Here is a 223,822-nt window from a genome sequence, read left to right as displayed (position 1 = left end):
GGCCGGAGAGCTCGTGGCCGGGCGGCACGATGCAATAGAGCTCGCCCGAGGCGAGCGGCATGAAGTCGAGCCCGGAATGCTCGAGCCGATAGCTCATCGCCACGCATTCGCCGCGGCCGAGCATCAGGTAGTCGATGGCTTCCTCGAGCTTGAGGATGTTGATGTCGATGCCGAGATCGGGATAGCGGCGGCGGACGCGCTCGATCGCACGCGGCACCATCACCTGCGAGATGCTCGGCACCGAGCCGATGCGCAGCTCCGACAGGCCGCCACGGCCGATCTTGGAGATGATCTCGGAGAGGTCGTCGACCTTCTTGTAGACGCCGTTGATCTGCTCAAAAATGTTCTCGGCTTCCGGCGTCGGGAAGTAGCGCCCGTTCTGGCGCTGGAAGAAGCGGATGCCGAGCGAGCGCTCGGTGTATTTGACGAGGCGGCTGATCCCCGGCGCCGAGACGTTGAGCAGCTTCGCCGCACCGCCGATGGTGCCCGTCACCATCACGGCACGGATCACTTCGACCTGGCGCAGCGTCATCATGGCCTTGAACCGTCCCTGGCATCGACAAGAGATCGCGGCGATCATCTCACGAGAGATGCGCTGTCATCCAGCGGCAAGTGTGCGCCGATGTGGCCGGAGGCTGGCGCTTTCCCTCTCCCCTTGTGGGAGAGGGTGGATCGCCGCAGAGCGGCGAGACGGGTGAGGGGTCTCTCTCCGCGACTTCAAATGGGAGTTGGATTCGCGGAGAGAGACCCCTCATCCGGCGCTTCGCGCCACCTTCTCCCACAAGGGGAGAAGGGAAGCCAAAATTCGCAGTCAGAGTGTTTCGACTAAAACCCGCGCGGTCAGATGGAGAGGCGTCCTCGTGACGCGATCTGTTGCTCCGGCGTCGTCTTTGCAACGGCGTTCTAGCTCGCCGGCCCTTCCGGCGACACGCTCTCGGCCAGCTCCGCGCGCTCGCTCTGCAGCACCTCGCGCGCAAACTCGATGATCTTCTGCTTGTTCGCCGTTTCGCGGACGGCAAAAAACACGCGGTTCAATTCCAGGCCGAGCACGCTGTTGAGGGCGATGTCCTCGTCTTCCATCGTTGGCTTCCCGCTTCGGATGTTCTCAGGTGTATCGTGGCGTCAATTCTGCCACAAGTAGTTAAATCCTCAGAGCGCATGAGCACCGGGAAACTACGGCCACAGCGAATTGAGGCGGTCTGTGAATACGTGCTATACGGAAGCGCGAGGGTCAGGAAACGTACGATGTCCGCCGTAGACTATGGCCGGGAGGCGCTCGACTTCATCGAAGGCCTGCAGACCTACCGCAAGGTACCAGAGGCCATGAACGCGCTCGAAGCGGCGTTCGGTCGCTTCGGCTTCGAAACCATCATCGTGACGGGGTTGCCCAATCCCGATCAGCAGTTTGCGCAGATGGTGCTCGCCAAACGCTGGCCTGCGGGATGGTTCAGCCTCTACACCGAGAAAAACTACGATCGTTTCGATCCCGTGGTGCGGTTGTGCCGGCAGTCGGTCAATCCGTTCGAGTGGTCGGAAGCGCCCTATGATGCGGAACTCGAGCCGAATGCGGCCGAGGTGATGAACCGTGCCAGCGAGTTCCGCATGTCGCGCGGCTTCATCGTGCCGATCCACGGCCTCACCGGCTACGAGGCGGCGGTCTCGCTCGGCGGTGTCCATCTCGACCTCAATGCCCGCAGCAAGCCGGCGCTGCATCTGATGGCGATGTATGGCTTCGACCACATTCGCCGTCTGCTCGAGCCGATGCCGCATCCGTCGACGCGCCTCACGCCGCGCGAACGCGAGGTGATCGCCTGGGCTTCGCAGGGGAAGTCGGCCTGGGAAATCGGCGAGATCCTCCACATCACCCAGCGCACCGCCGAAGAGCATCTTGCAACTGCTGCGCGCAAGCTCGGCGCGGTCAACCGTACGCATGCGGTCGCGCTGGCGATTCGGAACAAGATCATCAATCCTTAAGCCGCCTTACTGGGAAATTTCCCAATACCGAAGCTGCGTCTTTTCGCAGAATCTCCCCCCATTGAGGATGAATGGGGGTTTTCATGATTCACGCAGTTTCCGCGGTAAATCGTCACCTTTATGAAGACGTAATCGAGCAGCATTTCCGGCTGCGTCACGACATCTTCGTCGAGGAGCGGCGCTGGGAGACGCTGCGCAGGCCGGATGGCCGTGAGATCGATTCCTACGACGACGAGGACACCGTCTACCTGCTGGCGCTGGAAGGCCGCCGCGTCGTGGGCGGTCATCGGCTCTATCCGACCACCAAGCCCTCGATGATGAGTGAGGTGTTTCCGCATCTGGCGGCGGTTCGCGGCTGGCCCGCCGATCCGCTAGTGTGGGAATGGTCGCGCTACTTCGTCGTGCGCGATCGCCGCGACGGCGCGCTCAACCTGCAACTGATGGCTGCGGTGCAGGAGTTCTGCCTCGACCAGGGAATCGCGCAGGTCAGCGCGATCATGGAGACCTGGTGGCTGCCGCGCTTCCACGAAGCCGGCTTCGTCGTGACGCCGCTCGGCCTACCGGCTCTGGTCGAGAACGCATGGACCATGGCGGCGACCATCGACATTCGTCGGGAGACGCTCGATGCCCTGCATCGTCGGATCGGCACGGCTTCGGTCGTGCAGCAGGACGGCCCTCGTCTCGATGCCGTCGCACGTGCCAACCTCTGCGGTCATGTTGCCGCGCAACGAAAGAGCGCCTGAGATGTCGAACGTGATGCGGGACAGCCAGATCATGGCGCAAATGAAAGACGAGGATCTCGGCTACATGTCCGACATGGCGCTCGAACTGGCGCAAATGGCGGAGGACACCGGATTGACGACGCTCGCCTATCTGTTTCGGATGGCGGCTCTGGAGGCGTCGACGGCCAACAGCGTTCTCGCCGAGCCGGACGAGCTCCCCCGGCAGATGACGTCGCACTAGACGCAGCCCTGCTCGACTTTACGACGATCGTACCCTCTCACCGCCAGCCGGTGAGAGGGTGATGCCGTTTGGCTGCGGCAGGTTGCCTCATGCCGCGCGGCAGCCTTTTTGCATTGCGGGGCGCGTCCCGGCCGCACGTCCCGAGATGCAACAAAGTGCATGTTTGATGTCGAATCGCTCTTGCCTCGGAACGATACTGCCATTACCCATTTTTCGGCCTTGAAGAGGCAGGGGGAGCTCTTTCACTGATGGCGACAGTGTTCGAACATCGGCGCGCGTCTGTATGCGCCTGAAAGAGTCCTGATGCTGCTCGTCGTCGAACAATTCTTGAATGGGTTGCAGTTCGGTCTGCTGCTGTTCCTGCTCGCCGCGGGCCTGACGCTGGTGTTCGGGATCATGGATCTCGTCAACCTCGCGCACGGCTCGCTCTATATGATGGGCGCCTATTTCGCCGCCACCTTCGCGGCCTGGACCGGCAGCTTCCTACTCGGCGCGCTGATGGCGCTGGGTGCAACGCTCGTGCTCGGCATCGTGCTGGAGGTGAGCGCGCTGCGGCATCTCTACGGCCGCGACCATCTCGACCACGTGCTCGCGACCTTCGGCCTGATCCTGTTCTTCAACGAAGCCGTGCGGCTGATCTGGGGCCCGGCGGGCCTGGCGCTGCCGCTGCCGGCCTGGCTCACCGTGCCGGTGCCGATCCTGCCCGGTATTCATTATCCCGCCTATCGCCTCGCCATCATTGGGGTGGCGCTGCTGGTCGCGCTGTTGCTCTATCTCGGCGTGATGCGCACCCGCATCGGCATGCTGATCCGGGCCGGCGCATCCAACCGCGAGATGATCGGCGCGCTCGGCATCAACATCAAGCTGCTCTACACGCTGGTGTTCGGCCTGGGCGCCGCACTCGCGGGCCTTGCCGGGCTGATGCAGGCGCCGATCCTGACCGTGCAGATCGGCATGGGCGAGAACATCCTGATCCTCGCTTTCGTCATCATCGTGATCGGCGGCATCGGTTCGATCCGCGGCGCTTTCCTCGCCGCGATCTTCGTCGGCATGATCGACACGCTCGGCCGCGCCTTCCTTCCGAACCTGCTCCGCCAGGTGCTGAGCGGCGCCGCCGCATCCACCGCCGCGCCCGCGCTGTCCTCCATGCTGATCTATCTGCTGATGGCGATCGTGCTGGTGGTGCGGCCGGAGGGGCTGTTTCCGGCCAATCGTCGATGAAGGGTTTGAGCGTGAGCAAGGCCGTCACGGCCCTGATGCTGGCGGGCCTCGTGCTGCTGCCGCTCTATTCGCAGCTGACCGGCAACGTCTTCATCCTGACGCTGTTCACCCGCATCATCATCCTGGCGCTGGCGGCTGCGAGCCTCAACCTCATCATGGGATTTGCGGGCCTGATGAGCTTTGGCCATGCCGCGTATCTCGGCATCGGCGGCTATGCCGTCGGCATGCTCGCGCAGGAAGGCGTTGGGTCCGGCTTCATCCAGTTTCCCGTCGCGATTGCGGCGTCGGCGATCTATGCGCTGGTGATCGGCGCGCTGTCGCTGCGCACCCGTGGCGTCTACTTCATCATGATCACGCTGGCCTTCGCCCAGATGGCCTACTATGTCGCCTCGGGCCTGGCCCGTTACGGCGGCGACGACGGCCTGACCATCTACACGCGCAGCGACTTCTCGGGCCTGATCGATCTCGGCAACCGCACGCAGTTCTATTATCTCTGCCTCGCCTGCCTTTTCGGCGTCATGCTCCTGATATGGCGCATCGTCAACTCGCGCTTCGGTCTTGTCGTGCAGGGCCTGCGTTCCAACGAGCAGCGCATGCAGGCCATCGGCTTCCCGGCCAAGCGTTACCAACTGGTCTGCTTCGTCATATCAGGCACGATGTGCGGCCTTGCCGGCGCGCTGCTCGCCAACAACACCGATTTCGTAAGCCCGGCCGTGATGTACTGGACCCGTTCCGGCGACCTCATGGTGATGGTGATCCTGGGCGGCATGGGCACGCTGTTCGGCCCGGTCATGGGTGCGGTGGTGTTCCTGCTGCTGGAAGAACTGCTGTCGCAGATCACCGAATATTGGGCGCTGATCCTGGGCCCGCTGCTGCTGCTCATCGTCCTGTTCGGCCGCGGCGGCATCATGGGCGCACTCGGGAGGGCTGGCCGTGGCTGAACCCTTGCTCCGCGTCGAAAAGCTGGTGCGCCGCTTCGGCGGAATCATCGCGACCGACAACGTCTCGCTCGACGTCGCATCCGGCGAGCTGCACGCCATCATCGGCCCGAACGGCGCCGGCAAGACCACGCTGATTAGCCAGCTCACCGGGCATCTCGAACCGCATTCCGGCAGCGTCTCGCTGGCGGGGCGCGACATCACCTATCTGCCGGCCTATCGCCGCTGCGCGTTGGGCCTGGCGCGTTCGTTCCAGATCACCTCGCTGCTGCTCGACTTCACCGCCGCGGACAATGTCGCGCTGGCGGCGCAGGCGCATGCCGGCACCTCGTTCCGATTCTTCGCCAATGCGCGGAAAGAGAAGGGTCTGCGCGATGCCGCCCAGGCGGCGCTCGATCGCGTCGGCCTCGGCCATCGCGCCGATATCGTGGTCTCCAGGCTCAGCCACGGCGAACGCCGCGAGCTGGAGCTCGCAGTCGCGCTCGCAAGTAAGCCGAAGCTGTTGCTACTCGACGAGCCGATGGCCGGCCTCGGCGTGACCGAATCCCAGCGCATGGTGAAGCTGCTCCAGGAGCTGCGGAAAGAGGTCTCGATCGTGCTGGTCGAGCACGACATGCCGGCGGTGTTCGCGCTGGCCGACCGCATCACGGTGCTGGTCTATGGCCGCGTCATCGCCTCCGGCGACCCGGCCGCGATCCGGGCCAATGAGGACGTCAAGCGCGCCTATCTCGGCGATCAGCATGTGGTGACGCATCATGGCTGACACACTGCTCGAGGTCGACGGCATCGAGACCTGCTACGGCCTGTCCCAGGTGCTGTTCGGCCTGTCGCTGTCGATCAAGCCGGGCGAGATGGTCTCGCTGATGGGCCGCAACGGCATGGGCAAGACCACCACCATCCGCTCCATCATGGGCCTGACGCCGGCGCGCGCGGGCACCATTCGCTTCGCGGGCGCGGAGGTGCGGCAGCTTCCGTCCTACCGGATTGCGAAACTCGGTGTTGGTCTCGTGCCCGAGGGCCGGCAGATCTTTCCGAACCTCACCGTGCGCGAAAACCTGGTCGCGGCCGCGGCGGATCGCTTCAACAGCGATAATCCCTGGACGCTCGCCGCGATCTACGTGATGTTTCCGCGCCTCGCCGAACGCGCGTCCAACATGGGCAACCAGCTTTCCGGTGGCGAGCAGCAGATGCTCGCGATCGGCCGCGCGCTGATGACGAATCCAAAGCTCCTGATCCTGGACGAGGCGACCGAAGGCCTCGCGCCGCTGATCCGGCAGGAGATCTGGAATTGCCTGTCGCTACTCAAGAGCCGCGGACAGTCGATCCTGGTCGTCGACAAGAACGTCGACCATCTCGCCCGCATCTGCGATCGCCACTACATCATCGAGCGCGGCAAGACGGTGTGGAGCGGCACCTCCGACGAGCTGATGGCCGCGCCGGACCTGCAGCACAAATATCTGGGAATTTAAACGCGTTCGTCCCCTTCGCCGCGGCAATGCGAGCTACTCTTCGAGCAAATCCAAATTCGAAATCCTCCAAACAGCGCGCTGAGCTCTTGAGCGTGCCGCCGTCAGCCGTCAAAGAAGACGCGGCGTTGTGGATTCGATGCGGGACTTTTACGAGCAAATTGTCGGGTTGCCTGAGGACGACGTCGGTTCCGCACAGCGAGGGGCAGCCCAATGGCTGGATTATCCGGGCTGCGTGGTCGTCCAAGGTGAGTTCCGAGCCGACGCCGAGGGGCCTGCAATCGCAGCGCCGGGCTTGTTCATCTCGGTGGCGTTCGATGAAGCCGGTGCTGGCCCCGGCACTCTGACGCGCTCGATCGGCGAGAGGCGGATGGGGGTGATCGCGGTGCGCGAGTCCCTCGCCGTGAAGCGCTCAATGCGGTGCGCCATCGGCCTTGCGTTGCCCGGAGCATCCATCGATCAGCTCGGACTTGGCGCCGCGTTTCGGGCGCTGTTCAAGGACGAAGGATCTGGCGCCGTCGTCCTCTCGCTGGCCGCATCAGCGCGCGTGCGGGCCGTCGCGGCGGAAATGTTCTCGCCGCCGGTCGCCGGAAACGCGGCGCGATTGCTGATGTCGGCGCATGCCGCCGAGATCGTCGTCCATGCCTTGTTCGGCGAGTGCAGCCGGATCGCGGTCGATCCGGCAACAGACCTCCAGCGCATGCGCCTGCAATCGGTCAAGGAGCGGATGGATGCCGACCTCGGCTATCCCTGGAGCATCGACGAGCTGGCGCGGAACGCAGGCCTGAGCCGGCGATCTTTCAATCAGAAATTCCAGATCGCCTATGGCGAGAGCGCCATCGACAATCTGAGGGCGCGCCGGCTCGATACTGCACGAGCCCTTCTGATTCACCAGCGCCTGTCGGTCACCGAGGCGGCCTATCGGGTCGGCTATACTCATCCGGCGAACTTCGCGACGGCCTTTCGCAGGCGCTTCGGTCATTCGCCCAGTCGCTGCGAGTAACGGCAGCAGGCGATGCGCCGCCTCACGCCTCAGTCTTGAAAGCCTCCACGTGGACTCAAAGGCGATTTGCGCAGTCGCAAAGGCGTCGTGCGTCTCGATCTGATTACTCCCGGGTGGTCCAAAGACGGAGCTTGGGGAAGACAATGAGGCGTGGCGACGGACAGACGTTCGGTTGGGAACGGTTGATGAAGGCTGGTCTGGGGGCGGCCGGTCTGGGCGTGGTTTTGCAGGTGACACCGACCCTTGCACAGGTCTCCGGGACCAATTCGGGATCGACGGCCGCGTCATTGCCGCCCGTCACCGTGGAGGCGCCGAATCAGGTGCGCCCGCGCGCCGTGTCTGCCCAGCGCAATTCACCGTCGCAACGCGGCCGTGTCGCGGCGCAACGCAATGCCGCCTCCAGGCAAGCCGCAAGCCAGGATGCGCGCGAGGCAGGTGGCGGTCGCGCCACGATATCGAGCGAGAACAGCTACGTTGCCAGCAGCAGCTCCGCCGGCACCAAGACGAACACGCCCCTGCTGGAGACGCCGCAGTCGATCTCGGTCGTGACGCGCAAGGAGCTCAACGACCGCGCCGTGCAGACGCTGACGCAGGCAGTCGGCTATGAGCCGGGCGTGCGCATCGATGCCTCGGGCTACGATCCGCGCTTCGACGCCATCTCGATCCGCGGCTTCGACATCACCTATAACGGCATCTATCTCGACGGCCTGCGTCTCGTCGGCGCTGGCCTTGGCGTGTTCAAGACGGAGCCCTATGGGGTCGACAGCATCACCGTGGTCCGCGGCCCGAGCTCGGCGCTCTACGGCCTCGGCTCGCCAGGCGGACTGATCGATCTGCAAAGCAAGCTGCCGACCAGCCAGCCTTTCCACGAGGTGCAGACGCTGTTCGGCGATCGCGAACGCGTTCAGGGCAATTTCGATTTTTCGGGGCCGATCGATCCCAACGGCCAATTCTCCTATCGGCTGACCGGCATGGTGCGAGACGCCGACGTGTTCGTACCGGGCGGCAAGGACAACCGCACCTATGTCGCTCCCGCCGTCACCTGGAGACCCGACCAATCGACAACCCTCACGCTTCTCGGCGCCTATCAGAAATCGAAGACGCCGGGCTCGATGTTCACCTATTCTTCGGGCATCGGGACGACGACGGACATCTTCACGGGCAGCCCGTCCTACAATTCGCTCGACCAGGAGCAGGGGCGCATCGGCTATCTGTTCGAGCACGCGTTCGACAACGCCGTGACCGTCCGCCAGAAATTCCGCTACGTCGATCTCGACGCCGTCACGCGCTATGTCGGCTTTCTCGGTGCTCCCGTCGGCAACGTCGTGTCGCGTTATACCGGCTACGTCCACGACACGCTGCAATCGGCCATCATGGACAACCAGGTCGAGGCGAAGCTCTCCACCGGCCCGGTGCAGCACACGCTTCTGGTCGGCACCGACTACACATCGTCGAAGTTCACCGACAAGCAGGGGTTCGGCTTCGGCGTGTCCGATCTCAATCTGGCTGCGCCGGTCTATGCGCCGGAATCCATTCCGGATCCCGCGATCTCCTCGTCCACGGCGCAGCGGCAAACCCAGTCCGGCGTCTACATTCAGGACCAGACCAAACTCGACCACTGGATCCTGACGCTGAGCGGCCGCAGCGACTGGGTCCGCACCACCGGCGAGGACCGGTTCGCGCTGACAAGACAGACGCAATCTGATCAGGCCTATAGTGGGCGGGCAGGCCTGACCTATGTGTTCGATTCCGGTGTGGCGCCCTACATCGCCTATTCGACGTCGTTTTTTCCCAATCTCGGCGTCGATCCCTCAGGCGCCTTCTTCAAGCCGACCACCGGCAAGCAGACCGAGATCGGCGTGAAGTATCAGCCGCCGGGGACGCGAAGCCTCATTACCGCTGCCGTGTTCGACCTGACGCAGGATGGCGGCCTGGTGACGACGGGCACCGGCGTGACGGTCCAGCGCGGCGAAATTCAAAGCCGCGGCTTCGAATTGCAGGGGCTTGCAAGCTTCGGCAATGGTTTCGACATCACCTCGTCCTACAGCTATCTCGACATGGTCACCAAGCAGGCCGGCGACAGCGCGCTGGTCGGCAAGTTTCCGTCGGGCAATCCTCCGCACACCGTGACGCTGTGGGGCAATTACGCCCTGCCGCTGGCTGGTCCCTTCGCGGGCCTGAGCGTCGGTGCCGGCGCGCGCTACATGTCTTGGAGCTATGGCGACGACGCGAACACGTTCAAGAACAGCTCGGTGACCCTGGTCGATGCCGCGCTGAAATACGATTTCAGCCAGGCCGCAAAGGAGCTGAAGGGCCTCACGTTCCAGGTCAACGCCAAGAACCTGTTCAATGTGCACTACACGACGTGTCAGGTCGGTTACTGCTACCGGGGCGCGCCGCTGACCGTCATCGCCACGCTCGGCTATCGCTGGTGAGCGGAGCTGCCGGGCGGACGTCGCCGGACAATTACCAATAGATCCCGTGGCGGTGCAGTTCGCGGATCACGCGGGCTTCGACAGATGGCTGCCGGCGTTTCGGCTTTGGCGCTTCGGTCGTCTTTGCCGGCGTCGTGCTTGATTGCACCGGAGCTGCGGCGGTCGGTGCCGTTGCGGCGGGTGCGGTCGGCGTCTGGACGTTTGCCGGTGACGCTTGCGTCGCCTGCGGCGGCACGGCGGCCGGCGCGGCCGGCTGCTCGGTGGCCGGTTGCTTCGAATCGGCCGCCGCCAGGCTGAGGCTCCGCGAGCCTCCGGCATTGGCCTGGCTTGCGAGCAGCGACATCGCGGCGATCAGGATCAGCTTGCTAATGGCAATCCCCGTCATCTGGTCAATCGATCTTACCCAATTCCCTTGGGCTTCATGGACCTAACGCGCGAGGCGGTGCGTGCCGATCTCGATCAGGGTGGTCCGGCAGGACAGGCGATAGATCAGGCTGAAAAGTTGACCCCACATGACCGAACTCCGTTGTTGATCAATGCAGAGAATCTAGACCGCCTGCCTTTCCGGCGTTTTTCGCCGGGTGAGGAAAATGGCTTCGTCCGGGGGCGGCGCGATGTCGTCGCAACAGTCCGGAAGAAGTCGCCTCACGCGGGCGTGAAGCAGCGCGCCGAGCGGGGCCGATCGGATTCCGATCAAGGCCGGTAGTTCTCCCGGGATGAAGCGCCCGCAGCGCGGCAGTAACGTGCGGGCGCCTCAGCCCCGGTTATTGTATGAGTTCCGATCGCCAAGACGATCCGCCGATCCTCATCTGCTCAAAATGCAGGCGGCCAATGAAGTTCCTGGCGACACTACCTGGAATAGTCACGCTGCCTGCGGAGCACGTTTATCATTGCGTCCAGTGCCGTCGCGTCGACACGATTCGGCTGAAGTGACGCTCTGGTGGCCGGGGCGGGCCGCTTACAGCAGTTGTAGCTGCTCCCGCCGCCGCGAAACCGGTGCTATAATATCGTGAACAGACGAGAACAGGGAGGACACCATGAACCACACCATGGTTCCCAGTGATCGCGTGGAGCACGTCGCCGTCTACGGACGCGACGGCACGAAGCTCGGCACGATCGAGCGGTTGATGCTCGACAAGATGAGCGGAACGGTCGCCTATGCCGTGATCAAGACCGGCGGGCTGCTCGGTACGCGTCACCATTATCCGCTGCAGTGGAGCGCGCTGAAATACGATCCAGCACGGCAGGCGTTCCAGACCGAGCAGACGCTGGACGAACTCAGCAGCGGCCCGTGCGAGTTCGATGGCGACGCGTTCGACTGGGGCGACCGCTCGCGGCCCTACCCGCATCCGCATTACTGGTCGGTCTAGCGAGCAAGACGGTTCGGCCGCGGAGCAGTATTTGACGCGAGCGCCCGCTATCCCGCGAGCGGCTGCTCGCCGACCTTGGGCCAATAGGTGCCGAAGCTCCAGAGCCCGCCCTCCGGATCGCGTGCGGCGAAATCGCGGCTGCCATAATCGGTCGTGTAGGGCTCCATCTCGATCTGCGCCCCGGCGGCTTTCACCTTTTGAAAGAGCGCGTCGGGATCCTCCACGGCCAGATAGACGGCATCCGTCCGCCGGCCGCCGATGTCGCCAACCAATTTGCCGTAGGCATCGTCGCGATGCGCGCCCAGCATGAGGATCGACGATCCGAACGCCAGCTCGGCGTGAACGACCGTGCCCTCCTTGCGGTACACCACCCGTTCGGTGAAGCCGAGAACGTCCTTCAGCCAGGCGATCATCGCCTCGGCATCCTTGCAGCGCATGGTGTGGTAGAGGCGCGGCGCTTCGTAGCCGTTCGGCTGGTTCATGACACTCTCCAGGTTCGGTGCAAGCTTGTTGCGAAGCCGACCCTAGTTCGGATCATGGCGGCCGGCTTGAACAAATGGGACCTGACCGTGCCTCGCGCCGTCTTGCCGCTGTTTTGGCGCTAGCCCCCGCCGTCCCGCATCAGGCGGGAATCGACGACATCGAGCCGCGCGGCCCATCCGGTCGGCGTCTCTCCGCTGAACATCCGGAAATCGCGAGCAAGATGTGCCTGGTCGGCATAGCCGGCGTCCGCGGCAATGGCCGCCCAGCCGCCTGCGCCATCCGTCCGGGCCAGGACGCAAGCGCGATGAAAGCGCAGCATCTGGGCCAGCGTCTTTGGCGGAGCGCCGATCTCGCGGTGGAAGCGGCGTGTGAGATGCTTGCGGCTCCAGCCGATGTCGGAGGCAATGTCGGCGATCCTGACCGCGCCCGCGCCTCGCCACAGCGTCTCCAGCGCGAAGGCGACCTCAGGCGAGGGCTCGTGTACGGCGCGGCGAAGCACGAAGTCTTCGACGATCTCGAATCGTCGCTGCCAGCCGGCCGCCTCGGCCACCCTGGCGCGGAGCTCCCTGCCGTGCCGTCCCAGAATGTCGTCGAGCCCGACGATCCGCGCGGTCAGATCGGGCACGGCGCCTCCGAAGAAGCGATACGCCCCGAGCGGCGTGAAATCGACCTGAACGCATTCGGCGCGCCCGTCGGATTCGATCACGACCGGCCCAGGAAACAGACCCGCTGCGAAACTCGGCCGCGCATCGGCGGTGTCCGGTCGGTGTCCGAGCGCAATGCGGAAGGGCGTTCCCAAATTCACCAGCAGAGGCAGTGCAAGCGGCGCGGCGTGGCGGAAGGCGGCCAAGCCGATCCCGCGCTCGCGGTAGAAGGAAATGCTGGAGATCAGCCGCGCAAGACGCGGCGAGGGCGGTCGACGGATGACATCGGGAGGTGCGTCCATCACGCGCTAACGCTCCGTCACTTCGCGCTCCATGCGTATGGTGTCGCAGAGCATGTCGGTCATGCCTGGAGCTTAGCAGGCGATCGCAGCGGAACTCAAATGACCCGGTGCGTGGCCGTCGAATTGCGCCGAAGCGCTGCCACCCCGTCACGGCCGGTTGCGCATCCAGTCGGCCAGGCCCGCTATCGCCTTGTCGAGATCCTGGCGCGCGGCGGCGTCGGTGATCGTCTCCTCCAGCGCGCCGCGCATGCAGAGCATCCAGGCGTCGCGCTCGGCGTCCCCAATGGCGAAGCCGAAATGGCGCTGGCGCAGCCGCGGATGACCTTTCTCGGGTGTATAGAGCCGCGGGCCACCGGTCCATTCGGTGAGATAGCGCTTCAGCACGTCCCTGATCAGGCCAAGGTCGTCCGCATGCATGGCGCGGATGATCTTCGCCTCCGGCAGCGTGTCCATGCGGTCGTAGAAGCGGTCGACGAGGGCGTCGATCGTGGCGCTGCCGCCGATCCGCTCGAACATGGAGGTGGCGACGTCGGTGGACGTCATCGCTACAGCGCCACGCTGCGCAGGCCGAAGCTGCGGGCTTCGTTCTGCAGCACCGGCCGCACCGCATCGATCAGGCGTGCGGCGGCGGCATCGACGGAGAGGCCGGCGGTATCCACCACCGCGGTCGCGCGCGAATACAACGGCTCGCGGCTGAGCAGGATGTTGCGCAGCTCCGTCATCGCCGAGCGATCATCAGCCATCGGGCGTAGATCGCCCTGGCGACGCACGCGCGCCATGTGCTCCTCGGGCTCGGCCTTCAGCCAGATCGTGTAGAACGAGGAGAGGACCTGATCGAAGGTCAGGGGCTCGGAGACGATGCCGCCGCCGGTTGCCAGCACCATCAGCTCGTTGCGCGCGAGCAGCTGTTGCAGTGCCGCCTGCTCCATGCGGCGAAAGCCTTCCTGGCCGTACAGCGCGATGATCTCGGCGACCGAGAGCCCGTTCTGCTGCTCGACCTCCTTGTTGAGCTCGACGAAACTCCAGCCGATCCTCTTCGCCAGCATCCGCCCAAGTGTGGACTTGCCGGCGCCGCGCAGGCCGATCAGCGCGATCCCGCAGAACGGCGCGCGCCGAGGCGCGGTTGCGCTGCCGCCGGCGAGCAGATCCTTGGCCTGAGCAATCTGCGCGGGCGTCGCCTTGCGCAGGAGGTCGCGAAACACCTGCCAGTCCGGGGTCGGATCGGCGCTGGGCAGCAAATCTTCGAGATGGGCGCCCATCGCGTCGGAGACGCGGCGCAGCAGCACGATCGAGACATTGCCCTTGCCGCTCTCGAGCTGCGCGATGTAGCGCTCCGAAATTCCCGACACCTTGGCGAGTACTTTGCGCGACATGCCGCGCAGCGCGCGCATGGTGCGCACACGCTGGCCGAGTTGTTCGAGGAAGCGGGATTCGGCGTCGGGACTTTCGGTCATGAGTCTTCTTTACAGGGGTCCTGCGGCGCGTTTTAATGAAACATAGTGCCTGCTGGCATTGACAGCAAGCCGCCGTGGTGTCTTTCTATGAATTATAATTCTAATTCCGGGGAGATGTCCGTGAGCGAGGGATCCTATAACGCGGTGACCTGGCTGCTCGACCGTAACGTCAGGGAGGGCAGGGGCAGTAAGCTCGCCTTCGACGACACCGTCTCGCGACTCACCTATGGCGAGCTCCAGCAACAGACCCGGCGCGCCGCCAACATGCTGCGCCGGCTCGGCGTCCGCCGCGAGGAGCGCGTGGCGATGATCATGCTGGATACAATCGATTTCCCGATCGTGTTCCTGGGCGCGATCCGCGCCGGCATCGTGCCGGTGCCGCTCAACACGCTGCTGACCGCGGACCAATACGCCTACATCCTCGCCGACTGCCGCGCGCGCGTGCTGTTCGTGTCCGAAGCGCTCTATCCCGTCATCAAGGACGTTGTCGGCCGCATGCCGGATCTCGAGCATGTCGTGGTCTCCGGCGCCAAGCAGAACGGCCACAAGCAGCTTGCCGAAGAGCTCGCTGGCGAGAACGATCAGTTCACCACCGCCGTGACGCATCCGGACGAGCCGGCGTTCTGGCTGTACTCGTCGGGCTCGACGGGCATGCCGAAGGGCGTGCGCCATTTGCATTCCAATTTGCAGGCCACTGCCGACACCTATGCCAAGCAGGTGCTCGGCATCCGTGAGAGCGATGTGTGTCTCTCCGCGGCGAAATTGTTCTTCGCCTATGGCCTCGGCAATGCGCTGACCTTTCCAATGTCTGTCGGTGCCAGCGTGATCCTCAACAGCGAGCGTCCGACGCCGGCGCGGATGTTCGACCTGATGAACCGCTACAATCCCTCGATCTTCTATGGCGTGCCGACCTTGTTCGCCGCGATGCTCAACGACGAGACCATGAAGAGCGAGCGCGGCGGCAAGGCTTTGCGCATCTGCACCTCCGCCGGCGAGGCGCTGCCGGAATCCGTCGGCCACAGCTGGAAGGCACGGTTCGGTGTCGACATTCTCGACGGCGTCGGCTCGACCGAGCTGTTGCACATTTTTCTGTCGAACGCGCCCGGCGACATCAGATACGGTTCCTCCGGCAAGCCGGTGCCGGGCTATGCGGTGCGGCTCGTCAACGAGGCGGGCCAGGACGTCGCCGACGGCGAGGTCGGCGAGCTCCTGGTCGATGCGCCCTCCGCCGGCGAGGGCTACTGGAACCAGCGTCACAAGAGCCGCCGCACCTTCGAGGGGCCGTGGACCCGCACCGGCGACAAATACATTCGTGACGCCGACGGCCGCTTCACGTTCTGCGGCCGCGCCGACGACATGTTCAAGGTCTCCGGCATCTGGGTCTCGCCGTTCGAAGTGGAGAGCGCGCTGATCACGCATCCGGCCGTGCTGGAAGCTGCCGTCGTGCCCGAGGCCGATCCGGAAGGCCTCCTGAAGCCGAAAGCCTTCGTCGTGTTGCGCCCAGGCGCAAAGACGACGGACTTGCAGGAGATGCTCAAGGAGCACGTCAAGCAGAAGATCGGCCCCTGGAAATATCCGCGCTGGATCGATGTGGTGGACTCGCTGCCGAAGACCGCGACCGGAAAGATCCAAAGGTTCAAGCTGCGGGAAGGCGCGCGTTAATTGGCCACCTGCAACAGGCCGTGATGGCCGGGCTTGACCTGGCCATCCACGCGCCGCCACGCGTGAGAAAAGACGTGGATGCCCGGGTCAAGCCCGGGCATGACGATCGAGAGAGAAGAGCGCAGAAATGACCAATCTCACCCCCACCGGCTTCCTCGACATCGACGGCGCCAGCCTCGAATACAGATGGCTCGCGCCGCCAGTCCCCGACGCGCCCACCATCGTGATGCTGCATGAGGGCCTCGGCTGCGTCGGCCTCTGGGGTGATTTCCCCGAGAAGCTGCAGCAGGCCACGGGCGCGGGCATCTTCGCCTATTCGCGCGCAGGCTACGGCCAGTCCAGCCCGGTCGCGCTGCCGCGGGCGCTCGACTACATGCATCGTGAGGCGCTGGACGTGTTGCCGAAGCTGCTCGACATGATCGGGTTCAAGCGCGGCCTTCTGCTCGGCCATTCCGATGGTGCCTCGATCGCGACCATCTATGCCGGGGCGCATCAGGATCATCGCCTCAATGGGCTCGTGCTGATCGCGCCGCATTTCGTCGTCGAGGACATCTCGATCAAATCCATCGCCGCGATCAAGACGACGTTCGAGACCACGGACCTCAGGTCGAAGCTCGCGCGCTGGCACAAGGACGTCGACAACGCCTTCCATGGCTGGAACGGCGCCTGGCTCGATCCGAAATTCCGCGATTGGGATATCTCCGAATACCTCGCCTACATCCGCGTGCCCGTGATGATCGTGCAAGGCGCAGATGACCAATACGGGACGCTGCGCCAGGCCGAGATCGCACAGGAGGAATGTTACTGCCCGGTCGACCTGAAAATCATTGCCGGCGCGGCGCATTCCCCGCATCGCGAGGCCCCGGGGCCGACCCTCGATGCCATCATGCAGTTTGCAAAGGCCGCCTTGCGGGATGATCCAGGGCTTCAGGCCGCGTGACCTCCATGCGGATTTAGATGAAGCAAAGTGCATGTGAGTTCGAGATTCGGGCTGGACTAGCCCAGTTAGATGCACTATTGTGCATCTAACGCTCCAAATGCATAACCAAGCTTAAGGGTGGCTCATGGCCGGGGAAGATCGGCGCCTCGCAGGCGGCGCGACATTCATCGATTTCCAGACCGAACCGTCCCGCTACAAGCATTGGAAGCTCGCGGTCGACGGCGACGTCGCGACGTTGACCATGGACGTCGACGAGAATGGCGGCCTGTTCGAAGGCTACCAGCTCAAGCTCAATTCCTACGATCTCGGCGTCGACATTGAGCTCGCCGACGCGATCCAGCGCCTGCGCTTCGAGCATCCCGAGGTGAAGGTCGTGGTGCTGCGCTCGGCCAAGAACCGCGTGTTCTGCGCTGGCGCCAACATCCGCATGCTCGCGGGCTCGACCCATGCCCACAAGGTGAACTTTTGCAAGTTCACCAACGAGACCCGCAACGGCATGGAAGACTCCTCGGAGAATTCCGGCCAGCGCTTCATCACCGTCGTGAACGGCTCGGCCGCCGGCGGCGGCTATGAGCTCGCGCTCGCGACCGATCACATCATCCTCGCCGACGACGGCTCGTCCGCCGTGGCGCTGCCCGAAGTGCCGCTGCTCGCGGTGCTGCCGGGCACCGGCGGTCTCACGCGGGTGGTCGACAAGCGCAAGGTGCGGCGCGACCACGCCGATGTCTTCTGCACCATCGAGGAAGGCGTGAAGGGCAAGCGCGCCGTGCAATGGCGCCTCGTCGACGAGATCGCGCCGAACTCCAAGCTGGAAGCAAAGATCGCCGAGCGCGCCAAGGAATTCGCAGGCCAATCGAAGCGCAAGGGCAGCGGCAAGGGCATCGCGCTGACGCCGCTCCGGCGCCTGATCGACGAAAACAGCATCCGCTACGGCTTCGTCACCGTCGATATCGATCGCACAGCGCGCATCGCCACCATCTCGATCAAGGCGCCGGAGACCGCGCCGCCCGCCGACATCGACGGCATGATGGCGCAAGGCGCCTCGTTCTGGCCGCTGCAAGTGGCGCGCGAGCTCGACGACGCCATCCTTCACTTACGCATCAACGAGCTCGAGATCGCGATGCTCGTCTTCAAGAGCCACGGCGACCGTGCCCATGTGCTGGCCTGCGATGCGTTCCTCGAAGCCAACAAGGCGCATTGGCTGGTCAACGAGATCAGGCATTACTGGAAGCGCGTGCTCAAGCGCGTCGACGTCACTTCGCGCACGCTGGTGACGCTGGTCGAGCCCGGCTCCTGCTTTGCCGGCACGCTCGCCGAGCTCGTCTTCGCCGCCGACCGCTCCTACATGCTGATCGGCACCCGCCAGGGCGACAATCGTCCGCCGCCGTCGATCGAGCTGTCCGCCATGAATTTCGGCCCGTACCCGATGAGCCACGGCCTGACACGGCTGGAGTCGCGCTTCCAAGCCGACCCGTCCGATCTGGAGCGCGTGGAAGCAACGCTCGGCACCAGCCTCGACGCCGAGCAGGCCGAAGAGCTCGGCCTCGTCACCTTCGCGCTCGACGACATCGACTGGGACGATGAGGTCCGCGTGTTCCTCGAGGAGCGCGCCAGCTTCTCGCCCGACAGCCTCACCGGCATGGAAGCCAGCCTGCGCTTCGTTGGCCCGGAAACGATGGAATCGAAGATCTTCGCGCGCCTCACCGCCTGGCAGAACTGGATCTTCCAGCGCCCGAACGCCGTCGGCGAGGAAGGCGCGCTGCGCCGCTACGGCAGCGGCCAGAAACCGAAATTCGATATGACGCGAGTCTAGCGAGTAGGGAGCGGCGAATGGCGAATAGGGAATGCCCATTCGCTACTCGCCATTCGCCATTCGCCCCTTCAAACGAGCTAGTCCCACACGGGAGGTCCCCATGAACATGAACATCATGAACGTCGACTACTCGACCAAGATTCCGAACAACGTCAACCTCGCCGAAGACCGCCAGGTGCTCAAAGCGCTGGAGGGCTGGCATCCCGGTTACATGGACTGGTGGAGCGACATGGGGCCGGAAGGCTTCCAGGAATCGCTTGTCTATCTGCGCACCGCTTACTCGGTCGATCCGCGCGGCTGGGCCAAGTTCGACTATGTCCGCATGCCCGAATATCGCTGGGGCATTCTGCTTGCGCCGCAGGAAGAGAACCGCGTCGTGCCGTTCGGCGAGCATTATGGCGAGCCGGCCTGGCAGGAAGTGCCGGGCGAGCACCGCGCCATGCTGCGCCGCCTGATCGTGATCCAGGGCGACACCGAGCCGGCCTCGGTCGAGCAGCAGCGCCATCTCGGCAAGACCGCGCCCTCGCTCTACGACATGCGCAATCTGTTCCAGGTCAATGTCGAGGAAGGCCGTCACCTCTGGGCGATGGTCTATCTGCTCCAGAAATATTTCGGCCGCGACGGCCGTGAGGAGGCCGACGATCTCTTGCGCCGCCGCTCCGGCGATGCCGACGCGCCGCGCATGCTGGGCGCCTTCAACGAGGCGACGCCGGACTGGCTGTCCTTCTTCATGTTCACCTATTTCACCGACCGCGACGGCAAGATGCAGCTGCACTCGCTCGCGCAGTCCGGCTTCGATCCCCTGTCGCGCACCTGCCGCTTCATGCTGACGGAGGAAGCGCACCACATGTTCGTCGGCGAGACCGGCATCACCCGCGTCGTGCAGCGCACCTGCGATGCGATGAAGGCGGCCGGCATCACCGATCCCACCGACATCGCGAAGGTCCGCGCGCTCGGCGTGATCGATCTTCCGACCATCCAGAAGAAGCTGAACCTGCACTACACGCTGTCGCTCGACCTGTTCGGCTCGGAAGTCTCGACCAACGCGGCCAACGCGTTCAACGCCGGCATCAAGGGCCGCTACCACGAGACGCAGATCGACGACGATCACCAGCTCAAGAATTCGACCTATCCGGTGCTCAAGCTGATCAACGGCGAAGTCAAGCTGGTCGACGAGCCGGCGCTGACCGCGCTCAACATGCGCCTGCGCGACGATTACAGCCAGGATTGCGTCAAGGGCATGCTGCGCTGGAACAAGGTAATCTCGACCGCCGGCTACGACTTCAAGCTGACGCTGCCCAACGTCGCCTTCCACCGCCACATCGGCGAGTTCAAGGACGTGCACGCGACGCCCGACGGCATCCTGATCGACGATGCGACCTGGGCCAAGCGCAAGGACGAATGGCTGCCGTCGGCCAGCGACGGCGACTTCATCACCTCCCTGATGCAGCCCGTCACCGAGACCGGCAAGTTCGCCTCCTGGATCTCTCCGCCCAAGGTCGGCATCGACAACAAGCCGGGCGATTTCGAGTACGTGAAGATCGAGTCGTAGGGCGCTTGCGACGCACCACGACCGTTCCACACCCATAGCGTCATCGCCCGGCTTGACCGGGCGATCCAGTATTCCAGAGGCGGTGTGATAGACGCGAGGCGCCGCGGCGTACTCACACGCCAGCCTGCCCACCGCCTGCTTGCCCCAAGAACAAAGCTATTCGGGTAGTCCCGCCTTGATCATCGCTTCCAAGAGTTCCGCTCTAAGCTTGGGCGAATAGTGCGGGGCAGCCACAGTTGATCGTCGAGAGCCAGAAGATCGGCGGAGAATTTCTGCCATCAGCTTTTGAGCGTCGTCCAATCGTCCAGCGCCCACGTAGCAGAGGATGGCCTGAGCCATTCCTACATTAAACGCCGGGGGGAAGGCTCGAACGGCTTTGTCAGCCCACTCACCCGCTTCGGCATGTCTGCCGGCGTTGTGATGCGCTAGAGCAAGTCCCAGCATTGCGTTGTAGTTGAAAGGATCGCGCGGACTTAGGTGCAGAGCCAGCTCAAGGTCCGCAACGGCGGCATCGGATTCGCCTTGCCAACCTCGAATGAGGCCCCGCGCGTGAAGTGCGGGTCCATAGGTTGGATTGAAGTGGATGGCGCGCTCGACTAATTCAACCCCGCCATTGAGGTCGAGCGCGAACCAGAACAGGAGAAAGCCCACAACGGTTAAGGCCATTGCGTCGTCTGCCCCAAGCTCCTTTAAACGTTCGGCAATCTGCAAGACCTGAGCGTTGTCTTCGACAAAGTCTCCAGGCCAATTGTTGGCCCTTCGCCACGCTATGCAAGTTGCAACACCGCCATACGCAGGCGCAAAGCTGCGATCAAGAGCAATCGCTTGCTCGAAATGCCTCGAAGCAGCTTCATTATTCTGTGGAGTGGTTGGGAAACGAATATGAGGCAAACCGCGATAATACGCTGTCACCGCATCGATGTTACCGGTCCTTCTTCGACTGGCTCTGTCGATCTCGGCACGATCGACTTCTGGCGCGATGGCCCCGACCACGTGTAGCGCGACCTTGTCCTGTAAATCGAAAACGTTTCCCAAAGCGCCTTCAAACCGATCGGCCCAAAGGTGCGCGCCAGTTGCAACATCGATCAATTGTGCATTGATTCTTAGCTGCGACCCTTCCTTGCGCACACTGCCTTCGAGCACGTATCGCACGCCAAGCTCCTGGCCGACGCGCTTGATGTCGACAGCCTTACCTTTGTAGGTGAACGAGGAGTTGCGAGCGATGACAGAGAGCGTCCTGAAGCGCGAGAGAGCAGTAATGATATCGTCAACCAACCCATCGGCGAAGTATTCTTGTTCTGGACGGGCCGGCATGGACTGGAACGGCAACACGGCAATCGCGGGTTTGTCGGACGGCCCGGGAGCTGGTGTCGGGGGTTGAAGTGCGTCATTTGGGACCGCAGCATCATCCTGTCCGCCGATTTCCTGCACGCTGCCAATGAAGCGAAAGCCCTTCCTCTGTAGCGTCTTAATGAGGCGCTGCTGATCGCCGGCATCGTTGATTGCAGCGCGCGCTGCATTGAGGCGGGTCGCAAGCGCGGCATCCGAGATGGCGCGGCCGCCCCAAATGGCGGAAATCAGATCGTCCTTGCTAACCACGCGCTGGCGGTTGCGGATCAGGTAGAGAAGCACGTCGAAGGCCTGCGGCGTCACCGAAACCGCATCGATCCCCCTGCGTAGCTCCCGCTTGTCGGCGTCGAGCGCAAAATCTTCAAACAGATAGCGCATCAGCTCGTCCGTTCCTCCAGCAGCACGAGCGTAGCACAGCCTAGCAAGCGGGGAGTGTGCGAAATCAGCCGTCGATAATGAAAATGTAAGTGGTCAGTAAAGTGTTGAGGTCGCGCTTCGCGCATCCTTGCCAGGCGAAACCCTCGAGACCGGAGGTGATGGCGATGAACACAGCCTCAACAATGCTGCAGGATAGGCACGGCCCCATCGACTATGGCGAGGAGGGCACGGGCCCCACCATCGTGTTCGTTCCGGGATCGTGGGCGACCGCGTCAACCTGGCGGGGCGTGATCGAGGCGCTCGGCGGTCGTTTCCGGACGGTGACGACGAGCCTTCCGGGTTATGGCGGCACGAGGGACCGACGGACGGCTGCCGATACATCGATCGATCGGCAGGCGGAGATCATCGAAGCCGTGATCCGCCGGGCCGGCGGTCCCGTGCATCTCGTCGGACATTCCCTCGGCGCGCTCGCGTGTCTGGACGTCGCGCTGTGCGGGATGCTGCCGCTCATGAGCCTGACCCTGATAGAGCCGGTGGCTTTCGGCCTGCTGCGCCGGGAGAGCCAGCTTGCGCTGTATGAGCAGTTCACGGCGATGCGCGATGCATACTTCCAGGCGTTCGAAAACGGCGAGAGGGAAGCCGCGCTCCGGGCGATCGATTATCTCGGCGGTGAGGGCAGCTTCGATGCCCTGCCGTCCCGGATGCGACAATACATCGTTAGGACGACCGCGACCCAGGTTCTGGACATGCGTTCGACATTCGATCCACCATTATCGGCTTTCGCCAACATCCTGCTCCCAACCCGCCTCATCTGCGGTGAGCGTAGCCCGCAAGCGTTGCAGCGAAGCGCGGAAATCCTGACCCGTGCGTTGGCGAACGCGTCGCTATGCACGATAGCGGGCGCAACCCACTTTATGCCGGGCACGCACGCTGCGGAAGTAGCCCAGCGCATTGGTGACCATGTGTCTACGACCGAAGCGCTTGCTTGGGACAGCCTGTCCATCGCCTCTCCGTTCAGTTCACGATCGCTCGGCCATGCGGTCTAGATCACCAACTGCTTCCGCAGCGCCCTCGCCGGCTGCCTCGGTCATCGCAGGCGCGGAGCCAGCGCCCCGCGGCGCAATTTCCCGGGCGAACTGGTTGAGTGAAAGCAAGGTGGAACGCGCATGAGAGACTTGATTGGACAGACCGCATTCGTGACTGGCGCTGCCTCGGGCATCGGACTGGGGATCGCGACCGTGCTGTCGCGGGCGGGCGTGAGGGTCATGCTCTGCGATATCGAGGAGGAGGCGCTGAAAAAAGTGGTCGCGGACCTGAAGACACGAACCAAAGCCGATGTCGATGGCGTGAAAGCGGACGTTTCGCTCAAGGGCGAACTTCAGGCGGCAGCGGACGCGACCGTCGCGCGGTACGGCAGAATCCACATATTGGTCAACAATGCGGGCGTGGGTGGCGGCGGCACCTTTGGTGAGTGGACTGATTCAGGCTGGAACTGGGTCCTCGGCGTCAATCTGATGTCGGTGATCTGGGGCTTCGAGATATTCGGTCCGCTGATCGAAGCGCACGGCGAAGGAGGGCAGGTTGTTTCCACGGCGTCCGTCTCCGGACTGATTACGGGACCAAGTCCGGCATACGATGTAAGCAAATATGGAGTGGTGGCGCTCTCCGAGGGGATGCGTAACGTGCTCGCGCCGAGGAAGATTGGGGTCTCCGTTCTGTGTCCGGGCTTTATCCGCACGCAGATCATGAACTCTCGGCGCAACGTGCCGCACCGATTTGCCGGGGCTGTCGGCAACCCTCCGCCGACAGAAGGACCACGCGCGGAGATCATCAAGGCATTGCATGAACGGATCAACAACGGCGTTGATCCGCTCTACGTAGGCGAGCTGGTTCGCGAGGCCATCGAAAACGACTGGCCCTACATTTTCACCGATACTGAGCACGAACCATTCATCGAGCAGCGCTTCGCAGCGATCAAGCAAGGATTCGACCGGATACGCGGACGAACGCCGCGACGCTAGCTCTCGCATCCATAGATTTTGAGTACACGCGCCAGCTCGACGCGTGTTTTGCCCGACGTGTCAACTGCATGGCGGCTGCAAATGTTGTCTCCAGGCCGCTCGAAAGATCCCTTATCGATCAAGGGGCCCGCTACTGTGCATGGGGTTGTTTTCGACGTTTTGGTTTTAAGCCCGATGCACGTGACGGGAGACCGCCGGATCAATCGCTATCCCACCCGCTGCCCTTGATCCCGGGGTTCGCATAGACGATGCCGCCATCCACCGCGATGGTCGCTCCCACCACATAGTCGCCGGCGCGCGAGGCGAGGTAGATCGCAGCGCCTGCCATGTCCTCGTCGGTGCCGATGCGGCCCACGGGGACGCGCGTTGCAACCTCGTCGGCGTGGTCGCGCGCGGCGCGGTTCATGTCGGACTTGAACGGGCCCGGCGCGATCGCCGTGATCACGATGTGGTCCGGGATGAGCTTCACCGCCATGCGCCGCGTCAGATGGATCAGCCCGGCCTTGCTCGCGGCATAGGAATAGGTCTCGCCGGGATTGACGAAGATGCCGTCGATCGAGGCGATGTTGATCACCTTCGCCGGCCGTTCCGCGCTCGCTGACGTGCGCAGCGTCGGCGCCAACGCCTTGGTCAGGAAGAACGGCGCCTTGACGTTGAGGTTCATCACCTTGTCCCAGCCGTTCTCCGGAAATTCGTCGAACTCCGCGCCCCAGGCGGCGCCCGCATTGTTGACGAGGATGTCGAGCCGGGACTCGCGTTTCCCGAACTCGCTGGCCAGCAGCTCGGCGCCGGCAACGGTCGAGATGTCGATCGGCAGCGCGATGCATTCGCCGTCATATTGCGCGCTGAGCTCCTTGGCGGTGGCCTCGCAGGGGCCGGCCTTGCGCGCGGTGATGTAGACCTTTGCCGCGCCGGCGCTGAGAAATCCCGCCGCGATCATCTTTCCGATGCCGCGCGAGCCGCCGGTTACCAGCGCGATGCGGCCTTTGAGCGAGAACAGATCGTTGAACATGCGTCCCTCCCTTGGTTGCCGCCGGTTGTGGGCGGAGCGGGGAGGGGTGTCAAGGAAGGCACGCTTGTCCTCGACCAGTGCAGATTGAGGCCTACGCCGCCGCGATGCGGCGGAAGCCGTTCCACATCGCGGTCGCGGCACCCGAGGTCAGCACCGGCAGGATCCGCGCGTCCTGATAATTGCCATTGAGCGAGACGCGGGGCAGCGCGGTCATGTGGCCGGCGTTCTCCGCGAACAGCATGCCGGGCCGCGTCGTCACCGCGGTCTTGAAACCGGCGGATGCGGCAAGGGCGAATTCGCGCGCGCCCGCGGCGTCGCGGTCGCCATAGGGATAGGCGAGGTGCAGCACGGGGCGCTCCAGCACCTGCTCGATCCGCGCGCGGCTTGCGGCCATCTCCTGCGCGGCGATGTCTTCCGTCTGCTTGGCGAGATTGCAATGGCTGATGCTGTGCGCGCCGATCGTGACCAGCGGATCGGCGGCAAAGGACTTGAGCTCGGCCCAGGACAGGCACAAGCCGCGGCACAGCGCTTCCATGTCGACGCCGTAAGTCCTGCACAGCGCCCCGATCTCGCGCGCAAGATCCTGCTCGCCCGGCAGCGCGCGCAGCCAGTCGTGCAGGCGGTCGAATGCCGCTTGCTTCGCCGCGACACTGTTCGCATCGAGCCGCAGGGCGGAATTGCCGATCTGAATGTCGATCTGCTCGGCCTTGGCGATCACGGCCTCCAGCGCCGTCCACCACAATCGCCCGGTGCCGTCGGCAAAATCGCTCGTGACGTAGACTGCCAGCGGCGCGTCAAATTCGCGCAGCACCGGCAGCGCGTAATCCAGATTGTCGCGGTAACCGTCGTCGAGGGTGAAGGCGGCGAAGCGACGGTCGAACCGGCCCTGCACCAGCCGCTCATGCAGCTCGTCCATGCTGACGATGTCGATGTCGCGCGAGCGCAAATGGCACAGCGTGGCGCGCAGGAAGTCGGGGGTGACCTCGAGATGCCGGTTCGGCTGGAACGCGGCCTCGCGCGCCGGCCGCACATGGTGCAGCATGAAAATGGCGCCGACGCCCGACAAGAGCGGGCGCAACAGGTGGTGCGCCCCGCTGAGATAGAGTGCTCCCAGCCCGGCGCGGATGACGTTGTTACGCAGTTGTTTCATGACCGGGTGGGGGACTTTGGCATTCCGGCCTCAACTTACGGAAGAACCCTTGAAGAAAAAGTTATTCCGATTGTCCCACCCGGGCCTTGGGACCAGGGCCATTTCCGGTTTGACAGCCTGCCAAGGGTTTGTTTTGTCTCCGTTTCCAGAGGTCGGGTCGTCGAATGCAGAAGCTTTTCTCGTGGGCCAGCAAATGGTGGCCGGGGTTGATCCCCCTTGCCGTCATGTGGGGATTTGCGGCCTGGAATAATACCTTACCGGTCGAGGCTGATCTGTCGGCCCGCAGCTCGGCTGCGCTGAAGGACACCGTTCTGGACAAGACCCGGATCGCGGTCGACGGCCGCGACGTCAGCCTGGCCGCGGACGCCTTCTCCGAGGAGGGGCGCCGCGACGCAGTGATGGCGGTCGAAACCGTGCCCGGCGTGCGGCTGGTCGACGACCGGACGCGCCTCGTTCCCGAGGCCAAGCCCTTCGTCTGGAATGCCGAGCGCGACGTGGTGCGGGTGACGCTGTCGGGCTCCGCGCCGCTGCCATCGATGAGGGCCCGGCTGACCGAGGCGGCCCGCAAGGAAGTCGGCGGCGTCGAGGTCGCCGACCAGATGGGGCTGGCGCGCGGGGCGCCGCCCCGGTTCGAAGCCGCCGCGATGCTGCTGCTGGATCAAATCGGCAAGCTGAAGGACGGCAAGATCACGATCACCGACACCAACGTCAATCTGTCGGGCATGGCGCGCGAACTCGGCGGTCGTGAGGCGATCGCGGCTGCGCTGAAGAACCTGCCCGAGGGTTTTTCGATTGCGGCCAACGAGATCAAGGCGCCGCCCTACATCTTCCAGGCCTACAAGGATCCGGTGGCTGCGACGGTGACGCTGACCGGCTATGTTCCGGACAACAACGTCCACGCCGCGATCGGCACCAGCGCCTCGCGAAAGTTCTTCACCGAAAAGGTCGTCGACAATCTCAAGGCCAGCATCGGCGCCCCCGGCTCCTTCAGCACGGCTGTTATCGCCGCGCTCGGCGCGCTGTCGCGGCTGTCGACCGGCACGCTGGTCGTCTCCGACCGCGAGGTGAAGCTCTCGGGCGATGCGCTCTACGAGGGCGCCGCCAACGAGATCCGCGCAGGCCTCGGCAAGGACTTCCCGAAGAACTGGCAGTATAAGCCGGAGATCACGGTGAAGCCCGCCGCAGGCCCGGTCGACGGCACCGTGTGCCAGCAATTGTTCTCGGAGCTTCTGACCAAGGGCAAGATCCGCTTCGCGAACAGGCGCGCGGACATCGATCCTGACTCGGCCGGCATTCTCGATCGCCTCATCGAGACTGCGCTGCGCTGCCCCACCACCAATATCGAGGTCGTCGGACATACCGACGCCGATGGCGAGGATGCCTTCAACCAGGCCCTTTCGGAAAAGCGCGCGCAGGCGGTGATCGACTATCTGGTCAAGGCGGGCCTTCCTGCCAGCCGCTTCACCGCGGTCGGCCATGGCAGCACGCAGCCCGTCGCCGGCAACGACACCGATGAAGGCAAGGCGCAGAACCGCCGCATCGAATTTCTGGTGAGGTGACGATGCCTTATCTCGTCTCGTTCCATCTGGGCTGGCTGATCGGCTCGCTGCTGCTGGGCTTCTGCATGGGCTGGATCTCGGTGGTCCAGCGCGGCAACGGCACCTCGAAGGTGATTGCGCGGTGGCTCGCAGTGCTTGCCGCCGCCCTGGTCGCGGCCTCTCTCACCCATGTGGTCCCCGGTCGTTTCGGCTACTGGCTCGACCTCGGCCTGATCATGTTCGCCTGCTATCTCGTCGGCGGCACGATCGGAGCGTGGCTGCGCGATCGGGTGGTCTCGCGTACCGCGCCGCCAGCCGCTGTGTGATGTTGCTATGCACCCTCACGCGCGGGGCGGGGTGTGCTCCGCCGCGGCCTTTCGGCGCATTGGAAAACCGGGACCTGGCCGCTCCAGTCACCCCTCTTTCAACAGGCAGGCCGGCTCCATAGATTGACGTTGGCTTAAGGCGTGACGGAACATTGTGCGGCCGAAATCATCAAAACTTCATGGCCCCTGCGCAGGATCGCCTGGAGATTCGCGCCAAGCCTTGCCGACGAAAGCGCCAAATTCTGCACTGGGAGCTGCGACCCTGCCTAAAATATTGAAGGCACGTGTTTTTGTTCGAATTGGCGAATTCCACTTCGGCCGAAAACGCGCTAGTGGAGGGGCAGGGGGCATGCGCGATTCCGGCGCCGGCGGCGAGGGTTCGTTGAATGCCTGCGCGTCCGCCTGTCCGCCGGCCACCCTGGCCGCTGAAGCGTTGTTCGAGGTCTAGATGCTGGAAGCCATACGCAGGGCGACGACGTTTCTGCGCCAGAAGCAAGTCCTGCATAAGCTTGGAGTCGTGATCAGCATCGCGGTCATCGGCATCGCTTGCTACGTGCTCTACCACATGCTGCGCGGCATCGATTTCAACGAGGTCCTCGAAGCGATCAAGAGCACTGAGCCGAGCCAGATTGCGATGGCGGCGCTATTCGTCACTGCGGGCTATTTCACGCTGACCTTCTACGACCTCTTCGCCACGCGCGCGATCGGCCATGCCCATGTGCCCTATCGCATCAACGCGCTCGCGGCCTTCACCAGCTATTCGATCGGCCACAATGTCGGCGCCTCCGTCTTCACCGGCGGGGCGGTGCGCTACCGCATCTATTCGGCCTATGGGCTCAACGCGATCGACGTCGCAAAAATCTGCTTTCTCGCCGGCCTGACCTTCTGGCTGGGCAATGCCGCGGTGCTCGGCCTCGGCATCGCCTACCATCCGGAGGCGGCAGCCTCGATCGACCAGCTGCCGGTCTGGCTGAACCGGACACTGGCGCTGATGATCATCGTGGCGCTGATCGGTTACGTGATCTGGGTCTGGAGCCAGCCGCGGGTGGTCGGCCGCGGCCCTTGGACGGTGGTGCTGCCGGGCGGCCCGCTGACGCTGCTCCAGATCGCGATCGGCATCGTCGATCTCGGTTTCTGCGCGCTGGCGATGTATGTGCTGGTCCCCGACGAGCCCAATCTCGGCTTCGTGATGGTCGCGGTGATCTTCGTCTCGGCGACCCTGCTCGGCTTCGCCAGCCATTCACCCGGAGGCTTGGGGGTGTTCGATGCCGCCATGCTGGTCGGGCTCTGGCAGATGGACCGCGAGGAGCTGCTGGGCGGCATGCTCCTGTTCCGCGTCCTCTATTATCTGTCTCCGTTCGTCTTATCTGTAATCTTGCTGACGTTTCGAGAGGTTATAATCGGCGCCCGATCGAAGCGCTTGCAACAGGCGGCGCTCAAGCTGGACCCCGGCCCGGCGCCTGAAGCCGCCTATGTGAGAGAGCGCAGCGACAGCGGCGCCTGACCGGTGTCAGGTCCTTAAGGACAGTCCCCAGGAGAAGTCCGCCCCGATGGCGATCGACGCCCCCTCTTCTCCCTCCGCCCAGCCCTGGTCCGATCGGCTGCGGCACTCGACCATCATCCTGATCGCCGCGGCGCTGGCGCTGTCCGTCGTGGTCTCGCTCGGCGAATTGTCGGCGCTGCACGCTGCAATCGTGTTCCTCTGCATCGCGGCGGCTGCCTTGATCCCGTGGCGGCTGCACGATCCCGCCACCTCCCGCGACGACGTCAGACGCATCAACCCGGTCGAGAGCGCGGCGGTGGCCGCGGTGGTCGCCGGCATGCCGGATCCGGCGGTGCTGCTCGACCGGGCCGGCCGCGTCATCCACCTCAACGCCGCCGCCGCCCAGCTCGCGCCGGCGCTGCGCAAGAACGAGCTCGCCCAGTTCGCGCTGCGCTCGCCGGAGATCATCACCGCGCTGCGCGAGGCCATCGCGACCACCGAGCCGCGGCGCGCGACCTATCTCGATCATGTTCCGGTCGATCGCTGGATGGAGCTGATCATCACGCCGGTACCGGTGCCGACCAGCTTCGGCGGCGCCGACAAATGCATGCTGATGACCTTCCACGACCAGACGCCGCTGCGCCGGGTCGAGGAGATGCGCGCCGACTTCGTCGCCAATGCCAGCCACGAGCTGCGCACGCCGCTGGCGGCGCTGTCGGGCTTCATCGATACGCTCCAGGGCCAGGCCAAGGACGATCCCAAGGCGCGCGAGCGCTTCCTCGGCATCATGCACAACCAGGCCACGCGCATGGCGCGCCTGATCGACGATCTCTTGTCGCTGTCGCGGGTCGAGCTGTCGGCCCATGTCCGGCCCGACACCCTGGTCGATCTCGTCCCGATCATCCGTCAGGTCGCCGACGGGCTCGAGCCGCTGGCGCGCGAGCGTCAGGTCGAGGTGGACATCCACCTGCCGGAGCCGCCGGTGATGATCGCGGGGGACCGCGAGGAGCTGCTCCGCCTGTTCGAGAACCTGATCGAGAACGCGCTCAAATACGGCGCCTCCGGCGGGCGCGTCATCGTGTCGCTGACCTCGAGCGCCGCCGCTGACGGAACTCAGGAAATCCGGGTCATGGTCCGCGATTTCGGCCCGGGCATCGCGCCGGAGCACCTGCCGCGTCTGACGGAGCGCTTCTACCGGGTCGACGTCGGCGACAGCCGCTCGCAAGGCGGCACCGGGCTCGGGTTATCGTTGGTGAAACATATCCTTAACCGTCATCGCGGCCGCCTTTTGATCGAAAGCGTGCCCAGGCAGGGCGCCACTTTCACCGCCTGTTTTCCCCAGATCAAGACTCCGGCTTGATCGGAAACGCAAGCAATTTCAATTGCTTGGTTTCGTCATCCAACTGTCACGAAACCTTCGTAAAAGCACAGCCGACCGCCCCTAAAGCGGCGGCGCGGGGAGCGCGATCGGGCGCGGATGGCGCTTCGCTCCCCTGTATGGAGACCAGCATGAATTTCCTCAAAACCATGGTCGCTGCCGGCTTGGTCGCCGCATCGACGACGGTAGCCTTTGCGGCCGACATCACCGGTGCCGGCGCGACGTTCCCGTTCCCGATCTATTCGAAGTGGGCTGACGCCTACAAAAAGGAGACCGGCAACGGTCTGAACTACCAGTCGATCGGCTCGGGTGGTGGCATCAAGCAGATCCAGGCCAAGACCGTGACCTTCGGCGCCACCGACGCGCCGCTCAAGGCCGAGCAGCTCGAGAAGGACGGCCTCGTCCAGTGGCCGATGGTGATGGGTGCCATCGTCCCCGTCGTCAATATCGAGGGCGTGAAGCCGGGCGAGCTGGTTTTCGACGGCGAGACCCTGGCCAACATCTATCTCGGCAAGATCACCAAGTGGGACGATGCCGCGATCAAGAAGCTCAATCCCAGCGCGAAGCTGCCGTCAGAGGCCATCACCGTGGTCCGTCGTTCGGACGGCTCGGGCACCACCTTCAACTTCACCAACTATCTCTCCAAGGCCAGCGCGGACTGGAAGAGCAAGGTCGGCGAGGGCACCGCGGTCGAGTGGCCGGTCGGCGTCGGCGCCAAGGGCAACGAGGGTGTGTCGGGCAACATCAGCCAGACCAAGAACTCGATCGGCTATGTCGAATACGCCTATGCCAAGCAGAACAAGCTCACCCACACCGGTCTCGTCAACAAGGCCGGCAAGCCGGTGCAGCCGACCGTCGAGGCCTTCCAGGCGGCCGCCTCCAACGCCGATTGGTCCAAGGCTCCCGGCTATTACGTCATCCTGACCGAGCAGCCCGGCGAGAAGTCCTGGCCGATCACGGCGGCGACCTTCATCCTCATGCACAAGTCCGCCACCGACAAGGCGGCCGCGCAGGAAGCGATCAAGTTCTTCCGCTGGGCCTTCAAGAACGGCGGCAAGATGGCCGAGGAGCTCGACTACATTCCGATGCCGGACAGCGTCGTCCAGCAGATCGAGAAGACCTGGGCTGCCGAGATCAAGAGCTAAGGCGCTATATGTGTCCCGGACACGGTTCCGGGACGCTGCAAGATCTCCGCTCCGGATCGGCCTCCTGCCGCATCCGGAGCGCGCCACCAACAACAAGCGTAAATAAAACGGGTATAGGGGATCGGCGTGGCTGAGATGGCTGTTGAGAGCAATGTGATTGATGCTGCCGGTCCATATGATCGCGCCAAGGCCTTGAGCGCGTTCAAGCTCGGCGACGTCACCTTCTACTGGATCACGCGGTTGTCCGCGATCTCGGTGCTGCTGATCCTCGGCGGCATCATCATCTCGCTGATCGTCGGCGCCTTCCCGGCGATCCAGGAGTTCGGCATCTCCTTCCTGTGGACGCAGCGCTGGGCGCCCTCGGCCGATCCGCCGGTGCTCGGCGCGCTCGGGCCGATCTACGGCACGCTCGTCACCTCCTTCATCGCGATGCTGATCGCCATTCCCGTCGGTCTCGGCATTGCGATCTTCCTCACCGAGCTCTGCCCGCAATGGCTGCGGCGCCCGATCGGCATGGCGGTTGAGCTGCTCGCCGGCATCCCCTCGATCATCTACGGCATGTGGGGCTTCTTCGTGCTCGGCCCGTTCCTGGCCAACACCTTCCAGCCTTTCATGATCAGGGTGTTCGACGGCGTCCCCGTGCTGGGCGCGATCTTCGCAGGGCCCCCGTCCTATCTCAGCCTGTTCAACGCCGCGCTGATCCTCGCCATCATGGTGCTGCCCTTCATCACCTCGATTTCGGTCGACGTGTTCAAGACGGTGCCGCCGGTGCTGAAGGAAGCCGCCTACGGCGTCGGCTGCACCACCTGGGAGGTCGTCCGCAGCGTGGTGATCCCCTACACCCGCGTCGGCATCATCGGAGGCGTCATGCTGGCGCTGGGCCGGGCGCTCGGCGAGACCATGGCGGTGACCTTCATCATCGGCAACTCGTTCCGGATCTCCTCGTCGATCTTCGCGCCGGGCACGACGATTTCGGCGGCGATCGCCTCCGAATTTGCCGAGAGCGACGGCCTGCACCAGTCCGGCCTGATCCTGCTCGGCCTCCTGCTGTTCGTGCTGACGTTCTTCGTGCTCGCTGCCGCCCGTTTGATGCTGCTGCGCCTCGAAACCAAGGCCGGGAAGTGAAGCCATGAACCCGATCTATTCGCGCCGCCGCCGCTGGGACATCGTCATTCGCGGCCTCTGCATCGCAGCCGCCGCCTTCGGCGTCACCTGGCTCGCGCTGATCCTGGTCACGCTGCTCTACAACGGCCTGGCCGGGCTCAACCTCCAGGTCTTCACAGCTGACACGCCGCCGCCCGGATCGACCGAGGGCGGCCTGCGCAACGCCATCGTCGGCTCGTTGATCATGACCGTGATCGGCGTCGGCATCGGCGCGCCGCTCGGCCTGTTCGCCGGCACCTATCTCGCCGAGTACGGCCGCAACGACAAGCTGACCTCGGTGATCCGCTTCATCAACGACATTCTCCTGTCGGCACCCTCGATCATCATCGGCCTCTTCATCTATGGCGCGGTGGTGGTGCCGATGCGCGGCTTCTCGGCGATTGCGGGCGCGCTGGCGCTTGCCGTCATCGTGATCCCGGTCGTCGTGCGCACCACCGAAGACATGCTACTGCTGGTGCCGAATCCGTTGCGCGAAGCTGCCAGCGCGCTCGGCCTGCCGCGCTCGCTGGTGATCAAGCGCATCGCCTATCGTGCCGCGCGCTCCGGCCTCATCACCGGCGTGCTGCTGGCGACCGCCCGCGTCGCCGGCGAGACCGCTCCGCTGTTGTTCACGGCGCTGTCGAACCAGTTCTTCAGCCTCGGCCTGAACAAGACGATGGCGAACCTGCCTGTCACCATCAACAACTTCGTGCAGAGCCCCTACGAGTATTGGAAGCAACTCGCCTGGAGCGGCGCGCTGTTGATCACCCTGACCGTGCTTGCCCTTAACATTGGCGCGCGCATCCTTGGCGCCGAGAGGACTGCAAAATGAGTGAAATGTCTGTTTCCGTCAGCGCACCGTCCGTTCATCCCGGCTCGCAGCCCCTGCCCGAGGCGCCCGCCAAGGTCACGGCGCGCAACCTCAACTTCTACTACGGCGACCACCACGCGCTGAAGAACATCAACCTGGCGCTCGGCACCAACCGCGTCACGGCGTTCATCGGCCCGTCCGGCTGCGGCAAGTCCACCCTGCTGCGCATCTTCAACCGGATGTACGATCTCTATCCGGGCCAGCGCGCCGACGGTCAGCTGTTGCTCGACCATACCAACATCCTCGACCCCAAGCTCGACCTCAACCTGCTCCGCGCCCGGGTCGGCATGGTGTTCCAGAAGCCGACGCCGTTCCCGATGACGATCTACGAGAACATCGCCTTCGGCATTCGTCTCTATGAGAAGATCTCCAAGTCCGAGATGGACGACCGCGTCGAGAAGGCGCTGCGCGGTGGCGCGCTGTGGAACGAGGTCAAGGACAAGCTCAATGCCTCCGGCCTGTCGCTCTCCGGCGGCCAGCAGCAGCGCCTCTGCATCGCCCGCACCGTCGCGGTGCGGCCCGAGGTGATCCTGTTTGACGAGCCCTGCTCGGCGCTCGACCCGATCTCGACCGCCAAGGTCGAGGAGCTGATCCAGGAATTGTCCGAGAACTACACGATCGCGATCGTCACCCACAACATGCAGCAGGCGGCGCGCGTTTCCGACAAGACCGCCTTCATGTATCTCGGCGAGTTGATCGAGTTCGACGACACCAGCAAGATCTTCACGTCGCCGAGCGATCGGCGCACGCAGGATTACATCACCGGCCGGTTCGGCTGAGGAGACGGAACATGGGTTCTGAACATACCGTAAAGGCTTTCGACAGCGACCTTCAGGAGCTCACCCGCCTGGTCGCCGAGATGGGCGGCATCGCCGAGCGCATGATCGTCGATTCCGTCGACGCGCTGATCCGCCGCGACGTCGCGCTCGGCCAGCGCGTCGTCGCCACCGACGTCGAGCTCGACGCGCTGCAGAAGCGCATCGAGGAGCGCGCCGTGCTCACCATCGCCCGCCGCCAGCCGATGGCCGTCGACCTGCGCGAGATCGTCGGCGCGATGCGCGTTGCGACCGATCTCGAGCGCATCGGCGATCTCGCCAAGAACATGGGCAAGCGCGTCGCGGCGCTGGAGACGGATTTCCATCCGCTCAAGCTGTTCCGCGGCCTGGAGCACATGACCGACCTCGTGCAGCAGCAGGTCAAGTCGGTGCTGGACGCCTATGCCGCGCACGACCTGCCGGCGGCGATGGCGGTGTGGAAGGGCGACGAAGAAGTCGACGCCATCTGCACCTCGCTGTTCCGCGAGCTCCTCACCTACATGATGGAGGATCCGCGCAACATCTCGTTCTGCATCCACCTGATGTTCTGTGCCAAGAACATCGAGCGGATCGGCGACCACGCCACCAACATCGCCGAGACCGTGTTCTACATGATCGAGGGCCAGGCGATCACCGACAAGCGGCCGAAGGGCGACATGACGACCTTCGCCACGACGGTGCCGAACACCTGACGACTTAAGGAGCTACGACCACATGGGCGCACGCATTATGGTGGTTGAGGACGAGGAAGCTCTCACCGAGCTTCTTCGCTACAACCTCGAAGGCGACGGCTATGACGTCGAGACGGTGATGCGCGGCGATGACGCCGACACCCGCCTCAAGGAGCACATTCCCGATCTGATCGTGCTCGACTGGATGCTGCCGGGCCTGTCAGGCATCGAGCTGTGCCGGCGGCTTCGGACCCGCCCCGAGACCAAGCAGCTGCCGATCATCATGCTCACCGCGCGCGGCGAGGAGAGCGAACGGGTGCGCGGGCTCGCGACCGGCGCGGATGATTATATCGTCAAGCCGTTCTCGGTGCCGGAGCTGCTTGCGCGCGTGAAGGGCCTGCTCAGGCGTGCGAGTCCCGAGCGCCTCGCCACCGTGCTCGCCTATGGCGATATCGAGCTCGACCGCGACAAGCGCCGCGTGGCGCGCTCGGGCCGGCCGATCGATCTCGGTCCGACCGAATATCGCCTGCTGGAGTTCTTCCTGGAGCATCCCGGCCGCGTGTTCTCGCGCGAGCAGCTGCTCGACAGCGTCTGGGGCCGCGACATCTACATCGACGAGCGCACCGTCGACGTCCATATCGGCCGCCTGCGCAAGCTGCTCAACCTTGGCCGCGAGCAGGACCCGATCCGCACCGTCCGCGGCGCCGGCTACGCGCTGGACGATCGCTTCGCGAAGGCTGAGCAGACGTAAGGCGCCAGCGACAGCTGGTTTGGCGAACTGCGGCGCCGATCTCGGCCGTCATCCCGGGGCGCGCGCAGCGCCAGCCCGGGATCTCAGCGCGAGCGCTTGCGCTGTTCGCGATTAGCCACAGGACGTGGTTTGGCGAAGACTCGGAGTGACCATCTCGCGCAACGATTGCGCCCCGCGGTTACGGATCCCCGCCTTCGCGGGGATGACACCGAGCGATTGGGAGCCGTCATCGTGTGACGGCTGCAGTCTTGGCGATCAAGCTTGGCGATCAAAGCTTGGCGATCAGGGAATTCCGCAAGCTCACCGCGTGCCCGGTTTCGGTGCTGCGCGACGGCGATCCGCTGCGGGCTGATAGGCCACGCGCGAATGCTGGGCACAATAGGGCAGGCCGGAGAGCGCCTTGCCGCCGCAGAAGAAGAAATCCGGGCTCGAGGGATCGCCGACCGGCCAGTGGCAGGTCGCCTCGTTCAATTCCAGCAGCGACAGCCGCTGGCTCATCGGCACCACGTTGTCGTAGGTAACCGGCTCGGCTTCCAACTCGACCTCGAAGGCCTGCGCCAACGCGGTGTTGCCGCGCGCGACGGGGCGGGTCACCCGCATCATATGCTGCGCGGGCCGTGCCTTGCGCGGCCGCGGCGCTGCCGATGAAGGGCTCTTGGCGCGGCCGGACAGGCCGAGCCGGTGCACCTTGCCGATCACGGCATTGCGGGTCACATTGCCGAGCTCCGCCGCGATCTGGCTGGCCGAAAGTCCGGCCTCCCAGAGCTTCTTCAGCTGCTCGACGCGATCATCGGACCAGGTCAAAACCGTCATTGCACCCTTTCCCTCGCTGCGCGCCTGCCATCCTGGGGCCTTCGCAGCGAATGCTTTAGCCTTGAAAAACCCGTGCCGTCAGAATCCCTTAAGGCTCGCCGGGCGCGCTCAAGCCGCCCGAACGTTTACGCCGGTACATGAGGACTTCTGGGATCAGAACTGCTGCACGAGATGTCGTATCTGACAGTCCAAACGCTACAATATGGCGTGACTCCCGCGCAAGAGTCCGCCGACTCGCTTCCACATGTTCCGTGGTGAAAAACCCGCAAAATCGGCACCGCAAGACTACGGAATCAGCGTTTCGCGAGGCTTTCCGGGCGGCATTGACACCCGTCTTGCCAGGCATAAGATAGTGCCACGTGCCGCCCTTAAAAGGCGGCACGTTTCGTTTTCCGGGGCCGGTCGATGGTGCGTCGCGCAATGCATGCCTCACGCCGTCCGCAACATTCAAGTGACGTCATGACTAACAGCGCAGCGCCGCATTTGCTCCCCGTTTTCGCCAGGGCCGACCTCGGTTTCGAGCGCGGCGAAGGCTGCTGGCTGATCGCGACCAACGGCGATCGCTATCTCGATTTCACCTCGGGTGTCGCGGTGAATGCGCTCGGCCATGTCCATCCCGCGCTGGTCAAGGCGTTGCAGGAGCAGGCGACCAAGCTCTGGCACATGTCGAACCTGTTCCAGAGCCCTGACGGCGAGAAGCTCGCAAGCCGCCTCTGCAATGAGAGCTTTGCGGACTTCGTGTTCTTCTGCAATTCCGGCGCCGAGGCGCTGGAAGGCGTGATCAAGCTGGTGCGCCACCATCACTTCTCCAAGGGGCATCCGGAGCGTTACCGCATGATCACCTTCGAGGGTGCCTTCCATGGCCGCACGCTGGCGACGCTCGCCGCCACCGGCTCTGCGAAATATCTCGAGGGCTTCGGTCCGCCGATGGACGGCTTCGATCAGGTGCCGCACGGCGACCTCGACGCCGTGAAGAAGGCGATTGGTCCGCACACCGCCGGCATTCTCATCGAGCCGATCCAGGGCGAGGGTGGCGTTCGTTCTGCACCTCACGCCTTCCTGAGGGCGCTGCGCGAACTCTGTAACGAGCGCGGCCTGTTGCTCGCCTTCGACGAGGTGCAGACCGGCATGGGCCGCACCGGCGAGCTCTTTGCCTACAAGCGCACCGGCGTCACACCGGATGTGATGTCGCTCGCCAAGGCGCTCGGCGGCGGCTTTCCGATCGGCGCGGTGCTGGCGACCGCGGACGCGGCGGCCGGCATGGGGCCCGGCTCGCACGGCTCGACCTTCGGCGGCAATCCGCTCGCGATCTCGGCTGCCAATGCCATGCTCGACGTCATGCTCAAGCCCGGCTTCTTCGACCACGTGCAGAAGATGTCGCTGCTGCTCAAGCAGAAGCTTGCCTCCGTGATCGATCGTCATCCTGATGTCGTCAGCGAGGTGCGCGGCGAGGGCCTGCTGATCGGCATCAAGGCGGTGGTGCCCTCGGGCGATCTCGTCGCGGCGCTGCGCGCCGAAAAGCTGCTCACCGTCGGGGCCGGCGACAATGTCGTGCGCTTCCTGCCGCCCCTGATCGTCACGGAAGCGGAGATCGAGGACAGCGTCGGCCGGTTAGAGCGCGCCTGCGCTGCGATCTCCTCCAGCCAGACCAAGCGGGCGGCAAGCTGATGAGCACGACGCCCAACAAAGCTCCCAAGCACTTCCTGGACATCAACGAGCTGCCGCTCTCGGAGCTCAAGAGCATGCTCGCCGCCTCTTCGGCGATGAAGGCGAAGCAGAAGGCGCAGCAGCCGGTCAGGCCGCTCGAAGGCAAGACGCTGGCGATGATCTTCGAGCGTCCCTCGACCCGCACCCGCGTCTCGTTCGACGTCGGCATGCGCCAGCTCGGCGGCGAGGCGATCATGCTCACCGGCGCCGAGATGCAGCTCGGCCGCGGCGAGACCATCGCCGACACCGCGCGGGTTCTGTCGCGCTATGTCGACGCCATCATGATCCGCATCCTCAACCATGATGCGCTGCTGGAGCTTGCGGCCAACGCCACCGTGCCCGTCATCAACGGCCTGACGCGGCGTTCGCATCCCTGCCAGGTGATGGCCGACCTCATGACCTATGAGGAACATCGCGGCCCGATCGAGGGCAAGACGGTGGCTTGGACCGGCGACGACAACAATGTGCTGGCGTCCTGGGCCCATGCCGCCGAGCGCTTCAAATTCCAGCTCAATGTCGCAACGCCGCCGGAGCTCGCACCGAAAAAGGCCATGCGCGACTGGATCAAGGCGACGGGCGCGCCGATCGTGCTCGGCACCGATCCGGAAGCCGCCGTGCGCGGCGCCGATTGCGTCGTCACCGACACCTGGGTGTCGATGGGCGACAAGGAGGGCGAGCACCGCCACAACGTGCTCAAGCCCTACCAGGTCAATGCCAAGCTGATGTCGCTGGCCAAGGCGGACGCATTGTTCATGCATTGCCTGCCGGCCCATCGCGGCGAGGAGGTCACCGACGAGGTGATCGACGGGCCGCAATCGGTCGTGTTCGACGAGGCCGAAAACCGCCTGCACGCGCAGAAGGGCATCTTGGCCTGGTGCTTCGACGCGGTGAAGTAGCCTTCTTGTAGCCCGGATGAAGCGCAGCGAAATCCGGGGTTCTCAACGCGTGGAAAGACCCCCCGGATTGCGCTGCGCTCCATCCGGGCTACGCACTCGTCGTTCCGCGGACGACGGAATGCGGGCGTGCCTCTTTCAATTTGCATCGAACGACCCCAGATAAAGCGCCATGGTTTCCCAGTCTCCTGACATGAACACCGGGCCTGAAGGCCCGGTTCGCGCGCCATCATCGGTTCCGATCGATGACGCCGTGCTGCCTTACGAGGTCGACGCGCTTGACGTGCGCGGGCGCCTGGTGCGGCTTGGCCCCGCGCTCGACGACATCCTCACCAAGCACGATTATCCCGCAGCCGTGGGCAAGCTGCTCGGCGAGGCCATCGTGCTGACGACGCTGCTCGGCTCGACGCTGAAATTCGAGGGCCGCTTCATTCTTCAGGCCCAGACCGACGGTCCGGTGTCGTTCCTGGTGGTCGACTACAAGGCCCCGGACCGCCTGCGCGCCTATGCGCGCTTTGACGCCTCGCGCCTGGGCACGGCCAAGGATTCCGGCACGCTGCTCGGGCGCGGCCATCTTGCCATGACCATCGACCAGGGCCCCGACATGAGCCGTTACCAGGGCCTGGTTGCGCTCGACGGCGGCAGCCTGGAAGACGCCGCCCACGAATATTTCCTGCGCTCCGAGCAGATCCCGACGCGCGTGCGCCTCGCGGTCGGCGAGGAGTGGCGCTCGAGCGACGGCGGCAAGCATCGCTGGCGCGCCGGCGGCATGCTGATGCAATTTCTGCCGAAGGCGCCGGAGCGCGCGCGGCAGGCGGACTTGCATCCCGGCGATGCGCCCGACGGCACCGAGGTGCACAGCGTCGCGGAAGACGATGCCTGGGTCGAGGCACGCTCGCTGATCGAGACGGTCGAAGACGTCGAGCTGATCGATCCCGAGCTCTCCGGCGAGCGGTTGCTCTACCGCCTCTTCCACGAGCGCGGCGTGCGTGTGTTCAATCCGCAGGTGCTCGAGGCGCGGTGCTCCTGCTCGCGCGATGCGGTCGCCGCGATGCTCAAGAGCTTCTCGCACGACGACCGCGCCGCCATGGTCAAGGACGACAAGGTCGTCGTCACCTGCGAGTTCTGCTCGTCGGTGTATCAGTTCACGCCGCACGAGGCGGGCGTCGAGGACGCCTGAGCCTACCCGCGTCGCTGCACTCGCAATGTCGAGTGGAGCAGTGCCACACGCGCGGTGTCATAGCCCGACTTGATCGGGCGATCCAGTACTCCGAGACGATGCTGATCGAAACGAGAGGCCGCGGCGTACTGGATGCCCCGGTCACGCCGGGGCATGACAGTTGTGAGTGTTACGGCGAACTCGCCTCTCTAATTCAACACCCGCTTGTTGTCGGGGCTGTCCAGCGAAAACGTCGGCACGTCGATCTCGAAACGCTCGCCGGTTTCGCTGACCATCTGGTAGCGGCCGGTCATGAAGCCCGAGGCGGTCGAGAGCGGCACGCCGGAGGTGTATTCGAAGCGTTCGCCGGGGGCGAGGATCGGCTGCTCGCCGACCACGCCTTCGCCCTTCACCTCCTGCTGGCGGCCGGAGGCATCGGTGATGATCCAGTGCCGTGTCTTGAGCTGCACGGTCTCCTCGCCCGAATTGGTGATGACGATGGTGTAGGACCAGAAGTAGCGCGAGCGGTCGGCCGACGATTGCTCCGGAACAAAGTTCGGCTCGACGGTCACTTCGATCTGGCGGGTCACGGCGCGGTACATGGCTGTCATCATACCGAAATCCGCCCCGGGAACCAAACCCCCGCGGGCGCCTTGGCGACATCGTCCCGCCAGAATTGGCGGGAAAGCACACCATCGAGGGAGACACCCTGATGTGATCCGGACGCTTTGCGAGACGACAGCCGGACCATTACACTGCTTCAACGTCGCGATTTGCGGAAGGGTTTCCAGGCCCCGATGACCATTGCCGACCAAGTGACGGGATCGACCATCGCAGGAACCGCGGGCGCCAAGCCTGCGGGGACCAAGGCGCGCGCCGCGGCACCGGCCATCACGCTGCCCGCCATCGGCGAGCGCGAGCTCCGGCTCGATCTGTTCCGCGGGCTCGCGCTGTGGCTGATCTTCATCGACCATCTGCCGCCCAGTCTGCTGACCTGGTTCACGATCCGCAATTACGGCCTCAGCGACGCCACCGAGATCTTCATCTTCATCTCCGGCTACACCGCGGCCTTCGTCTATGGCCGGGCCATGCTGGAGAGCGGCGTTCTCATCGCCACCGCGCGCATCCTGCGCCGGGTCTGGCAGATCTACGTCGCCCACGTCTTCCTGTTCACGATCTTCCTCGCCGAGATCTCCTATGTCGCGACCAGGTTCGAGAACCCGCTCTACACCGAAGAGATGGGCATCATGGACTTCCTCAAGCAGCCCGACGTCGTCATCGTGCAGGCGCTGCTGCTGCGCTTCCGTCCCGTCAACATGGACGTGCTGCCGCTCTACATCGTGCTGATGCTGGCGCTGCCGCTGATCCTGTGGTCGATGAAATGGCGGCCGGACGTCACGCTCGGGCTGTCGGTCCTGCTCTACGCGGTGACCTGGGAGTACGACCTTTACCTGTCGGCCTATCCGAACGGCTTCTGGGCCTTCAATCCGTTCGCCTGGCAATTGCTGTTCGTGTTTGGTGCCTGGTGCGCGCTCGGAGGTGCGCGTCGCATGTCGGGCATCCTGGCCTCGCCCGTGACGATGTGGATCTCGATCGCCTATCTCATCGCGGCGTTCTACGTGACCTTGACCTGGTACGTGCCCCAGCTCTCCCAGTTCATGCCGAAGCAGATCGAACAATGGATGTATCCGATCGACAAGACCGACCTCGACGTGCTGCGCTTCGCGCACTTCCTGGCGCTGGCGGCGCTGACCGTACGCTTCCTGCCCCGCGATTGGCCGGGCTTGAAATCGCGCTGGCTACGACCATTGATTCTATGTGGTCAGCATTCGCTCGAGATCTTCTGCCTCGGCGTCTTCCTGGCCTTTGCCGGCCATTTCGTCCTCGCCGAAATCTCCGGCGGGCCGGTCATGCATGCGTTGATTAGCCTCTCCGGAATCCTGATCATGTGGGGGGTGGCCTGGGTCATTTCGTGGTACAAGCGTGTGGCTGACAAGAGCGGTGCGAAAACCAAAAACGCCGTCGGCAACGCCGATCTGGCGGGAGGGGGCTGATGAAGGCGAAGGTTCTCCTGAGCCTGGTCCTGCTATGCGGTAACCTCGCCGCGCCCACGGCGCGCGCGGGCGATGCCGCGTCTGCCGCATCCCCTATGCCTGCGGCCTGCGAACTGCCGTCCTATCTGCTGACCAGCGAAAGCCAGCTGCCCAAGGTCGCCGAGGCGATCAAGGCCAGCAAACCGCTCGACATCCTGGTGATCGGCAGCCGCTCGACCACGATTCCGTCGTCGGAGAGCAGCTCCTATCCGGCGCGCATGGAGGCGATCCTCAAGGAGAAACTGCCGCCCTCCGAGCCGGTGCACGTCTCCGTAGAAATACAGAGCAAGAAAACGGCAGAGGAGACCGCGTCCACCTTCGTTAAGCTGATGGAAGCAAAAACGCCTACTTTGGTCATCTGGCAGACCGGGACCGTGGATGCTATCCGATCCATCGATCCCGACGAATTTCGTAGCGCGGTGACCGACGGGGTTGTTGCGCTGCAAAAGGCAGGGGCGGACGTCGTCTTGATGAATTTGCAATATAGCCCGCGCACCGAGACCATGATCTCGGCGCAGCCTTTTCTCGATAATATGCGCGTCGTGGCACAGGAGCACGACATCCCGCTGTTCGATCGTTTCGCGATCATGCGGCAGTGGAATGAACAGGGCCAGTTCGACCTGTTCAACCCGTCCCGCGGGCCTGAGCTGGCGAAGCAGGTCCATGATTGCCTTGGCCGGGCGTTGGCACAGTTCGTGATTGACGCTGCCCATCTGGAGCCGGCCCAGCAGCAAAATTGAGGTCTAGCGTTAATGAGTTCTCTCCGCCCTTTTTGCCTGACGTCATGGCTGGCCGTGCCTGCAACAGCAGTGCTGTTGTTGCTGACGCCCGCCGCGCATGCGCAGACGCCGGCCGCTCAGCCGGCGACCCCCGCACCCTCCCAGTCGCCTGATCCCGCGCCCGCTGCGCCGTCCCAGACCACCGTCGCCGCGAGGTCGCTCGAGCAGCGCGGCGTCACCTCGCGCGCCATCGACAAGGTGAAGGAGGTCGCGAAGTCCGCCGCCGACATCTTCAGCCGGGTGCCCTGCCTGCCGCCGAAGGGCGGCTCCAAGGCGATGGGCTCGCTGCCGCATGTCGCGAGCAAGCTGGCCGCCGGCCAGCCCGTCGTCATCGTCGCGTTCGGCTCCTCGTCGACTCAAGGGTTCGGCGCGAGCTCGCCGGAGTTCAATTACCCCAATCGTCTCGCCGCGCAGCTGCGCCGGCACTATCCGACTGCCGACATCAGCGTCATCAATGCCGGCGTCGGCGGCGAGGACGCCCCCGAGATGATGAAGCGTCTGCAGACGCAGGTGATCGACAGGCATCCGGATCTCGTGATCTGGCAGGTCGGCACCAACGCGGTGCTGCGCAATCTCGATCCTGCCGATACGGCCAAGCTGGTCGAGGACGGCATCAGCCGCATTCAGGCCGCCGGCGGCACCGACATCGTGCTGGTCGATCCGCAATATTCGCCGGCCGTCAACCAGCGCAAGGAGAGCGCCGGCAAGATGATCAAGCTGCTCGGCAACGTCGCCGAGCTCCGCAAGGTCGGCATTTTCCCACGCTTCGAGGTGATGCGCGACTGGCACGAGAACCAGTCGATCCCGGTCGAGGGCTTCGTCATCGCCGACGGCCTGCACATGAACGATTGGGGCTATGCCTGCTTCGCCCAGCTGCTCGGCGACGACATCATCCGCTCCGTCGGCCAGATCAAGCTCGGTGTGAGCGTGCCCGCCGATGTGAGAACGTACCGGCCGATGTGAGAGGGTGCGTAGGGTGGGTTAGGCGAAGCCGTAACCCACCACTGTCTATCTCCGCAGATGCAGCAGAGGTGGATTACGCCTTCGGCTAATCCACCCTACGAGACCTCGCTTCCCTCACGCCTTCTCCAGCGCCGCGGTGAGATCCTCGATCAGGTCATCCGCGTGCTCGAGCCCCGCCGAGAAGCGGATAAATCCCTCGCTGATGCCGAGCGCGGCGCGGTCTTCCGGCTTGAGGCGTTGATGCGTCGTGGTCGCCGGATGCGTGACGAGGCTTTTGGCGTCGCCGAGATTGTTGGAGATCTTGGCGAGCTTCAATTCGTTGAGCACACGGAACGCCGCCGCCTTGCCGCCCTTCACCTCGAAGCCGACCAGCGTCGAGCCGCCGCGCATCTGCTTCTTCACCAGCGCCGCCTGCGGATGATCGGCGCGGCCGGGATAGACCAGTCGCGAGATCTTGGGATGGCTCGCCAGCACCTCGGCGATGCGCGCGGCATTGTCGGTCTGCGCGCGCACGCGCACGCCCAGCGTCTCCAGGCCCTTGAGCAGGACCCAGGCATTGAACGGCGAAATCGACGGGCCGGTCTGGCGCATGAAATTGTGGATGTGCTCGGCGATGAAGGCTTCGGAGGACAGGATGATGCCGCCGAGACAGCGGCCCTGGCCGTCGATGTGCTTGGTTGCGGAGTAGACGACCACGTCGGCGCCGAGCGCGAGCGGGCTCTGCCAGATCGGGGTTGCAAACACGTTGTCGACGACGAGCCGCGCGCCACCCTTGTGCGCGATCTCGGCGATCGAGGGGATGTCGAGCACGTCCAGCGTCGGGTTGGTCGGGCTCTCCAGGAAGAACGTCTTGGTGTTGGGTCTCAGCGCGCGCTGCCACTGGTCGAGATCGAGCCCATCGACCAGCGTGGCCTCGATGCCGTAGCGCGGCAACAGGTCCTGGATGACGTAGAGGCAGGAGCCGAACAGCGCACGGGAGGCGACCACGTGATCGCCGGCCTTGAGCGGCGCCAGGATCGCGGTCGTCACCGCCGCCATGCCGGTTGCCGCCGAGCGCGCGGCCTCGGCGCCTTCGAGCTCGATCATGCGGCGCTCGAACATTGCAATCGTCGGGTTGGAATAGCGCGAATAGATGAAGCCGGGATCTTCGCCCTTGAAGCGCGCCTCGCACTCCTCCGCGCTGGCGTAGACATAGCCTTGCGTCAGGAACAGCGCCTCCGAGGTCTCGCCATATTGCGAGCGCAGGGTGCCGGAATGGACCAGGCGGGTTTCGGGGCGATAAGTGGCAGACGACTTCGACATAGGACCCTCTCCGACATGACCGTCGAGGCGAAAACGGTCACAAAAAAACCGGCCTGGATATCTCCACGGGCCGGGATCACAGAGGTCCCCGGCCTGTTTAGCGACTTATTTAACGTGGCTGCAAGCCGGCCGGCTCAAATCACCACGGGATAAGTGATGCTCATATTCCGCAATGCCCTTTCCGTCAAGGCGTCCATCGGATAGCCGTAAAAGACTTGTATTTCCGGCATGTCCGGATGCACTCGACCCCTGATGAGGACCCCCGGTTGACGTTCACGGTCGCCGCCGACGCCAATGGTATCCTGCCCGACCGCATGATTGCGGCGATGGCGGAAGAAGGTCTCATCCTGCCCGCCTACGACTTCGTCGAGAGCCAGATCCAGCCGGCGAGCCTCGATCTGCGCCTCGGCGACATCGCCTATCGGGTCCGCGCCAGCTTCCTCCCCGGGCCCGGTGCCACCGTGGCAGAGCGCATCGACGAGCTGAAGCTGCACGAGTTTAGCCTCGCCGACGGCGCGGTGCTCGAGACCAACTGCGTCTACATCGTGCCGCTGCTCGAGAGCCTCGCGCTGCCGCCGGAGATCGTCGCTGCCGCCAATCCGAAGAGCTCGACCGGCCGGCTCGACGTCTTCACCCGCGTCATCGCCGACGGCACCCGCCGCTTCGATATGATCGGCGCCGGCTATCACGGCCCGCTCTATGCCGAGATCAGCCCGAAGACGTTTCCGGTGCTGGTGCGCGAGGGCTCGCGTCTCAGCCAGGTGCGCTTCCGCACCGGCGATGCCATCCTCAATGCCGACGAGCTCGATGCGCTGCACGCCAGCGAGCGTCTCGTCGACATCGACGATGCCGATCTCTCGGGCGGCGTTGCCGTCTCGGTCGATCTCTCCGGCGAGAAGGCGAGCGGCTTCGTCGGCTATCGCGCCAAGCGCCACACCGGCGTCGTCGATGTCGACCGCCGCGCCGGCTACGCGGTGGAGGATTTCTGGGAGCCGATCTCGGCGCGCCCCGACGGCAGCCTGATCCTCGACCCCGGCGAGTTCTATATCCTCGCCTCCAAGGAAGCGGTGCAGGTGCCGCCCGACTACGCCGCTGAGATGGTGCCGTTCGACCCCCTGGTCGGCGAATTCCGCGTGCACTATGCCGGCTTTTTCGATCCCGGCTTCGGCTATGCCGGCGCTGGCGGGCTGGGATCGCGCGCCGTGCTGGAGGTGCGCTCGCGCGAGGTGCCGTTCATCCTCGAGCACGGCCAGATCGTCGGCCGCCTCGTCTACGAGAAGATGCTGGCCCGCCCCGACGCGATGTACGGCCAGCGCATCGGCTCCAACTACCAGGCGCAAGGCCTCAAGCTCTCGAAGCATTTTCGGGTGTAGCCCGATCCTGTAGCCCGGATGGAGCGCAAGCGTAATCCGGGAAGGTCTCACTTGTGGCGCGATCCCGGATTACGCTTTGCTCCATCCGGGCTACAAGGTGGTGACATGATTGAGCCATCCCAACTCGACGCACAGATCATCAACGACGTCGCGGACGCGCTGATCTATTCCGATCGCTCCGGCACGATCACACGCTGGAATCGCGCATCGACCGCGCTGTTCGGCTTCACGGCCGACGAAGCGCTCGGCCAGAACCTCGATCTGATCATTCCCGAACATCTTCGCGCCGCGCACTGGAAAGGCTTCGACGCCGCGCTCGCGAGCGGCACCATGAAGCTTGCGGGCAAGCCGACGCTGACCCGCGCGCTGCACAAGAGCGGGCGCAAGCTCTACATCGAGATGACCTTCGCATTGGTGCGAGACAACGATGGCGCGGTGCAGGGATCGGTGGCGATGGCTCGCGACGTCACGGAGCGCGTTGAGCGCGAACGGGCGGCCAAGGCGGCGCAAAATTCGTGATGCGGAATTGACGGAAAGCCGCGCAGGGAGGCCTGCACGCGCGTCATGTTGCCTGTCACCGGCGGCGGTGACACACTCGATCAAAACCATGATCAGGGAGCGAACATGACTATCGCACCAGACCTCGCGCAGCACGCGCAATGGAAGCGCTGGCGCGCCGTCGCCGATCTCTATCACGCTTACTTCACCGGGCTGATCCTCACCGTCGTCACGCGCCGCGGCACGGCGGATGCCGCAGAATTCGTCTTCCGCGTGTTTCGTCGCCAGCAGCAGGAGCGTTTCCTGCCGGGGCTCAGCAAGCTCGGGATCCACCATCTGCCGCCGGCGGTCGCGGCTGCGCAATACCACTATCTCTCCAACTGGATCGGCGGCGTGCATGTCGAATACATGTACGAGAGCGACACCAAGGCTTGGATCCGCTATCCGCCGCCGCGCTGGATCTGGAAGGGCACTGCGATCTGTGGCGTGCCGGGCGAAGTCTCACGCGCCATGCTGCGCGGCTGGCACGCCAACAATGGCGCGGCCCTCGGCGATCTCAGGCTCGGCTTCGTCTGCACCAAGCAGAGCGTCGACGGCCAGGACGGGCTCGAAGGCTATTACTATCTCTACGACCATCCGCTCGAGCTCGACCAGCGCCTCGTGTTCGCGCGCCACCTCGAAGCACCTTTGTTCGATGCGAAGACGGCGCCCGCCTTGCCGGTCGCGAGCTGGCCAAGACCGCGGCTGGAAAAGGCCTATCGCAATTACGCGATGGAATATGTCCGCACCGCCGCGCCCGTGATGGTGCAGCTGTTCGGCCCGGAGGATGCCGGCTATCTGCTGCACCTCACCGGCAAGCTGATCGGCATGCAATATTTCGACGAGGTCGCCACAGCGCTGGCAATGACCCGCGGCGGCGCGCGAGAATTCGCATCGTTCCTGAACGCGTTGCTCGCCGCGCAGGATGATGCAGCCGAGACGGCTCAATCGGAAGACACCTTCGAGATCCGGCAGCAGAGCTGGAAGCTGATGGACGACGTCGCCGATTATCATCGCGCCTGCGCCAAGGTGCTGGAGGGATTGTTCGAAGGGCTCGCCGCAGGCTGCGGCCGGCACATCGGCGTGCAGATGCGCACCGCGGTAGGCGGGCGCCCACCGCTGGTGTGGACCATCGGTTAGGCGACGGCCGCAGCGGGCCTCACCTCGCCCCGCTTGCGGGGAGAGGTCGGATTGCATCGAAGATGCAATCCGGATGAGGGGGAGTCTCCGCGAGTCCAGCTCTCGCCGTCTTCGCGAATAGAGCCCCTCACCCCGACGCTCTCGGCGCGAGCAAGGCTCGTCGCGGCCCCGTAAGAACGGGGAGAGGGAGAAGAACGAATTCCACCGCTTGAAATGCGCTGCCGCAGGGCACGCCTGCATCGGGCGCAGGCAGAATCGGAGCACGCCGTGCTAACACGCCTCAGCCGCGCCATTCGCGCGAACGACGCCATTGGCACACCAAGTGATTGCTGCGCTGCAAACGGCGCCTGCGCCCGGGAGAGGACATGTCCGACATCGCCGAAATCCCGGTCGATGAGCAAGAGCGCCCGCTGCCGCCGCCTCCGGCGCCGATCAGAAGCGCTCTGACGGATGGGCCGATCCTGCGGACGCTGCTCTCGCTCGCTTGGCCGAACGCGATCGGTCTGTCGGCCGGCATTTGCGTGGTGATCGCCGAGACCTCCTATGTCGGCCGGCTCGGCGTCGAGGCGCTGGCGGCGATGGCGCTGGTGTTTCCGACGATCATTCTGACCATGACGATGTCCGGCGGCGCCATGGGCGGCGCGGTGGCCTCGGCCATCGCGCGTGCGCTCGGCGCCGGGAATCGCGAGCGCGCCGGCGCATTGGCCGTGCACGCGATGCTGATCGGTATCAGCTTCGGACTCATCTTCATGCTGGGCATGTTGATCTTCGGGCCGAGGTTGCTCGAGATGCTCGGCGGCCGCGGCGATGTGCTGACGCATGCGATCGCCTATACGCAGGTGTTCTTCGGCGGTGCCGTGCTGCCCTGGCTGCTTAACACCATGGCGGGCATCCTGCGCGGCACCGGCAACATGAAGCTGCCGTCGTTCCTGATCCTCAACTCCGCGGCCTGGCAGATCGTGCTCGGCGGCACGCTCGGTCTCGGGCTCGGGCCAGTGCCGCAGTTCGGCATGCGCGGCGTCGCCGCCGGCGCGCTGATCGCCTATACTATGAACATCGGCATTATGGCCTGGTACCTGTTCTCCGGCCGCGCGCGGATCACGCTGAAGCTGCGCGGCCTGCGCATCCAATGGGCGATGTTCTTCGACATCCTCAAGGTCGGCGCCATCGCCTGCTTCTCGCCGCTGCAATCGGTGCTGACGATCTCGATCTTCACGCACATGCTGGCGCAGTTCGGCACTGCGATCCTCGCCGGCTACGGCGTCGGCGCGCGGCTCGAATTCCTGCTGACCTCGATCGCATTCTCGTTCGGCATCGCCTGCGTGCCGATGGTCGGGATGGCGATCGGCGCCGGCCGCATCGCGCGGGCCCGGCGCATCGCCTGGACCGCCAGCGTTGCTGCTTTCGTGGCGGTCGGCGTGCCGGCGTGCCTCGTTGCGATCTTCCCCGATCTCTGGGTCAACATGTTCACCGACAGTGTGGCGGTGCGCGCGGCGAGCCATCAATATCTTTCGACGGTCGGGCCGTTCTACGCCTTCTTCGGCCTGGCAACGACGATGTATTTCTCCTCGCAAGGCGCGGCCAAGGTGATCGGGCCCGTGCTGGCGCAGACCGCGCGGCTGATCTACATCGCCGGAATCGGCTGGTGGCTGTCGAGGCACGGCGCCAGCGCGCAGAGCTTCTTCTGGCTCGCCGCGAGCTCGATGGTCGTGCTCGGCCTCTTGTCGTGCTCCAGCGTCGTGCTGACACGCTGGGGACCGCGCGAGACGAAGCCTGCGATCAAGCCGGCGCTTTCGGCTGCGGACTAGCGACGCTTGTGGCGGCGATGGCCGCCGCCGCCGGTATTGGCGAGACGCATCAATTGCGGGATCATCGCCATCATGTCGCTGCCGCCGAGCATGCCCATGATGTCGCCGCCGCCCATGCTGCCGATCCCGACCGGCATGGTGCCGCCGCCCATCGGCGCGTAACCGCCGTAGCTCGGTGCACCGAATCCGCCGCCGAAATTGTCGCCGCCCATCATGCCGCCGAGCCCGCCGCCGCCGTTCTCCATCATGCGGCTCATCATCGGCCCCATGGTCTGCATCAGCATGGCGAAGCGGCGCTTGCCCATCTTCGCCTTCATCATCTCCAGCATCGGCGCCATCTGGGTCATCATGTCCTCGCCGCCGGCTCCTCCGCCGCCGAGGAATTGCGCCTTTGCCGGCACGCTCGAGATCGAAAACAGCAGCAGCACCGCGGCCGCCTGACAGATCACCTTGTCCGCACCTCTCATGGCATGCTCCTCGCGTGCGTGGCGCCGCCGGGAGAGCAGAGCCGACCGGACGCACGAGGGGCATGGTTACGGCCGGCGAGGACGCGCTTCTGTGAGACAACTCACAGTGAATGATCAGGCCGAAGCGGGCGGAAACGCCTTGTGCATGGCGGCCACCGCCTCCTTGGTTTGCCCCTGAACGTAGGGCGCGAGCTCGTTCGGCAGCATGTCGATGATCCAGACGAGGCGGCAGCTCGTCTCGCCCTCGGCAATGACCTGCACCGAGGCGCTGTAATGCCTTAGCCGCTCGTTGTTGATGGCATAGACGAGGCGTCGCCGCGTATCGTCGCAATCGACCAGCACCTCGCGCGCCACCGAGCCGTTGGCAAAGGTGACGATGCGTGCATCGCCGTCGAGCGTGCACGCGGTGACGAAGCCCGGCACCAGCCGCCGATGCAGCGCGCCGAAATCACGCACCGCGTCCCAGACGTCGCGCGCGGAGGCGGGGAGGGAGATGTCGTTGTGGATGGAGGCCATGAATATTCCCCTTTTTTCGGAGTTCGTAGGGTGGGCAAAGGCGCGCTCTTCGCGCGCCGTGCCCACCATTCATCGGCGTTGTCGCGAGCAATTGGTGGGCACGCTACGCTTTGCCCACCCTACAAGTGCTCGTGCGCGGCGGCGCCTCTACGGACAAACCGCCTCGACATTGTTGCCATCAGGGTCAATCAGGAACGCCGCGTAATATGTCGGGCTGTAATCCCTGCGCGGGCCGGCGCCGCCATTGTCGCGGCCGCCGCTCTTCAACCCTTCGCTATGGAACGCCTTGACCGCGTCGTGATCCTTGGCTCGAAACGCGATATGCGCACCATCCGCCTTGCGGCCCTTGTTCAGGTGCAGCCACAGCGCCGGCTCGCCCTTCGGCCCGAAGCCGGCATAACCGTCGCCGCTCGAGCACAGGACAAAGCCGAGTGGCGCCAGCACCGCGCTGTAGAAGCGCGTGGCGGCGTCGAGGTCGGCAACGCGCAATCCGATGTGGTCGTACATGTTCGTCTCCATTGCGAAGAAGCGTGCCGCGAAGGGCACGCGCCGGAGACGACCCTAGTCAGTTGAGGGCAAGCTGCTCTTGGAGAATCTTGCGCTCCCCCTTCGACGCCTGCCGGAACTTGGTCGGCGACACGCCGGCGGCGCGATGGAAGGTGCGGACGAAATTGGAGAGATCGCCGAAGCCGACGTCATAGGCGATATCGGTGACGGCGATGTCCTCGTCAGCGAGCAGCCGTGCCGCGTGGCGCAGCCGGGAGCGCACCAGATATTGATGCGGGGTGACACCGAGCACGGCCGAGAACAGCCGCAGGAAATGAAACGGGCTCAATCCCGCCTGCTTGGCTGCTTGCTCGAGGTCGAGCTCGGCATGCGAGTTATCGTCGATCCACAGCGCCGCCTCCACCGCGCGGCGGCGGTCGCGTGCGGTGGGAGTGGCCGGCTTGCGCGCTTTGCCCGAGACGGCGTCGACAAAACGGCCGGCCAGGATCTGGCCGATCTCGTCGAGGCCGAGATCGCTGTTGCCTTCTGCTGCCGTCTGGGCCAGCTCGCCCAGCACCATCAGCTCGGGCAGCGGCGGCGTTGCGCCGATCTGCCAGACCTCGCGCCGCCCGCCGAGGGCGTCGACCAAATCCTCGCTGAAGAAGAAGCCGAGGCAGACGTCGCCGGACACGTGCTCATGCGTGCAGGTGTATTCCTCGCCGGGGGCGCCGATCAGCATCGAGCCCGCCACCAGCTCGAAGAAGCCGGCGCGGCAATGGCAGCCGAAGCTGCCGGAGCGCACATAGGCGATGGAATGGCCGGTGCGGCATTCCGCAAACGGCCTGTCGTCCGGTCCCGCATCGCAGCGAAACTCGGAAGCCGTGATCGAGGGCGTCGTCAGCAACGTGGTGGCGTGCATGCCGCCTATTTAGGTAGGGGCACGGGGCGGAGCAACCGGCAGCAGCACTTCGAACAAGGTCTTGCTGGCGACGGGATGGGCGCCTTCAAGCGCCAGCAGCCGCCGCTTCGAGATCACGCCGCCGTAAGGCGAGAGCCGGTCGGTGTAATTGCCAGCCTCCAGCACCCTGTGGCAGGGCACGATCAGCATGAAGGGATTCTTCGCGATCGCCTGCGCCACGGAATAGGACGCGCCGGAGGCGCCGAGCGCTCGGGCGACCTCGTGATAGGTGCGTGTCTCCCCGCGCGGAATGCTGCAGGTGTACTCGTAGACGCGCCGGTTGAAGCCGGGCACCCCGCCGGCGTCCAGGCTGACCTCGGAAAAATCGGGATCGTGACCCTGCAGCAGGCCCGTGATGCCCTCGATCGCAAGCTCGGCATTCTCGGACGGGCGCTGCTCCCGCGCCTCGGGATGGACCTGGAAAATCTGGCGGCGGGTGTCGATCTCCCGCGCCTCCGGCAATTGCACGGCGACCACGCCGGTGCCGCTCCAGATGATGCCGCAACGGCCGATGGCCGTATCGAATATCGCGTAAGCCCGCCCCACCATGCACACGCCCCACTCAGTGCACGTTTCTCCCCGGAGAAGCGATCATAACACCGCCACAATCCGGCGCACCTGGAATCTTATCAGGACGTTAACAACCGCCCCGCTGGTCGCGCCAAACCGCTTGGCGGCAGGCGCCGTCTCGGCTAATCAGGAGGGCGCGGCTTGCGCATCCGCGGGCGTAGTTCAATGGTAGAACGGCAGCTTCCCAAGCTGCATACGAGGGTTCGATTCCCTTCGCCCGCTCCAAGCTCCTGAAAAGATAGCATCGGCCGTATCCTATCCAGCAGTCGGAGCTAGGCGAACTGCAACTGGCCTCAAGGTGTTGGTCCATGTGGGCATCCGTCAAAAAGATTCTGGCGAAATCCAATCTCCTGAATCAGGCCCTGGGCGACGTCGTGTTTGAAACGCCTGAAATCAAAGGCGGATATCCACGCTCTTTCCTTCAATGGCGAGTCAAGAAGAGCGTTGAGGGTGACCAATATTTCGTCGCTCTCAGAATGCGCCCCGACGCCTATGCAGGCCCGGAAGGGGAGCCGGTCAACTATATGAACTTCGACATCGAAGCCGCGCAGCGCCTACGGTCCGATCTCGACCTTTGTATTCGCGAGTATCACCGGCTGGTGGGCGATGCCTCCGCGCAGGGGCGAGCAAGGGGCGAATGACGCCGCGCTCGCGAACAGGATCAAGATTCTAATATATTGGTCTTGGAGACCCCGCATTGGCCACTCGTTGGCTTAAACTCCCTCATGCTTTGGCGGGGTGCGGTCCTCCTGTCGGGCCATATTCGGATGAAACCCATGGACCAGCAGAAACTCGATCGCGCCATCGGTCGGCGGCTGAAGACGCTGCGGACGCAGGCGGGCATGACGTTGAACGAGCTTGCAGGCCGCTCCGGCGTCAGCCGGGCCATGATCGGGCGGGTGGAGCGGGCGCAGAGCAGTGCGACGGCGGCGTTGCTCAACAAGCTCTGCGCCGCGCTCGACGTCACGCTCAGCGATGTCGTCGCGCTCACCGAGAAGCCGCCGGAGCGGCTGGTGCGGCTGGCGGACCAGCCGCTCTGGCGCGACCCCGACAGCGGCTATCGCCGGCGGCACGCCTCGCCGCCGGATGCGGCCAGCGGCATCGAGATCATCGTGGTCGACCTTCCCGCCGGCGCGCGCGTCTCCTACAGCCCCTGGGGCCGCAACGCCTTCACCCAGCAGCTCCTGATGCTGGAGGGCGCCATCGCCGTGCATATCGACGCCAAGGCGGTGCGGCTGCGCGAGGGCGATTGTCTGGATTTCGACGTGATGCGCGCGGTGATCTTCGAGAACGAAACCAAGCAGGACGCGCGCTACGTCATCATCGTCAGGCGCGGCGCGTCCTACGGCAAGATGTGAGGGCAAAGCGTGGAGACGAGCACGATGCAGATCCGGACCGGCGACACCTATGATCCGCGCGTCGTCGCGCTGCTCGATCACCACGTCACGGCCGCGCGGGCGCAGACGGCGCCGGGCAGTGCCCATGCGCTCGATCTCGCGGGCCTGCGTGCGCCAGAGGTCGCGTTCTGGACCGGCTGGGACGGCGAGACGCTGGTCGCCACCGGCGCGTTGAAGACGCTTTCGACTGGCCACGGCGAGGTCAAGTCGATGCACACGCTGCAGACCGCGCGCCGGCGCGGCTATGGCGGCCAGATGCTGCGTCACATCATCACGGAAGCCCGCGCGCGCGGCATGACGCGGCTCAGCCTCGAGACCGGCTCGTGGGACTATTTCAAGCCGGCCCGCGCGCTCTATGTGTCGCACGGTTTCGTCGCCTGCGGCCCGTTCGAGGGTTATGTCGAGGATCCCAACAGCCTGTACCTGACGCTGGAGCTGTCGGCGCCAGGCCGCCGATAGCTCAAGAGCGCGTCTCCTCGATCTTGTCGAGCACGCGCTCGGGGGCGATGTCCCGGGCCGCCTCCTGCAGGTCGCGCTCCGCGTCCGGCTTGACGTCGAGCCGCTCGGCGACCTGGGTGAGCAGGCGGGCCACCTTGGTCAGCTCGTGCTCGGCGAGCAGGCTGATCTGGAGATCGAGATCGGCGCGCTTGTCGGCCGCCGCCGTCATGCGGTTCTGTGAGATCAGCACGAAGGTGGAAAGGAAGATCGCCTCCACCGAGGCGATCATCGCCAGCATGACGAAGCTCTCGTCCCAGGCGGCAAGCCCCGGAATCCAATGCAGGTTGGCGATGATCCAGAACCCGAACAGGGCGAGGTGCAGGTAGACGAAGATCATGCTGCCGGTGAAGGCCGTGATCGCGTCCGCGACCTTGTCCTGGCCGCTTGCCGCCTGCTGCTCCCGGCGCCGCCGCGCCACCAGCGCCTGGATGTTGCGCTCGAGCGTCGGGCTCAGCCCCTCGCCGGAATCATGGGTGATGTCGTTACGCACGCCCCGGCAACGGCCCGCCGGGGAAGCCGTTCCTGGAAGGGGAAGCAAAAAGACCGATCCCCTCATCAAATGAGTTGCGTACCTCAAAACACCTCTGCTAGCCTTCAGCCATGGCCGAGACCCTGAGCCCGACTGTGCTGACGCTGAAGGACATCGCCCGCGAGGCCGGTGTCAGCCTCGCCACGGTCGATCGCGTGCTGCACAACCGGCCGGGGGTCCGCCCGGATACGGTCCGGCGCGTCAAGGACGCCATCGCGCGCAATTCGTTCCAGCCGCATGTGGCGGCCGCCGAGCTCGCGCGCGGCCGCGCCCGCCGCTTCGCCTTCGTGATGCCGTCGGGCTCGAACCCGTTCATGCAGCAGATCGAGGCCTATCTCGGCGAGATGGCGGGCTGGCTGTCGGCCCGCCGCCTCAATGTCGAGATGATCGCAACCGACGTGTTCGAGCCCGCCGCGCTCGCGGCCTCGCTCGAGGCGCTGTCCGGCGACTATGACGGCGTCGCCGTGGTGGCGCTGGACCATCCGAGCGTCCGCGCCGCCATCAATGACCTCGTCGATGCCGGCGCCAAGGTCGTGACGCTGGTCTCGGACGTGCCGTCCTCGCGCCGCCACCATTATGTCGGCATCGACAACATCGCTGCGGGCCGCACCGCCGGCGCGCTGGTCGGACGCCTGGTCGGCCAGAGGTCCGGCAAGGTCGCGATCATCGCGGGCTCGCAGGGCCTGCGCGACCATGCCGAGCGCATCTTCGGCTTCAACCAGGTGATGGCGACGGAATTCCCCGATCTCAGCGTGCTGCCGGTGCTGGAAGGGCGCGATGAAGATGATCGTTCGGAGCAGCTGCTGGCGCGGCTGCTCGGCAAGCATGGCGACATCGTCGGTCTCTACAACGTCGGCGCCGGCACGCAGGGCGTCGCCAAAGCGCTGAACGGCAAGGCGTTGAACGACAAGGCCTCTGGCGCGGCCGGGCGTGACAAGCAGGTGGTGTTCGTCGGACACGACGTCACCGCGCTGACCCGCCGCTTGCTACTGCAGGGCGTGATGGATGCCGCGATCTCGCAGAACCCCGGACATGAAGCGCGCGCGGCCGTCCGCGTGCTGCTCGCGCTCGCCCGCGGCGAGCCGATCTTGAGTGAACAGGAGAAGATCCGGATCGACATCGTGATGCGGGACAATCTGCCCTAGCGGCAGCTGAACTTGGAAACGGGACCGCCAGCGGGGAAAAGCGACGCAAGATCGCTCTCCCGCGGCAGGCGAAAGGGAGGACGATTTGTATCTCGGGATCGACATCGGCACGTCCGGTGTGAAAGCGGTGCTCGTGAGCGAAGCCGGCGCGGTGACCGCGACGGCGGCGCGCGAGCTTGCGCTGTCGCACCCGGCGCCGCTGTGGTCCGAGCAGGATCCCGACGCCTGGGTCGATGCGGCCGTCGGCGCCGTCGACGATCTCGCCGCGCGCCATCCGCGCGAGGTTGCGCAGGTGCGCGGCATTGGGCTGTCGGGTCAGATGCACGGCGCGACGCTGCTTGGCGAGGACGGCCGGCCGCTGCGTCCGGCCATCCTCTGGAACGACGGCCGCTCGCAGGCCGAATGCGCCGCGCTGGAGCGGCGCTGTCCCTCGCTGCACGCGATTGCCGGCAATCTCGCGATGCCGGGCTTCACCGCGCCGAAGCTACTCTGGGTGGCACGGCACGAGCCGAAGATCTTCGACCGCGTGGCAAAGGTGCTGCTGCCGAAAGCCTATGTCCGCTATCGCCTCACCGGCGAGATGGTCGAGGACATGTCGGACGCGTCAGGCACGCTGTGGCTCGACGTCGGCCTGCGGCGCTGGTCCGCGCTGCTGCTGCATGCCACCGGGCTCGATCTGCACCACATGCCGCGCCTCGTCGAGGGCAGTGCGGTGAGCGCGGTGCTCGCGCCTGAATACGCGCAGCGCTGGGGCATGGCGAAAAATGTCGTGGTCGCGGGCGGCGCCGGCGACAATGCGGCCAGCGCGATCGGGCTCGGCGCCATCGCGCCGGGCGATGCCTTCCTGTCGCTGGGAACGTCGGGTGTCCTGTTCCGCGTCACCGATCGCTTCGCCCCCGCGCCGGCTTCGGCGGTGCATGCCTTCTGCCACGCGCTGCCCGGCCTCTGGCACCAGATGGGCGTGATGCTGTCGGCCGCAGCTTCGCTCGCCTGGCTGGCCGGCGTGATGGAGACGCCGGCCGCAGCGCTCCTGGCGCCGCTCGGCGAGCGCGTCGATGCACCTGGCACGGTCCAGTTCCTGCCTTATCTCGACGGCGAGCGCACGCCGCACAACGATGCCGCCGCCAGCGGTGCCTTCGTCGGTCTGCGCGGCGCGACCGGGCGCTCAGAGATCGTGCAGGCCGTGCTCGAAGGCGTCGCCTTTGCCGCGCGCGACAATCTGGCGGCGCTGAGCACAGCCAGCGGGCCGATCGCCGAGGTCGATCTCGTCGGCGGCGGCTCGCGCTCGCCGCTATGGGCGCAGATCTGCGCCGACGTGCTCGGCATGCCCGTCCACCGCGTCGAGGAAGGCGAGGTCGGCGCCGCGCTCGGCGCTGCGCGGCTCGGCCGGCTCGCCGCGACCGGCGAGAACCCCGCGGACGTCTGCACGCGCCCGCGCAGGCTCGCAAGCTTCACACCCCGCCCGTCCGTCGCTGCGGCCTATGACGAGGCCTATCGGCGATGGCGCGCGCTTTATCCCGCATTGAAGGAGCCTTAAGTGAACGCGCCAGCCAAATTCTTCGATGCAAGTGCACCCGTCGCCTTCGGCGGCAAGGAGGCCGAAGGTGCGCCCGCCTTCCGCTGGTACGACAAGGACCGCCTGGTGCATGGCCGCCGGCTCGAGGATCACTTGCGCTTTGCGGTCTGCTATTGGCATTCGTTCTGCTGGCCGGGTGGCGATCCCTTCGGCGGCGAGACCTTCCTGCGGCCTTGGCACCACGGCACCGACGCGATGACGATGGCGCGCGCCAAGGCCGATGCCGCCTTCGAGCTGTTCCGCCTGCTGGACGTCCCCTTCTTCACCTTCCACGACGTCGATGCGGCGCCGGAGGGCGCTTCGCTCGCCGAGTCCGTCGCCAACCTCAACGCCATCGCCGATCTGTTCGAGCAGAAGATGGCATCGAGCAAGGTCCGCCTGCTCTGGGGCACTGCGAACCTGTTCACGCACCGCCGCTACATGGCGGGCGCCGCGACCAATCCGGATCCCGACATCTTCACCTATGCCGCCGGCCAGGTTCGTGCCGCACTGGAGGTGACGCACCGGCTCGGTGGGCAGAACTACGTGCTGTGGGGCGGACGCGAGGGCTACGAGACGCTGCTCAACACCGATCTCAAGCGCGAGCTCGACCAGCTCGGCCGCTTCGTCTCGCTCGTCGTCGAGCACAAGCACAAAATCGGCTTCAAGGGCCCGCTGCTGATCGAGCCGAAGCCGAAGGAGCCGACCAAGCACCAATATGATTTCGACGTCGCCACCTGCTACGGTTTCCTCGAACGCTACGACCTGCTCAAGGACGTCAAGCTCAACATCGAGCAGAACCACGCCATCCTCGCCGGCCATTCCTTCCATCATGAGGTGGCGCTGGCCGAGGCGCTCGGCGTGTTCGGCTCGCTCGACATCAACCGCGGCGACGATCTGCTCGGCTGGGACACCGACCAGTTCGCGATGAACGTGCCGGAGCTGGCGCTGGTGTTCCACGAGATCCTGAACCGTGGCGGCTTCACCACGGGTGGACTCAATTTCGATGCCAAGATCCGCCGCCAGTCGATCGATCCCGATGATCTCATCCATGCCCATGTCGGCTCGATGGATGCCTGTGCGCGGGCCTTCCTCGCCGCCGCCGACATGCTCGACGCCGGCACGCTGAGTGCGCCGCTCGCAAAACGTTACGAGGGCTGGGCGAGCCCGGAGGGCCGCGCCATTCTCGGCGCCCAGCGCTCGCTCGCCGATCTCGCCGACCGTGCGATGTCTCCCGGGTTCGATCCGCAGCCGCGCTCGGGCCGGCAGGAATATCTGGAATCCCTGGTCAACCGCTATGTCTGAGGAAACGCCGCTGATGACGAAGACTGACGCGACGCCGGTGCTCGAGCTCACCGGCATCGGCAAGGAGTTCGGCGCGATCCGCGCGCTGCACGACGTCGATATGCAGGTCTGGCCCGGCGAGGTGGTCGGCCTGATGGGCGACAACGGCGCCGGCAAGTCGACGCTGGTGAAGATCATCGCCGGCAATTTCCGTCCCACGCATGGCGAGATGCGCTTTGCCGGCAGCGCGGTGCATTTCAACCGGCCGGTCGATGCCCGCGCCGTAGGCATCGAGGTCGTCTACCAGGACCTCGCGCTGGCGGATAATCTCACGGCCGCCGCCAACGTCTTCCTCGGCCGCGAGTTGAAGCGCAGGTTCGGACCGATTGCCTTGCTCGACCACAAGGCGATGGCATCGCGCGCGCTGGAGCTGTTCGGCGAGCTGCGTTCGGAGACGCGCCCGGACGATCTCGTCAGACAGATGTCGGGCGGCCAGCGCCAGGCGGTCGCGATCGCGCGTACCCGGCTCTCCAATGCGCGGCTGGTAATGATGGATGAGCCGACCGCCGCGATCTCGGTGCGCCAGGTCGAGCAGGTGCTCGGCCTGATCCACCGGCTCAAGGAGCAGGGCGTCGCCGTGATGCTGATCTCGCACCGCATGCCCGACGTGTTCGCCGTATGCGACCGCGTCGTCGTCATGCGACGCGGCGAGAAGCGCGCCGACAAGTCGATTCACCAGACCTCCCCCGAGGAGGTCACCGCCCTCATCACCGGTGCGAAGGAGGCGGCGTGATGGCCATGCCCTTGGAATCCCCGATCAGCTTCACCAATGTCGGCAAGATCAGGTGGTGGCAGCGCGGCATCTTCGCCTCGCAGACCGGCTACGTCCTGCTCGCGCTGGCGGTGCTGCTGGTGATCATGCATTTCGCCAGCCCCTACTTCTTCACCCAGGGCAACATGCAGAACGTGGCGAAGAACTTTTCCTTCATCGCCATTGCGACGCTCGGCGTCACCTTCGTGATCATCACCGGCGGTATCGACCTGTCGGTGGGATCGATGATGTGCTTTTCCGCCATGATCACATCGATGGTGATGACCGAGCTGTCGGCGCCCGGATCGCCGCTGGTGCACATGGCCGCCGACGGCAAGACCGTGCTCGCCAATGTTCCGGGGCTGATCCTGCTTGTCTCGATCCTCGCCGGCCTCGGCGCCGCGCTGATTGCCGGCCTCGTCAACGGCTTCTGCATCGCCGTGCTCGGCCTGTCACCCTTCGTCACCACGCTCGGCATGCTCTCGATCGTGCGCGGGCTCGGCTATGTCGTCTCCAACGGACGCGGCAGCTTCCCGGGTGGGCCCGACGCCGATTATTTCTATGCGCTCACGTCCGGTGACGTGCTCGGCGTGCCGGCGCCGTTCATCTATCTCGTGATCCTGGCGCTGACCATGGCGGTGGTGCTGCACCACACCTCGTTCGGCCGCCACGTCTTTGCGCTCGGCGGCAACGAGAAGGCGGCCGAGCTCACCGGCATTCCGGTGGTGCGGGTGAAGATCGAGGTCTACGTGATCTGCGCGCTCGCCGCGGGCCTGCAGGGCATCATCATCTCCGGCTGGCTCGGATCGGCGCCGGCCAACATGGCGATGTCCTACGAGCTCAACGTGATCGCGGCGGCCGTGATCGGCGGTGCCAATCTCGCCGGCGGCATCGGCGGTCCGCTCGGGGCCATCGTCGGCTGCGTGCTGCTGGAGGTGATCCGCAACGGCCTCGTGCTGGCCCAGGTCAGCTCGTACTGGCAGCAGACGTTGGTCGGCGTGATCATCATTCTGGCTGTGCTGGTCGACCGCGTCCGCTCGCGGATGACCTGAAATGACGACATCTCGGGAAGGCAAGGAAAACGTCGCCTATCCGCTTCCCGGGGGCTTTCGAGGGGATAGGCACCAACAAGAGTGGAGGAGACAATGAGGAAACTGCTTCTTGCCGGCATCGCGGTTGCGATGATGGCGACGCCGGCATTTGCTGCGAACTACCGCTTCGTCATCGTGCCGAAGGCGATGAACAATCCGTTCTTCGATTTTTCGCGCGACGGCTGCCTGAAGCGCGCCAAGGAGCTCGGCAACATCGAGTGCATCTACAAGGGACCGGTCGAGCATGAGCCGGCGAACCAGGCCCAGATCATCCAGGACTTCATCACGCAGAAGGTCGACGGTCTCGCCATCTCGGTCGCGGACGTCGCGGCCATGACCAAGTCGATCGAGGCGGCGACCGCCGCCGGCATTCCGGTCATCACCTTCGATGCCGACGCGCCGGGCTCCAAGCGCATCGCCTATATCGGCACCAACAACAAGGAGTTCGGCCTGGCCCTCGGCAAGGAATTGCTGAAATTGCGGCCTGACGGCGGCAAATACGCGATGGTCTCCGGCGGTCCCGGCGCAAAGAACCTGGCCGAGCGTGTCGACGGCGTGCGCGAGGCGCTGAAGGGCTCGAAATGGACCGAGGTCGCGGGTTCGCCGAGCTTCTGCAACGACGATCCCGCGCTCGCGGTCCAGCAGATGACGGACATGCGCACCGCAACGCCGGATCTCGCCGCCATCGTTCCGATCGGCGGCTGGCCGATGTTCGCGCCCGAAGGTTTCAAGGCCTTCGCCAGCAGGAACAAGAAGGACATCGATTCCGGCAAGTTCACGCTGGTCGTCGCCGATACGCTGAAGATGCAGCTCGAGCTGCTGCGTGACGGCTATGCCAATGCGCTGGTCGGCCAGCGTCCGTTCGAGATGGGCGAGAAGGCGATGGACACGCTGCTCGCCATCAAGAAGGGCGAGAAGGTGCCGGAGATCGTCTACACCGGCCTCGATCTCGTCACCAAGGACAACGTCGCGAAGATGTTGAAGTAGGAGCGCTGCCCAGCCCCGCGCTTCTGCATGCCTCTCCCGCTTGCGGTTTCCGCAAGCGGGAGAGATGATTTGGAATGGACGACGACTGCTGGAAGGCGATGGGAATGAAAAGGTCGCGGCTCGGCGCTCTCGATGTCACCTCGATCGGCCTCGGTTCAGCCCCGCTCGGCGGATTGTTCTCGCCCGTCAGCGATGCCGATGCGCAAGCGACGATTGAACGCGCCTGGTCGCTCGGTGTCCGATTCTTCGACACCGCCCCGCTTTACGGCTTCGGCCTCGCGGAGCGGCGGCTGGGCGCCTTCCTGCGGCAACAGAGGCGCGACTCCTACGCCATCTCGACCAAGGTCGGCCGCCTGCTGCGCGCACCGGACAATGCTGCGCCGGAGGACGAGCACTACAAGGGCACGCCGCGCGAGCGGCCGGTGTTCGATTTCAGCTATGACGGCGTGATGCGGTCGGTGGAGGAGAGCCTGCAGCGCCTCGGCCTCGACCGCGTCGACGTCCTGCTCGTGCATGATCCCGACGATCACTATGACGATGCCGTCACCGGCGCCTTCCGCGCGCTCCAGCGCCTGCGCGAGGACGGCACGGTCAAGGCGATCGGCGCCGGAATGAACCAGTCGGGGATGCTGGCTCGCTTCGCCGAGGCCGTGCCGGTCGACTGCTTCCTGCTCGCCGGCCGTTACACGCTGCTCGACCAGGGCGCACTGGATGCGCTATTTCCGCTGTGCCAGGCCAGCAATATCGGCATCTTGCTCGGTGGCATCTACAACAGCGGCATCCTGGCCAATCCGCGGGCGAGCGCGAAATTCAACTATCAGGATGCTGATGCTGCGCTCGTGGCACGCGCGCTGGAGCTCGACGAACTCTGCCGCAGGCACGGCACCGAGCTGAAAGCCGCCGCGCTGCAATTCTGCATGGCCCATCCGGCGGTGACGGTCGCCGTGATGGGCGCGCGCAATGCCGCCGAGGTCGCCGACAACATCGCGATGTCCGAGAAGGCGGTGCCGCCGGCATTCTGGCAGGAGCTGCGGGCACGAAAGTTGGTCGATGCGCGCGCGCCGCTTCCTGGCGGAGGTTGAGGCGTGATCGTCGATGCCCACCAGCATTTCTGGGATCCGGCGCGCGCCGATTATCCCTGGATGGAAGCGGACGAGCTGGCGCCGATCCGCCGTGCCTTCGGCCCGGCCGATCTCGCGCCGCTGCTCCAGGCGAACGGCATCGAGGCCAGCATCGTGGTGCAATGCCGCTCAGCGCTGGAGGAGACCGAGGAGTTCCTGCGTATCGCGGATGCGACGCCCTCGGTGATCGGCGTGGTCGGCTGGGCCGATCTCACCGATGCGGCGCTCGGCGAGACGCTCGACCGGCTGCGCGCTCTGCCTGGTTGCGACAAGCTGGTCGGCATCCGCCACCAGGTCCACGACGAGCTTGATGCGGATTGGCTGCTGCGCGAGGACGTCCAGCGCGGACTCACGGCCGTGTTCGCCCACGATCTCGCTTACGATTTCCTTGTCCGCAGCCGCGAGCTGCCCGCGGCGATCGCAACCGCGCAGGCCTTTCCGCACGCGCGTTTCGTGCTGGATCACGCCGCCAAGCCGCCGATTGCCGCCGGCGGGAGCGCGGAATGGACCGAGCGCATCGCAGCGCTGGCTGCCTGCGGCAATGTCTGGTGCAAGATCTCGGGATTGGCGACCGAGGCGGTCTGGGACGACTGGAATGCAGAACGGCTGTTTCCGTTCGTGGCGCACGCCGCGAAATGTTTCGGCGAAGACCGGCTGATCTTCGGATCGGATTGGCCCGTATGCCTGCTCGCGGGAAGCTACGGCGAGATCAAGACCGCGCTGGAGACCTGCCTGGCGAGGCTCGGCCCGCGCGTGCGGGACAAGGCGTTCGGTGTGAATGCCAAGGCTGTGTATCGCTTGGGTTAACTGCAGTGGATGTGCGGTCTTACCCTCTCCCCTTGTGGGAGAGGGTGGCTCGCCGCGAAGCGGCGAGACGGGTGAGGGTCTCTCTCCGCGAGCTCGCGTGTGGATAGATACCCCTCATCCGGCGCTTCGCGCCACCTTCTCCCACAAGGGGAGAAGGAAAAGGCGACGGGGCCCGCCTCGCTACTCCGACATCGGCTTGTCGGAGATGTCCCAGTCTTTCCCGGTGAAGGTGGAGATGAACAGCGTCTTCATCGGTGTGTAGTCCTCGGGCGTGTAGCTGTAGGTGACGCCGTCGAGGAAATAGGGCGAGTGAAAACCTTGGAGGTTCGATGCCTGCTTCAGCACGTTGGCGCGGGTGAGCTCGTTGCCGCAGCGGCGCAGGATCTCGGCCATCGTGGCGGCCTGCCCGTAGCCGGCGAAGGCGATGGTGTTGTCGGGGTCGATCGCCGGCGTGTACTTCTTGCGCAGCTCCTCGAACGCAATCACGTCCGGGTCCTTCTCCCATTTGGGCAGGCCGACCTCCTTGTTGTAGCGGATCGCGACGATGCCGGTGGCGTTCTCGAGCCCCGCGGCATTGAGGATCGAGCGGCCGGTGGAGCCGGCGGACAGGAGGTGCAGCGGCTTCCAACCGAGCTCGGCCACTTTCCGGATCGACTGCGACGAGGCCTTGCCGGTCGAGATGTTGTAGAAGACGTCGGCTCCGGACTTCGAGAGATTGATGAGCTGGGAATCGACGGTCGGCTCGGTGAGATCGTAGGTCTGCTCCATGATCACTTGCGCGGTGCCGCCGGCATCTGCCAGCACCTTCTTGAAGGGACCGAGGAAGTCGCGGCCGAAATCGTCGTTCTGGTAGAGGATGCCGATCTTGGCGTTCGGCTTCACGCTGACGACGTGCCGAGCCAGGATGCGTGCCTCAGTCGGATAGAGCGGCAGGCCCGCCATCGTCCATTTGAACTCTTTCGGATTATTCCACTTCGACGCGCCGGTGTTGAGCAGCAGCTGTGGCACGCCCTTGGAGTTCAGGTATTTGTGCACGGCGGTTTGCGGCGCGGTGCCGAGCGAGCCGTACAATGCGAGCACTTCTTCCTGCTCGACCAGGCGCCGGGTCGCCTCGACGCATTTCGGCGCGCTGTAGGCGTCGTCCATGGTGAGGAACTTGACCTTGCGCCCATTGATGCCGCCCTTCTCGTTCAGCATCTGGAAGTAGGCTTCGCCGACGCGGCCGAGCACGCCGTAGAGCGAGCCGGGGCCGGAATGCGGCACGGTCTGACCGATCTTGATCTCGGTGTCGCTGGCGCCCGCATCGTACTTCTTCTCCGCGGCCCAGACATAGGGCGCAGGCAATGTCGATGCTGCGATGGTGGCGAGTGCGCCGGCGCTGAAATCGCGCCGCGATGGATTCTTGATCATTGTTGTTTTCTCCCTGATGCGCGCATTGTGCTGACATCGCAGCTCGGCTCGCAAGTGGGAAGTCGCAGCTTTGCGACGCAATGACGCTCAAATCGCAAGGTGTTAGCGCCTAGACTCAAGTTTTCTCGGCGACCACGACGAGGCCACGCACCGGCTCGTTGTTCTCGTTGCGTGGCGAGGCCGGCTCCAGAGTCAGCAGCTTCATCCCCGCCTTCGCGATGGCGCTGCGCACATATTCCGCGGAATGGGCATAACGCAGGCCATCGCCGAGCACGATGCCGTCGCCCGCATGCGTCTCCAGCGTGAAGGCGAGCACGCCGCCTGAGACGAGCACGCGCCTTACTTCGCTCAGCACCGGCGCGAGATCGGAGAGATAGACGAACGCATCCGCGGCCACGACGAGGTTCGCGCTCGCGTCGGCCTTGCCGCGCAGGCCCTCAATCATGTCGGCGACTTCGAGCTCGGCATAGAGGTTCGTCGCCCGCGCCTCCTTGATCATGCCGGGTGACAAATCGATGCCGGTGAAATGGTCGACCTGCTTGGCGAAGGCAGCGGCCGCGAGCCCGGTGCCGCAGCCGAGATCGATGGTGCGCTTGAAGTAGGCGGGCTTCTTGGCGGCGACGCGCGCCGCCAGCACCGCCTTGAAGATCAGCGTCGGGGCGCGATAGCCGAGATCGTTGATCAGCGCGTGCTCGAACCGCGGGGCGTATTGATCGAACAAGGCCTGCACGTAAGCCTTGGGCATCTCCGCCATCTCGGTATCGCCGAGCCGCATCAGGTGCAGGCCGGCGCCGTGCTGATCCCCGGGATCGCATCGCCGCGCTTCACGAAAGGCCGCGATGGCCTTGTCGCGCTCGCCGAGTTGCTGACGGATCTCGCCGAGCGTGAACCAGGCCGAGGTGAAGTTGGGCGCGAGCTCGATCGCCTGCTCCAGGAGGTCGGCCGCGGCGGGAAGGTCGCCCTTGAGCTGGAGATCGCGCGCGAACTCGAAGCGGCGGTCGGCCATGAGATCGCCGGAGGTCAGGAACAGGCGGAGCGGCATTGAGGAACCAGGAAACGAAATGGGTAAGTGACTCGAAGATGTGATGGCTCGACTTATATAACAGGCATGCGCCCGCAAGACATCCTGCTGCCAAATGCTGCCGGCCTGTGCTGCAAGCCCGGCGGCTTCCATATCGACCCCGTCCGCCCCGTGGAGCGGGCCGTGATCACCCACGGCCATTCCGACCATGCCCGTGCGGGCCATGGCGCGGTGCTGGCGACGCAGGAAACGCTGGACATGATGCGGCTGCGTTACGGCGAGAACTTCGCCGGCTCTACGCAAGCCATCCGCTATGGCGAGGAGATCCGGCTCGGCGACGTCAAGATCAAGTTTCACCCGGCCGGCCACGTGCTGGGCTCCGCGCAGATCGCCGTCTCGTGCAAGGACACCTGCATCGTCGCCTCCGGCGACTACAAGGACGCGCCGGACCCGACCTGCACGCCGTTCGAGCTGGTGCCCTGCGACGTCTTCATCACCGAGGCGACGTTCGGCCTGCCGGTCTTCAGGCATGGCGATGCGAGCGACGAGGTCAAGAAGCTGCTGGCTTCGGTCGCGCTGTTTCCGGAGCGCGCGCATCTCGTCGGCGCCTACTCGCTCGGCAAGGCGCAGCGCGTGATCAAGCTGCTGCGTCTGGCCGGCTATGACGCGCCGATCTACCTGCATGGCGCGATGGAGACGATCACGCATTACTATCAGAGCCGCGGGATCGACCTCGGCGAGCTCAAACCAGTGAAGGGCATGAAGAAGGCGGCGCTCGCCGGCACCATCACGCTGGCGCCGCCCTCGGCCACCTCCGATCTCTGGACGCGGCGCTTTCCCGATCCGGTCACCGCCTTCGCCTCGGGCTGGATGCGCGTGCGCGCCCGGGCGCGGCAGCGCGGCGTCGAGCTGCCGCTGGTGATCTCCGATCACGCCGATTGGGATGGCCTCACCGCAACCATCGCGGCGACCGGCGCCGGCGAGATCTGGGTCACCCACGGCCAGGAAGATGCGCTGGTGCATTGGTGCCGGAGCAAAGGCCTGAAGGCACGGCCGCTCGACCTCGTCGGCTATGGCGACGAGGAGGAGAGCGAGACGCCGATTCAAGCCGAGGCCGAAGCATGAACCGCTTCGCCGAGCTGCTCGACCGCCTCGCCTATGAGCCCGGCCGCAACAACAAGCTGCGGCTGATCACCGGCTATTTTCGCGAGGTTGGCGACCCCGACCGCGGCTATGCGCTGGCTGCGCTGACCGGCGCGCTCAGCTTCAAGCACGCCAAGCCGGCGCTGATCCGCGACCTCATCGCGGCACGCACCGATGAGGTGCTGTTCGGGCTGAGCTACGACTATGTCGGCGATCTCTCGGAGACGGTTGCGCTGATGTGGCCGAAAGCCGCGCTCGCCGCCCACAACAACCCGCCGCCACCGAGCCTCACCGAGGTCGTCACCACGCTGCGCACGCTGGGCAAGACCGAGCTGCCCAAGCAGCTCGAGCGCTGGCTCGACGAGTTAGATGAGACCGGGCGCTGGGCGCTGCTGAAGCTCGTCACCGGGAGCTTGCGCATCGGCATCTCCGCGCGTCTTGCCAAGACTGCGGCGGCAGCGCTCGGCGACAAGGACCCGCACGAGATCGAGCTGATCTGGCCGGGGCTCGTCCCGCCCTATCTCGACCTGTTCGCCTGGCTGGAAGGCCGCGGCGACAAGCCCGTCAACCGCGATCCCGCGCCGTTCCGGCCGGTGATGCTGGCGCATGCCATCGAGGATGCGGATTTCGCCGCGCTCGATCCCGCCGACTACATCGCCGAATGGAAATGGGACGGCATCCGCGTGCAGGCGGTGGCCGGGCGCGACGAGCGCGGCCATATCACCGCGCGGCTCTATTCGCGCACCGGCGAGGACATCACGGGAAGCTTTCCGGATCTCGTGCCGTCGCTGCGCCTGCCGGGCGCGATCGACGGCGAGCTCCTGATCCTGCGCGAAGGCCGCGTCCAGAGCTTCAACGTGTTGCAGCAGCGCCTCAACCGCAAGGTCGTCTCGCCGAAGCTGATCAAGGAGTTTCCGATTCACCTGCGCGCCTACGATCTGCTCGGCGACGACGAGAACGATCTGCGCGAGCTGCCTTTTGCCGAGCGGCGCGAGCGGCTGGAGCGATTCATCGCAAAGCTCGACGATCCCCGCATCGATCTCTCGCCCACCGTGCCCTTCGATAGCTGGGAAGCACTGACCGCCGCGCGGGCCGATCCCGCGAGCGCCGGCGCCGGCGAGGATGCGGACGCCGTCGAAGGCGTCATGCTGAAGCGGCGCGATGCGCCCTACTTGCCGGGGCGGCCGAAGGGGCAATGGTGGAAGTGGAAGCGCGACCCGCACATCATCGACGCCGTCCTGATGTATGCGCAGCGCGGCCACGGCAAGCGCTCGTCCTATTATTCCGACTACACCTTCGGCGTCTGGACCGAGACCGAGAATGGCGAGGAGCTGGTGCCGGTCGGGAAAGCCTATTTCGGCTTCACCGACGAGGAGCTCTTGCAGATCGACCGCTTCGTCCGCCGCAACACCACGGAGAAATTCGGCCCCGTCCGCCACGTCGTGCACGAAGCGGACAAGGGGCTGGTGCTGGAGGTCGCTTTCGAAGGATTGCAGCGCTCGCCCCGGCACAAATCCGGCGTCGCCATGCGTTTCCCCCGCATCAGCCGCCTGCGCTGGGACAAGCCGCCGCGAGAGGCCGACCGGCTGGAGACGCTGGAGAAGATGCTGAAGGCCGAGGCGGCGGAGATCGAGGTGTGAACTGTTGCCACGAGGACGGTGCGCTCCCTCTTCCGCCCGAATTAAACTCCCGTAACCCGATTGACGGCCCCTTGCGGGTTCCCCATGTCCCCCGCCGTGCCTATAATGGGTTCGAATCCGCTTCAGGAGTTTGCGATGGTCCAAGACGTCAGAGATTTGCCGGCCGGCCGCAGCGACGGCCTGCACCGCTTTCTCGGCGGCTCGCCGCTGGCGGTCGCGTTCCGCCTGGTGCTGCTCTCGATCCTGGTCGGCGTCGTGCTGGCGACGATCGGCTTCGATCCCTGGAACATCATCCACAGCATTCGCCTGTTGTTCCAGCGGCTGTGGGACCTCGGCTTCGATGCGGTGAACTGGCTGTGGCGCTACTTCCTGCTCGGTGCGGTCATCGTGATTCCGATCTGGCTGCTGTCGCGCGTGTTCGGCGCGCCGCGCGGCAGGTAAGTCATATTTTTGAGCATGATCTTGTCGGAAAACCGCTTCACACTTTTCCGGATCATGCTCTGAGGGAGTGCGCAGCCGATGCAATTGCGGTTCGTCGGCTGCGGTGATGCCTTCGGCTCCGGCGGCAGGCTCAACACCTGCTTCCACGTCTCGGGGCGCAAAGCGAACTTCCTGATCGACTGCGGTGCGTCGGCGCTGCCGGCGCTGAAGCGGCTCGAGATCGATCGGGGCGACATCGACCTGATCCTGATCACGCATTTCCACGGCGACCATTTTGCCGGTCTGCCGTTCTTTCTGCTCGACGCGCAATTCTCGCGGCGAACGCGGCCGCTGACGATCGCGGGCCCGCAAGGCATCGAGAGGCGGCTGCGCGAGGTGATGGAGGCGCTGTTCGAGCATTCCTCGAACACCAAGCCGCGCTTCGAGCTGAACGTGGTCGAGCTCGCGCCCGGGCAAAGCCAGCGCTTCGGCGCGGTGAATGTGACGCCCTATCCGGTCGTGCACGGCGAATCAGGCGGACCGTTCCTCGCCTATCGCATCGCGGCCGAGGGCCGCACGCTCGCCTACACCGCCGATACCGAATGGACGGAGACGCTCATTCCGCTGGCGCATGGCGCGGACCTTTTCATCGCCGAAGCCTATATGTACGAGAAGGTGGTCAAGAATCACCTCAGCCTGAAGACCTTGGAACAGCATCTGCCCGACATCGGCGCCAAGCGGCTCGTCCTCACCCATATGAGCGACGACATGCTGTCGCGCCTGGGCGAGGTCGAGCACCTCGCCGCCGAAGACGGCATGGTGCTCGTGTTCTGAAAGATGCACGCACCCGTCCATCACCGCGTCGGTAGCCGGCAGGTCTTCGCCATTGCAGGTCCCGCGATGGTCGCGAACCTCACGACGCCGCTGATCGGCGTGGTCTCGACCACCGCGATCGGGCGGCTCGACGATGCCGCGCTGCTCGGCGGCGTCGCGATGGCCTCCGTCATCTTCGACTGCCTGTTCTGGTTGTTCGGCTTCCTGCGCATGAGCACGCTCGCCTTCACCGCGCAGGCGCTCGGCGCGGGCGAGACGCGCGAGCAGACCGTGATCCTGGTGCGCGGTTTCATCGTCGCCGGCCTGATCGGTGCGGCGCTGATCGTGCTGCAGCTGCCGCTGGCAGGCGCACTGTTCGACCTGATGGGCGGCAGCGAGGGCGTGACGCAGGCCGCAAAGACCTATTTCATGATCAGGATCTGGTCCTCGCCCTTCGCCTTCGCCAATTACGTCATCCTCGGCTGGCTGGTGGGGCAGGCCCGCGCCAATCCGGCCCTTGCGCTCCAGGTCGTCATCAACCTCATCAATATGGTGGCGACCATCCTGCTGGTGCTGGTCTACGACACCGGCATTGCCGGCGCGGCGATCGCCGCGCTTCTGTCCGAGACGATCGGCTTCATGCTCGGCGTGATCGTGTGCAGGCGCCATGCGCTCGGCGGTTTTGCCATACCTCGCGCAACGCTGTTCGATCGCGACAAGCTGATGCGGCTCCTGGCGGTGAATACCGACATCCTGATCCGCACCGCGGCGCTGATCGCCGTGTTCCTGTTCTTCACCGCCAAGGGCGCGCGGGCCGGCGACGTCACGCTGGCCGCGAACTCCGTGCTCAACAATTTCCTCCTGGTCAGCGCCTTCTTCCTCGACGGCCTTGCCAATGCGGCCCAGCAGCTCTGCGGCCGCGCCTTTGGCGGCCGCGACGCCAAGGGATTTGCGGATTCGACCAGGCTGGTGCTGCTCTGGGGGCTCGGCTTCGCAATTGTCGTCGCCGTGCTGTTCGCAGCCTTCGGCCCTGACATCATCAACGTCATGACGGCGAGCGAGGACGTCCGCCGCGCGGCGCGCGAGTTCCTGCCCTTCATCGTGCTGGCGCCGCTCCCCGGCGTGTTCGCCTTCGGTTTCGACGGCATCTATGTCGGCGCGACCTGGGCGCGGGAGATGCGCAATCTGATGCTGCTCTCGCTCGCGATCTTCTTCGCCGCCTGGCTGGCGCTGCAATCGTTCGGCAATGCCGGCCTGTGGAGTGCGCTGATCGCGTTCTACGTCGCGCGCGGCGGCTTGCAGGGCGCGAGGTATCCGGCGCTGTATCGCGCGACGTTCGTGAAGCCGTAGAAGAACCGTAGCCCGGATGGGGCGCAGCGTAATCCGGGGGCTTTGTCCATGCCGATAGCTTCCCGGATTGCGCTGCGCTCCATCCGGGCTACGAAGTCTGCGCAGGCGGGGAGAGGCGAAGGACGCCTCACATCCCCGGCCAGTCTTCCGCCGTCAGCGTCGCCGCGTCGGCGCCGACGATCTCCGACAGCGAATCCCGCCCTGTCCGCAGCAATGTCGACGTCAGGTCGCGCTTGATCTCGTCGACCAGGCCGAGGCCCTTGTAGACCAGCGACGAATAGAGTTGGATCAAGCTGGCGCCGGCGCGGATCTTGGTCAGCGCGGCGCCGCCCGAATCCACGCCGCCGACGCCGATCAGCGGGAATGCGCCCTCGACGCGCACATAGGTTTCCGCGACCATGCGCGTCGACAGACGGAACAGCGGCCGGCCGGACAGGCCGCCTTGTTCCTTCGCCCGCGTCTCTTCACGCAACGTGCTCGGCCGCGCGACCGTGGTGTTCGACACGATCATGCCGTCGACCCGGCGCGAGCGCGCGACCTGCACGACGTCGTCGAGCTGAGCGAGGCTCAAATCCGGCGCGATCTTGAGCAGCACCGGCGTGTCGCCGGCCTTCTGCCTGACACGCTCGCGGGCCTCGATCACGCGCGCGAGCAGATCGTCGAGCAGCGCGCCTTCCTGAAGGTTGCGCAGGCCCGGCGTGTTCGGCGAGGAGACGTTGACGGTGAAATAGCTCGCCACCGGCGCGAAGGTCTCGATCAGCTTGACGTAGTCGCCGACGCGGTCCGGCGAATCCTTGTTGGCGCCGACATTGACGCCGACGATGCCGCCGTGCTGCGCGCGCGCGGCAAGCCGGCGCAGAGCCGCCTCCGCGCCGTCATTGTTGAAGCCCATGCGGTTGATGATCGCCTCGTCGCGCTCGAGACGGAACAGCCGCGGCCGCGGATTGCCGGCTTGCGGCTTCGGCGTCACCGAGCCGATCTCGACGAAACCGAAGCCGAGCCGCAGCAGCGCGTCCGGCACCTCGGCGCTCTTGTCGAAGCCCGCGGCCATGCCGATCGGATTGGGAAAGTTCAGCCCGAAGGCGCGCACCGCGAGCTTGGGATTATCGGCGCGCGGCTTGACCGGCGGCAGGAAGCGCAGGCCCTGGATCGCGAGGCGATGCGCGTCCTCGGGATCGAGCCAGCGCAGTACCGGCAGCGAAAAGGCGTCGAACGCGCGGATCACGGCAACAGCTCCGGAACATCGTGACTGCCGTCGGAGCGCATGTTGAGGTTCATCACCGCCAGGACCGCGCCGAGATCGAGCTCGCCATAGAGATGCGGGAAGAGCTCGTCATTGCGCGAGCGTTCCCAGCGCAACTCGCTGCCGAGCGCGTCGCCGTCGATCTCGACCAGGAACAGCGCGCGCTGCCCGAAATAGTGCTTGCGCAGGGTCTCGGGAACCTGGGCCGCGGTCGAGAAATGGATGAACCCGTCGCGCGCGTCATCTGCGCTGCCCCGGTAGACACCCTGCCGTTCCGCCTCGCGCCAGGCCGAGGCCGGACAGATTTTGTAGATCTTGACCACCGCTACCGCAGCCTTGTTTGTTCTTTGAGTCTCTTGGGTTTTTTCGCTTTTCGCGGGTCCTCGAAACCCGGGCGCGACCGTAAAGGCCGCCCCTCCCGAACTCAAGGCTTAGAGCCTTTTCCTCGCCGATGAAATCGGCTCGGGGCTCCAGATTCCCGTTTTGCGCGCTTTCCTGACGCGAACGGCTACCCGTTTCGTTTGCGAACGCCGCCTCGGTCGCCTCTTGCGCGAAAAACGGAAAACCGGTTGATTTGAGGACAGTTTTCCTGAGTTGCGACGGGCTGGGCCTTCCATGGTCAGACAGGCCAAAGCGCAGAGGATGCTGACTCACGACCAGATCTGGGCCGCGCTGGACCGGCTGGCGGCGCGCGCCGGACTGTCGCCGTCCGGCCTTGCCAAGCGTGCCGGGCTCGACCCCACCACCTTCAACAGGTCCAAGCGCGTCACCGCCGACGGCCGCGAGCGCTGGCCCTCGACCGAATCGATCGCAAAAGCGCTGGCGGCGGCCGACGCCTCGATCGACAGCTTTGCGAAGCTGATTGATGACGACGGTGGAAGCGGCCGCGGCTCGGTGCCGCTGCTCGGCTTTGCACAGGCCGGAATGAGCGGCGCCTTCGATGAGGCCGGTCTTCCAACCGGCAGGGGCTGGACCGAGATCGCGCTTCCAATCGCCGATGACGGTCAAGTCTTTGCGCTGGAGATTTCCGGCGCTGCGCTACTGCCTGCCTATCGCGACGGTGACATCATCCTGGTCTCGCCTGCGGCGCCGATCCGCAAGGGTGATCGCGTGGTGGTCAAGATCAAGACGGACGAGATCACGATTGCGACCCTGAAGCGCCGCACGGCAAAGACCCTGGACTTGGCGCCCCTCGATGCGTCACAGGCGGCGCGAACGGTCGCGGCGAGCGATGTCGCCTGGGTTGCGCGGATCCTCTGGGCGAGCCAGTGATGGCGCCGCTCACGCACTCCTCGCCAGCGCGCCGTCGATCATGTTGACCGCGTTCTGCACGCCGTAGACCGCGACGAAGGAGCCGAAGCGCGGGCCCTTCTCCTGGCCGAGCAGGACCTGGTAGAGCATGTTGAACCAGTCCAGCGTGACGCCGGGGCGGCCGTCCTTGCCCTTCTTGACCTGGTCGAGGAACGGCTCGCGGCGGCCGATCTCGTAGACGACGTTCTGGATGTCCTCGGCGGATGCGTCCTGCGCAAGCTGCGACAGCGCATCGCGCAAATCCTGCAGCGCGGCGCGCTCGCTGTCCGTGGGTACGCGGAACTGCTTCGTCGGCGCGACGAAGTCGCGATAATAGTTGATGGCATAGCCCACCATCGCATCCAGCTTCGGATGGGTCTGCGGGCTCACGCCGGGCCGGTAGCGGCCGATGAAGCCCCACAGCGTCTCGGCGTTCTCCGCGTTCGACGATGACACCAGCGTCAGCAGCAGCTGGAAGGTGACGGGCATGTCGCCCGTCGGCGGCTTGCCGTTGTGGATGTGCCAGACCGGATTGCCGAGCTGCTGCTTGCCGTCCTGCTTCGGAAAGCCGTCGAGGAATTGCTGGTAGTCGTCGACATTGCGCGGGATGACGTCGAAATACAGCCGCTTGGCCGCCTTCGGCTCGCGGTACATGAACAATGAGAGCGATTCCGGTGAGGCGTAGCGCAGCCATTCGTCGATGGTCAGGCCGTTGCCCTTCGACTTCGAGATCTTCTGGCCCTTCTCGTCGAGGAAGAGCTCGTAGTTGAAGCCTTCGGGCGGCGTGCTGCCGAGCGCTCTGGCGATCGCGCCGGACAGCTTCACGGAATCGATCAGGTCCTTGCCCGCCATCTCGTAGTCGACGCCGAGCGCGACCCAGCGCATCGCCCAGTCGGCCTTCCACTGGCACTTGACGTTGCCGCCGGTGACGGGCGTTTCAACTTCCTGGTTGGTATCGGGATCGACGTAGGTCACCGTGCCCGCCGCGACGTCGCGGCGGATCATCGGCACCTGCAGCACGACGCCCGTGGTCTTGCTGATGGGCAGGAACGGCGAATAGGTCGCGCGGCGATCCGGGCCCAGCGTCGGCAGGATGATCGCCATGATCTTGTCGTAGGCGGCGAGCATCTTCAGCAGCGTCGCGTCGAAGCGGCCCGACGTGTAGTAGTCGGTCGAGCTCGCGAACTCGTAGTCGAAGCCGAAATGATCCAGAAACGCGCGCAAGCGCGCGTTATTGTGCGCGCCGAACGACGGATATTCGTTCGAAAACGGATCCGGCACCCGCGTCAGCGGCTTGCCGATATGAGCGGCCAGCATCTCCTTGTTCGGAACGTTGTCGGGCACCTTGCGGAAGCCGTCCATGTCGTCGGAGAACGCCAAAAGGCGCGTCTTGACCTTGTCCTCGGTGAGCACGCGGAAGGCGTGGCGCACCATCGAGGTGCGCGCCACCTCGCCGAACGTGCCGATATGCGGCAAGCCAGACGGACCATAGCCGGTCTCGAACAGCACCTCGTCCTTCGGGCTTTTCTTCAGCCGCGCGACAATGGCCTTCGCCTGCTCGAACGGCCAGGCGTTGGATTGTTCGGCGAGCGCACGCAACTCGCTCGGGTTTGCGGCTAGATCAATAACGGACATCAGGGGCCTCCGGGCCGCGGAAAATAGCGATTTCCCGGCAGAATGCAAAAGCTGCGAGCTGATCCCCCCAGCCGTCTCCCGCTGGCGCAGGGGCTAGCGCATTTGGGAGTTTTCCCCTGCGGCCATCCTTCGAGACGCCCGCTTTGGGCGGGCTCCTCAGGATGAGGGCGGAGTGCGCGGCAGCAGGTTCAACGAGCACTGATGCCGATTAGCCTCATCCTGAGGAGGCGCGTCAGCGCCGTCTCGAAGGACGAGGCGTGCGCGCAGCCGCCGCCACAGGTCATATGCGGTAGCCCAGCGCTTGCGGAGAGGGTTGGGGGTGTCTCAGCGTCGGATCGAATGCGATCCGGCTCAATGCGCCGCTGAGGCCGAGCGTTTCGTCGCCACTTGCTTGGGAGCCGGCTTCGCGCTGGCTTGCGGTGCGCTGTCCCAGCCGCCGTTCGGGGTCGCAACGTTGACGGCATCGTCGGGCTGCGGCTCGGCGCTGAAGGTCTGGATCGCGAGCTTGGCGGCCGCCAGCGATTGCGGGTCGAGGCGCTTGGCGACGTCGTCGCGCTTGCCGGCGGCATCCGCATCGCCCTGGGCAGCTGCCAGGTTGAACCATTTGTAGGATTCGGCGAGGTTCTGCTCGACGCCGATGCCGCGGGCATAGAGGATGCCGAGGTTGAACTGGCTGTCGGCGACGCCGCGATCGGCCGCTTTCCGGAACCACTGCGCCGCGCTCTTGTAATTGGCGCCGCGACCGCCGCCGTCGGCATCGAGCACGGCGAGATTGTGCATCGCCTTGGCGTTGCCGCGCTCGGCGGCCTGGGTGTAGTAGCGGCGCGCGATGTCGGCGTCCTTCTTCACCCCTAGGCCCTTTTCGTAGAGCGTGCCGAGGCGGAAGATTGCGGGGACGACCCCGGCCTGCGCCGCGCGGTCGTACCACTTCGCCGCTTCGTCGTAATTCGTGGCAACGCCCTTGCCTTCGGCAAAGCGCACGCCGATCTCGTAGGCCGCGGTCGCATCGCCCTTCATCGCGGCGCTGCGCAAGGCCGGGCCGCCGATGCCGTCAGGCAGCTTCTCGCTCGGCGGCACCTGAACGACGCCGAGCTTGGCGCGACTCGTGCCCGACAGCGCGCCGGTGACGTCGCTTGAGGCCGGCGGCATCGCCGCGGCAGGCGCTTGCGGGATCTCAACGGAGGCCGAGCTGCCGGAACCGGGAAGAGGCGCCGGCGCGGCATTGTTCTGCGATTGCCGTCCGATCGGTGTCGGCGACGTCATCGACGGGGTGATCTGCTCGGGCGCGGCTGGCTTGGTCTCGACCGGCGGCGGCGCCGGCTGCGGTGCCGGCTCGCTCGGGATGTTTTGCATCGCCTGCGGCGTCGGTGGCGAGCTGCCGCCTTCGAGCAGGTTCATCGCCATCTTGAAGGTGCCGAGCACGATCACGACCACGCTCGCGCCGACCAGCAGCGAGCGGATCTTCGAGGTGATGGTCGAGCCGCCTTCCTGGCCCTTCTCCTTGGCGCGGGCGATCGCGGCCTTGGCGCCGCGGGCCGGCTTCTCGGGCGGCTGTGCGGCGGCGGCTTGCGCCGCGCGGCGGGCGGCGGCGATGAAGCTCGACGACGACACCGGCTCCTTCGGCGCGGCGGCAATTCCGCTGATCGCGTCCTCGGAGGCGGCGATGCGCTCCGACGGCGTGGCGAGGCGTCCGCCCGGCCGTGTGCCCGGCTCGAGCGGGTGATCCGGCGGCAGTTCCGGCGCGAGTGCAGCGCGCGCCGTGTGCGGCTCCAGGATCTCGCTGATCGCGCGCGGGGGAACCGGCGGCGCCGCCGGCACGGGCGGCGGCGCCGCGGGGGTGGCGGCGTGGAACTCGCGCGGTGCGGCGACGAAGGCAGCCGGCGGCGCCTGCGCGGCAGCTGGATTGGGCAGCTCGGGCTTCGGATCGTATTTCGGCGGCTGTGCTGGCGGTTGCGGCCGCGGCTCGCGCGCCATCGGCGCCGGCTCCATCGCCGCCGCCATCGGCATCGACATCGGCTGTGGGGCGGGGGGAGGCGGCGCGGTGCGCACCGCGCGCAGATCGCCCTCGATCATCGAGAGGCGATCGACGACGTGACCGAGCGCGCTGTGCACGGCCTCGAGCGAGTCCTGGGTGTGCCGGTTGGTCTCGGCCTGACTGAAGCGGATGTCGGAGAGCTCGCGCTTGACGAGGTCGACCATGCCGGAATCGGGCGGCGGCGCGGAGCTGCGGCTCTCGGCGAGGGCCGCATAGGTCGCCTGCTGCCGTTCCAGGTGCCTGAGGATGTCGTGCAGCCCGTCCTCGACGCGGCTCAAATTGCCGTTGCGCGGATCGGCGGCGGCCTCGATCCGCTCCAGGAGATAGGAAACACGCTGCTCGAGATGGGCGAAGGTCGAGGCGGAATCGTTGCCGACCTGCATGCGGTCGAAACGGTCCGACAGCGCGCGGATCGCAGCTTCGAGATGCTCGGTGCTCTCGGACGGCTGCGGCCGCTCGCGGGTTTCCAGCGCCGCCGTGAGCGCCGCGATGCGCTGCTCCAGCGCCGCGAAGCTGTCGCCATGGCCGGAGGCGCGGGTGATCTGGTCGACCTTGGACGACAGCAGCTGTACGTCTTCGGATAGCCGTGCCAGCGCCTCGTTGGAGGCGACGTTGGAGACGATGGCGCGCAGCGCGGAGATCGCGCCTTCGAGCTGCTGCACGGTCGAGGGATCGTCATTGGCGCGCAGGATCAGGTCGAGCTTGGCGCCGAGATTGCGGATCGCCTCGTCGTATCCGGTGAGCTGCTCGGCCGGCGTCAGCGTGCGCAGTACCTGCTTGATGTCGGACAGTGCGCGCTCGATGCCGGCAAGAACCTGCCCGTCGGTGCCGTTGGAGCGGGTCTCGTCGATCCGGCGGTGCAGCGAGCGGATCTCGTTCTCGATCGATTCGATCGCGCGCCGCGGCATCGCCTCGGTGATGGCGGCGCGGATTTCGGCCAGCTCGCTGCGGAAGGCGTTGATGGCCTGCTCGGTATTGTCGGGCCGCTGCAGCGATTCGATCTGGCTCGTGATCTTGAGCAGATGGCGCTCGAGCGCGGAGAAATCCGGCCCCGGCTGCGGTGGCGGCGGCGCATAGGCAGGGGCGGGCGGCGCCATCGGCGGCGCGCAAGAAGCCGTTGGCGCAAGCGGCGGCGCGGCACGCGGCGGCATCTGCCGCGGCGCAAAGCCCTCGAGCTCGCTCTGGCGCGCCGTGATCTCGGCGACCGCGACGTCGAACGAAGCCGGGCTCAGGGGTGGTGAGCCGCGATAGACCTGCGCGGCGGCGCGCTCGACGGCATCGGCCTGGCGCTGGCGCGTCTCGGCCGGGGTGGGGCGAGGGGCCTGCGGCTGCGGCGCTTGCCGCTGTGGACGGGAGATCTGCGACAGGCGCGCGTCGAGCCGCGAGATCGCATCGTTGAGCTGGCGCGCGACGCCCTGCTCGCGCGAGACGTCTGGTCTTGAGGAGTCTTGTCTTGAGGCGTCTTGGCGCGGGGCGGGTTTTGAGATCCGCTCGATCTGCTGGGTGATCGCGTCGAGCCGCTGGTGGATGTCGGCGACTTCGCGGCTCTCCTGACTCGGTCCTTGGCTCAGCACGTGCTGCGGACGCTGATCGTAGGATCCGCGGAAGTTGGGCGGGGCAGTTTCGCCGAGCGTGGAGTTCAGCCAATCGTTGAGCGACATGCCGGCACGGCGCGCAGCAGCCTCGGCCCGCTCCCGGACGGATGGATCGATGCCGTCGACACTCCACGATACGCGCGAATTCATGACTCTGTCCGGTTCCGACTTCGGCACCCCACCCCGGCGCCTCCAGCTTCCCCACGCGTGCCGGTTGCAAAGACAATCGAATTTGGCGCGGGTCGTCTGCCTCGAAAACCGACTTTTTCCTGTTACGGTAAATAACGAGTTAAGGAAGGCGGCGTGGCTGTCTTAAAGTTGGGCGGCGGGAACTGGGGGCGGTGTTGTGTCGCGCATCCGGGCCCCGAAACAAACCGGTGTCATGCCCCGCGAAGGCGGGGCATCCAGTACGCCGCGGCTCCTCGGTTCTAGCCGCGCCGTCTCTGGAATACTGGATCGCCAGCCTTCGCGGGCGATGACAGCGGGGAGGCGGAAAGGGCTCGCGTAACGTCGGCGCCCTCAGCCCTTCTCGCGCTTGCCATCCTTGATCGGCACCACCGTCGCCTTGCCGCTCATCGCCGACAGCGCTTCCAGCGCCTCCTCGCAGAAATCGGCCACCATCTGCTCGTGGCGGGCGCCGAGCTGGAGCAGCAGCAGATTGCCGAGATCGAGCCGTCCCTCCGCCGTGCCGTCGGGAAAGCGCTTCTTCAGGATGCGCTCGTAATTGGCGTGGCGGTCGCGGTGGTGCTCCAGGCGGGCCATCAGGTCGGTGCGCATGGGCTCGATGTCGATGCTGTCGAGCGCATGCAGCCGCACCAGGAGGTCGTCCTTGATCGAGGGCGGCGTGCTTGGCCGCGCGGCCCAGTGCCGCAGTGCTGTTCGGCCCTCGGGAGTCAGCGTATAGATCAGTTTATTGGGCTTGCCCGACTGCACGACCTCGCGGCCCTGGATGTAGCCGCGGTCCCGCAGCTTGGAGAGCTCGCGGTAGATCTGCTGATGGTCGGCCTTCCAGAAGAAGCCGATCGAGGAATCGAACGTCTTGGCGAGTTCGTAGCCCGTCATCGGGCGTTCCGTCAGGCATGCGAGGATTGCGTCGCCCAGTGCCATGATCGGCCCCCTTCTTTAGGTTTGACCAAGCTGCTTGACTTTATGCGCATCGGCGCATATGCGTCAATGTGCATATGAGGCAGCGTGCAGGCGGGCCACAGGCCCGGCTGAATAATCAAGTGAAATCAATCTCCTCGCTACTGTGCATGGGGTTGTTTTCGCACTTTTGCCCTTAGCCTAGGGAGGCACCTGAGAATGACCGGCCTCGATTCCTGGTACGCCTACATGAAGTCTCACGACCGCACCGCGCTCTGGGACCTCCTGCATCCCGACGCCGTGTTCGAAAGCCCGGTCGTGCATACGCCGCAGCGCGGCCGCGACATCACCTTCAAATACCTCTCCAGCGCCGAGAAGGTGCTCGGCGGCCCCGGCTTCACCTATGTCGGCGAGTGGCGCAGCGACAATGGCGCGGTGCTCGAATTCAAGAATGTCATCGACGGCATCGAGATCAATGGCGTCGACATCATCAGCTTCGATAGCGAGGGGCGCATCACCCACTTCAAGGTGATGGTGCGTCCACTCAAGGCGATCAACATGCTGCACCGCCTGATGGCGGAGCAGCTTGCCGCCGCCCAATCATAAGCCCAACATCCCCTTCAAGCCCCACGCCGGGAGACCCCAATGCCGATCTATAAAGCCCCCGTCGAAGACGTGAACTTCCTGCTCAACGACGTCTTCCAGATCGATCGCTACGACAATCTCGCGGGCTTCTCCGATGCGTCGAGCGACGTGCGCGAGGCCATCCTCGGCGAAGCCGCCAAGCTCGCCGAAGAGGTGCTGCAGCCGCTCAACCGCGTCGGCGATCTCGAAGGCTGCAAGCGTGCGGATGACGGCAGCGTCACCACGCCGAAGGGGTTCAAGGAGGCGTTCAAGCAGGTCGCCGAGGGCGGCTGGCTCGGCCTGTCGGCGCCGACCGAATATGGCGGGCAGGGCCTGCCGGTGACCCTGAGCCAGGCGGTCAATGAATTCCAGATCTCCGCCAACATGGCGTTCTCGATGTATGGCGGCCTCACCATGGGCGCGACCGCGGCGCTCTTGGTGCACGGCACGCCCGAGCAGAAGAAGACCTACGTGCCGAAGATGGTGGCCGGCGAATGGACCGGCACCATGAACCTCACCGAGCCGCATTGCGGCACCGATCTCGGCATGCTCCGCACCAAGGCAGTGCGGCAGGCGGACGGCAGCTTCAAGATCACGGGCACCAAGATCTTCATCTCGGCCGGTGAGCACGATCTCGCCGACAACATCATCCATCTCGTGCTCGCCCGCATCGAGGGCGCGCCGGCCGGCATCAAGGGCGTGTCGCTGTTCGTGGTGCCGAAGTTCCTGGTCAATGCCGACGGTTCGGTGGGCGCGCGCAACGGCGTCGTCTGTGGCTCGATCGAGCACAAGATGGGCATCCACGGCAATTCGACCTGCGTGATGAACTACGACAACGCCACCGGCTGGCTGATCGGCGAAGAGAACAAGGGCATGCAGGGCATGTTCGTGATGATGAACGAGGCGCGGCTCGGCGTCGCCGTGCAGGGCCTCGCGCAGTCCGAGGTCGCCTATCAGAACGCGGTCGCCTATGCCCGCGAGCGCATCCAGGGCCGCGCGCTGTCAGGCGTCAAGGCGCCGGACAAGCCGGCCGACCCGATCATCGTGCATCCCGACGTGCGCCGCACGCTGCTCTCGATCCGCGCGTTCAACGAGGCCGCGCGAGCCTTCGTGATGTGGACCGCGCTGAAGAGCGACGTCGCCCACCGCTCCGAAGACCCCAAGGACCGCCAGGCCGCCGACGACCACATGGGTCTGATGACGCCGGTGTTGAAGGGCTTCCTCACTGACTATGGTTTCGCCAACGCGGTGCAGGCGCAGCAGATGTATGGCGGCCACGGCTACATCGCCGAGCAGGGCATGGAGCAGTTCGTGCGCGATGCGCGCATCGCCATGATCTATGAAGGCGCCAACGGCATCCAGGCGCTCGACCTCGTCGGCCGCAAGCTGCCGCGCGACGGCGGCCGCGCCATCATGGCCTTCTTCGGCGAGGTCATGGCGTTCGCCAAGGAGAACGGCGGCGACGAGGCGCTGAAGCCCTTCATCACGCCGCTCTCGACCTCGCTCGGCCATCTGCAGCAGGCGACGACTTGGCTGATGCAGAACGCGATGGCAAAGCCCGACAATGCCGGTGCCGCCGCAACCGATTACCTGCATCTCTTCGGCTTCGTCGCGCTCGGCTACATGTGGGCGCGGATGGCCAAGGTGACGAATGCCAAGATTGCCGAGAGCGGGGCGACGCCCTATCTCTCCACAAAACTCGTCACCGGCCGCTTCTTCATGGAGCGGATGCTGCCGGAGACCGCCGCCAATCTCGCGCGCATCCAGGCCGGTTGCGCCACCATCATGGAACTGCCGGCGGAAGCGTTCTGAGCCTGCTTCCGCTGCCTGCTCCCAATCGTACAACATCACATCAGGAGGGCGTCATGCCTGAGGCATTCATCTACGACCACGTTCGTACCCCGCGCGGCCGCGGCAAGCCGGACGGCGCGCTGCACGAAGTCACCGCCCTCGCGCTCGCGACCGTGCCGCTGAAGGCGCTGAAGGACCGCAATAATTTGCCTGAGGATTCGGTCGATGACGTCGTGCTCGGCGTGGTCGATCCGGTTGGCGAAGCCGGCTCCGACATCGCGCGCTTCGCGGCGCTGAAGGCCGGTCTTGGGGAGGCCGTGCCCGGCGTGCAGATCAGCCGCTTCTGCGCTTCCGGCCTCGATGCCGTGAACTTCGCAGCGGCGCAGATCATGAGCGGCCAGCATGAGCTCGTGATCGGCGGCGGCGCCGAGTCGATGAGCCGCGTCGGCATCGGCGCCTCCGGCGGGGCCTGGCCGATGGATCCTTCGATGGCGGTGCCGGCCTACTTCATGCCGCAGGGCGTGTCGGCCGACCTGATCGCCACCAAGTACGGCTTCTCGCGCGACGACGTCGACGCCTACGCCGTGCAGAGCCAGCAGCGCGCCGGCAAGGCCTGGGACGAAGGCCGCTTCAACAAATCCGTGGTGCCGGTGAAGGACATCAACGGCCTCACCATTCTCGCCAAGGACGAACACATGCGCCCCTCGACCACGATGCAGTCGCTGGCGCAGCTGCAGCCGTCGTTCACGATGATGGCGCAGATGGGCGGCTTCGACGGCGTCGCGATCCAGTCGCACCCGGAGATCGAGCGCGTCAACTACGTGCACCATGCCGGCAATTCCTCGGGCATCGTCGACGGCGCCGGCGCCGTGCTGCTCGGCAGCAAGGAAGCTGGCAGCAAGTACGGCCTGAAGCCGCGCGCCAAGATCCGCGCATTCGCCAACATCGGCTCGGAGCCGGCGATGATGCTGACCGGTCCGGTCGACGTCACCGAGAAGCTGTTCGCGCGCTCCGGCATGAAGAAGTCGGACATCGACCTGTTCGAACTCAACGAGGCTTTCGCCTCGGTCGTGCTGCGCTACATCCAGGCCTTCGACATCGACAATGCCAAGATCAACGTAAATGGCGGCGCGATCGCGCTCGGTCACCCGCTGGGGGCCACCGGCGCAATGATCCTCGGCACCGTGCTCGACGAGCTCGAGCGCACCAACAAGTCCACCGCCCTGGTCACGCTGTGCATTGGCGGCGGCATGGGCACCGCGACCATCATCGAGCGCGTCTAAGGGTTGAGGAGCAACCAACATGTCGTACAAGAACTTCAAGGTTGAGACCGATTCCGACGGTATTGCGCTCGTCACCTGGGACATCCCAGGCCGCTCCATGAACGTGCTCGACGAGACCTCGACCAACGAGCTCGAGGCGATCGTCAAGGCGACCACGGCGGATGCCGCGGTGAAGGGCGTCGTCATCACCTCGGCCAAGGAAGCGTTCTGCGCCGGCGCCGACCTGTCCATGCTCGAAGGCATGAACCAGGCCTATGCGAAGGTTTTCAAGGAGCAGGGCGAGACCGCGGCGAACCAGATGCTGTTCGACCAGAGCCGCCGCTTCTCGCAGGTGCTGCGCGGAATCGAAACCTCCGGCAAGCCGTGGGCGGCGGCGATCAACGGGCTCGCGCTCGGCGGCGGCTTCGAGATCACGCTGTGCTGCCATTATCGCGTCGCGGCGGAGAATCCCAAGACGCGCCTCGGCCTGCCCGAGGTCAAGGTCGGCCTATTCCCCGGCGCCGGCGGCACGCAGCGCGTGCCGCGCCTGGTGCCGCCGCAGGACGCCATGACCATCCTGCTCAAGGGCGACCCCGTCACCGTCGACAAGGCCAAGGCGCTGAATTTGATTCACGCCATCGTGCCCGCAGCCGACCTCATCAAAGCCGCCAAGGACTGGATCAAGGGCGGCGGCAAGGCCGTCGCGCCGTGGGACGAGAAGGGCTTCAAGCTGCCCGGCGGCCCGGTGTTCTCCAAGGCCGGCATGATGATGTTCCCGGCCGGCAACGCGATCTATCGCCGCGAGACCTACGACAATTACCCGGCCGCACGGGCGATCATGAGCTGCGTCTATGAGGGCCTGCAGCTGCCGATCGACGCCGCGCTGCGGGTGGAGTCGCGCTACTTCACCTCGGTGCTGCGCTCCAAGGAAGCGGCTGCGATGATCCGCAGCCTGTTCCTGTCGATGCAGGAGCTCAACAAGGGCGCGCGCCGTCCCAAGGATGTGCCCGCGACCAAGGTGAAGAAGATCGCCGTGATCGGCGCCGGCTTCATGGGCGCGAGCGTCGGCTATGTCTCGGCCCGCGCCGGCCTCGACGTCGTCCTGATCGATCGCGACCAGGAGAGCGCGGACAAGGGCAAGGCGCATGCCCAGAAGGTGATCGAGGAGCAGATCAAGAAGGGCCGCGCCAAGCCTGCGGACGCCGAAGCGCTGCTCGCGCGCATCACGCCGACCGCAGACTACGCCGCGCTGAAGGACGTCGACCTCGTCATCGAGGCCGTGTTCGAGGACCGCAAGGTCAAGGCGGAGACCTTTGACAAGGCGCAGCAATATCTGAAGCCTGATGTGATCTTCGCCTCGAACACTTCGACGCTGCCGATCACCTCGCTGGCCGAGAGTTTTAAAGATCAGGGCAAGTTCATCGGCATTCACTTCTTCTCGCCGGTCGAGAAGATGATGCTGGTCGAGATCATCCTCGGCAAGAACACCGGCGACGTCGCGCTCGCGACCGCGCTCGACTACGTCCGCCAGATCGGCAAGACGCCGATCGTGGTCAACGACTCCAGAGGCTTCTTCGCCAATCGCTGCGTCGGCCGCTACGTCGCCGAAGGCAACGAGATGTTCCTGGAGGGCGTGCCGCCCGCCATGATTGAGAACTGCGCCAAGATGGCCGGCATGCCGGTCGGCCCGCTCTCGCTCTCGGACGAGGTCGCGCTCGATCTCGGTCTCAAGATCATGAAGGCGACCGAAGCCGATCTCGGCCCCAACGCGATCAATCCCGAGCAGAAGAAGCTGATGGTGGAGATGGTCGAGAAGCAGGGCCGGCTCGGCCGCAAGAACAGCAAGGGCTTCTACGACTACCCCGAGAAAGGCAAGGGCCAGAAGAGCCTGTGGCCGGGCCTCTCCGCGTTGCAGCCGAAGCAGCTCGACCCCGACACGCTCGATATCGAGGAGCTGAAGCAGCGCTTCCTGGTGGTGCAGGCGGTGGAAGCCGCGCGCACGGTCGAGGACCACGTCATCACCGATCCGCGCGAAGCGGACGTCGGCTCGATCCTCGGCTTCGGCTTCGCGCCGTTCACCGGCGGCACCCTGTCCTACATCGACTTCATGGGCACGAAGAAGTTCGTCGAGCTCTGCCACAAGCTGGAGGCCAAGTACGGCTCGCGCTTCACCCCGCCGAAGCTCTTGGAAGAGATGGCCGCGAAGGGCGAGACCTTCTACGGCCGCTTCGCGCCGAAGAAGGCGGCGGCCTGACGGAAGAGGTTACGCAGAAACAAAGGGCCGGATCATCGATCCGGCCTTTTTCATTTTCCGTCGCCGAACGGCGAGAAGGCGCGCCCTCCGACGACATCGTCGTCGAGACGGGCCTTCCAGCTGCCCTCGTCGCCGCGGCCGATGCGCACCTTGAAACGCCAACCACTCTGGTTGGTAAAGGCGACGTCCGCGCCGCTCTTCGTCCTGGCGTAGCGGCAGGGATATTCGGTCGGCCGGTCCGGAAAGACGATCTTGCCTTCCTTGCTCTCGAACACAGCCGAGGTGATCTGCGGATGGATCATGAAGATGCAATTGCGCTGCGACGCGACTGGCGTCGAGAGCCCGAGCATCGCGAGCGGCGCGCCGGCGGCGGTCATGAGGACGATCATGTTCATGGAGGCAATTGTCTCCTGGAGATGCTCCTTCGACGTCGCCGCGGATCAGATGGTTCACAAAAGGAAGGGCTGGATCATCGCTTGGGCGCTCTGCCTTGAGCCTTGTCACATCGATTGATGCGCTTTCGTCTCACCCCAGCACCCAATCCTCCACCCCGGCCACGCTCGCTTCGCCCTGGCACCGCTCTTGCTGATGATCCGCCGGATGGCCCATCGACATTGAAGGTGTCCCGCAATGATCCCCACGGTGTCTCAAGACAGCGCAGCCGGCGTTGCGGTAAGATACGCCCCCTTGTTGCTGCTGGATCGGCCGTGGCGCCGCCGCAGGCTCCTCCGGTGGCGCAGAAAAATTCCTTCGTGGTTTGGCCTGGTCTTACTCGTCCTCGTCTTTGATGTTGCGCTGGCCGTGCTTGCCTGGTTCGCCGTCGATCTCGTCCTGCACTGAAAGCTCACCTCTGTGCACGTAGAACGTCGCCGCCAAATAGGCGACCTGGCCGGCGATCAGGCAGCCGACGACGATTGGAACGCCCGTCCAGAATCCAAAGCCCGAGGTCTGAAGCACCGTCGCGGCAAGGATCGCAGTCGCCGGCGAGACCAGCAATAGAGTCCAGACTCGGAAGAATAGACCCGTCGCCAAGCCGGTGATTGCGCTCGCGAGCAGGAGGAGGATTACAGTCGTCACAATAGCTTTCCGGTCCGACGGTTAGCGTCCTGTCCCGCGCTGAAGTTGAGGCACAGGAGGATTGCTCTCACAAGGATGGCGACGTCCGCGGAGCGCAAAAGGCGGAGTTATTGTTAACCCGGACAATGCTCGTAAAATCCCCGTCAGCGCATCGCGAATCATCGGATTAGCGAATGACGCAAGCAAAGAGCCGAATCATCGGTTCGGCTCTTCGTCGACCCCGCCGGTCACGCTTCGCGAACGGCGGACCAGAGCTGATCGGCGATCATCTGGACAATCACTTGGCCTTCCGTCACGATCTGATTGCCGTCGAGGCCCAGCGCAGGGACTTGGCCCGAAGGAGGCCCCAACTTCAGATAATCCTCACCATTTCGGGCTTCTTGGCGCCGCTACCGACCTCGACCAGGCCACAGAGCGGGCTGGCCTCCACGAGCACGAGGCGGGGACGGCGGGCACACACCGGGGAAACCATCCGGTTTCGAGGAATTTCCTTCCCCTGAAGCTTGGCTCGGCCGAAAGAACGACTACATGCACCTGCTTGAAATAGTCAAGATTGATGCAGGTGCATCGAATGGAGTAAGAGACGGGCGACGAGCTTGAGCGGGACCATGAAACGCAAACCATCGACCGAGGCAACCGCCGCCTGGATCCGCCTGATGCGGGTGCAGAGCCGCGTGCTCGATTGCGTCGAGCAGGACTTGAAGAAGGCCGGCTTCCCACCGCTGGCCTGGTATGACGCGCTGCTCGAACTGTCGCGGGCGCCCTCGGGCGAGCTGCGGCCGGTCGAGCTCGAGCGGCAGATGCTGATCCCGCAATATTCGACCTCGCGCCTGATCGATCGCCTGGTCGACGAGGGCCTCGCCTCGCGGCGCGAATGCAAGATCGACAAGCGCGGCCAGTTCGTCGAGATCACCGAAGCCGGCCGCGAGCTGCAGAAGCGGATGTGGGGCGCCTATTCGGCCGCGATCGAGAAATATGTCGGTTCGAAACTGTCGGACGCCGACGCCGTCAAGCTCAGCAATCTGCTCGATCGCCTGGGCTGCTCGTGCGGCGAGATGAAACTGCCGCCCGCGGCCGCCAACGAAACCATGCCGTCGCGATGATCGCGCGGCAATCCCGCTCGCCCGTGCAACCGGTGGGTTCGCGGGCCGTCCCTGTCACCCGCGCGCGTTCGGTCGAAGCGCTTTTGATTAGAGATTGATATGGCGCGAGACCAGATCGACATGACGCCGCTGCAATCACGCGACGAGCTCGTCGCGTGGTTCGAGGCAGGCTGCAAGGACCCGTCCGAGTTCCGCATGGGCACCGAGCACGAGAAAACGCCGTTCACGCTCGACGACCATCGTCCGGTGCCTTACGAGGGCGCGCGCGGCATCGGCGCGCTGCTCGAAGGCATGAAGCTCCTGCTCGGCTGGGAGCCGATCATGGAGCAGGGCAACATCATCGGCCTCTACGACGTCACCGGCGGCGGCGCCATCTCGCTCGAGCCCGGCGGACAGTTCGAGCTGTCCGGCGCGCCGGTCGAGAACGTGCACCAGACCCAGAGCGAGCTGATGGCGCACTTGGCGCAGGTGCGCGAGATCGCAACCCCGCTCGGCATCGGCTTCCTCGGCCTCGGCATGACGCCGTCCTGGTCGCGCGCCGATATCCCGGTGATGCCCAAGGGCCGCTACAAGATCATGACCAATTACATGCCGAAGGTCGGCCAATACGGCCTCGACATGATGTACCGGACCTGCACGGTGCAGACCAATCTCGACTTCTCCTCCGAAGCCGACATGGTCAAGAAGCTGCGCGTCTCGCTCGCGCTTCAGCCGGTCGCAACTGCACTGTTCGCTAATTCACCGTTCACCGAGGGCAGGCCGAACGGCTTCCTCTCGTTCCGGTCCGAGATCTGGCGCGACACCGACAATGCGCGCGCGGGCATGATGCCGTGGGCGTTCGAGGACGGCATGGGGTTCGAGCGCTATGTCGATTATGCGCTGGACGTGCCCATGTATTTCGTGAAGCGCGGCGAGGAATACATTGACGTCTCGGGCTCCTCGTTCCGCGCCTTCTTCGACGGCCGCAACAACAACCTTCCCGGCGAGCGTCCGACCTTGTCGGACTGGGCCAACCACCTCTCGACGATCTTCCCGGAAGTGCGGCTCAAGCGCTATCTCGAGATGCGCGGCTCGGATGGTGGCCCGTGGGGCCGCTTGCCGGCGCTGCCGGCGTTCTGGGTCGGGCTGCTCTACGACGATGCCTCGCTCGATGCCGCCTGGGAGATCGTCAAGCACTGGAGCGCGCATGAACGCCAGGCCCTGCGCGACGACGTGCCGCGCATGGGCTTCAAGGCGCGGATCAAAGACCGCTATCTGTTCGAGATCGCCAAGGAATGCCTCGTTCTTGCTCATGCCGGCCTGCGCCGGCGCGGCCGGATCGATCAACTCGGCCGCGACGAAACCCGGCATCTCGAGCCGCTCGATCGCATCGTCGATTCCGGCCGGACGCCGGCCGAGGAGATGCTGGATAAATTCAACGGACCCTGGAAGGGCTCGGTGGAACCGGCCTACGCAGAATACGCGTTCTAGACTCTGCAGCCGGGCACCCAGGATTCAGCCGTTCATCGCCCATACAGGTTTGCGGCGATCAAATGACCGGCTGAAAAACCTGAGCGTCGTCAATAATTCGAAAGCTGTTCCGATGTGGAAGGGCCGCCTGTCCGGGGCCATCATGGCCAGCGCCGCGGCATGTGTCACGCTGCTTTCGCTTGCGTTTGCGAGCGCGCCGGCGCTTGCCCAGACGGCGTTCGACCGGCCCGGCGGCGACTATTTCAGTACGCCCGTCACCTCCGGCGATCCCGAGGATTGCGCGCTGCTGTGCGAGCGCGATCGCCGTTGCCGCTCCTGGAGCTTCAACTATCCCGATGTCGAAGGCGGCTCGGCCGTGTGCTGGCTGAAGAACACCGTGCCGGCCCGCGTGCCGGGTAGCTGCTGTATCTCCGGGGTGCGCGGCGCCGGCGTGATCGAGCCGCGCGTCGAAGGCGTTGAGACGTCGATCGACCGTCCCGGCGGCGACTTGCGCAATTTCGAGCTCAAGGACGGCGAAAGCGTCGAGGCCTGCAAGGCCGCCTGCACCGCCGACAACAAATGCCGCGCCTTCACCTATGCCCGCCCCGGCTACACCGGGCGCGAGGCGCGCTGCTTCCTGAAGAAGGAAATCAAGCCGCCGCGAAGGAAGGCGGGGTTCACGTCGGGCGTGGTGCGGTAGCATCCATACTCGTGCCCCGGACGCCATCAGCGCGTTTACGCGCGTCTTCGACGCGCTATGGCGGCGCTTCTTCAGCGCCGCACTGCAGAGACGGGACACGGGAGGCACCTCACTCCGCCGCGATCACCGTGATCTCCGGCCACAGCGCTTTCCAGCGCTTAGCCTTCGCTTCGTAGTTCGCCGCGGAAAAATTGGGTCCTGGATTTGGCCGCGCGATCAGTGCCGCAATGTCGTCAAACCCGCGCGGTGCGTAGACTTCGTGGCCATCGCTTGCGCGCCTGACGCCGACCTGCGTGTTCTGCGTGAGGAAGCGGTCGATGCCTTCCCTCGAGCTTCTCAGCGGCGGATACGGCAGGCCGTGCTTGGCCGGGTACCACATGTGCACGCGGGCCTGGTTGCGGACCTCGATCTTGGCGCCGAGATGCGCGAGGCGCGCATGGAGGGTGCGGATCACCGCGTCCTCGGCCTCCCACGATGTGTCGGCGCCGAAATAGAACACGTCGTAATCGGCGATGCCGTGGTCGATCGGGCGCCCCGTGAGCACGTTCCATACCGTCTGCACCAGGCATCCCGACACCAGCCATGCATCCGGTAATGCAAGTCGATGCAGCTCGTCGGCGATCGCGGCGTTGACCGGATTGCGTAAGGCGAGCGCGAGGAATTCGTCCTTGCTCACCTGCGACCGGTCAGTGCACGGCGGTGAAGAACCGCGACAGCCTGAATCCGGACAGCCAGGTCCATACCGGCTGGCTGCGCATGCCGAGGTCCCAGGAGCCGACCACGGCGTCCGCACGGCCGATCAGATTGTCGATCGGCAGCAGGCCGACGCCGCCGGAGCGCAGCGGCACGCGGCTGTCGGCGGAATTGTCGCGGTTGTCGCCGAGCACGAACAGATGCCCGGTCGGGACCGTCACCTCGGGCGTGTTGTCGAGCGGACCGCTGTCGCGCATCTTGAAGATCAGATGCGAGACGCCGTTCGGCAGCGTCTCGACATAGCGATAGGCGGGCTCGCTGCCGCCGCTGTCGTTCTCGGCGGCGCCGACGCCGTCCGGCTTCAGCTCGGCCGGACGGTCGTTGATGAAGAGCTGGCCCTGCCGCATCTGGATGCGGTCGCCGGGCAGGCCCACGACGCGCTTGACCCAGGCCTGCGAACGATCGCCGGGCCAGCGGAAGACGACGACGTCGCCGAGCTTCGGCGTCTCCGCGAACACGCGGCCGCTTTCCGGCAGGCTGATCTGGATCGGCAGCGACGAGGTGCCGTAGCCATAGGGGAATTTCGAGGCGAGCAGCGCATCACCGATCAGGAGCGTCGGCTCCATCGAGCCCGAAGGCACGTAGAACGGCTCGGCGAGCGCGCCCTTGGCGATGAAGACCGCGGCGACGATGCCGGCGAGCTGAGCGATCTGTCCGCCCCAGCCGCTGCTTTTGCGCTTGGGGCTGACCGTGACCTTGTCTTCAACGCTCATGCGCCGGTTCCACCCACGGTGATGCGTTCCATCAGCAGCGACGGCTGGCCGACGCCGACAGGCACGCCCTGGCCGTTCTTGCCGCAGGTGCCGATGCCGGTGTCGAGCGCGAGGTCGTTGCCGATCATGCGGATGCGATGCAGGTCGGTCGGTCCGTTGCCGATCAGCATGGCGCCTTTCAGGGGCGCCCCGATCTTGCCGTTCTCGATCTTGTAGGCCTCGGTGCACTGGAACACGTATTTGCCCGAGGTGATGTCGACCTGTCCGCCGCCGAAATTCGCGGCGAACACGCCGTTCTTCACCGAGGCGATGATCTCGGCCGGATCGCGGTCGCCGGCGAGCATGTAGGTGTTGGTCATGCGCGGCATCGGCACATGGGCATAACCCTGGCGACGGCCGTTGCCGGTCGGCTTCATGTTCATCAGCCGTGCGTTCTGGCGGTCCTGCATGTAGCCGACCAGGATGCCGTCCTCGATCAGCACGGTGCGATTGGTCGGCGTGCCCTCGTCGTCGATCGACAGCGAGCCGCGGCGCGAGGCGATGGTGCCGTCGTCGACCACGGTGACGCCCTTGGCCGCGACCTGCTGGCCCATCAGGCCCGCAAAAGCAGATGTCTTCTTGCGATTGAAGTCGCCCTCGAGGCCGTGGCCGACCGCTTCATGCAGCATCACGCCGGGCCAGCCGGCGCCGAGCACGACGTCCATCTCGCCGGCGGGCGCCGGAATCGACTCCAGATTGACCAGCGCCTCGCGCAGCGCGCCGTCGGCGGCCTCGCGCCAATTCCTGCTCTCGATGAACTCGGCATAGCCGGCGCGGCCGCCATAGCCCTTGCTGCCGCTCTCCTGGCGGTCGCCCTGGCCGGCGACGACGGAGATGTTGACGCGCACCAGCGGACGGATGTCGCGATAGCTCTCACCGTCGGGCCGCAGGATCTCGACGACCTGCCAGGTCGCGCCGAGACTCACGCTGACCTGCCGCACCCGCGGATCCTTGTCGCGCAGGTAAGCGTCGATCTCAGCGAGCAGCTTGACCTTGGTCTCGAAGCCCGGCGCATCCAGCGGATTGTCGTCGCCATAGAGGCGGACATTGGTATGCGGGGGCGGCGCCGAGAAGCTGCCGGAATAGCCGCCGCGCACGGCAGCAACCGCGTCCGCCGCGCGAATCAGCGCCGGCAGCGACACGTCGGAGGAATGCGCATAGCCGACCGCATCATCCTTGACGGCGCGCAAGCCAAAACCCTGCGAGGTGTCGTAGGTCGCCTGCTTGAGCCGCCCATTGTCGAACATGAGAGCTTCGGTCTGGCTGTATTCCAGGAACAGCTCGCCGTCGTCAGCGCCGGAAAGCCCGCGCGCGACCTCGCTGCGAACCTGGTCGCGGTCGAGATTGGCACGGTCGAGCAGGGAGGTCGTGGCAGGATTGGTCATGCGTCCGTCCATTAGCCGGGGATGTGGGGCAAGATAATGGTTTCGGACCAGTTCCGCGAGAGCGCGAAGCCTCACATTACGGAAACAAAAGGATTGCCAAGGTTAGCCGCTGCTACGGCAGCTTGTCATAGCCCTCGCCGAGCCCGTTCAGGCTGAGCGGGAAGCCGATGCCTTCTTCCGGGGTCTCGAAGATGATGAAGGTCGCGGTCTTGGCGCTGCGGAGCTGGCCGAGCAGCTTGTCCTCCAGGACGACCTCGGCGACGCAGCCGTTGGGCAGGCAGCGGACGAAGCCGGCGCGGCCGACGTCCTGGTTGTCGAGCTTGAGCCCGAGGCCGGAGGGCAACAGGACCCCGAGCGGAGCGACCACGCGCATCAGCCGGCTCTTCTGGTCGGCGGTCTTGAGCACGATCACGGTCAGGCCGGCATTGGAGCGGTCTTCCGCCACCACGCTCTGGATCAGGGCGCATTGCTCGGTCTGGGCGCCCGGCGGGGTGTCGCAGCGGATCTGCCAGTCGCCATGGACGGAGCGCACCGCGCCCTGCGCATGGGCGAGCCCCGGCAGCGCCAGCAGGACCATCGCAGCCACGAGGCCGGCGAGCGCCGGGAGGCCGTTCGCCGGCCTTGCCATCGATCTCGAAAGCCCCATCGGGTCGGTCCCTCTGCTCGCCTGGGTTGCTCGCGCTTGGCGGACTGATCTGGCGGACTGATACGGAATGACGGCGTCTTGAAGGCGATTCCCAAGCAAATTCCGCGCCGCCCACACCGCCATTGCCCGCACGAATCAGGCTGCCGCGTGGCAGTCTTCCAGTGCCTACCGCGGGCAATTCCGCTGTCAAGCCGCAGCGTCCCGGGAAACGGTATTTTTGTCTGATCTTGCTGGGAAATATCTTGCCGGTGATGGCTGGCAGGCGGGGCTCAAGACTGCATTGCGATAGATCAAGAATTATGGTTTGAGAGGCTTGATTTCGCGTTCTAGCGATCTGGCCCCAATTCCTCTTAGAGGTATTCTTGCGTGGCGGTTTGTCGGACTGGCGGGTCGAATAAGCGTTTCCCGCAAGCAGGGGAATGCACGTGGGGTGATCTCGGAAGGGGAGCGCGAACGACATGAGGATGTCGATGGGTCGGGTGGGCCGGCAATTGCTGGGATTGGCCACCATCGCCTTGGTGGCGACTGGAGTCACGCTGGCGACGGGTGGTGCGGCCTTGGCCGAGCTCGGGCAGCCGGCGCCGTGGGAGTGGACGCTTCAGCAGTCCGGTTCCCCGGTGATGGACAACATCGTCTGGTTCCATAACTTCCTCTTCGTGCTGATCACTCTGATCACGCTGTTCGTCCTGGCGCTGCTCGTGATCGTGGTCGTCAAGTTCAACGCGAAGGCCAATCCGGTGCCGTCGCGGACCACCCACAACACGCTGATCGAGGTGGCTTGGACGCTCGTCCCGGTGCTGATCCTGGTCGGCATTTCGGTGCCGTCGTTCCGGCTGCTGTTCCTGGAGCTCGACATTCCGAAAGCGGACCTGACCGTGAAGGCGACCGGCAAGCAGTGGTACTGGTCCTATGCCTATCCGGATAACGGCAAGTTCGAATTCGATTCGCTGATGGCGCAGGACAAGCAGCCCCGTCTGCTCGGCGTCGACAACGAGATGGTGGTGCCGGTCAACAAGGTGATTCGCGTCCAGACCACGGGTGCGGACGTCATCCATGCGTTCGCGCTGCCGGCTTTCGGCGTCAAGATCGACGCCATTCCCGGCCGTCTGAACGAGACCTGGTTCAAGGCTACCAAGACCGGCATGTACTACGGTCAGTGCTCGGAACTGTGCGGCAAGGATCACGCCTTCATGCCGATTGCGATCCGCGTGGTGAGCGACCAGGAGTTCGCCTCCTGGGTCGAGACGGCGAAGAAGAAATTTGCGAGCGGCGGCACCAGCACCTACGCCTCCGCGGCCGGCCCGACGCAGTAAGCGCCGGGGGCGGCCTGAGGGACTGAAAGCGATAAGGGTGGGACCTCCAAAGGTCCGAATGGGACGCAAGGCAGGATTTGAAAATGGCAACGAGCGCAGCGGCACACGGCGATCACGCGCATCATGACGAGCATGCCCATCCGACCGGATGGCGGCGCTACGTCTATTCGACCAATCACAAGGACATCGGCACGATGTACCTGATCTTCGCGGTCGTCGCCGGCATCATCGGTGCGGCGATGTCGATCGCGATCCGGGCCGAGTTGATGTATCCGGGCGTGCAGGTCTTCCACGAGGCCCATACCTACAACGTGTTCGTGACCTCGCATGGCCTGATCATGATCTTCTTCATGGTCATGCCCGCGATGATCGGCGGCTTCGGCAACTGGTTCGTGCCGCTGATGATCGGCGCGCCAGACATGGCGTTCCCGCGCATGAACAACATCTCGTTCTGGCTGCTGCCGGCATCGTTCGCGCTGCTTTTGATGTCGACCTTCGTCGAGGGCGAGCCGGGCTCCAACGGCGTCGGGGCGGGTTGGACCATCTACGCGCCGCTGTCGACCTCGGGCCATCCCGGCCCGGCGGTCGACTTCGCGATCCTGTCGCTGCACCTCGCCGGTGCCTCCTCGATCCTGGGCGCGATCAACTTCATCACCACCATCTTCAACATGCGCGCGCCGGGCATGACCCTGCACAAGATGCCGCTGTTCGTGTGGTCGATCCTGGTGACGGTGTTCCTGCTGCTGTTGTCGCTGCCGGTGCTCGCCGGTGCGATCACCATGCTGCTCACCGACCGCAATTTCGGCACGACGTTCTTCGCCCCCGACGGCGGCGGCGACCCCGTGCTGTTCCAGCATCTGTTCTGGTTCTTCGGTCACCCCGAGGTCTACATCCTGATCCTGCCCGGCTTCGGCATGATCAGCCAGATCGTCTCGACCTTCTCGCGCAAGCCCGTGTTCGGCTATCTCGGCATGGCCTATGCCATGGTCGCGATCGGCGGCATCGGCTTCGTGGTGTGGGCGCACCACATGTACACGGTCGGCATGTCCTCGGCGACGCAGGCCTATTTCGTCGCCGCCACGATGGTCATCGCGGTTCCGACCGGCGTGAAGATCTTCTCCTGGATCGCCACGATGTGGGGCGGCTCGATCGAATTCCGCGCGCCGATGATCTGGGCGGTGGGCTTCATCTTCCTGTTCACGGTCGGCGGCGTCACCGGCGTCGTGCTGGCGAACGCGGGTGTCGATCGGGTGCTCCAGGAGACGTACTACGTCGTCGCCCACTTCCACTACGTGCTGTCGCTCGGCGCGGTATTCGCGATCTTCGCCGGCTGGTACTACTGGTTCCCGAAGATGTCGGGCTACATGTACAATGAGGGCCTTGCCAAGCTGCACTTCTGGGTCACCTTCGTCGGCGTCAACCTGGTGTTCTTCCCGCAGCACTTCCTCGGCCTGTCCGGCATGCCGCGCCGCTACATCGACTATCCCGATGCGTTCGCGGGCTGGAACCTGGTCTCGTCGGTCGGCTCATACATCTCCGGCTTCGGCGTGCTGATCTTCCTCTACTGCGTGCTGGACGCCTTCATGAAGAGGGTGCCGGCAGGCGACAATCCTTGGGGTGCCGGCGCGACCACGCTGGAGTGGACGCTGTCCTCGCCGCCGCCCTTCCACCAGTTCGAAGTGCTGCCCCGCGTGCAGTAACCAATCCCCCGCGGCGCCCGTGACGGGCGCCGCGGCGCTGTAACGAAGCGAGTAGATCTAAGTGTCCGTCCTCGACCACAACGCCATCGACATCAATCCCCACATCTCCGAAGCGGAGGTTGGCGATTATCTCGCATTGCTCAAGCCGCGGGTGATGTCGTTGGTGATCTTCACTGCGCTGGTCGGGATGGCGATGGCCCCGGGGCATTTCCACCCGGTGCTGGCGATCACCTCGCTGCTCTGCATCGCCGTCGGCGCCGGTGCCTCCGGGGCGCTCAACATGGCGCTCGAAGGCGACATCGACGCCAAGATGTCGCGCACGGCGAACCGGCCGATCCCGCGCGGCCGCATCACCCGCCCCGAGGCGATGGCGTTCGGCATGACGCTCGCCTTCTTCTCGGTGATGACGCTCGGCATCCTCGTCAACTGGATCGCGGGTGCGCTGCTCGCCTTCACCATCTTCTTCTACGTTGTGATCTACACGATGTGGCTGAAGCGCTGGACCGCGCAGAACATCGTGATCGGCGGCGCCGCCGGTGCGCTGCCGCCGGTGGTGGCCTGGGCCTCGGTGACGGGCACGGTCGATGTCGAGCCGCTGCTGCTGTTCGCCATCATCTTCTTCTGGACCCCGCCGCATTTCTGGGCGCTGGCGCTGTTCCGCTCCGACGACTACGCGCGCGCCGGCATTCCGATGCTGCCGAACGTCGCCGGTCCCGACGCCACGCGTCTGCAGATCCTGCTCTACACCATCGTGCTGATCGCGGTCGCCGCCGCGCCCTGGGCGCTCGGCTATTTCGATGCCGTCTACGGCGTGGTCTCGCTGATTCTCGGTGCCGGCATGCTGGTGCTCGCCATCAACGTCTATCTGCGCCGCGAGCGCAGCCAGTCGCTGCGCGCGACCCGCAAGCTGTTTGCCTTCTCGATCCTGTACCTGTTCGCGCTGTTTGCGACCCTGCTGGCCGAGGTCGTGTACCGGGCGCTTGCTCCGATGGTTGGGGGCGCATGATCACCGCGATGGCCGACAAACCCGAGCCGGAAGGAATCGTCCTCACCGAGGCGCAGCGGAAGAGCCGTCGTCAGCGCTCCATCGCCATCGCTTTGGCGCTCGGCGTGCTCGTGGTGCTGTTCTTCGCCGTCACTATGGTCAAGGGGCCGGCCGTGCTCGTGCGGCCGATGTAGGAAACATGGATCACGAGCCCACCATATCGCAGGACGTCAGCGCCAAGCCGGGCCATCGCAACCCGGGCAAGGGCCGCGGGCTGGGGCGCGATGTGGTGGTCGCGTCCATCTGCGGCGGCGTGGTCGCGCTGATGGTCGGCGCCTCCTACGCGGCGGTGCCGTTCTACAATTGGTTCTGCCGCGCCACCGGCTTCAACGGCACGACGCAAGTGGCGACCTCTGCGCCGGCCACGGGCCCGATCGCGCGGAAGATCTCGGTGCGGTTCGATTCCAACGTCGCGCCCGGCCTGCCCTGGAAGTTCGAGCCGGAGCAGAGCGAGATCGAGGTCAATATCGGCCAGGTTGTGACGGTCTTCTACACCGTGACCAACCAGGCGGCGCGCGCCACTGCGGGCCAGGCCGCCTATAACGTCGCGCCCCTGACGGTCGGCGCCTATTTCCAGAAGATCAACTGCTTCTGCTTCACCGAGCAGACCATGGCACCCGGTGAGAAGCGCGAGATGCCGGTCGTGTTCTACGTCGACCCGTCGATCGCCGCCGACCACGAGAACGACGGGCTGAGCACGATCACGCTGTCCTACACGTTCTATCCGGTGCGCGATCCCGTGGTGAAACCGCTGGCATCGGGCGAAGCCGACAAGCGCAAGGGAAATCTTTGACCGCAGGGCTCACGCGCAGGCGGTTGGACGCAAGGGGATAAGTGCCGGACAGGCACGGGATTGAGGAGAGAGACGGAAATGGCCACGGCGCACACCAAGCATCACGACTATCACCTGGTCGATCCCTCTCCCTGGCCGGCGGTCGGCTCGCTCTCGGCCTTCATCATGGCAGTCGGCGCGGTCGCCTGGATGCACCACATGTTCTCGGCAGCGCCGATCGTATTCGGCGTCGGCACCGTGGGCGTGCTCTACACCATGGCGAGCTGGTGGGCCGACGTGATCAAGGAGGCCCAGTACAAGGGCGATCACACCCGGGTCGTGCAGCTGCATCACCGCTACGGCATGATCCTGTTCATCGCCTCCGAGGTGATGTTCTTCGTCGCCTGGTTCTGGGCTTATTTCAACGCGGCGCTGTTTCCGGCCGACGCCGTCCACGCCACCCGCGATGCGGTGTTCGGTTGCGGCCTCGGCACGCAGCCCGGCGCCTGCGCGGTCCCGGGCACCTGGCCGCCGAAGGGCATCGAGACCTTCGATCCCTGGCATCTGCCGCTGCTGAACACGCTGATCCTGCTCACGTCAGGTACCACCGTGACCTGGGCGCACCATGCGCTGCTCGAGAACGACCGCCAGGGCCTGAAGTATGGCCTGATCCTCACCGTCGTGCTCGGCGCGCTCTTCACCTGCGTGCAGGCCTATGAGTACGCCCACGCGGCGTTCTCCTTCGGCGGCAACGTCTATGGCGCGACGTTCTTCATGGCGACCGGATTCCACGGCTTCCATGTGCTGGTCGGCACCATCTTCCTGCTGGTGTGCCTGTTCCGCGCCTATGCCGGCCACTTCACGCCGAAGCAGCATCTCGGCTTCGAGTTCGCGGCCTGGTACTGGCACTTCGTCGACGTGGTCTGGCTGTTCCTGTTCCTCTGCATCTACGTCTGGGGACGCGGCGCCGAGACCATGGCCAGCGCCGCGCACTGAGCCCGATCGAACCGATCAGGAAGGGCGGCCGCAGGGCCGCCCTTTCGCTTTCCGGCCGCCGGAAGTTTCGTCGGAAACTGTGATAGAGTCCGCCATCATGAACGACAGTGCCGGCACACCCCCGTCCGAAACCACCGTCCTGCAAAGCGCGCTGCGTGGGCTTGCCTGCAAATGCCCGCGCTGCGGCCAAGGCAAGCTTTATGCGGGCTTTCTGACGCTCGCGCCCGCATGCGACCGTTGCGGGCTCGACTATGCCTTCATCGATACCGGCGACGGCCCGGCGATCTTCATCATCATGCTGGCCGGCGGCATCGTCGTCGCGTGCGCCCTCATCGTCGAAGTCAAATACCAGCCGCCATATTGGCTGCATGCGGTGCTCTGGCTGCCGCTCATCCTCGCCACCACGCTGTTGCCGCTGCGCTCGATGAAGTCGTTGCTGATCGCGCTGCAATTCCACCACAAGGCGGCGCCGGGCCGGTTGGTCGATCGCGCGAAATGAATGAGCCTGCGTCGCGCAAGGCCCCCGTGGCCGGCTTCGCGCTGTTCACGCTGTTCCTCACGGCTGTGTTCGTGGCGCTCGGTGTCTGGCAGCTGCAGCGCCGCACCGCCAAGCACGAGTTGATTGCGGCGCTCACCGAGCGGCTTGCGGCCGCGCCGGTTGCGCTGCCGCCGTCCGCGCAATGGGTCGCGCTCAATCCCGCCCGCGACGAATTCCGCCGCGTCAGCTTCACCGCGACCTACGCAGCCCTCCCCGATGCAATGGTCTATTCCTCCGGCTCGGCGGTGCGCAAGGACGCCTCCGGCCCTGGCACCTGGGCGTTCCTGCCGGCGCGGCTTCCCGGCGGCGAGATGGTCGTGATCGACGCGGGTTTCGTCGAGAACACGATGCAGGACCGCGGCGTCGAGGATCGCGCGGTGAACAAGCTTATCACGGGCCAACCGGTTGAGCTCACCGGCTATCTGCGCTTTCCCGAGGCGCCAAGCTGGCTGACTCCGGCGGAGAATCGCGGCAAGCGGCTCTGGTTCGTGCGCGATCATCTGGCAATCGCAAGCGTGCTGGGCTGGGGCACGGTTGCGCCGTTCTATATCGATCTCGAACGGCCCGCGCCGGCGAATGGCATCCCGCGTCCGGGACCGCTCCAGGTGAATCTCAAGGACGACCATCTGCAATATGCAATCACCTGGTTCACGCTTGCAGGCGCCGTGCTCATCGCCTTCGGCGTGTGGGCAAGAGGCCGGCGGCAGAGCTGAGCTCATTGGCAGGTCCATCGAGGGAACCCGGTATCGCCCGGGGTTTATTATTCAGCGCATATTCACGAGGGTGGTTCTAAGCCGCCAATATTGTCCGCGGCAGATTGGGTGCGGCGTGAGTGATTTCGACCAGATGGGAATTATCGTCGACTGGGTGGATGCCTGCCGTAAGGGCGACCTCACAGCCCTGCTCGACCTCTATGCCGACGACGCGCAGCTCGAATGCACCTGCGACGGCGCGCGGCGCTTTCGTGGCCGGAGCGAGATCGAGGCCTATTGGCAGCCGCGGCTCAGCGCCTTCTCCTCGGCGGGGTTCGGACTGGAAGAGATCAATCCCGCGCCCCACGGCGTCCACCTCGAATATTCCGTCGCCGGCGCGCTGCGCATTCAGGCCTCGTTCCGCTTCAGCCCGGATGGCAAGATCCGCAGCACGCTGTGCGAACCGGCGCGACAGAATGCGCATGATGGTTGCGCCTGCTGAATTAGCCTGGTGACGGAACGTCCCGCATCGTCTCCGCCGGAAGGCGGCAGCGCACGTAGGTTCGGTCATCCACGCGCAACAGCGATAGCGATCCGCTGAGCGCGCGCACGCGCTCATGCATGCCGGTCAGGCCCCGGCCGAAGACGTTGTCCGCAGGGAAACCGCCGCCATCGTCGGAGATCTCGACGACGAGCGTCTTGCCGGCAACCGTCGCCTGCACATGTGCGTTGCCCGCGTTGGCATGTCGCAGCACGTTGGTCAGTGCCTCCTGGATCACTCGATAGATGGTCTGCGCCAGCGGTCCGCCGATTGCGCTGAGATCGCGATCGATCGCGTCCGTCAGCACGATATGAGGTGCCTGCTTGCGAAAATTCCGGAGCAGCGTTTGCACGCTCCTCGAAAGGCCGAGCTCCTCGATATAGAGCGGCCGCAGCCGGTCGAGGATGCGGCGGTTGGTCTGCTGCAGGGCCTCGACCGATTGCAGCAGGTCCTGTGCCGAATTGCCGAGATGTCCCGTTGGCTCGGAGGCATCGGTCAGCGCGATCGTGCCGGCGCGGATGCTGAAGAGGAGGGGCCCGAGCTCGTCGTGCAGTTCGCGGGCGAGATCGCGCCGCTCGTCATCCTGCAGCGACACCAGGCGGTGCATCAGATCGCGATTGTCCTGGCTGAGTTGCGCCAGTGTCGCTGCCAGCGCATTGGCTTCCTCGCAGCTCTGCCGGATCTCCGGCGGTCCTCCGACCGGGATCGGCCTTGCGTAGTCGCCGCGCCGAATCCGCGTAAGACCGTCGCCGAGATGTTGCAGGGGGCGCAGGGCCGAACCGGCGAAGACATAGGCAACGGTGCCGGTGAGCACCATCAGGACAGCGACCAGGCTGGTCAGCGCAAGGAAGCCGATCCACTTCTCGAACAAGTCGGCCGATATGTCCGGGAAGAACACGATATCGCCGACATGTCTGCCGTCTATGACGATCGGAAACGCCGCTTCCATCTCTGGTATGGTGATGAGGTTGACGAACCATTGCGGAACCTTCTTCAGGTTGCGCAAGTCTTTCGGAGAAGGCGGGGGACCTCCGTCCATGCGGCGGAATTGAATATCCGTGGAGGCGTCCAAGGACTGAACAAATGCATCGAGGGTCTTTTGCGGATTGTCCGATGCGCGCAGGGTGCTGTTGAGCGCGGCGGCGATGGTCTGGATCGAGCGTCGAGCCGGCTCGTGTTCATCAGCTACCTGACCTGGTGCAAATATCTGCAGTAATATGCCGCCCAGGATCAGGGCTGCGAGAAGGCTCGCGCCGAGCGGGAGAAACAATTGCGTTCGGAACGAAAGTCGTCGCCACATTAGGTCAATTCTAACGCGTATCGGCCGGATTTGCTCTTTCCATTTATTCCCGGCGGGCTATGAGTCGAAAAACAAGAGAGTGCGCGATGCAAGATACCGCCAAGCTGGCGACGAGGGTCCTGATCGTCGACGACCATCCCGTGGTGCTGTCCGGCTGCCGCACCCTGTTCGCATCCGACCATTCAATCCGCATTGACGAGGCGAGTGATGCCAAATCCGGGCATCGCGCCTATGTCAGCAAGCGGCCCGACGTCACCGTGATCGACATCAGCCTGCCCGACGTCTCCGGGTTCGAGCTGATGCGGCGCATCCGCAAGGACGACCCCGACGCCAAGATCATCATGTTCAGCATGAACGACGATCCGGCGTTCGTCGTGCGGGCCGTCGAGCTCGGGGCGCAGGGCTATGTCTCCAAAGGCGACGATCCCAGGATCCTGCTCAAAGCGGTGCGCAAGGTGGTCGCGGGTGACAATTTCATCTCGCCGCAGCTTGCGGAAGCCGTGACGTTTTCCGGCGCGGCGATCAAGGCCAACCCCGCGTCACAGATGACGCCGCGGGAGCTCGAAATTCTTCGCTTGCTCGGACGCGGCGATAAGATCGTCGAGGTCGCCGAGGCGCTCGGCATCTCCTACAAGACGGTCGCCAACACCACGTCCCTGCTCAAGCAGAAGCTTGGCGCCAAGAACCATTCCGACCTGATCCGGATCGCAGTGGAAATCGGAATGAACTGACTTTCGCCATCGACCGAACCGACTGCTCCGGGATGCAGCGGTTCGGCCGACGGATCGACGCCGCCGTTGGCCGGGCAATGCATTGGACAACGGGCTGACACCCATCCGCCGACACAATGGGCCGAGGCTGTATTCGTTCCCGCGACTGATTCGGGAAAAAGCGGAGTTCAGGGTCAGGATCACGGCCGGGACTTGGCTGCAACTGCCAAAAGCGAACCAGAGCCGGATCGGGAAGAATAGGAACATTTTCGATACGCGCGGGGTTTTCGACTTGACGATTTCGTGACAGGCGACGAAAGCTTGCCGGAACAGTTTTGAGGGTTCGGCGACCCCGACGAGGCAACTGGTCTGCACACAACGACAGGCCTTCCAAGAGAAGGGCTGCGGCAATGCCGCAGCCCTTTTTCATTGGGCGAGGGGGTACGCCGGAAGCGGTTTCCCGATGCCGCAAAACACTCTATGGTGGTTCAAAGCCACCGGCTGTTGACAAGTAATTACGTAAAATCAAAGGCTTAAGGGTCGAGCTCCGGCCCGGCCGCCTTTGGAGGGCAGTTTGACTCGCTATATCTCGACCCGGGGCGAAGCCCCCGAACTCGGCTTTTGTGACGTGATGCTGACCGGGCTTGCCCGCGACGGCGGCCTGTATGTGCCGGCGGTGTGGCCACAGTTTCCGAGCGAGACGATCGCCGGCTTCTTCGGCCGCCCCTATTGGGAGGTCGCGGTCGACGTGATTCGTCCCTTCGCCGGTGGCGAGATTTCCGACGCCGAGCTCGGGCGGATGGCGAACGAGGCCTATGCCACCTTCCGCCATCCTGCGGTGGTGCCGCTGCGCCAGATGTCCCCGCACCAGTTCGTGCTGGAGCTGTTCCACGGTCCGACGCTCGCCTTCAAGGACGTAGCGATGCAGCTGATCTCGCGGCTGATGGACCATGTGCTCGAAAAGCGCGGCCAGCGCACCACCATCGTGGTCGCGACGTCAGGCGATACCGGCGGCGCCGCGGTCGAAGCCTTTGCGGGCCTCGAGAACGTCGATCTCGTCGTGCTGTTTCCGCACGGCCGCATCTCCGAGGTGCAGCGGCGGATGATGACCACGACGGGCGCGGCCAACGTCCATGCGCTCGCCATCGAAGGCACCTTCGACGACTGCCAGGCGCTCGTGAAGGGGATGTTCAACAACCATCGCTTCCGCGATGCGACCTCGCTCTCCGGCGTCAATTCCATCAACTGGGCGCGCATCGTCGCGCAGGTGGTCTACTATTTCACCTCTGCCGTCGCGGTCGGTGCTCCGGCGCGCGCGGTCGATTTCGTCGTTCCGACGGGCAATTTCGGCGACATCTTCGCCGGCTACGTCGCCAAGCGCATGGGGCTGCCGGTGCGCACCCTGCGCATCGCCGCCAACGTCAACGACATCCTGGCGCGCACGCTGAAGACCGGCATCTACGAGGTGCGTGAGGTGCACGCGACGGCATCGCCGTCGATGGACATCCAGATCTCCTCGAACTTCGAACGGCTGCTGTTCGAGGCCGGCCGGCGCGATGGCGCCGGCGTGCGTCGCCTGATGGAACAGCTGAAGCAGTCCGGCCGCTTCGTGCTACCCGATGCGACACTCGCCGCGATCCGCGAGGAGTTCGATGCCGGGCGCGCTGACGAGACCGAGACTGCGGCTGCGATCCGCGCCGCCTGGCGCGAAGCAGGCGAGCTGGTCGATCCTCATACCGCCGTGGCGCTCGCCGTCGCGGACCGCGACACCACCGATACGAAGGTGCCGAGCATCGTGCTCTCCACCGCCCATCCGGCCAAGTTCCCCGACGCCGTCGAGGCGGCTTGCGGCCAGCGGCCGCAACTGCCGGCCTGGCTCGACGGCCTGATGACCAAATCCGAACACATGAGGGTGATGAAGAACGATCAGGTCGAGCTCGAGCGGTTCGTGCTGTCCGCCAGCCGCGCCGCAAAGCAGGGAGTTGCCGGATGAGCGTCGAGATGTCCAAGCTTGCCTCCGGCCTCACCGTCGTCACCGACGAGATGCCCCACCTCGAGACGGCGGCGCTCGGCGTCTGGGCCGGCGTCGGCGGACGCGACGAGAAGCCGAACGAGCACGGCATCTCGCATCTGTTGGAACACATGGCGTTCAAGGGCACGACCAGGCGCTCCTCGCGCGAGATCGTCGAGGAGATCGAGGCGGTCGGCGGCGACCTCAATGCCGGCACCTCGACCGAGACCACGTCCTATTACGCGCGGGTGCTAAAGGCCGACGTGCCGCTCGCGCTCGACGTGCTCGCCGACATCCTTGCCAATCCCGCCTTCGAGCCCGACGAGCTGGAGCGCGAGAAGAACGTCATTGTGCAGGAGATCGGTGCCGCGCAGGACACGCCCGACGACGTCGTGTTCGAGCATCTGAACGAGCTCTGCTATCCCGACCAGCCGATGGGCCGTTCGCTGCTCGGCACCGCCAAGATGCTGCGCGCCTTCAACCGCGACATGCTGCGTGGCTATCTGTCGACGCATTATCGCGGGCCCGACATGGTGGTGGCCGCGGCCGGGGCGGTCGACCACGGTCAGGTCGTCGCCGAGGTCGAAAAGCGTTTTGCGAGCTTCGAGGGGACGCCCGGGCCGAAGCCGCAGGCCGCTCGGTTCGGCCAGGGCGGCGCCAAGGTGGTGCATCGCGAGCTCGAGCAGGCGCATCTGACGCTGGCGCTCGAGGGGGTGCCGCAGACCGATCCTTCGCTGTTCTCGCTGCAGGTCTTCACCAATGTCCTTGGCGGCGGAATGTCGTCGCGCCTGTTCCAGGAGGTGCGCGAGAAGCGCGGCCTCTGCTACTCCATCTACACCTTCCACGCCCCCTACACCGATACCGGCTTTTTCGGCCTCTATACCGGCACCGATCCCGCCGATGCGCCGGAGATGATGGAGGTCGTGGTCGACATCATGAACGAATCGGTGGAGACGCTGACTGAGGCCGAGATCGCCCGAGCCAAGGCACAGATGAAGGCGGGGTTGCTGATGGCGCTGGAGAGCTGCTCCTCCCGCGCCGAGCAGCTCGCCCGGCATGTGCTGGCCTACGGGCGGCCGCAGACAGTGCAGGAACTGGTTGCCCGGATCGACGCCGTCAGCATCGAATCGACGCGGGACGCGGCCCGTGCGCTCCTGTCGCGCAGCCGGCCTGCGGTCGTCGCATTGGGCAGCGGCAGGGGTCTGGACACGGCGGTGTCTTTTGCGGAAGGATTGACACGGGCGCGCGCCAAGGCGCGGCTGCATTAGGAGCCGCGCGCGGGCCTCGCCCCGGGAAGCATCACATGGCCCTCTTTCGCCTGCCATCCAGTGGACCCGCCGCCCTGGCGCCGCGCGGCAACGGGCTGCTCCTGCGCGCGCCGCAAATGTCCGACTTCCTGCAATGGGCTCATTTGCGCGAGACCAGCCGCGACTATCTGACGCCTTGGGAGCCGATCTGGCCGTCCGACGATCTCACCCGCTCCGGCTTCCGCCGCCGCCTGCGCCGCTATGCCGAGGACATTGCCGCGGACCGCTCCTATCCCTTTCTGATCTTCCGCGAGCTCGACGGTGCCCTGGTCGGCGGCATCACGCTCGCCAATGTCCGGCGCGGCATCGTGCAGGCCGGCACCATCGGCTATTGGGTCGGCCAGCCTTATGCCCATCGCGGCTACATGACGGCCGCACTCCGGGTGCTGCTGCCGACGCTGTTCGGCGAGCTCAATCTGCACCGGGTCGAGGCCGCCTGCATCCCGACCAATGCACCGTCGATCCGGGTGCTGGAGAAGTGCGGCTTCTCGCGCGAGGGCCTGGCGCGCCGCTATCTCTGCATCAACGGGGTCTGGCAGGATCACCTGCTGTTCGGCCTGCTGCACGAGGACTTCCGCGGCTGAGCAGCCTGATGGATGCGGCCAAATCCCTTCTTGCCGCCTTGGGTTCGCCGATATTGGCGATATAACCCGGCCGGAACATTGTCATGGAGTACGGGTGTTGATGGTGCAGGAGCTTCGGTCATCGCGGACGAGGTTGCGGCGGGGCGCAGCGGTCGTGCTGGCATTATCGGTCGGGCTCGCCTCCGTCTCGCCGGTGGCGGCACAGTCGTTGACCGACCGCTTCAAGAGCCTGTTCGGCGGCAAGTCCGACGAGCCGGCGGAGCCGAAGCCGGCGCCTGCGCCCGGGCAGCCGGCCGAAGACGACCTCGATTGCCCGCAGGTCACGGTGCGCGCGGGCGCCTCGACCTACGCGGTCGGCGCCAGCGGCAAGCCGGCGGTCGGCAATGACATCCGCTTCCAGGCCTCGATCACCAAGATGGCGCGCGAATGCTTGCGCAGCAGTGCCGGCATCACCGCCCGGATCGGCATCCAGGGCCGCGTCATCGCCGGCCCCGCCGGGGCGCCTGCCTCCGTCGAGGTGCCGCTGCGCATCGCCGTCGTGCAGGGCGGCGTCGGCGAGAAGGTGATCGCCTCGAAGGCCTACCGGACCACGGTGGCGATGTCGGAAGGCGGCAGCGTGCCCTTCACCTTCGTCGCCGAGGATCTGGCCTATCCGGTGCCGGCGCCCGCGGTCGCCGATACCTACATCTTCTATGTCGGCTTCGACCCGCAGGCGCTCTCGCCGGAGCCGAGAGGGAAGAAGAAGAAGTAGGGGAGATCTTGCGGCAATGTCAGCTGTCATTGCCCGCGAAGGCGGGCAATCCAGTATTCCAGAGGCCGCGGTGCTTGAACTGAGAAGCCTCGGCGCAATGGATCACCCGCCCCAGTGCGCAAGTGCGCACAAGGTGGGTGATGATACCGCACTTGTGGATGCTGTTACCCGACAGACAAAAAAGCCGGCGCTCGTCGCGCCGGCTTTTTGATTGGGTAAGGCAAATCCCTCAGTTCAGCTTCTGCCTGACTTCGTTGATGCCCTTGGCGAGCAGGTCGTCGGCGATCTGGCCCTTGACCGACTGCGACAGGATCGTGGAGGCAGCCTGCACGGCGGCTTCCGCGGCGGCTGCCCGGACGTCCGCAAGAGCCTGAGCCTCGGCGAGTGCGATCTTGCCCTCGGCGGTTTTGGTGCGGCGGGTGACGAAATCTTCCAATTTCGCCTTGGCCTCTGCTGCGATGCGCTCCGCTTCGGCGTTCGCGTTGGCGATGATGTCGGCGGCCTCGCGCTCGGCACCGGCAGTGCGCGCCTTGTAGTCGGCGAGCACCTTGGTGGCCTCCTGCTTGAGGCGCGCCGCCTCGTCCAGCTCGGCCTTGATACGAGCGGCGCGATGATCGAGCGCCGACATCGCCGTCTTGAACACCCCCACATAGGCGAAGATCACCATCAGGATCACGAAGGCGACGGCGACCCAAAACTCAGGTGTGAAGAACATCGAGACTAACCCTTCAAGGTCGCGTCAACGGCGGCATTGACCGACACTGCATCCGGAACGACGCCCGTGAGCTGCTGAACGATGGTGCCGGCTGCATCGGCCGCGATGCCGCGGACGTTGCTCATGGCGGTTGCGCGGGTCGAGGCAATGGTCTTCTCCGCCTCGGCGAGCTTGGCGGACAGTTGCTCTTCCAGCGCCTTGCGTTCGGCTTCCGCCTGCGCATTCGCCTTCTCGCGGGATTCGTTGCCGATCGCCTGTGCACGTGCGCGCGCCGACGCGAGCTCGCCTTCATAGGCCTTGAGCGCCGCCTCGGACTGGTCCTTCAGCTTCTGCGCTTCGGCGAGATCGCCCTCGATCTTGTTCTGACGCGCCTCGATCGCACCCCCGACACGCGGCAGCGCGAACCGGGAGACGATCAGATACAGCGCGACGAAGGCGATCGCGAGCGACACCAGTTGCGAAGCAAAGGTGCTGCTCTCGAAAGGCGGAAAGCCACCGCCGTGGTGACCGCCATCGGCCTCCGTGTGAGCGCCGGTACCTTTGGCGCCGCCATGACTTTCAGCCATGGAGTTCTCCTGTTGCTGTCAGACGCGCCGCCTCCCACCTGGAAGCGGCGCGAAACGCGTTCAGAGCGGGACGAACAGCAGCAGCAGAGCGATCAGCAGCGAGAAGATGCCGAGCGCTTCGGTCACGGCGAAGCCGAAGATCAGGTTGCCGAACTGACCCTGAGCAGCTGCCGGGTTGCGCATGGCTGCGGACAGATAATTGCCGAAGATGAAGGCCACGCCGATGCCGGCGCCGCCCATGCCGATGCACGCGATGCCCGCGCCGAGAAACTTAGCTGCTTGCGGATCCATTTTTGACTCCTTGGAAGAAAGACAGGTGTGGGTGGAAAAGCACCCGGATCACTCAGTGTCCAGGGTGAATGGCGTCGTTGAGGTAGATACAGGTCAAGATCGCAAACACATAGGCTTGCAGGAACGCGACCAGCAGTTCGAGCGCGGTGAGCGCGACGGCGAGCGCCAGCGGCATGACACCGCCGATCCAGCCGACCACGCCAAGAGACGCGCCGAGCATGGCAACGAAACCGGCGAACACCTTCAGCGCGATGTGGCCCGCGAGCATGTTCGCGAACAGTCGAACGCTGTGCGAGACCGGCCGCAGGAAGAACGACAGCACCTCGATCGCCATGACCAGCGGCAGGATGTAGCCGGGAACGCCCGAGGGCACGAACACTTTCAGGAACTTCAGGCCGTTCTTGTAGAGGCCGTAGATCAGGACCGTGAAGAACACCAGCAGCGCCAGCGCCGCAGTGACGATGAGATGGCTCGTCACGGTGAACGTGTACGGAACGATGCCTACGAGGTTCGAGACGCAGATGAACATGAACAGCGAGAAGATCAGCGGGAAGAACCGCATGCCATCCGCTCCGGCAGTGCTGCGGATCATGCTGGCCACGAACTCATAGGAGAGCTCGGCCACCGACTGCAGACGCCCCGGAACCAGCTGCTTGCCGCTGGTGAGCAGAAGCAGCGCAATGATCCCCACCGCGACGAACATGTAGAGAGAGGCATTGGTGAAGGCGATCGTGTGATCGCCGATACGGCCGATCGTGAAGAGCGGTTCGACGTTGAACTGATGGATCGGGTCGATTTTCATCCGCGCGGCATCTCTCGTCTGCTGGACAAGCCGACCAGTGAAGATTGGTCGGCCGGCTGTGCCGGCGAGCGGCACGACAGTTAACCCGGCTAGGCCAATTACGAACCACCGCGCCTGTTCGGACCCGCGCCTGCCGTTCTCACCACATTCACCACGCCGGCGATGAAGCCCAGCAGCAGGAACGCGATGAATCCGAAAGGCGACGTCGACAGCAAGTGGTCGAACCCCCAGCCAATCCCCGCTCCGACAGCGACGCCGGCGATCAACTCCGAGGATAGTCGGAAACCAAGCGCCATCGCCGAGGCTCTGGCCGCTTTGTCTCCATCGTCACCTGCGGGTTGCTCGGTCTTGGCTCGGCGGTCGCGAAATTCGGACAACCGCTGATCAAGATTTCCGAGCCGATCGGAAAGCGCGGCTTCCTCGGGCGATCTATCGCGATCTCCATCCTCGCCGTGTCCCGTGCCCTGTGTCATGCAACGAAGACCCGAAACGCTGCGGCTGAATGGAAATTGCGCCCGTCACCCTCAAAAGCCGCGCGGACCATACTGATGGCCTATAATCAAGTCAAGCCAAGTCACGATTGCGTCCCTTCCGATTATGTATTTGATTTACGTGATGATATTGACGCGCACAGCAGCGCTGCACACAGCGTGACGCCGCACCGCAGCAGGTCTGCTTGCGAACGGCGGACGCAGCCGTGCTTTCGCCGCGCTCGCGGGATCAAAGAAGCCGCCGCGTTCGTTGATTTCGGGGCGGCTTTTTGGCGGCGGGTTGCCGGCTGAGGGTGTAGAATTGCAACCGCAGCCGCAGCAGTGCCGGGGCGGAGACAATGATGAGACCTGCGACGTCATCCACGACATCATGGCTCGCGGCGGCGGCCGCGGTGATGGTAGTCAGCGGCGGCCTCGCGGCCGCGCAATCTACGCCCGACGGCGAAAATGGCCGCTACAGCATGACGCCCATCCCCGAGGGCGTGCTGCGGCTCGACACGCGCACCGGCACGGTGTCGACCTGCACCAGGAACGGCGCCGGTTGGGCCTGCTACGCGGTGCCCGACGAGCGGACCGCACTCGACGCCGAGATCGGCAGGCTCCAGGCCGAGGTCGAGCGGCTGAAGGCACAGCTCGCGGCGGGGCCAACGGTATCGGGCAAGATCGACGAGGCGCTGCCGAAATCCGATCCACTCAGGAAGCCCGAGCCCAAGGTCGCCGAGGGCGAGCGCAAGATCGAGATCCCGCTGCCGAGCGAGCAGGACGTCGACCGCATGATGTCGTTCCTGGAAAAGGCCTGGCGGCGGCTGATCGACATGGCCAACCGCGTGCAGAAAGACGTGTCGGGGAAGATCTGATGCGGGCCCCTCCATGACCTCAGCCAGATCCGTCACCCGCTCCGCACCATCGTCCGTACAGGCCACGACCGTCACATCGGCACTGCTCACCGTGCAGACGCCTGGCCGCGGCTTCACTGATCTGACCAGCGAGGCCGCGAGATTCATCGCCGAGGCGCACGCGGGTGAGGGCGCGTTGACGCTGTTCATCCGCCACACCTCGGCCTCGCTGACGATCCAGGAGAACGCCGATCCCTCCGTGCTGGACGATCTTACGACCGCGCTGTCACGGCTCGCGCCGGAGAACGCGGGGTGGACCCATGATACCGAGGGGCCGGACGACATGCCGGCCCATATCAAGACCATGCTGACGCAGACTTCGCTTCAGGTCCCGGTCCTGAGCGGCAAGCTCGCGCTCGGCACCTGGCAGGCGATCTACCTGATCGAGCATCGCAGCCGCCCGCACCGCCGTGAGATCGTGCTGCAATTCATCGGCAGCGATCGATAACCACACAAAGCAAAACCGGCCGCGGAGACCGCGGCCGGTTGGTGTCGTCGATTGCTGCTGCGATCAGGTCGCCTTGATGTCGACGTCCTTGGTTTCCGGCAGGAACAGGAAGCCGATCACCACGGTAATCGAGGCGAAGATGATCGGGTACCACAGACCGGCATAGATGTCGCCTGTCGAGGCCACGATGGCGAAGGCGGTGGCAGGCAGGAGGCCGCCGAACCAGCCGTTGCCGATGTGGTAGGGCAGCGACATCGAGGTGTAGCGGATGCGGGTTGGGAACAATTCGACCAGCATCGCCGCGATCGGGCCGTACACCATGGTCACGAACAGGACCAGGACGAACAGCAGGCCGATGATCGCCGCCGGCTGCGGACGGAAGACGTCGAACGGATGCGACATCTTCACGATGCCGGTGTCACCCGCCTTGGGATAGCCGGCCGCCTGCACCGCGGCGAGAACCGCCGGGTTGCTGTCCTTGGCGTTGGCGTAGGGCACGTCCTTGCCGTTGACCACGACCTTCACGCCCGAGCCGGCCGGACCCGAAGTCGTCGTGTACCTGACCGACGATTGCGACAGGTAGGCGCGTGCGGTGTCGCAAGGCGCGGTGAACACGCGGGTGCCGACCGGGTTGAACAGATCGCCGCAGCCGGCGGGATCGGCCACCACCTCGACCTTGACCGACTCGATGGCCTTTTCCAGCGCCGGGTTGGCGTTGGACGTGATCATCTTGAAGATCGGGAAGAAGGTCAGCGCCGCGATCAGACAGCCGCCGAGGATGATCGGCTTGCGGCCGATCTTGTCGGACAACATGCCGAACACGATGAAGAACCCGGTGCCGAGCAGCAGCGACCATGCAATCAGCAGGTTGGCGGTATAGCCGTCGACCTTCAGGATCGATTGCAGGAAGAACAGCGCGTAGAACTGGCCGGTGTACCAGACCACGCCCTGGCCCATCACACCACCGAGCAAAGCGAGCAGCACGAGCTTGCCGTTCTGCCAGTTGCCGAAGGCCTCCGTCAGCGGCGCCTTCGAACCCTTCCCCTCTTCCTTCATCTTCTGGAAGATCGGCGATTCGTTCAGGCGAAGCCGGATCCAGACCGAGATGCCGAGCAGCAGCACCGAGACCAGGAACGGAATGCGCCAGCCCCACGCTGCGAAATCGGCCTCGCCGAGCGCGGTGCGGGTGAACAGAATCACCAGCAGCGACAGGAACAGGCCGAGGGTTGCCGTGGTCTGGATGAAGGAGGTGTAGAAGCCGCGCTTGCCGTTCGGCGCATGCTCCGCGACGTAGGTCGCCGCACCGCCATATTCGCCGCCGAGCGCCAGACCCTGGGCGAGGCGCAGCACGATCAGGATGATCGGGGCCGCGATGCCGATGGTCGCCGCGTTGGGCAACAGGCCGACGATGAAGGTCGACAGACCCATGATCAGGATGGTGACAAGGAAAGTGTATTTGCGGCCGACGATGTCGCCGACGCGGCCGAACACGATCGCGCCGAACGGACGCACCAGGAAGCCCGCGGCAAACGCCAGCAGCGCGAAGATATCGCGGGTTGCCGGGGGATAGGCCGAGAAGAACTGCGCGCCGATGATGCCGGCCAGCGAGCCGTAGAGATAGAAGTCGTACCACTCGAAGACGGTACCGAGCGAGGAGGCGAGAATGACGAACCGTTCGTCCTTCGTCATCCCCTGCGCGCTCGATTGAGACACAGCCATTGTCGACATGTTGGATCGCTCCCCAAAAATGCGTTTCCCTCGCGCCCCGGACGTCCGGACATGCCGGATCGCCCCAGGTCTTGGCCACAAGGTAACATCGGCGTGAAACCGGCCCCAATACGACTTTCGGCCCTGCGCACTGTCGCGCAGGTGACGTCGCGGTATCGGGGGCCGGCGCGCGGGCCATCAGGGCGGGGATTAACCCCTTTGCAGCAAAGGAATAATGTGCACTTGCATGCCACGGCCGGTCGGGGGAAGAATTGACGTACCCGGGATCTGTTCGCCGACCCGGCGCGAACGACAGCAAGAGAACGATGAACGCTCCTTCGACCCATCTCGTCATCGCCGATGATCATCCCCTGTTCCGCGATGCACTGCGGCAGGCGGTGGCGGGCGTTCTCCCGTCGGCCCGGATCGACGAGGCCGGCACCTTCGAGGATCTGACCAAGCTTCTGGAGCAGACCTCCGAGGTCGATCTGGTCCTGCTCGACCTCTCCATGCCCGGGATCTCCGGCTTCTCCGGCCTGATCTATCTGCGTGCGCAATACCCGGCGATCCCGGTCGTAATCGTCTCGGCCTCCGACGACAGCGCCACGATCCGCCGTTCGCTCGATTTCGGTGCGTCCGGCTTCATTCCGAAGCGATTCGGGGTCGAGACCTTGCGCGACGCCATCCTCAAGGTGATGGAGGGCGACGTCTGGGTCCCCGCCGATACCGACCTGTCCGCCGCCGCCGACCCCGACATGACCCGCCTGCGCGACCGCCTGGTGACGCTGACGCCGCAGCAGGTTCGCGTCCTGATGATGCTGTCGGAGGGACTGCTCAACAAGCAGATCGCCTACGAGCTCGGTGTTTCCGAGGCCACCATCAAGGCGCATGTCTCGGCGATCCTGCAAAAGCTCGGCGTCGAGAGCCGGACGCAGGCGGTGATTGCCGCGGCGAAGATCGCCGGCAGCCAGTGGAAGCAGGGTACGCCGACGGGGTAGCGCTTGCGCGTTAACTGGTGGATGTCCGGGCCCGCGGCAGAGCGCAATCATTCGGTGCGATGAGAGCTTCGGCGGTTTTGACCCGTGTGGGCATGTCGATCGATGGATTAGCTGGACCGCCAAGCCGCCGTTTGGAATAGACCGCCAGTAGCTGACGCGGCTAAGTTGGGGTCAAACCCCGGAGGATGAAGATGCCGTACTTCACAGCCAACCAGACCCAATCCGATCGCACGTCTAAGGTGCTTGCAGATGTCTTCTGTGCGCTTTTACTGGGGACCTTTTCCATCGTCTTTTTCGGCCTGGTTGGCGGCCTTATTGCTTTAGTTCTGCTGGAAGCTTGCTTGCTCGCCCTCGATTGGGTGATGCCGAGCGACGATGATGCCGCTGGGGTTGTCCGCTAGGAGATCAAGGGCCAACGAATGAGCAAGCCCGTAAAATCTGAAAGCGAACTCGTCGCCATGGCGAGAGCCGAGTTGAAGGTCCACGCCGACTGTCCCGATGGAATGACGATTTCCATCCTCCGCGACGGGAAATCCTGGGAGTTTCGGGCCAGCGCTGATCAGGCGACCTCTGATCGGCCGGGCTATCCTGAATGCGTTGCCATGCTGGTCCAGATTGGGGATCACCTCTGCAGGCAGTACGACGTCGAGGGTTAGGCGCGCCGCCTCGACAGCCGACACCGGTCAGAAGATGCGGTCGATCACCATCGTCAGGCCAGCTGAGAAGGCCATGATGATCACCAGGGGGACTCCTGTCTCAAAGAATGGCAGCTCCATCCACCGATGTGACTGCCCGTTGCGAGGCAGGAAGACCCAGAGGAGAGCGATCGACAAGACGACCAGGAATGCGCCGATCACGAAATCCTCCTCTGGAGCAGCGATATCTCGCTGGAGGTTGTCCTCCGCCGGTCGCGTCGCCGGTAAGCCCCGAAGGTCAACCCAATTAAGCCTAGTGACGCTAACTTAGACATTGCTGCGGCAAACTGTCCATTTTCCTGTTGACCGGGAATTGGCCGACGGTAAAGGTGGCCCTGCTTCACGCGGCGGCTGAGACCTGAACGTGTCTTGCCGAAAACCGACAGCAAGAACGGGCGGAAGCATCAGGAGGGGTCAACTAGCTCCCGCGCAGACGTGGCAGGCAGCTGATGCAGCGCCATGGTCCTGCTCGCCTGGGGGATAGTACTCAGCGAGCGGGGACAAGGCATCGATGCGCCCATTGTTGGCGATGAGTACGGCTATCGACTGGCTGAACGAAAAGGTCGGCAACGTCTGCAATATTCTGGTGCTCGCGGCCTGCGTCGTGAGTGCTGTCAATGCGATGATCCGGTACGCCTTCAGCTACAGCTCGAACAGCTGGCTAGAGACGCAGTGGTATATGTTCGCCGTCATCGTGATGTTCGGCGCGTCCTACACCTTTAAGCGCAACGAGCACGTCCGCGTCGAGATCCTTTATCTCATGCTCACCGAACGCGGCCAGCTGTGGCTGGACCTGATCGGGACATTGGTCTTCCTCGTCCCTGCCTGCCTGCTCCTCAGCTACCTGTCTTGGGGGATGTTCTACAATTCGTTCGTCATCGGCGAAATGTCCAACAATGCAGGCGGCCTTCTGCGGTGGCCGATCAAGTTCGTCCTGCCGGCCGGCTTCTTCATGGTGGCTTTGCAGGGTATCTCGGAGGTCATCAAGCGCGCCGCCGCCTTGCGCGGTGAAGTCACCATCGATGCGAAATACGAGCGGCCGACCCAATGATCACGATCGAGATGATGCCGCCGCTGATGTTCGGCGGACTTGTGCTGGCGATGCTCATCGGCTTTCCGGTCGCCTTCACGCTGGCCGCCCTCGGGCTCTCGTTCGGATTTCTCGCGATCCATTTGGGATTTTTCGAGTTCAGCTTCCTTCAGGCGATCCCGGAGCGCATCTACGGCAGCGTTCTGTCCAACGAGCTGCTGCTGGCCATCCCATTCTTCACGTTCATGGGCGCGATCCTCGAACGATGTGGCCTCGCAGAGGACATGCTGGATTCGATGGGACAGCTGTTTGGCCCCGTTCGCGGCGGTCTCGGCTATTCCGTGATCATCGTCGGCTTCATCCTTGGGGCCATCACAGGCACAGTGGCGGCGCAGGTCATCGCCATGGCGCTGATCTCGATGCCGGTCATGATCCGCTACGGCTACAACGTGCGCTACATCACCGGCGTGCTCGCAGCCTCCGGCACCATAACCCAGCTGGTGCCTCCCTCGCTGGTTTTGATCGTGCTCGCGGACCAACTCGGAAAGTCGGTGGGTGACATGTATCTGGGCGCCTGGGGGCCATCGATACTCCAGATCGCGCTGTTCGCGGGCTACACCTTCGTTCTGAGCATCGTCAAACCGGGCCATGTTCCGGCGGTGCCGAAGGAAGCGAGGACGCTCAAGGGCTGGGCACTCTGGCGCAAATGCCTTCTGGGCATCATTCCGTCCGCCGTTCTGATCTTCGTGGTGCTCGGCACGATGATGCTGGGGCTCGCCACGCCGACCGAAGCGGGTGCCATGGGCGCCGTCGGCGCGATCGTCCTCGCCGTCATCCATCACAAGGATTTCAGCTCGGCCGGTCACAAGGTCTTGCTCGTGGGCGTGGCCGCGGCCGGCGTGGGCACCATCATCGGCATCTACTTCACGCCTAATCTGCCGTTCAAAATGGCGTTCGCGATTGCCTATCTGGCGGTGGCCTGGGCGTGTCTCGAGGTAATCAGGATTCCCGACCTGCGCTTGCTGGTAAAGCAGGGTTATGAGACCACCATGCGCATCACCTGCATGGTGACTTTTATCCTCATTGGATCGACCTGTTTCTCGATTGTCTTTCTCGGCTGCAACGGGGGCGTCTGGCTGGAACACATGCTGACATCGTTGCCGGGCGGTGTATGGGGCTTCTTAATCTTCATCAATCTGTTCATCTTCTTTGTCGCCTTCTTCCTCGACTTCTTCGAGATTGCCTTCATTATCGTTCCCATGATCGCGCCGACCGCCCTCAAGCTCCTCACGCCTGTCGTCGGCGCGGATGCCGCCTTGATCTGGTTTGGGATCATGCTGTGCGTGAACATGCAGACCTCCTTCCTGCATCCCCCCTTCGGCTTCGCACTGTTCTATTTGCGCGGCGTGGCGCCGAGGGAAGTCAAGAGTTCAGACATCTATTGGGGCGCGGTGCCGTGGATCGGTCTGCAGGCGATCATGGTTGCGGTCGTGATCGCATTCCCGATCACTGTCACCGGGTTGCTGGACGCCCCGATCAAGGTGGATCTGGATAAGATCAAGATCGAGATTCCGGACATCGAGTTGCCGCCACCGCTGGTCGATTTCGGGCAGCCCAAGAACTAAGGGACGTCCGCCGAAGCACTTCCGCTTTTCGTCCAACCCGGGCGGTTGACGCTCTCCGCTTTTCGCGCTGCTGCTGGAGACGACGGGACATCATGTGCGCGTTCTTCGAAACATGATTTGCAGGGACGTGACCGAGCCACCCCTAGGGGTTGGGCCGTCGTCGCGCAAAACAGCAACGGCTGGGTCAACCGATCGGCGGCCATATATTCTGCTTTACAGAAATTCGGATTCAACGTAAATGTCGCCCACCCTGATCCGGCGAAAGGGGCGGTCGTACGTCGTCACGAGCCGCGGATCGGGCTGCGGTGGACGCATTTGCGCCGTCGCGGATGTGAGACGCAGGGCGGGGTGATGGATTGAGCCGAGCCCCGTGAGCGCCTCGCAAGCCGCGTTGTACGAACGGCGCTGGTTGCGTAACGGCAAAACCGTGTGGTCCTGGCCGTCGTTGCTAGGGTCAAGCGCTTGCGGATGCGGCATCTGCGCCAACCGGCGCGGTGCCGGTGACTTTCGTGAGGGCGAGGGAGGCCAGAGGGAACTCGGCTCCCGGGAGAGCACGGCATAAGCCGTCCGACCATCGCGCAGGGAAGGCCGTGTGTTCGGCTCCACCTGTATGCTGCTGTGCGGTTCTTCCTGCGTGTGCATTTCGCGCAGCGGACCGCGGGTGCGATGTCAGCACCCGGCCTTCCCTGCGCCCTTTCTTCCAAGAGGGCGTGACGCGAAGCGCAAAACTCGGGCGAAAGGCGCCGCGAGAAGGCGAGGGCATGTCTGCAAGCCGAGGTGCTGGTTTGAGGACGATAGCGGTTCACCTAGCGCTGTCATTGCGAAAAGCGAAGCGACGAAGCAGGGCACGCCGACGGGGTGATCCGCTACAGCGTGGTCAGAAGCACGCTGACCGCTCTGATATCCGCCGTATCGGAGCCCTCGGCAAAGCCTTCGAGCGCCGATTGGAGCCATCGCTTCGCCTCGTCGCGCTGCCCGCGTCCGGCAAACAGCCCGGCGAGATCGATCGCAGCGCGCAGCTCCCAGGCCGTGGCGCCTTGCCGGCGGCCGAGATCCAGGGATTGCATGAAGTGGGCTTCTGCCTGCTCGGCGTCGGGCTCCGGCAGCGACAACAGAACTCTGCCTTTCATCCGCAGCAACTCGGGCATGTAGAGATGATCGCCGCTCTGATCGACGAGGCGGATCGCATCGTCGATCAGGCGCGCACTCTGCTCGACCTGTCCAAGCGCCAACAAGCCTTGAACCAGTGCGATGTTGAAGGTCGTGGTGAGCAGTTCGTAGCCCGCCTCGTGGAGCTTGCGTAGGCAAGCCATGATCGTATCGACGCCTTGCGCGGCGTCTCCCCGACGGATCGCCAGTTCGCCTTTCACGCCGCGGCCCACCACGAGATAGGGACCCATCGAGCGAGATTCGGCATGCGCGATGAATTGGTCGATGCTCTGCTCGGCGCCGTCGAGATCGCCGTCCCAGAGCGAGATCGAGACCGCCCAGATCAACGCGATGCACAGCGTGATCGGATGCTCCATCTGCGCGGCTTCAGTCACCGTCTGTTGCGCCAGCTGCCGCGCGTCCGCGGGCCGGCCCTGCAACCAGAGTTCGCGCGCCAGCGTGATGCCGGCCCGGTTGCGATGATCGAAGCCATGGATGGTGCTGATTCGTTCCGCGCCCGGCCCTTGCCATGCGACCTCCAGCATCTTCAGCGCGTCGCGGTGCTCGCCGGCCAGATGCAGCGAGACCCCGAGCAACGAATGGGCGAGGACGATCGAGCCGGGATCGCCGAGCGCCTGCGCGACCGCAAGGCTCTGCTGCGCATAGCCAAGCGCGGCATGGAACTGCCCCATCCGTTCGTGAAAGATATGCATGCGGCCGAGCAGCTGGAGCTGGTTCGGCGCGTCGCCGCGCGCCTCCGCGATCGCAAGGCTCCTGCTCAAGGCCACGCGCGCCGCCTCGCTGCCGCCGCGCGTGAACATCAGGGTCAGCCCGAGGGCAGCCTGGATGTGCATTTCATCGGCGCTGCCGCGCGCGGACGGGGTCATCGCAAGCAGTGCCCGTTCCGACCAGCGCCGGCATTCGATCAAGAGGGACATCGCGAGGAAGATCGGCGCTGCCGCGGCGGCGAGCGCAATGCCGGCGGTGGCGTCGCCGCCCGCGCCAAAGCACCAGTCCAGCGCGGCACGCACATTGTGGAGCGCGGAGAAGTGGATCGCCCGTTCGTCGGCGTTCGGCGTTGCCGCCCATGTGCTGCCGGCCTGCTCCAGCCATCGCCGGTAGTAGGTCGCGTGGCGGGCGGCGAGCGCGGCGTCGTTCGGCTCGATCTCGAGCAGATAGGCGCGCGTGGTATCGAGCAGACGGTAGCGCATCATGGCGCCGACCGGCCGCGGCGCGACCATCGATTTGGCGACGAGACTGTCGATGGCATCGAACAAATGGGAGCGGTCGGCACGTTCATCCGGGACGACCTCGAGGGCGGCGTCGATGGTGAAGTGACCTGCGAAGACCGCCAACCTGCGGAGGACGAGGCGCTCGATGTCGGACAGCAGCCCGTAGCTCCAGTCCAGCGTCGCCCGCAACGTCTTCTGTCGCGGGGGCGCGGTGCGCTGGCCCTGCCAGAGCAGATTGAGACGCTCATCGAGCAGCGCGGCCGTCTGCTCCAGGCCGTAAGCTTCGACCCGGCCGGCGGCGAGCTCGATCGCCAGGGCCATGCCGTCGAGGTTGCGGCAGATCCTCGCGATAGTCGCGGCGTTGGTATCGTCGAGCGCGATCTGCGCGCCGGCAGCGGTCGCCCGTTCGATGAAGAGCTGAAGCGCGGGATAGGTCTGTGCAGCCGCCGCACTCAGCCCGGCACTATCAGGCGGTACGGCGAGCGGCGCCAGTCGATAGACCTGCTCGCCCTCGACGCGCAGGGCTTCGCGGCTGGTGGCGAGGATGTGGACATCAGGCGCAGCGTGGAAGATCGCCGAAGCCAGCGGTGCCGCCGCGGCGATGACATGCTCGCAATTGTCGAGGATGAGCAGCAACCGCTTGTCCCTGACATGCGCGAGCAGCGCGGGCAGGGGATCGTCGGTCTCGGCCGGCAAGCCGAGCATCAACAGGATCGAGGTGATCACGAGATTGGGATCGCTGAGCGCGGCAAGGTCGACGAAATGCGCGGCGTCGGAGAACGTCGCGAGCAGGTCGTGGGCGATCGCCACCGCGACGGCAGTCTTGCCCACGCCGCCCGGACCGACGATCGTGACGAAGCGCGAGGTGAGAAGCTTGTCGGAGATGGTGGTGACCGCCTGGTCGCGCCCGATCATCCGTTGCAGCCGATTCGGCAGCTTGACCGGCGGCAGTTCCATCGGCGGGGACGAGCGCCGCACCGCCGGAAGCTGCGTGTCCGAGATCGGTGCCACGAAGCAATAGCCGCGCCCGGAGAGCGTCGTGATGTAGCGTGCGCCGTCCTTGCCGTCGCCGAGCGCCTTGCGGAGAGCGGCGATGTGAAAGCGCAGATTGGCCTCTTCGACGGTGATGCCGGGCCACACCAGCGCCATCAGATCCCATTTGCTGACGACCTCGTTCGGCCGCGACATCAGTGCGATCAGCGCGTCGAAGGCCTTCGAACCCAGCGGCACCGCGAGGCCGTCGCGCGTCACGAGCCTTTCATGTGGCGCCACGGTGAATGGTCCGAACGAGAGTCTTGGCCCGGTCGGCGTGGTCATCGCGAAAACTTGCTCATTTGCGAACCGGATAGCCAGAGGGCAGCCATCCCGCAAGGCCTGCGTTGCATCGGCCTCAGACCTTGTTTGCAGACCTCGCATCAGCTTCTGCGCCGGCCTCACAACTTCTCACAAGTCCAAACGGGTCTCCGGAGCGCGTCGCTGCTAGTCAGTTTGCGCGACTGCAAGGAGCTCTTCATGACGCAAACGGCAAAACTGCTCTACACGGCCCGGACCCACACGAGCGGCGGCCGGCGCGACGGCATATCGCGCAGTTCCGACGGTCGCCTCGACGTCAAGCTGTCGCCGCCGGGCGGGGCCGGCATCGGCACAAATCCCGAGCAATTGTTTGCGGCCGGCTGGTCGGCCTGCTTCGAAGGCGCCATGGAACTCGCCGCGCGCAAGCAGAAGGTGACCCTTCCCAGGAAAAGCGCGATCGACGCGGAGATCGATCTCGTGTTCGACGAGGGCGCCTACGCGCTGAGGGCGCGCCTCAATGTCAGCCTGCCGGGACTCGACCCCGAGATCGCACGCGGCATCATCGATGAAGCGCATCAAACCTGCCCCTACTCCAAGGCCGTCCGCGGCAACATCGACGTCACGGTCGCGCTGATCTGACGCACCATCATAAATCACGACGAGGTCACATCATCATGAAGCAGCTCATCGATCAGCACCGCCGCCAGTTTCTCGGCATCGCCACCGGAGCCGCCGCCGCCGGCATCGGCGTGATCGCGTTCGCTCGTGCCGAGACCGAACCGCAGCGATCCCAAGCATCGAATGCGTCCTTCGGCGCGATCAAGCAGATCGATGCCGGCGTTCTCAACGTCGGCTATGCCGAGGCGGGTCCCGCGAATGGTCCGGTGGCGATCCTGCTGCATGGCTGGCCCTACGACATTCACGCCTTCATTGACGTCGCGCCCCTCCTGGCAAAGGCCGGCTATCGCGTGATCATCCCATACTTGCGTGGCTACGGCACGACGCGCTTCCTCTCCAGCGAAACGCCGCGCAACGGCGAGCCTGTGGCCATGGCCGCGGACATCATCGCGCTGATGGACAAGCTCGAGATCAAGAAAGCCGTCGTCGCCGGCTTCGACTGGGGTGCACGCACCGCCGACATCATCGCCGCGCTGTGGCCGGACCGTTGTCGCGCGTTGGTAGCGGTCAGCGGCTATCTGATCTCGAGCCAGGCTGCCGGCAACGCGCCGTTGCCGCCGCAGGCGGAGCTGCAATGGTGGTACCAGTTCTACTTCGCGACCGAACGCGGCCGGGCCGGATACGAGAAGTACACGCACGATTTCGCCAAGCTGATCTGGAAGCTGGCCTCGCCGCAGTGGAAGTTCGACGACGCCACCTTCAACAGGAGCGCGGCGGCGCTCGACAACAGGGATCACGTCGCGATCACGATCCACAATTACCGCTGGCGGCTCGGGCTTGCCCAGGGCGAGGCGAAATACGAGCCTCTCGAAAAGAAGCTGGCCGCTGCTCCGCAGATCGAGGTGCCGACGATCACGATGGAGGGCGATGCCAACGGCGCGCCCCATCCCGATCCCAGCGCCTATGCCAAGAAGTTCTCAGGCCGATACGAGTTTCGCCTGATCACCGGCGGCGTCGGCCACAATCTGCCGCAGGAAGCGCCACAAGCCTTTGCCAAGGCCGTCATCGACGCCGATGGCGCCTAGGCATTCGTCGGCACCTCCGTCCAGCCTCATTGATCGAGCCCGATGAAACATCATGATGATAGCCGAACCCGATAAGAAGAAATCTCTCCACACCACAATGATCGTGCTGACCGTGGTCCTCCTCGTCGTGCTCCTGACCTGCATGCCCTACCTCGTCACGATCGCCTTCGCGGAAGGGCCAGCGGAACAGAGCGCGGCGGACGCCTCGCCGATCTTCGGCGTCACAATCCCGGCCGGCTATAAGCGGTGGGAGCTGATCGCGCCGGCCGAAGAGGCCGCGCCACTCGACGAGCTGCGCGCTGTTGTCGGCAATCAGACCGCAATCGACGCCTATCAGGCCGGAAAACTGCCGTTCCCAGATGGCACCATTCTGGTCAAGCGCGCGTGGAAGCGGAAACAGTCCCCCGAGTTTGCGTCCGCGACGATTCCCGGCGCCGCCACCACGGTCCAGGTGATGGTGAAGGATTCCAGGAAATACGCCGCTACCGGCGGCTGGGGCTTTGGCCGCTTCATCAACGGCAAGCCGGTGGACGAGGCGCAGCACCGCACCTGCTTCGCCTGCCACGAAGCCCGGGCCAAGAGCCGCGACTATGTCTTCACGCGGCTTGCGCCTTGAGACATACGGTGACTGGCTTGAAGACTTGGTTCATCAGCGGCAGCTCTCGCGGGCTTGGCCGTGCCATCACGGAAGCGGCACTCGCCGCGGGCGACCAGGTGGTTGCCACTGCGCGGACGCTCCAACCGCTTGAACCGTTGCGGGAACGTTTCGCTGAAAGACTGTGCCTTGCAACGCTCGACGTCACGGATGAAGCTGCCGCGCCGGCAGCCATCGCGCTTGCTGCGGAGACGTTCGGCGGACTCGACGTGGTCGTCAACAATGCCGGCTACGGCGACCTCGGATCGGTCGAGGATACTGGCCTGGACTCGTTCCGGCGGCAGATCGAGGCCAATTTGATAGGCACCATTATCGTCACCAAGGCGGCGATTCCGGTGCTGCGCCGGCAGCGCCGTGGCCACATCGTGCAAGTCTCGTCCGTAGGCGGCCGGATCGGCGCCCCAGCCCGCGCCGCCTATTCGGCCGCGAAATGGGGTATCGAGGGCTTTTCGGAATCGCTGGCGCGCGAGATGGCGCTGATCGGCGTGAACGTCACGATCGTCGAGCCCGGCGGCTTTCGCACCGGCTTTGCGCGAGCCGCACATGGGACCGGCGAAGGACGCCCGGAATACGATGCGCTCGTCGGCGCTGCCGTCAGGATGCAGCGCGATTACGACGGCCGGCAGCCCGGCGATCCAGCCAAAGCCGCGGCCGTGGTTCTGAAGCTTGCCGATATGGAGCGCCCGCCTCTGCGCATTGCGCTCGGAAGCGATGCCGTCGACGCCATCGCTGCGATCGATAAGCTCCGCCTCGAAGAGCTGGAGAGGTGGCGAGCGCTCAGCGTATCGACTGACTATTGACCCCGGGGGCCTCACTCCGCCGCCACCATCTGCTGCGTGCGCCACTGCCCGAGCAGGGCACGCAGCGAAGCCGGCTTCACCGGCTTGTTGAGCACCGCGATCTTCTCGTCACGCGCGGCGACCTGCACGGCGGGGCTGCGGTCGGCCGTGATCAGGATCGCAGGGATGGTATCGCCGAAACGGCGGCGGATCTCGCGGATGGCGGCGATGCCGTTGCCGCGATCGAGGTGATAGTCGACCAGAAGGCCGGTGACGCGGCGGCCGGCGGCTTCGATCGCAGCGATCGCGCCTTCGGGATCGGCGACCGCGATCACCTCGGCATCCCAGGCCTTGAGCAGCGTGCGCATGCCGTCGAGGATCGCCGCATCGTTCTCGATGCAGACGATCAGCGCGCCCGAGATCGGTGTGCGCGCCAGCGGCGTCGCGCTGGTCACGGCCGCGGTGTGGGTGACCGCCTTCGCTGTCGGCACGGTCACCGAGAACACCGAGCCGCCGCTTCGATTGCCGTCGATGGCGATGCCGTGCTTGAGCACGCGAGCCAGGCGTTCCACGATCGAGAGGCCGAGGCCCAGACCGCGCGCGATCCGCGCGCCCTGCTCCAGGCGATGGAATTCCTTGAAGATCTCGCCGCGCTTGACCGCGGGGATACCGACGCCGGTGTCGTAGACGCAGATCTTGAGCGAGGCGCCGCGGCGGCGGCAGCCGACCAGCACGCGGCCGCGCGGGGTATACTTGATCGCGTTCGAGATCAGGTTCTGGAGCAGGCGCCGCAGCAGGAGCCGGTCCGACTCGACCGGCAGCGAGCAGGGCACGAAGGCGAGCTCCAGGCCCTTGGCGCGCGCGATCGGCGCGAACTCGATTTCCAGCGAGCGCATCAGATCGGCCATCTTGAAGCTCGAGATCGAGGTCGCCATCGCGCCGGCGTCGAGCCTGGAGATGTCGAGCAGAGCGCCGAGGATTTCCTCGATCGCCTGCAAGGATTCGTCGATGTTCTCGACCAGCCGCGTCTCCTCGCCATTGTGCTGGCGCTCGACGAGGCTCGTGACGTAGAGCCGCGCCGCGTTCAGCGGCTGCAGGATGTCATGGCTGGCGGCGGCGAGGAAACGCGTCTTGGAGATGCTGGCGTCCTCCGCCGCGCTCTTGGCGATGGCCAGCTCGGAGTTCAGCCGCGTCAGCTCCTCGGTGCGGTCGCGCACGCGCTTTTCCAGCGTCGCATTGGCGCGCTCCAGCGCTTCGGCGGCTTCGAAGGTCGGCGTGACGTCGGTGAAGGTGATGACGAAGCCCCCGCCGGGCATGCGGTTGGTGAGCACTTCGATCACCATGTGGCGTTCCGGCAGCCGCTCGAGATAAGGCTCGCTGTCGGTGGTGTAGGCCGCAAGGCGCCGTTCCAGCAGGGCCTCGCGCTCAAGCGGATCGTTCGGATCGCCGAGGCCGATGAACTCCAGGATCTCGCGCAAGGGCGTGCCGAACTGGATCAGATGCAGTGGCACATTGAGGAGGTCCCCGAACTGCCGGTTGGAGCAGATCAGTTGCAGATCGGCGTCGAACACGGCGATGCCCTGACGCACATGGTTGAGCGCGGTCTGCAGGATCTCGCGGTTGAAATGCAGCGCGGCGTGCGAATCGTCGAGCAGCTTCAGCGCGGCCTTGGCGGAGACCGTCCGCTTGCGCAGCAGCAGCGACATCACGAGGCGGGAGGAGGCCGCGCCGATCGAGGAGGCAATCAGATGCTCGGCGTGTTGCAGCAGCTCGAAATCGGCGGGCGCACCGGGCTCCAGCCGCACGTTGCGCCGCGCCGAGAAGGCCTCGAAGGAGTGCCGTGCGCGGTCGGGCCCGAGATATTGCGCCACCGTGGTCTGGATGTCCTGCACGGTGACGGTGCTGCGCCAGCGGCGGAAGCTCGGGGAGATCGGTGCGAGCGTATTGGGCACGAACAGATCGGCTTGCAGCAGCTCGATGGAGGATGGCCGGCGCGCCAGCGACAGCAGTACATAGGTCAGGATGTTGAGCGACAGCGACCAGATCACGCCGTGCATCAGGGGCGGCAGGTCGGCGCCGAACAGTGCCTGCGGCCGCAGCGCCTCGATGCCGAACGGGCCGTGTTGCAGCAGCAGGATGCCTGACGTCGAGGAATCCATGAAGCTCGGCATGAACAGCGTGTAGAGCCACACCGCAAACCCGACCAGCATGCCGCCGATCGCCCCGCGCGCGGTCGCGCGCCGCCAGAGCAAGCCGCCGAAGAAGCTCGGGGCGAGCTGGGCGATGGCGGCAAAGGAGAGCAGGCCGATCGCCGCGAGCTGGGTGCTGCCGAGCGCGCGATAGTAGAAATAGGCCATCACCATGATGGCGAAGATCGCGAGCCGGCGCGAGCGCAGCAGGAAGTTGCTGAAATCGGCCCCGCCGGCGCGCCCCTCCGGCCGACGTTTCAGCACCAGCGGCACCACGAGGTCGTTCGAGACCATGATGGAGAGCGCGACGCATTCGACGATCACCATGGCGGTCGCCGCCGACAGCCCGCCGACGAAGACGGCGACGCTGAGCAGGTTCGCGCCGCTCTCGATCGGCAGGGCCAACACGTACATATCAGGGTCGGCCGTGCCGAACGGGAAGGTCACGAGGCCGGCGAGCGCGATCGGGATCACGAACAGGTTGATGGCGACGAGGTAGAGCGGAAACAGCCAGCGCGCGCGGCCGACCTCGGCATCCGAGGAATTCTCCACCACGCTGACGTGAAACTGGCGCGGCAGCAGCATGATCGCGCACAGCGACAGCAATGTCATGGTCAGGAAGTTGCCGATCGACGGCGAATAATTGATGGCGCGCACCGCTTCCGGCGTCCTCATCGCGCGCTCGATCAATTCATGCGGTGAGAACATCCAGAAGGTGACGAAGATGCCGGCGGCGAGGAAGGCGACCAGCTTGATGATGGACTCGGTCGCGATCGCCAGCATCAGGCCGTGCTGGTGCTCGGTCGCGTCGGTCTGTCGCGTGCCGAACAGCACAGCGAAGGCCGCCATCGTCAGCGTCACCATCAGCGCCATGTCGCCGAGGATCGGGATGTGCGAGAAGGCCTGGTCTTCGCTCAGGATTGTGCCCAGCGAAGAAGCCACCGCCTTGAGCTGGAGCGCGATATAGGGCACCGAGCCGATGATCGCGATTGCGGCGACGGTCGCCGCCACCGCCTGGCTCTTGCCGTAGCGGGCCCCGATGAAGTCGGCGATCGAGGTGATGTTGTGGGCTTTCGCCAGCTGGATCACGCGTCGGAGCACCCCGGCCCCCAACCCGATCATCAGGATCGGGCCGACATAGATCGCGAGGAAATCGGTCGAGGTGCGGGTCGCGAAGCCGACCGACCCGAAGAAGGTCCAGGACGTGCAGTAGATCGCCAGCGACAACGGATAGATCAGTCCGGAGGCGCGGCCGCGACCGGCCGGCGAGCGGCGGTCGCCGTGGCTCGCCACCAGGAACAGGAAGCCGATATAGCCGAAGGCGGCGGCAATCACGCCCCAATCGTGCAGCATGGGTCGGGGGCTCTCCCTGGGCGCCGGCGGCGCCCGAGCTCATTTTCCTTGCAAACCTAGCGCGTTGAGCGAGTGCAGGCGACAGCGAAATGCCGTGCGGCGGTAGGAACTGCCGGCGTCGTTAAGCGGTGGGGCGAGCTGTCCGCCCGCTCTTACCCTCCAGGGGAGGGTAAAGAGGCCTATTCCGCGGCCAGCGACTTCGCGCGCAGCGGCAGGCCGAGGCGGTCCCACACTTGCAGCAGCGCTTCGGCGAGCTGATCGATCAGGCCGTCGTCGTGATACGGCGAGGGCGTGATACGCAGGCGCTCGGTGCCCTTGGCGACGGTCGGATAGTTGATCGGCTGGATGTAGATCCCGTGCTGTTCGAGCAGCAGGTCGGAAGCCTGCTTGCACTTCTCGGGATCGCCGACGAACAGCGGTACGATGTGGGTGTCGCTCGACATCACCGGCAGGCCGGCGGCATTGAGGATCGCCTTGACCCGGGCGGCACGGTCCTGGTGGCGCTCGCGCTCCCAGCTCGACGTCTTCAGGTGCCTGATCGCGGCGGTCGCGGCCGAGCAGACCGCCGGCGGCAGCGCGGTGGTGAAGATGAAGCCCGGCGCATAGGAGCGCACGGCGTCGATGATCTGGCCGTTGGCGGCGATGTAGCCGCCGAGACAGCCGAACGCCTTGGCCAGCGTGCCCTCGAGAATGTCGATGCGATGCATCACGCCGTCGCGCTCGGCGATGCCGCCGCCGCGCGGGCCGTACATGCCGACGGCGTGGACTTCGTCGACATAGGTCATCGCGCCATATTTCTCGGCGAGATCGCAGATCCTGGCGAGCGGCGCGACATCGCCGTCCATGGAATAGAGACTCTCGCAGACGATCAGCTTCGGCCGATCGGGACCGGCCGCTTTCAACAGCTCTTCGAGATGCGCAACGTCGTTGTGGCGGAACACGATCCGCTCGCAGCCGGACTGGCGGATGCCCTCGATCATCGAATTGTGGTTGAGCTCGTCCGACAGGATCAGGCAGTTCGGAATGAGCTTTGCGATGGTCGGGATGCCGGTCTGGTTCGAGACATAGCCCGAGGTGAACAGCAGCGCAGCTTCCTTGCCGTGGAGATCGGCGAGCTCGGCTTCGAGCTGCACCAGCGGATGATGCGTGCCGGCGATGTTGCGGGTGCCGCCAGCGCCGGTGCCGACGCGCGTGGCAGTCTCGACCATGGCGCCGACCACCTTCGGATGCTGGCCCATGCCGAGATAGTCGTTGGAGCACCAGATGACGACGTCGCGCTTGCCCTTGGGCGAGTGCCAGACCGCATGCGGGAACCGGCCGGCCGTGCGTTCGAGGTCGGCGAACACGCGATAACGCCGCTCGGTGTGGAGACGATCGAGGGCGGAATCGAAGAATTGGGCGTAATCCATCGGCAAACCTGCAACGGAACCTGACCAAGGGGACGGGTCTACTTAGAGCTTTTCCAGCTCCAATGTCTATGCGCTATCCCACATTTGGATCTGTGGGGCATTTGGGCAAAATGCCCTATCCGGCGCGTCTCAGTTTGATCCCGATCAATCCTGCGCGACATATAATGCTGCTCTGCACCATCTGCCGGGGCGACCCAGCCTATGGTCTTCCGTCGCGGCCCGGCGCGCGCTTTCCTTGCTCAACCAAGCTCTCGAAAGGACCCTTCCATGAAGCGCGTGATGATCCTCAACGGTCCCAACCTCAACATGCTCGGCATCCGCGAGCCGCACATCTACGGCACGACGACGCTCGCGGAGGTCAACGCGAGCTGCGAGGACGCAGCCGCCAGGCTCGGCCTCAAGCTCGCCTTCCACCAGTCCAACCACGAGGGCGTGCTGGTTGATCTGATCCAGTCGGCGCGGCAGGACGCCGAGGCCATCGTCATCAATCCGGCCGGCCTCTCCTTCACCTCGGTCTCGATCATGGACGCGATCAAGACGTTCGAGGGCCCGGTGCTGGAGGTGCACATCTCCAACATCCACGCCCGTGACGAATATCACCGGCATTCCAAGATCTCGTTCGTGGCGACCGGCGTGATCTGCGGGCTCGGGCCGTTCGGCTACATCGCGGCGCTGCACGCGATCGCGAATATGAAGTGAGGCGCCAGCCGCGCCGGAGGTCTGCTCCCTCGCCCCGTTCTTACGGGGAGAGGGTTGGGGTGAGGGGCTGTTTCGGTAGTGATGGTGAGAGTTGGACTCGCGGAGACTCCCCCTCACCCGCCACGCTTCGCGTGTCGGCCTCTCCCCGCAGGCGGGGAGAGGCGAATAACTCACGTCGTCCGAAACTGCAGCACGCCGTCCTGCATCTCGGGCGTGAGGCGGCCCTCGACGATCATGTAGTTGACGTGGGCGACGAGCTCGCCGGCGGCAAAGCCCATCTGGTGCTCGTCCAGCACGTGCTTGTTGAACACCACGGGCACCAGAGCGCGCGAGGTTTGCGGCACCTCACGGCAGGCTTCCGCGATCAATCGGCAGCGCTCTTCATGGTGGTCGGCGAGCTGCTTGATGCGGGTCTTCAATCCGTAGAACGGCACGCCATGGCCAGGCAGCACCAGCACGTCATAGGGCAGCGTCGTGGTGAGGCTGGCGAGCGAGGCCAGATATTCGCCGAGCGAATTCTGGTCGGGCTCGACCGCCCAGACGCTGACATTCGGCGAGATCTTGCTCAGCACCTGGTCGGCGGAGAGGAACAGCTTGTCGTCGGCGCAATACAGCATCACCTGGTCGAGGGCGTGGCCGCCGCCGGTGATGACCTTGAAGCGGCGCGTGCCGATCACGACGTCGTCGCCATGCGAGATGCGGCGGTAGGACGGCGGCAGCACCGAGACGCGCTTCAGATAGTCCTGGCCGCGGCCGAGCAGCTTTTCGGTGAGCGACTCGTCCATGCCATGGCGGCGGAAGAACAGCCGCTGCGCCTCGCGCCGCTCCTCGGTGCCGCGGTTCTGGTGATAGACCGATTGCAGATATTCGACCTGCGACATCACCAGCGGGCAGCCGAACCGCTCGACGATCCAACCGGCGAGACCGACATGATCCGGGTGGGAGTGGGTGACGATCAGGCGCGTGATGTTGACGCCTTTCAGCGGTCCGTCGAACAGCTTCGTCCAGGCCTCGATCGTCTCCTCGTTGCCGAAGCCGGCATCGATCATCGCATAGCCGTCGCCATCGGCGAGCAGGTAGATGTTCACGTGGTTGAGGCGGAACGGCAGCTTCAGCCGCGCCCACAACACGCCGGGCCGCACCTCGACCACCTGTTCGGGGCCGGGATGCTGTTCCCAGGGGTAGCGCAGGGCCTCGGCCGAGGACTGCGGGGTGTCGGTTTTCGAGCTCATGCTATCGGCTTAAACCCAGCGCGCGCGGGGCGCCAGCCGAAAAAGGATGCTGGGCGGCGACAGCATGGCGGTCATACCGAGGCAGTTTTCCGTAGCCCGGATTGCGCTACGCTCCATCCAGGCTACAGGACAGGGCCTTACGCCGCCCGCATGTCGTTGAGGAAGGCGTCGATCTCCCCGCGCAGCATATCGGCCTCGCGGCGCAGCGCGTCCGAAGCGCCCAGCACCTCGGTGGCCGCAGCGCCGGCTTCGGCGGACGCGGTGGAGACGCCGACGATGTTGCTGGAGACCTCGCTGGTGCCGCCGGCGGCATGCTGGATGTTGCGGGCGATTTCGCGCGTCGCGGCGCCCTGCTCCTCGACCGCCGCTGCGATCGTGGTGGTGACGTCGTTGATCTCGCCGATGATCCGGCCGATGCCCTGGATGGCGCCGACCGCGGAGGTCGTGACTGACTGCATGCTGGCGATCTGGGTGCGGATCTCGTCGGTCGCCTTGGCGGTCTGGCTCGCCAGGCTCTTCACCTCGGAGGCAACCACCGCGAAGCCGCGGCCGGCCTCGCCGGCGCGTGCCGCCTCGATGGTGGCGTTGAGCGCGAGCAGATTGGTCTGCGAGGCGATGGTCTGGATCAGGTCGACGACGACGCTGATGCGGCTCGCGCTGTCGGCAAGGCTCTGCACCGTGGCGTCGGTCGCTCCCGCTTCGTCGACCGCCTTTTTGGCGATCTCGGCGGAGGTCACGACCTGGCGGCTGATCTCCTGGATCGAGGAGGACAGCTGCTCGGTGCCGGCCGAGACGGTCTGCACGTTGACCGACGTCTCCTCCGCGGCGGAGGCGACCGCGTTGACCAGCGCGTTGGACTGGTCGGCGGTGTTCGACATGCTCTGCGCGGTCGATTGCATCGAATTGGCCGATTGGGCCAGATTATCGAGCGCGGAGCGCACCGTGCTTTCGAACTGGGCGATCTTCGCCTCCATGCGCGCGGCGCGCTCGGCCTTGGCGATACGGTCCTTGTCCTGCTCGCTCGTCAGCGCGCGGGTCTCGATCATGCTCTCCCGGAACACCTGCAGCGTGTTCGCCATCACCGAGATTTCGTCGTTGTGATTCTTCGAGCGGTAGATCTCGGTTTCGAGATCCCCGTTCGCGAGCAGCTGCATCGACTGCTGCAAGGCGCCGATCCGGCGCAGGATGTTACGGCCGACATAGAGCCAGACGAACAGCGCCGAGCCGACCAGCATCAGCGCGCCCAACCCCAGCATGACCGACGTCGCGAGCGAAATCTCCTGCCGCGCCTGGAAGGTCGAGGTGTTGGTCTCTTTCTGCACGCCGTCGACGAGCTGCTGCACGCTGATGCCGAGCCCGACATTGAGCTTGCGGGTCTCGTCCAGGATGGTCTGGCCGTAGTCGATGGAGTCGAGCTCTTTCTCGCGCAGATTGAACACGCCGGTCTTGCCGGTGCCGAGCGCGAGCAGCTTTTCCGCGGTGTCGCGCAGCATCTTGTTGCCCTGATTGTCCGGCAACAGATCGAGGTTCGACCGCAGGCGCCCCTGCGCCGTCTTGAATTCCTTCTGGATGTCATCGAGCTTGTCGCTGGTGTTCGCCGACAGCGCCGCGCTCATATTGGCGGCGGCGAGATTACCGCTGGCGACGACGTTGCCGAGCTGACCGACGGTCTGCGCGGCGTCGGTCGCGTCTGCGGCTGACAGGTCGGCTGAACCGAGAATGGCATTGACGCGGGTCTGCGCGTCCAGCATCGCCGGACTCGCTGCGCCGACGAAGGCGCCCTGCGCGGCGCGAAGCGCGTCATATTGCTTGTCGTGCAGCGCCGCGATGTCGAGCCGTTCGCGGGCGGCTTTCGTCAGGCTCTGAGCCGCCTCGTTGATGCTCTTCATCGTCTCGCTGAGCCCGGAGACGACGCTCTTGTCGCCGCCGAGCTCGATGATCTCGTTGAGCTTCTGCTGCGTCTGCTCCTGTAATTCCCTGAGCTTCTTGGTACGTTCGGTCAAGGCGTCCTCGCTCTGCGCCGCAAGCAGGGCCGGTCCCTGCGCCGCGAGGCTCGCACTCAGCGCCGACAATTGCAGGCTGGCGGAAAGGCGCGGAATGTCCCGTCCGCTCAGTTCAGTCATGCGTCCGCCGAGATTCTGCAGCGCAAGGCCGGCGCCGGCCGCGATCACGAGGCCCATGCCCGCGATGACCGCAAACGCCGCGAACAGGCTGCCGCGCACGCCCCATTTGGGCATTTTAAAACGCGGACGGAAACTGCCAAGGAAGCGGCCAAGGCCCAAACGGATCGGCATCGAAAATTCCCCCAATGTTCTTCTATTTGTGGCTGCAGTATCGGCAGCACCGGTTAAGGAATCGCAATGAGCCCAATCGGTTGACGTTGTTCCGCAGAGCGAAAAAAGAGGGGCCGGCAACGAGGCCGGCCCCTTCATCTTGATAAGGTCCTGGTAACCGATCAGTAGCGCGCCATGGCCGGGCTCGCCCAGTTGAAGCGGTAGTTGACGCCCGCCTTGAAGGTATGGTCGTCGGTGGTGAAGGCGCCGGTGCCGGCGAGCGGACCGGCGGTGAAGCTGGCGTCGCCGAAATTGTAGTACTGGTACTCGGCCTTGGCCGACCAGTTCGGGGCGAACATGTATTCGAGGCCGGCGCCGACGGTGTAGCCGTTGCGGTGATCGCCGGTGATGACGAAGGCGGCCGGCACGCCGCCGACGGTGACCCTCTCGTTGTTGTCCGAATAGGCGTAGCCGCCCTTCACATAGACCAGGCCGGGACCCCAGGTGTAGCCGACGCGGCCCGTGATCGAGCCGAGGCCGCGCTGGTCGTTGGTGTAGGCGATGCCGCCCGGGAACACGGCGCCGACGCTGCCGGAGAGCCAGGAATACTGGCCTTCGACGCCGACCACGAAGTTCGGGTGGAACTGCCAGTCCGCACCGACCTGCACGCCGCCGAGGAAGCGGCCGTTGCCGTTGTTGCCGGTGGAGAGGCCATTGAAATTGTTGTCGCTGGAGAACGCGCCGCCGACATGGGCGCCGAGATAGAAGCCCGTCCAATTGTAGATCGGCGCGGCGTAGGCCGGCGCGGGCGTCTTGTAATAATTGCGGTTGCCGAGATCGGCACCGACGGCCGGCGCAGCCGCGCCCAACACGAGCAGCGCCACGGTCGCAAACAGAATCTTCTTCATCGTCTTGAACTCCAACACGTAAGGTCCCCGGCAGGCGCGTTTGCTGCGCCGCATTGGTTTTGCAGATAGCTCGCTTTTGACGAAAATGCTGTCACATCCGTGGCACAGCGACGGCCAACGTAACTTGTTGGGCCGCAAATGATTTTCGTGCTTAATGGCAACTTAAGAAGTGGTGAAGGAAGGCTTAACGGCGCACTCTGTCGGTAACTTGCGCGCGCCTTGCGTTAACCAAGACGCCGCCGTGCCTCATCGCGCATCTGCGCGCGAAAGGCGGCGCGCTTTGCCGGCCTGTCTTCCTCACGCACGTCGTGTCGATCGAAGATGTCGAACTTCTCCAGGATCGGATAGCGCTCGCTCGCCATCGCGAGCACGCGCAGTATCCTGGTCCCCTCCGGCGTCGGGCCGCTGACCTCCCAGCGCCGGATGGTGTCGGCGCCGCCTCTTTCCGGCAGTCCGCAAAGCTTGGCCATGTCGGCCGCGCTGAGCTTGCGCTCGAGGGCATCGGAGAGGTCGTTGCGAAGCTGCTTCAGTTCGGCGCCGGTCATGCTTGCGTCCAGGGAAGTCACTGAAAGCAATGCACTAGCGCTGATTCGGGTCCATCCGAAGACGGTGTGAGTCCGCCGCGCTCCGGCACCTTCGTCCGCACACGGAGTTATGAAGGGAGAACCCATGGAAATTTGCCGATGCATGAACACTTGGCATATCGGGGCGCGCAACGGGTGAAGGGATCAGCCATGAAAACCATCAGACTCGCCATTTCCGCGCTGATCACGACGGGACTGCTTGCCGCACCATTCGCAGCTGAGGCGAAAAAGGTCCGGTCCAGCCGGCAATACAGCACTGGTGTGGTGGCTCCGACCTATGGCGGAGCCGGAGCGCCGGCCGCGCAACCGAGGGCGGCCTACGGATCGTCGGGACAGACGGTTGGCACTGTCACCGCGCCGTCGATCGGATCATACAATTGGCCCTCGGTCGGCGTGACCAACTCGGCTCCCACCTGGAGCAACACCACGAGATAGAGGGCTCCGGCAAGGTGGAGGCCACTGGCGGATCAACGCATGCCGCTCGCCGATCCCGAGAGCAGATAAAGCGCGATGAGCAATGTCGCGACCGACAGCATCGTCGTGATCGAGACCGTGGCCGCAACCAGCTTCTCCTCGACCTTGTGTTCATGTGCGAGGACGTAGACGGTTTTCGCCGTCGGCACGGCCGCGCAGATGACCGCCGCAACCGTGTAGAGAGGGGTGAGGCCGATCACGACGCAAAGCCCGTAGACGATGAGCGGCATGACCACCAGTTTCACCGCGGCGAGCGCAAACGACGCTTTCAGGTTGGACCGCAAGCCCTCGATGGACAGGCCGAGCCCGATGGCGAACAGCGCGCACGGCGTGAGCGCGGCAGCGATCATGTTGAGATAGGCCGCGACCGGTGCTGCAATCGGCAGTCCCGTCACCGCCCAGGTGAGGCCGATGAACGTCGACAGCACCATGGGATTGAGCAGGATCTGCTTTGCCAGTCCCATAGAGCGCACGGAGGCCCCGCGTGCATCGCGCTTTTCCAGCAGGATCACCGTGATCGGAAACATCACCGCGGCCACGAACACCGTCGCGACGGCCGCGGGCAGGACGGCGGGTTGGCCGTAGATCGCATGCAGGATCGGCAGCGCAACGAACCCGGTGTTGGTCATCGCCGCCGCCATCCCGTGAATGGTGCTGCTGGCGAGGTCGTGTTTGCCGCCTGCGCGGACCGGCACGAACACGAGCGCGAAGCAGATCAGCGAGCCGCCGCCGAAGGCGAGCAGAAAACGCCATTCCAGGAGATTGCGCGCCGGCTCCTGGGCGATCGTGACAATCAACAGCGCCGGCATCGCCACGTTGTAGGCGAAATGCACCAGGGCATCGGCCAGCGCCCGCGAGAGATAGCCGAGCTCGCCGGCGAGCCAGCCGGTGACGATGATCGCGAATACGGGAAGAACGAGGCTGGCGACCTCCATCCGGCTTCCCCCTCATTTTCGAACAGGGAGGGTAGACCGGCAATGGACTGGCGTCACTCCGTGATTTGTGGGTCGCCTTGATTTGTCGGAGGAGAATCCGCCTCGCTAGATTCCCCGGCGCCCCTGGTCTCCGATCACGCAGCGCCAAGCCGCCAGGCGCTCGGCCGGATGCTGGTTCATCCATTCGGCAAGCTGCGGCGCGCCCATCAGGCAGGCCTGCACCGAGATTTGCGCAAAGTCCGACGTGGTGACGATCTGCTCGTGACAATTGGAGGGAGAGGCGAGGCTGCAAAGCACGGCGATGATCTTGATCACGATACGTTACCTCCGTCGCGGCCGATGAACGGGCGACGGATCGCCGGCCTTCCCTGGCCCTCGTCCGTCGGATCGACCGGCGCGAAGATGCTGTCGTAGATCGCCCGCGCTTCCTGGATGAGGCGCGTTCGCTCGGGCTCGGACTTCGAGACAAATCGAATAACTTCGCCCATGTTGGCTCCGAATAACAGTGTGAGTCCGTCATGAGATGACGTCGATCATTCAAACGTCATCTATGGTCATGCCCTTAAGCTTTGAAGCGGCCGGTCCAGTCACGACCGGATAAAAAGCGCGTGACCAGGCTGCGCAGTTCCCAGCATCCCGGTGCGTCTTGCTTGCTGGGTTGTTGAGCTGCCCATCACATCACGTTCGTTGTACGACGCCAGCCGCGACGAGCGACTATGGCGTCAAGTCACCCCTTGCCGACATGAGCAAGGATGATCTCACGAAAGCAAATGCCGCTGAATCGAATATGTTTCGCCTCGCTCGGCGTGCAAGTTTTTGGAACCATCACGGAAATCAATGAACGAGGACGAGCCGCCTCAGGCCGCCGGCGCGTGCTCCTTCCGTCCGGGCACGGCTGCGAGCAATTCGCGCGTATAGGCGTGCTCGGGCGCGGCGAAGAGTTGCGCCGTCGGCTTCAGCTCGACGATGGCGCCGCGCTGCATCACCGCGATACGGTCGCAGATCTGGGCCGCGACGCGCAGATCGTGGGTGATGAACAGCATCGACAGGCCAAGGCGCGCCTTGAGATCTTCCAGCAGCTTCAACACCTGCGCCTGCACCGAGACGTCGAGCGCGGAGACGGCCTCGTCCGCGACGATGATCTCCGGCTCGAGCGCAAGCGCGCGGGCGATGCCGATGCGCTGGCGCTGGCCGCCCGAGAATTCATGCGGATAGCGCTCGAGCGCGCCGGCGTCCAGGCCCACCATCTTGAGGAGATCGCGGGCGCGGTCGAACGCCACCTTCGGATCGGTCCCGGCTGCGATCGGCCCGTCGGCGATGATGTGGCCGATTTTGCGGCGCGGATTGAGCGAGGCGAACGGATCCTGGAAGATCATCTGGATGCGATGGCGCTCGCCGCGCAGCGCCTTGCCGGAAAGCGAGGTCAGGTCGGTCTCGCCGATCCGCACCGTGCCGCGGTCGGCTTCGATCAGTCGCATCACCAGGCGCGCTACCGACGACTTGCCCGAGCCGGATTCACCGACGAGGCCGAGCGTCTCGCCCTTGAGGATGTTGAAGTTGACCGCGCGCGCCGCATCGACGCGGCGGGCCTGGCGGAACCAGCCGCCCGACGTGACGTAGGTCTTGTCCAGCCCGATCACCTCGACGGCCTTGGCCCGATCGTCCAATGGCTCTCGCGGCGGCGGATCCATCGAGGGCACGGCGGCAAGCAATGCCTTGGTGTAGTCGTGCTGCGGCTCGTTGAAGATGGCCGCGGCCGGACCTTCCTCCACGACCTTGCCGTGGCGGAGCACCACGACCTGGTCGGCGATGTCGGCGACCACGCCGAAATCATGGGTGATGAACATCACCGCCATGTTGCGGCTCCGCTGGAGGTTGCGGATCAGCTTCAGGATCTGGGCCTGCGTGGTGACGTCGAGCGCGGTGGTCGGCTCGTCCGCGACCAGCACCGCGGGCTCGAGCGCGAGCGCCATCGCGATCATGGCGCGCTGGCGTTGGCCGCCGGAGAGCTGGTGCGGATAGGCGCGCACGATACGCTCAGGGTCGGGCAGGCCGACTTCGCTTGCCAGCGCCAGCGCCTTGGCCCGCCGCTCCTTCGGCGTGAGCAGGCCGTGCGCCTCGAACATCTCCGCCATCTGGTCGCCGATCCGCATCAACGGATTGAGCGCGGTCATCGGCTCCTGGAAGATCATCGCCAGCCGACGGCCGCGCAGATCGCGCCAGCCGTCGTCAGCGAGCTTGAGCAGGTCCCGGCCCTCGAACTGGATTTCACCGGAGGTGACCGAGACCGTATCCGGCAAAAGGCCCATCAGCGCATGGGCGCACATCGACTTGCCGGAGCCGGACTCGCCGACGACGCAGACGATCCTGCCGGGCTGCAGATCGAGCGAGATACCGTCGACCGCGAAGGGGCGCTCGGCGCCCTTGGGCAGCGCGATCCGCAAGTTCCTGATGGAGACGGCGGGCGGGGCGGTCATCGTCAGCGGCCCTCGCGCGACAGGCGCGGATTGAGCGCATCGTTGAGGCCTTCGCCGATCAGGTTCAGCCCGAGCACCGAGATCAGGATGGCGATGCCGGGAAACACGGTGATCCACCAGGCCTGCCGGATCACGGTGCGGCCGGCGCCGACCATGTAGCCCCAGGAGATCAGATTGGGATCGCCGAGGCCGAGGAAGGACAGCGAGGATTCAAGCAGGATCGCGGTGGCCACCATCAACGAGGCCAGCACGATCACGGGCGACAACGCGTTGGGCAGGATCTCGCGCAGGATGATCCAGCTGTTGCTCTGGCCGGTGACGACGGCGGCCTGGACATATTCGCGCGTGCGCAGCGACAGCACCTCGCCGCGAACGAGGCGAGCGACCGGCGGCCAGCTCACCACCGCGATCGAGGCGACGATCGAATAGATCGAGGGCTGCAGGATGGCGACCAGCACGATCGCGAGCGCGAAGCTCGGAATGGTCTGGAAGAACTCGGTGAAGCGCATCAGGGCGTCGTCGACCTTGCCGCCGAAATAACCGGCCATGGCACCGATCGGCACGCCCACGATCAGCGCCGCCAGCGTGGAGACGAGACCGACCAGCAGCGAGACGCGGGCGCCGAAAATCATGCCGGCGAAGATGTCGCGGCCGAGCGCGTCGGTGCCGAGCGGCACGGCCCCGAGCGTGAACGGCGGCAGGAACGGCCGCTGCACCATGCGCCAGGGCGAGTTCGGGAACAGCATCGGTCCGAACACCGCGACAGAGATTGCAACCAGGAGGATGACGAGCCCGATGACGCCGCTCGGGCTCTTCAGCATCGATTTCCAGAACTGTTTCATGCGGCGTATTCGATCCGCGGATCGACCAGGCGATAGACGAGGTCGGTGATGAGGTTGAAGGTGAGGACCATGGCGGAGCAGATCACGAACACGCCGAGCAGCAGATTGTAATCCCGCTGCAGCAGTGCGTCGTACATCAGCCGCCCGATGCCGGGCCAGGCGAATACGGTCTCGGTGATGACGGCGCCGCCGATCAGCGTGCCGGAATGCACGCCGGCGAGCGTCACCACCGGCAGCAGCGCGTTGCGCAGCACGTGGCGGCGCTGGATCACGGCGTCGGAGAGCCCCTTGGCGCGCGCCGTCTTGACGAAGTCGAGGCGTTTCACCTCCAGCATCGAGGCGCGCGTCATGCGGGTGTAGGTCGCCATGAAGAACAGTCCCAGCGTCATCGCCGGCATGATCAGGTGCTTTGCGACGTCGAACGCGTGGGCAAGGCCGGTGAGATTGGCGCCGACCGTCTCGTAACCGAAGCTCGGCAGCCAATCCATCGTGACCGAGAACAGGAGGATGCCCATCAGCGCCACCCAGAAGATCGGCATGGCGTAGAAGATCAGAGCGAACACGGTGATGGCGGTGTCGAGGAAGGTTCCGGCAAAGCGCGCGGCGAAGGTGCCGAACAGGATGCCGAGCGTGAGCGAGATCGCGAAGGCGGTCAGCGTCAACAACAGCGTCGCCGGCAGCCGCTCGCCGATCAGTTTTGCGACCGGAGCCTGCTGGCGGAAGGAAAAGCCGAGGTCGAGGCTGACGACGCCCTTGACGTAGATGAAGAGCTGCTCGGGCAGCGGCTTGTCGAGCCCGAACTTCTCCCGGAGCTGCTTGACGAAGACCTGATCGCTGGCCCCGGCCTCGCCCGCCATCACGATCGCGGGATCGCCGGGCGCCAGGCGGATCAGGAAGAAATTGAGAACGACGATCGCGAGCAGGACGATCACGCCCTTCAGGACGCGCTGAGCAACGAAGGAGAGCATCTAGTGAGTCATATTGGTGATGTGACCTGGCGCCACGGAGACGGAGTGACTCCCTCGCCCCGCTTGCGGGGAGAGGGTTGGGGTGAGGGGGACTTCCCGCGAGCGTATCAGCAGTTGGACTCGTGGAGACTCCCCCTCACCCGAATGTGCGCTATGCGCACATTCGACCTCTCCCCGCAGGGGAGAGAGGTAAGAGGCTTCACTTGTCGAGCCATGCGTCCTTGAAGCCGTCATTGACCCCGATCCCCGTGGTGATCAGGTTCTTGACCTTGCAGCGCATGATGGTCGGAAATTGCAGCTCGAGCATCCAGGCCACCGGCACGTCCTCGACCAGGATCTTCTGCGCCTTCTCGTAGATCTCCTTGCGCTTGGAATCCGGCGTTGCAACCGCGCCCTCGGCGAACAGCTTGTCGATATCCGGGTTGGAGTAACCCTCGACGTTGTTGAACATCTGGCCCTTGGCGATGTTGCTGGAGATGTAGTTGCGTCCCACTCCGAGCGCGGGGTCGCCGTACTGGTAGAGATAGGTAAAGGCGATGTCGTAATCCCACTCGGCGATCTTCTGGTTGCCGCCGGCGACGTCGGTGGCGATCGTCTCGATGGTCATGCCGACGTCCTGGAGGTTCTGCTTGACGGCTTCGCCCCAGCGCTGCCAGGTCTCGCCATAGGCGAGCGGCAGCAGGCGGATCTTTTCGCCCTTGTAGCCGGCTTCCTTCAGCAGTGCCTTGGCCTTGGCCGGATCGTAGGGGTATTTCTTCACGTCATCGGTATAGAACTTGATGGTCGAGGCCGACGGGCCGGTGGCGACCTTGCCGAGCCCGTTCCAGATCACGTCCTTGGCGAAGTCGCGGTCGACCGCATACATGATCGCCTGCCGCACCCGCTTGTCGGCGAGCGGACCCTGGCGGTTGTTCAGCCACAGCCAGGCCAGCGGCGAGAAGAATTCCCAGCCGGCGCCGGTGACGCAGGTGTCCTTCAGCTTGGACAGCCGCGGCACGTCGAAATTCTCGACCGAGCCGCCGGGCAGCACGTCGACCTTGCCGGTCTCGTAAGCCACCGAGCGCGCGGCGGCGTCCGGGATGATCTGCCAGTAGATCTCGTCGAGATGGGGCTTGCCCTTTTCGTGGTAGTTCGGATTCTTGACCAGGCGGATGAACGAGCCCTTCTGCCATTCCTTGAACATGAATGGGCCGGTGCCGATGGGTGCGTTGTTGTAGGGGTTGGTCTTCCAGTCGGTGCCTGCATAGAGATGCTTCGGCACCATCGGCATCGAGCCGACCTCGAAGATGCCGAGGAACGGGCCGAACGGCTGCTTCAGCGTGAAGACCACCGTATGATCGTCCGGCGTCTCGACCTTGTCGACCTGCGCCAAATTGGTGCGGGCGCGCGCATGGGTCTGCTTCAGCATCTCGATCGAGAACAGCACGTCGGCGGCGGTGAAGGGCTTGCCGTCGTGCCAGGTCACGCCCTTCTTCAGCTTGAAGATGTAGGTCTTCGCGTCCTCGCTGACGCTCCAGCTCTCGGCGAGCTCCGGCAGGGGATCGAGCTTGGGGCTGTAGCGCAAGAGGCCTTCGAAGATGTTGCCCGAGACCATCTGGGTCGGGCCGTTCTGGACCTGCGCAAGCATCAGGCCGGGCGGCTCGGGCTGAATCACGGCATTGATCACACCCCCCGTCTTCGGCTCTTGCGCCAGCGCAGGGGCCGCAAGGCCGCAAGCCAGGAGGAGACCAAGCAACACTCGTTTTGGCATGTCGTAATCTTTCTCAAGCGAGACCAGCCGGAAACGCTTCGCACGCGCCCTCGCGCGCAAAGCGACGGTCGGTCCATCCCAGTCCCCATCCGCCATCGAGGCTCACACAGTCCCGTTCAGCGCGGCAAGATGAAAGTCGCGACAGTGCTCGCACAAAAAATGTACAGCTCGTCCTGTTTCTCCGCCTGTGCGACGGCACGGTAGATCGGCCAGCTCCGAGGGATCAGGCGGCCTTCAGAAGTGATGAGAGCATGCCGGGGCAGTGCACAAGTCCGCGCCTGCGACCAAAAGCATCAGCCCGTCATTTTGCGCCGAGCGCCCGCCGCAATTCGTCGAGCGCCTCTGCAAGCTGCTCGCGGTGCGCGATGTCGTCCTTGGGAAGCGCGGCGACGCTGCCGGCGAGCTCCCGCAGGATGCCGGCCAGCAGGCCGAAGTTGACGTGCAGATGCACCGATTTGCGTTCATCGGCCGCACCAGGATGTTGCAGCACCAGCGCAATGCCGCTGCCGTCGAGCTTCGCCTCGAAGCGGGACGAATGCTCGAAGGTGCCGACATAGAATTTGTCGGGATATTCGAGTGCGACCTCTGCCTTGTCGGGAACCGGCTTGGACATGCGAACCTCATCTATGCCCGCGCATTCTGGCCGGGAATGAGCCGGCCCGCCTTGCGCCAGGTCAGAGGCGGTCGACGCCAAATTTGATCCGGATCAAAGCCGGCCCGCCGCTTTTGCGATCGAATGGCAAGTAGCGGGACGCGGCTGCGCATCCCGTTTGCTTGAGCCGTGAGACGATGGATGGACATTCAGGCCACGACTATCCCTGCGGATGACGACGGCGGACCCGATATCGCCGGTCTTGAGCCGTCGCCGGATGCGGGCGTGCAGCACTGCCTGCAATTGCTCGGGAATGCCGGCTTGCGCCCGACACGCCAGCGCGTGGCGCTGGGCCGACTGCTGTTCCTGGGCGGCCATCGTCACGTCACCGCAGAAAGTCTCTACGCAGAAGCGATGGCTGCGAACGCATACCTGTCGCTCGCCACCGTCTACAACACGCTGAACCAGTTCACCGAAGCGGGCCTCTTGCGCCGGATCGCGGCCGACGGCATCAAGTCGTTCTTCGACACCGACACGTCCCTGCATCCGCACTTCTATCTCGAAGGCGAGGACGTGCTGGTCGACGTGGCCGAGGGCCTCGCCTTCACCAAGATGCCCGAGGCGCTTCCCGGCCACGAGATCGCGCGGCTCGATGTCGTCGTCCATTTACGCCGGAAGCGAACTTAGCGCTTGCCCTGCAGGGAGGGTAAGACGCCTCACTGCAAGCCTGCGCGGCGGAATCCCTCCAGATAGTGTTCGCGATCTCGCTCACTGGCCCACGGCAGCTGCGTCGCGATCCAGTGCAGCGAGATGCCCGGCTGGGTGCGGCGGAGCTCTCCGAGTGCCATTTCCGCAAGCGTGCCATCGCCGGTCATGCCGGCGGAGACGGCGAGCACGCGGTATGCGCCGGTAAGATCGCCGCGGTGGCGGATCGCCTCGCGCGCCAGCGCGATGGCCTCGCCATAGTGCCGTTCGGTGAAGCGCGCATAGGCGGCGATACCGTGATAGATCGCCAATGACGGATCGCGCGGCGACAGCCGGATCGCCTTTTGCGCGGCCTCGAACGAGTCGTTCGAGCGTCCGGCATAGGACAGTGCCAGCGCGTAATAGCCCTGCGCCAGTGAGAAGTTCGGATTGAGCGCGAGCGCCTGCTCGAACTCGGACAGCGCGTCTGGGAGCCTGCGGGTCGAGAAGCAGACGCTGCCGAGCGCGGCATGTGCCCAGGCGTCCTCATGGTCGCAGCGCACCGCTTTGAGCGCGGCGGCTTCCGCGGACGGCGCAACCGCGGCCAGCTCGGTCCAGCCGAGATGCACGCCGAACATGTCGTTCACGGCCAGCACCGACAACGCCTGGCCGTAATCCGGATCGATCGCGATCGCGCGCGCGAGCAGCGCCTTCGCGGCCGCATGGTCCTGCCGGGTCACGCGCCAATAATGCGACAGCGCGCGCATCAACAGGTCCCAGGCGTCGAGGCTCGCCGGCGGCTTACGACGGCTGCGGAAATTCTCGGCGGCGTGGATCTGCGGCTCGATCGCGGCGGCGATCGCGTTGGTGATCTCGTCCTGCACGGCGAAGACGTCGACGAGCTCGCGGTCATAGCGCTCGGCCCAGAGATGACCGCCCGACACGGCGTCGTTGAGCTGCGCGGTGATGCGCACCCTTTTGTCCGTCTTGCGCACGCTGCCTTCGACGATGTAGCGGACGCCGAGCTCCTCGGCGATCTGCCTGATATGGACCGCGCGTCCCTTGTAAGTGAAGGAGGAGTTACGGGCGATCACCATGAACCAGCGCTGCTTCGACAGCGCGGTGAGGATGTCCTCGCTGATCCCGTCGCCGAAATAGTCCTGCTCGGGATCCCCGCTCTTGTTCTCGAAGGCGAGCACCGCGACCGCCGGGCGGTCCGCCATGCGCGGGGGAGCGAGCCTGGCTTCGGTCCGCGCGGGCGATGCCGCCACCTCTTCCCGGACCTCGCCGACGAACCGAAAGCCCTTGCGCGGAATGGTCTTGATCAGGCGCTGGCTCGCGCCGTCGTCGCCGAGCGCCTTGCGCGCGGCGTTGATCCGGCTGTTGAGGGCGGAATCCGAGACGATGCGGTCGTTCCAGACCTGGCTGATCAGGTCATCCTTACTGACCACACGCGCCCGTTGCGTGACCAGATAAAGCAGCAGATCGAACACCTGCGGCTGCAACGGGACGGGTTTTCCGTCGCAAGTGAGCTCCCGGAGGTCGCCGTCCAGCACGTTGTTTTCAAAGCGAAATCGCACGTTCTCGTCGTCTCAAGCAAAAATCAAAGTCGTCTCAGGCGAAAATCAATCGTCCGCGAAAGCCGCGGGACGTCCGATCCGGCATGGTGCGAAGACCAAACCGTGTCGATGCCTCGGCACAACGGAGTGTTTCATGACCCAAATTGATCATCAGGTTCATTCTCTCGGCCCGGAGGTTACGGGCTCTCGTATTTTCAGGTTCATCGCCTTTCTGTACGGAATTGCGGCATATCTCGTGTTTTTCGTCACCATTCTCTACGCGATCGGCTTCGTCATGGGGGTGATGGTGCCCAAGACCATCGATACCGGTGCCGAAGCGCCCGTCGTTCGCGCGGTCGTCATCAATCTGCTGCTGATGTCGCTGTTCGCGGTTCAACACAGCGTGATGGCGCGCCAACAATTCAAGGCATGGTGGACGCAGTTCGTCCCCAAGCCGGTCGAGCGAAGCACGTATGTGCTGTTCGCGAGCCTGTCATTGCTCCTGCTGTTCTGGCAGTGGCGTCCGCTACCCGCGGTCATATGGGAGGTCGAGAACCCCGATCTTGCCGTGACACTGGTCACATTGTCCTTCGCTGGCTGGGTGCTGGTGTTCACCTCGACCTTCATCATCAACCATTTCGAACTGTTCGGCCTGCATCAGGTGACGAATCATCTCGTCGGCAAGGAAATGCAGCCGCCGCGTTTCAAGACGCCGCTGCTCTACAAATTCGTCCGCCATCCGATCTATCTCGGTTTCATCATCGCGTTCTGGGCGGCGCCAGTCATGACCGCGGGTCATCTCTTGTTCGCGGCCGTGACCACGCTCTACATCTTCGTCGGCATCGCGCTGGAGGAGAGCGATCTCGTCGATCTCTTCGGCGACGAGTACCGGCAGTACAAGCAACGCGTCTCCATGCTTATTCCCTGGCGCCGGTCGGTATAGTCTAGGTCAAGCCCCGCGCATCCAATCGAAACGGCGCGCGGGGCGCCGACGCGCGATAACGATCCATCAGAAAAAGGGAGACGTCCAAATGAAACATGTCGGAAACTGCTTCTGCGGCGCGGTCACGGTCGAGGTCACGGGCGCGCCGGAGGCGATGGGCTATTGCCATTGCCGCTCCTGCCGCTCGTGGTCGGGCGGTCCGGTCAACGCTTTCAGCCTTTGGAAGCCGGAAGCCGTGCGCATCATCGAAGGCGCTCAGAATGTCGAGACCTTCGTCAAGACGCCGCTCAGCCAGCGCAAATATTGCAGGAAGTGCGGTGGCCATCTCATGACCAACCATCCGCCGCTCGGTCTGGTCGACGTTTTCGCCGCCACCATCCCCACCCTCGCGTTCACGCCCAGCGTCCACGTCAACTATGCCGAGACCGTGCTGCCGATGCGCGATGGCCTGCCCAAGCTGAAGGATTTTCCCGCCGAGTTCGGCGGAAGCGGCGAAATGATGCAGGAATAGCGGCGCGCCTTTGGCATTTTTTCGAGAGGGCGGCAGAGCGCTGCCCTCTCTGGCTTCTTCCAAGAGAGAAGGATGAACGACTAGCCTCCGCGCGATTCGACCACCTTGCGGCAGGAATCGGACAGCTTCGACTTGTTCTCGCGCAGGCAGGCATTCATCTGCGACGGCTTGCCGATATGCTCGGCGCAGAATTTGCTGGCGTCGCCGCGGCAGGCCATTTGCTCCTGCACAGATGGACCGGACTGTGCGGCAGCAGGCAGGGCGGCAGCTGCGAGCAGCAGCGCGGCAAGAACCGAAATCTTCATAGAGCACCTCTTTGGAATTCTCGTTGGTCCCGACCGGGATCAATCGGGCCGGACCATTCCGCAAAGGCCGGGCGCCGGTCCATGCCATGTTCATGGCAGCGGCCAGTCCTCCCGCCCGCGGTACCCCCATCTTCATGGCATGTATCCGCGCGCCGACTTTTGTCATTCAGGCTGCACCTCGGCTGCGAGACCCGGTGATTGCGTCGGGACGCCGAACGGAACCAGGAGAGCAAGATGTCGAAGAGAGCTGGAGCGCTGGGCGCAGGGCTGACGGTCATGGCGCTGGCGGGCGCGGCGATGGTGTCGCTGGGCACGAGCCCGGCGCAGGCCGTGGTCTATTGCAAGACCGTCGGCGTGCCGAAGGGCTGCGTGGTGCGGCCGACTGGCGCCGTGGTGGTGGGAGCGCCGGTCGCGCGGGCTGCCGTCGCGACCCCCGGTGTCGGCGCGCCCGGTGTCGGTGTGCGTGCCGGCACGCCGATGAATCGCGGCGGCCCGGTCAATCGCGTCGGCGTGCGCTGATATTTCCGCTTCATTGAATTGATGCATCGCTTCGGGCCAAGGGGCCTGCGGACGAACCCCCCGTCCTCCGCAGGCAATTTTACCCGGCCCGTCCCCTCTCTCCGTGCGCCCCACACGTTCGGGGAGGGGGCCCTTTCAGCCCGCGGCCATGTCGCTGTCGGGAAAACGTTGCGGCAATTTCAGCCGCACGCGCGTGCCGGAGGAATCAGACGTCAGGTCGAGCACCGCGCCGCAGCGGGCGGCGCGGCTTTTCATGTTGCGCAAGCCGCGCGCGGTCTGGCCGGCCCCCGCGGCCTCGCCATTGCCGGCCAGCGCAAAGCCGCCTCCGTCGTCAGTCACGCTGATCACGCCGTACGGCCCCTGGCCCGCGTCGAACGTGTCGATGGTCACCGCGATGCGGCGGGCCTGCGCGTGCTTGACCGCATTGGTCACGGCTTCGTCGAGGATGCGCACGATCTGGACGACGTGCCATGGCCTGAGCTCGGGATGCAGCGGCAGGCCCTGCGGCGTCGCCACGCGCCAGTCGAGCGTGATGTCGTGCGGCCGCAATTGGGCCGTGGCGCGCTCGCGCCAGGAGCCGAGCGCCAGCATCAGGTCGCCGCCGATGTCGTCCATGGAATCGATCACGAGACGGAGATCCTTCAGCGCCGCGCGGGCGGCGTCCGTGATGCTCGCGCCCGTGCTGCCGCGTTCGGACAGCGCGACGATGCTCACCAGCTGGCCGCCAAGGCCGTCGTGCAGGTCTCGCATCAGGCGCGTGCGCTCGTTGGCGAGCGCCGCCGCGCGGGCGCGCTCCTCCTCGCGGGCAAAGCTCGCCTTTAGCCGCTCCTCGGCCTCCCGCACCCGCGTCACCAACTGGCCGGCAAAGCTGTCGACCTGGTTCAAGGCGCGGGCAAAGCGCCAGGTCAGCCCGGCGCCGATCGCGACCAGCATCGCCGAATAGGACAGCCGCGAGACGAAGATGCGATCGTTGCTCACGATATCGAGCACCGTGAGCATGTCCTGGACCCAGCAAACCAGCACGATGGTCACCGCGCAGCCGATCGTGAAGCTCGCCGCGTCCTGCCGTCGCACCACCGCGGTTGCGGTGACGCAGGCCATCAGGAACAGGCAGAGCCCGACGGTGGGAATGCCGAGCACCAGGAACAGGATGCGCGGCAGCGGTGGGCCTCCGATCAGCCCGACCACGAACACGAGGACGCCGGGCACGAACAGCAGCGTGCCGTAGCGCGGCCAGCGCCAGCCGAAGAACAGCACGCCGAACACGACGATCAGCGCGCTCTCAATCGGTGCGGAGGCCAGCAGCACCGCGGCCAGGTGCGATACCGTAGCCGGCGGCACCGGCGGCGGCGCGAATGCCTGCACCACGCCGAGCACCATCGCCGTCGCCAGTACGCCATAGACCGGCTCGTGACGCCGCATCAGCCACATGATGGCGAGGATGACGGCAAGGATCGCCTGCCAGGCGGAAAACACCACAGGCAGCGTGACGAACAGCAGCGTGCGTGTCTCATAGGCCGGGCGCAAGGCGGCATCCGGCCCGACATAGACGGTGTCGAGGAAGCCCTTGAGCGGGCCCCATACGAACAGCCGCACCGTGATCTCGTTTCCGCCCTCGCGCAGCAGCGACGCGGGGATGGCGGCGATCTGCGGCGTGTTGCGGTCGGGCCGGTTGGCGTTGGTGTCGCGTCGGGAGTCGAGCACGACGACGCCGTTGACGGCGACCTCCACCGCGTTGCTGAAGCGCGGCAGGAACACCGACCAGCCCGAGGCCGCATCGCCGCTCCGGAACGTGAAGGTGCCGGCGTAGATCGGCGGGTCGGCCAGCGAATAGCGCGACGAGGTGAAATGCGGCAGCGTCACCGGGCGCGTCAGACCGTCCTCCCGCGCCGAGAAATCGTCCACCGCGTAGTCGTCGGGATCGCTCGGCTGCAGCAACCGAATCCCCAGGATCGTGACGATCACGATCAGCGCCTGAAGCAGCACATAGGGCACGAGGCGCGAGGCGATTAGCCGGCGCCGCGGGCGTGTCGGTGCCTTCGTAGGTGCTTTGGCCGCGATCTCGCTCACAGCTTGATCAGGCCCTGCTGCACCGCCTCGAACACCGCCTCGCTGCGCGTATGCACCTCGAGCTTGCGATAGATGTTCTTGATATGCCCAGGCACGGTCTGCTTGGACAGGCCGAGATGGCTCGCGATCTCGGCATAGCTGAAGCCTTTGGCGATGCCCCACAGGATGTCGATCTCGCGCGGGGTGAGCCTTGCCGTGTTGAGCGCGGGGCCGGGCGGCGGCTCCGCCGAATTCTGCGCGGCACCTTGCGTCCTGCGCACGATGAAGCGGGCGATCGAGGCCGAGATCGGCGAATGTCCCGCGACCAGATCGCGTACAGTGGTGGCGATGTCGGTGGGGAAGGCGTCCTTGAGCAGGTAGCCGGTGGCGCCGACCGTGATCGCGGAGATCACGCTTTCCTCGTCGCCCAGCGCGGAAATCACCATGATTTCGGTGTCGGGGAAGCGCTGCCGCATCTCGCGGATCAGCTCGACGCCGTGGCCGTCGGGCAGTCGCAGGTCGGTCAGCAGCACGCGCGGCGCGCCGGCGGCGAGGGCTTGCCGCGCCTCTGCGAGCGTACCGGCGCTGCGCACCTCGTAACCGGCCTTGACCAGCGCATCCTGGAGCCGCCAGCAGGTCGGCGCATCGTCCTCGACGAGGAGGATGGTGATGGCTTCACCCGTCTCGCCTTGTTCGGTCATGATCATGGTCCCGCGATCCGCGTGTCCCCCGCGGCGCGAGGCAAGTCTAACCGCAGCCCGAAGGCCGTGACACCCATAATCATGGGGGCGGGAAAGTCACGGGACTGCCATGTGCCGACCCAACGTTGCCGCGCGACGGAGTGCCGCCGCCAATCCAGCTTACGAAAGATCAACCCGCGGCGGCGGATATCGCCGCGCCAGGACCGATAGCGACAGCGGCCGTTCGTCTTCCGGCAGCTCCAGATAGGCCAGCACGAGCGGCCGCTTCCAATCGCCGACGCCGAAATCCATCGCCGTCCATTTCTGCGGCTCGGGCCCTTCGAGCCCCCGGACCCAGACGAAATAGCGGGGAAGGTCGTCCGTGTCCGTCGTGCGTCTCCTGGCCATCGAAGCGGTCCGCTGCATCAGATCGTTGCCGCACGATATAGGGAATATCTGGGGGAAGTCGAACGCCCGGGGCGATCGGGGAAGCTTGCCGCCCGCGCCGGTGCCGGTTGGCGACAAAAGCGCTGTCATTTGCCCGTTAAGGTTCGATCCGTTCGAGAAATGATCGCGTCAGCGCGACAACCTCATCAAGGTTGGTTTCGAGCAGCCAATGGCCGCCATCCAGGAGATGCAGTTCGGCATCCGGCAGGTCGCGGAGATAGGCCCGCCCTGACTCCTCAGGCATGTAATGGTCCTGCGGCCCCCACAGGATCAATGTTGGCGGCTTGTGCTGCCGAAGATATCGGCGGTGCTCGGGAAACCATTGGCGGTTCGCCTTGAGGCCAAACAGAACGTCTGCGGCGGCGTCTTTCCGCCGCTCGGTCATCAGCGACCAGTGCAATCGCCAAAGGTCCGGCGCGATCAGTCCAGCCATGTCCGCACGCACATCATTCAGGAACTCGTCCCGGAAATTCTCTTCAGTGATAGCTTCCCTCATCGCCGCACGCATCTCCTGATCGGGCAGTGACCAGGACTTCTCGATGTCAGCGTATGCCGGGCCAAGCGCATCTTCGTAAGGTATGTCGCCGTTTTGAATGATCTGGGCCACCACCCTCTCAGGCCGCATGATCGCCAGCCTCGCTCCGATCGGTGAGCCAAAATCATGAAGGTAGATCACGAAGCGTTCGATCTTCAGCTGCTTCACGAACTGGTCGAGCCACGCGGCATAGCCGTCGAAGCTGTAGTCGAAGTCATCAGGTGTCCCGCTATAGCCGAACCCGGGATAGTCGGGAGCAATCAGCCGCCAATTATCGGCCAGTCGCGGCATCAGATTGCGGAATTCGTAGGATGAACAGGGATAGCCGTGCGGCAGCAGAACGACGGGCGCGCGTTCAGGACCGGCTTCTCGGTAGAAGGTATCCACGGATCCGATCCGGACCCTGCAATGTCTGACGCGTGTGTCCATGTCTTGCTTCCTTTGTAGATAAAGCAACTTCGGGGGCGGGGTTCCCAGCATCTGCTTCGTGGTGGGTAGAACCGCAGGCGGCTCTGCGGAACAACGACCGGAAGCTCACCGTTACGAAGCAACATCGGAACGGGAGGTCGTTGTGATCCACCATGTCTCGGTCGGTACGAACGATGTTCAGCGTGCGAAGCGCTTCTACGATGCCGTCTTGCCCATCGTCGGGATCACGCCGATGGCCGAGGACGAGGGTGGACTGGGCTACGGAAGCGGGACGTTTCACTTCAGCGTTCAAGTTCCGATCGATGGAAAGCCCGCGACCGTGGGTAACGGCAGCCACATCGCCTTTGCCGTCGAGAACCGCGCGATGGTCGATCGCTTCTACGCTGCCGCATTGAAGCATGGTGGCAGCGACGCTGGCGCTCCCGGGCTGCGGCCGAGTTACGACCTCAACTATTATGGGGCGTTTGTCCGCGATCCAGACGGTCACAAGATCGAGGCCGTGACCTACTCGGCACAATAGTCGCGAGCGAGCGGGAAGGCGCCATGCCGACCATGCCCTATGCAATTATCGAAGCTCCTTCGACGCTCGGCCTTGCGACCGACGGCGTGGAGCGCTTGCCCGAACAGCTGCTGAAGCTTGGACTTGCGGAGCGCATCGGCGCACGCCGCGCCGGGCGGCTGGTGGTGCCTTCGAAAGATCCGGCGCCGGATCCCGAGACCGGCATCTTGAACGCCGGCGCAATAGCGGCGTGGTCGCCCCAGCTCGCCGACGCGGTGGAAGCGGTGCTTGTCGCGGGCGAGTTTCCGCTGGTGCTGGGCGGCGATTGCACGATCTTGCTGGGCTCGATGCTCGCGCTTCGACGGCGCGGCCGCTATGGCCTGTTGTTCATCGACGGCCACGCCGATTTTTTCCAGCCCGAGGCGGAGCCCAATGGTGAGGGCGCCTCGATGGACCTTGCCTTCGTTTCCGGCTACGGCCCGTCCCTCCTGGCCGACATCGAAGGTCACGGTCCTCTGGTCCGCCCTGAAGACATTGTGGCGTTTGGATATCGCGATCACCAGGATCAGGCGGAATATGGAAGCCAGCCGCTTCCCGAAGAGCTCAAGGTGCTTGATCTTCCGGCTGTGCGGGCGCGGGGCATCGAGGCCGCTGCACGCGAAGCCGTCGATTACCTGATGCGAGCCGAGCTGGACGGCTTCTTCATCCATCTCGACGCCGATTGTCTCGACGATGCCATCATGCCGGCTGTCGATTTTCGCGTGCCGGGTGGGTTGTCGTGGGACGAGTTATCGACCGTGCTCCGGGTTGGCTTGGCGAGTGGCAAGGCGGTCGGCCTGGAGATCACCATTTACAATCCGGGCCTGGATGAAGACGGCAGCGCCGGGCGTGGCCTGGCCGATGTGCTCGCAGCAACGCTCGGGTCGTAGCTCGAGTTTGCTGAACCAGTCCGACTTCGCCAAGAGGTTTCGCCGGACACGCTTCGCCCTTCGAGCCCCCGCCTGGCCGCGCCACGCAAAGCCCGAAGGGCGAAGCGTGGTGCCCCTGGCCGGAATCGAACCAGCACTCCTTGCGGAACTCGATTTTGAGTCGAGCGCGTCTACCAGTTCCGCCACAGGGGCCCTCGGTCGGCCCCATAGGCGGCGTCGCGAAGCCGGCGGACTATAGCCATGGACGGGACGGGGTCAACCCGCGCCAAAGTGATCCCGGCCGTTCTCGACAGCCGCATGGGCCGGGGCTAGAGGCTTAGGACGCGCGAGAAGATGCGAAAGAGGCTGCCGTGACCACCCCGAGTGCCGCCATACCTGCGTTCAAGCCGGGCGCCACGAGCCCCGCGCTGACCGCCGCGGCCTTGGTCACGCTGATCGGCGCAGCCACGATTGCGGGCGCCTGGTTCTTCCAGCTCGTCCTGGAGATCCTGCCCTGCCCATTGTGCCTGGAGCAGCGCTACGCCTATTACCTTGCGATACCGCTCGGTGTGCTGACGGCGCTGGCGGCGCGAAGCGGCGCGCCGCGGCCGCTGCTGCTGGCTGGGCTGGCGATCCTCACCCTGGCCACGCTCGCCAATGCCGGCCTGGGCGCCTACCATTCCGGGGTCGAATGGGGGTTCTGGAAGGGGCCGACCGATTGCTCCGGTCCGGTCGTCAACCTCGGCAGCGCCGCCGATCTCTTGTCGAAGCTCGACACCGTGAAGGTGGTGCGCTGCGACGAGGTGCAATGGCGCTTCCTCGGCCTGTCGCTCGCCGGCTACAACGTGCTGATCTCCCTCGTGATGGCCGCGATCGCCGCGTGGGGATTCGTGCGGACCGCGAAGCGCTAAAGCATGATCCGGAAAAGTGTGTAGCGGTTTTCCGAAAAGATCATGCTCAAACAAAACCTAAAGCGCGATGACGATTCATCCTAATTGCATGGCGCTTTAGCTCAATCATCCACGTCGTCCTGCGTGCGCCCGAACAGGTGCACGATGCCCGGCGTTGCGATCGTCACGAAGACGAAACGCGACAGGTGGTGGGCGCCGACGAAGATCGGGTCGATGTGCAGCGTCAAGGCCAGCGCCAGCATCGCGTCCATCGCGCCCGGCGCGAAGGCGACGACGACGTCGGAGAATTTCACCGGGGTGGTCAGCGCCACGATGCCAACGAAGATGGCGGAGACGGCGATGGCCACGGCAAACGAGCCCAGCGCAGCGCGGAGGTGGCCGGCGAGCGTCTTGATCCGCATCCGCGCGAAACGGCTGCCGATCAGTGCGCCGATCCCGATCAGCGCAACGCCACGCACCCAGTCCGGCAGGCCGCCCTCGACCCATCCGGCACCATGCAGCACGCTGGAAGCGATCATCGCGCCGAACATCCAGCTCGCGGGAAACCTGATCAGCCGCAACACGAGCGCTGCGGCCAGCGACGCGGCGGCTAGCTCGAGCAGGTCGAGCGGCGAGGCGATGGTCGTTGTCAACGACGGTGCAGCGGAGGGCGTGACGCCTGCAATCGCCAGCACCATCGGCAGCGCGGCGGTCAGGATCATGACGCGCATGGTCTGCACCACCGCAATGCCCGGCAGGTCGGCGCCGCGCTCGACCGCCAGGATCGTGATCTGCGACAGCGCGCCGGGACTGCCGGCCAGGAAAGCGGAGGTGCGGTCCCAGCCATGCATGCGCTGGAGGTAATAGCTCGACCCGAACGTGGAGCAGAACGTGGCGAGCGCAAGCAGGCCGATGGTGACGGGGTAGGCGCTGACCTGCTGAAGCAAATGGCGCGAGACGACCGAGCCCAGCGAGATGCCGAGCAGCACCAGCACGGTCTGGGTCAAAATCGGCGGCAAGGTCAGCTGGCGGCCGGCGATCGCGGCGATCCCGACCGCGATCATCGAGCCGGAGATCAGCCCGCCGGGAAGGCCGGCGAGCAGAAACACAAGGCCGCCGGCGGTGCCGATGACGAGCGTCTCCACCGTGCTCAGGATCGTGGCACGGCTCGGCCATTCGAACGACAGGGAGGCGGTGATGTGCTTCACGCCACCTTATCGCAAATCAGCGCGAGGCGCACAATTGCAGGCTCATCATGCCGCAATGCGCGAGGCCTTCCGCGGAGGCTCGGAAGGAATCGTGACGGGCTTATTTCTTGTCGGCTGCGGGAGCGGCGACTGCGCTGCCGGCCTTCGCCTCCTTTTTGCATTCGCGACGGAATTTCTTGCGCTCCTTCCCCTTCAATCCCTTGGCGTCCGCCTGCCTGGAGCATTCCAGCGATTCCGCCGATCGCTCCTTCGTTGCCTTCTTGTCGTCGACGGTGGCGGCAGTGTCGGTCTTGGCGGCCGGCGCGGCGGTCTGCGCGAAAGCGGTGCCGGTGACGAGCAGGGAGGCGAGAGCAACGGCGGCGAGGCGGGACGTGAAGGTCATGTGGTGCACTCTGCTTGCGAGAATTGCGAAGGGCTGGAACGTTGGCTCGCGTTGCTGAACGCGACATGAATGAAGTCGAGCGGCAGGATCACTATATTTTGCCGGCGCAACTCATCGCATCCTTGTCGCAAGCGGCTAACACGCTAGGATAGCAATCCGCAATTCACTTCCGTCGGGGAAGATCAAGCAGGAGACCCAGGGATGACCATTCAGACGAAATTGTTGTATGCGATCGCAGCGTCCGGTGTCGCGGCATTGCTGACCAGCGCGCCGGCACAGGCACTGACAGCGCAGGAGTGCAGCGCGAAGTACCAGGCCGCCAAGAAGGACGGCTCGCTCGGCACCATGAAGTGGAATGACTTCCGCAAGGCCCAATGCGGTGCCGATGCGACGCCCGCCGCTGCGCCGACAGGGGCTGCGCCCACAGCTCCCGCGGAGCCGAAGCAGGCCAAGAAGGAAGAGGCACCCGCCGCCGCGCCGGCCCTGCCGGCCGGTCCTGCGGTCTACCCAAACGCGGTCGATCCGAAATATGCCAAGGAGACGCCCGGCAAGGCGCGCCTGCACACCTGCGTCGACCAGTACAATGCCAACAAGACCACCAACGGCAACGGCGGCTTGAAATGGATTCAAAAAGGCGGCGGCTATTACAGCGAATGCACCAAGAAGCTGAAGGGCGCCGCCTGAGCTTCGCATTGCTGCGAAGGCCGGAGCGACGCTCCGGCCGATTCGCCTGAAGTGTCGCGCATGATCTTGTCAGAACACCTGCGCTCACCCGGCCCTTGGGGTCCGGATCATGCTCGGTCGAGCAGCTTCTCGGCAGATTTCGCCACGAGCTGCGACCGCTTGCGCGGACCGCTCTCGACGAACAACAGGCTCTGGCCGAAGATGAAGCAGTAGAACAGAAAGGCCTGCGCGTCGGCCTCCTCGGCCGCAAGGCCGGTTGCGCGATAGAGGTCGCCGACGTGCCTGAGCCGCGCCGCGTCGACGCTCGCCACCGCCGCCGCGGCGTTGTCCTCCGATCGGGCCCATTGCCGGATCGCGAGCTCGATCGCCATCCCTTCTGGATTGAGCCGCTCGGAATAAAGCTGGATCACCGCCTTCAGCCGCTCGCGGGGCGCTTGTCCGTCGAGGCTCGTCTGCTGCGCGATCGCGGCGATGCGGCCCTTGCGCCAGGCTTCGAGCATGGCCTCGAGCAGTGCGGCGCGGTCGGCGAAGCGCCGGTAGAAGCCGCCCTTGGTGACGCCGAGATTCTTGGCGAGCACCTCGACCCGCACGCCCTCCACCCCCGCGCGGCCGAGCTCGGCAAACCCAGCCTCGACCCAGACGTCGCCCTTGCCGTCGCTCATGAAGAAAGCCTCACCCGGTCTTGATACGGTGCCGTATTGCTAACGTGACACGGGTTTGATACGCTACCGTATCAACGAGCAAGGACGAAATTGCGGGAGGAAATGCGATGGAGCAGGAGGCGACCTATCGCGGCACGGTCTATCCGTGGCAATGCGACCATGTCGGGCACATGAACATCATGTGGTATGTCGGCAAGTTCGACGAGGCCAATTGGAATCTGTTCGCTCGTCTCGGCCTGACGCCGAGCTATTTGCGCATCTCCGGCCGCGGCATGGCCGCGGTGCAGCAGAACATCGCCTACAAGCGCGAGCTGCTCGCCGGCGACATCGTCGAGATCCGCAGCCATCTGCTCGAGATCAGGGACAAGTCGATCCGCTTCCGGCACGACATGACGAATGCGGAGACCGGCGAGCTCGCGGCGACGTGCGAGATCACCGGCGTGCACATGGACCGTCAGCTCCGCAAGTCCGCCCCGTTCGCCGATTGCATTCGCGAAGCTGCCTTGAAGCATCTTGCCGAACCAGCCGAGGTGTGAGCCATGACCGCATTCGAGCCGAAAAACCCGGGCTATCGCGCGGCGGCCATCGCCATGTTCGATGCCCAACCGGCCATGCGCACGCTCGGTATCGTGATCGTCCGGCTCGCGCCGGGCGAGGTCGAGCTGGCGATGCTGCATGCGCCGGCCCTCACGCAGCAGAATGGTTTCATCCATGCCGGCATCATCACGGCCGGGCTCGACAACGCCTGCGGCGTTGCGGCCTTCAGCTTGATGCCGGCGGAGGCCGGTATCCTCACCGTCGAATTCAAGACCACGCTGCTCGCGCCCGCCCGTGGCGAGCGTTTCGTCTTCAAGGCCAAAGTGGTCAAGCCCGGCCGCACGCTGACCTTCTGCGAGGCAAAGGCCTACGCCGAGCATGACGGCAAGACCACGCTGATCGCCATGATGAGCGGGACCTTGATGGCGATGCTGCCGGCGGCTTAGTCGAGCCGGACGCGATTCGCGTGGCAATCGCGCCCGCGGCATTCTATATGACCCGTAACAATGACCGGTGCGCGGGCGTATATCCGCAAGACGGGACCGGAACGGGACGATATGACTGGATTTGGGAATAATGGCCTTGGGCCGAGCCGGCGCGCAGCCTTGACGCTGATCGGAGCGGGCGCTCTCGCCGTGGGTGGGATCGTTTCGGCGCGCGCCGCCACCGGCGATGACGAGGTGCTGACCGAAGCCAAGGTGCTGCGCGATCCCGACACGCCGGTCGCAGGCAATCCCGACGGCAACATCACCATCGTCGAATGGTCCGACTACAATTGTCCCTATTGCCGCAAGCTCGAGCCCGAGCTGCGCCAGGTGGTCCAGGACGACGGCAAGGTGCGGCTGGTCATGAAGGACTGGCCGATCCTCGGGCCGGTTTCGGTCACCGCGGCGCGGAGCGCGCTGGCGGCCAAGTTCCAGGGCAAGTATCACCAGGCCCATGACGCCCTGATCGGCGTCAGCTCGCGCCTGACCGAGCCGCGCATCAACGAGCTGCTCGCGGCTGCCGGGGTCGACATGGACCGCTTGAAGCGCGATCTCACCGGCCACGCCAAGGACATCGACGCCATCCTCAAGCGCAACAACGAGCAGGCTGAAGCTTTCGGCTTCCAGGGCACCCCGTCCTTCATCGTCGGCAAGTATCGCGTGCCCGGCGTGCTCAGCATGACCGAGTTCGAGCAGGTCATCGCCGACGCCCGCAAGGCCAAGATGAACTGAGCCGGCGATATTTCAGGACGCAATACAAAGGCGCCGTCGCGGGTCTGCGACGGCGCCTCGTTCATGTCGATCGGACGAAATTACTTCGACGAGATCCGGACCCAGTCCTTGTGCGCGCGATCGCGCAGCGCATCCCAATCGGCCTTGGCGACGTCCCAGTTCACGATCGTTCGGTTGGTGGTCGCGATGTCGCCTTTGGCGACTGACGACGTCTGCATGGAATCATAGACGTAGACGCCGCCCGCAAGCAGCAACGCGCCCAGGATCATTCCGAAAAAAAGTCTGCATGGCGAACCTCCGGTGACGGGCGATAACGTCGGCCCGGAGTGATGGTTCCGCGACTATGCGGCGCATCCAAGTGAGGTTGTTCATTCTCCATTCAGCCACTCCATCAGCTCCGCATTGATCTCGCGCGGATAGGTGTGGCTGAGGTCGTCGATCTCTCGATAGGTGACTTGGGCACCGGCGGCGGACAGCGCCGCCTGCGTCTGCCGTGCGGTCTGCACCGGAAACATCCAGTCGAGCTTGCCGTGAGTGATGAAGACCGGCAAGCCTTGCAGGCGCGTTGCGTCGGCCATCTCCGCCATCAGCGGATGGAAGGTCGCCGCAACCGGGGCGAGATGCGTGAAGGGCGAGGCGCCGTCGAGGCCGGTGACGTAGCAGAAGGTGCCGCCGTCGCTCATGCCGGTCAGCAGCATGCGCGAGGGGTCGATGCGCCAGCGGCCGCGTACAGTATCGATGATGCGCATGAGGTTCGGTGTGTCGGTGTCGTCGCCCATCAGCGCCCAGGTCGGGCCGGTCGCGGTCGGCGCCACCAGGATCGACCCGAGAGTGCGGGCGTCGCGGAGCCAGCTCCACAGAAAGCCGCGTCCGTTGCCGCTGCCGCCATGCAGCGCCATCACCAGCGGCATGGCACGCTCGGGCGCATAATATTCGGGGACATAGACCGAGAAGCCGCCGCGGCTGCCAGGCTCGTTGCGGTCGTGGAAGATGCCGGTATCTTCGCCCGCGCTGGCTTGGAGCCGCGACAACAAATCCGCATTGTCGCGATTGGCGGCGTTGAGGAAGAAGCTGCTCACCGGCGGAAACTGCCCTGCCAGCGGATAGAGCGCCTCCTGCGCGCGCGGGACAAGGCGCAGCGCGCGGAACACCGCGACGAGATCGCCATGGCCACGCTCGACCTCACGAATGCCGGCAAAGGCAGCGAGCGTCTCGCCGCAGGCGCGATCGAGCCGCTCGCGCAAGCCTCCGAACTGCTCCGGCCAGTCCCCGATTGCTGCGTGCGCCGTCTGCAGCGCCTCGTCCGGCGTGCCGATCGCATCCATCACCGAGGCGAAGGCCGGTGGATGCAGATGCCGCTGGAAGAAGCCGAGCGCTTCCAGCGCATTGAGCAGCGGCGGCAGCACGGCCACGATGTCGTCCACCACGGCCTCGGTCATCGCCCGCTTCCTCAAAGCCTTTTGGATCAGTGCAGCTTCGGCGCCTTCAGGAGCTTGAAGCGATCGGTCGACGTCACGGTGACGTCGAAGGTGACGCCTTCGTGATGAACGGTGAGCGGCACGTCGACGCCGGCGGCGCCGAGCGCCCACATCTTCTTGTAGAAGGCGGTCTGGCTCGTCACCCTGTCACCGTTCACGGCGAGAATGACGTCGCCGGTCTTGAGCTCGGCGCGGGCGGCCGGACCATTGGCGGAGATCCCGATCACCACCACGCGGTTGTCGATCTCGGTCGAATAGAGTCCGAGCCAGGGTCGTGCCGGCTTGTTGACACGGCCGAACTTGCGCAAGTCCTCCAGGACCGGTTTCAGGAGGTCGATCGGCACGATCATGTTGACGTGCTCGGCCTCGCCGTCACGTTCGCGATCGAGCTGGAGCGAGCCGATGCCGATCAGCTCGCCGCGTTCGTTGAGCAATGCCGTGCCGCCCCAGTTCGGATGCGCGGGAGCGGTGAAGATGGCCTCGTCCAGCAGATATTCCCAGTAACCGGCGAATTCCTGCTTGGCCACGACCTGGCTCGCGACCGAGCGCGTGCGTCCGCCGGCGCCGCCGACCACGACGCGGTCGCCGATCCGTGTCGCCGCCGACGAGCCGAGCGGCAGCGGCGCAATGTCGAGCTGGCCGAGCGCCTGCACCAGCCCGAACCCGGTCTCGGAATCGAAGCCGAGCGCATGGCCCTCCACCACTCGTCCGTCGGCGCGGTGCAGCCAGACCGACTCTGCCTCGGTGATGAGATAACCTATCGTGAGCACCAGGCCGTCATCGATCACGACGCCGTTGCCGGCGCGTTCGGTGCCCAGCGTCTCGGCACTGAAGGCGTCCGGAGGGATGATGGCGTGCAGGCCGACGACGGAGCCGAGCGCGCGGTCGAGATCGAAACCATAGTCGCTCGCCCGCGGCTGGTTCGCCGGCGGCACTCTCCATTCGGTCAGAGCGCTCATGGAGTTCTCCTGGCTGAGAGCATCGCTCCGGCAAGGCTGGCGGAGCGACGCGCGAAGCACGCCTAATTTAGGCCGGAGCAGGCCGTCTTGAAAGCCTCGTTCCCAACTATTCGGGAGAACGCCGCGTGAAATCTTGGAAAGGCCCGGAAACACATCGTCATCTGATCCGGCGCATGGCTGCTGTCCGGCGCAGTGCTAGGCGCCGTGCAGTGAAGCTGCTAACCATTGCCGCCTCGTTTGACCAAGGGATCACGGACGACAAGCATGGACAACCGCAGCGACATCTGGCGTGGCATCGACACGATCAAGGCACGCTTCATCGACCTCAGCGACAGGGTCTGGGGCATGCCTGAGGTCTGCTACACCGAGGCGCGGTCCGCCGCCGAGCATCTCGCCGAGCTCCGTCATCAGGGCTTCCGCATCACCGAGAACGTCGCCGGCATCCCGACTGCGCTGATCGGCGAGTGGGGCGAGGGCGGTCCGGTCATTGCCTTCATGGGCGAGTACGATGCGCTGCCGGGCCTCAGCCAGGAGGCGGGTGTCGCCGAGCATCGCCCGATCGAGACCGGCGGCCATGGCCATGGCTGCGGTCACAACCTGCTCGGTTCCGCAGCGCTGCTCGCCGCGACCGCGGTGAAGGACTGGCTGGCCGAGAACAAGGTGCCCGGCCGCGTGCGCTATTACGGCTGTCCGGCGGAGGAAGGCGGCGCGGCCAAGGCCTTCATGGTGCGCTCCGGCGCGTTCGAGGACGCCGACATCGCCATCACCTGGCACCCGCACAGCTTCTGGGAGGTGGCGGTAACGCCCTCGCTTGCGAATACGCGCGCGGATTTCATCTTCACCGGCCGCACTTCGCATGCGGCGGCCTCGCCGCATCTTGGCCGTTCGGCGCTCGATGCGGTGGAATTGATGAATGTCGGCGTGAACTACATGCGCGAGCACATGCCGAGCGACGCGCGCGTGCACTATGCCCTGCTCGACACCGGCGGCATCGCGCCGAACGTGGTGCAGGCCCATGCCCGCGTGCGCTATTCGATCCGCGCGCGCGATCTTCCCGGCATGAACGAGTTGGTCGAGCGTGTGTCCAAGATCGCGCAAGGCGCGGCGTTGATGACCGAGACCAAGGTCGAGATGAAGATCATCTCCGCGGTCTCCAATATCCTGCCCAACACGCCGCTGGAGCAGGCGCTGCATCAGGTCATGGAAGAGCTCGGACCGCCGCATTTCGACGATGCGGACAAGAGCTTTGCCGGCCAGATCCGTGCGACCTTGAGCGACAAGGATATCGCCTCGGTCTATTACGCGATCGGCATGGAGCCGACCGATCGGCCGCTGGCCGACTTCCTGGTGCCGCTCGATGCCAAGCGCAATCCGCTGGTCGGCTCCACCGATGTCGGCGACGTGAGCTGGGTGGTGCCGACCGTGCAGGTGCACGCACCGACGGTTGCAATCGGCACGCCCTTCCACACCTGGCAGGTGGTGGCGCAGGGCAAGAGCCCGCACGCGCACAAGGCCATGGTGCAGGCCGCCAAGGCGATGGCAGGTCTCGGCATCAAGGCGTTGACGGAACCGGAGCTGATCAAGGTTGCCAAGGCGGATCTCCAGAAGCGGACGGCCCGCACTCCTTACGTCTGTCCGTTGCCGGATCACGTCGCGCCGCCGCTCGACATGTCCGTGGCGTAGGAATTCGCCTCGATACTTCGTCTGATCCAGCGAACAAATTTTCCGCAGTGCAGCGCGCAATCCGGCAGATTTTGATGCTGGATTGCCGAACGGATGGGCTGCGGAGCGCAATTTTGCCCAACGGACAGCCAATAGACCGTTTGCATACACACGGTCCCAGTTGACGTGCACCCCATTCGGTGTGCCATCTACCGCCAGCTAAACCAGGCGGTCGCGAGCGGCCGCCTGCATCCATGTCGGAACCAGACGGGGGACAACCATGCTGGACAAAGAGCTGCGTTCGATGATCGGTCAGGTGAAGGACGGGCGGATGGACCGCCGCGCCTTCGTCAAGCGCCTCGCCGCGGTCGGTCTCACCGCTCCCCTCGCCAACCAGCTCCTCGCGCTCGGCGGCGTTGCCATGGCGCAGAGCCCCGCGGTCTACAAGCCGACCAAGCGCGGGGGCGGCGGCCCTCTCAAGGTGCTGTGGTGGCAGGGGCCGACGCTGCTCAATCCTCATTTCGCCACCGGCACCAAGGACCAGGACGGATCGCGGCTTTTCTACGAACCGCTCGCCAGCTGGGACGCCGACGGCAATCTCAACCCGATCCTCGCGGCAGAGATTCCCTCGCTTGCAAACGGCGGTCTCGCCGCCGATGCCAAATCGGTGGTCTGGAAAATCAAGCCGGGAGTCAAATGGCACGATGGCAAGCCGCTGACTGCCGACGACTTCGTGTTCACCTGGCAATACGCCAGCGATCCCGCCACGGCTGCCGTCAGCATCAGCACCTATGGTGACATCACGGTCGAGAAGGTCAGCGATCTTTCGATTCGCATCCTGTTCAAGACCCCGACGCCGTTCTGGGCCAACGCGTTCGTCGGCGCTTATGGATGCGTTCTCCCCAAGCATCTGTTTGCCGACTACAAAGGCTCGAAGTCCCGCGAGGCGCCGAACAATCTTGCCCCGGTGGGCACCGGTCCCTACAAGTTCGTCGAGTTCAAGCCGGGCGATGTGGTCCGCGGCGAGCTCAATCCCGACTATCACATGCCCAACCGTCCGCATTTCGACACGATCGAGATGAAGGGCGGCGGCGATGCCGTCTCGGCGGCCCGCGCGGTGATCCAGACCGGCGAATTCGATTTCGCCTGGAACATGCAGGTCGAAGACGACGTGCTGCTGCGTCTGGAGAAGGGCGGGAAGGGCAAGACCGTCTATGCCACCGGCGGCGACATCGAGTTCATCGCGATCAACTTCACCGATCCGAACACTGAGATCGACGGCGAACGGTCCTCGATGAAGACCAAGCACCCGATCTTCTCCGATCCGAACGTGCGCAAGGCGCTCGCCCTGCTCGTCGACCGCGACTCCGTCAAGAAGGCGATCTATGGTCGGGCCGGCCGCACCACGGCCAACTACCTCAACGGCCCCGAGAAGTTCGTCTCCAAGAACACCTCGTGGGAGTTCAACATCGAGAAGGCGTCGAAGATGCTCGATGACGCCGGCTGGAAGGTCGGCGCCGACGGCATCCGCGAGAAGGACGGCAAGAAATTCAAGCTTCTGTACCAGACCTCGACCAACGGTCCGCGCCAGAAGACCCAGGCCATCGTCAAGCAGGCCTGTCAGAAGGCCGGCATCGACGTGGAGCTGAAATCGGTCGTCGCCTCGGTCTTCTTCTCGTCTGACGTCGCCAACCCGGACACCTATCCGAAGTTCTATGCCGACATCGAGGAGTTCCAGATCCCGATGACGCAGCCCGATCCGGCCCTGCACATGCGGCGCTACATCTCCGCCAATGTGGCCACCAAGGAGAACAAATGGCAGGGGCAGAACTTCCCGCGCTACGTCAACAAGGAGTATGATGACGCCATTGCTGCGGCTGAGACCGAGACCGATCCAGTCAAGCGCGCCGCGCTCTACATCAAGTGCAACGACCTGTTGTGGCAGGACACCGTGTTCATTCCGGTGATGCATCGCCTGCTGGTGGATGCCTGCTCCAACACGTTGCGGCCGGCGCTCTCGGGCTGGGCCAATCGGACCGATAACCTTCAGGACTGGTACCGGGAGGCATGAGCGCAGGCTAGACGGGATTCTTCCCTATGAGTCAGTATGTCCTGCGTCGCCTCCTGATCGCCGTTCCGAGCCTGCTGGCGATTTCGCTGGTGCTGTTCGTCGTGCTTGCGCTCGCGCCCGGCGATCCGTTCTCCGAACTGGCCACCAATCCGAACGTGCCGCCCGAAGTGCAGGCGGCACTCCGGGCCAAGTTCGGTCTCGACGACCCGATCTACCTCCGCTACCTGCACTGGCTCAACGCCATGCTGCACGGCGACTGGGGCTTCTCCTTCGTCAGCCGGATGAACGTCGACACGCTGATCCTCCAGCGCCTGCCCGCCACGCTCTACGTGATCGGCTCGGCGCAGATCCTGGCGCTGCTGATCGCGATTCCGGTCGGCGTCTATGCCGCGACCAGGCCGTATTCGCTGTTCGACCAGATCGCGAATACGCTCGCCTTCGTCGGCTTCTCGCTGCCGACCTTCTTCACCGGCATCCTGTTCATCCTGATCTTCTCGGTCACGCTGGACTGGCTGCCTTTCGTCTACACCACCGACATCAAGGCCACCGGCATCCGCTGGGTGCTGGAGATGATCCGTCAGGCGATCATGCCGGTGGCGGTGCTCGGCCTGTTCCAAGCGGCATCGATGACGCGCTTCGTGCGCTCGGCGATGCTCGACGTCATCCGGCTCGACTACGTCACCACGGCGCGGGCCAAGGGCCTCGGCCAGACCACGGTGATCATCAAGCACGTGATGCGCAACGCCATGATCCCCGTGGTCACGCTGATCGCGTTGCAGATGCCCGCGGTGTTCGGCGGCGCCATCGTCACCGAGCAGATCTTCCGCATTCCCGGCATCGGCTCGCTGCTGATCTCCTCCATCCTTTCCAACGACACGCCGGTGGTGATGGCCGTCACCTTCGTCTTCGCGTGCCTCGTGGTGCTGTTCAATCTCATCGCGGACGTGCTTTATGGCTGGCTTGACCCTCGCATCTCCCTCCGCTGAGCGGCGCGCCTATTCGCCCTGGCGCGAAGCATGGCGGCGTTACAGCCGCCACCGGCTCGCGGTGGTCAGCGCTGTCCTGCTCCTCATCCTGGTGCTCGCCGTCGTGCTTGGGCCGTTCGTGTGGCGTGTGAAGATCAACGAGATCGACATCGTCGCGGGCCTGCAGGGTCCGTCGCTCGCCCATCCCTTCGGCACCGACGATCTCGGCCAGGACATTCTGGCGCGCATGATCTATGGCGGCCGCATCTCGCTCGCGGTCGGGCTCGCCGCGATGCTGGTCGCTGTCATCATCGGCACAGTGATCGGCGCGCTCGCCGGTATGTCGCGCGGCGCGCTCGGACACGGATTGATGTGGCTCACCGACCTGTTCCTGTCGCTGCCGCAGCTGCCGCTGCTGCTGCTGCTGATCTATCTGTTCCGCGACGGGCTGAAGCAGGTGTTCGGGCCCGAAGGCGGCATCTTCATCTTGATCGTGCTCGTGATCGGAGGTCTGCGCTGGATGCCGGTGGCGCGGCTGGTGCGTGCCCAGTTCTTGTCGCTCCGCGAAAAGGAGTTCGTCGAAGCCGCCCGTGCGCTCGGTGCCAGTCCGGTGCGGCAGGTGGTACGGCACATCCTGCCCAATGCGGTCGGCCCGGTGATCATCGCCGGCACCATCGACGTCGCCGCCGCGATCATCGCGGAATCGACGCTGTCCTTCCTCGGCCTCGGCTTCCCGCCGGATACCCCGACCTGGGGCCGGCTGCTGTTTGACGCCAAGGATTTTCTCGACATCGGCCCGCACTGGGCGCTGTTTCCGGGCGGCGCGATCTTCGTCGCGGTGGTGGCCATCAACTTCATCGGCGACGGTCTGCGCGACGCGCTCGATGCGCGACGGGTGATCTGATGGCGCCGCTGCTCGAGATCAAGGGCCTGAAAACCCACTTCTCCACGGACGACGGCATCCTCCAGGCCGTCGACGGTGTCGACATCTCCATCAACAAGGGCGAGACGCTCTGCGTCGTCGGCGAATCCGGCTGCGGCAAGACCGTGACCGCGATGTCGATCCTGAAGCTGATCGCAATGCCGCCGGGCCGGATCGCGGCGGGCCAGATCATCTTCGAGGGGCGCGATCTGGTGCCGCTGACCAGCAACCAACTCGACGAGATCAGGGCGAAGGAGATCGGCTTCATCTTCCAGGAGCCGATGACCTCGCTCAATCCGGTGCTCACCATCGGCGAGCAGATCGCAGAGAGCCTGCGGCGGCACGAAGCGGTGACCAGGAAGCAGGCGCTCGAGCGCACCATCGAGATGCTGAAACTGGTGCAGATCCCGAACGCCGAAGGCCGCGTGCACAATTATCCGCATCAGTTTTCCGGCGGCATGCGCCAGCGCGTGATGATCGCGATGGCGCTCGCCTGCAAGCCGAAGCTGATCATCGCCGACGAACCCACCACCGCGCTCGACGTCACCATCCAGGCGCAGATCCTCGACCTCTTGCAGGACATGAAGGACCGCTTCGGCATGGCGGTGATGCTGATCACCCATGCCATGGGCGTCGTCGCCGAGACCGCGCAGCGCGTCGTCGTGATGTATGCCGGCAAGGTGGTGGAGGAGGCGCCCGTCGACGATCTCTTCGGCGATCCCCGTCACCCCTATACGCAAGGCTTGATCCGCTCGATCCCGCGCATCGATCTCGACAGCGAGCACAAGACGCGGCTCGAGGCGATCGGCGGCTCTGTGCCGATCCTGATCAACCCGCCGGCCGGCTGCCGCTTCGCGCCGCGCTGCAAGTTCGCCATGAATGTCTGCACCGAGAAGGAGCCGCTGCTGCGCGAGATCGCGCCCGGTCACCGCATGGCCTGTCATCTCGGAGATACCAGCGTGGGAGCCGCGTCATGAGCGAGCCCTTGCTCCGCGTCAGCGGCCTGAAGAAACATTTCCCGGTGCTCGGCGGCCTCTTGTCGCGCCAGGTCGGCACCGTCTATGCGGTCGACGGCGTGTCGTTCTCGGTCAACCGCGGCGAGACGCTCGGCCTCGTCGGCGAATCCGGTTGCGGCAAGTCGACGACCGGGCGCTGCGTGCTGCGCCTGATCGAGCCGACCGACGGCGAGGTCACCTTCGACGGCCAGGACGTACGCAAGCTCGGCGGCAACGATCTGCGCGCGATGCGGCGGAACATGCAGCTGGTGTTCCAGGATCCGTTCGCCTCGCTCAATCCGCGCATGACGGTCGGGGCCATTCTCGGCGAGGCCTTTACCATCCACAATCTCGCCTCCTCCTCGAAAGAGCGCGAGGAGCGCGTTGCGGGACTTCTGGTCAAGGTCGGGCTCAAGGCCGAGCACATGCGGCGCTATCCGCATGAATTCTCCGGCGGCCAGCGCCAGCGCATCGTGATCGCGCGCGCGCTCGCGGTCGAGCCGAAGCTGATCGTCTGCGACGAGCCGGTCTCCGCGCTCGACGTGTCGATCCAGGCCCAGGTCATCAACCTGCTGGAGGACCTTCAGGCCGAGCTGAACCTGACCTATCTGTTCGTCGCGCACGATCTCTCGGTGGTCGAGCACATCTCCGACCGCGTCGCGGTGATGTATCTCGGCCGCATCGTCGAGCTCGCGAAAGCCAGCGACCTCTACCGCAACCCGCAGCATCCCTACACCAGGGCGCTACTGTCGGCGGTGCCGGTGCCAGATCCAAAACTCAAGCGCGAGCGCATCCGCCTCAAGGGCGACGTGCCGAGCCCGATGAAGCCGCCCTCCGGCTGTCACTTCCACACCCGCTGCCCGATCGCCCAGCCACGCTGCGCGGAAAGCGCGCCGCCGCTGAAGGAGGGCGCGGGCGGCCATTTCGTGGCGTGCCATCTGGCGTAGTGCTATGAATCCGTAGACAGCGATCAGCTCACGCGCTTTTCGCGGGCCATGCTATCACCTGGCCCGACATCACCAGCCGGTCTCGGCCGCTCTCCTTGGCGACGTAGAGCGCACGGTCGGCGGCGGCGACCAGCGTACTAGAGTCCATCGCGGTCTGGGACGGAAGAGCCGCGGCGCCGCCGATGCTCGCAGTCACCAGCCGCGAAGGCGGATTTTGCGCGTGCAGCATGGCGAGATCGAGCAGCGCCTGGCGAATCGCTTCGCCGACCTCGGCGCAGCCTTCAGGACCGGTGTTCGGCAGCAGCACGGCGAATTCCTCGCCGCCATAGCGCGCCGCGAGGTCGGCCGGACGCCTGGCCTGGGCGGATAAAATCCGGGCCAGCGCGCGCAGGCAGGCGTCGCCCGCCAGATGCCCATAGAGATCGTTGAATTTCTTGAAATGATCGACATCGATCAGTAGCAGCGAGAGCTGGGTTCCGTCGCGCCGAGCCCGCGCCCATTCGTCGGCAAGGTGATCGTCAAAGGCGCGACGGTTGGCGAGGCCGGTGAGACCGTCAGTGGTTGCCAGCGAGGCGAGCCTGTCCTGAAGATCCTTCTGCTCGGTCATGTCGCGCACGACCGCGACGACGCCGTCGATCACGCCGCTGTCGGACGCCACGGTGACGTGTAGCGCCGCCTCGGCCCAGATCTCGCCTTTGTCGCGATGACGCTGCCGATAGACGAACCGCGCTTCCTCCGCCTCGCCATTCTTCAGCGCGGCGATGGCCTGCTCAACTCGTTCCATGTCGTCGGCGTGAATGCCGGCCAGGGCCGAGGTGCCCATCAGTTCTTCGGCCGACCAGCCGGTGATGCGCGCGCAGGAGGGAGAGACGTAGAGCAACCGGTTATCCAGCCCGATGCGGGTCACCATGTCGCTGGATTGCTCGGCCAGCAGGCGGAAATTGGCTTCCTTGGCCACCAGGGCCTGCGCCGTGCGCTGTCGCTGCAGTAGCTGACGGACGAGATAGTAGCCGATCACCGCGATCAAGAGGACGAGCCCTAGGACGAAGCTCATGCGTGCTGCTGCCGCGCGCCGCCAGGGGGCAAGCGCGTCGTCCTGCGACTTGCTCGCCAGCACCATCAGCGGATAGCGGCTGCTGCGCTGGTAATAGCTCAGCCGCTCCACGCCATCGAGCGGCGATTTGAAGTAATAGACCGCCGCGGCGGGGCGGCTTTTCCAGCTCCTGAACAAGGGCGCATCGGACAGGTCGCGTCCGACGAAGGCGCCGCTCTCGTCGCCGCTGCGCGCCAGCATGATGCCGCTGCCGTTGAGCAGAGATGCCGAACCGTTCGGTCCGATATCGAACCGCTCGTAGAACTTGACGAAATAGTTGACGTCGATCGTGAGCAGGGCAACGCCGGCAAAGCCGCCGTCGGAATCGTTGATCCGGCGGGATGCGGTGACGATCCACTGGCCGCCGGAGCGGCTCTTGACGGGCCGCCCGATCAGCGTGCCCCTCTCCGGAGAATCGCGATGGCGCTGGAAATATTCCCGGTCGCTGTTGTTGAGCTTGGAGAAGTCGAGCCGCTCCGTCGTGGCGAGCCAGCGGCCGGTCGCATCATAGATGAAGATGCCGCGGATGCGGTCCGATGATTTGCGGGTCGGCAGATAGGCCTGCAGTTTCGTAATCGTGTCCGCACCCGTCCCGTCGATTTCGAGCCGGTGGACCAGTCCGACAAGAATCGTATCGGCAAGCTCGAACGTGTCGTCGGCATGCTGAATCAGCGAATGAGCTACGTTGGCGACGTCGATCTCGGCGTTCCTCAGATCGGCGTTGCGCGCCTCCCATTCGCGCCAGGTGCTCAGGGCGAGGATGGCAACGCAAGTCAACACGACGAACCCGGCCGCCCAGAGCGGAAGGCGCGTCTTGCCGAGTTCGCGGCTTGTGACCATCAGGCTTGCTCCAAATCGGAGCAAACCTCTCACTTTCACCTTAACGGCCTGTTGCAATATCCGCGATGATTGTGCGGGGTCCGTACTGGACCGGGAACATCACCGACATCGAGTTCCACTCTCGTCGGCCCGCGTTCATCATGGTGCCGCGGCGCGATGGGCGGCCTGACGTCTCATCCTTCCAACGTGAAGCCGACGCGCAGCGTCACCTGAAAATGACGCACGGCGCCGTTCTCGACATGGCCGCGCGTTTGCACGACCTCGAACCATCTTATTTCGCGAACGGTCTTGGAAGCGCGGCTGATCGCATTCTTGATTGCATCCTCGATCGAGGTCTCGGACGATCCGACGAGGTCGAGGATCTTGTAGACGTGATCGTGCTCGGCTGTGGGCATGGCCTTCCCTCATTTGGTATCTTGCCATCCGAAAAAATGCGTATGGCGGAACGTGCGCAGGCGAGCATGCCTGGCCCACGGTCTGAACGGTCGTGGGAGCATCGGGTTCCTTGCTCCGCGATGGCCCGCATGCACCAGGCGAGGTGGAGCGGCCGGCGCTGGCCTGCTAAGCGCTGGGTATGGACACGGCGCGACGCGACAGGACGATCGGCTCTCTCTGCCTGTGCGTAACGGCGTTCGGCTGGGCGTTGAACTGGCCGCTGATGAAGCTGCTGCTGCAGCAATGGCCGCCTTTGTTCGCGCGCGGCCTTGCGGGTGTTTGCGCCTCGCTCATTCTCGGCACCCTGGTGCTGATCCGGAAGGAATCCTTCGCCGTTCCGCGCGAGGCGGTGCCGCGGCTCTTGTTTGCGACCTTCACCAACGTCTTAGCCTGGATGGGTCTCGGCACGGTCGCGATGAAATATGTGAGCGTAAGCGAGGGCGCGCTGCTCGCCTATACGATGCCGATCTGGGCGATGCTGCTCGCCTGGCCGGTAATGCACACGCAGCCGGCGCGACGGGATGTTTTCGGGCTTGTCCTCGGCATTGCCGGCGTCACGCTGCTCCTGAGCGGCGACGGTCTTGCGTTCAGCACCGACAAGCTGGTCGGCATTGCGCTCGCACTGCTCTGCGCCATCCTGTTCGCGCTCGGCAATGTGCTCAACCGCAAGCCGCTGCCGATGCCGCCGCTGGTCGTCGTCGCCTGGCAGGTCGGGCTGGGCTGCGCCACGATGCTGGTCCTTGGCGTGCTGTTCGAGCGCCCTGACGTCACCGCCATCACTCCGCTGGGGCTCGGCTGCTTCGTCTACATGACGCTGGTGCCGATGGGCCTCTGCTACGTCACCTGGTTCGAGACGCTGCGCCGTCTGCCCCCAACCACGGCGTCGACCGGCATGCTGATCGTGCCCGTGATCGGCGTCGTCTCAGCGGCGATCATTCTCGGCGAGCCGCTCGGCTATCGCGAATGGACGGCGATGGCGCTCACGCTCGGCGGCGTCACGCTGGCGTTGCAGCGGGGGTAGCAGAGCGCGCTGGCTCGCACCTACGGATCCAGCTCCGTATCCCAGTACAGATAGTCCAGCCAGCTGTCGTGCAGATAGTTCGGCGGAAACAGCCGGCCGTTGCGGTGGAGCTGGTGCACGGTGGGTGCGAACGCTGTCTGGCGCGGAAACATTTTGGACTGCGCCGGTGTGAGATTGCCCTTGCGCAAATTACACGGCGAGCACGCCGCGACCACGTTCTCCCAGGTGGTCTGGCCGCCTTTGCTGCGCGGGATGATGTGATCGAAGGTGAGGTCTTCGGGCGAGCCGCAATATTGGCAGGCGAAACGATCGCGCAGGAAGACGTTGAAGCGGGTGAAGGCGGGGTGGGTGGTGGGCTTGACGAAGGATTTGAGCGAGACGACGCTGGGCAGCTGCATTTCCAGCGTGGGACTTCGAACCGCCTGATCGTAATGTGCGACGATGTTGACGCGGTCGAGGAACACCGCCTTGATCGCGTCTTGCCACGACCACAACGACAGTGGGTAGTAACTCAGCGGCCGGAAGTCCGCATTCAGCACCAACACCGGCCAACTGCCTTGCGAGACATGTGCGTTCAAGTAACGCTCCCGGCCTCCAATATACGCTGCGAAGCAGCATGTAGTGACATACTACATGCAGCGTGACGGGATTGTGAAGCCCGTTGAGCGACTTATTCAAGCGCAAGCAATGCGGCGGCGGGGTGGCAAAAGTGCTCAAAAAGCCGCGATCCCGGGGGCGCGCGGAACCGCCCCAGCGTGCGCTGCCTTTGCCATGGCAGCTACTCCCGTACCCGCTCCAGCTTCTGCAGGCACCGCGTCGCGCGCACCACAGCAGGCATCTCCTCGTCTGGGAAGCTCGTCGTCCAGTTGGTGACTCCGACCTCGCCGACATAGATATCGCCCTTCGAGTCCAGCGCGATGCCGTGCGGCGCCAGGAATTTGCCGCTGGCGACGCCCGGCCCCTCCTCGCCGCCGAGCCGCGCGATGCGATTTCCCTTGGTGTCCACGATCGACAGCCGCGGGCCGAGATTGGGTACATTGCGGTTGATGGCGAGGCCGGGGCCGAGCTCGCCGATCACGAAGGTCGGGCTCTTGGCCCCGCCGCAACAGCACAGCGCGCAGGGTCGGTGCAGATTGTTCCACTGCGTCTCGTATTTGCCCTCGCCGTCGAACACCTGGACGCGGTGGTTCTCGCGATCGGCGACATAGACCCAGCCGTCGGCATCGGTGGCGATATTGTGCACGATGTTGAACTGGCCGGGATCAGTGCCCGGCTCGCCCCAGCTCTTGATCAGCTTGCCGTCGGGCGTGAATTTGTGCACGCGCGCATTGCCATAGCCGTCGGAGACGTAGATCTCGCCCTTCGGCGACAGCGCGGTGTGGGTGCAGCGGTGGAACGGCTCGCCGCTCATGAACGGCGCCGGCTTTGCAGGAATGCCGATCGTCAGCAGCACCTTGCCGTCAGTGGTGCATTTGCGCACGGTATGGTCGCCGTCGTCGGTGCAATAGAGACTGTCGTCGGCGTCGATATGCAGGCCGTGCGCGCGCGAGAACAGGCCTTCGCCAAAACTGCGCAGGAAATTGCCCTCGCGGTCCAGCACCACCATCGGGTGGGCGCCGCGGTTGAAGACGTAGACGCGGTCCTTGCTGTCGACCGCGACCGAGGCGACGTCGGTGAGTTGCCAGCCGTCCGGCAATTTCGCGAAGTTGTCGACGACGCGGTAGCGGTGCTCGCCGGTGCCGAGAATGGCTGGCATTGATCTCTCCTCTTGTCATTCCGGGGCGCGCGAAGCGTGACCATGATGCGCAATTGCGCATCTGAGAATCCATTGGGCAGCATACTCTGTGGTTAGATGGATGCCGGGTTCGCGCTTCGCGCGCCCCGGAATGACGGCTGTAGCTATATTCGTGCCAAAATCCCTTCCTCGATCGCCTTGATCTGCAGCGCCAGATATTTCGAGTTGATCCGGCATTGCGCCAGGCTCCCGGCGATGAACCAGAGGCCGGGCTGCCTGGTGCGCGCATACATGTTGCGCAGCTCGAAGCCGTCGCCAAAACCCCAGATCGGCCCGACGCGGTCGGCGATGCCGTCGCCGAACAGCTTGCGCACCAGATATTCCTGCTGCTTGTAGCCGGTCGAGAGCACGACCAGGTCGGCGGTAATGATCGAGCCGTCCTTCATCCGCGCGCCCTCAGCGTTGAAGCTTTCGATGTCGGAGAACTGCCTGAGGCTGATCTTGCCCTCGACGATCAGGTTGGAGCAGCCGACGTTGAAGTAATAGCCGCCGCCGCGGGTGAGGTATTTGAACTGCCAGCCGGTGCCGGCTTCGCCGAAATCGAGCTTGAAGCCGACGCGCGCGAGGCCGTCGAGTAGCTCCTTGTCGAGCTGCTTGGATTGCTCGGTCAGCATCACATGCGTCTTCTTCGCGAGCGGCGTCGGCATCGACGCTGCGATCAGGTCGTTGTCCTCGAGCGTGCCCTCGTTGTAGGTCGCGTAGGCCAGCTGCGCCGACGGCTCGATGTTGGTGACCAGCGTCGGCGAACGCTGCACCAGCGTCACCTCGGCGCCGCTGGAATGAAGATCCTGCGCGATGTCATGACCGCTGTTGCCGGTGCCGATGACGATGGCGCGCTTGCCGGTCCAGTTCTCGCCGTCCTCGTAGCCGCTGGAATGCACCAGCGTCCCCTTGAAATTGTCGAGGGTCGGAATGTCGGGAATGTTGGCGATGCCGCTGACGCCGGTCGCCATGATCACATGGCGCGGATGCATGGTGCGCTTGCTGCCGTCGGCGCGCCGCAGCGTGACGGTCCAGTGGCCCTTGGCCTCGTCATAGGCGCCGCCCTCGAACTCGGTGCCGGTCCAGAAGTTCAGCTCCATCGCATCGACATAGGCCTCGAACCAGTTGGCGAGCTTGTCCTTGGGGATATAGACCGGCCAGTTCGGTGGAAACGGCATATAGGGCAGGTGATTCACCTGCACCTGGTTGTGCAGGGTCAGCGCGTGATAGCGCTTGCGCCAATTGTCGCCGATCCGCGTCTCGCGATCGACGATCAGCGTGTCGACCTTGAGCTGCTTCAGCCGCGCGGCGATGGCGAGCCCGGCCTGGCCGCCGCCGACCACCAGCACGGCCGGGTCGTGATCGGCATAGGCGCGCGAGGCGTTGCGCTGGTCGAGCCAATTCGGCCCGCGGAAGTCGCGAGAATAGGCCTGCCCCCGCGGGCGCGAGGTGCCGAGCTGTTCCTCGAAGCCCTTGAGTTCGTCGAGCGCGGTCAGCAGCGTCCAGGCCTTCAGGCGGTCGCCGTCGGCAGTATCAGGCACGAGCCGTACGATGCCGTTGCCGCGACCGAGCGCGGTCTCGAAGTTGAAAATCGCCTCGATGCAGTTGGTGCCGGCCCGCGTCACCCAGCGCGGCGGGGCCCGGTTCGGAGCGAGCTTGAAACTGATCGGCTCTGCCTTGGACGCGAGCGCGGCCAGCGCTTGCGCAATCGTCTCGCGCCCGGCGAGCGTTTGCAGGTTCCAGCTCAGCGCCAGCACGTCGCGCCAGAAGCCGTCGGCGAGGAAGAGCGGGCCCAGCGTCGCGGGATCAGGTCTGCTTAAGGTGCGCTCGAAGTCGTCGAGCCAGGCCTGTGCGGCGATGGAAATATCCTGCGTCCGGTCCAGCATGCGCGACCTCATGGCCGTCTTCGCGGCGTTTCCTCAGAGATCGAACGCTATACGGTTTCGCCGCCCGCCAAAAGCCGCGGACCTGAGCGAGGCCGGCATGCGGCCCTGCCCGGACGGAATATGGCCCGGAATTCCGCACGTGCGGACGCGGCCGGAGAACGACTTAAGCGCCGGCCGGCCTGTGGTCCGCCCAATAGGGGTCGCGCAGCTTGCGCTTGAAGATCTTTCCGGTTGCCTCGCGGGGCAGCGCATCCAGGAACTTGACCTCCTTCGGCACCTTGAAGTTGGCCAGACGCTCGCGCAGATAAGCCTGCACCGCGGCGGCGGAGAGCTGCTCGGCCCTGTCGGGCTCGATGCAGGCGCACAGCCGCTCGCCATATTCCGCGTCGGGGATGCCGAACACGGCGCAATCGCGCACGCCGGGCATCGCGATCAACACGTTCTCGATCTCGGCGGGATAGATGTTGACGCCGCCCGAGATCACCATGTCGCGCTTGCGGTCGCACAGGAACAGATAGCCGTCCTCGTCGAGATAGCCGACGTCGCCGACGCTGACGAGACCGTCGCGCCCGGCCTCGGCGCGCGCCTGCGCCTTGCCGTGATAGTCGAAATCGGGCACCGCGGTCTGGCGCATATAGATCTCGCCGACCTCACCAGCATCGCAGAGGCTGCCGTCGTCGCGAAAGATCTTGACGATGCCACCTTCGATGGCGCGGCCGACCGTGCCGGGCTTCTTCAGCGCCTCTTCGGCCGAGTGCCAGACCGGGATGCCGGTCTCGGTCGAGCCGAAATATTCGTTGATGACCGGTCCCCACCACTCGATCATGGCCCGCTTCACCTCGGGCGGGCAGGGCGCCGCGCCGTGCACAACGAAGCGCAGCGACGACAGGTCGTAGCGCTGCCTGACCGCTTCGGGCAGGCGCAACAGGCGCACGAACATGGTCGGCACCATGTGGATATGCGTCACACGGTGGCGCTCGATCAGCGCCAGCAGCTCCTCGGCGTCGAACCGCGGCTGAAGCACGATGGTGCAGCCGTTGCGGAAGGCCATCATGCCGTAGGAATGCGGCGCCGAGTGATACATCGGACCGTTGATCAGCACGACCTGGTCCTCGCGCGGCTTGATGCCGTAGGCGATCGCGCCGACGCGCTCCGAGGCGGCGGCCTGCTCCGGCGGCATCGGCATGCGCCGCACGCCCTTCGGCATGCCTGTGGTCCCCGACGTGTAGATCATCGCCGCGGCCCGGCGCGGCGGCTCCTCTGTTTCCGTGTGGCCGTCGCGCCAGCGGTCCCAATCGGTCAGGCCCGAAGAGACCTCGGTCAGCTCACGGGGAATGGCGAAGGTCGCCGCCAGCTCGGGCGGGGTTGCGACCACGAGCAGGCGGACATCCTCCGGAATGCCGCCGCGGATTTGTGGCAGCAGGTCGGCGTGGCAGATCAGGATCTTCGCGCCACTGTCGGTCAGGATGTAGCGGACCTCCTCGGCCTTCAGGTGCCAATTGATTGGCACCACGGGGCTGCCCAGTGCGGCCGAGGCCGCGACCACCTCGAACAAGGCGAAGTCGTTGCGCAGCATCATGGCAACCGGTGCGCCTGCGGCAAGGTCGAGGGCGCGCAGCCCGCTCGCCGCGCGTCTGATGCGCGCCTGGATCTCGTCATGGCCGATCCGGCGTTCGCCGCTGATGATCATGGTCATTCCCATTCCGTTGGAGTCAGCGATCGTCCAGCACGTCGCCGAAGCCGACCCAGCTCTTGCCGTTGAAGCGCCGCAGCTGCAGCTGCTGGAACGGCAGATAGTCGTCGGCGGCGGTGCTGACGGATATGCCGGGCAGCAGCAGCGGCAGCTTCACCTCTTTCAGCGAGGCGGACTGGCGCATGATGTTGTCGCGGCTGAAATCGTCCTTGCACGCCTTCAGCACCGTCATAAGCAGCGTCGCGTAATGGTAGCCGGCCGCATAGTTGGAGTTGGAGAGATCCGCGTTCGGCATGTACTGCTTCATGAAGGCGAAATACTCCTTCACGCCGGGATCGCTGGCCCATTGCGGGTCCATCGTGTCCTTCTGGTTGCTCGACGAGATCAGGCCGACGGCGTTGTCGAGCCCGGCCGGCTCCAGGAACGAGATCGACGAGGCCGAGGTCGGCACGAAGAACAGCTCGGGCTTCCAGCCGAGCTCGGCGACGCCCTTGATCATCTGCGAGGTGAACTTGCCGAGCACGACGCCGAACAGCACGTCGGCGCCCGATGCCTTCAGGGTTGAGAGCTGCGAGCTGATCGTCGGCGCGCTGGTCTCGTAGGTCGCTTCCGCAACGATCATGCCGGCAGCCTTGTCGCCGAGCGCGCGCTTGAAGCCGGCGACGTAGTCGCGGCCGAAATCGTCGTTCTGGGAGAGGATGGCGATCTTGGCGCCCGGCTTGGTGCGCAGCACGTGCTTGGCATAGACCACGCCTTCGGATTCATAGGCGGCCATGCCGGGCATGGTCCATGGATATTTCTGCGGATCGGCCCATTTGGTCGCGCCGGAAAGCACGAACAGCTGCGGCACCTTCTTGCCGTTGAGGTAGCGATGCACGGCGCTGTTGGTGGCGGTGCCGAGCGAGCCGAACAGCATCAGCACTTCGTCCTGCTCCACCAGCTTGCGGGTCTGCTCGACCGTCTTCGGCGGCGAGTAGGCATCGTCCAGCGTGATGAACTTGACCTTGCGGCCGTTGACGCCGCCTTCGGCATTGATCTTCTCGAAGAACGCCTCCTGCGTGCGGCCGATCGCGCCGAAGCCGGAGGCCGGGCCGCTATAGGGCAGGGTCTGTCCGATCCGGATCTCCGTGCCTTCGGCGTGGGCGCTGTCCGTGGCGAGTGCCAGCAGGGACAGACCGATCAGTGCGGCTGCCAGCTTCATGATATCCTCCCGTTTGTCTTTCAGTTGGAGACGTCAGGCGCTGACGCGCATCAGGAAATCCTGCCTCGCCTGATCGAATTCACGCTTCATGCGGTCGACGAGCTCCGCGACGGGCGGGGCATCGGTGATCTGGCCGATGCCCTGGCCCGATCCCCAGATGTCGCGCCACGCCTTGGATTTCATGTTGCCGCCGGAGCCGAAATTCATCTTCGATTTGTCGGCGGCGGGGAGGTTGTCCGGATCGAGGCCGGCGGCAGCGATCGACGGACCGAGATAATTGCCGTGCACGCCGGTGAACAGGTTGGTGTAGACGATGTCGTGCGCGGCGTGCTGCGTCAGCGCCGATTTGTAGGCTTGGTCGGCATTGGCTTCCTGCGTCGCGATGAAGCGCGTGCCCATATAGGCGAGGTCGGCGCCCAGCGTCAGCGCCGAGGCGATGCCATAGCCGTCGCTGATCGCGCCCGACAGCAGGACGGCGCCGTCAAACCATTGCTTGACCTCGCGCACCAGCGCAAAGGGCGACAGCGTGCCGGCGTGTCCGCCCGCACCGGCGCAGACCAGGATCAGGCCGTCGACGCCCTGCTCGGCCGCTTTGCGCGCGTGCTTGACGTTGATGACGTCGTGGAACACCAGTCCGCCATAGGAATGCGCGGCCTCGACGATCTCCGCCGGCGGCCGCAGCGAGGTGATGATGATCGGCGCCTTGTGCTTGACGCAGGTCTCCATGTCCTTCATCAGCCGGTCGTTGGAGGCATGGCAGATCTGGTTGACGGCGTAGGGCGCGACCTTCTTGCCGGGATTGCGCGATTTGTACTCGCCGAGCTCGTCTTCGATCAGGCTCAGCCATTCGCCGAGCTTCTCGACCGGACGGGCATTGAGCGCGGGAAAGGAGCCGACGACGCCCGCCTTGCACTGGGCGATCACCAGTTCCGGGCCGGAGACGATGAACAGCGGCGAGCCGACCACGGGCAGCTCGAGCGAATCCTTCAAGAGATTGGGCAGTGCCATCATGTCCTCCCGAAACGCGGCCCCGCCGGCGGGCGGATGACGAGGCGTTTCCGTATTGATTGTCGCGCGGGCGGATGGGCCGCCCGTGGCCGCGGATTTGATCCCATTATAAGGTTGGACGGCGCCGCCCGGGCCGTTCAATAATGAACGGACGATCATTCAGGTATGAACAGGGCCGCCGATGGATTGGGACCTTTGCAAGACCTTCGTCGCGGTCGCCGATACCGGCAGCTTCACCGCCGCCGCCCGCCGCCTGCACACCAGCCATCCCACCGTCAGCCGCAAGATCGCGGCGCTGGAAGCCCAGCTCGGCACCAGATTGGTGGCGCGGGCTGCCGATGGCCTGGCGCTGACCGCGGATGGACGGACCTTGCGCGAGCACGCCGAGGCCATGGCGGCCGCAGCGCTGCGGGCCGAAACCGCAGTGGCGGCGGGTGGACACAAGGCGCGCGGCATCGTCAAGCTGTCGATCGGCGCGACGCTGGCCTCGCACTGGCTGATGCCGCGCTTGCCAGCCTTCCTGCGCGCGCACGATCATATCCAGCTCGAGATCATCACCCATCCATTTCCGGCGAGCGTGCGCCGGAGTGAGGCGGACGTGGTGCTGCGGCCCTTCGATACCGGGGAGGAGAACCTGGTCGGCCGCAAGATCGGCCGTCTCGGCACCGGCTTCTATGCCTCGCGCGATTATGCCGCCGGGCGGTCCCTGCCGGAAAGGCGCGGCGATTGGAAGGAGCACAGCGTCATCGGCTTCGCCGACCAGACGTCCAATGCGCAGCTTGCGCGCTGGAGCGACGTCGTCACGCGGCAGGCAAGGGTGGCGATGCGCTGCTCGTCCCAGGGGGACATGCTGGCGGCGGTCCGCGCCGGCATCGGAATCTCCGCGCTGTCGTGCTTCGTCGCCGAAGCTTATTCCGATCTCGTGCGCGTCGCCCCGCAGAAGCTCGCCAGCGTTGCGGATCTCTGGCTGCTGGCCCATCCCGACCTCGTCGAGCTGCCGGCGGTGCGCGCCGTAATCGAATTCGTCGCCGAATGCGCCCGGACCGACCGCGCGCGGCTGCGGGGTTAGCCCGATTCCGCGAGCACGCCCTCGCGCTTCTTCACCGCGCGGTAATAGCTCCACCACAGATGCGCCGCCGCACCGCGCAGCGGACGCCAGGGCTCGGCGATCGGCGCCATCTGCTTCTCCGTCGGCCGCGCCTTGAGGCCGAGGCCGATACGGATGCCTTCCTGCACGGCGAGGTCGCCGGCCGGCCAGGCATCGCCGTGGCCGAGGCAGAACAGCAAGTAGAGGTCGGCCGTCCAGGGGCCGATGCCGGGCAGCGCGATCAGGGTGTGATGCGCGGCGTCGGCATCCTCCTCGGCGAGCACGTCGAGATTCAGCCGCTGCGCGGCGACCTCGCGGGCGAGATGCTTGAGCGTCTTGATCTTGGCGGCGGAGAGGCCGAGCCGCCCCAGCCGGTCGGCGCGGGCGCGGCGCACGGCGTCATGGTCGAACGGATCGAATGCGGCCGACAGCCGCCCCCAGATCGCCGCGGCGCTCGCGGTGGAGAGCTGCTGCCCGCAGACGATGTGCGCGAGCCCCGTAAACCCGGGCTCGCGCCGCCGCAACGCCGGCATGCCCGCGATCTCGAGCACGGGCTTGAGCCGCGGATCGCGCTTGATCAGCGCGTGGACGGCCTCTTCGAGATCGGACTGGGTTTCGAGGTGGATGGTCATGGCGGGCGGGTTCTCTCCAGCGTCATGGCGGGCTTGTCCCGGCCATCCACGTCTTTCTCACCGCGAGGCACTGTGTAGCATGAGCGGTGATCGTGGTGTTTGTTCGTGACGTTGACACCATCGGTCTGTGGTACCGAAGAACGTGGATGGCCGGGACAAGCCCGGCCATGACGAGATTCATGTGATGGCACCACCCGTTTTCCGATTCGCCCCGAGCCCGAACGGCTTCCTGCATCTCGGCCACGCCTATTCCGCGCTGCTCAACTTCGATCGTGCGCGAAAGACGGGCGGGCGGTTGTTGCTGCGGATCGAGGACATCGACGTGACGCGGTGCCGGCCGGAGTTCGAGACGGCGATCTACGAGGATCTCGCCTGGCTCGGGATTGCCTGGGAGACGCCGGTGCGGCGGCAGTCGGAGCATTTCGCCGATTATCGCGCTGCGCTGGACAAGCTGTCTGCGCTCAGTCTCGTCTATCCCGCCTTCGAAAGTCGGGCCGAGATCGCAAGGCTGGTCACGGCGCGCGAGGCCGACGGGCCGTGGCCGCGCGATCCCGACGGCGCGCCGCTTTATCCGGGCGAGGCCAAATCGCTGTCGGTTGACGAGCGCTCGCGGCTGATCGCCTCGGGCGCGCCCTATGCGCTGCGGCTCGACATGGCGGCCGCCTGCCGTCACGCCCCCGGCGTGAGCTGGAACGAGCTCGGCGAGGGGCCGGACGGCGAGCGCGGCGTGGTGCCGGCGCGGCCGGAGGCCTGGGGCGATGTCATCCTGGCCCGCAAGGAGACGCCGACCAGCTACCATCTCTCGGTGGTCGTCGACGACGCGCTCCAGGGCGCCAGCGAGATCGTGCGGGGGCAGGACCTGTTTTACGCCACCGCGGTGCACCGCCTGCTCCAGGTTCTGCTCGGCCTGCCCGAGCCGGCCTATCGCCATCACCGGCTGATTCGCGATGAGGCGGGTCGGAAGCTGTCGAAATCGGGCCGCTCGACCGGTCTGCGCGAATTGCGCGCGGCCGGCCTCACGCCTGCCGCGATCCGCCGGCTGGTGGGATTAGGTTAAGTTTCTCTGGGGGTTAGCGAAACGTCGCCGTGACTCCGGGCGTTCCTCCGTGCCATGCTTGGCCAGCGCGGGGTTCGAAGAGGGTACTTCGTAGGGGATTCATGGCGGCGAAGACGCGTCCAGTGCGCACCACCCGGACGTCCAGGCGGCGGCCGCTTCGGAAGCGGCCCAAGGCGGCCGGCCAGTTGCGCAAGCGCAGCACCAAGGCGGCTGCGCCTGATGTCGTCCAGGCGGCGCTGGCCGCGTTTGCCCATGAGGTCCGCACCCCCCTGACCGGCATTCTCGCGATCAGCGACCTGCTCGCGACCTCCGATCTCGGCGAGCGGGAGCGGCGCTGGGCCGACACCATCAAGGCCGGCGCCGAGCATCTGGCGAGCCTCGCCACGCTGTTCGTGGATGCTGCCAGAACGGAGAAGGGCGGCAGCACGCCGCGCCAGGATCTGTTCGATCTCAAGGCGCTCGCCCGCACCGCCGGCGATTCCCTGGCCGGCCGCGCCGCGGCCAAAGGTCTCCAGGCCAAGGTCGAGATAGCCGACAAGATCCCAGGGCTCGTGGTCGGTGATTCCGTCCGCCTGCGCGCCGCGCTCGAGAACCTGATCGACAACGCCGTGAAATTTACCGACCAGGGCGGAGTGGCCCTCGCCGTCGAGCCGTGGCGTCCCGCCAAAGGCAAAGCAAAGGGCAGGGTCGGCGTCGCTTTCGCCGTGTCCGACAGCGGCATCGGCCTGACCATGGCCGAGATCAAGCGGCTTTTCCGCCCGTTCACCCAGGCCAATGTCACCATTGCCGCGCGCTTCGGCGGCGCCGGCTTGGGGCTCTCCTCGGTCAAGCAATTGGCGCGGGCGATGGGCGGCGACATCACCGTCGCTCCGCGCCGCGGTGGCGGCGCCACCTTCACATTGACGGTGTCGCTGGACGCGGCGGGACCGGGCAAGACCCGCAAGGCAAAGGACGGCAGCGAGCCCGAGCCGGCCGCTGCGCTTCGCGTTCTCAGCGTCGAGGACAATCCGTTCGGCCGCGTCGTGCTCAACACCATCCTGACCGAGCTCGGCCATCACGCCGAGTTCATCGGGCGCGGCGAGGACACCGTGAACCGGCTGGAGCAGGGCGCATTCGACGCGGTGCTGATGGACATGGTGCTGCCGGGCATCGACGGCATCGAGGCCATCCGGCGGATCCGCAGGCTGACAACGCCGCTGGCTCGGATCCCGATCATCGGCGTGTCCGGCCGCGGCGAGGACGAGGCCGCCTCGCGCGAAGCCGGGGCCGACGCCTTCCTGGTCAAGCCTGTGTCTCCGAGGGCTTTAGCGACTGCGCTGCTTGAAGCGACACGCCGTGAGGAAGCCGCGACTTGATGATCGCGGCATTGAGCTCGCCGCCGTAAACGAAGATCGCGGCGATGAAGTACAGAAACACCAGCGCGATGATCACCGAGGCGAGCCCCGCATACATGGTCACGTAGTTGTTGGCAAAGCGGGCCAGGTATTGGCCGAACACGATGCTGGAGATCAGTGACGCCACGATGGTGAAGACGATGCCGGGCAGTATCTGCAGGAAGCTGCGCCGTCCCGCCGGCAGCCAGGCGTGCAGGATGATCAGCGCCACCACCAGCGCGCCGATGGAGATGCCGTAGCGCACCCAGGTGAGGATGCTCTCGTTGGATTCGACGAACAGCGGAATGTGGCGCCGCGCCGCCTCGATAATGAGCGGACCGAGCACGATCAGGAACGCCATAGCGAGCGCTGTGAAGGCCGCAATGATCGTATAGGCAATCGACTCCAGCCGAAGCCAGTACCAGCTTCGCATCTCCACCACCGCATAGGCGCGGTTGAGCGCCACCCTGAGCGCCTCGACGCCGTTCGAGGCGAAATAGACCGACAGCGCCGCGCCGATGGTCAAAAGGCCGGTCCGGGTGGTGGTCAGCACGTCATGCACCTCGCCCGAGATCGAATCGGCGACCTGCTTGGGCCAGACCTGGAGCATCAGGCTGGCGGCCTGGTCGGCGAGTTCCTTGGAGCCGAAGAAGCCGGCGAGCGCGGTCAGCACGATCAGGAATGGGAACAGCGCCATCAGCGTCGAGAGCGCGATGTGGCTCGCGATCGCCCAGCCGTCATCGGCGAGGAACGTGTAGAACGCGTCCTCAGCGACGCAGTAGATGTAGCGGATGGCTTTCACTTGGCACCTACGCCGCTGCTGTCTCCTTCTGAACGTAGGGAGAGGCCAGGAGAACAAGCAATGGGCGCAAATCGAAAAATCATCGCGCTACCATCTGATATTCTTGGCCCAAAAGCCAGTTCGCGAAGCCCCCTTTGTCATTCCGGGGCGCGCGCAGCGCGAGGCCGGGATCCATCTAGCCGCGGCGCAAGTGGCGCGATGGATTCCGGGCTCGACGCGCCGGGTCTCGCTTCGCTCGATCCCGCCGCGTCGCCCCGGAATGACGAGCTGGGGAGATGGCGGACCGGCACACACGGTGTTATCTACCCTCAAATGGCATCTTTTCTGAGTACTTTCATCCTGCCGGCCGCAGCCGGCGCCGTGGCGCTGGTGCTGCTGCTCGGGCTCATCAACATGATGCGCGGCGGCTCGCCCAACACCTCGCAGAAGCTGATGCGTTGGCGCGTGCTGCTTCAGTTCGTGGCGATCATCGTCGCGATGCTCGCGGTCTGGGCGATGGGACGCTGATCATGGTGGTGCTGAACCGCATCTACACGAAGACCGGTGACGACGGCACGACGGCGCTGGGAACCGGCGAGCGGCGGCCGAAATACGATCTGCGCATCGAGGCCTATGGCACGGTCGACGAGACCAATGCCGCGATCGGCCTGGTCAGGCTCCACACCGCGGAGATGCCCGAGCTCGATGCGATGCTCGGCCGCATCCAGAACGATCTGTTCGATCTTGGTGCCGATCTCGCCGTGCCGGAGCGGGAAGGCAAGGACAAGGGCAAGGCCGAGCGGCTGCGGGTGGTGGCGAGCCAGGTCGAGCGACTCGAGCACGACATCGACGCGCTCAACGACAAGCTCGCGCCGCTGACCTCCTTCGTGCTTCCCGGCGGCACGCCGGCCGCGGCCCATCTGCATGTGGCGCGCACGATATGCCGCAGGGCGGAACGCGTGATCGTGGAACTGGCGGCCCAGCCGGGCGAGCCGGTCAGCGCGGCTGGCATCCAATATATGAATCGCCTGTCCGACTTTCTCTTCGTGGCCAGCCGGGTCGTGAACGGCAATGGCGCCGGCGACGTGCTCTGGGTTCCCGGCCAGAACCGCTGACCCATCGCGCTCCCGCATTTCAGAAGGCCAAAATTAGACCCGTTCGCGCGTTGACCGGGGCAGATCGGGCCTTTAGGTTCCGCGCCAGTTGATAACCCCCCTCCCAAATTGAGTGAAAGAGGATCGATGAAGGTCTTAGTGCCGGTAAAGCGGGTGGTCGATTACAACGTCAAGGTCCGCGTCAAGGGCGATGGATCGGGCGTTGAACTCGCCAACGTCAAGATGTCCATGAACCCCTTCGACGAAATCGCTGTCGAGGAAGCGCTGCGCCTGAAGGAAGCCGGCAAGGCCACCGAGGTCGTGGTGGTCTCGATTGGACCTGCGCAGGCGTCCGAAACGATCCGCACCGGTCTTGCCATGGGCGCCGATCGCGGCATCCTGGTGAAGGCGGACGGCACCGTCGAGCCGCTCGCCGTCGCCAAGATCCTGAAGAAGGTTGCGGACGAAGAGCAGCCGGGCCTGATCATTCTCGGCAAGCAGGCGATCGACGATGACTCGAACCAGACCGGCCAGATGCTGGCCGCGCTGCTCGGCTGGTCGCAGGCGACCTTCGCCTCCAAGCTCGAGGTCGAAGGTACCGACTTCAAGGTGACGCGTGAAGTCGATGGCGGTCTGCAGACCGTGAAGCTGAAGGGACCGGCGATCATCACCACCGATCTCCGCCTCAACGAGCCGCGCTACGCCTCGCTGCCCAACATCATGAAGGCGAAGAAGAAGCCGATCGCGGAGAAGACGGTCGCCGATTACGGCGTCGACATCGCCGCGCGCCTCGAAGTTCTGAAGACGGCTGAGCCCGCGGGCCGCAAGGCCGGCGTCAAGGTCAAGGACGTCGCCGAGCTGGTGTCGAAACTCAAGAACGAAGCCGGGGTGCTCTGATGACGACGCTTCTGATTGCCGAACACGACAATGCGTCGCTCAAGGACGCCACCAACAAGGCCCTGACCGCAGCTGCCGCGCTTGGCGCGGATGTCGAGGTGCTGGTCGCCGGCCAGAACGCCAAGGCCGCGGCGGATGCCGCTGCCAAGCTCGCTGGCGTGAAGAAGGTGCTGCTCGCCGATGGCGACCTCTACGCGCACGATCTCGCTGAGCCGCTGGCTGCGCTGGTGGTGTCGCTGGCGTCCGGCTATGACGCCATTGTCGCGCCGGCGACCTCGCGCTTCAAGAACGTGATGCCCCGCATCGCCGCTCTGCTCGACGTCATGCAGGTCTCGGAGATCACCAGGGTGGTCGCGCCCGATACCTATGAGCGCCCGATCTACGCCGGCAACGCCATCCAGACGGTGAAGTCGAAGGACGCCAAGAAGGTCATCACGGTCCGCACCTCGACCTTCGCCGCAGCAGGCGAGGGCGGCAGCGCCCCGGTCGAGACCGTGGCGGCGGCGGCCGATCCGGGCCTGTCGACTTTCGTCGGTGAGGAAGTCGCCAAGAGCGATCGCCCCGAGCTGACCTCGGCCAAGATCATCGTCTCCGGTGGCCGCGCCATGCAGAGCCGCGAGAACTTCGCCAAGTACATCGAGCCGCTCGCGGACAAGCTTGGGGCCGGTGTCGGTGCCTCGCGCGCCGCGGTCGATGCCGGCTATGCGCCGAACGACTGGCAGGTCGGCCAGACCGGCAAGGTGGTGGCCCCCGAGCTCTATGTCGCGGTCGGCATTTCCGGCGCCATCCAGCATCTGGCCGGCATGAAGGACTCCAAGGTGATCGTTGCGATCAACAAGGACGAGGACGCGCCGATCTTCCAGGTCGCCGATTACGGCCTGGTGGCCGATCTCTACCAGGCGGTTCCGGAGCTGACGGCCGAACTCGGCAAGCTCGGCAAGTAAAAGGCATCGAAAACACCGGCCGGAGGTATAAACTCCGGCCGGTGCTGCGTTCCTGAGGCGTTTTCTTTGGCGTGGGCGCGCCTTGGAGACGATCCAATCTAGGTTTCGAGCCAAGGTTCTGATTAAATCGGACCTCCCGGCTCGAGGGGAAAGGCAGGGCGCGCCCCCCGCGCGCCGTTCCGGTGGATGACAATATGGCGGCAGTGATCAAGAAGGTCGGCGTGATCGGCGCGGGTCAGATGGGCAATGGCATCGCGCATGTCGCGGCGCTCGCTGGCTTCGACGTGGTGCTCAACGACGTTTCGGCCGACCGCCTCAAGTCGGGCATGGCCACCATCAACGGCAATCTGGCGCGTCAGGTCTCCAAGAAGGCCGTCACCGAGGACGACAGGGCCAAGGCGATTGCGCGTATCAAGCTAGCCGAGAAGCTGGACGATCTCGCCGATTGCGACCTCGTCATCGAGACCGCGGTCGAGAAGGAAGAGGTCAAGCGCAAGATCTTCCACGAGCTCTGCGCCGTATTGAAGCCGGAGGCGATCGTCGCCTCCGATACGTCCTCGATCTCGATCACGCGCCTCGCCGCCGCCACCGACCGCCCGGAGCGCTTCATCGGCATTCACTTCATGAATCCAGTGCCGTTGATGGAACTGGTCGAGCTGATCCGCGGCATCGCCACCGACGACGCCACCTTCGAGACCGCCAAGGACTTCGTCGGCAAGCTCGGCAAGCAGGTCGCGGTCTCCGAGGATTTCCCGGCCTTCATCGTCAACCGCATCCTGCTGCCGATGATCAACGAGGCGATCTACACGCTGTATGAAGGCGTCGGCAACGTCGAGGCGATCGACGCGGCGATGAAACTGGGCGCCCACCATCCCATGGGTCCGCTTGAGCTTGCCGATTTCATCGGGCTCGACACCTGCCTCTCCATCATGCAGGTGCTGCACGAGGGGCTAGCCGACTCCAAGTACCGCCCGTGCCCGCTGCTGGTCAAATACGTCGAGGCCGGCTGGCTCGGCCGCAAGACCCAGCGCGGCTTCTACGACTACCGCGGCGCCAAGCCGGTGCCGACGCGGTAAGGTGGTCTTGTGCCCCGGACGCAGCGCGGAGCGCTGCAGAGCCGAGGCCCAGGAGCCGCGCGCTGAAGGCTAGGTCCCGGCTCTGCGGTGCGTCACTTGCGTGCCGCCCCTTGTCCGGGACACGATTGCCCGTACTGCTCCATGACAATTCATGTCGCGTTAACCTCTCGCGCCTAGGTTACGGCCGGTAAGAGGGTTCGCGTAATGGACATGATGGCAATGGTCAGCAGCATGCTGGCCGCGCAGCAAGGCGCGCTGCAGTCGAATATCGCGGCGACGCTGACCAAGCAGAACGCGGATATGGAGAAATCCACCGTCCTGACGCTGCTCGGCACCGGCCAGCCCTCGCTCGCCAATGTCGCCCCCGGCGTCGGCGGCAATCTCAATGTGACGGCCTAAACCCTTAAAGCGCCGCGGCGGCCTTGCCGGTTGCCGCGCGGATCAGCTTGAGCGCGTCCTCACTCGCCCATTCCGCCGGCCCCGCGATCGTCGCGATTTCACACCCCTGCGGGTCGACCAGCACGGAGGTGGGCATGCCCAGTGCCCGTCCCACGGCCTTAAGATCCTGGAACACCTTGGCTTTCTGGTCGCTGAAATAGGCGAGCCGGGTCAGGTTGGCCTCTTTCAGGAAGGTTTTCGGCTTCTCCAGGTCGCGGGTGTCGATGTTGATCGCCACCACCTCGAAATTCGGGCCCGATAGCTTGCCCTGGAGCTCGTCCAGCGCCGGCATCTCCTTGCGGCAGGGCACGCACCAGGTGGCCCAGAGATTCACCAGCAGGGTCTTGCCGCGGAAGTCGGACAGCTTCTTCGGCTTGCCCTCGGCATCCTCGAAGGTGAGGTCGGGCAGCTTCAGCGGGGCGCTCGCCATGGTCAGCGCCGCCACCTCGCCATGGGCGAGCGGGGCGATCTTCTGCGCCGTCGCCACCGCCGCCTTGCAGGTCGGATCGCCCAAGGGCGCCCGGCTCGGGCCGAGCCCGTACAGCGCGGCGAAGCCGGCCAGCCCGACGATCGCCACGGCGGCGATGACGAAGGGGATGCGGCGCGTGGCGGAGGGCTTCTGGTCGAGCATATCGTTTGTCATCCGGTCGCAGATATGGCTATCAGGGGCCTCTTAATACGGCTGGCCGCGGCCAGCAAACGTGCGGCAAATCAGGCGTGAGCAGGGGATCATGAGCAACAAGATGTGGGGCGGCCGGTTCTCGGAACGCCCCGACGAGATCATGGAAGAGATCAACGTCTCCATCGACGTCGATCGTCACCTCTTCGCCCAGGACATTGCCGCGTCCAAGGCCCACGCCGCGATGTTGGCCAATCAGGGCATCATCACGGCTTCTGATGCGAAAAATATCGGCAAGGGTCTAGACACAATCCTGTCAGAGATCGGCAAGGGCGGCTTCGAATTCAAGCGCGCGCTCGAGGACATCCATATGAATGTCGAGAGCCGCCTGTCGGAGCTGATCGGCCCGGCCGCCGGAAGGCTGCACACCGCGCGTTCGCGCAACGACCAGGTCGCGACTGACTTCCGCTTGTTCGTCCGCGACGTCATCGACGAGACCGATGCCGCGCTCGCCGCGTTCCAGCAGGCCTTGGTGGACCGCGCGCTGGAGCACGCCGCAACCGTGATGCCCGGCTTCACGCATCTGCAAACGGCGCAGCCCGTCACGTTCGGCCATCACCTGCTGGCTTATGTCGAGATGGCGGCGCGCGACCGCGGCCGCTTCCAGGACGCCCGCAAGCGCCTGAACGAATCGCCGCTGGGCGCGGCTGCGCTCGCCGGCACCTCGTTCCCGATCGACCGCCATGCCACCGCGAAGGCGCTCCTGTTCGACCGCCCGATGGCGAACTCGCTCGATGCCGTCTCCGACCGCGACTTCGTGCTGGAGACGCTGTCGGCCGCCGCGATCTGCGCCGTGCACATGTCGCGCTTTGCCGAGGAGATCGTGATCTGGACCTCGCCGCTGGTCGGCATGATCCGGCTCAGCGACAAGTTCACCACGGGATCCTCGATCATGCCGCAGAAGCGCAACCCGGATGCCGCCGAGCTGGTGCGCGCCAAGACCGGCCGCGTCATCGGCGCGCTCAACGGCCTCCTGATCGTCATGAAGGGCCTGCCGCTCGCCTATCAAAAGGACATGCAGGAGGACAAGCAGGGCGCCATGGAGGGTTTTGCCGCGCTGTCGCTGGCAATCCGCGCCATGACCGGCATGGTCCGTGATCTCGTTCCGGACGAACCCAAGATGAAGGCGGCCGCGGGCGAGGGCTATGCCACGGCGACCGACCTCGCCGACTGGCTGGTGCGGACGCTGAGGATGCCGTTCCGCGAGGCGCACCACGTCACGGGCCGCATCGTCGCCAAGGCCGCCGAGGGAGGCGTTGCACTGCACGAGCTGCCGCTGAAGGAGATGCAGGCGATCGAGCCCAAAATCACCAAGGACGTGCTCGGCGTGCTGTCGGTCGAATCGTCGGTGAAGAGCCGCACCAGCTTTGGTGGCACCGCGCCGAAGAACGTGGCGTCCCAGGCCAAGGCCTGGGCCAAGCGGCTGGAAAAAGAGCGAAAATTGGGCTGAGGGCAAAATTTCGCTTATGTTTCATGGTCATCCGGCTCTCGCCAGAACGCGCCAATCTCTGTATGGTGCGCCGCGCGTAGTGGGGATTTTCGTCGTGACGTCAAAGTTTCGCCCGGCCGGCTCGGGGTGGGCCATCATTGTCTTGAGCCTGACGGCGCTCGCGCTTGCAGGTTGCGGCCGCAAGGGCCCGCTGGATCTGCCGCCGACCGCCTCCAACGCCCCCGCAGCCACCGGCGCCGCACCCGTCGAGCCCGAGACCGCGGCCCAGAAGGCGCCGAGCCTGTTCGAACCCACGGCCAGCGCGGATGCTGCGCCCGCGGCGGCCAAGGGCCGGAAGAAATCGTTTATTCTCGACCCGCTCCTGGACGAACCTCCCGGCAAGAAATAAGCCGGGACAACCGAGCCTGCGCCATGAACCATTTCGACTATCGCAACGGCGTGCTGCACGCCGAGGCGGTGAACCTGTCCGAGCTGGCCGCCACCGTCGGCACGCCGTTCTACTGCTATTCGACCGCAACGCTGGAGCGGCATTACCGCGTCTTCACCGAGGCCTTTGCCGGCGAGAAGGTGCTGGTCTGCTACGCCATGAAGGCGAACTCCAACCAGTCGGTGCTGCGGACGCTGGCCAAGCTCGGCGCCGGCGCCGACGTGGTTTCGGGCGGCGAGCTGAAGCGCGCTTTGGCCGCCGGCATTCCCGCCAGCAAGATCGTCTTCTCCGGCGTCGGCAAGACCGAGGCAGAGCTGCGCGCGGCGCTCGCCGCCGACATCCTCTGCCTCAACGTCGAATCCGAGCCGGAACTCGAACTACTGTCGCGCCTCGCGACCGAGATGGGCAAGACCGCGCGCATCTCGCTCCGCGTCAATCCCGACGTCGATGCCGGCACGCACGCAAAGATCTCCACCGGCAAGTCCGAGAACAAGTTCGGCATCCCGATCGTGCATGCCCGCGAGGTCTATGCGCGCGCGGCGAAGCTGCCCGGAATCAAGGTGACCGGCACCGACGTGCATATCGGCAGCCAGATCACCGACCTGTCCGGCATGGAGACCGCGTTCCGCATCCTCTCCGAATTCGTGCAGACCCTTCGGGCGGACGGCCACGACATCAGCCACGTCGATTTCGGCGGCGGTCTCGGCATCCCCTATTACATGGATCGCGAGGCGCCGCCTGCGCCCGCCGCCTATGCCGCCATGGTCAGGCGCGTCAGCCACAATCTCGGCTGCACGCTGATGTTCGAGCCGGGCCGCATGATCGTCGGCAATGCCGGCATTCTGGTCGCCAAGGTGATCTATGTGAAGCACGGCGACGGCAAGAATTTCGTCATCATCGACGCGGCCATGAACGACCTGATCCGCCCGACACTGTACGAGGCGCATCACGACATCCTGGCGGTGAAGCAGCCGGCCAAGGGCGCCGCCACCATCAAGGCCGATGTCGTCGGCCCGGTCTGCGAGACCGGCGATTATCTCGCCCTCGACCGCACGCTGCCAACGCCCGCGCCCGGCGATCTCCTCGCCATCATGACCGCCGGTGCCTATGGCGCCGTGCAGGCCGGCACCTACAACACCCGGCCGCTGGTGCCCGAGGTGCTGGTGAAGGGCGACCAATACGCCGTGGTGCGCCCGCGCATCGAGGTGGAGCAGCTCATTGCTATGGACACGCCGGCGCCGTGGCTGTGAGGCCGCTACCAAAACCTGCAAAACAACCCCATGCACAGTAGACCGGGGCTTTCGCGATGATGCGTGGTCGTCGGGCAAAACCGCTTGAACTGTCGGGTAAATTTAGCACGACCGCGCTATTTCGCTGAACGTCAGTTTTTTCCGCCTACGATCACACCCGCCTTCTTCTCGATCGGCTTGATCGCCGCGGTGAAATCGGACTCGGCGCCTTCGGCGCTGATCACCGTTTCCCACAACCGTCCGACCGCGTCGGCGACCTCCATCGACAGGCCGAGCTGCTTCATCTCCTCCAGCGCCAGCCGCACGTCCTTCACCATCAATCCCGTGGCGAAGCCGAAGTCGAAGGTGCGCGGCAGCACCGCGCGCGGAAACTTGTCGCGGCTCGCGGTGTTCATGCCCGAGCCGGCATTGATGACGTCGATCATCACGGCGGGATCGAGCCCGGCCTTCACGCCCATCACCATGGCTTCCGACGTCGCTACGATCGCGGTCGCCGACAGAAAATTGTTGGCCAGCTTCATGGTCTGCGCCGCGCCCGGCTTCTCGCCGATGAAGAACACCTTTCCGATCACCTCGAGCGCGGGCTTGAGCAGCGCGAACTCGGCTTTCGGGCCTGACACCATCACGGCAAGCGTGCCCTTCTCGGCGCCGCCGACGCCGCCGGAGACGGGACAGTCGATCTGCACGATGCCGCGCTCGGCGAGCAGCCCGTGAATCTTCACAGCCATTGCCGAGCCGACGGTGGAGAGATCGACGAAGCGTTTGGCGCGCCTGCCCTCGATCACGCCGTTCGCTCCCGTTGCGACGTCGAGTGAAGCCTGCAGCGAAGGCAAACTCGCCATGACGGTCTCGGCCTGGTCAGCGACGTCCTTCGGCGACGACGCGGCAAGGGCACCGCGCGCGACCAGCTTGCCGATAACCTCCTTGCGCGTGTCGAATACGACGAGCCTGTGCCCCGCCTCGATCAGCCGCCGCGCCATCGGGAAACCCATGTTTCCGAGCCCGATGAATCCGATGTCCATGGTGTTTCCTTATCTCTTCGTCGTTGTACGTGAAGCGGCGATCGTTCTCCGCTCGTCGTCCCGGGGCATCGCGAAGCGATGAGCCCGGGACCCATAACAACAAGGAGGAATCGTCCCGCAAAGGCGCCGCTCCGAGTCGTCGTAGCAACATCGTCCTGTGGCTATGGGTCCCGGGCTCGCGCTTCGCGCGCCCCGGGACGACAGTTGAGATTGGCGCTGGGTCTCACGCCTTCCCGTCGATCTCTGCGAACACCTCGCGCGCGATGCGGAAGCTGTCGACCGCGGCGGGCATGCCGCCATAGATCGCGACCTGCATCAGGATCTCGCGGATCTCCTCGCGGGTGACGCCGTTGGTCAGCGCGCCCTTCAGGTGCGCGCGAAACTCGTGCTGACGGTTGAGGATCGCGATCATGGCGATGTTGAGCATGCTGCGGGTCTTGCGCGGCAGCTCCTCGCGGCCCCACACCGTGCCCCAGCAATATTCGTTGAGCATCTCCTGGAACGGGCGGTTGAAATCGTCGACGTTCTTCAGGGCGTTTTTGACATAGGCCTCGCCCAGCACAGCTTTGCGGACTTCCAGGCCCTTGTCGTGCATCTTCTTGTCCATGGCGTTTCCTTCGTTTCCCTCGAGATTGGCGCGCGGAAATTACGGGGTTGCACCCGGCCAGTCACGTCCTCGTGTTATGCGGGAAAAGGAGGCGCTCCCGTACGGGAACGGATGCCTCAGTGCTGCCGTTGTGATAGGCTCTGCTCTACCGGGCAACCTGGAGAGTTGATTGAACGGCGTCCCCCCCGAGCCGTCAGACCCGATCCGCAACGGCGATGCGCTGTCGCGGCTGAAGCTGGCGCAGGCCCTTGATCGGGCAACTTATGCCATCGCGTGGGAGCGTGCCTGGCCCAATGCGGCGCGCCTTCTGACCGTCGTCGGCCTGTTCCTGGTGGTGTCCTGGGCCGGCCTCTGGCTGGCGCTGCCGTTCACGGCCAGGGCCGTCGGTCTCGCCCTCTTCGCCGCGATCGCGGCGGCCGCCCTGTTCCCGCTGATTCGCTTCCGCTGGCCGAGCCGCGAAGAAGCGCTCGCCCGGCTCGACCGTGGCTCCGGCATCCGGCACCGCCCGGCCACCACGCTCACGGACACGCTGACCTCACAGGACCCGGTCGCGCAGGCGCTGTGGCAGGCGCAGCGCGAGCGGACGCTTGCCTCCATTAAGCGCATTCGCGCCGGTGTGCCGCACCCGCGACTCGCGCTTCACGACCCCTGGGCGCTCCGGGCTCTGGTCATGGTGATGCTGGTCGCGACCTTCTTTGCCGCGGGTGACGAGCGTGCGATGCGCCTTGGCGCCGCCTTCGACTGGAACGGGGTGCTGGCGCCGGCCAATGTTCGCGTCGATGCCTGGGTCACGCCGCCGCTCTACACGGGTAGGCCGCCGGTCATCCTGTCGGCCGCCAACAAGGAAGCCGCGGCGCTGCCCGCCAGCGGCCCGCTTGCCGTTCCCGCCGGCTCGACCCTGATCGTGCGCTCCTCCGGCGGCAATTTGGATGTCGCCGTCTCCGGCGGCCTCAAGGAGGTCGCCCCGGCCGAAGCCAGCCCCAAGGGGACCAACGAAAGGCATTTCGCGATTTCCGGCGACGGCACCGCGCATGTCCGGGCGCCCTCCGGCCAGCCGCAATGGGCCTTCGCCGCCACGCCGGATCGTCCGCCGACGATCGCGCTCGCGAAGGACCCGGAGCGCCAGGCGCGCGGCGCGCTCCAGCTCTCCTACAAGATCGAGGACGATTACGGCGTCACCGGCGCCGAGGCGAAATTCGCCCCGCGGCCGACCGACGCCAAAGATGGTGCCAAGGATGGCCCCAAGGATGGTCCGAAGGCCGCCGCCGGTGATGGCGACAGCACGGCGCCGCGGCCGCTGTTCCAGCCGCCGAAATTCCCGCTCGCGCTGCCGAATGCGCGCACCCGCAACGGCGTCGGGCAATCCGTGAAGGATCTCAGCGAGGATCCCTATGCCGGCGCCGAGGTCACGCTGACGCTCACGGCCAAGGACGAGGCCGGCAACGAGGCCGCCAGCGAGCCGTTCAACATGCGCCTGCCCGAGCGGCTCTTCACCAAGCCGCTGGCCCGTGCATTGATCGAGCAGCGCCGCATCCTCGCGCTCGACGCCAACAAGAATTCGGACGTCTATGCCGCGCTCGACGGGCTGATGATCGCGCCCGAGATGTTCACGCCGGAGCCGGGACAATATCTCGGACTGCACAGCGTGGCCCGGCAGCTCGAAGCGGCGCGTACCGACGATGCCTTGCGCGAGGTCGTGGCGAGCCTGTGGGCGCTTGCGGTGACGATCGAGGACGGCAAGATCTCCGACGTCGAGAAGGCGTTGCGCGCGGCTCAGGAAGCGCTGAAGCAGGCGCTGGAGCGCGGCGCGAGCGACGAGGAGATCAAGAAGCTCACGCAGGATCTGCGTCAGGCGCTGAACGATTTCATGCGTCAGCTCGCCGAGCAGTTCCGCAACAACAATGACCCGCAGCAGCTGGCGCGGCCGCTCGATCCGAACACCAAGGTCCTGCGTCAGCAGGATCTGCAGAACATGATCGATCGGATGGAGCGCCTGTCGCGCTCCGGCGACAAGGATGCGGCCAAGCAGTTGCTCGACCAGCTCCAGCAGATGCTGGAAGGCCTGCAGATGGCGCAGCCGGGGCAGTCCGGCGAGAGTGACATGGAGCAGGCGCTCAATGAGCTCGGCGACATGATCCGCAAGCAGCAGCAATTGCGCGACAAGACGTTCAAGCAGGGCCAGGATTCCCGGCGCGACCGCTCGCGCGGCAAGCAGCAGCAGGGCGATCAGTCCATGTCGGAGCTGCAGCAGGACCAGCAGGGACTGCGCGACCGCCTGAAGAAGCTGCAGGACGAGCTTGCCAAGCGCGGCCTCACTCAGAAGGGGCAGAAGGGTCAGCAGGGCCAGAAGGGCCAGAAGGGTCAGCAAGGCGAGCAGGGCCAGCCCGGCCAGAACGGCGATCAGGATGGCGACCAGGGCGATGACGGCAGCCTGGATGCAGCCGACGGTGCCATGGGCGATGCCGGATCAAAGCTCGGCGAGGGTAATGCCGACGGCGCCGTGGACTCGCAGGGCAAGGCACTCGACGCCATGCGCAAGGGTGCGCAGAAGATGGCCGAGGCGATGCAGCAGGGCGATGGCGACGGCCAGGGCGACGGCCCCGGCCAGCGTGCCGGCCGGCAGCAGAGCGGCGGCAACCAGACCGATCCGCTCGGCCGGCCGCTGCATGGGCGCGAATATGGCGACGATTATACAGTCAAGATTCCCGGCGAGATCGACACGCAGCGTGTCCGCCGCATTCTCGAAGAGCTCCGCCGCCGTCTCGGCGATCCTTCGCGGCCGCAGATCGAGCTCGACTATCTCGAGCGGCTGCTGAAGGAGTTTTAACTCCACACTCGGTGTCATCGCCCGGCTTGGCCGGGCGATCCAGTACGCCGAGACCGCAGTGATTGAATCGAGAAGCAGCGGCGTACTGGATGCCCCGCCCCCCGTGCGCAATTGCGCACTAGGCGGGGCATGACAGCGGCATGTGTGGCGAATGCCGACGCTAGCCCTTCTTCGCCGCCAGCGCGTCGGCGACCGCCGTGCGGATATCGGCGACCGAGAACGGCTTGGTCACGACGTCATGCACCAGCGCGTTCAGGTTCGAGGCGCGCTCGCGCTGGTCGGCGAAGCCGGTCATCAGCAGGATGGTCAGGTCGGGAAAATCGCGCGCCGCGGAGAGCGCCAGCGCGATGCCGTCCATCACCGGCATCTGGATGTCGGTGAGCAACAGGTCGAAGGCGCCATCCTCGCGGGTCAGGATCTCCAGCGCCTCTGCGCCGTCCTGGGCGGTGACGGTCTCGTGGCCGTCCATGGCAATGGCGCGCGCCACCAGCGCGCGCATCGAATCCTCGTCGTCGGCGATCAAGATCTTCGGCATGAGACGAACCTTGGTATCAACCTCCCCTGGGGGGCGATTATACGCTGCCGCCGGCAATGTCGCGCCGGTTGAAGAAACGAACGTCGATGTTGCGGCCTTCCGGCGGCGGTGAGGCCAGGCGCGAGCGGAAGAAGGCGCGCTCACCTGGCCGCAGCACGGTCTGCTCCAGCACCGCATTCCAGGCATAGATCTCCGCGCCCTGGGCGTCGCGCACGGCAAAACGCAGCCGCGGAATGTCGAGCGGCTTCTTGCCCTCGCCGACGATGACGCCCTCGATCACCAACACCTGTTTACCGTCCACGGTCTCGCTGGAGAGCTTGACGTCCTTGAAGGCGAGACCCCGCAAGTTCACCTCGAGCCCGACCATCTTGTAGAACGCTGCCGTCTGCGGCAGCAGCCGCACCACGTCGCCGCGCCAGAGCACCAGTGCCAGCACCAGCGCGCCCATCGCGGCGCAGGCGGTCGGCAGGCCAAGATAGGATTTGCGCGGAGCTGTGGTGGCGACCGGGCGGCTCACCCGCGCGCCGCGGCGGGGGAACAGGCTGCGGAACCAGGACTGGTGTTGCGCGCCGACGGCCTCCTCTTCGGCCTGCCGGGCCGCTGCCGACCATTCGTCCTCAGTCTCGCGGGTCTCCTCATCCGGCCAGTCGCTGGCGATCGAGGGACTATCGACGACCGGCGTATCAGTGGCGCCGTCGTCCTTGGCATAGGAGTTCCATTGTTCGGCGAGGTCGGACTGGTCGTCGGCTCGGCTGGCCGCGGCCATGGCCGGAACGGACGCCTCCTCGATAGCATCCTCGGCGTGGGCGATCCAGGTCTCCTTGCAGCGGGAGCAGCGGACCGCCCGCCCGTTCGCCCCAAGGCTCGCGAGCTTGATGGCGTAGGATGTCATACAATGGGGGCAGACGATATGCATGGACGAGCCTTGATGCATGAACGAAGGTCTTGACGATGCCACGGTCGCGGAGACCGGGCGCCCCTTATGCTACTGGGCGACCGTTAACGAACCGGAAACCATAACGGCGGCAAAACCCGTTGATCGCGTATGGCGGAGCGCCGCAAGGCGGCCCGCGCCTCCTCTCGAACGGAGCTGAGCTTGGTTCGGTTCGAAAATGTCGGATTGCGTTACGGTCTGGGGCCGGAGATTTTGCGCGACCTCACCTTCCAGATCCCCGCGCATTCCTTCCAGTTTCTCACCGGACCGTCCGGCGCCGGCAAGACGTCGCTGCTGCGCCTGTTGTTCCTGTCGCATCGACCGACGCGGGGCCTCGTCAATCTGTTCGGCCACGACATCTCGCAGCTCGGCAAGGACGAGATCGCAGACCTGCGCAAGCGCATCGGCATCGTACTCCAGGATTTTCGCCTGCTCGATCACATGACGACCTATGAGAACGTCGCGCTGCCATTCCGCGTCATGGGCCGCAGCGAGTCGAGCTACCGCAAGGAGGTGATCGATCTGTTGCGCTGGGTCGGCCTCGGCGACCGCATGGACGCGCTGCCGCCGATCCTGTCGGGCGGCGAGAAGCAGCGCGCCGCGATCGCGCGCGCCGTGATCTCGCGGCCGCAGCTGCTGCTCGCGGACGAGCCGACCGGCAGCGTCGATCCGACGCTCGGCCGTCGGCTGCTGCGGTTGTTCATCGAGCTCAACAAATCAGGCACCGCCGTCATCATCGCGACCCACGACATCGGCCTGATGGACCAGTACGAGGCGCGGCGCCTGGTGCTGCACCAGGGACGGCTGCACGTCTATGAGTAGGCTGGACGAGCGCGGCGTGCTGGTCGATCTCGGGCAGGAGCGTCCGCAGCTTCCGGCCAAGGCGCGCAACATGTCGCCGATCGTGCCGCGCGCCTCGATCCACGGCAGAGCGCTGCTCGCGGTGGTCGCCATCATGACGTTCCTCGCCTCGATGGCCACGGGCACGGTGCTGCTGGTGAGTGCCTCCGCCGCCGAATGGCAGTCGGATGTCGCGAGCGAAATCACCATCCAGATTCGTCCGCAGGCCGGCCGCGATCTCGATCGCGACACCGCCGCCGTGGCGGAAGCGATGCGCACGCAAGCCGGCATCGTCGAGGTCAAGCCGTTCACCAGGGACGAGAGCGGCAAGCTGCTCGAGCCCTGGCTCGGCACCGGCCTGTCGATGGACGATCTGCCGGTGCCGCGCATGATCATCGCGCGCGTGCAGCCGGGCACGCCGCTCGATCTCGGCGCCTTGCGCGCGCGCGTGGCGCAGGTCGCCCCTAGCGCCAGCGTCGACGATCACCGCGCCTGGATCGAGCGCATGCGCCTGATGACGAACGCCACCGTGCTGGCCGGCCTCGGCATCCTCGCGCTCGTCATCGTCGCAACCATCATCTCGGTGTCGTTCGCGACGCGCGGCGCAATGGCGGCGAACCGTCCGATCGTCGAGGTGCTGCATTTCGTTGGCGCCGGCGACCGCTACATCGCCAACCACTTCCTGCGTCATTTCCTCAGGCTGGGCCTGGAGGGCGGCGTGATCGGCGGCGGTGCCGCCATGCTGATGTTCGGCTTCTCCGAGTCCATCGCAGGCTGGTTTTCCGGGACTCCCGTCGGCGACCAGTTCGCCGCGCTGCTCGGCACCTTCTCGCTGCGCCCTTCCGGCTACATCGTGCTCGCGGTTCAGGCCGTCCTGATCGGCGCCATTACCGCAGTCGCCTCGCGCCAAACGCTGTTCGCGACATTGAATGATGTTGATTGAGTTTCTTTTCTTCCCTTCTCCCCTTGTGGGAGAAGGTGGCGCGAAGCGCCGGAGGAGGGGTTCTGTCCACGCGTACAGATGTCGAGGTGAATGCGCGGAGAGAACCCCTCACCCGTCTCGCCGCTTTCGCCATAGCCGATGCAAAGCATCGGCATTCTTAAGAACGGCGGCCGGCGGCCGCCTATGCGACCCTCTCCCACAAGGGGAGAGGGTGAAGAAACCGGACTCCACTTCGCCTCAAAACGTCATAAAATCAGATCGGGAAGGGATCACCGACATCGCATGAGCTCGCCGACCGACGATCGATCGCCGAAACTGCCGCGCGGCTGGCTGCGCGCGGCAATCGTGTCGACGATCGCGCTCGCCTTCGTCGGCGCGGCGGCGGGCTTCATTGCGTTCCTGGCGCAATTGCGCGGGGCCGAGAAAGTACCCGATCGCAAGGCGGACGGCATCGTGGTCCTGACCGGCGGCTCCTCGCGGGTATCGGACGCGATGGAGCTGCTGGCTGCCGGCTACGGCAGGCGGCTCCTGATTTCCGGCGTGCATCCGACCTCGACGGCGAACGACATCTCCCGCACCTTGCCGGAGAATCAGTCCTTCATGACCTGCTGCGTCGACCTCGACCGCACCGCGCTCTCGACCCGCGGCAACGCCGCGGAGGCGCGGCGCTGGGCCGAGGGGCGCCGGTTTACGTCTCTGATCGTGGTTACCTCGAACTATCACATGCCGCGCGCGCTGGTGGAATTCTCGCATGCGATGCCGCGGACGACGCTGATCCCGTTCGCGGTGGTCGGCGAAAAATGGCGCGAGGAGCCGTGGTGGATCTCAGGCTCGACGCTGCGGCTGCTCCTGTCCGAATACGTCAAGTACCTTGCGGCCGAGCTCAGGGTGCGGCTGGAGGATTTCGGGATTGACCTTTGGCCTGAGATGTCGGAGCAGCCTGCAGGTCAGCAACCGAAGCGGCCCGCCACCGCGCAGGCCAATTGATCGGACCATCGATGTTCCTGATTTTCCTGCGATCGCTCGTATTCAACGTGCTGTTCTACGCCGTGCTGGTCTGTCTGGCGATCGTTGCGCTGCCGACCTTTGCACTGCCGCCGCGCGCCATGCTGACGGTGGCGCAATGGTGGGCCAACGCCACGCTGGTCCTGATGCGCCTGGTCTGCAACATCAAGGTGGAATTCCGCGGGGTGGAGAAGATCCCGACAGGACCGCTGCTGATCGTGGCCAAGCATCAGTCGTTCTGGGAGACCTTCGTGCTGCCGGGTTTCTTCAACCGGCCGATCTTCATCCTCAAGCGCCAGCTGATGCAGATCCCGGTGTTCGGCCAGTTCCTGGTCAAGACCGGGATGATCGCGATCGACCGCAATGCCGGCGTGAAGGCGCTGCTCGAGATGACGCGGCGCGCGCGCGAGGCGGTGCGCAGTGGAAAGCAGCTCGTGATCTTTCCGGAAGGCACGCGCCGTGCGCCGGGCGCGCCGCCCGATTACAAGACCGGCTTTGCGCAGATCTATTCCTCCTGCGGCGTGCCGTGCCTGCCGATCGCGCTCAATTCCGGCCTGTTCTGGCCGCGCCGCACCTTCATGCGCTATCCGGGCACGCTGGTGGTCGAGTTTCTCGAACCGTTGCCGCCGGGCCTGCCGAAGGACGAGTTTCTCGCACGCGTGCAAGCGGCGATCGAGGACGCGACCGCCCGGCTCGTCGAAGCAGGACGGAAGGAGCAGGAGCAGTTGATCGGCTCGGCGCCGAGCTACGCGCCGACCGGCTAAAGCGCGATGAGATTGGGATGAATCTTCATCGCGCTTTAGGTTGTTGTTTACGCATGATCTTTCCGGAAAACCGCTTCGCACTTTTCCGGGTCATGCTTTAGCGGCTTTCCCGATCCTGGTCCCGAGCCGCCGCGTGCAGGGAATGCGCATCACCGTGCAGCATCAATGCAAGCTGATGCAGCTGCGTGTCGCGAAAGCCTTCGGCCTCGATCGCCTTCACCGTCGCGGTGACGTAGTCGCGGTTGGCGCCGGACTGGCCGTGGCCCTGGACGACATGGCGGTGCTGCTCGGCCAGCGAGAGGCGGCCGGCATATTGCACATGACCGCGGTCGACGACGTAAGCGAGAGCGGCGACGCGCTGGCGTGCATCGTTCTCCAGCCACACCGAGCGCATCACCTCGCGATAGACCGAGGTGACCTGCTCGCGTGCGCGCAAATATGCGACCACTTCGGCACGGTTCTTCTCGGCGACGCGGAAGGCGATGCCGCGGCAGGCGCCGCCGCGGTCGAGTCCGAGCACCAAGCCCGGCTTCTCCGGCGTGCCGCGATGCACGAAGGAATAGACGCAGAGCGCGCGATGCTCGCCGACCAGCCGCGCCGGGACGCGCTCCTCGAAATCGAAGCCCGGCCGCCACATCAGCGAGCCGTAGCCGAACACCCAGAGGTCGCCCTTGGCTGTGGTGACGGAGGGGAGGGTGATTTCGGACATTTCGGGGACGGCTACCAGAACCCTGCGCCCAAGCGAAGCGATTTCTGCGCCTTTCGTCGCAGGCCCGCCCCGCTTACATTTGCCTGAATCTGGCGTCAAAGGGTCGCCGCATGTCCAATATGACCGTTGCCACTGGCCGCCGCTCCCGCTGGGGCCTTTTCATCGCCCCCGTTCTCGTCCTGGTCCTCGCCGTCGGCTGGACCTGCTTCTGGTTCTATGCGGCGTGGCAGGCCGAAATCGTCGCCGACGCCTGGCGGGCGCAGGAGGCCAAGGCCGGCCGCATCTATGATTGTGCCAAGCGCTCGATCGCCGGCTTCCCGTTCCGCTTCGAGGTCCAGTGCTCCGGCGCCAGCGTCGCCCTGGTCTCGCAGAACGCGAGCAAGACGCCGTTCACGGCCAAGCTCGACAACATCCTGGTCGTGGCCCAGGTCTACGACCCCAAGCGCATCATCGCCGAATTCGCAGCGCCCGCCACGCTGATCGACGGCATTACGCAAAACACCTTCACCGTGAATTGGAGCAAGGGCCGCGCCAGTGTGGCGGGTCTGCCGGCTGTGCCGGATCGCGCTTCCATCGTGTTCGACGACCCCAGCCTCAACCGTCTCGATGGCAGCGTGCAGGTGCCGCTTGCGCGCGCCAAGCAGGTTGAGCTGCACGGGCGCCTTGCCGATGGCTCGCCGGCCGATCATCCGGTGATCGAGACCGTGCTCCATGTCGCGCAGGGCAGCATCCAGGGCGTGCATCCGCTGCTCGCCGAGCCGTTCGAGGCGGACACCCGCGCCAAGATCACCGGCCTCTCCGACCTCACGCCCAAACCGTGGCCGCAGCGCTTCCGCGAGATCCAGGCCGCCGGCGGTCACATCGAGATCGTGCAGTCGCGCATTCAACAGGGCGAGATGATCGCGGTCGCGGCCGGCACGCTCGGCCTGTCGCCCAACGGCCGGCTCGACGGCGAATTGCAGATGACGGTGACCGGCCTCGAGCGCGTGATCCCGGCGCTCGGCATCGAGAAGATGCTGGAGGAGGGCGTACCGCAGGCAACGCTCGATCGCCTCGCGCCCGGCGTGAAGTCGCAGGACCTGAATAATCTGTTCGGCGCGCTCGACCGCGCCGTGCCGGGCCTCGGCAAGGTCATCAAGCAGAACGCCAATGCCGGCGTTGCCGCCGGCATCAATTCGATCGGTACCGAGAGCACGCTGGAAGGTAAGAAAGCGCGGAGCTTCCCGCTGAAATTCGTCGACGGTGCCGTGCTGCTCGGCCCGGTCAAGGTCGGCCAGATCCCGCCGCTGTATTAGGTGGCTCCCGTAGCCCGGATGGAGCGCAGCGCAATCCGGGGTTCTTGATCACAGCTGGCACTGTCCCGGATTACGCTTGCGCTCCATCCGGGCTACGCAGCATTGTCCGGGCTACAGGCTCACGGCTTCTTCAGCGCCGCATGCGGCCGGCCGAAATCGGGCGCGGCGGAATCCTGGCCGATCTCGACGATGCCGCGGCGGATGGCGCGGGTGCGGGTGAAGTGGTCGAACAGCGCCTCCCCGTCGCCGCGGCGGATCGCGCGGGTGAGTTTTGCCAGATCCTCGGTGAAGGTGCCGAGCATCTCCAGCACGGCCTCCTTGTTGGCGAGGAAGACGTCGCGCCACATCGTCGGATCGGACGCCGCGATGCGGGTGAAATCGCGAAAACCGCCGGCGGAGAATTTGATCACCTCGGATTCCGTCACCTGCGCCAATTCGTCGGCGGTGCCGACGATGGTGTAGGCGATCAGATGCGGCAGGTGGCTGGTGATCGCGAGCACGAGGTCGTGATGATCCGGCGTCATCACCTCGACCTTGGCGCCCATCGCCGCCCAGAACGCGCGCAGGTGCTCCGTCGCCGCTGCGTCGCTGCCATCAGGCGGGGTCAGGATGCACCAGCGGTTGATGAAGAGCTCGGCAAAGCCCGAATCCGGGCCGGAATGCTCGGTGCCCGCCACCGGATGCGCCGGCACGAAATGAATGCCGCCCGGCAGATGCGGGGCCATGTCGCGGACCACAGCGCCCTTGACCGAGCCGACGTCGGAGACGATCGCACCCGGCTTGAGATGCGGCGCGATCTCCTGCGCTACGGGTCCGCAGGCGCCGACGGGAATGCAGAGGATGACGAGATCGGCATCCCTCACGGCCTCCGCATTGGTCGCCACCACCTGATCGACGATGCCGAGCTCGGCGACACGCGCGCGTGTCTTCTCCGAGCGTGCGGTGGTGACGATTTCACCGGCAAGCCCCTGGAGCTTCGCAGCGCGGGCGATCGAGCCGCCGATCAGGCCGAAGCCGATCAGCGCCACGCGCTGGAAGTGCGCCTGCGCGCTCATTTGCCGCCCATGAAGTCGCGCAAGCCTTCGACGACGAGGCGGTTGGCCTCCTCAGTGCCGATGGTCATGCGCAGCGCATGCGGCAGGCCGTAGTTCTTCAAGCCGCGCAGCACGAGCCCCCGCTTGGTCAGGAACGCGTCGGCGTCATCGGCGGTCGTGCCCTTGTCCGTCGGGAAATGGATCAGCACGAAATTGGCGACGCTCGGCGTCACCTTCAGCCCGAGCTTGCCGATCTCCTCGGTGAGCCAGTTGCGCCAGGTCTCGGTGAACTGCTTCGACATCGCCTGATGCGCGGTATCCTCGATCGCGGCGACCGCGGCATACATCGCCGGCGTCGACACGTTGAAGGGACCGCGGATGCGATTGACCGCGTCGATGACGTGCTCGGGCCCGAACATCCAGCCGATGCGCAGCGCTGCAAGACCGTGGATCTTGGAGAAGGTGTGCGTCACCACCGTGTTCTCGGTGGTGGCGACGAGCTCGATCCCCATCTCATAGTCGTTGCGCGAGACGTAGTCGCAATAGGCGGCGTCCAGCACCAGCAGCACGTGCGAGGGCAGGCCGGCGCGCAGCCGCTTGACCTCGTCGAACGGAAGATAGGTGCCGGTCGGGTTGTTGGGGTTGGCGAGCCAGACCAGCTTCGTCTTCGGCGTCACGGCCTTCAGGATGGCGTCGACGTCGGCGGTGAGGTTGGTCTCCTGGGCGATGACGTTCCTGGCGCCGACCGCCATCGTCGCGATCGGGTAGACAAGGAAGCCGTGCGTGGTCGAGATCGCCTCGTCGCCCTGGCTGAGATAGGTGTGCGCGAGCAGATTGAGGATCTCGTCCGAGCCGGCGCCGCAGATGATGCGGTTGGGATCGAGGCCGAACGAGCGGCCGATCGCCTCGCGCAGCACGCGCGAGGTGCCTTCCGGGTAGTCCTCCAGATGATCTGCCACGCGCTTGAAGGCTTCGATCGCCTTGGGCGAGGGCCCGAACGGCGTCTCGTTGGCGGAGAGTTTGAACACCTTGCGGCCCGGCTCCGGCACCGGGCTCTTGCCGGGCGTGTAGGGCGCAATATCGAGAATGCCGGGATTCGGCACGGGGCGGGACATCTTGGACTCCGGATAGGCTGGGCTGCTCGCGATTTTACGATTTCGGCCCGGTCGGGGGCACCGTATAGCGCGTTGCGTGGCTGCCGACGAGGGCCACAGAGCGCACCGAGGCCCCCGCCTCGATCAGGGCAGCCCTGATCTTGTCGATGCTGGTCGCGCCGGTGACCGAGACCAAGAGCGCCGCGCCGTCGAAGGCGGTATCTGGCACGGCCACGATCTCGGCGAGCGGCGACAGCGCGCGGGCGACCTCGGCGTTCCATCCCGAGACGCGCACGCTGAACGTCTCGACCTCCGTTACCAGGGCGCTGTCGGCGACGCGCGAGATCGCGAACACCGGCAAGGCGGCCGGATGGTCGGCGCGCTCGATGAAGGGCATCCGCGCGATGATCTTCGGCGCGCCGTCCGCTTCCAGCTCCAGCCACCATGGCGTGCGGCTCGAGGTCGCCGAGACCATTGCCAGATCACCCTTGGATTTCGCTACCGCCTCGACCGCGGCCTGTGCGCTGAAATGCGCGACGTAAGGCACGGTGAAGCCGAAATTGAAGCGCACGGAATCGCGCATCGCCGCCTCGCTGGCCGAGATGTCGGCATGCACCGAGAACGGCGCCTGTACGTAAGTGAAGGTCGAGATGATGACGCGCCAGATGCTCTCGACCGTGTCGAGCGGCAGGATGCCGCGATGACGCTGCACGATCTCGCGCATCATGGCAGCCTCGCGCGCGGGCCGGAACGCCGAGCCGACCTCCTGGGTCTGCTTCACCTGGATCAGGCGATCGATGATCTCGCCGCGCTGCATGAGGAGGCGATGCATGCCCTCGTCAATCGCGTCGATCTCCTTGCGCAGTTCCTGCAGCGATGGTGGCGCGGGCGGACGTTGGGACATGTCTGGTCGTCGATCGTTCCGATGGGGATGTCCTGATTAGGCAGTCGTGGCGGCGAAAGCAAAGAGAAATGACGTGCTTTGCAGGCGTTGCGGCAGAGGCGAATTGGGCCGATCCGGGCCGCGACTTGACGAAAACCGCCCAAGACGGTAGCTTTTGCCCGTTCCGTGGTCATTTGAGCCGGCCGGCTTGCAGCCACGTTAAAAAACTCGCTAAACAGGCCGGGGACGCTTCCGATCCCGGCCGAACCTATCGTTCAGGCCGGGTTTTTCATGGCCTGATGTCAGCGGCGCGGTCGAGCAGCCAGTCGCAAACGAGGTCGATGTCCGAGATGGGTAGCGTCAAGTCGATACCGAGTCCTGCGATCAGCGCCGACGAGCGGTCGCACGAGGTCGATCATCCAAGCTCGCTGGTTGCGCATTTCGGCACCGAGCAGCCGCTGCGGCTCGATTGCGGCGTCGATCTCACCCCGTTCCAGATCGCCTACCAGACCTATGGCGAGCTCAATGCCGATCGCTCCAACGCCGTGCTGATCTGTCATGCGTTGACCGGCGACCAGCATGTCGCCAACGTACATCCCGTCACCGGCAAGCCGGGCTGGTGGGAGACGCTGGTCGGTCCCGGCCGACCCATCGATCCCAAGCACTACTTCATCATCTGCTCCAACGTGATCGGCGGCTGTATGGGCTCGACCGGGCCGGCGTCGATCAATCCCGCCACCGGCAAGGTCTGGGGCCTGGACTTCCCCGTCATCACCATTCCGGACATGGTGCGCGCGCAGGCGATGCTGATCGACCGGCTCGGCATCGACACGCTGTTTGCCGTCGTCGGCGGCTCGATGGGCGGCATGCAGGTGCTGCAATGGACCGCCGCCTATCCTAGCCGCGTGTACTCCGCGCTGGCGATCGCCTGCGCGACGCGGCACTCGGCGCAGAACATCGCCTTCCACGAGCTCGGCCGCCAGGCCGTGATGGCCGACCCCGACTGGCATGGCGGCGGCTATGCCGATCGCGGGATCCATCCGCATCGCGGGCTCGCGGTGGCGCGGATGGCGGCGCACATCACCTATCTCTCGGACGCGGCGCTGCACCGCAAGTTCGGCCGGCGCATGCAGGACCGCGAGCTGCCGACCTTCTCGTTCGACGCCGATTTCCAGGTCGAATCCTATCTGCGTTACCAGGGCTCGTCCTTCGTCGAGCGCTTCGACGCCAATTCCTATCTCTACCTGACGCGGGCGATGGACTATTTCGACATCGCCGCCGACCATGGCGGCGTGCTGGCCAAGGCCTTCGCCGACATCAAGACCCGCTTCTGCGTGGTCTCCTTCACCAGCGACTGGCTGTTTCCGACCTCGGAATCGCGCGCGCTGGTGCACGCGCTGAACGCTTCGAGCGCGCGCGTGTCATTCGCCGAGATCGAGACCGATCGCGGCCACGACGCCTTCCTGCTCGACGTGCCCGAATTCTTCGACATCTCCCGGGCCTTCCTGCAATCGGCAGGCAAGGCCCGCGGGCTCAACCTCGAGGACCGTTAGCGATGTCCGTGCAGGAAGTGTTGCCGCTGGACGGCGTTGCCGCCAGGCCATCCGGTGATTATCGCGCCGATCATCGGCTGGTCGCCGAAATGGTCAAGCCGGGCTCGAAAGTGCTCGACGTCGGCTGCGGCGACGGCGATCTGCTTCAGCTGCTGGAGACCCGCGGCATCGACGGCCGCGGCATCGAATTGTCGCGCGAGGGCGTCAACCGCTGCGTCGCCAAGGGGCTCGCGGTGGTGCAGGGCGATGCCGACACCGATCTCGTCAATTATCCCGACGATGCCTTCGACTACGTGATCCTGTCGCAGACGCTGCAGGCGACGCGGCAGCCGAAGGTCGTGCTGGAGAACCTGCTGCGCATCGGCCGCCGCGCCATCGTCTCGTTCCCGAATTTCGGCTTCTGGAAGATGCGGCTCCAGCTCCTGATCGGCGGCCACATGCCGCGCACGGAGAATCTGCCGGCGACCTGGTACGACACCGCCAACATCCATTTCTGCACCATCAAGGATTTCGTGCAGCTCTGCGACGAGATCAACGTCAAGATGGAGCGCTCGGTCGCGCTCGATCTCTACGGCCGCCCGGTGCCGCTGAACCTGCCCTGGTGGGTGTGGAACATGTTCGGCGAGCAGGCGGTATTCTTGCTGAGCCGCGGCGGGGGGAAGTAGTTTCTCTCCGTCATTCCGGGGCGATGCGAAGCATCGAGCCCGGAATCCATCGTCCAACAGCGCCTGCAGCCCGATGGATTCCGGGCCTGCGCCTTCGGCGCATCCCGGAATGACAGCTAGTGGGAAACCAGCGACCGCGGGTCCCGCACCGGCCAACGTCCTGCTTCCACCAGCGTCACGAACCGCTCGACACTCTCGTTGAACAGCGCGGGCTCCTCCAGGTTCAGCACGTGGCCGGACTTCGGAAACATCGCGAGCCCCGCCGCGGGCAGGTGCTTCTTCAGGAACAGGCTGGCGCCCACGCAGGGCTCGTCCTCGTCGCCGCAGATGATCAGCGCGGGTGTTGCCGCGCCTCTGATCGCGTCCGTCATCGTGTAGATCGAGGGACGGCCGCCCTGGAATCCGCGCATGGTGCGCGCCGATCCCTTGGCATCGTGCCGCGCCAGTGCGGCGTAGAAATCGGCATGCCCGCGTGGATCCTTCACCAGGAACGGAATCCGGCTCGGCGCCTCGCGCGTGACTTTCGCGACCTCCACCGATCCCAGCGTCTCGAACTGCTCGGCATTGGCGCGGCACTGCGTGCGCCAGGTCTCCAGGTTCTCGAGCTCCGAGCCGGAGCCGACGCCGGCCAGCGTCATCGACAGCGCGCGCTGCGGCGCGTTCAACCCGATCTGCAACGAGGAATAGGCGCCCATCGAAAGACCGACGAGATGCGCGCGCTCGATGCCGAGATGATCGAGCACCGCAAGCGCATCGGTGTAGAAATGCGTGTAGGTGTAGACCTCGCCGTCAGGCACGTCCGACGGCGTGTAGCCGCGCGCCGAATAGGTGATGCAGCGATGGCCACGCGAGAAGTAGCGCATCTGCGGCTCCCAATTGGTGTAGTCGGCCGCGAACTCGTGCAGAAAAAGTATCGGCGTTCCCTGGCCCGCCTCCTCGAAATAGATGCGGACGCCGTCCCTGGTCGTGGCGTGGGGCATTAACCGTTTCCCTCTGTTTCAAGCCGTGTTCGAGGATCGCAGTTAATTCTGTTGTCGGCAATGCGGCAGCAGCGCCGAGCACGAACACAAAATCATTGCAGCCATTCGCGGGCGTTGCGTCTTTTTCTCGCCACATCGGGCGGCTTAACGGCCAAACGGATGTCGGCCATTGCACGGGCCGGCGGGAAGTGGGGGTGTCAAGAAGGATGAAGAATGTTCGAGTTGTTTGCGTCTCGCCTGTCGCGTTGTGTTATCGCGCTGGCGCTGTTCTTCGCGGCGGTCGCCGTGTTCGTTTCTCCGGCCTCGGCACGGCCGTATCACCGTCATAGCGCAGAGCGGCACGGTTACGTGCATCACGCCAGACATCATCACCACCGTCACTATCGCCATCATGCCCGCAGTTCGCGCTTCGAGCGCAGCGCGGCGCAATTGCAGGCAAACGGCTTCGCCGACACCCAGGCGAGCTATGATCCGAATGCCAATGCCGGCGGTGCCGGCATGAACGGAGGCTTCAGCGGAGGATCGGGTCTCGTCTCCGAGGCACGCCGCCATATCGGCGGCAATCCGACCGGGCGCGGCCGCCTGTGGTGCGCGCGCTTCATGAACATGGTGCTGGAGCATACCGGCCATCGTGGCACCGGCTCCGACATGGCGAGCTCGTTCGCGCGCTACGGCACGCGCATCTCGGGTCCGCAGGTCGGTGCCATCGCCGTGATGTCGCGCGGCCGCCGCGGCGGTCATGTCGGCATCATCACCGGCATCGACGCGCAGGGTAATCCGATCATGATCTCCGGCAACAACGGCAACCGCGTCCGCGAAGCCCCGGTCTCGCGCGGCAAGATCTATGCGTATGTGATGCCGAACTGAGCCTCGTCATTGCGAGGAGCGCTTGCGACGAAGCAATCCAGACTGTTTCCGCAGATGCATTCCTGGATTGCTTCGCTGCGCTCGCAATGACGGAGTATGTTGAGACGGCGTTAGCTCACAGCAGCTTCGGCTCTTCCACCGCCACCACATCGCCGACGCCGACGTCACCGTCGGCGATCACCTCGGCATAGATGCCGCAGTCCATATGGCCGAGATGGCGCGAGAGCGTGGGCGGGATTTCGAGATCGCGCTTGGCGGTCTCGGGGTCGACATTGGTGGCCGGGCAGCGGACGATGCGCTTGATCACCTTCAGTCTGGCCTGCCCGATCGCGAGCGTCTGGCCGACGAGGTCGAGCTCCGACCAGGCCGGCCAGCCTTTCACGTAGAGATTGGCGCGGAAGCGCAGCGGATGCACGGCGACGCCGCCGAGCATGGTCTCGATGGCGCGGACGCTGTCGAGATTGATGATGGAGACGACCTTGCGGGCGACGTCGGAGAAGCTGTGGTCGCGGCCGGAGAGAATTTTGGGCGGGCCCTTCAACTCGGGCTGAAAGTTCTCCGTGAAATAGGCCTCGATGGCGGCGCGCCCGGCGGCGGTCTCGAGATCGCCGCTGGCGACGATCTGGCCGTCCTTGCGGATGGTCAGCACGTTGGTTTCGTCGTCGAACCGGCTGTCGAGCTCGGCCAGCCGCTCATTGCGCGCCAGCATCAGAAACTGGATTTTCGGCTTCCATTCGGGCGCCTTGGGGTTGAACCCGCTCGGGCCGTTCTCGATGGCGTAGCGGCGGTCGGCCGGCAGGGTCTGGCCGACCCGCAAAGGAACGTGCGACAGGCGCTCCGGCGTCAGGCCCTTGATCGGGTAGCGGTAGAGGCCGGTGATCTCGGCGGTATGGCTGGCTGTCATGCCGCTACTTAAGGGATTCGGCCCGCGACCGCCAAGCCCGCCCGTCCGCGCACGAAATTGTGAAGTAGCCTCTTTCGCATCCGCAACCTGCTTCCCACATCTGGCCCAGGCCGGCGGCAACGCCGGCAAAAGACGACCGTTACCGGTTGAGAAACGTCAATGCGGTAATTGGAAACCCAATGAAGATGCCGTTTGGGGTGCCTTAGAGGGCCCCGAGGGCAGGCCGAGGGACAGAAAAGATGAATATCGAGAAGTATACCGAACGCTCCAGGGGCTTCATCCAGTCCGCGCAGTCGCTCGCCATGCGCGAGGGGCACCAGCAGTTCTCAACCCTGCATGTGCTGAAGGTCCTCTTGGACGACAATGAGGGGCTCGCCGCCGGTCTGATCGACCGCGCTGGCGGCAATTCCCGCGCAATCCTGAAGGCGACCGAGGACGCCCTCAACAAGGTGCCGAAGGTCTCCGGCGGCGGTGCCGGGCAGATCTATCTCGCGCCCGAGCTGGCCCGCACTTTCGATGCGGCCGAAAAGGCCGGCGAGAAGGCCGGCGACAGCTTCGTCACGGTCGAACGGCTTTTGCTCGGGCTCACGCTGGAGAAGACCAGCGAGGCCGGCACCATCCTGAGCAAAGGCGGCGTCACGCCGCAAAACCTCAACGCGGCGATCGAGGCGCTGCGCAAGGGCCGCACGGCCGACAGCGCGACCGCTGAGAACGCTTATGATGCCCTGAAGAAGTATGCCCGCGACCTCACCCAGGCTGCGCGCGACGGCAAGCTCGATCCGGTCATCGGCCGCGACGAGGAGATCCGCCGCACGATTCAAGTGCTCTCGCGCAGGACCAAGAACAATCCCGTCCTGATCGGCGAGCCCGGCGTCGGCAAGACCGCCATCGCCGAAGGCCTCGCGCTGCGCATCGTCAACGGCGACGTGCCGGAGAGCCTCAAGGACAAGAAGCTGCTCTCGCTCGACCTCGGCGCACTGATCGCAGGCGCGAAATACCGCGGCGAGTTCGAGGAGCGGCTGAAGGCCGTGCTGCAGGAAGTGACCGGCAGCGAGGGCACATTCATCCTGTTCATCGACGAGATGCACACGCTGATCGGCGCCGGCAAGGGCGACGGCGCGATGGACGCCTCCAACCTGCTCAAGCCGGCGCTCGCGCGCGGCGAGCTGCACTGCATTGGCGCGACCACGCTCGACGAGTACCAGAAGCATGTCGAGAAGGACGCCGCGCTGGCGCGGCGATTCCAACCGATCTTCGTCAGCGAGCCCTCGGTCGAGGACACCATCTCGATCCTGCGCGGCTTGAAGGACAAGTATGAGCAGCATCACGGCGTGCGGATCACCGATTCCGCGCTTGTTGCGGCGACGACGCTGTCCAACCGCTACATCACCGACCGCTTCCTGCCCGACAAGGCGATCGACCTCATGGACGAGGCCGCGGCGCGGCTAAAGATGCAGGTCGATTCCAAGCCGGAAGAGCTGGATTCGCTCGACCGCGAGATCATCCGGCTCAAGATCGAGCAGGAGGCGCTGAAGAAGGAAAGCGATGTCGGCTCCAAGTCGCGGCTCCAGACCCTGGAGAAGGACCTGGCCGAGCTCGAGGAGAAGTCGGCGGCGCTGACGGCGCGCTGGAGCGCGGAGAAGAACAAGCTCTCCGACGCCCAGAAGCTGAAGGCCGAGCTCGACGGCTTGCGTGTCGAGCTCGCCAATGCGCAGCGGCGCGGCGAATTCCAGAAGGCCGGCGAGCTGGCCTATGGACGGATCCCGCAGCTCGAGAAGCAGCTTGCCGATATCGAAGCCAAGGAGAACTCGGGCGAGATGATGGAGGAGGCTGTTACCGCCAACCACATCGCGCAGGTGGTCTCGCGCTGGACCGGCGTGCCCGTCGACAAGATGCTGGAAGGCGAGAAGGAGAAGCTCCTGAAGATGGAGGAGCAGCTCGGCAAGCGCGTCGTCGGCCAGGCCGAGGCCGTGCGTGCGGTCGCAACCGCCGTGCGCCGCTCGCGTGCCGGCTTGCAGGACCCGAACCGCCCCACCGGCTCGTTCATGTTCTTAGGGCCGACCGGCGTCGGCAAGACCGAGCTGACCAAGGCTCTCGCGGAGTACCTGTTCAACGACGAGACCGCGATGGTCCGCCTCGACATGTCCGAATACATGGAGAAGCACTCGGTCTCGCGGCTGATCGGCGCGCCTCCGGGCTATGTCGGCTATGACGAGGGCGGCGCGCTCACCGAGGCGGTGCGGCGCCGACCCTACCAGGTGGTGCTGTTCGACGAGATCGAGAAGGCGCATCCTGATGTCTTCAACGTGCTGCTGCAGGTGCTCGACGACGGCCGCCTGACCGACGGCCAGGGCCGCACCGTCGACTTCCGCAACACGCTGATCATCATGACCTCGAACCTTGGTTCGGAATATCTGGTGAACCAGCCGGAGGGCGAGGACACCTCGGCCGTGCGCGAGCAGGTGATGGGAATGGTGCGGGCGCACTTCCGCCCCGAATTCCTCAACCGCGTCGACGAGATCATCCTGTTCCACCGCCTGCAGCGGAGCGAGATGGGCCGGATCGTCGAGATCCAGTTCGCGCGGCTGCAGAAGCTCCTGACCGATCGCAAGATCGTGCTGAGCCTCGATGCCGCCGGCCGCGACTGGCTGGCTGCCAAGGGCTGGGATCCCGCCTACGGCGCACGGCCCTTGAAGCGGGTGATCCAGCGCTACCTCCAGGACCCGCTCGCCGAGATGATCCTCGCCGGCGACGTCAGGGACGGCGACAATGTCGCGATCTCGTCCGAAGGCAACGTGCTGACCTTCAACGGCAAGGCGCCGCAGACCGCCGAGATCACCCAGTTCGAGGCGCCGTTGGCAAAGCGGAAGCTGAACTGATGAAATACACGCCCTCCGCGCCAAACTCGCGGAGGGCGTTTTCAATCCGCTAAGAACGCGTCCACCACTGCCTGATCGCGGTCGTAGACCCAGCATTCGCTCAGCAGGCCTTCACGCACGGCATAGACCAGCAACCGTTCCAGTTCAGCCGTGCGACCGTCCCGGCTGAATGATTCCCGTGCGAGAATGGCGCCGCGCCGCGGCCCGGCCATCACGTCATCGATGGCGAGCAGTTTTCGGTTGGAGCGGCGTGCGACCTCGGCCAGAGTGGCAAGCGCGGCCGCCTTGCCGCGGTGAGTGCCGGCGAGCGGATTATGGCCGGCATAGTTCAGCATGAATTCATCGTGGTAGCAGGCGGCGATCGCGGCGCGGTCACCGGCCTGCCAGGCGGTCGCGTAGCGCGTGATGGCGGCGCGGATCGCGGCGATTTGTGCGGCGTCATCTACCAGAACTCTGTCCATCGATATGATCTCCCGGGTCATCGGCAGCGCTGTGCCGGTGCGCTATGATGAGGCATGACCTCGCCTTCCGGCTTTCAGGAACTGGCTATCAGCACGCCGCCCAGCGGCGGACCAAAGAGGGCGCGGATGCTCGATTGGGACGCGCGGGTGCTCTATCTCGGTCCAGCCTTCGGGCTGACGCCCCACCGCAATGCCACCGGCGTGCTGGCCGTCGCGCTCGACGGGGCGATAGGCGTAGCTAACGATCCGAGGGCGCGCTCACCGTCTTATCGCGAGACCCGCAGCGTGCTGATCATGCCCAACAGTCTGCACCATCTCCGCACCGATGCTGGACGGATGGCCTTCCTCTATGTCGATCCCCTCGGCCGCGATATCGAGGCGCTTCGCTCACGAATGAAGGAGGTCGGATCGAGGGCCGCGTTCGACATGATCGACGAGAGGTCGGTCGTCGCGCTGTTCGGCGCCATCGCGGAGCGACGCCTCGCATCTGAGGACGCGCAGCAAGCAGCCCGCGATATGCTTGGGATCGGATCAAGTCCGCAGCCAGATGCAAGAATTGCCGCCGCCATCGAGCGGATGCGCGAGCAGCCCAGCGGTTCGCACACCCTTGCTGAACTCGGCCGCAGGGCCGGACTTTCGCCCTCGCGCTTCCTGCATCTTTTCAAGGACGTCACGGGTGTGCCGCTCCGCCGCTACCGGATCTGGTCCCGGATCGGCGCTGCCGCGCGGGCGGTCGCACAAGGCCAATCGCTGACCGAGGCCGCGCATGACGCGGGCTTTTCCAGCTCCGCGCATTTCAGCACGGCCTTCCGCGACATGTTCGGTATGATGCCGTCGGAATTGTTCGCACGGGTGCGTGCGGGTTAATGTCTGCGACGTGCTGTTGCAGGTACTCGACGACGGCTGCTGCCGATGGCCAGGACCGCACCGTCGATTTCAGCAACACGCTGATCATGAACCTCGGTTCGGAGTGTATGGTGAACCAGCCGGAGGGTGAGGATCTGAAATGAAATCCGCCCCGGAGGTCACCTCTCCGGGGCGTCTCGTTTTGCTGTCTCGCCAAATTTAGTTGCCGGCCGCCGGGGCGGAGCGCGGCTCGACGCCGTCCTCCTCCTCCTCCTCCAGCTCCGACAAAATATCCACCAGCTCGCGCACCCGGCCCTGCGCCAGCGGGCGCAAATCATTGATCATCGGCTCGTCGTTGGCGAGCCAGGCCTGGGCCTCAGCGAGCTCCTCGGCGGTCGCGCCGGTTCCGATGATCTGGGCAATGGTGACATCGTCGGCGCGGTCCACGGCTTTGACGACATCGTCGCGTGAGAGGCGCGTCATGGGCGATCCTCCTGCTGGCTTCCGGTCAGCGTCTAACCGGCGAACCGGCGTGCCGGTTCCCGGGGGCCAGCCCCGTGCACGCCACTGCTATTTCTTCACCACCTTGTAGATCGCATTCTCGACATCCGAGCTGACGTAGATCGCGCCCGTCGCGCCGACTGCGACGCCGGTGGGGATATGCGTCGGCAAGCCGCCGGGGGCGCCGGTCAGGCCGATCGGGAGATTGGCTGCGATCTCGGTGACCTTGCCGGATTCCGGCACGATCTCGATCAGCCGCTTGGCGCCGACTTCGGCGACGATCAGCTTGCCGTCGCTTGTGCGCGCGATGCCTTCCGGCATCTTCAGCTCCTTGGCGATCACGATCTTTTCGCCGGTGCTGTCGATTTTGGAGATGATGCCAGCAAAAGCCTCGGTGACGTAAACCTCGTCGCCGGCCCCGCGGACGAGACCCATCGGACCCTCGAGCGCGCCGATCAGCGTGGTGCGATCCTTGCCGTGCTCGCCGCTCACCTTGACCAGCGACTTGGTGCCGAGCTCGGCTACTAGGATGCTGCCGTCCGCGAGCACGACCGCGTCATGCGGCGCCTTGAAGTCGTGCAGCATGTCGCGCGTCGCGCCGGTCTTGCCGTCGATCACCTGCACGGTGCCGGTGAACCAGCTCGACAGGACCACGTCGTTGCCCTTCGCCGTCGCGCTCATCGGATATTCGAGCGTCGTGCCAGCGGCGTGCATGCGCGCCTTTTCGGTGACCTCGCCGGTCACGCCGTCCACCGTGCGATAGGCGAACAGGTCGGCGACGTGGATCGTGTCCTTGCCGTTCTCCGAGGTGACGCCGATGCCGCCGGGCAAAGCGAGCTTGCCGATGATGATCTGCTTGGCATGACCGGTCGCGGGATCGACCTCCTGGATGCCGTTGTCGGCCATGTTGGAGACGTAGATGCGGTCCTTGTCGTCGATGGCGAGATTGTCCAGCGACGGCTTCAGCTGCGCGACCATGGTCTTGGCGCCCGATTTGGGATCGACCCGGACGAGCTGGCCGAGCGCGGTGTCGATCACAAGGAGGTTGCCCTTGGAATCGAAGTTCACGGCAGCCGGGATCTTGAAGCCGTCGGCGACGACACTCAGCTCGGCCTTGTCGACGTCGACCCTTGCGACCTGGCCCTTGAACCACAGCGGACCATAGAGCTTGTCGTCGGGACCGAACTCGAAGCCGTTGAGGCCGCCCATCTTCTCCATGATCTGGCGGGGCGGTTTGACGCCCTCGACGTCGATCTCGTAGAGCGCATCGCCGAGGAAAACGGTGGTGGCGTAGAGCCTGCCGTCCTTGCGGAAGGCGAGCGAGTTGATGCCGGGCAGGCCGCTCGCGAGCTTCTTGATCGGACCGTCGCCCTTGCGCGCATAGAGATCGCCGGCGAGGAAGCCGGTCCAGGCCATGGTGCCGTCGGGCGCGAATGCAATGTCGTCGGCCATCCCCACCGGTGCCGGGATTGCAACCTTGGCGCTGCCGCCGGCAATGTCGACCTCGTAGAGCGCAGCGCCCGCGACGCTGCCGGCAAACAAATGGCCGGCCTTGTCGACACCGAGCCCGTGCACGCCGTGGAATGCCGAGCCCGGCACGAGTCTCGTGACCTCCCAGCCGTCGGCCGATGCGCTCGTTGTGGCGAACAGCGCAGCAATCAGGGCTGCGCAGGCGAGCCTGTTTCTCATGGCGTGACCTCCCATTTTTTGGAAAGTATTCGCCCGTCCTGCGGCTTTGGCAGACGAAACTTGACGTTGTGACGCCGCGAAGCGGCCTCGCTGCGCAGCGTACTTGCTTGAAATCCTGTTTGAAAATACCGGTCTTCTCGGCGCGTTGCCGGCTTACCGGTTGGTGACCTGCAGCGGCCCGCCGGTGGCGTCCGACATCCGGGCGATGGCGCCGCCGCGGCCGCTCATCATGCCGTCGAGCCGGTCGCGCTCCTTCTCGAAGCTTGCCAGCATCGGGCCCTCCAGCGAACGGCCGCGCGGCAGCTTCACGCGCATCGGATCGACGAAGCGGCCGTTGACGAGGATCTCGTAGTGGACGTGCGGGCCGGTCGACAGGCCGGAGGAGCCGACGAAACCGATCACCTGGCCCTGCCGCACCTTCTTGCCGGGCTCCATGCCCTTGGCGAAGGCCGACATGTGGCCGTAGGCAGTCTCGTAGCCGTTGGCGTGCTTGATGCGGATGTACTTGCCGTAGCCGCCCTCGGGGCCGGCCTTCTCGATCATGCCGTTGCCGGAGGCGAAGATCGGTGTGCCGTAGGAGGTGGACCAGTCGACGCCGGTATGCATCTTCACGTAGCCGAGGATCGGGTGGCGGCGGCCGCCGAAGCCGGAGCGCATGATGGCGTTGTTGACGGGCTTTCTGACCAGGAACTTCTTCGCGCTCTTGCCGGTCTCGTCGTAATAGTCGACGAGGCCGTCGTCGGGGCTCTGGTAGCGGTAGTATTTCTTGGTCTCGCCGCCGACGGTGAGCGAGGCGAACAGCACCTCGTTCTTCTCGGTCGCGGTCACGCCCTCGTCCTCGCCCGCGTAAAACACGTCGAAGGAATCTCCGGGCTGCACCTTGCGCTGGAAATCGACGTCGTAGGAGTAGATCTTGATCATGTCCTCGATGACGGGCATCGGGACCTTGTTGCGCATCGCGGTCTCGTAGATGCTCTGGTAGAGCCGCACGCCGGAGCCGTCATCGTCATCCTCGTCGTCGCTGCTGGCGTTGGCCGCAGTATCGGCGACGGTATTCATGCTGGAGACGTCGACGGCGACGTATTTGCCGAGATCGGACAGCGCCGCGATCGCTTCCACCATCGTGTCGTTTGCAACCACGACGCGATAGGGCTGCAGGCGGGCGCCGGGGCTTGCGGGCGCCATCAGGATGCGGAGCTTCTCGCCTTCCTTCAGGCCGCCGTCGCGGCCGCGCGGTCCGAGCGTCGCGGTGATCGCCTTGATCTCGTCGGCATTGGCGCCGAGATCGCGCAGCACGCCGGCGACGCTGTCGCCCTTCTTGACCATGTGGACGCGTTCGCCGTTGGGATTGCCGCCGGTGATCTGCTCCTTGGTCTTGGGCAGCAGCGTGACGTTCTCCGGCACCACGCGCGTTTCGAAGCCGGCATAGGGATCGGACGGCGAGGCCTCGGCGGCGTAGGCGGTTCTGATGTCGGAAGGACCGGTCGCGCCGGAGATGTCGGCAGCCGTGTTGGCGAGCGAGGCGTAGCGCACCCCGCCATTGCCGCGCCAATTGGCGGCATCGCGCACCCGCATCAGGATGTCGTCGAGTGCCACCACCGCGGAAATCTTGGCCTTCGGCAGCACCGGCGACAGGTCCTTGGTGACGAAGGACACTTCCGCGTCGGGCTCGACGGCTTCGGGATTGTTGGGATCGTCGGACGCCGTCTTCGGGTCGGAGCCGACATCGGTCAGCAGGCGCTGGGCGTTGAACGGCGGGATCTTCGCCGACAGATCGCTCGTCGTCATCGACAGATTGCCGGCGATCCGCACGAACGGACGCACCCGCATCACGTCACGGTTGCCGACGCGGGCAACCGTCGAGACGCGCATCACGTTGCGCGAGGCGGTGGATTCGCTCGGCGGCGGCAGGCGATCGCTCTTGTGCAGCGTGGCGGCACGATCGGCGGCGCCGAATGCTCCGCGCAGCGCGCCTTCGACCCGCTCCGGCACCTTGGCGAAGGTCATCTCGCCGTCGAGCGAAGCGAAAACGGCGCCGCCGATCAGGGCTGCGCCGCAGAGTCCGGTCAAAATTGTCCCGCTGAACCATTGCACCGAGACGCGGCGGCGGTCGATCACCGCGGCTTCAGAACCATCGACGGACAGCGGCGGCTCGTGGCCGAGATCGATGATCCCGGTCTCACGCCCGTAAGTGCCGCGTGACGTCCTGTGGTTCAACCCAAGTCCCCCAACTCAACGACCCAAGATGCCCGGTTTCGAGCCTGTCCCAGGCTGCCCTCTTGAACGGGGATCGCCGGAGCAGGCAAGCCGCACAACTGTCCGCGCCCAGAAAGCCCCTTGATGGGGCCGGCCGAAATTACGAACAGCTGGACGGGTAAAGCTCTCTCGATGTCTTTCGAATGCCGAAGGAAGGTCGCGTCATTTGCAACATCGCCTTCCTCTGACCCCATGAAAATCGCCGGCAGCCCCCACAGGCGTCCCCGCGATTCAAGCTTGTCTCTTATCAGAACGCCGCGGGATTGTGGCTCAAGTACGGCGCCAAATATGGAAAAAGTTTCCTAAATGCCGGGCCGTAAAGGCCCCCGTGAGATCACGGGCTGAGCTCGAGCGGGGTGGGGGACAGGGCCCCATCTAGCGGGGGCTGTCTCTTTTACACATCTTACG

The 223,822-nt window shown here is 65.2% G+C and carries 223 protein-coding genes, 2 tRNA genes and 2 riboswitches (1 of these 227 cut by a window edge); of the genes, 131 read left to right on the top strand and 94 right to left on the bottom strand.

Annotated elements, in window-relative coordinates:
* Both I6F37_RS28060 and I6F37_RS28055 read right to left on the bottom strand, forming a co-directional pair.
* Positions 1-535 carry the 5' portion of a LysR family transcriptional regulator gene (locus I6F37_RS28060; protein ID WP_225153266.1) on the bottom strand. It extends 404 nt beyond the left edge of the window, so 535 of the gene's 939 nt are visible here — the first part of the coding sequence; it begins with the start codon at positions 533-535; its stop codon lies off the left edge, out of view.
* Between the two features lie 368 nt (positions 536-903).
* Entirely contained in the window at positions 904-1,080 is a 177-nt protein-coding gene (locus I6F37_RS28055; RefSeq protein WP_036001797.1) for a hypothetical protein, read from the bottom strand.
* 165 nt (positions 1,081-1,245) lie between these two features.
* Between I6F37_RS28055 and I6F37_RS28050 the strand changes: the two genes are divergently transcribed.
* The 9 genes from I6F37_RS28050 (at position 1,246) to I6F37_RS28010 (ending at position 10,000) form a co-directional block, all read left to right on the top strand.
* Entirely contained in the window at positions 1,246-1,974 is a 729-nt protein-coding gene (locus tag I6F37_RS28050; RefSeq protein ID WP_036001794.1) for a LuxR family transcriptional regulator, read from the top strand.
* A gap of 83 nt (positions 1,975-2,057) precedes the next feature.
* The gene (locus I6F37_RS28045) at positions 2,058-2,717 is read left to right on the top strand and encodes an acyl-homoserine-lactone synthase (RefSeq protein WP_057028467.1); all 660 of its coding nucleotides are present in this window, start codon (positions 2,058-2,060) and stop codon (positions 2,715-2,717) included.
* A gap of 1 nt (position 2,718) precedes the next feature.
* Positions 2,719-2,937, top strand: a complete 219-nt coding sequence (locus I6F37_RS28040; RefSeq protein ID WP_036001783.1) for a hypothetical protein — start codon at positions 2,719-2,721, stop codon at positions 2,935-2,937.
* Between the two features lie 303 nt (positions 2,938-3,240).
* On the top strand, positions 3,241-4,158 hold the full coding sequence (locus I6F37_RS28035) for a branched-chain amino acid ABC transporter permease (RefSeq protein WP_036001780.1): 918 nt from the start codon (positions 3,241-3,243) through the stop codon (positions 4,156-4,158).
* Positions 4,155-5,099: a branched-chain amino acid ABC transporter permease gene (locus I6F37_RS28030; RefSeq protein ID WP_036001776.1), complete on the top strand. Its 945-nt coding sequence runs from the start codon at positions 4,155-4,157 to the stop codon at positions 5,097-5,099. Before I6F37_RS28035 ends, I6F37_RS28030 begins: the two co-directional genes overlap by 4 nt.
* On the top strand, positions 5,092-5,859 hold the full coding sequence (locus I6F37_RS28025; protein WP_036001772.1) for an ABC transporter ATP-binding protein: 768 nt from the start codon (positions 5,092-5,094) through the stop codon (positions 5,857-5,859). Before I6F37_RS28030 ends, I6F37_RS28025 begins: the two co-directional genes overlap by 8 nt.
* On the top strand, positions 5,852-6,565 hold the full coding sequence (locus I6F37_RS28020; protein ID WP_036001768.1) for an ABC transporter ATP-binding protein: 714 nt from the start codon (positions 5,852-5,854) through the stop codon (positions 6,563-6,565). The genes I6F37_RS28025 and I6F37_RS28020 overlap by 8 nt, the downstream gene beginning before the upstream one ends.
* Positions 6,566-6,797: 232 nt before the next feature.
* A complete protein-coding gene (locus I6F37_RS28015) occupies positions 6,798-7,565 on the top strand; it encodes a helix-turn-helix transcriptional regulator (RefSeq protein ID WP_225153264.1) in 768 nt (255 codons plus the stop codon).
* 185 nt (positions 7,566-7,750) lie between these two features.
* Positions 7,751-10,000: a TonB-dependent siderophore receptor gene (locus I6F37_RS28010; RefSeq protein WP_225153262.1), complete on the top strand. Its 2,250-nt coding sequence runs from the start codon at positions 7,751-7,753 to the stop codon at positions 9,998-10,000.
* 31 nt (positions 10,001-10,031) lie between these two features.
* On the opposite strand, the gene I6F37_RS28005 is transcribed toward I6F37_RS28010, so the two are convergent.
* Positions 10,032-10,370: a hypothetical protein gene (locus I6F37_RS28005; protein WP_036001763.1), complete on the bottom strand. Its 339-nt coding sequence runs from the start codon at positions 10,368-10,370 to the stop codon at positions 10,032-10,034.
* Between the two features lie 667 nt (positions 10,371-11,037).
* On the opposite strand from I6F37_RS28005, the gene I6F37_RS28000 reads away from it, so the two are divergent.
* Positions 11,038-11,370 (top strand): PRC-barrel domain-containing protein, encoded by a 333-nt coding sequence (locus I6F37_RS28000; protein ID WP_036001758.1) that lies wholly within the window; start codon positions 11,038-11,040, stop codon positions 11,368-11,370.
* A gap of 47 nt (positions 11,371-11,417) precedes the next feature.
* Here I6F37_RS28000 and I6F37_RS27995 read toward each other — a convergent pair whose 3' ends face one another.
* From I6F37_RS27995 to I6F37_RS27980, 4 genes are all read right to left on the bottom strand, one after another.
* The gene (locus I6F37_RS27995) at positions 11,418-11,852 is read right to left on the bottom strand and encodes a VOC family protein (RefSeq protein WP_036001753.1); all 435 of its coding nucleotides are present in this window, start codon (positions 11,850-11,852) and stop codon (positions 11,418-11,420) included.
* A gap of 119 nt (positions 11,853-11,971) precedes the next feature.
* A complete protein-coding gene (locus I6F37_RS27990) occupies positions 11,972-12,799 on the bottom strand; it encodes an AraC family transcriptional regulator (RefSeq protein ID WP_074447644.1) in 828 nt (275 codons plus the stop codon).
* 147 nt (positions 12,800-12,946) lie between these two features.
* The gene (locus I6F37_RS27985; RefSeq protein ID WP_057028463.1) at positions 12,947-13,342 is read right to left on the bottom strand and encodes a group II truncated hemoglobin; all 396 of its coding nucleotides are present in this window, start codon (positions 13,340-13,342) and stop codon (positions 12,947-12,949) included.
* 2 nt (positions 13,343-13,344) lie between these two features.
* The gene (locus tag I6F37_RS27980; protein WP_036001723.1) at positions 13,345-14,253 is read right to left on the bottom strand and encodes a helix-turn-helix transcriptional regulator; all 909 of its coding nucleotides are present in this window, start codon (positions 14,251-14,253) and stop codon (positions 13,345-13,347) included.
* A gap of 120 nt (positions 14,254-14,373) precedes the next feature.
* On the opposite strand from I6F37_RS27980, the gene I6F37_RS27975 reads away from it, so the two are divergent.
* The 4 genes from I6F37_RS27975 (at position 14,374) to boxB (ending at position 20,220) form a co-directional block, all read left to right on the top strand.
* Positions 14,374-15,915 (top strand): benzoate-CoA ligase family protein, encoded by a 1,542-nt coding sequence (locus tag I6F37_RS27975; protein ID WP_036020441.1) that lies wholly within the window; start codon positions 14,374-14,376, stop codon positions 15,913-15,915.
* A 127-nt stretch (positions 15,916-16,042) separates the two neighbouring features.
* Positions 16,043-16,855 (top strand): alpha/beta fold hydrolase, encoded by an 813-nt coding sequence (locus I6F37_RS27970; protein ID WP_036020394.1) that lies wholly within the window; start codon positions 16,043-16,045, stop codon positions 16,853-16,855.
* 124 nt (positions 16,856-16,979) lie between these two features.
* A complete protein-coding gene (gene boxC, locus I6F37_RS27965) occupies positions 16,980-18,668 on the top strand; it encodes a 2,3-epoxybenzoyl-CoA dihydrolase (protein ID WP_036020396.1) in 1,689 nt (562 codons plus the stop codon).
* A gap of 100 nt (positions 18,669-18,768) precedes the next feature.
* Positions 18,769-20,220, top strand: coding sequence for a benzoyl-CoA 2,3-epoxidase subunit BoxB (boxB, locus tag I6F37_RS27960; protein WP_036020399.1), 1,452 nt, complete (start codon positions 18,769-18,771; stop codon positions 20,218-20,220).
* Between the two features lie 156 nt (positions 20,221-20,376).
* Here boxB and I6F37_RS27955 read toward each other — a convergent pair whose 3' ends face one another.
* A complete protein-coding gene (locus I6F37_RS27955; protein ID WP_074447645.1) occupies positions 20,377-21,948 on the bottom strand; it encodes a winged helix-turn-helix domain-containing protein in 1,572 nt (523 codons plus the stop codon).
* Between the two features lie 158 nt (positions 21,949-22,106).
* On the opposite strand from I6F37_RS27955, the gene I6F37_RS27950 reads away from it, so the two are divergent.
* Both I6F37_RS27950 and I6F37_RS27945 read left to right on the top strand, forming a co-directional pair.
* The gene (locus tag I6F37_RS27950) at positions 22,107-22,994 is read left to right on the top strand and encodes an alpha/beta fold hydrolase (protein WP_225153260.1); all 888 of its coding nucleotides are present in this window, start codon (positions 22,107-22,109) and stop codon (positions 22,992-22,994) included.
* A 120-nt stretch (positions 22,995-23,114) separates the two neighbouring features.
* Positions 23,115-23,969 (top strand): SDR family NAD(P)-dependent oxidoreductase, encoded by an 855-nt coding sequence (locus I6F37_RS27945; protein ID WP_036042753.1) that lies wholly within the window; start codon positions 23,115-23,117, stop codon positions 23,967-23,969.
* 199 nt (positions 23,970-24,168) lie between these two features.
* Here the strand turns inward: I6F37_RS27945 and I6F37_RS27940 are convergent, their stop codons facing one another.
* Both I6F37_RS27940 and I6F37_RS27935 read right to left on the bottom strand, forming a co-directional pair.
* A complete protein-coding gene (locus I6F37_RS27940) occupies positions 24,169-24,981 on the bottom strand; it encodes an SDR family oxidoreductase (RefSeq protein WP_225153258.1) in 813 nt (270 codons plus the stop codon).
* 91 nt (positions 24,982-25,072) lie between these two features.
* The gene (locus I6F37_RS27935) at positions 25,073-26,131 is read right to left on the bottom strand and encodes a polysaccharide deacetylase family protein (protein WP_225153256.1); all 1,059 of its coding nucleotides are present in this window, start codon (positions 26,129-26,131) and stop codon (positions 25,073-25,075) included.
* A gap of 164 nt (positions 26,132-26,295) precedes the next feature.
* Between I6F37_RS27935 and I6F37_RS27930 the strand changes: the two genes are divergently transcribed.
* From I6F37_RS27930 to phoB, 10 genes are all read left to right on the top strand, one after another.
* Entirely contained in the window at positions 26,296-27,690 is a 1,395-nt protein-coding gene (locus I6F37_RS27930; protein WP_225153254.1) for an OmpA family protein, read from the top strand.
* A gap of 2 nt (positions 27,691-27,692) precedes the next feature.
* A complete protein-coding gene (locus tag I6F37_RS27925) occupies positions 27,693-27,995 on the top strand; it encodes a hypothetical protein (protein ID WP_036001688.1) in 303 nt (100 codons plus the stop codon).
* A 448-nt stretch (positions 27,996-28,443) separates the two neighbouring features.
* On the top strand, positions 28,444-29,499 hold the full coding sequence (locus I6F37_RS27920) for a lysylphosphatidylglycerol synthase domain-containing protein (RefSeq protein WP_036001683.1): 1,056 nt from the start codon (positions 28,444-28,446) through the stop codon (positions 29,497-29,499).
* A 46-nt stretch (positions 29,500-29,545) separates the two neighbouring features.
* On the top strand, positions 29,546-30,838 hold the full coding sequence (locus I6F37_RS27915; protein ID WP_036001680.1) for an ATP-binding protein: 1,293 nt from the start codon (positions 29,546-29,548) through the stop codon (positions 30,836-30,838).
* 149 nt (positions 30,839-30,987) lie between these two features.
* Positions 30,988-32,001, top strand: a complete 1,014-nt coding sequence (gene pstS, locus I6F37_RS27910; RefSeq protein ID WP_036042759.1) for a phosphate ABC transporter substrate-binding protein PstS — start codon at positions 30,988-30,990, stop codon at positions 31,999-32,001.
* 135 nt (positions 32,002-32,136) lie between these two features.
* A complete protein-coding gene (pstC, locus tag I6F37_RS27905) occupies positions 32,137-33,126 on the top strand; it encodes a phosphate ABC transporter permease subunit PstC (RefSeq protein WP_036001678.1) in 990 nt (329 codons plus the stop codon).
* Positions 33,127-33,130: 4 nt separating this feature from the next.
* A complete protein-coding gene (gene pstA, locus I6F37_RS27900) occupies positions 33,131-33,976 on the top strand; it encodes a phosphate ABC transporter permease PstA (protein ID WP_036001676.1) in 846 nt (281 codons plus the stop codon).
* Positions 33,973-34,794 carry a phosphate ABC transporter ATP-binding protein PstB gene (gene pstB, locus I6F37_RS27895; protein WP_036020413.1) on the top strand — a complete coding sequence of 274 codons (822 nt, stop codon included), beginning with the start codon at positions 33,973-33,975 and terminating at the stop codon, positions 34,792-34,794. Before pstA ends, pstB begins: the two co-directional genes overlap by 4 nt.
* Positions 34,795-34,805: 11 nt before the next feature.
* Positions 34,806-35,522 (top strand): phosphate signaling complex protein PhoU, encoded by a 717-nt coding sequence (phoU, locus tag I6F37_RS27890; RefSeq protein ID WP_036001670.1) that lies wholly within the window; start codon positions 34,806-34,808, stop codon positions 35,520-35,522.
* Positions 35,523-35,544: 22 nt separating this feature from the next.
* Entirely contained in the window at positions 35,545-36,252 is a 708-nt protein-coding gene (gene phoB, locus I6F37_RS27885; RefSeq protein WP_008143479.1) for a phosphate regulon transcriptional regulator PhoB, read from the top strand.
* A 300-nt stretch (positions 36,253-36,552) separates the two neighbouring features.
* On the opposite strand, the gene I6F37_RS27880 is transcribed toward phoB, so the two are convergent.
* Positions 36,553-37,065 carry a GcrA family cell cycle regulator gene (locus I6F37_RS27880; RefSeq protein WP_036001664.1) on the bottom strand — a complete coding sequence of 171 codons (513 nt, stop codon included), beginning with the start codon at positions 37,063-37,065 and terminating at the stop codon, positions 36,553-36,555.
* A gap of 459 nt (positions 37,066-37,524) precedes the next feature.
* Here I6F37_RS27880 and I6F37_RS27875 point away from each other — a divergent pair, with 459 nt between their 5' ends.
* The 3 genes from I6F37_RS27875 (at position 37,525) to I6F37_RS27865 (ending at position 40,845) form a co-directional block, all read left to right on the top strand.
* Positions 37,525-38,733, top strand: a complete 1,209-nt coding sequence (locus tag I6F37_RS27875; protein WP_225128474.1) for an aspartate aminotransferase family protein — start codon at positions 37,525-37,527, stop codon at positions 38,731-38,733.
* Positions 38,733-39,668 (top strand): ornithine carbamoyltransferase, encoded by a 936-nt coding sequence (gene argF / locus I6F37_RS27870; protein ID WP_036042744.1) that lies wholly within the window; start codon positions 38,733-38,735, stop codon positions 39,666-39,668. The genes I6F37_RS27875 and argF overlap by 1 nt, the downstream gene beginning before the upstream one ends.
* A gap of 169 nt (positions 39,669-39,837) precedes the next feature.
* The gene (locus I6F37_RS27865) at positions 39,838-40,845 is read left to right on the top strand and encodes an Hsp33 family molecular chaperone (protein ID WP_109142180.1); all 1,008 of its coding nucleotides are present in this window, start codon (positions 39,838-39,840) and stop codon (positions 40,843-40,845) included.
* Between the two features lie 188 nt (positions 40,846-41,033).
* On the opposite strand, the gene apaG is transcribed toward I6F37_RS27865, so the two are convergent.
* Complete coding sequence (apaG, locus tag I6F37_RS27860) at positions 41,034-41,426, bottom strand: Co2+/Mg2+ efflux protein ApaG (RefSeq protein ID WP_024337101.1); 393 nt, start codon at positions 41,424-41,426, stop codon at positions 41,034-41,036.
* A 195-nt stretch (positions 41,427-41,621) separates the two neighbouring features.
* Between apaG and I6F37_RS27855 the strand changes: the two genes are divergently transcribed.
* From I6F37_RS27855 to I6F37_RS27845, 3 genes are read left to right on the top strand one after another with little or no spacing between them, the layout of a single operon-like run.
* A complete protein-coding gene (locus I6F37_RS27855) occupies positions 41,622-42,878 on the top strand; it encodes an OpgC domain-containing protein (RefSeq protein WP_057028451.1) in 1,257 nt (418 codons plus the stop codon).
* On the top strand, positions 42,878-43,657 hold the full coding sequence (locus I6F37_RS27850) for an SGNH/GDSL hydrolase family protein (protein WP_225153252.1): 780 nt from the start codon (positions 42,878-42,880) through the stop codon (positions 43,655-43,657). Before I6F37_RS27855 ends, I6F37_RS27850 begins: the two co-directional genes overlap by 1 nt.
* 12 nt (positions 43,658-43,669) lie before the next feature.
* Positions 43,670-44,659 (top strand): SGNH/GDSL hydrolase family protein, encoded by a 990-nt coding sequence (locus I6F37_RS27845; protein ID WP_225153250.1) that lies wholly within the window; start codon positions 43,670-43,672, stop codon positions 44,657-44,659.
* 114 nt (positions 44,660-44,773) lie between these two features.
* Here I6F37_RS27845 and I6F37_RS27840 read toward each other — a convergent pair whose 3' ends face one another.
* Complete coding sequence (locus I6F37_RS27840) at positions 44,774-45,961, bottom strand: O-succinylhomoserine sulfhydrylase (protein WP_225153248.1); 1,188 nt, start codon at positions 45,959-45,961, stop codon at positions 44,774-44,776.
* A 76-nt stretch (positions 45,962-46,037) separates the two neighbouring features.
* A riboswitch (SAM riboswitch) is annotated at positions 46,038-46,117 on the bottom strand.
* Between the two features lie 110 nt (positions 46,118-46,227).
* Here I6F37_RS27840 and I6F37_RS27835 point away from each other — a divergent pair.
* The 4 genes from I6F37_RS27835 to I6F37_RS27820 all read left to right on the top strand — a co-directional run bounded on the left by I6F37_RS27835 (position 46,228) and on the right by I6F37_RS27820 (position 50,819).
* A complete protein-coding gene (locus I6F37_RS27835) occupies positions 46,228-47,334 on the top strand; it encodes a 2'-deoxycytidine 5'-triphosphate deaminase (RefSeq protein ID WP_035996377.1) in 1,107 nt (368 codons plus the stop codon).
* Between the two features lie 105 nt (positions 47,335-47,439).
* Positions 47,440-47,853 (top strand): PAS domain S-box protein, encoded by a 414-nt coding sequence (locus tag I6F37_RS27830; RefSeq protein WP_035996379.1) that lies wholly within the window; start codon positions 47,440-47,442, stop codon positions 47,851-47,853.
* A gap of 105 nt (positions 47,854-47,958) precedes the next feature.
* Positions 47,959-49,011: a hypothetical protein gene (locus I6F37_RS27825; RefSeq protein ID WP_225153246.1), complete on the top strand. Its 1,053-nt coding sequence runs from the start codon at positions 47,959-47,961 to the stop codon at positions 49,009-49,011.
* Between the two features lie 365 nt (positions 49,012-49,376).
* Positions 49,377-50,819, top strand: a complete 1,443-nt coding sequence (locus tag I6F37_RS27820; protein WP_225153245.1) for an MATE family efflux transporter — start codon at positions 49,377-49,379, stop codon at positions 50,817-50,819.
* Here I6F37_RS27820 and I6F37_RS27815 read toward each other — a convergent pair.
* The 5 genes from I6F37_RS27815 to I6F37_RS27795 all read right to left on the bottom strand — a co-directional run bounded on the left by I6F37_RS27815 (position 50,816) and on the right by I6F37_RS27795 (position 53,795).
* Complete coding sequence (locus tag I6F37_RS27815) at positions 50,816-51,286, bottom strand: hypothetical protein (protein WP_225153243.1); 471 nt, start codon at positions 51,284-51,286, stop codon at positions 50,816-50,818. The two genes, I6F37_RS27820 and I6F37_RS27815, sit on opposite strands and share 4 nt — an antisense overlap.
* A gap of 114 nt (positions 51,287-51,400) precedes the next feature.
* On the bottom strand, positions 51,401-51,802 hold the full coding sequence (locus I6F37_RS27810; protein ID WP_225141120.1) for an SRPBCC family protein: 402 nt from the start codon (positions 51,800-51,802) through the stop codon (positions 51,401-51,403).
* Positions 51,803-51,949: 147 nt separating this feature from the next.
* Positions 51,950-52,309, bottom strand: coding sequence for a VOC family protein (locus I6F37_RS27805; RefSeq protein ID WP_192893047.1), 360 nt, complete (start codon positions 52,307-52,309; stop codon positions 51,950-51,952).
* A 58-nt stretch (positions 52,310-52,367) separates the two neighbouring features.
* Complete coding sequence (locus tag I6F37_RS27800) at positions 52,368-53,207, bottom strand: helix-turn-helix domain-containing protein (RefSeq protein ID WP_036020435.1); 840 nt, start codon at positions 53,205-53,207, stop codon at positions 52,368-52,370.
* A gap of 9 nt (positions 53,208-53,216) precedes the next feature.
* A complete protein-coding gene (locus I6F37_RS27795; RefSeq protein WP_225153241.1) occupies positions 53,217-53,795 on the bottom strand; it encodes a methylated-DNA--[protein]-cysteine S-methyltransferase in 579 nt (192 codons plus the stop codon).
* Between the two features lie 172 nt (positions 53,796-53,967).
* Between I6F37_RS27795 and I6F37_RS27790 the strand changes: the two genes are divergently transcribed.
* The 4 genes from I6F37_RS27790 (at position 53,968) to I6F37_RS27775 (ending at position 55,672) form a co-directional block, all read left to right on the top strand.
* A tRNA-Gly gene (locus I6F37_RS27790) sits at positions 53,968-54,041 on the top strand.
* 83 nt (positions 54,042-54,124) lie between these two features.
* Complete coding sequence (locus tag I6F37_RS27785) at positions 54,125-54,457, top strand: hypothetical protein (RefSeq protein WP_035996388.1); 333 nt, start codon at positions 54,125-54,127, stop codon at positions 54,455-54,457.
* A gap of 135 nt (positions 54,458-54,592) precedes the next feature.
* A complete protein-coding gene (locus I6F37_RS27780; RefSeq protein WP_225153239.1) occupies positions 54,593-55,174 on the top strand; it encodes a helix-turn-helix domain-containing protein in 582 nt (193 codons plus the stop codon).
* 24 nt (positions 55,175-55,198) lie between these two features.
* Positions 55,199-55,672: a GNAT family N-acetyltransferase gene (locus I6F37_RS27775; protein WP_225153238.1), complete on the top strand. Its 474-nt coding sequence runs from the start codon at positions 55,199-55,201 to the stop codon at positions 55,670-55,672.
* A gap of 1 nt (position 55,673) precedes the next feature.
* Here the strand turns inward: I6F37_RS27775 and I6F37_RS27770 are convergent, their stop codons facing one another.
* Positions 55,674-56,201: a DUF1003 domain-containing protein gene (locus I6F37_RS27770; protein WP_035996423.1), complete on the bottom strand. Its 528-nt coding sequence runs from the start codon at positions 56,199-56,201 to the stop codon at positions 55,674-55,676.
* 110 nt (positions 56,202-56,311) lie between these two features.
* Between I6F37_RS27770 and I6F37_RS27765 the strand changes: the two genes are divergently transcribed.
* The 8 genes from I6F37_RS27765 to I6F37_RS27730 all read left to right on the top strand — a co-directional run bounded on the left by I6F37_RS27765 (position 56,312) and on the right by I6F37_RS27730 (position 65,041).
* The gene (locus I6F37_RS27765) at positions 56,312-57,385 is read left to right on the top strand and encodes a LacI family DNA-binding transcriptional regulator (RefSeq protein WP_035996426.1); all 1,074 of its coding nucleotides are present in this window, start codon (positions 56,312-56,314) and stop codon (positions 57,383-57,385) included.
* An 85-nt stretch (positions 57,386-57,470) separates the two neighbouring features.
* Positions 57,471-58,922, top strand: a complete 1,452-nt coding sequence (gene xylB / locus I6F37_RS27760; RefSeq protein WP_035996429.1) for a xylulokinase — start codon at positions 57,471-57,473, stop codon at positions 58,920-58,922.
* Positions 58,923-60,245, top strand: coding sequence for a xylose isomerase (xylA, locus tag I6F37_RS27755; protein ID WP_035996432.1), 1,323 nt, complete (start codon positions 58,923-58,925; stop codon positions 60,243-60,245).
* Positions 60,246-60,258: 13 nt separating this feature from the next.
* Positions 60,259-61,017 (top strand): ATP-binding cassette domain-containing protein, encoded by a 759-nt coding sequence (locus tag I6F37_RS27750; RefSeq protein WP_109145592.1) that lies wholly within the window; start codon positions 60,259-60,261, stop codon positions 61,015-61,017.
* The gene (locus tag I6F37_RS27745; protein WP_192893049.1) at positions 61,017-62,087 is read left to right on the top strand and encodes an ABC transporter permease; all 1,071 of its coding nucleotides are present in this window, start codon (positions 61,017-61,019) and stop codon (positions 62,085-62,087) included. Before I6F37_RS27750 ends, I6F37_RS27745 begins: the two co-directional genes overlap by 1 nt.
* A gap of 93 nt (positions 62,088-62,180) precedes the next feature.
* Positions 62,181-63,113, top strand: a complete 933-nt coding sequence (locus I6F37_RS27740) for a sugar-binding protein (RefSeq protein ID WP_057028437.1) — start codon at positions 62,181-62,183, stop codon at positions 63,111-63,113.
* Between the two features lie 104 nt (positions 63,114-63,217).
* The gene (locus I6F37_RS27735; protein ID WP_225153309.1) at positions 63,218-64,195 is read left to right on the top strand and encodes an aldo/keto reductase; all 978 of its coding nucleotides are present in this window, start codon (positions 63,218-63,220) and stop codon (positions 64,193-64,195) included.
* Positions 64,196-64,198: 3 nt separating this feature from the next.
* Positions 64,199-65,041, top strand: a complete 843-nt coding sequence (locus tag I6F37_RS27730) for an amidohydrolase family protein (RefSeq protein WP_225153235.1) — start codon at positions 64,199-64,201, stop codon at positions 65,039-65,041.
* A 180-nt stretch (positions 65,042-65,221) separates the two neighbouring features.
* Here the strand turns inward: I6F37_RS27730 and I6F37_RS27725 are convergent, their stop codons facing one another.
* Together I6F37_RS27725 and I6F37_RS27720 are read right to left on the bottom strand one after the other, a co-directional pair.
* Positions 65,222-66,451, bottom strand: a complete 1,230-nt coding sequence (locus tag I6F37_RS27725) for an ABC transporter substrate-binding protein (RefSeq protein WP_225153233.1) — start codon at positions 66,449-66,451, stop codon at positions 65,222-65,224.
* Positions 66,452-66,566: 115 nt separating this feature from the next.
* Positions 66,567-67,493: a class I SAM-dependent methyltransferase gene (locus tag I6F37_RS27720; protein ID WP_035996462.1), complete on the bottom strand. Its 927-nt coding sequence runs from the start codon at positions 67,491-67,493 to the stop codon at positions 66,567-66,569.
* 66 nt (positions 67,494-67,559) lie between these two features.
* Between I6F37_RS27720 and I6F37_RS27715 the strand changes: the two genes are divergently transcribed.
* From I6F37_RS27715 to I6F37_RS27695, 5 genes are all read left to right on the top strand, one after another.
* Entirely contained in the window at positions 67,560-68,597 is a 1,038-nt protein-coding gene (locus I6F37_RS27715) for a ligase-associated DNA damage response exonuclease (protein ID WP_225128505.1), read from the top strand.
* Positions 68,594-70,255 carry an ATP-dependent DNA ligase gene (locus I6F37_RS27710; protein ID WP_035996466.1) on the top strand — a complete coding sequence of 554 codons (1,662 nt, stop codon included), beginning with the start codon at positions 68,594-68,596 and terminating at the stop codon, positions 70,253-70,255. The genes I6F37_RS27715 and I6F37_RS27710 overlap by 4 nt, the downstream gene beginning before the upstream one ends.
* Positions 70,256-70,390: 135 nt before the next feature.
* Positions 70,391-70,696, top strand: a complete 306-nt coding sequence (locus I6F37_RS27705) for a DUF6460 domain-containing protein (RefSeq protein WP_035996474.1) — start codon at positions 70,391-70,393, stop codon at positions 70,694-70,696.
* Positions 70,697-70,774: 78 nt separating this feature from the next.
* A complete protein-coding gene (locus I6F37_RS27700; RefSeq protein ID WP_035996469.1) occupies positions 70,775-71,509 on the top strand; it encodes an MBL fold metallo-hydrolase in 735 nt (244 codons plus the stop codon).
* A 3-nt stretch (positions 71,510-71,512) separates the two neighbouring features.
* Positions 71,513-72,838: an MATE family efflux transporter gene (locus I6F37_RS27695; RefSeq protein WP_074447647.1), complete on the top strand. Its 1,326-nt coding sequence runs from the start codon at positions 71,513-71,515 to the stop codon at positions 72,836-72,838.
* A gap of 127 nt (positions 72,839-72,965) precedes the next feature.
* On the opposite strand, the gene I6F37_RS27690 is transcribed toward I6F37_RS27695, so the two are convergent.
* The gene (locus I6F37_RS27690) at positions 72,966-74,063 is read right to left on the bottom strand and encodes a quinone-dependent dihydroorotate dehydrogenase (RefSeq protein WP_225153231.1); all 1,098 of its coding nucleotides are present in this window, start codon (positions 74,061-74,063) and stop codon (positions 72,966-72,968) included.
* Positions 74,060-74,404 carry a DUF952 domain-containing protein gene (locus tag I6F37_RS27685; protein WP_225153229.1) on the bottom strand — a complete coding sequence of 115 codons (345 nt, stop codon included), beginning with the start codon at positions 74,402-74,404 and terminating at the stop codon, positions 74,060-74,062. The genes I6F37_RS27690 and I6F37_RS27685 overlap by 4 nt, the downstream gene beginning before the upstream one ends.
* Before the next feature lie 292 nt (positions 74,405-74,696).
* On the opposite strand from I6F37_RS27685, the gene I6F37_RS27680 reads away from it, so the two are divergent.
* Complete coding sequence (locus I6F37_RS27680; RefSeq protein WP_225153227.1) at positions 74,697-75,353, top strand: helix-turn-helix transcriptional regulator; 657 nt, start codon at positions 74,697-74,699, stop codon at positions 75,351-75,353.
* Positions 75,354-75,362: 9 nt separating this feature from the next.
* Here the strand turns inward: I6F37_RS27680 and I6F37_RS27675 are convergent, their stop codons facing one another.
* The 3 genes from I6F37_RS27675 to I6F37_RS27665 form a co-directional block, all read right to left on the bottom strand.
* Positions 75,363-77,006: a lysine--tRNA ligase gene (locus I6F37_RS27675; RefSeq protein WP_036020521.1), complete on the bottom strand. Its 1,644-nt coding sequence runs from the start codon at positions 77,004-77,006 to the stop codon at positions 75,363-75,365.
* A 351-nt stretch (positions 77,007-77,357) separates the two neighbouring features.
* Entirely contained in the window at positions 77,358-80,786 is a 3,429-nt protein-coding gene (locus I6F37_RS27670) for a tetratricopeptide repeat protein (RefSeq protein ID WP_225153226.1), read from the bottom strand.
* Positions 80,787-81,155: 369 nt separating this feature from the next.
* Positions 81,156-81,743, bottom strand: coding sequence for a PadR family transcriptional regulator (locus I6F37_RS27665; RefSeq protein ID WP_225153224.1), 588 nt, complete (start codon positions 81,741-81,743; stop codon positions 81,156-81,158).
* A 195-nt stretch (positions 81,744-81,938) separates the two neighbouring features.
* On the opposite strand from I6F37_RS27665, the gene I6F37_RS27660 reads away from it, so the two are divergent.
* From I6F37_RS27660 to I6F37_RS27645, 4 genes are read left to right on the top strand one after another with little or no spacing between them, the layout of a single operon-like run.
* Positions 81,939-82,325, top strand: coding sequence for a nuclear transport factor 2 family protein (locus I6F37_RS27660; RefSeq protein WP_036020541.1), 387 nt, complete (start codon positions 81,939-81,941; stop codon positions 82,323-82,325).
* A gap of 39 nt (positions 82,326-82,364) precedes the next feature.
* Positions 82,365-84,155: an acyl-CoA dehydrogenase C-terminal domain-containing protein gene (locus I6F37_RS27655; RefSeq protein ID WP_225153222.1), complete on the top strand. Its 1,791-nt coding sequence runs from the start codon at positions 82,365-82,367 to the stop codon at positions 84,153-84,155.
* Positions 84,156-84,208: 53 nt separating this feature from the next.
* Complete coding sequence (locus I6F37_RS27650) at positions 84,209-85,417, top strand: acetyl-CoA C-acetyltransferase (protein ID WP_157285676.1); 1,209 nt, start codon at positions 84,209-84,211, stop codon at positions 85,415-85,417.
* Between the two features lie 19 nt (positions 85,418-85,436).
* Positions 85,437-87,650, top strand: a complete 2,214-nt coding sequence (locus I6F37_RS27645) for an FAD-dependent oxidoreductase (RefSeq protein WP_225128509.1) — start codon at positions 85,437-85,439, stop codon at positions 87,648-87,650.
* Between the two features lie 50 nt (positions 87,651-87,700).
* Here the strand turns inward: I6F37_RS27645 and I6F37_RS27640 are convergent, their stop codons facing one another.
* From I6F37_RS27640 to I6F37_RS45970, 3 genes are all read right to left on the bottom strand, one after another.
* A complete protein-coding gene (locus tag I6F37_RS27640; protein WP_225128511.1) occupies positions 87,701-88,045 on the bottom strand; it encodes a hypothetical protein in 345 nt (114 codons plus the stop codon).
* A 373-nt stretch (positions 88,046-88,418) separates the two neighbouring features.
* The gene (locus tag I6F37_RS27635) at positions 88,419-88,727 is read right to left on the bottom strand and encodes a hypothetical protein (RefSeq protein WP_225113003.1); all 309 of its coding nucleotides are present in this window, start codon (positions 88,725-88,727) and stop codon (positions 88,419-88,421) included.
* Between the two features lie 227 nt (positions 88,728-88,954).
* Positions 88,955-89,077, bottom strand: a complete 123-nt coding sequence (locus I6F37_RS45970) for a hypothetical protein (RefSeq protein ID WP_338060675.1) — start codon at positions 89,075-89,077, stop codon at positions 88,955-88,957.
* Positions 89,078-89,335: 258 nt separating this feature from the next.
* Between I6F37_RS45970 and I6F37_RS27630 the strand changes: the two genes are divergently transcribed.
* The 3 genes from I6F37_RS27630 (at position 89,336) to I6F37_RS27620 (ending at position 91,979) form a co-directional block, all read left to right on the top strand.
* Positions 89,336-89,830 carry a MarR family winged helix-turn-helix transcriptional regulator gene (locus tag I6F37_RS27630; protein ID WP_035996519.1) on the top strand — a complete coding sequence of 165 codons (495 nt, stop codon included), beginning with the start codon at positions 89,336-89,338 and terminating at the stop codon, positions 89,828-89,830.
* A 99-nt stretch (positions 89,831-89,929) separates the two neighbouring features.
* Complete coding sequence (locus tag I6F37_RS27625; RefSeq protein ID WP_225128512.1) at positions 89,930-91,300, top strand: glutamate--cysteine ligase; 1,371 nt, start codon at positions 89,930-89,932, stop codon at positions 91,298-91,300.
* A gap of 112 nt (positions 91,301-91,412) precedes the next feature.
* Complete coding sequence (locus I6F37_RS27620; RefSeq protein ID WP_035996547.1) at positions 91,413-91,979, top strand: PAN domain-containing protein; 567 nt, start codon at positions 91,413-91,415, stop codon at positions 91,977-91,979.
* 109 nt (positions 91,980-92,088) lie between these two features.
* On the opposite strand, the gene I6F37_RS27615 is transcribed toward I6F37_RS27620, so the two are convergent.
* The 4 genes from I6F37_RS27615 to I6F37_RS27600 form a co-directional block, all read right to left on the bottom strand.
* On the bottom strand, positions 92,089-92,655 hold the full coding sequence (locus I6F37_RS27615; protein ID WP_035996550.1) for a nucleotidyltransferase family protein: 567 nt from the start codon (positions 92,653-92,655) through the stop codon (positions 92,089-92,091).
* Between the two features lie 10 nt (positions 92,656-92,665).
* Positions 92,666-93,445 carry a signal peptidase I gene (gene lepB, locus I6F37_RS27610; protein WP_225128513.1) on the bottom strand — a complete coding sequence of 260 codons (780 nt, stop codon included), beginning with the start codon at positions 93,443-93,445 and terminating at the stop codon, positions 92,666-92,668.
* The gene (gene tldD / locus I6F37_RS27605) at positions 93,442-94,869 is read right to left on the bottom strand and encodes a metalloprotease TldD (RefSeq protein WP_109145594.1); all 1,428 of its coding nucleotides are present in this window, start codon (positions 94,867-94,869) and stop codon (positions 93,442-93,444) included. Before tldD ends, lepB begins: the two co-directional genes overlap by 4 nt.
* 112 nt (positions 94,870-94,981) lie before the next feature.
* Positions 94,982-95,515, bottom strand: coding sequence for an invasion associated locus B family protein (locus I6F37_RS27600; RefSeq protein ID WP_035996576.1), 534 nt, complete (start codon positions 95,513-95,515; stop codon positions 94,982-94,984).
* A gap of 458 nt (positions 95,516-95,973) precedes the next feature.
* Here I6F37_RS27600 and coxB point away from each other — a divergent pair, with 458 nt between their 5' ends.
* From coxB to I6F37_RS27555, 9 genes are all read left to right on the top strand, one after another.
* Positions 95,974-96,828, top strand: coding sequence for a cytochrome c oxidase subunit II (coxB, locus tag I6F37_RS27595; RefSeq protein ID WP_035996579.1), 855 nt, complete (start codon positions 95,974-95,976; stop codon positions 96,826-96,828).
* 83 nt (positions 96,829-96,911) lie between these two features.
* Entirely contained in the window at positions 96,912-98,528 is a 1,617-nt protein-coding gene (gene ctaD, locus I6F37_RS27590) for a cytochrome c oxidase subunit I (protein ID WP_035996582.1), read from the top strand.
* 61 nt (positions 98,529-98,589) lie between these two features.
* Positions 98,590-99,534, top strand: coding sequence for a heme o synthase (locus I6F37_RS27585; protein ID WP_035996584.1), 945 nt, complete (start codon positions 98,590-98,592; stop codon positions 99,532-99,534).
* On the top strand, positions 99,531-99,707 hold the full coding sequence (locus I6F37_RS27580) for a hypothetical protein (protein ID WP_035996586.1): 177 nt from the start codon (positions 99,531-99,533) through the stop codon (positions 99,705-99,707). The genes I6F37_RS27585 and I6F37_RS27580 overlap by 4 nt, the downstream gene beginning before the upstream one ends.
* 5 nt (positions 99,708-99,712) lie before the next feature.
* Entirely contained in the window at positions 99,713-100,366 is a 654-nt protein-coding gene (locus I6F37_RS27575; RefSeq protein ID WP_035996588.1) for a cytochrome c oxidase assembly protein, read from the top strand.
* A 78-nt stretch (positions 100,367-100,444) separates the two neighbouring features.
* Entirely contained in the window at positions 100,445-101,341 is an 897-nt protein-coding gene (locus I6F37_RS27570) for a cytochrome c oxidase subunit 3 (protein WP_035996590.1), read from the top strand.
* A 97-nt stretch (positions 101,342-101,438) separates the two neighbouring features.
* The gene (locus tag I6F37_RS27565; protein WP_035996593.1) at positions 101,439-101,840 is read left to right on the top strand and encodes a DUF983 domain-containing protein; all 402 of its coding nucleotides are present in this window, start codon (positions 101,439-101,441) and stop codon (positions 101,838-101,840) included.
* Positions 101,837-102,592, top strand: coding sequence for an SURF1 family protein (locus tag I6F37_RS27560; RefSeq protein ID WP_035996596.1), 756 nt, complete (start codon positions 101,837-101,839; stop codon positions 102,590-102,592). Before I6F37_RS27565 ends, I6F37_RS27560 begins: the two co-directional genes overlap by 4 nt.
* 115 nt (positions 102,593-102,707) lie before the next feature.
* Entirely contained in the window at positions 102,708-103,073 is a 366-nt protein-coding gene (locus tag I6F37_RS27555; protein ID WP_035996598.1) for a nuclear transport factor 2 family protein, read from the top strand.
* A 1-nt stretch (position 103,074) separates the two neighbouring features.
* Here the strand turns inward: I6F37_RS27555 and I6F37_RS27550 are convergent, their stop codons facing one another.
* Entirely contained in the window at positions 103,075-104,412 is a 1,338-nt protein-coding gene (locus I6F37_RS27550) for a histidine kinase (protein WP_225153219.1), read from the bottom strand.
* An 86-nt stretch (positions 104,413-104,498) separates the two neighbouring features.
* On the opposite strand from I6F37_RS27550, the gene I6F37_RS27545 reads away from it, so the two are divergent.
* From I6F37_RS27545 to I6F37_RS27520, 6 genes are all read left to right on the top strand, one after another.
* Positions 104,499-105,143 (top strand): response regulator transcription factor, encoded by a 645-nt coding sequence (locus tag I6F37_RS27545; protein WP_028178165.1) that lies wholly within the window; start codon positions 104,499-104,501, stop codon positions 105,141-105,143.
* Positions 105,144-105,696: 553 nt separating this feature from the next.
* Positions 105,697-107,115, top strand: coding sequence for a threonine synthase (gene thrC, locus I6F37_RS27540; RefSeq protein ID WP_035996607.1), 1,419 nt, complete (start codon positions 105,697-105,699; stop codon positions 107,113-107,115).
* Complete coding sequence (locus I6F37_RS27535; RefSeq protein ID WP_035996609.1) at positions 107,112-108,401, top strand: pitrilysin family protein; 1,290 nt, start codon at positions 107,112-107,114, stop codon at positions 108,399-108,401. Before thrC ends, I6F37_RS27535 begins: the two co-directional genes overlap by 4 nt.
* Before the next feature lie 35 nt (positions 108,402-108,436).
* Positions 108,437-109,024 (top strand): GNAT family N-acetyltransferase, encoded by a 588-nt coding sequence (locus I6F37_RS27530; protein ID WP_035996611.1) that lies wholly within the window; start codon positions 108,437-108,439, stop codon positions 109,022-109,024.
* 100 nt (positions 109,025-109,124) lie between these two features.
* Complete coding sequence (locus tag I6F37_RS27525; protein ID WP_035996613.1) at positions 109,125-109,775, top strand: hypothetical protein; 651 nt, start codon at positions 109,125-109,127, stop codon at positions 109,773-109,775.
* A gap of 16 nt (positions 109,776-109,791) precedes the next feature.
* The gene (locus tag I6F37_RS27520) at positions 109,792-109,986 is read left to right on the top strand and encodes a hypothetical protein (RefSeq protein ID WP_157783945.1); all 195 of its coding nucleotides are present in this window, start codon (positions 109,792-109,794) and stop codon (positions 109,984-109,986) included.
* 18 nt (positions 109,987-110,004) lie between these two features.
* Here the strand turns inward: I6F37_RS27520 and I6F37_RS27515 are convergent, their stop codons facing one another.
* From I6F37_RS27515 to I6F37_RS27495, 5 genes are all read right to left on the bottom strand, one after another.
* Complete coding sequence (locus I6F37_RS27515; RefSeq protein WP_035996616.1) at positions 110,005-110,490, bottom strand: ATP F0F1 synthase subunit B; 486 nt, start codon at positions 110,488-110,490, stop codon at positions 110,005-110,007.
* Between the two features lie 5 nt (positions 110,491-110,495).
* A complete protein-coding gene (locus I6F37_RS27510) occupies positions 110,496-111,056 on the bottom strand; it encodes a F0F1 ATP synthase subunit B (RefSeq protein ID WP_035996619.1) in 561 nt (186 codons plus the stop codon).
* 60 nt (positions 111,057-111,116) lie between these two features.
* Positions 111,117-111,347, bottom strand: a complete 231-nt coding sequence (locus tag I6F37_RS27505) for a F0F1 ATP synthase subunit C (protein WP_008541273.1) — start codon at positions 111,345-111,347, stop codon at positions 111,117-111,119.
* 52 nt (positions 111,348-111,399) lie between these two features.
* Positions 111,400-112,149, bottom strand: a complete 750-nt coding sequence (locus I6F37_RS27500; RefSeq protein WP_035996621.1) for a F0F1 ATP synthase subunit A — start codon at positions 112,147-112,149, stop codon at positions 111,400-111,402.
* A 98-nt stretch (positions 112,150-112,247) separates the two neighbouring features.
* The gene (locus I6F37_RS27495) at positions 112,248-112,622 is read right to left on the bottom strand and encodes an AtpZ/AtpI family protein (RefSeq protein ID WP_035996624.1); all 375 of its coding nucleotides are present in this window, start codon (positions 112,620-112,622) and stop codon (positions 112,248-112,250) included.
* Between the two features lie 75 nt (positions 112,623-112,697).
* Here I6F37_RS27495 and I6F37_RS27490 point away from each other — a divergent pair, with 75 nt between their 5' ends.
* The 3 genes from I6F37_RS27490 to I6F37_RS27480 are packed head-to-tail and all read left to right on the top strand — an operon-like array spanning position 112,698 to position 113,984.
* On the top strand, positions 112,698-112,931 hold the full coding sequence (locus tag I6F37_RS27490; RefSeq protein WP_225153217.1) for a hypothetical protein: 234 nt from the start codon (positions 112,698-112,700) through the stop codon (positions 112,929-112,931).
* A gap of 50 nt (positions 112,932-112,981) precedes the next feature.
* Positions 112,982-113,497, top strand: coding sequence for a hypothetical protein (locus tag I6F37_RS27485; RefSeq protein ID WP_036040226.1), 516 nt, complete (start codon positions 112,982-112,984; stop codon positions 113,495-113,497).
* A gap of 13 nt (positions 113,498-113,510) precedes the next feature.
* Positions 113,511-113,984, top strand: a complete 474-nt coding sequence (locus I6F37_RS27480; protein ID WP_225153215.1) for a secondary thiamine-phosphate synthase enzyme YjbQ — start codon at positions 113,511-113,513, stop codon at positions 113,982-113,984.
* Between the two features lie 63 nt (positions 113,985-114,047).
* Here I6F37_RS27480 and I6F37_RS27475 read toward each other — a convergent pair whose 3' ends face one another.
* The gene (locus I6F37_RS27475; RefSeq protein WP_225153307.1) at positions 114,048-115,673 is read right to left on the bottom strand and encodes an MFS transporter; all 1,626 of its coding nucleotides are present in this window, start codon (positions 115,671-115,673) and stop codon (positions 114,048-114,050) included.
* A gap of 344 nt (positions 115,674-116,017) precedes the next feature.
* Between I6F37_RS27475 and I6F37_RS27470 the strand changes: the two genes are divergently transcribed.
* The 3 genes from I6F37_RS27470 to I6F37_RS27460 all read left to right on the top strand — a co-directional run bounded on the left by I6F37_RS27470 (position 116,018) and on the right by I6F37_RS27460 (position 117,345).
* Positions 116,018-116,689 carry a response regulator transcription factor gene (locus tag I6F37_RS27470; RefSeq protein ID WP_225113010.1) on the top strand — a complete coding sequence of 224 codons (672 nt, stop codon included), beginning with the start codon at positions 116,018-116,020 and terminating at the stop codon, positions 116,687-116,689.
* 191 nt (positions 116,690-116,880) lie between these two features.
* Positions 116,881-117,090 carry a hypothetical protein gene (locus I6F37_RS27465; RefSeq protein WP_036020622.1) on the top strand — a complete coding sequence of 70 codons (210 nt, stop codon included), beginning with the start codon at positions 116,881-116,883 and terminating at the stop codon, positions 117,088-117,090.
* Positions 117,091-117,108: 18 nt separating this feature from the next.
* Complete coding sequence (locus I6F37_RS27460) at positions 117,109-117,345, top strand: hypothetical protein (protein ID WP_025033504.1); 237 nt, start codon at positions 117,109-117,111, stop codon at positions 117,343-117,345.
* Positions 117,346-117,372: 27 nt separating this feature from the next.
* Here the strand turns inward: I6F37_RS27460 and I6F37_RS27455 are convergent, their stop codons facing one another.
* Positions 117,373-117,546, bottom strand: coding sequence for a hypothetical protein (locus I6F37_RS27455; protein WP_157785976.1), 174 nt, complete (start codon positions 117,544-117,546; stop codon positions 117,373-117,375).
* A gap of 349 nt (positions 117,547-117,895) precedes the next feature.
* Here I6F37_RS27455 and I6F37_RS27450 point away from each other — a divergent pair, with 349 nt between their 5' ends.
* Both I6F37_RS27450 and I6F37_RS27445 read left to right on the top strand, forming a co-directional pair.
* Entirely contained in the window at positions 117,896-118,435 is a 540-nt protein-coding gene (locus tag I6F37_RS27450; RefSeq protein ID WP_036020596.1) for a TRAP transporter small permease subunit, read from the top strand.
* Entirely contained in the window at positions 118,432-120,039 is a 1,608-nt protein-coding gene (locus tag I6F37_RS27445; protein ID WP_036020598.1) for a TRAP transporter large permease subunit, read from the top strand. Before I6F37_RS27450 ends, I6F37_RS27445 begins: the two co-directional genes overlap by 4 nt.
* Before the next feature lie 866 nt (positions 120,040-120,905).
* Here I6F37_RS27445 and I6F37_RS27440 read toward each other — a convergent pair.
* On the bottom strand, positions 120,906-123,737 hold the full coding sequence (locus I6F37_RS27440; RefSeq protein ID WP_225153213.1) for a winged helix-turn-helix domain-containing protein: 2,832 nt from the start codon (positions 123,735-123,737) through the stop codon (positions 120,906-120,908).
* A gap of 195 nt (positions 123,738-123,932) precedes the next feature.
* Here I6F37_RS27440 and I6F37_RS27435 point away from each other — a divergent pair, with 195 nt between their 5' ends.
* Genes I6F37_RS27435 through I6F37_RS27420 form a run of 4 tightly spaced genes read left to right on the top strand, consistent with a single transcriptional unit; the run spans position 123,933 to position 126,871 of the window.
* Positions 123,933-124,352, top strand: a complete 420-nt coding sequence (locus I6F37_RS27435; RefSeq protein ID WP_225153211.1) for an organic hydroperoxide resistance protein — start codon at positions 123,933-123,935, stop codon at positions 124,350-124,352.
* A gap of 35 nt (positions 124,353-124,387) precedes the next feature.
* Complete coding sequence (locus I6F37_RS27430; protein WP_225153209.1) at positions 124,388-125,416, top strand: alpha/beta fold hydrolase; 1,029 nt, start codon at positions 124,388-124,390, stop codon at positions 125,414-125,416.
* A 52-nt stretch (positions 125,417-125,468) separates the two neighbouring features.
* Entirely contained in the window at positions 125,469-126,032 is a 564-nt protein-coding gene (locus I6F37_RS27425) for a cytochrome P460 family protein (protein ID WP_085968659.1), read from the top strand.
* A 17-nt stretch (positions 126,033-126,049) separates the two neighbouring features.
* A complete protein-coding gene (locus I6F37_RS27420) occupies positions 126,050-126,871 on the top strand; it encodes an SDR family NAD(P)-dependent oxidoreductase (RefSeq protein WP_035996659.1) in 822 nt (273 codons plus the stop codon).
* A gap of 11 nt (positions 126,872-126,882) precedes the next feature.
* Here I6F37_RS27420 and I6F37_RS27415 read toward each other — a convergent pair whose 3' ends face one another.
* Complete coding sequence (locus I6F37_RS27415) at positions 126,883-130,392, bottom strand: hybrid sensor histidine kinase/response regulator (protein ID WP_225142881.1); 3,510 nt, start codon at positions 130,390-130,392, stop codon at positions 126,883-126,885.
* Positions 130,393-130,571: 179 nt separating this feature from the next.
* A complete protein-coding gene (gene hemA / locus I6F37_RS27410; RefSeq protein ID WP_035996665.1) occupies positions 130,572-131,801 on the bottom strand; it encodes a 5-aminolevulinate synthase in 1,230 nt (409 codons plus the stop codon).
* A gap of 267 nt (positions 131,802-132,068) precedes the next feature.
* On the opposite strand from hemA, the gene aroQ reads away from it, so the two are divergent.
* On the top strand, positions 132,069-132,500 hold the full coding sequence (gene aroQ, locus I6F37_RS27405; protein ID WP_035996668.1) for a type II 3-dehydroquinate dehydratase: 432 nt from the start codon (positions 132,069-132,071) through the stop codon (positions 132,498-132,500).
* Between the two features lie 170 nt (positions 132,501-132,670).
* Here the strand turns inward: aroQ and I6F37_RS27400 are convergent, their stop codons facing one another.
* The 4 genes from I6F37_RS27400 to I6F37_RS27385 form a co-directional block, all read right to left on the bottom strand.
* The gene (locus I6F37_RS27400) at positions 132,671-133,732 is read right to left on the bottom strand and encodes an MBL fold metallo-hydrolase (RefSeq protein ID WP_035996672.1); all 1,062 of its coding nucleotides are present in this window, start codon (positions 133,730-133,732) and stop codon (positions 132,671-132,673) included.
* 137 nt (positions 133,733-133,869) lie between these two features.
* The gene (locus I6F37_RS27395) at positions 133,870-136,026 is read right to left on the bottom strand and encodes a methyl-accepting chemotaxis protein (protein ID WP_225113015.1); all 2,157 of its coding nucleotides are present in this window, start codon (positions 136,024-136,026) and stop codon (positions 133,870-133,872) included.
* A gap of 161 nt (positions 136,027-136,187) precedes the next feature.
* Complete coding sequence (locus tag I6F37_RS27390; RefSeq protein ID WP_035996788.1) at positions 136,188-136,913, bottom strand: outer membrane protein; 726 nt, start codon at positions 136,911-136,913, stop codon at positions 136,188-136,190.
* 224 nt (positions 136,914-137,137) lie between these two features.
* On the bottom strand, positions 137,138-137,458 hold the full coding sequence (locus tag I6F37_RS27385; protein ID WP_035996689.1) for a hypothetical protein: 321 nt from the start codon (positions 137,456-137,458) through the stop codon (positions 137,138-137,140).
* 189 nt (positions 137,459-137,647) lie between these two features.
* Between I6F37_RS27385 and I6F37_RS27380 the strand changes: the two genes are divergently transcribed.
* A complete protein-coding gene (locus I6F37_RS27380) occupies positions 137,648-137,932 on the top strand; it encodes a hypothetical protein (RefSeq protein ID WP_035996692.1) in 285 nt (94 codons plus the stop codon).
* Positions 137,933-137,964: 32 nt separating this feature from the next.
* Here I6F37_RS27380 and I6F37_RS27375 read toward each other — a convergent pair whose 3' ends face one another.
* From I6F37_RS27375 to I6F37_RS27340, 8 genes are all read right to left on the bottom strand, one after another.
* Positions 137,965-138,906, bottom strand: a complete 942-nt coding sequence (locus tag I6F37_RS27375) for an AEC family transporter (RefSeq protein ID WP_035996694.1) — start codon at positions 138,904-138,906, stop codon at positions 137,965-137,967.
* 105 nt (positions 138,907-139,011) lie between these two features.
* On the bottom strand, positions 139,012-139,221 hold the full coding sequence (locus I6F37_RS27370) for a hypothetical protein (protein ID WP_035996696.1): 210 nt from the start codon (positions 139,219-139,221) through the stop codon (positions 139,012-139,014).
* A complete protein-coding gene (locus tag I6F37_RS27365) occupies positions 139,218-139,394 on the bottom strand; it encodes a hypothetical protein (RefSeq protein ID WP_225153208.1) in 177 nt (58 codons plus the stop codon). The genes I6F37_RS27370 and I6F37_RS27365 overlap by 4 nt, the downstream gene beginning before the upstream one ends.
* A 369-nt stretch (positions 139,395-139,763) precedes the next feature.
* Positions 139,764-141,383 (bottom strand): ABC transporter ATP-binding protein, encoded by a 1,620-nt coding sequence (locus I6F37_RS27360; RefSeq protein WP_035996698.1) that lies wholly within the window; start codon positions 141,381-141,383, stop codon positions 139,764-139,766.
* 2 nt (positions 141,384-141,385) lie between these two features.
* Positions 141,386-142,225 carry an ABC transporter permease gene (locus tag I6F37_RS27355; protein WP_035996700.1) on the bottom strand — a complete coding sequence of 280 codons (840 nt, stop codon included), beginning with the start codon at positions 142,223-142,225 and terminating at the stop codon, positions 141,386-141,388.
* Entirely contained in the window at positions 142,222-143,193 is a 972-nt protein-coding gene (locus tag I6F37_RS27350; RefSeq protein WP_035996702.1) for an ABC transporter permease, read from the bottom strand. The genes I6F37_RS27355 and I6F37_RS27350 overlap by 4 nt, the downstream gene beginning before the upstream one ends.
* A gap of 199 nt (positions 143,194-143,392) precedes the next feature.
* Positions 143,393-144,943, bottom strand: a complete 1,551-nt coding sequence (locus I6F37_RS27345; protein ID WP_035996790.1) for an ABC transporter substrate-binding protein — start codon at positions 144,941-144,943, stop codon at positions 143,393-143,395.
* A gap of 301 nt (positions 144,944-145,244) precedes the next feature.
* Positions 145,245-145,556 carry a hypothetical protein gene (locus I6F37_RS27340; protein WP_035996705.1) on the bottom strand — a complete coding sequence of 104 codons (312 nt, stop codon included), beginning with the start codon at positions 145,554-145,556 and terminating at the stop codon, positions 145,245-145,247.
* Positions 145,557-145,736: 180 nt separating this feature from the next.
* On the opposite strand from I6F37_RS27340, the gene irr reads away from it, so the two are divergent.
* Entirely contained in the window at positions 145,737-146,222 is a 486-nt protein-coding gene (gene irr, locus I6F37_RS27335) for a Fur family transcriptional regulator Irr (RefSeq protein WP_035996708.1), read from the top strand.
* Positions 146,223-146,251: 29 nt separating this feature from the next.
* Here the strand turns inward: irr and I6F37_RS27330 are convergent, their stop codons facing one another.
* Complete coding sequence (locus I6F37_RS27330; protein ID WP_035996710.1) at positions 146,252-147,799, bottom strand: winged helix-turn-helix domain-containing tetratricopeptide repeat protein; 1,548 nt, start codon at positions 147,797-147,799, stop codon at positions 146,252-146,254.
* Between the two features lie 133 nt (positions 147,800-147,932).
* Here I6F37_RS27330 and mddA point away from each other — a divergent pair, with 133 nt between their 5' ends.
* Together mddA and I6F37_RS27320 are read left to right on the top strand one after the other, a co-directional pair.
* The gene (gene mddA, locus I6F37_RS27325; protein WP_035996713.1) at positions 147,933-148,721 is read left to right on the top strand and encodes a methanethiol S-methyltransferase; all 789 of its coding nucleotides are present in this window, start codon (positions 147,933-147,935) and stop codon (positions 148,719-148,721) included.
* 88 nt (positions 148,722-148,809) lie between these two features.
* Positions 148,810-149,232 carry a GFA family protein gene (locus I6F37_RS27320; RefSeq protein ID WP_035996716.1) on the top strand — a complete coding sequence of 141 codons (423 nt, stop codon included), beginning with the start codon at positions 148,810-148,812 and terminating at the stop codon, positions 149,230-149,232.
* A gap of 80 nt (positions 149,233-149,312) precedes the next feature.
* On the opposite strand, the gene I6F37_RS27315 is transcribed toward I6F37_RS27320, so the two are convergent.
* Positions 149,313-149,537 carry a hypothetical protein gene (locus tag I6F37_RS27315; protein ID WP_035996719.1) on the bottom strand — a complete coding sequence of 75 codons (225 nt, stop codon included), beginning with the start codon at positions 149,535-149,537 and terminating at the stop codon, positions 149,313-149,315.
* A 234-nt stretch (positions 149,538-149,771) separates the two neighbouring features.
* Here I6F37_RS27315 and I6F37_RS27310 point away from each other — a divergent pair, with 234 nt between their 5' ends.
* Positions 149,772-150,056 (top strand): hypothetical protein, encoded by a 285-nt coding sequence (locus tag I6F37_RS27310; RefSeq protein WP_035996722.1) that lies wholly within the window; start codon positions 149,772-149,774, stop codon positions 150,054-150,056.
* Between the two features lie 135 nt (positions 150,057-150,191).
* Here the strand turns inward: I6F37_RS27310 and I6F37_RS27305 are convergent, their stop codons facing one another.
* The 4 genes from I6F37_RS27305 to I6F37_RS27290 all read right to left on the bottom strand — a co-directional run bounded on the left by I6F37_RS27305 (position 150,192) and on the right by I6F37_RS27290 (position 154,196).
* Positions 150,192-152,126 (bottom strand): ATP-binding protein, encoded by a 1,935-nt coding sequence (locus I6F37_RS27305; RefSeq protein WP_225128538.1) that lies wholly within the window; start codon positions 152,124-152,126, stop codon positions 150,192-150,194.
* The gene (locus I6F37_RS27300) at positions 152,123-152,806 is read right to left on the bottom strand and encodes a response regulator transcription factor (protein WP_035996793.1); all 684 of its coding nucleotides are present in this window, start codon (positions 152,804-152,806) and stop codon (positions 152,123-152,125) included. Before I6F37_RS27300 ends, I6F37_RS27305 begins: the two co-directional genes overlap by 4 nt.
* Positions 152,807-152,965: 159 nt before the next feature.
* Positions 152,966-153,193, bottom strand: coding sequence for a hypothetical protein (locus tag I6F37_RS27295; protein WP_036020661.1), 228 nt, complete (start codon positions 153,191-153,193; stop codon positions 152,966-152,968).
* A 136-nt stretch (positions 153,194-153,329) separates the two neighbouring features.
* Positions 153,330-154,196, bottom strand: coding sequence for an alpha/beta fold hydrolase (locus I6F37_RS27290; RefSeq protein ID WP_225153206.1), 867 nt, complete (start codon positions 154,194-154,196; stop codon positions 153,330-153,332).
* A gap of 142 nt (positions 154,197-154,338) precedes the next feature.
* Between I6F37_RS27290 and I6F37_RS27285 the strand changes: the two genes are divergently transcribed.
* Together I6F37_RS27285 and I6F37_RS27280 are read left to right on the top strand one after the other, a co-directional pair.
* Positions 154,339-154,716, top strand: a complete 378-nt coding sequence (locus I6F37_RS27285; RefSeq protein WP_225140755.1) for a VOC family protein — start codon at positions 154,339-154,341, stop codon at positions 154,714-154,716.
* A 23-nt stretch (positions 154,717-154,739) separates the two neighbouring features.
* Complete coding sequence (locus tag I6F37_RS27280; RefSeq protein ID WP_057028400.1) at positions 154,740-155,624, top strand: arginase family protein; 885 nt, start codon at positions 154,740-154,742, stop codon at positions 155,622-155,624.
* Between the two features lie 107 nt (positions 155,625-155,731).
* Here I6F37_RS27280 and I6F37_RS27275 read toward each other — a convergent pair.
* Positions 155,732-155,816: transfer RNA gene (locus I6F37_RS27275), tRNA-Leu, on the bottom strand.
* Positions 155,817-155,974: 158 nt separating this feature from the next.
* Between I6F37_RS27275 and I6F37_RS27270 the strand changes: the two genes are divergently transcribed.
* The gene (locus tag I6F37_RS27270) at positions 155,975-156,514 is read left to right on the top strand and encodes a disulfide bond formation protein B (protein ID WP_225153204.1); all 540 of its coding nucleotides are present in this window, start codon (positions 155,975-155,977) and stop codon (positions 156,512-156,514) included.
* 101 nt (positions 156,515-156,615) lie between these two features.
* Here the strand turns inward: I6F37_RS27270 and I6F37_RS27265 are convergent, their stop codons facing one another.
* Together I6F37_RS27265 and I6F37_RS27260 are read right to left on the bottom strand one after the other, a co-directional pair.
* On the bottom strand, positions 156,616-157,701 hold the full coding sequence (locus I6F37_RS27265) for an AbrB family transcriptional regulator (protein WP_036020673.1): 1,086 nt from the start codon (positions 157,699-157,701) through the stop codon (positions 156,616-156,618).
* A gap of 100 nt (positions 157,702-157,801) precedes the next feature.
* Entirely contained in the window at positions 157,802-158,083 is a 282-nt protein-coding gene (locus I6F37_RS27260; RefSeq protein WP_036020676.1) for a PsiF family protein, read from the bottom strand.
* Positions 158,084-158,284: 201 nt separating this feature from the next.
* On the opposite strand from I6F37_RS27260, the gene I6F37_RS27255 reads away from it, so the two are divergent.
* A complete protein-coding gene (locus I6F37_RS27255; RefSeq protein WP_225147411.1) occupies positions 158,285-158,767 on the top strand; it encodes a hypothetical protein in 483 nt (160 codons plus the stop codon).
* 107 nt (positions 158,768-158,874) lie between these two features.
* Here I6F37_RS27255 and I6F37_RS27250 read toward each other — a convergent pair whose 3' ends face one another.
* Positions 158,875-159,429 carry a TetR/AcrR family transcriptional regulator gene (locus tag I6F37_RS27250; protein WP_225153202.1) on the bottom strand — a complete coding sequence of 185 codons (555 nt, stop codon included), beginning with the start codon at positions 159,427-159,429 and terminating at the stop codon, positions 158,875-158,877.
* Between the two features lie 107 nt (positions 159,430-159,536).
* Between I6F37_RS27250 and I6F37_RS27245 the strand changes: the two genes are divergently transcribed.
* From I6F37_RS27245 to I6F37_RS27235, 3 genes are all read left to right on the top strand, one after another.
* Entirely contained in the window at positions 159,537-159,965 is a 429-nt protein-coding gene (locus I6F37_RS27245) for a thioesterase family protein (protein WP_035996751.1), read from the top strand.
* Between the two features lie 3 nt (positions 159,966-159,968).
* Positions 159,969-160,412 carry a PaaI family thioesterase gene (locus I6F37_RS27240; protein ID WP_225153200.1) on the top strand — a complete coding sequence of 148 codons (444 nt, stop codon included), beginning with the start codon at positions 159,969-159,971 and terminating at the stop codon, positions 160,410-160,412.
* A gap of 111 nt (positions 160,413-160,523) precedes the next feature.
* On the top strand, positions 160,524-161,183 hold the full coding sequence (locus tag I6F37_RS27235; RefSeq protein ID WP_035996797.1) for a DsbA family protein: 660 nt from the start codon (positions 160,524-160,526) through the stop codon (positions 161,181-161,183).
* 80 nt (positions 161,184-161,263) lie between these two features.
* Here the strand turns inward: I6F37_RS27235 and I6F37_RS27230 are convergent, their stop codons facing one another.
* From I6F37_RS27230 to I6F37_RS27220, 3 genes are all read right to left on the bottom strand, one after another.
* Entirely contained in the window at positions 161,264-161,452 is a 189-nt protein-coding gene (locus tag I6F37_RS27230; RefSeq protein ID WP_225153198.1) for a hypothetical protein, read from the bottom strand.
* 99 nt (positions 161,453-161,551) lie between these two features.
* The gene (locus I6F37_RS27225) at positions 161,552-162,622 is read right to left on the bottom strand and encodes a phospholipase (RefSeq protein ID WP_225153196.1); all 1,071 of its coding nucleotides are present in this window, start codon (positions 162,620-162,622) and stop codon (positions 161,552-161,554) included.
* Positions 162,623-162,648: 26 nt separating this feature from the next.
* Complete coding sequence (locus tag I6F37_RS27220; RefSeq protein WP_225113025.1) at positions 162,649-163,620, bottom strand: S1C family serine protease; 972 nt, start codon at positions 163,618-163,620, stop codon at positions 162,649-162,651.
* Between the two features lie 264 nt (positions 163,621-163,884).
* On the opposite strand from I6F37_RS27220, the gene I6F37_RS27215 reads away from it, so the two are divergent.
* The 6 genes from I6F37_RS27215 (at position 163,885) to I6F37_RS27190 (ending at position 171,182) form a co-directional block, all read left to right on the top strand.
* Positions 163,885-165,303, top strand: a complete 1,419-nt coding sequence (locus I6F37_RS27215; protein WP_035996763.1) for a M20 family metallopeptidase — start codon at positions 163,885-163,887, stop codon at positions 165,301-165,303.
* Positions 165,304-165,562: 259 nt separating this feature from the next.
* A complete protein-coding gene (locus I6F37_RS27210; RefSeq protein ID WP_035996767.1) occupies positions 165,563-167,353 on the top strand; it encodes a peptide ABC transporter substrate-binding protein in 1,791 nt (596 codons plus the stop codon).
* A 26-nt stretch (positions 167,354-167,379) separates the two neighbouring features.
* On the top strand, positions 167,380-168,339 hold the full coding sequence (locus I6F37_RS27205; RefSeq protein ID WP_025033623.1) for an ABC transporter permease: 960 nt from the start codon (positions 167,380-167,382) through the stop codon (positions 168,337-168,339).
* Complete coding sequence (locus I6F37_RS27200; protein WP_035996800.1) at positions 168,305-169,222, top strand: ABC transporter permease; 918 nt, start codon at positions 168,305-168,307, stop codon at positions 169,220-169,222. The genes I6F37_RS27205 and I6F37_RS27200 overlap by 35 nt, the downstream gene beginning before the upstream one ends.
* Complete coding sequence (locus I6F37_RS27195; protein WP_035996773.1) at positions 169,222-170,217, top strand: ABC transporter ATP-binding protein; 996 nt, start codon at positions 169,222-169,224, stop codon at positions 170,215-170,217. The genes I6F37_RS27200 and I6F37_RS27195 overlap by 1 nt, the downstream gene beginning before the upstream one ends.
* Positions 170,214-171,182 (top strand): ABC transporter ATP-binding protein, encoded by a 969-nt coding sequence (locus I6F37_RS27190; protein ID WP_035996776.1) that lies wholly within the window; start codon positions 170,214-170,216, stop codon positions 171,180-171,182. The genes I6F37_RS27195 and I6F37_RS27190 overlap by 4 nt, the downstream gene beginning before the upstream one ends.
* Before the next feature lie 28 nt (positions 171,183-171,210).
* On the opposite strand, the gene I6F37_RS27185 is transcribed toward I6F37_RS27190, so the two are convergent.
* Both I6F37_RS27185 and I6F37_RS27180 read right to left on the bottom strand, forming a co-directional pair.
* Positions 171,211-173,115 carry a diguanylate cyclase gene (locus I6F37_RS27185; protein ID WP_225153194.1) on the bottom strand — a complete coding sequence of 635 codons (1,905 nt, stop codon included), beginning with the start codon at positions 173,113-173,115 and terminating at the stop codon, positions 171,211-171,213.
* 173 nt (positions 173,116-173,288) lie between these two features.
* Positions 173,289-173,510 carry a dodecin gene (locus tag I6F37_RS27180; RefSeq protein WP_036020706.1) on the bottom strand — a complete coding sequence of 74 codons (222 nt, stop codon included), beginning with the start codon at positions 173,508-173,510 and terminating at the stop codon, positions 173,289-173,291.
* Positions 173,511-173,689: 179 nt separating this feature from the next.
* On the opposite strand from I6F37_RS27180, the gene I6F37_RS27175 reads away from it, so the two are divergent.
* Entirely contained in the window at positions 173,690-174,571 is an 882-nt protein-coding gene (locus I6F37_RS27175; RefSeq protein ID WP_035996782.1) for a DMT family transporter, read from the top strand.
* Positions 174,572-174,591: 20 nt separating this feature from the next.
* Here I6F37_RS27175 and I6F37_RS27170 read toward each other — a convergent pair whose 3' ends face one another.
* The 6 genes from I6F37_RS27170 to I6F37_RS27145 form a co-directional block, all read right to left on the bottom strand.
* Positions 174,592-175,149 (bottom strand): HNH endonuclease, encoded by a 558-nt coding sequence (locus I6F37_RS27170; protein WP_057028390.1) that lies wholly within the window; start codon positions 175,147-175,149, stop codon positions 174,592-174,594.
* A 200-nt stretch (positions 175,150-175,349) separates the two neighbouring features.
* Positions 175,350-176,327 carry a peptidyl-alpha-hydroxyglycine alpha-amidating lyase family protein gene (locus tag I6F37_RS27165; RefSeq protein WP_035996809.1) on the bottom strand — a complete coding sequence of 326 codons (978 nt, stop codon included), beginning with the start codon at positions 176,325-176,327 and terminating at the stop codon, positions 175,350-175,352.
* 143 nt (positions 176,328-176,470) lie between these two features.
* A complete protein-coding gene (locus I6F37_RS27160; RefSeq protein ID WP_035996865.1) occupies positions 176,471-178,234 on the bottom strand; it encodes an NAD(P)/FAD-dependent oxidoreductase in 1,764 nt (587 codons plus the stop codon).
* A 163-nt stretch (positions 178,235-178,397) separates the two neighbouring features.
* The gene (locus I6F37_RS27155; RefSeq protein ID WP_035996868.1) at positions 178,398-179,924 is read right to left on the bottom strand and encodes an acyl-CoA synthetase; all 1,527 of its coding nucleotides are present in this window, start codon (positions 179,922-179,924) and stop codon (positions 178,398-178,400) included.
* A gap of 22 nt (positions 179,925-179,946) precedes the next feature.
* Entirely contained in the window at positions 179,947-181,128 is a 1,182-nt protein-coding gene (locus tag I6F37_RS27150) for an ABC transporter substrate-binding protein (protein ID WP_225153192.1), read from the bottom strand.
* Between the two features lie 33 nt (positions 181,129-181,161).
* Positions 181,162-182,136 (bottom strand): nitronate monooxygenase family protein, encoded by a 975-nt coding sequence (locus tag I6F37_RS27145; protein ID WP_225128592.1) that lies wholly within the window; start codon positions 182,134-182,136, stop codon positions 181,162-181,164.
* A 181-nt stretch (positions 182,137-182,317) separates the two neighbouring features.
* On the opposite strand from I6F37_RS27145, the gene I6F37_RS27140 reads away from it, so the two are divergent.
* Entirely contained in the window at positions 182,318-183,205 is an 888-nt protein-coding gene (locus I6F37_RS27140) for a LysR family transcriptional regulator (protein WP_225128555.1), read from the top strand.
* Here I6F37_RS27140 and I6F37_RS27135 read toward each other — a convergent pair.
* A complete protein-coding gene (locus I6F37_RS27135; protein WP_225128557.1) occupies positions 183,202-183,855 on the bottom strand; it encodes a DNA-3-methyladenine glycosylase in 654 nt (217 codons plus the stop codon). The genes I6F37_RS27140 and I6F37_RS27135 overlap by 4 nt on opposite strands.
* Positions 183,856-184,039: 184 nt before the next feature.
* On the opposite strand from I6F37_RS27135, the gene gluQRS reads away from it, so the two are divergent.
* Both gluQRS and I6F37_RS27125 read left to right on the top strand, forming a co-directional pair.
* Positions 184,040-184,912, top strand: coding sequence for a tRNA glutamyl-Q(34) synthetase GluQRS (gluQRS, locus tag I6F37_RS27130; protein ID WP_225128559.1), 873 nt, complete (start codon positions 184,040-184,042; stop codon positions 184,910-184,912).
* Between the two features lie 101 nt (positions 184,913-185,013).
* Positions 185,014-186,267, top strand: a complete 1,254-nt coding sequence (locus tag I6F37_RS27125; RefSeq protein ID WP_225128560.1) for an ATP-binding protein — start codon at positions 185,014-185,016, stop codon at positions 186,265-186,267.
* On the opposite strand, the gene I6F37_RS27120 is transcribed toward I6F37_RS27125, so the two are convergent.
* Positions 186,194-187,087, bottom strand: a complete 894-nt coding sequence (locus I6F37_RS27120; RefSeq protein WP_109142243.1) for a YihY/virulence factor BrkB family protein — start codon at positions 187,085-187,087, stop codon at positions 186,194-186,196. The two genes, I6F37_RS27125 and I6F37_RS27120, sit on opposite strands and share 74 nt — an antisense overlap.
* A 312-nt stretch (positions 187,088-187,399) precedes the next feature.
* Here I6F37_RS27120 and I6F37_RS27115 point away from each other — a divergent pair, with 312 nt between their 5' ends.
* The 6 genes from I6F37_RS27115 to I6F37_RS27090 all read left to right on the top strand — a co-directional run bounded on the left by I6F37_RS27115 (position 187,400) and on the right by I6F37_RS27090 (position 191,476).
* On the top strand, positions 187,400-187,594 hold the full coding sequence (locus I6F37_RS27115; RefSeq protein WP_036020744.1) for a twin transmembrane helix small protein: 195 nt from the start codon (positions 187,400-187,402) through the stop codon (positions 187,592-187,594).
* 2 nt (positions 187,595-187,596) lie between these two features.
* Positions 187,597-188,181, top strand: coding sequence for a cob(I)yrinic acid a,c-diamide adenosyltransferase (locus tag I6F37_RS27110; RefSeq protein WP_225128563.1), 585 nt, complete (start codon positions 187,597-187,599; stop codon positions 188,179-188,181).
* 126 nt (positions 188,182-188,307) lie between these two features.
* Positions 188,308-189,057, top strand: a complete 750-nt coding sequence (locus tag I6F37_RS27105; protein ID WP_109142244.1) for an electron transfer flavoprotein subunit beta/FixA family protein — start codon at positions 188,308-188,310, stop codon at positions 189,055-189,057.
* Positions 189,057-190,001, top strand: a complete 945-nt coding sequence (locus I6F37_RS27100; protein WP_225128565.1) for an electron transfer flavoprotein subunit alpha/FixB family protein — start codon at positions 189,057-189,059, stop codon at positions 189,999-190,001. The genes I6F37_RS27105 and I6F37_RS27100 overlap by 1 nt, the downstream gene beginning before the upstream one ends.
* Positions 190,002-190,195: 194 nt before the next feature.
* The gene (locus I6F37_RS27095) at positions 190,196-191,077 is read left to right on the top strand and encodes a 3-hydroxybutyryl-CoA dehydrogenase (protein ID WP_035996839.1); all 882 of its coding nucleotides are present in this window, start codon (positions 190,196-190,198) and stop codon (positions 191,075-191,077) included.
* 204 nt (positions 191,078-191,281) lie between these two features.
* The gene (locus I6F37_RS27090; protein WP_036020754.1) at positions 191,282-191,476 is read left to right on the top strand and encodes a hypothetical protein; all 195 of its coding nucleotides are present in this window, start codon (positions 191,282-191,284) and stop codon (positions 191,474-191,476) included.
* Between the two features lie 4 nt (positions 191,477-191,480).
* Here the strand turns inward: I6F37_RS27090 and I6F37_RS27085 are convergent, their stop codons facing one another.
* The gene (locus I6F37_RS27085) at positions 191,481-192,146 is read right to left on the bottom strand and encodes a TlpA disulfide reductase family protein (protein WP_225113053.1); all 666 of its coding nucleotides are present in this window, start codon (positions 192,144-192,146) and stop codon (positions 191,481-191,483) included.
* A gap of 100 nt (positions 192,147-192,246) precedes the next feature.
* Between I6F37_RS27085 and argH the strand changes: the two genes are divergently transcribed.
* From argH to lysA, 3 genes are all read left to right on the top strand, one after another.
* Positions 192,247-193,644 carry an argininosuccinate lyase gene (gene argH, locus I6F37_RS27080; protein ID WP_225142845.1) on the top strand — a complete coding sequence of 466 codons (1,398 nt, stop codon included), beginning with the start codon at positions 192,247-192,249 and terminating at the stop codon, positions 193,642-193,644.
* Positions 193,645-193,738: 94 nt separating this feature from the next.
* On the top strand, positions 193,739-194,032 hold the full coding sequence (locus I6F37_RS27075) for a lipoprotein (protein WP_035996882.1): 294 nt from the start codon (positions 193,739-193,741) through the stop codon (positions 194,030-194,032).
* A 23-nt stretch (positions 194,033-194,055) separates the two neighbouring features.
* The gene (gene lysA / locus I6F37_RS27070) at positions 194,056-195,321 is read left to right on the top strand and encodes a diaminopimelate decarboxylase (RefSeq protein WP_035996848.1); all 1,266 of its coding nucleotides are present in this window, start codon (positions 194,056-194,058) and stop codon (positions 195,319-195,321) included.
* 131 nt (positions 195,322-195,452) lie between these two features.
* On the opposite strand, the gene I6F37_RS27065 is transcribed toward lysA, so the two are convergent.
* Positions 195,453-196,343: an NAD(P)-dependent oxidoreductase gene (locus I6F37_RS27065; protein WP_225128568.1), complete on the bottom strand. Its 891-nt coding sequence runs from the start codon at positions 196,341-196,343 to the stop codon at positions 195,453-195,455.
* 223 nt (positions 196,344-196,566) lie between these two features.
* Positions 196,567-196,950, bottom strand: coding sequence for a carboxymuconolactone decarboxylase family protein (locus tag I6F37_RS27060; RefSeq protein ID WP_225128570.1), 384 nt, complete (start codon positions 196,948-196,950; stop codon positions 196,567-196,569).
* A 169-nt stretch (positions 196,951-197,119) separates the two neighbouring features.
* Here I6F37_RS27060 and I6F37_RS27055 point away from each other — a divergent pair, with 169 nt between their 5' ends.
* A complete protein-coding gene (locus I6F37_RS27055) occupies positions 197,120-199,777 on the top strand; it encodes a TIGR02302 family protein (RefSeq protein ID WP_225153190.1) in 2,658 nt (885 codons plus the stop codon).
* Between the two features lie 160 nt (positions 199,778-199,937).
* Here the strand turns inward: I6F37_RS27055 and I6F37_RS27050 are convergent, their stop codons facing one another.
* Together I6F37_RS27050 and I6F37_RS27045 are read right to left on the bottom strand one after the other, a co-directional pair.
* Complete coding sequence (locus tag I6F37_RS27050) at positions 199,938-200,312, bottom strand: response regulator (RefSeq protein ID WP_035996894.1); 375 nt, start codon at positions 200,310-200,312, stop codon at positions 199,938-199,940.
* Positions 200,313-200,349: 37 nt separating this feature from the next.
* Positions 200,350-201,228 (bottom strand): MJ0042-type zinc finger domain-containing protein, encoded by an 879-nt coding sequence (locus I6F37_RS27045; protein WP_225128574.1) that lies wholly within the window; start codon positions 201,226-201,228, stop codon positions 200,350-200,352.
* Between the two features lie 180 nt (positions 201,229-201,408).
* Here I6F37_RS27045 and ftsE point away from each other — a divergent pair, with 180 nt between their 5' ends.
* The 4 genes from ftsE to I6F37_RS27025 all read left to right on the top strand — a co-directional run bounded on the left by ftsE (position 201,409) and on the right by I6F37_RS27025 (position 204,798).
* Positions 201,409-202,068: a cell division ATP-binding protein FtsE gene (ftsE, locus tag I6F37_RS27040; protein WP_057028593.1), complete on the top strand. Its 660-nt coding sequence runs from the start codon at positions 201,409-201,411 to the stop codon at positions 202,066-202,068.
* Entirely contained in the window at positions 202,061-203,029 is a 969-nt protein-coding gene (locus I6F37_RS27035) for an ABC transporter permease (protein ID WP_035996909.1), read from the top strand. The genes ftsE and I6F37_RS27035 overlap by 8 nt, the downstream gene beginning before the upstream one ends.
* Before the next feature lie 282 nt (positions 203,030-203,311).
* On the top strand, positions 203,312-204,016 hold the full coding sequence (locus I6F37_RS27030; RefSeq protein ID WP_225128576.1) for a YdcF family protein: 705 nt from the start codon (positions 203,312-203,314) through the stop codon (positions 204,014-204,016).
* Positions 204,017-204,027: 11 nt separating this feature from the next.
* A complete protein-coding gene (locus I6F37_RS27025; RefSeq protein WP_225128577.1) occupies positions 204,028-204,798 on the top strand; it encodes a 1-acyl-sn-glycerol-3-phosphate acyltransferase in 771 nt (256 codons plus the stop codon).
* Between the two features lie 97 nt (positions 204,799-204,895).
* Here I6F37_RS27025 and I6F37_RS27020 read toward each other — a convergent pair whose 3' ends face one another.
* A complete protein-coding gene (locus I6F37_RS27020; protein ID WP_109142250.1) occupies positions 204,896-205,507 on the bottom strand; it encodes a gamma-glutamylcyclotransferase in 612 nt (203 codons plus the stop codon).
* A 110-nt stretch (positions 205,508-205,617) separates the two neighbouring features.
* Here I6F37_RS27020 and I6F37_RS27015 point away from each other — a divergent pair, with 110 nt between their 5' ends.
* Positions 205,618-206,802 carry a DUF2125 domain-containing protein gene (locus I6F37_RS27015; protein ID WP_225128578.1) on the top strand — a complete coding sequence of 395 codons (1,185 nt, stop codon included), beginning with the start codon at positions 205,618-205,620 and terminating at the stop codon, positions 206,800-206,802.
* Positions 206,803-206,921: 119 nt separating this feature from the next.
* Here I6F37_RS27015 and I6F37_RS27010 read toward each other — a convergent pair whose 3' ends face one another.
* The 3 genes from I6F37_RS27010 to I6F37_RS27000 are packed head-to-tail and all read right to left on the bottom strand — an operon-like array spanning position 206,922 to position 209,834.
* Entirely contained in the window at positions 206,922-207,857 is a 936-nt protein-coding gene (locus tag I6F37_RS27010; protein WP_225128579.1) for a prephenate/arogenate dehydrogenase family protein, read from the bottom strand.
* Positions 207,854-208,951, bottom strand: coding sequence for a histidinol-phosphate transaminase (gene hisC / locus I6F37_RS27005; RefSeq protein WP_225128580.1), 1,098 nt, complete (start codon positions 208,949-208,951; stop codon positions 207,854-207,856). The genes I6F37_RS27010 and hisC overlap by 4 nt, the downstream gene beginning before the upstream one ends.
* 34 nt (positions 208,952-208,985) lie before the next feature.
* On the bottom strand, positions 208,986-209,834 hold the full coding sequence (locus I6F37_RS27000; protein ID WP_036040392.1) for a chorismate mutase: 849 nt from the start codon (positions 209,832-209,834) through the stop codon (positions 208,986-208,988).
* A gap of 155 nt (positions 209,835-209,989) precedes the next feature.
* Positions 209,990-210,069: riboswitch (SAM riboswitch) on the top strand.
* Between the two features lie 94 nt (positions 210,070-210,163).
* Here I6F37_RS27000 and I6F37_RS26995 point away from each other — a divergent pair.
* Together I6F37_RS26995 and metW are read left to right on the top strand one after the other, a co-directional pair.
* Positions 210,164-211,366: a homoserine O-acetyltransferase gene (locus tag I6F37_RS26995; RefSeq protein ID WP_035996975.1), complete on the top strand. Its 1,203-nt coding sequence runs from the start codon at positions 210,164-210,166 to the stop codon at positions 211,364-211,366.
* Between the two features lie 2 nt (positions 211,367-211,368).
* Positions 211,369-212,031, top strand: a complete 663-nt coding sequence (metW, locus tag I6F37_RS26990) for a methionine biosynthesis protein MetW (RefSeq protein WP_035996939.1) — start codon at positions 211,369-211,371, stop codon at positions 212,029-212,031.
* A 116-nt stretch (positions 212,032-212,147) separates the two neighbouring features.
* Here metW and I6F37_RS26985 read toward each other — a convergent pair whose 3' ends face one another.
* Positions 212,148-213,011, bottom strand: coding sequence for an alpha/beta fold hydrolase (locus I6F37_RS26985; RefSeq protein ID WP_035996943.1), 864 nt, complete (start codon positions 213,009-213,011; stop codon positions 212,148-212,150).
* Between the two features lie 213 nt (positions 213,012-213,224).
* Between I6F37_RS26985 and I6F37_RS26980 the strand changes: the two genes are divergently transcribed.
* Positions 213,225-213,878 carry a TIGR02594 family protein gene (locus tag I6F37_RS26980; protein ID WP_051056804.1) on the top strand — a complete coding sequence of 218 codons (654 nt, stop codon included), beginning with the start codon at positions 213,225-213,227 and terminating at the stop codon, positions 213,876-213,878.
* Positions 213,879-213,993: 115 nt separating this feature from the next.
* Here I6F37_RS26980 and I6F37_RS26975 read toward each other — a convergent pair whose 3' ends face one another.
* On the bottom strand, positions 213,994-214,782 hold the full coding sequence (locus I6F37_RS26975; protein ID WP_225153188.1) for an MOSC domain-containing protein: 789 nt from the start codon (positions 214,780-214,782) through the stop codon (positions 213,994-213,996).
* Between the two features lie 239 nt (positions 214,783-215,021).
* Here I6F37_RS26975 and clpB point away from each other — a divergent pair, with 239 nt between their 5' ends.
* Complete coding sequence (gene clpB / locus I6F37_RS26970; protein WP_225153186.1) at positions 215,022-217,661, top strand: ATP-dependent chaperone ClpB; 2,640 nt, start codon at positions 215,022-215,024, stop codon at positions 217,659-217,661.
* 41 nt (positions 217,662-217,702) lie between these two features.
* Here the strand turns inward: clpB and I6F37_RS26965 are convergent, their stop codons facing one another.
* On the bottom strand, positions 217,703-218,122 hold the full coding sequence (locus I6F37_RS26965) for a nuclear transport factor 2 family protein (protein ID WP_225153184.1): 420 nt from the start codon (positions 218,120-218,122) through the stop codon (positions 217,703-217,705).
* 126 nt (positions 218,123-218,248) lie between these two features.
* On the opposite strand from I6F37_RS26965, the gene I6F37_RS26960 reads away from it, so the two are divergent.
* Positions 218,249-218,989: an AraC family transcriptional regulator gene (locus tag I6F37_RS26960; RefSeq protein WP_225153182.1), complete on the top strand. Its 741-nt coding sequence runs from the start codon at positions 218,249-218,251 to the stop codon at positions 218,987-218,989.
* A 198-nt stretch (positions 218,990-219,187) separates the two neighbouring features.
* Here I6F37_RS26960 and I6F37_RS26955 read toward each other — a convergent pair whose 3' ends face one another.
* From I6F37_RS26955 to I6F37_RS26945, 3 genes are all read right to left on the bottom strand, one after another.
* Positions 219,188-219,451, bottom strand: coding sequence for a hypothetical protein (locus I6F37_RS26955; RefSeq protein WP_225153180.1), 264 nt, complete (start codon positions 219,449-219,451; stop codon positions 219,188-219,190).
* Positions 219,452-219,538: 87 nt separating this feature from the next.
* On the bottom strand, positions 219,539-221,158 hold the full coding sequence (locus tag I6F37_RS26950) for an SMP-30/gluconolactonase/LRE family protein (RefSeq protein WP_225153178.1): 1,620 nt from the start codon (positions 221,156-221,158) through the stop codon (positions 219,539-219,541).
* A 153-nt stretch (positions 221,159-221,311) separates the two neighbouring features.
* A complete protein-coding gene (locus tag I6F37_RS26945) occupies positions 221,312-223,375 on the bottom strand; it encodes a M23 family metallopeptidase (RefSeq protein ID WP_035996962.1) in 2,064 nt (687 codons plus the stop codon).
* Between the last annotated feature and the right edge of the window lie 447 nt (positions 223,376-223,822).

Source organism: Bradyrhizobium sp. NBAIM08, assembly GCF_020193935.1.
GTDB lineage: Bacteria > Pseudomonadota > Alphaproteobacteria > Rhizobiales > Xanthobacteraceae > Bradyrhizobium > Bradyrhizobium yuanmingense.
Note: the sequence above shows the minus strand (reverse complement) of the source record. Positions and strands in the feature narration are given on the sequence as shown.

Coding starts and splice junctions, on each gene's coding strand:
- I6F37_RS27795 (WP_225153241.1), bottom strand. CDS start 53,795: ATGGTGGGGCGGGCTTACGCGATATTCGATACGGCCATCGGCCGTTGC.
- I6F37_RS27175 (WP_035996782.1), top strand. CDS start 173,690: ATGGACACGGCGCGACGCGACAGGACGATCGGCTCTCTCTGCCTGTGC.
- I6F37_RS27775 (WP_225153238.1), top strand. CDS start 55,199: ATGCAGATCCGGACCGGCGACACCTATGATCCGCGCGTCGTCGCGCTG.
- I6F37_RS27560 (WP_035996596.1), top strand. CDS start 101,837: ATGAATGAGCCTGCGTCGCGCAAGGCCCCCGTGGCCGGCTTCGCGCTG.
- I6F37_RS27165 (WP_035996809.1), bottom strand. CDS start 176,327: ATGCCAGCCATTCTCGGCACCGGCGAGCACCGCTACCGCGTCGTCGAC.
- hemA (WP_035996665.1), bottom strand. CDS start 131,801: ATGGATTACGCCCAATTCTTCGATTCCGCCCTCGATCGTCTCCACACC.
- I6F37_RS27385 (WP_035996689.1), bottom strand. CDS start 137,458: ATGACCGGCGCCGAACTGAAGCAGCTTCGCAACGACCTCTCCGATGCC.
- I6F37_RS26955 (WP_225153180.1), bottom strand. CDS start 219,451: ATGACGCGCCTCTCACGCGACGATGTCGTCAAAGCCGTGGACCGCGCC.
- I6F37_RS27010 (WP_225128579.1), bottom strand. CDS start 207,857: ATGAGCGCGCAGGCGCACTTCCAGCGCGTGGCGCTGATCGGCTTCGGC.
- I6F37_RS27570 (WP_035996590.1), top strand. CDS start 100,445: ATGGCCACGGCGCACACCAAGCATCACGACTATCACCTGGTCGATCCC.
- I6F37_RS27355 (WP_035996700.1), bottom strand. CDS start 142,225: ATGAAACAGTTCTGGAAATCGATGCTGAAGAGCCCGAGCGGCGTCATC.
- mddA (WP_035996713.1), top strand. CDS start 147,933: ATGACCCAAATTGATCATCAGGTTCATTCTCTCGGCCCGGAGGTTACG.
- irr (WP_035996708.1), top strand. CDS start 145,737: ATGGACATTCAGGCCACGACTATCCCTGCGGATGACGACGGCGGACCC.
- I6F37_RS27060 (WP_225128570.1), bottom strand. CDS start 196,950: ATGGACAAGAAGATGCACGACAAGGGCCTGGAAGTCCGCAAAGCTGTG.
- I6F37_RS27985 (WP_057028463.1), bottom strand. CDS start 13,342: ATGACGTCCACCGACGTCGCCACCTCCATGTTCGAGCGGATCGGCGGC.
- I6F37_RS27715 (WP_225128505.1), top strand. CDS start 67,560: ATGCGCCCGCAAGACATCCTGCTGCCAAATGCTGCCGGCCTGTGCTGC.
- I6F37_RS27380 (WP_035996692.1), top strand. CDS start 137,648: ATGAAAACCATCAGACTCGCCATTTCCGCGCTGATCACGACGGGACTG.
- I6F37_RS27480 (WP_225153215.1), top strand. CDS start 113,511: ATGACCTCAGCCAGATCCGTCACCCGCTCCGCACCATCGTCCGTACAG.
- I6F37_RS27815 (WP_225153243.1), bottom strand. CDS start 51,286: ATGAGAGGTGCGGACAAGGTGATCTGTCAGGCGGCCGCGGTGCTGCTG.
- I6F37_RS27035 (WP_035996909.1), top strand. CDS start 202,061: ATGAGTAGGCTGGACGAGCGCGGCGTGCTGGTCGATCTCGGGCAGGAG.
- boxB (WP_036020399.1), top strand. CDS start 18,769: ATGAACATGAACATCATGAACGTCGACTACTCGACCAAGATTCCGAAC.
- I6F37_RS27340 (WP_035996705.1), bottom strand. CDS start 145,556: ATGTCCAAGCCGGTTCCCGACAAGGCAGAGGTCGCACTCGAATATCCC.
- I6F37_RS27650 (WP_157285676.1), top strand. CDS start 84,209: ATGCCTGAGGCATTCATCTACGACCACGTTCGTACCCCGCGCGGCCGC.
- I6F37_RS27655 (WP_225153222.1), top strand. CDS start 82,365: ATGCCGATCTATAAAGCCCCCGTCGAAGACGTGAACTTCCTGCTCAAC.
- I6F37_RS27125 (WP_225128560.1), top strand. CDS start 185,014: ATGGCGGCGAAGACGCGTCCAGTGCGCACCACCCGGACGTCCAGGCGG.
- I6F37_RS27190 (WP_035996776.1), top strand. CDS start 170,214: ATGAGCGAGCCCTTGCTCCGCGTCAGCGGCCTGAAGAAACATTTCCCG.
- metW (WP_035996939.1), top strand. CDS start 211,369: ATGTCCGTGCAGGAAGTGTTGCCGCTGGACGGCGTTGCCGCCAGGCCA.
- pstC (WP_036001678.1), top strand. CDS start 32,137: ATGGCTGTTGAGAGCAATGTGATTGATGCTGCCGGTCCATATGATCGC.
- I6F37_RS27875 (WP_225128474.1), top strand. CDS start 37,525: ATGACTAACAGCGCAGCGCCGCATTTGCTCCCCGTTTTCGCCAGGGCC.
- I6F37_RS27565 (WP_035996593.1), top strand. CDS start 101,439: ATGAACGACAGTGCCGGCACACCCCCGTCCGAAACCACCGTCCTGCAA.
- I6F37_RS27675 (WP_036020521.1), bottom strand. CDS start 77,006: ATGTCCGTTATTGATCTAGCCGCAAACCCGAGCGAGTTGCGTGCGCTC.
- I6F37_RS26985 (WP_035996943.1), bottom strand. CDS start 213,011: ATGCCCCACGCCACGACCAGGGACGGCGTCCGCATCTATTTCGAGGAG.
- I6F37_RS27525 (WP_035996613.1), top strand. CDS start 109,125: ATGGTGCAGGAGCTTCGGTCATCGCGGACGAGGTTGCGGCGGGGCGCA.
- I6F37_RS27580 (WP_035996586.1), top strand. CDS start 99,531: ATGATCACCGCGATGGCCGACAAACCCGAGCCGGAAGGAATCGTCCTC.
- I6F37_RS26975 (WP_225153188.1), bottom strand. CDS start 214,782: ATGACAGCCAGCCATACCGCCGAGATCACCGGCCTCTACCGCTACCCG.
- I6F37_RS27865 (WP_109142180.1), top strand. CDS start 39,838: ATGGTTTCCCAGTCTCCTGACATGAACACCGGGCCTGAAGGCCCGGTT.
- I6F37_RS27440 (WP_225153213.1), bottom strand. CDS start 123,737: ATGACCACGCCGACCGGGCCAAGACTCTCGTTCGGACCATTCACCGTG.
- I6F37_RS27225 (WP_225153196.1), bottom strand. CDS start 162,622: ATGACCGAGGCCGTGGTGGACGACATCGTGGCCGTGCTGCCGCCGCTG.
- I6F37_RS27015 (WP_225128578.1), top strand. CDS start 205,618: ATGTCCAATATGACCGTTGCCACTGGCCGCCGCTCCCGCTGGGGCCTT.
- I6F37_RS27490 (WP_225153217.1), top strand. CDS start 112,698: ATGGCCTATAATCAAGTCAAGCCAAGTCACGATTGCGTCCCTTCCGAT.
- hisC (WP_225128580.1), bottom strand. CDS start 208,951: ATGTCCCGCCCCGTGCCGAATCCCGGCATTCTCGATATTGCGCCCTAC.
- I6F37_RS27530 (WP_035996611.1), top strand. CDS start 108,437: ATGGCCCTCTTTCGCCTGCCATCCAGTGGACCCGCCGCCCTGGCGCCG.
- I6F37_RS27980 (WP_036001723.1), bottom strand. CDS start 14,253: ATGACCGAAAGTCCCGACGCCGAATCCCGCTTCCTCGAACAACTCGGC.
- I6F37_RS27390 (WP_035996788.1), bottom strand. CDS start 136,913: ATGAAGAAGATTCTGTTTGCGACCGTGGCGCTGCTCGTGTTGGGCGCG.
- I6F37_RS27645 (WP_225128509.1), top strand. CDS start 85,437: ATGTCGTACAAGAACTTCAAGGTTGAGACCGATTCCGACGGTATTGCG.
- I6F37_RS27705 (WP_035996474.1), top strand. CDS start 70,391: ATGGTCCAAGACGTCAGAGATTTGCCGGCCGGCCGCAGCGACGGCCTG.
- I6F37_RS27395 (WP_225113015.1), bottom strand. CDS start 136,026: ATGCCGATCCGTTTGGGCCTTGGCCGCTTCCTTGGCAGTTTCCGTCCG.
- I6F37_RS27930 (WP_225153254.1), top strand. CDS start 26,296: ATGCAGAAGCTTTTCTCGTGGGCCAGCAAATGGTGGCCGGGGTTGATC.
- I6F37_RS27465 (WP_036020622.1), top strand. CDS start 116,881: ATGCCGTACTTCACAGCCAACCAGACCCAATCCGATCGCACGTCTAAG.
- I6F37_RS27215 (WP_035996763.1), top strand. CDS start 163,885: ATGGACAACCGCAGCGACATCTGGCGTGGCATCGACACGATCAAGGCA.
- I6F37_RS27460 (WP_025033504.1), top strand. CDS start 117,109: ATGAGCAAGCCCGTAAAATCTGAAAGCGAACTCGTCGCCATGGCGAGA.
- I6F37_RS27640 (WP_225128511.1), bottom strand. CDS start 88,045: ATGAACATGATCGTCCTCATGACCGCCGCCGGCGCGCCGCTCGCGATG.
- I6F37_RS27850 (WP_225153252.1), top strand. CDS start 42,878: ATGAAGGCGAAGGTTCTCCTGAGCCTGGTCCTGCTATGCGGTAACCTC.
- I6F37_RS27545 (WP_028178165.1), top strand. CDS start 104,499: ATGCAAGATACCGCCAAGCTGGCGACGAGGGTCCTGATCGTCGACGAC.
- I6F37_RS27140 (WP_225128555.1), top strand. CDS start 182,318: ATGGATTGGGACCTTTGCAAGACCTTCGTCGCGGTCGCCGATACCGGC.
- I6F37_RS27995 (WP_036001753.1), bottom strand. CDS start 11,852: ATGAACCAGCCGAACGGCTACGAAGCGCCGCGCCTCTACCACACCATG.
- I6F37_RS27535 (WP_035996609.1), top strand. CDS start 107,112: ATGAGCGTCGAGATGTCCAAGCTTGCCTCCGGCCTCACCGTCGTCACC.
- I6F37_RS27000 (WP_036040392.1), bottom strand. CDS start 209,834: ATGTCCCAACGTCCGCCCGCGCCACCATCGCTGCAGGAACTGCGCAAG.
- I6F37_RS28000 (WP_036001758.1), top strand. CDS start 11,038: ATGAACCACACCATGGTTCCCAGTGATCGCGTGGAGCACGTCGCCGTC.
- I6F37_RS27345 (WP_035996790.1), bottom strand. CDS start 144,943: ATGCCAAAACGAGTGTTGCTTGGTCTCCTCCTGGCTTGCGGCCTTGCG.
- ctaD (WP_035996582.1), top strand. CDS start 96,912: ATGGCAACGAGCGCAGCGGCACACGGCGATCACGCGCATCATGACGAG.
- I6F37_RS27845 (WP_225153250.1), top strand. CDS start 43,670: ATGAGTTCTCTCCGCCCTTTTTGCCTGACGTCATGGCTGGCCGTGCCT.
- I6F37_RS27990 (WP_074447644.1), bottom strand. CDS start 12,799: ATGGACGCACCTCCCGATGTCATCCGTCGACCGCCCTCGCCGCGTCTT.
- I6F37_RS27550 (WP_225153219.1), bottom strand. CDS start 104,412: ATGTGGCGACGACTTTCGTTCCGAACGCAATTGTTTCTCCCGCTCGGC.
- I6F37_RS27210 (WP_035996767.1), top strand. CDS start 165,563: ATGCTGGACAAAGAGCTGCGTTCGATGATCGGTCAGGTGAAGGACGGG.
- I6F37_RS27500 (WP_035996621.1), bottom strand. CDS start 112,149: ATGAAAATCGACCCGATCCATCAGTTCAACGTCGAACCGCTCTTCACG.
- I6F37_RS27470 (WP_225113010.1), top strand. CDS start 116,018: ATGAACGCTCCTTCGACCCATCTCGTCATCGCCGATGATCATCCCCTG.
- I6F37_RS27520 (WP_157783945.1), top strand. CDS start 109,792: ATGTCAGCTGTCATTGCCCGCGAAGGCGGGCAATCCAGTATTCCAGAG.
- tldD (WP_109145594.1), bottom strand. CDS start 94,869: ATGACCAATCCTGCCACGACCTCCCTGCTCGACCGTGCCAATCTCGAC.
- I6F37_RS27820 (WP_225153245.1), top strand. CDS start 49,377: ATGTCCGACATCGCCGAAATCCCGGTCGATGAGCAAGAGCGCCCGCTG.
- I6F37_RS28040 (WP_036001783.1), top strand. CDS start 2,719: ATGTCGAACGTGATGCGGGACAGCCAGATCATGGCGCAAATGAAAGAC.
- I6F37_RS27085 (WP_225113053.1), bottom strand. CDS start 192,146: ATGCTCGACCAGAAGCCCTCCGCCACGCGCCGCATCCCCTTCGTCATC.
- I6F37_RS27095 (WP_035996839.1), top strand. CDS start 190,196: ATGGCGGCAGTGATCAAGAAGGTCGGCGTGATCGGCGCGGGTCAGATG.
- I6F37_RS27855 (WP_057028451.1), top strand. CDS start 41,622: ATGACCATTGCCGACCAAGTGACGGGATCGACCATCGCAGGAACCGCG.
- I6F37_RS27785 (WP_035996388.1), top strand. CDS start 54,125: ATGTGGGCATCCGTCAAAAAGATTCTGGCGAAATCCAATCTCCTGAAT.
- I6F37_RS28010 (WP_225153262.1), top strand. CDS start 7,751: ATGAAGGCTGGTCTGGGGGCGGCCGGTCTGGGCGTGGTTTTGCAGGTG.
- I6F37_RS27200 (WP_035996800.1), top strand. CDS start 168,305: ATGGCTGGCTTGACCCTCGCATCTCCCTCCGCTGAGCGGCGCGCCTAT.
- I6F37_RS27745 (WP_192893049.1), top strand. CDS start 61,017: ATGGCCATGCCCTTGGAATCCCCGATCAGCTTCACCAATGTCGGCAAG.
- I6F37_RS27780 (WP_225153239.1), top strand. CDS start 54,593: ATGGACCAGCAGAAACTCGATCGCGCCATCGGTCGGCGGCTGAAGACG.
- I6F37_RS27415 (WP_225142881.1), bottom strand. CDS start 130,392: ATGCTGCACGATTGGGGCGTGATTGCCGCCGCCTTCGGCTATATCGGC.
- I6F37_RS27630 (WP_035996519.1), top strand. CDS start 89,336: ATGAAACGCAAACCATCGACCGAGGCAACCGCCGCCTGGATCCGCCTG.
- I6F37_RS27240 (WP_225153200.1), top strand. CDS start 159,969: ATGACCGCATTCGAGCCGAAAAACCCGGGCTATCGCGCGGCGGCCATC.
- gluQRS (WP_225128559.1), top strand. CDS start 184,040: ATGGCACCACCCGTTTTCCGATTCGCCCCGAGCCCGAACGGCTTCCTG.
- I6F37_RS27150 (WP_225153192.1), bottom strand. CDS start 181,128: ATGAAGCTGGCAGCCGCACTGATCGGTCTGTCCCTGCTGGCACTCGCC.
- I6F37_RS27205 (WP_025033623.1), top strand. CDS start 167,380: ATGAGTCAGTATGTCCTGCGTCGCCTCCTGATCGCCGTTCCGAGCCTG.
- I6F37_RS27020 (WP_109142250.1), bottom strand. CDS start 205,507: ATGTCCGAAATCACCCTCCCCTCCGTCACCACAGCCAAGGGCGACCTC.
- I6F37_RS27475 (WP_225153307.1), bottom strand. CDS start 115,673: ATGACGAAGGACGAACGGTTCGTCATTCTCGCCTCCTCGCTCGGTACC.
- I6F37_RS27320 (WP_035996716.1), top strand. CDS start 148,810: ATGAAACATGTCGGAAACTGCTTCTGCGGCGCGGTCACGGTCGAGGTC.
- I6F37_RS26980 (WP_051056804.1), top strand. CDS start 213,225: ATGTTCGAGTTGTTTGCGTCTCGCCTGTCGCGTTGTGTTATCGCGCTG.
- I6F37_RS27255 (WP_225147411.1), top strand. CDS start 158,285: ATGACCATTCAGACGAAATTGTTGTATGCGATCGCAGCGTCCGGTGTC.
- coxB (WP_035996579.1), top strand. CDS start 95,974: ATGAGGATGTCGATGGGTCGGGTGGGCCGGCAATTGCTGGGATTGGCC.
- I6F37_RS27295 (WP_036020661.1), bottom strand. CDS start 153,193: ATGGCCAGGAGACGCACGACGGACACGGACGACCTTCCCCGCTATTTC.
- I6F37_RS27360 (WP_035996698.1), bottom strand. CDS start 141,383: ATGACCGCCCCGCCCGCCGTCTCCATCAGGAACTTGCGGATCGCGCTG.
- I6F37_RS27290 (WP_225153206.1), bottom strand. CDS start 154,196: ATGGACACACGCGTCAGACATTGCAGGGTCCGGATCGGATCCGTGGAT.
- I6F37_RS28020 (WP_036001768.1), top strand. CDS start 5,852: ATGGCTGACACACTGCTCGAGGTCGACGGCATCGAGACCTGCTACGGC.
- I6F37_RS27935 (WP_225153256.1), bottom strand. CDS start 26,131: ATGAAACAACTGCGTAACAACGTCATCCGCGCCGGGCTGGGAGCACTC.
- I6F37_RS27485 (WP_036040226.1), top strand. CDS start 112,982: ATGAGACCTGCGACGTCATCCACGACATCATGGCTCGCGGCGGCGGCC.
- argF (WP_036042744.1), top strand. CDS start 38,733: ATGAGCACGACGCCCAACAAAGCTCCCAAGCACTTCCTGGACATCAAC.
- I6F37_RS27945 (WP_036042753.1), top strand. CDS start 23,115: ATGAGAGACTTGATTGGACAGACCGCATTCGTGACTGGCGCTGCCTCG.
- I6F37_RS27660 (WP_036020541.1), top strand. CDS start 81,939: ATGACCGGCCTCGATTCCTGGTACGCCTACATGAAGTCTCACGACCGC.
- pstB (WP_036020413.1), top strand. CDS start 33,973: ATGAGTGAAATGTCTGTTTCCGTCAGCGCACCGTCCGTTCATCCCGGC.
- pstS (WP_036042759.1), top strand. CDS start 30,988: ATGAATTTCCTCAAAACCATGGTCGCTGCCGGCTTGGTCGCCGCATCG.
- I6F37_RS27195 (WP_035996773.1), top strand. CDS start 169,222: ATGGCGCCGCTGCTCGAGATCAAGGGCCTGAAAACCCACTTCTCCACG.
- I6F37_RS27115 (WP_036020744.1), top strand. CDS start 187,400: ATGGCATCTTTTCTGAGTACTTTCATCCTGCCGGCCGCAGCCGGCGCC.
- I6F37_RS27025 (WP_225128577.1), top strand. CDS start 204,028: ATGTTCCTGATTTTCCTGCGATCGCTCGTATTCAACGTGCTGTTCTAC.
- I6F37_RS27825 (WP_225153246.1), top strand. CDS start 47,959: ATGACTATCGCACCAGACCTCGCGCAGCACGCGCAATGGAAGCGCTGG.
- I6F37_RS27720 (WP_035996462.1), bottom strand. CDS start 67,493: ATGCCGCTCCGCCTGTTCCTGACCTCCGGCGATCTCATGGCCGACCGC.
- I6F37_RS27245 (WP_035996751.1), top strand. CDS start 159,537: ATGGAGCAGGAGGCGACCTATCGCGGCACGGTCTATCCGTGGCAATGC.
- I6F37_RS28055 (WP_036001797.1), bottom strand. CDS start 1,080: ATGGAAGACGAGGACATCGCCCTCAACAGCGTGCTCGGCCTGGAATTG.
- I6F37_RS27955 (WP_074447645.1), bottom strand. CDS start 21,948: ATGCGCTATCTGTTTGAAGATTTTGCGCTCGACGCCGACAAGCGGGAG.
- I6F37_RS26965 (WP_225153184.1), bottom strand. CDS start 218,122: ATGGACAGAGTTCTGGTAGATGACGCCGCACAAATCGCCGCGATCCGC.
- I6F37_RS27830 (WP_035996379.1), top strand. CDS start 47,440: ATGATTGAGCCATCCCAACTCGACGCACAGATCATCAACGACGTCGCG.
- I6F37_RS27800 (WP_036020435.1), bottom strand. CDS start 53,207: ATGCACGCCACCACGTTGCTGACGACGCCCTCGATCACGGCTTCCGAG.
- I6F37_RS27950 (WP_225153260.1), top strand. CDS start 22,107: ATGGCGATGAACACAGCCTCAACAATGCTGCAGGATAGGCACGGCCCC.
- I6F37_RS27135 (WP_225128557.1), bottom strand. CDS start 183,855: ATGACCATCCACCTCGAAACCCAGTCCGATCTCGAAGAGGCCGTCCAC.
- lepB (WP_225128513.1), bottom strand. CDS start 93,445: ATGAGCGTTGAAGACAAGGTCACGGTCAGCCCCAAGCGCAAAAGCAGC.
- I6F37_RS27710 (WP_035996466.1), top strand. CDS start 68,594: ATGAACCGCTTCGCCGAGCTGCTCGACCGCCTCGCCTATGAGCCCGGC.
- I6F37_RS27155 (WP_035996868.1), bottom strand. CDS start 179,924: ATGATCATCAGCGGCGAACGCCGGATCGGCCATGACGAGATCCAGGCG.
- I6F37_RS27925 (WP_036001688.1), top strand. CDS start 27,693: ATGCCTTATCTCGTCTCGTTCCATCTGGGCTGGCTGATCGGCTCGCTG.
- I6F37_RS27160 (WP_035996865.1), bottom strand. CDS start 178,234: ATGCTGGACCGGACGCAGGATATTTCCATCGCCGCACAGGCCTGGCTC.
- argH (WP_225142845.1), top strand. CDS start 192,247: ATGAGCAACAAGATGTGGGGCGGCCGGTTCTCGGAACGCCCCGACGAG.
- I6F37_RS27180 (WP_036020706.1), bottom strand. CDS start 173,510: ATGCCCACAGCCGAGCACGATCACGTCTACAAGATCCTCGACCTCGTC.
- I6F37_RS27515 (WP_035996616.1), bottom strand. CDS start 110,490: ATGTTCTTCACACCTGAGTTTTGGGTCGCCGTCGCCTTCGTGATCCTG.
- I6F37_RS27810 (WP_225141120.1), bottom strand. CDS start 51,802: ATGGCCTCCATCCACAACGACATCTCCCTCCCCGCCTCCGCGCGCGAC.
- I6F37_RS27050 (WP_035996894.1), bottom strand. CDS start 200,312: ATGCCGAAGATCTTGATCGCCGACGACGAGGATTCGATGCGCGCGCTG.
- I6F37_RS27805 (WP_192893047.1), bottom strand. CDS start 52,309: ATGTACGACCACATCGGATTGCGCGTTGCCGACCTCGACGCCGCCACG.
- I6F37_RS27100 (WP_225128565.1), top strand. CDS start 189,057: ATGACGACGCTTCTGATTGCCGAACACGACAATGCGTCGCTCAAGGAC.
- I6F37_RS27970 (WP_036020394.1), top strand. CDS start 16,043: ATGACCAATCTCACCCCCACCGGCTTCCTCGACATCGACGGCGCCAGC.
- phoB (WP_008143479.1), top strand. CDS start 35,545: ATGGGCGCACGCATTATGGTGGTTGAGGACGAGGAAGCTCTCACCGAG.
- I6F37_RS27045 (WP_225128574.1), bottom strand. CDS start 201,228: ATGCATATCGTCTGCCCCCATTGTATGACATCCTACGCCATCAAGCTC.
- I6F37_RS27665 (WP_225153224.1), bottom strand. CDS start 81,743: ATGGCACTGGGCGACGCAATCCTCGCATGCCTGACGGAACGCCCGATG.
- I6F37_RS27310 (WP_035996722.1), top strand. CDS start 149,772: ATGTCGAAGAGAGCTGGAGCGCTGGGCGCAGGGCTGACGGTCATGGCG.
- I6F37_RS26950 (WP_225153178.1), bottom strand. CDS start 221,158: ATGAGAAACAGGCTCGCCTGCGCAGCCCTGATTGCTGCGCTGTTCGCC.
- I6F37_RS28050 (WP_036001794.1), top strand. CDS start 1,246: ATGTCCGCCGTAGACTATGGCCGGGAGGCGCTCGACTTCATCGAAGGC.
- I6F37_RS27915 (WP_036001680.1), top strand. CDS start 29,546: ATGGCGATCGACGCCCCCTCTTCTCCCTCCGCCCAGCCCTGGTCCGAT.
- I6F37_RS27030 (WP_225128576.1), top strand. CDS start 203,312: ATGAGCTCGCCGACCGACGATCGATCGCCGAAACTGCCGCGCGGCTGG.
- aroQ (WP_035996668.1), top strand. CDS start 132,069: ATGAAGCGCGTGATGATCCTCAACGGTCCCAACCTCAACATGCTCGGC.
- I6F37_RS27840 (WP_225153248.1), bottom strand. CDS start 45,961: ATGTCGAAGTCGTCTGCCACTTATCGCCCCGAAACCCGCCTGGTCCAT.
- I6F37_RS27300 (WP_035996793.1), bottom strand. CDS start 152,806: ATGACCGAACAAGGCGAGACGGGTGAAGCCATCACCATCCTCCTCGTC.
- I6F37_RS27740 (WP_057028437.1), top strand. CDS start 62,181: ATGAGGAAACTGCTTCTTGCCGGCATCGCGGTTGCGATGATGGCGACG.
- I6F37_RS27940 (WP_225153258.1), bottom strand. CDS start 24,981: ATGTTCAACGATCTGTTCTCGCTCAAAGGCCGCATCGCGCTGGTAACC.
- I6F37_RS27625 (WP_225128512.1), top strand. CDS start 89,930: ATGGCGCGAGACCAGATCGACATGACGCCGCTGCAATCACGCGACGAG.
- pstA (WP_036001676.1), top strand. CDS start 33,131: ATGAACCCGATCTATTCGCGCCGCCGCCGCTGGGACATCGTCATTCGC.
- I6F37_RS27495 (WP_035996624.1), bottom strand. CDS start 112,622: ATGACACAGGGCACGGGACACGGCGAGGATGGAGATCGCGATAGATCG.
- I6F37_RS27260 (WP_036020676.1), bottom strand. CDS start 158,083: ATGACCTTCACGTCCCGCCTCGCCGCCGTTGCTCTCGCCTCCCTGCTC.
- I6F37_RS27365 (WP_225153208.1), bottom strand. CDS start 139,394: ATGGGCGAAGTTATTCGATTTGTCTCGAAGTCCGAGCCCGAGCGAACG.
- I6F37_RS27920 (WP_036001683.1), top strand. CDS start 28,444: ATGCTGGAAGCCATACGCAGGGCGACGACGTTTCTGCGCCAGAAGCAA.
- boxC (WP_036020396.1), top strand. CDS start 16,980: ATGGCCGGGGAAGATCGGCGCCTCGCAGGCGGCGCGACATTCATCGAT.
- I6F37_RS27090 (WP_036020754.1), top strand. CDS start 191,282: ATGGACATGATGGCAATGGTCAGCAGCATGCTGGCCGCGCAGCAAGGC.
- I6F37_RS27695 (WP_074447647.1), top strand. CDS start 71,513: ATGCACGCACCCGTCCATCACCGCGTCGGTAGCCGGCAGGTCTTCGCC.
- I6F37_RS27185 (WP_225153194.1), bottom strand. CDS start 173,115: ATGGTCACAAGCCGCGAACTCGGCAAGACGCGCCTTCCGCTCTGGGCG.
- I6F37_RS27505 (WP_008541273.1), bottom strand. CDS start 111,347: ATGGATCCGCAAGCAGCTAAGTTTCTCGGCGCGGGCATCGCGTGCATC.
- I6F37_RS28045 (WP_057028467.1), top strand. CDS start 2,058: ATGATTCACGCAGTTTCCGCGGTAAATCGTCACCTTTATGAAGACGTA.
- lysA (WP_035996848.1), top strand. CDS start 194,056: ATGAACCATTTCGACTATCGCAACGGCGTGCTGCACGCCGAGGCGGTG.
- I6F37_RS26960 (WP_225153182.1), top strand. CDS start 218,249: ATGCTCGATTGGGACGCGCGGGTGCTCTATCTCGGTCCAGCCTTCGGG.
- I6F37_RS28030 (WP_036001776.1), top strand. CDS start 4,155: ATGAAGGGTTTGAGCGTGAGCAAGGCCGTCACGGCCCTGATGCTGGCG.
- I6F37_RS27375 (WP_035996694.1), bottom strand. CDS start 138,906: ATGGAGGTCGCCAGCCTCGTTCTTCCCGTATTCGCGATCATCGTCACC.
- I6F37_RS27735 (WP_225153309.1), top strand. CDS start 63,218: ATGAAAAGGTCGCGGCTCGGCGCTCTCGATGTCACCTCGATCGGCCTC.
- I6F37_RS27105 (WP_109142244.1), top strand. CDS start 188,308: ATGAAGGTCTTAGTGCCGGTAAAGCGGGTGGTCGATTACAACGTCAAG.
- I6F37_RS27230 (WP_225153198.1), bottom strand. CDS start 161,452: ATGATCCTGGGCGCGTTGCTGCTTGCGGGCGGCGTCTACGTCTATGAT.
- I6F37_RS27575 (WP_035996588.1), top strand. CDS start 99,713: ATGGATCACGAGCCCACCATATCGCAGGACGTCAGCGCCAAGCCGGGC.
- I6F37_RS27450 (WP_036020596.1), top strand. CDS start 117,896: ATGCGCCCATTGTTGGCGATGAGTACGGCTATCGACTGGCTGAACGAA.
- I6F37_RS27110 (WP_225128563.1), top strand. CDS start 187,597: ATGGTGGTGCTGAACCGCATCTACACGAAGACCGGTGACGACGGCACG.
- I6F37_RS27445 (WP_036020598.1), top strand. CDS start 118,432: ATGATCACGATCGAGATGATGCCGCCGCTGATGTTCGGCGGACTTGTG.
- I6F37_RS27350 (WP_035996702.1), bottom strand. CDS start 143,193: ATGCTCTCCTTCGTTGCTCAGCGCGTCCTGAAGGGCGTGATCGTCCTG.
- I6F37_RS27250 (WP_225153202.1), bottom strand. CDS start 159,429: ATGAGCGACGGCAAGGGCGACGTCTGGGTCGAGGCTGGGTTTGCCGAG.
- I6F37_RS27065 (WP_225128568.1), bottom strand. CDS start 196,343: ATGGACATCGGATTCATCGGGCTCGGAAACATGGGTTTCCCGATGGCG.
- I6F37_RS27400 (WP_035996672.1), bottom strand. CDS start 133,732: ATGAGCTCGAAAACCGACACCCCGCAGTCCTCGGCCGAGGCCCTGCGC.
- I6F37_RS27750 (WP_109145592.1), top strand. CDS start 60,259: ATGACGAAGACTGACGCGACGCCGGTGCTCGAGCTCACCGGCATCGGC.
- I6F37_RS27700 (WP_035996469.1), top strand. CDS start 70,775: ATGCAATTGCGGTTCGTCGGCTGCGGTGATGCCTTCGGCTCCGGCGGC.
- I6F37_RS27725 (WP_225153233.1), bottom strand. CDS start 66,451: ATGATCAAGAATCCATCGCGGCGCGATTTCAGCGCCGGCGCACTCGCC.
- phoU (WP_036001670.1), top strand. CDS start 34,806: ATGGGTTCTGAACATACCGTAAAGGCTTTCGACAGCGACCTTCAGGAG.
- I6F37_RS27510 (WP_035996619.1), bottom strand. CDS start 111,056: ATGGCTGAAAGTCATGGCGGCGCCAAAGGTACCGGCGCTCACACGGAG.
- I6F37_RS26995 (WP_035996975.1), top strand. CDS start 210,164: ATGGGTAGCGTCAAGTCGATACCGAGTCCTGCGATCAGCGCCGACGAG.
- I6F37_RS27235 (WP_035996797.1), top strand. CDS start 160,524: ATGACTGGATTTGGGAATAATGGCCTTGGGCCGAGCCGGCGCGCAGCC.
- I6F37_RS27765 (WP_035996426.1), top strand. CDS start 56,312: ATGGCCGAGACCCTGAGCCCGACTGTGCTGACGCTGAAGGACATCGCC.
- I6F37_RS27430 (WP_225153209.1), top strand. CDS start 124,388: ATGAAGCAGCTCATCGATCAGCACCGCCGCCAGTTTCTCGGCATCGCC.
- I6F37_RS27600 (WP_035996576.1), bottom strand. CDS start 95,515: ATGGGGCTTTCGAGATCGATGGCAAGGCCGGCGAACGGCCTCCCGGCG.
- I6F37_RS27220 (WP_225113025.1), bottom strand. CDS start 163,620: ATGAGCGCTCTGACCGAATGGAGAGTGCCGCCGGCGAACCAGCCGCGG.
- I6F37_RS27620 (WP_035996547.1), top strand. CDS start 91,413: ATGTGGAAGGGCCGCCTGTCCGGGGCCATCATGGCCAGCGCCGCGGCA.
- I6F37_RS27425 (WP_085968659.1), top strand. CDS start 125,469: ATGATGATAGCCGAACCCGATAAGAAGAAATCTCTCCACACCACAATG.
- I6F37_RS27145 (WP_225128592.1), bottom strand. CDS start 182,136: ATGGCACTGCCCAATCTCTTGAAGGATTCGCTCGAGCTGCCCGTGGTC.
- clpB (WP_225153186.1), top strand. CDS start 215,022: ATGAATATCGAGAAGTATACCGAACGCTCCAGGGGCTTCATCCAGTCC.
- I6F37_RS27315 (WP_035996719.1), bottom strand. CDS start 149,537: ATGAAGATTTCGGTTCTTGCCGCGCTGCTGCTCGCAGCTGCCGCCCTG.
- I6F37_RS27280 (WP_057028400.1), top strand. CDS start 154,740: ATGCCGACCATGCCCTATGCAATTATCGAAGCTCCTTCGACGCTCGGC.
- I6F37_RS28035 (WP_036001780.1), top strand. CDS start 3,241: ATGCTGCTCGTCGTCGAACAATTCTTGAATGGGTTGCAGTTCGGTCTG.
- I6F37_RS27680 (WP_225153227.1), top strand. CDS start 74,697: ATGGTCAGACAGGCCAAAGCGCAGAGGATGCTGACTCACGACCAGATC.
- I6F37_RS27880 (WP_036001664.1), bottom strand. CDS start 37,065: ATGACGGTTTTGACCTGGTCCGATGATCGCGTCGAGCAGCTGAAGAAG.
- apaG (WP_024337101.1), bottom strand. CDS start 41,426: ATGTACCGCGCCGTGACCCGCCAGATCGAAGTGACCGTCGAGCCGAAC.
- I6F37_RS27670 (WP_225153226.1), bottom strand. CDS start 80,786: ATGAATTCGCGCGTATCGTGGAGTGTCGACGGCATCGATCCATCCGTC.
- I6F37_RS27435 (WP_225153211.1), top strand. CDS start 123,933: ATGACGCAAACGGCAAAACTGCTCTACACGGCCCGGACCCACACGAGC.